A 193,402-nucleotide genomic window follows, 5' to 3' on the forward strand; every position below is an offset into this window, starting at 1 on the left:
ACCGTCGCCGCCCGCCCAACAACGACGATCCAGCAGCTGACCGCCTATCAGCAAGAGGACAAGGTCAGCGATCTCACCGCATTCGAGCTACACCCCTGCCGGATCGGCCGACAGGTCCAATGACGCCAAAGGTCAGATGGAGTCGTCGAGCCCTCGTCCAGTTGCAGTTTCAGTTGCATTCACCCGCGCTCAGCGGGGTCCGGAGGAGGACCCGCGAGGCGCTCCACCGCAGGTCGGGACGTAGCCGAACCCGCCCGGACGCCCGGACGAACAGTTGGAAAGCGGGTTGGGGGCAACCCCTCACGAGTTCGAATCTCGTATCCTCCGCAGGTCAGAGGGCCCGCACCGTTCAACGGTGCGGGCCCTCTGTATTCGTAGTCTCAACAGCGCATCCGCCGGCCCTGACCTACACCGGAACGAGGCGTACGCGGCCACCGCAGAGCCTGGTCATGTCGTCGACGTCCGAGGTGAGCATGACGACGGGGCGCTGCTGACGGAGCGCCATCCCGGCGACCGCAGCGTCAATCGCGTACTTGTGGCCGTGCAGCCCGGCACTGATCAGCAATGCCGAGGCCGCCTTGGCTTCCTCGTCGCCGATGTGGACGATGCGCAGCCCCGACATTACCCAGGCAAGACGCGCCCTGTCGGTGCGGCTGTGCGCGGCTTCGATGATCGTGAGCGCACTGATCACGACCTCCATGCCACGCTTCCGGGCCTCCGCGACCAGAGCGACGGCGGGCTCGTGGTCGTTGACCAGTTTCGAGAGGCCCTCGCAGTCCAGCACCAGCGTGCCCTCATGGGTCAGCTTGCGGCGGGCCATCCACCCTCCTCGACGAAGACCTCGTCGAAAATCTGCCGCGCACGCTCCTGCTCGGGCTCGGAGATTGGCCCATTTCGACGCTCATAGTCCGCCAGATACTCGTCCAGCATCTGTCCGCGCAACTCACGCTCCACGGCTCCGGTGATGAACGCCGAGAACTCACGCTTGCCCACGCGCCGCCGGATCGCCTCAGCCGTCCCCTCCGGGATCGACAGACTCACCCTCGTCGCCGGCCCTTCGCCGATGCTGTAGTGCGCCTCACTCATGGGCCAAGATTATCAAAGAAGTAGGAAGATCGCCCGGCTGAGCTGACCGGCGAGCTTCTGCTCGCTTGCGAAGCCCGTTCGTGCATGCCGTGCCTGTCGACTGCGCTCGCCAAGTGGGCCGAGCCAGCCAATGCACCGCCGAGGAGCCCCACCGAGGCGTCGTGCGGCTGGTGCCAGACCCAGGGGGACAGTGGTCGATCCCGCTCCGGGAGACGGAGCGCAGCGGCCGCGGCGCTGCCCGATCGACCGACGAGCAGACCATGCGCGCGGCAGGCGACGATCCGGCTGAACGCCTGCTGGCCGTCTTCGACAAGCTCGCCACCGTCATCACCCAGCCGACTTCCGGGGCTGCCGCTATCTCGCCGCCGACCTGGCCCTGACTGACCCCGATCATCCGGGACACGCCGTTACCCGCCGCTACCGCGAACGAGTGAGCCAACTCCTGGCCAGTGAACTGGTCCGGCTCGGCCATCCCCAACCGGCACATGCCGCCGACCAGCTCCTGCTGCTCATCGACGGAGTCATGGCGGCCGGAGCCACCCGTCCCAACACCAACCCGGCCGGATCCGCGCGGGAACTTGCCGAGCAGATCGTCGCGCAACACCGCAGCCAGGTCACCCCGGTGGGCCCGACCCAACTCAGCCCCTGACGACAGTCCCGTTACCGCCACTGCGAGTTCATGCAAGGTGGCGGGGCTGTCGGCCCAGCCGGGTTACCTGCACCGAAGTCACCTGAACAGGCCACGCCGCCCGGCGAAGGGAGTGGCGCAAGGCATGACGACGAGGGTTGCAGGTCGGGCTGCATTCACCCCCGTCCGCGGGGTCCATGAAGCACGAATCCAGTCAATAACCAGCAGGCCAGGACTCTGCAGGTCAGAGGGCCCGCACCACTTCGGTGGCGCGGGCCCTCTGCATTTCCGTCTCAGCTTTCGGCTCAGTCGGCGTTTCCGGCCCCTCCTCGACCCGGGTGCGGCGGGCTCCCGCCCGTCCTCTGCCGCGCCCCGAAGCGTCTCTCCGGCCTGCCTGGCCACGGACCTCAGCATCAGATCTGTGATCCGAAAGAAGGACCTGGCTGAGCGGGCAGGTGACCGGGGATGTCTGCCCCACGCTGTCGGCCGAGTTGCGAGACCGCCTCAGTCCCCGGAGCGCGGCGGCCACTCGTAAGGGGGCAGCCTGCGGTGCACGGGGCGTTCGTTCACCGTCTGCGATTCCTTGTACGAGGCATAGCGAATCCTTCCGAAGGAAACCTCTCCATCCCGGTGCACGTCCACCCCCTCGTTCGGGAAGGAGATCCATCCCGCTCCAGCCTGGGGCCCCGACACCCAGGGGGTGACCACGCTGCGAACGTTGGTCTCGCCGGCGACCACAGTGCCCCTCTTCTTCTCGGGGTCGGTGATCTTCACGCCCGTTTCGGTGAAGGCGATGCGGCTCTTCTTCCCGTCCGGCCCCTCTGCCCAGTGTGTGGTCACACCGTTCAGGTCGGCCCTGTCGGCCCAGACGGTCCCCCAGGCCCTTCCCTGGCCATGGAACACGTTCAGCCCGGACTGCGGGAACTCGATCCACCCGTCACTGTCACCCGGCCCCTGCACCCATGCGGTCTTCACACCGTTCACGTCAGCCCTGTCGGCCGAGACGGTCCCCCGGTCCTGCCTCCCCTCCCTGTGCACGTCAACTCCGGCTTGCGGGAAGTCGATCCATCCGTCGCTGGAGTTGCGGCCGTGCACTGACCCGGTGTTCACGCGGTCCACCTCGGCCGTGTCGGCCGAGAGGGTGCCCAACTGCGTCGAGCCGCCCCGATGGATCTCCACTCCTGATGACGGGAAGTCGATCCATCCGTCGCTGGAGTTGTTGCCGTGCACCGTCCTGGCGTTCACACGCTCCGCGTCGACCCTGTCGGCCAGGACGGCTCCCAGGGCGCCGGTTCCGTTGTGGATCTCCACCCCGGCCGCGGAGAAGGTGACACGGCTCCCGCTCGGCGCCTGCTCGACCCACGGGGATCGCGTCCCGCTGTCGAACTCGGGGACGAGGGCGTGGACCGTGGTGGTGAGGAAGTACCCCTGGTGCTGCTGCGCGGCGTTGGTCGTCCCGGCGATGAGGGTGTAGGTGGTGCCCCGCCTCGGTGCGGAGGGGGGTGACCAGGTGTAGGGCTGCTGGGTCACCTGCGGTCCCTGGGCCGCCGACTGGACGAGCACCTCGTTCCCCTGCGGATCACGGATCCAGTAGTCGAGGTTGTCCGGCCCCTCCCATGCCAGCACGACGTTCCCGCTCGCGTCCACGTCCACCAGGGAGTTCTTGTCCGGGCGGAAGTTGCGTGGGATCTTCGGAGCCTGCTTCACCAGCCCGAGAGTGGTGGTGAAGTTCGCCCGCCGAATGGGGAGGTTGCCGTCGCCGCCGCCGGAGCGCTCGTGGATCTTCAGGCGGACCAGCCCCGCCACGTCGGAGACCGGTATGTTCTCCAGTTTCAGGACCAGCGATTCCTCGTCGGGCAGGGTCAGCCTCCCCCCGGAGGGGTCATGCACCCGGAAACGGCCGAGCGTACTGTCCCATTCGAAGGTCGGCTCCGGCTCCCGGTTGACCGTGTAGTCCTTTTCGATGCTCGCGCTGATCGCGGTGGGGTTGTCCGTCAGGTCGTCGGGTCCGCCGCCGACCGGTATCTCCACATCGATGAAATCCCACCGCACCTCGGACTGGTGAGTGTTGGAGACGATCACGTACACCGTTCCCACGGACGGTGCCCCGGGCTGCGACGCCTGGAGCGAAGTCGGATCGGTGAGGATGGCGTAGTTCAGCAAGGACGGCACGGTCAGGACTCCCTACTTCGGCGCTTCACGCAATGCGGGCAGAAGACGCGCAGTTGAGGCTCGGTGCTGGCAGGTGCTGGGTCAGTGCGGTGGCAGCGGTTTCACTACGAACTCTTCAAGCGGCATCTCGGCCGGGCGTGTCATCTGCCAGGTCCGCGCTGCCACTTGGGGCAGCACCAACAGAATCGTCCCGGCGGGCGGTCAAGGAACCACGATTCTGCAGAACTGGCCCGAACAGAGCTCCCGGCGGCTGAAACCGAAGTCGGCCTGGAACTCCCGTGCGATCGCGCCGTTGTGCGCCCCTGTGGCAAGCCACCCTCACGAGTTCGAATCTCGTATCCTCCGCCAGCTGTACCGAAGGCCCCGGCCGCCCAGCGGTCGGGGCCTTCGTCGTTCGGTGAATGCAGCCGGGAACGGAACGGACAGCGGGCCCCCGAGTCCTGCAAGCCCGGAGGCGCGCGCGTCCGTGGGCTCAGCGGGCTCGCGGGGCGCGGTTGCCGTGGTCGGGTGCGAAGGCCGGTACCAGGGTCGGGTCGTTGAAGGCGGTGATCCGGGCGATGCGGTCTCCATGCAGGGTCAGGACCTGGATGCCGTAGGGCTCGTACCGGCCGGCGCCCGCGTGGTTGTGGACGACGAAGGCCGGCTGACCGTTGGCGCGGGTGGGTGTCATCCGCCACAGATCCACTCGCAGGACGCGGGCGGACAGGAAGCCGAGGACGGCCCGGCGGCCGGTGAACCAGGTCGGGGTCGGCGGCATCTCCAGCTCGACGTCGGCCCGCAGCAGATCGACCAGCGCAGCGGGGTCGGCGCGGGTGAAGGCGTCGACGTAGTCGTCGAGGAGGCGCCGCCGGATCGCCTCGTCGGGCTCGGCCAGGTCGTCCGCGACCGGTCCGGCGTCGGCCAGGCGGGCCCGGGCGCGGCGGAGCGCGCTGTCCACCGCCGCGGTGGTCGTGTCCAGCATCTCGGCGACCTCGGCTGTCCGGAACCCGAGCACGTCGCGCAGGGTCAGCACGGCGCGCTGGCGGGCCGACAGATACTGGAGTGCGGCGATGAAGGCGAGGCGCACGCCCGTCCGCGCAGCCACGACCGACGCCGGGTCGTCGGCGCCGAACCGGGAGTCCGGCGCCGGCTGGAGCCACGCCGTCGTCGGCTCGCGGGGAGCCACCGCGACCCGGTGGTCGTCCGAGGGCGCGCCCAGCCCCGACGGCAGTGGCCGTCGGGACCGCGTCTCCAGCGCCGTCAGGCAGGCCATGGTGGCGATCTTGTACAGCCATCGCCGTACCGAGGAGCGGCCCTCGAAGCCGTCGAACGCACGCCACGCCCGCAGGTAGGTTTCCTGGACCAGGTCCTCGGCGTCGTGGATCGAGCCGAGGATTCGGTAGCAGTGCGCGAGCAGTTCCGGCCGGAACGGCTCTGCCAGGGTGGTGAACTCGGCCTTCGACGGCATCGCGGCTCCTTCGGGGGGTGCGGCGGGTCAACTGGAGGCGGGTCGACTGTAGGCGGCGGTGGACACGGTGGTCGGGCGGTGGACTCAGCCGATCGGGTTCAGACCGGCGCCGCCGAGCCGGTACTCCGGGCCGCTGTCCGGGTTCCCGGCGAGTTCCACGACGGCCTTGCCGACCTGCTCCAGGGTGAGGATCGGCTGCCGTCCCTCAAGGAACGTCTCCCGATCGACACCCACCCGCGCGGCGTAGCCCGTGACCCCGACCTCGCCCACCCCGCCGACCGGGGTCATGTCCGGCAGCACCGTGACGAACCGGATTCCCAACCCGGCCCGCTCGGACTCCTCGGCACCGTACTGGCGCAGGTAGCGGACGGCGGCCTTGGCGCTGGCGTACCCGCCGCTGAGCGGGGAGCCGCCCAGAGCGGCCCCGCTGGACATCGACAGGACCAGGCTGCCCGGCGCCAGCGGCTCCCGCAGCGCCGCCCCGGTCCAGGTGAACACGTGCCGGGTGTCGGCCTCCCAGTTGCGGCTGAAGGTCTCCCAGGTCTGCTCCTGCACGGGCGCCATGTGCGGCGTGGCCCCGGCGTTGAGGACGAGCAGGCCCGGGCGGTGCGTGCGGAGCAGGTCCGCGGCGAGCGCTTCGTCGGTGGCGTCGGCGGCGACGGGCGTGAAGCCCTCGCCGAGTTCGTCGCGTACGGCGCGCAGCTCCTGCCCGTCGCGGGCGATACCGATGACGCGGGTTCCCCGGGCGACGAGCGCGGCGGCAATCGCGCGCCCGAAGCCACGGCTGGCACCGGTGACCACGGCGGTCTGAACGGGATCTGACATCGGAGACTCCACAGTGCTGGTCGGATTCGGTACCTATCCAGACCAGCGGCGGGCGGAAAAACCGTCGCCCTCCCGGAAGATTTTTTGGAGGATCACGGGCGGATCGTGCACCACGCGGATCAGGCCGCCGCGGCGTACCGGACCCCGCGCGGGGCGAGGGTGGATTCGCGGTCGGCGCACCAGACCCGGCGAGCCGTTTCGCCGCAGGTGAGGACCGTAGGTCCGTCCGCCTCAGTGGCCGCCGGCGAGCCGCCGGGCCAATACTCGGCCGCGCTCGGCCTGCACTGCTCCGGCCTTACCGGCCGCATAGCGCAGGAGGCCGAACGGCGCGTGCAGCCGCAGTCTGTCGACCACCAGGGAGCCGCCGTCGCCCCGGGCGGTGAGGGCGAACCGGTAGTCCATCCGCACACCACCAGGACTGACCACCTCGCCGCTGACCGTCGCCTCATCCGGCAGTCGGGCGTCCTCGGTGCACAGGCTGACCTGGATGACGTTGTCGTGCCGGACCAGCCCGAAGAACCGGAAGCGCTCGACGGCCACATAGTGCGTAACCCCGCCCTCGCACCGCACGTCCCGCACGTCCACGAGCAGTGGGGAGAGCCCGATGTAGTTCTCGGGATCCGCCAGATGGGCAAACACAGCGGCGGGCGTCGCCGCGATGTCGTAGCTGCGGCTCAGTTCGGTGCTGGGCACGTCCCACTCCCCTGTCCGGTCCGGGTCCGGCCGCCATCGTGGACCGGGAACGATCAGTGGATGATCGCACCGTCCCGCCGGCTCCGCCAGGCCATCGCCGCCGAGGTGGGCGGCTGGGACGCGGATGACTGGCGCGGAGAGTGCCTACTCGCCGGACGCAGAGCTGGGAGCCTGGTGGCTCTCCCACACGATCAGTGCGAGCAGGACCAGGGCTGCAGTCGTGAGTGCGGTGGCGCCGCTGCTCCAGAGCGCGGCTGGCGCGACGAGTGCGGTGGCAGCGAGCGCGGCCACGAGTCGGGCCAGGGGCCAGTCGCCCGCGAGCGTGCGGTGGAAGCAGGCGAGGCCGAGCAAGTAGAGGGAGATGCCGAGCGGCAGGAGCAAGCCGGGGAGATGGTGGGAGGGTTGGTGGAACTCGTCGATGGCCTTCTCCATCCCGACCGCCGCGACCGCGATGCCGAGGATGATCACGTAGTAGGCGTAGCCGAAGGAATAGACGGCAACGCGCGGTCGGCGATCGGCCGGGACCCGTTCCAGTCGTGCTTCGCTGTCGCGTTCCTCACGGCCGAAGTAGAGCCACCACATCTCGGCACTGAGCACCAGCGCCAGGAGCGCGCCCACGATGGAAGTGGTCACGTGGTTCTCTCGTGAGGTCGCGGCACCGACCTCGGTGATCGACTCGCCGAGCACGATGATCACTGCAAGTCCGTGACGCTCGACGAAGTGCCCGGCTCCGACCGCGAACTCGCCGGCTCCGGCGACCAGTGGCGTCAGCCCCTCCATCGCGGCGGCCAGCGCCCAGAGCCACAACCGCGTGTGCGGTGGCACGGCTCCCGCGGCCAGCACGACCAGGGCGCTGGCCAGGTTCAGCGGACCGATACGCATGATCCCGCGGTGCCCCGACGTGCCGAGGAAACCGAGGAGGTGGACCGTGACGACCAGGAGGTAGCTGGCACCGAAGATCAGCGCCCAGGGGCCGGGCCCGGTCGCCTTGGGGACGGCCATCGACATCAGGAAGAACCCCGCCGTGCCGGTCAGCAGGAGCAGACGGGGGCCGGTTTGGTCCAGGTCCAGGGCGTTGGTCAGCCAGGCGTAGCCGGAGTACATCCACCAGATGATCACGAGAAGCACGGCGACCCGCCCCAGGCTGAGCAGGGTGGGCGCGGTGGTCAGGATCGAGGCGACCTGGGTGATCGTGAAGACGAAGACCAGGTCGAAGAAGAGTTCCAGCGGCCGAACGGACTCCGCGGCACCTGGGACGGCTGTCTCGTCGGTCACGGTCGAGATTGTCCCAGCACCCTCCATACGTCGGTGCACCAACGCCCGGGATCGCGCCACGTGTCGGCACCGGCCCATCGAAGCTCCGCAGGGGTGCGATGGCGGGTTGCGCTGTTCACCCAGGGGCGGGCGTGTCCAGGTGCGGGCCTTTCCAGCGGCAGGATGTGCGCCGACGTGGGGCGCGGCGGGCGCGGCACCGCCGGAGCGGCCGCCGGCCGATGCCCCACCGCCCGCGAGATCGCCGCCACTTCCAGCAGCGCGCTGCCCAACTCGGCATCGCTCACCGACCCCGAGGTGTCGATCACGACGCAGACCCGGGGCGGCATACGGCGCAGGCTCGGCAACAGCACTCCGGGGACAGCGGCCGATCGGCGGGACGGACGCCGGTAGCTGTGGTCATCGCCCACTCCCGACGCACCGGCCGCGGAGCGAACCGCCGCCCCCAGCAACTGCCGCCAGGGTTGTGCTGGATGGAACGCCTCGTCCGCCCACCGGCGCCATCCCTCCGGAGCGTCGCCCGGCCGGGCCCTAAGCATTGCGATGAGGACCTGTCAGTCCCCCTGGACCGCCCATCCGCGAACACGGACGACTCCACCCCATCCCCGGCCAGCCGACTCCGTCATGCGATAACCCCCTTGCCCTGGTGTCGGTCCGATGACGTAACGTTCCACTCGATCATCGCGGCTGCGTCGGCTCGGGGGGCTTCCCCGCCCGCGACCGCGACGTGCTTCGGCACGGTTTTCTGGGGGTTCTTATGAAGCTTCGCACCACCATCGGCACCACGCTCGCCGCTGCGGCCAGCGTCCTCGCGCTCGGCGCCTCCCCGGCCCTTGCCGCCGCGCCGGCCGCGCACGCCGCCACTGCGGCTACCGCTCGCCCGGCCGCCACCGTCCACGTGTCGTTCGCCGGCGGGTACAAGACCGTCAACGGCGTCCGCTACTACCACTTCAAGCACTACGTCCCCGGTTCGAACACGACGGGCCAGCCCACCCTTGTCGGCTGGGTGTCCCCGAACAAGACCGGCGAGAACATCAAGACCTACTGGCAGGTCTGGTACCACGGCGCCTGGGTCAATGTCGGCCAGCCTGCCGTGGCAACCTTCAAGCTGCACCAGAACAGCACCTTCGACATCTTCTTCCACGGCCTGAAGGCGGGCTACACCGCCCGCGTCGGCATCGCCTACCAGGGTGACTCGAAGAACAGCGCCGCCAAGTTCACCTGGCAGTACTACCACGTCACCAAGTAGTCCCCGTCTGCCTGTGCTGCGCTGGACAGGCCCCGGCCCGTCCAGCGCAGCTCTGGACGCTCAGCTACGTCACCGCCAGCCTGCTCCAGAGCTCAGGGCCTCCTGCGGCGGCCTTCCTGACGGCCCGTTCGAGCTCCTGGTCGGGGCGGCCCCTGGGAGCATGCGCGGCAGACGGCGCCTGGTCGAACGCAGCACGCATGCGTGGTTGCGGCCCCTTTCAGTGCCGTCCGAACAGCAGCGATCAGCCCGCTCAGCCACAGGCCAGGACGCCACCGACCCCACCCCGCTCCATCGCCCGTCGGCACCGCGTCGCCACTCGGCGAGAAGGCCGTGCAGCCACGGGGCTTCGCCTGCTGTGGCCCCGGTCGGACATGGCCTTCAAGGGCGCGGCCCGTCCTCAGGCCGTCGCCCGGCCCTTTCACCTGCGGGTGCAGGCTCTCGTACTCCAGCTCCAGTGGCTCCATGCGGCCGAGCCCACCTTCGGGTGGGTGCGCGCTATTCAGGGACGGTGAGGACGACCTTGCCGGTGACGCGGCCGGTGTCGCCCAGTTCATGGCCCTTGGCTGCCTGGCTCAGGGGGAACGTCGCCTCGATGACGGCGCGTAGCTGTCCGGTGGTGACCAGTTCGGCGATGGCCAGCATGCCGGCCTGATCGGCCTCCACGAGCAGCGGGTGGAGGCCGACGCCGTGGGCGGCGGCCTGCTCGGTGAGCTCGACGGGCATCGAGCTGAGGGCGATGGTGACCAGCCGGCCGCCCGGCTTCAGGGCGGCGAGGGAGCGGATCGCCGTGTCGCCGCCGACGGCGTCGAGGACGACGTCGACCGGGGCGATCGCGGTGAAGTCCTCGCTGCGGTAGTCGATCAACTCGTCGGCGCCCAACTCGCGCAGCAGCGCGTGCTTCGGGGAGCTGGCGGTACCGATCACGTACGCGCCGAGCGTCTTGGCGATCTGCACGGCGAGGTGGCCGACGCCGCCCGCGGCCGCGTGGATCAGGACCCGCTGGCCGGGCTGGACGTCTGCCGCGTCGACCAGGGCCTGCCAGGCGGTCAGCGCGGCCAGCGGGATCGCGCCCGCCTGGACGTGGTCGACGGTCGACGGCTTGCGGACCAGTGCGCGGGCGGGGGCGACCACGTACTCGGCGAACGAGCCGACGCCGTGCGGGTAGGGCAGCATGCCGAACACCTCGTCGCCGACCTGGTGGATCGTCACGCCGAAGCCGACGGCCTCGACGACGCCGGAGACGTCCCAGCCGAGCACCAGGGGCAGGCGGCCGAGGAGGCCGGCGAACTGGCGGTGCTTCCAGTCGGTCGGGTTCATGCCCGCCGCGTGGACGCGCACCAGCACCTCGGAGGGGCCGGGCGCCGGGAGGTCGAGCTCGACCTCCGAGAGGACGTCGGTGCCGCCGTAGGTGTTCTGGGTGATTGCCTTCATCGTGGTCATGCGGAAAGGATGGCTCGACGCCGACCTGCGGGGATAGCGGCCCGAAGGTCATGATGTGCAATGATCGGGCCATGCGTGGTGCCGTGCATCGTGTCGTCGTCCTGGCCCTGGACGGGGTCATCCCCTTCGAGCTGAGCCTCGCCTCCAGGCTCTTCGGGGTGGCGACGGACCCCGACGGCCGACCGCTCTACGAGGTGGTCACCTGCTCGCCGGACGGGAAACCGGTCCGGACCGCCGCCGACTTCGCGATCACCGTCGAGCACGACAGCACCGTGCTGGCCGAGGCCGACACCGTGGTGATCCCCGCCTCCGAGGAGTTCGCCGAGATCGTCGACCGGGCCGCGCTGCCGCGCCGGGCGGCCGAGGCACTGGCCCTCATCCGGCCCGGGACCCGGATCGCGGGAATCTGCATCGCCACCTTCCTCCTCGCAGCCGCCGGGCTGCTCGACGGCCGGGCCGCCGCCACCCACTGGCACCACAGCGACCGCTTCCGGCGGCTGTTCCCAGAGGTCGAACTCGCCCCCGACGTCCTGTTCGTGGACTCCGGCCGAGTGCTCACCTCGGCCGGAGCGGCGGCCGGCATCGACCTGATCCTGCACCTGATCCGCTCCGACCACGGCAGCGTCGTCGCCAACCATGTCGCCCGCAGATGCGTCGTCCCCCCGCAGCGCGAGGGCGGGCAGGCCCAGTACGTCGAACGGCCGGTGCCGCACAGCTCGGACGCCGGGACGTCCCGGACCCGCGCCTGGGCACTCGACCGGCTCCACGAACCGCTCCAACTCGCCGACCTGGCCGACCACGCAGGTATGAGCCGGCGCACGTTCACCCGCCGCTTCCGGGCCGAGGTCGGGCTGAGCCCCGGGCAGTGGCTCACCCAACAGCGCGTCGACCTGGCCCGGCACCTGCTGGAGAGCAGCGACCTGCCCGTCAACCGAATCGCCGAACGGGTCGGCTTCGGCACCGGCGCCTCCCTGCGGCAGCACCTGAACACCACGATCGGCGTCTCGCCCGGCCTGTACCGACGTACGTTCCGGGGCTGAACTCCTGCCAGGACCCCTACGGCCACGGCCGGGCGAATACGGCCACGGCCGGTCGAACGGCTGGGAGGCATGTCGGGGGCAACCCTTCACATGTGGCGATCCCCGTTGGCGCCCACCCCAGGACACAGTCCGCCTAGGATCAGGGCCATGCCCTTGACCGTGAACGATGTGGACCGGTTCGAGGCCTTCAGGCCCCGCCTGGAGGCCATCGCCTACCGCCTCCTCGGCTCCGCGAGTGACGCCGAGGACGCCGTGCAGGAGGCGTTCCTGCGCTGGCAGTCCACCGACGTCGGGCGCGTCGAGGTCCCCGAGGCCTGGCTGACGAGGGTCCTCACCAACCTGTGCCTCAACCAGCTCAGTTCGGCCCGCGCGCGGCGCGAGACCTATGTGGGCCAGTGGCTCCCCGAGCCACTGCTCACCGGGGATCCGATGCTCGGCCCGGCCGACACCGCCGAGCAGCGCGAATCGGTCTCGTACGCGGTCCTTACGCTCATGGAGCGGCTCTCCCCCAACGAACGAGCGGTGTACGTGCTGCGGGAGGCCTTCGACTACCCGCACCGGGAGATCGCCGCGATCCTCGACATCACCGAGGCCGCCAGCCAGCAGATCTTCCACCGCGCCAAGAAGCACATCGCGGACGGCAGGACCCGCGCCGCGATCGACGAGGCCGCCGCCCGGCGGATCGTGGAGGAGTTCCTCATGGCCGCCACCAGCGGCCGGACCGAACCGCTCCTGCGGCTGCTCACCGAGGACGCCATCGCGATCGGCGACGGCGGCGGCAAGGTCCCCGCCCGTGCCAAGGCGTTCGAGGGCGCACTCGCCGTGGCGACGTTCATGCGGGGCCTGTTCAAGCCCAACAAGGCCAAGCGCGCCATCGTCGGCGGCTCTCCCGAGGTCTATGTCACGACCGCCAACGGCGGACCCGCCGTGGTGGTGGTCGTCGACGGCCGGGTCTTCGGCGTCATGTGCCTGGAGGTAACCGCCGGGGGCATCGCCGCGTTCCGTACCCAGGTCAACCCCGACAAGCTCGACCGCGCGACCGAGCTGTGGGCGGCCGTCAGCCATGGGGAACCCCTGCTCGTCGCCTTCTGACCCTGACGTGAGGTGGATCACAGAGCGCTCCTGTCAGGAAACAGCGGGCCGCCCGGTTCAAGAGGCGAACCCCGCGCGAGACAGGAGCAAAGCCATGGAGCACCGCATCATCGTCCTCGGAGCCGGATACACCGGAGCCGTCGCCGCCGGGAGACTCGCCCGGCGGCTGCGGCGCCAGGATGCCGCCATCACCCTCGTCAACGCCGAGCCCGACTTCGTCGAGCGCGTCCGGATGCACCAGCTCGCGGTCGGCCAGGACCTCAAGTCCCGTCCCTTCAGGGAGATGTTCGCGGCCACCGGCGTCGATCTGAGGCTCGCGAAGGTCACCGGCATCGACGTCGACCGCAGGACCGTCGCCGTCGTCGACGCGGACGGCACCGCGGAGCTGGAGTACGACACGCTCGTGTACGCCCTCGGCAGCGGCTGGAACAACCAGGGCGTGCCCGGCACCGCCGAGCACGCGCACGAGATCGCCGGCCGCCCCGGAGCGCTCCGGCTGCGCGAACGCCTGGCCCGCCTGGACGCTGGACAGCCCGTGCTCGTCGTCGGTGGCGGCCTCACCGGCCTTGAGGCCGCGACCGAGATCGCCGAGGCCCGCCCGGACCTCGGGGTCGCCCTCGCCGCCCGCGGCGGCCTCGGCGACTGGCTCTCACCCAGCGCCCGCCGGCACCTGCGGAAGGTCCTCGGCAAGCTCGATGTCACCGTGCACGAGCACGCCGCCGTCACCGGTGTTCAGGCCGACCACGTGGCCACCGCCGACGGCAGGACCATCCCGGCCGCGGTGACCGTGTGGACCACCGGCTTCGCGGTCCACTCGCTCACGAAGGACACCGCCCTGGAGATCACCGGCACGGGCCAGATCGTGGTCGACGGAACCATGCGCTCGGTATCGCACCCGGACGTGTACGCCGTCGGCGACGCGGCCATGGTGACCGGCCCCGGCGGCATGCCGCTGCGGATGTCGTGCGCCTCGGGCATCCCCACCGCGTGGCAGGCCGCCGACGCCATCGCGGCACGCCTGACCGGCGGGAAGATTCCGAACGTGCCGCTGCGCTACTTCAACCAGTGCATCTCGCTGGGACGCAAGGAAGGCCTGATCCAGTACGTCACCGCCGACGACCGCGCGGTCCGGGCGGCCCTGACCGGGCGGATCGCCGCCGTCTACAAGGAGCTGGTCTGCAAAGCCGCGGCCTGGGGCGTCGCCAACCCGATGCTCGGCATGCCGACCCGGCGCCGCCCCGTCGTACGGGAGCAGGACCGGCAGGGCTCGGCCGTCAAGGCGCCGGCCTGACTCGCCTCCCCTCGCATCCCTTGGACAGCGTGTTGGAGGCAACCCCGTGCTCGGCTCAGGCCAGAGCTGCGAGTCCCGTGATCACCACCGGCGATCCCACGGCCGCCCGGGCGGCCCGGGACCTGCGGAGATCCCGCGTCACACTGATCCGCTTCAGCCAGCGGTCTCTTCCGTCGTAGCGAGCCTGGAACGGGCGACGTCCGTGCACAGCACGGTAGTTGTCAACCATGAGGAGCTCACCGGGGGCGAGCGGGATCTCGCTGCGGTGGCGTTGCAGTTGCCCGGTGAGGGCGGCCAGGGCCGCGCGTGCCTCCTCGTCCTCGGGATCGGTCTCGATGAAGTACTCGTCGAAGACCAGGTAGGGCGCGGACGGGTCGCCGAACAGCACTCCGGTGCGCGGTGGCACAGGGGGGCGCTCGCCGCGCTCGGCGGCACGCCGCACGTGCTCCTCGTCCGGGGTCAGAACGTACCGTGGCTCGGCGAGTAACCGTCGTTGCTCACTGGTGAGTTCGACCCGGTCGACCGGTGCGTACGCCGTCGGAACCCGGTCGTCGTTGCGCAGGCAGAGCAGGCCCAGGTAGTCGCAGCGCAGGGGGGAGAACGCGTCCTCGTTGTGAAGATCAAGGATGCTGGCGCTGCTGCCGGCGCTCTTGTCCAACTCCTCCCCGCGCACGGGCAGGAGGTCCTGCACGAGCCTGCCGTCCTGCACAGTGCTCCACGAGAAGACGTCTCCCAGGACCGACGCCACCAGTACCAGGTAGAGCTCGTGGGCCAGCGTCCCGTCCTCCGCCCCGGGGCGCCTCCGCCAGTGGGTGGGCGTTCGCCCCAGGCCGGCGTCGTCCACCATCCAGCCGCTCAGCACGAAGCCGCCGGCGGGCTCCTCACGACGGAACGCGTCCAGGAAGCCGAGCAGTCGCTCCGGCAGCCGGCGGGCAGCAGCCGGGACGGCCTGGAACACCTCAGTGGTCTGTTCCGGGGCGAGGGAAGCGACCTCGCCGGCCAGACCGGTAACGGCGTCCCGAACCTGGCCCACCTCCTGCGGGGTGAGCGAGAAGCGCAACGGCCCCGGATCCCGCACCGGCGCAGCGGGTTCCACCTGGTCTGCCTGGTTGGGGATCACCGGAATCCTTTCTGGCGGCGGATGTTCCTGACCGTCCGGGTTCGGGCATTCATCAGCCGGTCAGGCACGAGTCGCCAGGTGATCACCGATGGCGACGGCGTCGATGCGAGTGCCCAGGAACGTTGCCAGCGCGTCGGCAGGCGTGCAGACAATCGGCTCACTGTCGTTGAACGACGTGTTGAGCACCATGGGAACCCCCGTCAGTTCGTCGAACGCGGAGATGAGCCGGTGGTAGCGAGGGTTGATCTCGGCGGAGACGGTCTGGACCCGCGAGGTGCCGTCCACGTGGACAACGGCTGGAATCCGGGATGCCATCGCGGGGAGCACCGGGCAGGTGAAAAGCATGAAATGGAAGCTCTCCGAGTCCCGTCCCAGGTCGAACCAGTCCCTCGCGCGCTCGGCCAGCACGCTCGGGGCGAAGGGCCGGAACGCCTCCCGGTGTTTGACCTTGTCGTTCAACATGTCCCGGATGCCGGGATCACGCGGATCAGCCAGCAGTGACCGGTTGCCCAACGCCCGGGGGCCGAGTTCCATCCGGCCCTGGAACCAGCCGACCACCTCGCCGCCGGCGATCCTCCTGGCCACCTCGCGGGCGATATCAGGGCTGCGGTGCGAGGTGACACCTGCCTGGGCGAAAGCCGCAAGAATCTGTTCGTCACTGTACTCCGGACCGGTGTATTCACAGGAAGTACTCGATGACTTGGGAAACGACCCACCAGACGCATGGAACGCCGCGAACGCCGCACCGATGGCTGTCCCGCCGTCATGAGGCGCGGAAGGTATGAACACCCGCGAGAACGGGCCCTCTTCCTTGAGTAACCAGTTGGTCGTGCAGTTCAACGCCACGCCGCCGGAAAAGCACAGCGTCTCCGCCGGGTGGAGTCGGTGCATCCGTTCAGCGAGCCCGAGAATCGTCCGGTTGTTCCAGCTCTGCAGTGCGGCGGCCACGTCGATATGACGCTGGTCGAGCGGTTCACCGGGCAGGCGACGCGGGCCGAAGTGCTGTTCGAGGGCTGCAAATCCCGGGAGCCGAAACTCGAAGGCGTCGGTGCGGATCTCCGGTTCGAGACCTTCGCCGACGATTTCAGCGAACGCGGAAGCATACGTGCGCGGGTCGCCGTAGGATGCGAGACCCATGACCTTCGAGGCGTCGTACGGACTGAAGCCGAGATATGCGCTGAGTTTCTCCCAGACGAAACCGATCGAGTGCGGGTAGCGCAGGTCTCCCAGGGGCTCGATCAGCGTCCCCTTCCCGGCGCCCAACAGCGCTGTTGCCGATTCCCCGATTCCGTCCACAACGAGAACGGCTGCCGCGTCGTCGCCGCAGGGGTAGTACGCGGAGGCGGCGTGGGCTACGTGGTGCGGAATCCAGCGAACCATCGCTGCGCAGTCGACTCCGAGCAGGCCGGAAATCCGCTCCGGTATGCGCGCCAGGCCTGTGCGGAACAGGGCCTCCCCCCGGGCACTGCCCCAGTCGCCGTCGACGCTGAGCGGGTCGACCTGAAACGTCTCATGGCGGAGTTGGGGGTCGAATGCCACCGCCACGAGGTCGATCTCCTCGGGCTCGATGCCCGCTTGCCGCAGGCAGAAGGCGATCGCGCGACTGGGCAGAGTGTCGGCGTTCGACACCAGAGCCGGCTTTCCGTGCTTGATGCGATTGAAACGTTCCTCCTCAGCGGCCGCGATCACATTCCCGTCCACGACAAGAGCGGCCGATGATTCGTGGAATACGCAGTTGATACCGAGGACGTTCACATGGCCCCCTCCACATTCGGCTCCCGTCCGGGCCGGACAGCTGGAGTCCGGCCCCGGTCAAGGAAGTCCCACAACGCGCGGAGGGCCATGATCCATGCGATATGACCCGCATGACAAGACGTTCGACACCGATTCGGCCGGCGGGTCGAGCCCGCTACCTGGTCACGGACACAAGCGGCTACACCTTGGGGTGGGGGTAGTGCGGGGACCGGCGCTGGAACGCCAGCACCGCCGGGTTCTGGATGGTGCCCTCGCGGATCTCGATGGCGCGACTGATGGTCTCGTCCGCGTCCCAACTGCGGGGACCGTCGAGAACCGTGCGCAGGTGCGGAATCAGCGCCTCACTGTTCTCCCAGGTGGCGGCGTTCCACAGGTAGGAGGGGCTGTGGTCCACGGCGTAGTAGTGCACATTGTCGCCGATGGTGAACATCGGCTCCGTGAAGGTGGTCGGCCGTGCCCAGCTGAACCCCATGCCCTCGTCGCAGGAGACGTCGACAACCAGGGTCCCCGGTGTCAGCCTGTCGAGGTCTTCGTCGATCAGGAACGTCAGCGGCGCCCCGGTGTCCTGCAGGACGCAGTTGACGATGACGTCGTGTTCGGACAGGAACTCCGCCAGTGGTACCCGGCCGTCCTCGGTGAGGGCGTGGCTGCGACGCGGGTCGGCGGTGTCGTCCGCCTCGTCGTGATCGAACTGCACGATGCGCGCGGAGTGGATCGGTGAGCTGACTGCGGTGACACCACGCGCGGTGAGCACGTCGACGTTGTGCACGCCGAGCGAGTTCAGTGCTGTCACGGCCCCGCGGGCCGTCGCGCCGAAGCCGATCACGACCGCGCTCAGCCGACGGCCGTAGTCGCCGGTCGAACCCCGCAACTGCAGGGCATGCAGCACTGAGCAGTACCCGGCCAGCTCGTTGTTCTTGTGGAAGACGTGCAGATTGAACGAACCGTCACTGGTCCAGTGGTTCATCGCCTCGAAGGCGATGACCGTCAGCCGACGGTCGATGGCCGTCTGCGTCACTTTCTCGTCCTGGACGCAGTGCGGCCAGCCCCACAGGACCTGCCCCTCACGCAGTTCGGCGACATCCTCCAGTACCGGCTTGGCCAGCAGGATGACATCACACTGCTCGATGAGCTCCGCCCGGGGGAGCAACCCTGCGACGAGGGGGGCCAGCTGATCGTCGGAGACCCCGAAGTGCTCGCCATAGCCCTGCTCAAGGTGGATGCGTCCACGGAGGTCGACATCGATCCGCTCGAAATGCGCGGGATGGATCGGCAGTCGGTGCTCGTTTTCCTTGCGTGACTGCGCCATGATTCCGAGATTGAGTTGGTGCAAAGTGCCCCTTTGATTACTTCCTGTGTAGCACGCCGCACCTAATCGCGGGCGCGGTCAGGGTGCGGACGCCAGGAGCCGGCGCACTGCCGTCGGCGTGTGGCCCAGGTACTGGCGCATGGTCCGGGTCAGATGAGCCTGGTCGGCGTAGCCGAGGTCGGCGGCGAGGGTGCCGAGGCTCCGTTCACCGGACTCCAGGCGGTCGAGGGCTGTGCCGATGCGGACGCGGTGGCGGTAGCGCGTCACCGATACGCCGAGTTCGCGCGGGAACGCCCGGCTCAGCCGGTAGGGCGAGACACCGAGCAAGCCGGCCAGGGAGAACAGCGTGTCCGAGGCGGGGTCTCCTTCCGCGATCGCCTGGCGGGCCGATGCCACGAGGTCCTGGTCGTGTCGGGCGCGTGCTCCGGCGATCGGGGTCGGTCCGGTGGTGATCCGGCCGATGGCCGTCGACAGGAGAGCCAGCAGTTCCTCGGAGAGCGCGAAGTCGACATCTCCCGACTCGGCGGCGGCGAGGAGGCGGCGGTGGGCCAGATCCAGGCGCGGGTCGACGTAGACCGTGTGCGCGGCCTGCCCCGCGGTGTCGCCGGCCAGAGAGCGCCACAGCTTCGGTGTCACGCTGATCGCCGTGCAGACGTCGCCGCCGGCGGGGTGGGCGAAGCACTCCTCCTCGCCCGGGGCGCCCACATAGGCCAGGGTCGCGTCAAGATCGGCGGGCACCCCGGAGGCCATTCTGCGGAACCGGCCCCGGCGCACCAGCACCACGCGGTAGTCGCTGCGGACTTCGGGTGCCGACCAGCGAGCGTGGTCGGAAGCGCAGTCCACCGAGCTGATACCGAAATCGGGACGTGTGGCGACAGAAGCAGCTGTGAGCACCTTTTGAACGCTACGCGGTGGGTCTGACAGCCGCGCAAGGATGTTCAAGACGGGGGCCTGCCGCCGGGAGCACGCTGGCCGGGTGCGAGGGGCCGTTCCCTTCGCACCTCGCCAGTACCGACGCTCAGGAGTCATCGGCATGCCCGTTCTCAAGCAGCTCAGCACCCTCGTCATCGACTGCGCCGATCCGGTCGCGCTCGCCGCGTTCTACCAGAAGGCCACCGGGTGGGAGATCACCCACAGCGACCAGGACTTCGCCTCGCTCGGCGACGGCACCCCGGTCCAGCTCGCCTTCGTCCGCGTCGAGGGCTACCAGGCGCCGGGCTGGCCCGGCGGCACCACGCACACGCACCTCGACTTCACCGTCACCGACCTGGACGGCGCGGCCGAGGAACTGCTCGGCATCGGGGCTTCCCGGCCCGAGTTCCAGCCGGGCGACGGTCAGTGGATCGTCCTCGCGGATCCCGAGGGCCACCCGTTCTGTCTCACCGCCGACACCACCGGCAACTGAGCACCCACAGAGAGCAGAGAGGAGACCGACCGTGTCATCCATCCACCGTGAAGTCCTGATCGACGAGTCCCCCGAAAACGTCTGGGCCGCCATCCGGGACTTCGGTGAGGTCCACAACCGCCTCGCGCCGGGCTTTGTCACCGATACCCATGTCGAGGGCGACGTCAGGATCGTGACCTTCGCGAGCGGGATCGTGGTGCACGAGCTGATCGTCGATGTCGACGACGAGTCCCGGCGCATCGCCTACGCGGTGGTCGGCGGCGCCCTGGAGCCCCGGCACCACCATGCGTCCATGCAGGTCCTCAACGACACCGAGGGGCGCAGCCGGTTCGTCTGGATCACCGACGTGGCTCCGGACGGTCTCGGGGAGCCCATCGCCGAGATGGTCGACCAGGGGATCCGCGTCATCAAGCGCACTCTGGACCGCGAAGCCGCACCGAACCGCTGAGCGACACGCGTCAGCGCCCGGACCCGAACACCCCGCCGTCCTGGACGAACAGCGGGGTGCGTGATCGCCGCGAGGTTCCGTGGGTGAGCCGGCTAGGGCCGGAACCGGCTCACCCGATGGGTTCCCGTCACCGCCATCACCAGGGAGTACACCGAGGTGGTCGCGGTGATGAAGAGGCGGTTGTTCTTCGGGCCGCCGAAGGCGAGGTTGGAGACCGGTTCGGGGACGAGAATCCGCCCGATCAGCGCGCCGTCGGGGTCGTAGCAGTGGACGCCGTCGTCGAGGGCCGCCGCCCACAGGCGGCCGCCGTCGTCGAAGCGGATGTTGTCGAAGCTGCTGACGGGCGCCTCCGCGAACACCTTTCCGTCCGAGAGGGTTCCGTCCTCGCGCACGTCGAAGACGCGGATGTGCCGGGCACGGCTGTCCGAGACGAACAGTTGCCGTTCGTCGAGCGAGAAGACGAGGCCGTTCGGACCGCTGAAACCGTCCGCGACGAGCCGCACCTCGCCGCTGTCCGGGTCGATGCGGTAGACGTTGCACGCGCCGATCTCGCTCTCGGCGCGGTGCCCCTCGTAGTCACTGCCGATGCCGAAGTCCGGGTCGGAGAACCAGACCGAGCCGTCGGAGCGCACCACCGCGTCGTTCGGGGAGTTGAGTCGCCTGCCCTGGTAGCGGTCGGCCAGAACCGTCACCGAGCCGTCGTGCTCGGTGCGGCTCACCCGGCGGTTGCCCTGCTCGCAACTGATGAGGCGGCCCTCACGGTCCAGGGTGTTGCCGTTGCTGTGTCCGGCAGGGGAACGGAAGACGCCGACCGCGCCGGTGGCCTCGTCCCAGCGCAGCATCCGGTCGTTGGGGATGTCGCTCCAGATCAGCTGACGCCACGCGGGCAGGTAGAGCGGGCCTTCCGCCCACCGGCAGTCCCCGTGCAGCTTCTCCAGCCTGAGGTCGCCGTTGGCGCACTTCCCGGTACGGAAGCGCTCGTCCAGAATCTCGTACAGGCCATAGGCGATCTCGCCAGACACAGTTCACATCCTAACGCTCACAACTGAATGTCATTCGGCTCAGCAGGAGTATGGCAGAAGACGGTATGGTTGCAACCATGGCATCGGAGAACCTGGACGAGATCGACCGCGCGCTGGTCGCGCAGCTGCAGAAGGACGCAGGGCAGGCTTACGCGACCCTGGGCAGGGCGGTCGGGCTCTCCGCGGGGGCGACCCACGAGCGGGTCCGCAAGCTGCGCGAGCGCGGCGTCGTCCGGCGCACGACCGTCGAGGTCGACCCGAAGGCGCTCGGGCTGGGCGTACTCGCCTTTGTGATGGTCGAGTCCTCGGCCTGGATGGGGGACGCGGCCGGGGCCTTCGCCGCCATCCCGGAGGTCGAGGAGGCCCACATCATCGCGGGCAGCGCCTCGGTCCTGCTGAAGGTGCGCACCACCGCCACCGAGCAACTGCAGGACGTGCTGCGGCGCCTGTACGCGATCGACGGAGTGAGCGGCACCCAGGCGACGGTCTCCCTGGAGACCTTCTTCGAGCGCCCGCCGTCGCCCCTGCTGTAGAGCACCAGGGTCCGCCGGATCGGGATCGCGGTGGCCCGGCGTGGTTCGCCGTTCGTATCAGAATTCCATGGGAATGCAAGGCCGGAAAATGTTCCGCACACGGGCCACACGGCCACCGGGCCGCATTTCCAGCACCAGAAGAATCTTTTCCCCCAGTTGCGCGAAGACATTGACACGGACTCACCCCGGGAGAATCCTCAACCCCAGGCGGGGGTGGCCTCATTGGCAATGCGTCCGACAGGGGGAGCATGAACATCTACGGTTGGGACACGGTCAGCGCACTCTCGGTGGAAACGGCGAACCGCGCGCTGGCGCAGAACTCGAACAAACTGATCTCGGATTTCAAGGTCAGCGGCGAAACACTGTCGACTCCCTATGATCTCCAGGGAGAATTCGGAACCTGGCGCATTGTTCCCGGCGGTTCCGGCAGCCTGCTGCGACTCGCCGTGCCGATCACCGCGGGCACCGTCCGCCCGGGCACCGGCGCCGGCGTCGACCTGGCCGGGTGCACCGCCCTGGTGGACGTCTCGCTGGAGCTGCTTCCCGCGCCGGACGGGCGCAGCCAGGACCTGGTGTTCGCCCTGCACCAGGCCGGACAGCTCGGCGAGCAGAGCCGCCCCGGCGTGATCACCCCGGTGCTGCTGCAGGCGCCCACCGCCACCTCCGCCGCGCTGGGCGCGATCGGTCAGGGCCTGGTGCTCAACGGGGTGGCCGAGTCACTCGCGGTGAACGCGCAGGCCGTCTCCTTCGTCTTCGCGTCGCTGAACCTGGTGGTGCCGGGAGCCGGCAGCTGGCTCGCCCCGGTCCACTCGGCGTTCGTGTACCAGGAGGTCGTCGGCGGGGGCGGGCACCTGGCCGTGCTCAGCACGACCACCGACCGCGACGCCACCGGGCTGCAGCACACCGTCGACCCGGAGCTGTTCGCCGGCGGCGGCGAGCTTGCCTTCGCGATGTCCGAGAACCTGTTCCTCACCGGCCTGGTCGCTCCCGGGCTTCCGCAGGTGTTCGGCGGCGGCGCCAACCCCGGCTGTTTCGGCTACGACCCGGCCCGGCACGCGATCACCGCCGCGCACAGCTTCGGGACGGCCTCCGTGAAGGAGGGCGCCATCTGGTACACCCCGCAGGTCACGTCCCTGAGCCTGGGCGTGGTCGGCGGCGCGCTGGCCCTGGCGGTGAGCGGGAACTGCGACCTCAAGGCCGGCATCTCGATGGACTGGTGGATCACCAGCCAGTACCCGATGCGGTACGACCCGGCCCGGCAGAGCATCACCTTCGGCGGCGACCAGAACTCGCGTTCCGGGCACACCGCGCACATCCCCTGGTGGTTCTGGGCCGGCGGGGCGCTGGTCGAGGCCATCACCCAGATCGTGGTCACGATGATCTCCGACAGTCTGGCCGGCGACCTCAGCGCACGCCTCGGCTCCACCGGCCTGGGCGCCATGGCCGCCACCTCCGTGCACTGGCAGGGCGTCCAGGCGTTCGACGCCGCCTCGGCCCGGCTGGACGGCGCCCTGATGGTCAACGGCAATCCGGCCTGACTCGGCGCCACATCCCGACCCCGCCCGCTTTCGCTGTCGCACCCCACGCAACCATGCCAAGGAGTGGAACTGATGGCCGTTCAGCACTACCTGCCGCAGATCGACGAGGACAAGGTCCTGCACATCGAGGTGGAGCCGCTCAAGGCCAGCGCCGAGCGGGTCAGCCCGGCGCACCAGCTGCTGCAGAGCGCAGCCCGGGTCGCCACCACCGCCGCCACCTCGGTGCCGTACAACACCAACGGATGGGACACCGTCTACGTCATCGCACTGCCGGACGTGAACAACGCGATCGCGGTCAAGAAGGCCTCCCCCACCAGCTGGTCAGCGAGCATCCCGGCCTCGCTGTTCAGCCCGGCGATCAGCGCCACCGGCACGTTCGCCACCTGGTCCCTGGCCACCGGCGGATCCGGGTCGATCGTGCGCATGCACATCCCCTTCACCGCCGCCATCACCGCCGGCACCACCCAGCTCCAGGTGAACGGCGGGATCGCCTACGTCGAGGTCAAGCTCGCCTACATCCCGCAGCCGCCCAGCGCCGGCACCACGCCGAACAACCTCAAGGTGCGCACCACCGGCGGGAGTCCGGACGACCCGGTGGTCACCGTCTCCTCGGTGACGTACACGCCGGGCCCGGTGGACCCGAGCCTGGTGAACGTCCTGGAGCAGTTGCTCGGGCAGTGGTTCAACGCCAACCTGCAGGAGTTCCAGCATGTGTTCGCCACCGTCAACCTGGGCGTGAACGAAGCCGCCGGGGCGTTCTCCTGGCTCAGCCCCACCGAGACCAACTACGCCTACATCGACAACGCGGACATCACCAAGGCCCTGCTCGGCGTGCTGAGCATGACCGACAGCCGGTCCGACGAGGGAGCGGTCCAGGAGATCGCGGCAGGGGCGATCCCGGCCGGAGCCAGGGCCAGCTTCAATATGTCGCTGGAACGCTTCATGACCAAGATGGTGCTCCCCAGCATCCCCGCGGAATTCCCGAAGGCGCCCACCGGGACATTCGTCCTGGGGAACAACGACACCCAGATCGCCGCGACGTCGAGCTTCGATCTGGACCCGGTGAATATCGCCGGGGTCAACTACACCCCGAACGTCACCTCGTACACGATGACGTTGACGGGATCCACCCTGGAAACGTATCTGTACGTACACACTCCGATCTCTCCGGGAATCGACTCCTACGCCGAGATCACGTACTACACCGGAATGCAGCTGGCCACCAAGGCGGACGGCACCCAGTCGCTGACCTGGGTCCAGCTGCAGAACCCGCTCGAACACACCTGGTACACCGTGGCGCCCTGGGTGCAGATCACCGAGGCGGTCGCGGACGTGGTGCTCGCCGTCATCGGCGCGGTGATCGGCGGGGTGGTCCCGGCCATCGAGCGCACGGTGTTCCGGGTGCTGATCGCGCTGCTGGTCGGCGGCGTCGTCTCGGCCGTGGCGGCGGTGCTCGAACAGGTCCCGCAGTGGATCGCCGGTTCGGTACCGGATGCGGTGCCCAACCTGAACGCCCTGGTCAGCGGTGCCACCGGGGCGATGAAGTGGAGCGACTCCACGAGCTTCACGCTCACCGAGGCCGTGCTCAACGGCGGCCTGCAGCTGGGAGGCAACCCGTTCGGCAGCTGAACCGGCAGCGCGGTCGACGGTTCGTCAGGCAGACGGCGCCGGGCGGCGCAGCAGCGGCACGCCGCCGTGAAACCGTACGGCGCCGGGCAGGTCGAACCGTCCCTGCCGGCTCGCCACGATGATCTGCTCGACCGCCAGCGAGGCCGTGGCCGTGCAGTAGCCCGCGCGTACGGCCACCAGCGTGGCCTCGCGCACCACGGCGACGATCCCGTCGAGTCCGGCAGCAGGGTCAGCATCGGCGCCTGCGAGGACGACGGCCCGGGTGTGCCCGTCCCCGTGGTCGTCGGCGAGGGAGTGGTCTGCGTCGGCGTGGGACCGGTCGGCGCCGGTGAGGGGGTCGTCACCGACGGCGCGAGGACTGCCAGAAGCGCGCACAGGCCGGCCGATATCGCCCGCACCGCCGACTCCGTCCTCCATGGCCCCGCTGCCCATTCTCACCACTGGGCCGCCCGCCTGCGGCGCTCTGTGTACGTTGAATAGTCCATCCGGGTCACGTTCTCCATGGCGTGCCGCGTCTGCTCCGCGATCTCCGGCCGATCTCGCTCCACCTGTCCCTGGAGCTGTTACCGGACGGAGTGCGGAGCGGACCGGCCGGGCGGATCATGGGGCGGAGCGCGGAACCCGGGCGGGTCGACCGATGAGTTCGCGGGGCGGCTGCCGTCTCCCCCGGTGACCCATGCGGTGCTGGAACCGGAGACAGGGGACGCGGCCGATGAGTGGACTGCGCGGCGTACTGGAGGACCACGTCCGCCCGGGATCGGCCCCGGGTGCGGTGGCCCTGGTGGGTCGGGGTGACCGGGTCGAGGTGGAGGCCGTCGGTTCGGTCGACGTCGACGGCACCGCGCCGATGGCCCGGGATTCGATCGTCCGCATCGCGTCGATCACCAAACCGCTCATCGCGGCGGCAACGATGATGCTGGTGCAGGACGGCAGCATCGGGTTGGACGCCCCGGTCCGGGAGTGGCTGCCGGAGCTGGCGTCGCCGTCCGTGCTGCGCAGCCCGGGCGGACCGGTCGACGACGTGGTGCCGCCCGACCGGCCGATCACGGTGGCCGATCTGCTCAGCTTCCGCGCCGGGTACGGGTTTCCCTCCGACTTCTCGCTGCCGGTGATCGGACTGCTCTTCAGCGAACTGCGCCAGGGTCCGCCCCAGCCTCAGGCCGTCGCGCCGCCGGACGCCTGGATGGCAACCCTGGCGCGCATTCCGCTGCTGGACCAGCCGGGGCGCAGCTGGCTCTACAACACCTGCTCGGACATCCTGGGCGTGCTGATCGCCAGGGCGTCCGGCAGCCCGCTGACCGAGTTCCTGGCCGAGCGGATGTTCGAGCCGCTCGGCATGGTGGACACCGGCTTCCACGTCCCGGCCGACAAACTGCACCGGTTCACCAGCTTCTACCGGACCGACCCCGAGGGCGGGCTTCAGCTGATCGACGCCCCCACCGGGGAGTGGAGCAGCCCGCCGCCCTTCCCGTCCGGCGCGGGTGGGCTGGTCTCCACCGTCGACGACTGGCTCGCCTTCGGCCGGATGCTGCTCGCCGAGGGCACCGCCCACGGCCGCGCCCTGCTGACCCCGGAGTCGGTCTGGCAGATGACCACCGACCACCTGACCCGGCACCAGCGCGAGGCCGGCACGCTGTTCCTGGAGGGCCAGGGCTGGGGCTACGGCGGATCGGTGGACGTCGCCGCCGTCGACCCCTGGAACGTGCCGGGGCGCTATGGCTGGATCGGCGGCACCGGCACGGCGGCGCACGTCACTCCGGCCACCGGCACGGTCACCATCTTGCTCAGCCAGCTGGAGACGTCCGGACCGACCCCGCCCGCACTGATGCGCGACTTCTGGCGGTACGCGTCCGGCCTGCCGACGGCCACGGAACAGCCTCGGCTCTAGGCGGACGCAGACGCGGACGCAGACGGCGACGGCGACGGCGACGCGGCGGAGCCCTGCGGCGCCGGCGGCCTCACGCTGCCGTCCGCCAGCAGCAGTGCGAAGACCAGCGCGAACAGACCACCGATGCCCACCAGCCCGGACCACCCGCCCTGCGCGATCCGCGCCGAGGCACAGGACTCGGCGTGCAGCGACGGACCCTGCCGCCACTCGGTGCCGAGCACGTCGAAGTCGGACGGCATCAGCACCGAGCCGCAGGAGTAGCTCTGCGGGGGATCGATGGACGAGGCCAGGCCGGGCGGCAGCGACGGCGACACCGGCAGGAAGAGCATCACGACCGCCGCGATCAGTGCCAGCAGGGTGACGGCGGCGCCGATCCGTACCTCGCTCGCCAGCTGCCCGACCGGATACCACCGCTCCCGCGACGCCTCCGCCGTCTCCGCCGCTTCCGGCTCCGAACCGGCCGCCTCCGGGCCGTCCGGGTCCGAACCGGCCGCCTCCGGGCCAGCCGGGTCCGGACCCGCGCCGTCGGCGCTCCCGGCAGCTTCCCCGTCAGTCCCCGTACCGCTGCTCATGCTGCTTCTCCCCCGTCGCCGGCCGCACTGGCTGCGCCACGATAGCGCCGGTACGGGACGCCCGGGCCCGGCCCCAGCTGTAGAGCGCCTCCAGCACCGGGGTCAGCGTCACGCCCTCCTCGGTCAGCCGGTACTCGACGGCGGGTGGGCTTCCGCCGTCCGAATGACGTGTGATCAGGCCACGTTCCTCCAGCCCGCGCAGCCGCTGAACCAGGACCTTCTCGCTGACGCCGGGCATCCTGCGGCGCAGTTCGCCGTACCGGAGGGCGCCCTCCTTGAGGTGGGACAGCACCACGGTGGCCCACTTGCCGCCGATCACCTCCAGCGTCAGCTCCACCGGGCAGGAGTAGAGCCGGCCGTCGTCGGGCCGGGGTGTCCGGTTCCGGGTGCTTACCATCAGGTCAGTCCTTGCCTGGGATCGACGGCTGCGATTGGGTCCTCGCATGATTGTCGAGTACATCCGCTACCGCATCGCCGAGCCGCAGCGCGCGGAGTTCGAAGCCGCGTACGGCCGGGCCGCCCTGTCGCTCGGAGCCGCCGAGCAGTGCGTCGACTACGAGTTGGCCCGCTGCACCGAGGACCCGGGCGCCTACGTCCTGCGCATCCGCTGGACCTCCGCCGAGGACCACCTCGGCGGCTTCCGCAAGGGCGAGCACTTCGCCGCCTTCTTCGCCGAGGTCAAGCCCTATGTGGAAGCCATCGAGGAGATGCGCCACTACGAGGTCACCCCGGTCGCGGGCCGCGGCGGGTCGACCCCCACCCTGTTCGAGTGGGCGGGCGGGACGGCGGCCTTCGAGCGGCTGTTCTCGCGCTTCTACGAGCGCGTCGACGAGGATCCGGTTCTGGCTCCGGTCTTCGCCGGCAAGGATCCGAACCACGCCGAGCATGTCGCGGCCTGGCTGGCCGAGGTGTTCGGCGGACCGGCCACGTACAGCACCGGGCACGGCGGGCACCGGCACATGGCCTCGCGCCACCTCGGCCGAGGGCTCACCGAGGAGCAGCGCCGCCGCTGGGTGACGCTGCTGTCGGACACCGCGGACGAGGTCGCCCTGCCGGACGACCCCGAGTTCCGCGCGGTGCTGGCCTACTACCTGGAGTGGGGAACGCGGATGGCGATGCTGTACTCCGGGCCGAACCCGCCGCCGCTCCCGGAGACGCCGATGCCCAGGTGGGACTGGGGAATCACCCCGCCCTACCGCGGCTGACCGCGCAGGCCGGCGTCGTCCCGGACTCGGGTGCCGCGCTCGGCGGCGATCCCGGCGATACCGGCCAACGCGTCCGCCGCGCCCAGCGGTTCGAGGCGGCGGCCGTCCCGCAGCCGCAGTGCGATCCGATCGGCGGCGGCCTCCGCCGCACCGATCACGCCCTGGTACGGGACGTGCCGGGCGGCCCGGATCCTGGCCCCGAGGGTGCCCTGTTCGGGACCGGCCAGCTCGGCCCATCACCGGGCGGTGTTTCGTCGATCCCCGCCGCCTCCAGGACCTCGGTCAGCAGCGCCACGGACTGCTCCCACAGGCCGACCGCCATCGCGCGTGGCAACGCCGGTCGCGCCATGCTGGGAAGAGGAAGCGGACGTCGACGCTGCTGGAAGGCCGAGCACCTGGATTCCCTGCTCCGATTCGGCGACGTGGCCGTTCGGGGGATGGGCCGGACAGCCGACTCGCGCTAGTGTCGCGTCTCAGGATCGGAACGATGGGGGGACGGCCGTCGATGGCACCGGACGAGGCGGTGGTCGGCTGTGCGGGAGTGTTGCTCGTCGCCACACGCGGCACCGCCGGTCCCGGTGAGGTACGGGTTTCGGTCAGGGGCGGGACGGAGACCTTTCTCGCCTGGTCCGGTGAACCCCTGCCGAGGGGGACTCAGGTGCTGGTGATCGAGTCCCGCGGCAACCGGCAGGTCGACGTCATCGAGTGGGCCGATCCTTTGGATGCGCTGGTCGGCAACGCCGACGACGCCAACTGAGGAGACAAAGAGATGTTCGGTTACCGGGTTCCCGCCCCTGACGAGGCGATGCTGATCTCCGGGGGCAAGCGCGGGCTGGGTGCCGCGCCGTTCCGGGTGGTGACCGGCCACGGGGCGTTCGTGCTCCCGGTCTTCCGCAAGACCCGCTTCCTGACCCTGGCGATGTGCGAGGCGGAGGTCGCCGAGACCTGCGTCACCAAGCAGGGCATCGCGCTGACGGTGCGTGCCGTGATCGCGTTCAAGGTCGGCAACGACACCGAGAGCATCGTCAACGCCGGGCAGCGCTTCCTGTCCGACCAGGACCAGATGTCGATCCTGACCGGGCGGATCTTCGCGGGCCACCTGCGGTCGATCATCGGCTCGATGACCGTCGAGGAGATCGTCACCGAGCGGCAGAAGCTGGCCACCGAGGTGCTGGAGACCTCCAAGACCGAGATGGGCACGATCGGCCTGACCGTCGACTCGCTGCAGATCCAGTCCATCGACGACGGTGAGACCGGCTACATCTCGGCGATGTCCGCGCCGCACACCGCCGCGATCCGCCGGCAGGCCCAGATCGCCCAGGCCCAGGCCACCCAGGCCTCGGTCGAGGCGGAGCAGGTGGCCGCGCGGAACCAGGCCGAGTACGCGCGGCAGACCGCGGTGGTCAAGGCGCAGTACTCCGCCGAGATCGACCGGGCCCAGGCCGAGGCGGCCCAGGCCGGCCCGCTGGCCCAGGCGCACGCGCAGCAGGAGGTGCTCGCCGCGCAGACCGAACTGGCCCAGCGGGCGGCGGAACTGCGGCAGCAGCAGCTGGTCGCCGAGATCGTGCGCCCGGCCGAGGCCGAGGCCGAGCGGATCCGGGTGCTGGCGCTGGCCGATGCCGAGCGGATGAAGATCCAGGCCGAGGCCGCCGCCTCGTTCGACCGGGTCGCGCTGGACCGGATGCTGATCGACCAGCTCCCGCTGATCGTCAAGGAGGCCGCGGGCGGCCTGGCCGGCGCCAACGTCAACGTCCTGAACGGCGCGGACGGCCTCGGGGAGATCGCGGCCGGGCTGGTCGGCCAGGGGCTGACCATCCTGGACTCGGTCCGCCAGAACCTGGGATCCCCGCAGACCCGTTCGGCCCCGCAGGACCGCCGCCCCGAGATCGGCCAGGTCGAGATCGAGTAGTCGATCACGCGGTCGATCGCGCAGTCGCCGGGACGTCCAGCCGATGAGGCGCTGGACGTCCCGGCGTCCACTCGCTGTTCGAATCGACACATACGTCACTCGAAACCTCATCCGCCTCACCCGTATGGGTGAAGCGGAGGCACAGTCCGGTGGCACACCCCGTTGTCATGCCCACATGCGCCGTTGTCCCCTCCCGGGCGGTCGGCTTTGATCGAGGACGGAGGATCGCCGCGATCGCCGCGCCCGCCGTCACCGGGAGGACTGCACGATGACCACCGAGGCACATCCCCAGCCCCAACTCAGCCTGAGCACCAACGCCGCACGCAATCTCGCCACCACCACCAAGACCGTGCCGCAGATGCAGGGGATCAGCTCCCGCTGGCTGCTGCGCAGGCTGCCCTGGGTGCAGGTCTCCGGTGGCACCTACCGCGTGAACCGCCGGCTCAGCTACGCGGTCGGACGGGGCCGGGTGAGTTTCGTGCAGACCGGGTCCGCCACCCGGGTGGTGCCGCCCAGCCTCACCGAACTCCCCGCGCTGCGCGGCTTCGCCGACCCGGGCCTGCTCACCGAACTGGCTTCCCGGTTCTCCCAGCGCGAGTTCGAGCCGGGCGAGTTGCTCGCCGAGGCCGGAGCGCCGGTGGACGAGGTGCTGCTGATCGCCCACGGCAAGGTGAACCGGGTCGGCACCGGCCCGTACGGGGACGCCACCGTGCTGGGCGTGCTCGCGGACGGTGACCACGACGGCGACACGGTACTGACCCAGCCGGACGCGACCTGGTCGGCCGGCCTGCGGAGCACCACCGCCGGCACGCTGCTCGCCCTGCCCCGGCGTGCGTTCCAGGAACTGACGGAGCGTTCGGCGGAGCTGCGCGCCCAACTGGCCGCCCACCTCGACACCGCCGCCGTCCCGGTGAACCGCAAGGGCGAGGCCGAGATCGACCTGGCCTCCGGCCACAGCGGCGAGCCGGAACTGCCCGGCACCTTCGTCGACTACGAACTCGCGCCGCGCGAGTACGAGTTGAGCGTCGCGCAGACCGTGCTCCGGGTGCACAGCCGGGTCGCCGACCTCTACAACGACCCGATGAACCAGCTGGAGGAGCAGCTCAAGCTGACCATCGAGGCGCTCCGCGAACGGCAGGAGTACGAGCTGGTCAACAACCCCGACTTCGGCCTGCTGCACAACGCCGACAACAGCCAGCGGATCAGCTCCTACTCCGGCCCGCCCACCCCGGACGACCTGGACGAGCTGCTGAGCATGCGACGCGGCACCCGACTGCTGCTGGCGCACCCCAAGGCCATCGCCGCCTTCGGCCGCGAGTGCAGCAAGCGCGGCATCTACCCGGACAGCGTGGAGATCAACGGCCATGCCCTGCCGGGCTGGCGCGGCGTCCCGATCTTCCCCTGCGGCAAGATCCCGATCGACGGCGGCCACAGCACCTCGATCCTGGCGATGCGCACCGGCGCGGACGAGCAGGGAGTGGTCGGCCTCTGGCAGACCGGGATCCCCGACGAGTACGAGCCCGGGCTCAACGTCCGGTTCATGGGCATCGACCCCAAGGCGGTGATGTCGTACCTGGTCAGCGCCTACTACTCGGCGGCTGTGCTGGTGCCGGACGCGCTGGGCGTGCTGGAGAACGTCGAGATCGCCCGCCCGGACGCGTAGTCACCCTCCTAGGAGCCCCGGTGTCCCTGCTGTCCCGCATATCCGCCCTGCTGGAAGCCGCCCTGCCCGACCCGGCGGTGCCCGCCGACACGGCAGCCACCGGCGCCGTGCCGACGGGCACGTCGCCCGTGGGCTCGGCGTCCGCCCGGCCGACAGGGCTCCGGCCCGGTACCGCGGCACCGCCCGCAGCCGCGGCGTCCGCACAGCCGACAGGATTCCGGCCCGCTATCGCGGCACCGGCCGCCGTCCTCGGCGGCCCCACCGGCCTGGGCACGGCGGGGCTGCGCATCCCGCCGCCCCCGGTCACGGCAGCGCACGTCACGGCAGCGCACGTCACGACGTCGCACGTCAGCACACCGCACGTCACGGCCTCCCGACCTGCCGGAGGCGTCCCCCCGCTGTACTGTCCCGAGCCGGTCCGTGACGATCCGGCCCTCGGCCGGATCGTCAACGAGCGGCTGGTCGCCTGGGCCGGCGAGGTGGGCATCTACCCGGGCCAGTTGGAACGGGTCCGCGCCGCCGACTTCGGCCGGCTGGTCATGCTGACCCATCCCGACTCCGACGACCCGGACCGGCTGCTGGCCGCCGCCAAATGCGCCCTGGCCGAATGGGCCACGGACGACCACTACTGCGACGACGCCTCCCTCGGCGCGACCCCGGAACTGCTCGGCGCACGCCTGGGCCTGGCCCTCTCCGTCGTCGAGGGCGCCCAACTCCCCTTCCGGTACGCGGCCGAGTGGGAGCGCGGGATGCGCGAGGACCCGGTCCTGGTCTCGCTTCGCTCCGCGTTCGAGCATCTCTCCCGGTACGCCCGGCCGGACCAGGTGGCCCGGCTGCGGCACGAGATCGCCGGTCTGTTCACCGCCTACAACCAGGAGGGTTCCTGGCGGGTCTCCGAGCGGAGCCCGGCGGTGTGGCAGTACCTGTCGCACCGCCAGATCAACAGCTTCCTGCCCTGCATCGCCATGGTCGACGTGGTCGGCGGCTACCGCCTGCCCGCCGCCGAGTACTCCGCGCCCCCGGTCCGGCGGGTGATCCGGCTGGCCTCGCTCGCCAGCACGCTGGTCAACGACCTCTACTCGATGGGCAAGGAGGACCAGGCCACCGGCGTGGACTTCAACCTGCCCGCCCTGATCGCCGCCGAGGAGCACTGCTCCCTCGCGGGCGCGGCCCGCCGCGCGGCCAGGATCCACGACGAGCTGGTGCACACCGTCGAAGCGGAGGCCGCGCTGCTCGGTCTCGGCGGATCGCCGGAGCTGAAACGTTACCTCTCCGCCGTCTGGGCCTGGCTCGGCGGCAACCACGAGTGGCATCGCGGCAGCAGGCGCTACAACCCCGGCTCCTGACCGTCCCGGACCACGCTCCGCTCGCCGGCGGTGATCCACCCCCGGCGACCCACCCCCGTCCCCACCCACCACGAGCCGGCGCCGCCCGGCAGCTTCCGCACGCCCACGCCCCCACCCTCGGAGGAGCACAGCCATGACCCAGGCCATCACCACCGCCCCCGTCCCATCGCCCACCGCGGCGGCTCCCACTGCGGCGGCCTCCACTTCGGGGGAGGTCCTGCGCACCGCCTACCAGCGGTCCGTCGCCGCGTGACCAACGAGACGACGATGTACGTCGACCTGTTCCAGCTCTACGCCGAGTTCGCGCGGCTGCTGTGCCCGGGTGGACGCTACGTCTGCATCACCGGCTGCTCCAACGACGTCACCGGGCTGCGGTCGAAGGCCGTCAGCCGGATCGACGAGCACTACACCTGCAACATCCACCCGCGCAGCGAGTACTTCCGCGCCATGGCGGCCAACGGCCTGGTCCCGATCGAGGTGCTGGACCTGACCCCGGCGACCATCCCCTACTGGGAGCTACGCACCCACGGCTCGGTGGCGACCGGAATCGAGGACCCCTTCCTCACCGCCTACAGGGAGGGCAGCTTCCACTACCTGATGATCGTCGCCGACCGGATCTGACCGCCGGCCGTTCAGGCCCTGTGCAGCACCATGATCGGCCCGTCCTGCCGTACCACCTGGAAGCCCTGCGCCCGCAGCTGCGCCAGGCAGGGAGGGATCGCGGCCGGGCCGATCGGGCACTGCGGGTTGACCGTGTTCGCGCAGACCGCGAGCGCGCACCCGGCGGGGGCCGGCGGCCGGCGCCGGTCCAGCACCGGGACGCACCGGCGCAGCAGCCGGACGACCCGTTGCGTCCCGCTTCCGCGACACACCCCTGCCGGCCAGGTCTAGACCAATAGCAGCTCTCGGGACTACCGTGGGCCTCTCGCCCCGCCGTACCACCGACCAGCCGGAGCCCCCGTGGAGTCGTCCGTCCTCGCCTTCGCCACCGACCTGCTCGACGAGGGCGCCGATCAGTTCTTCGGCAACCTCACGGACCGGGCCGGGGTCGGCGGCGTCACCCTGGCCTCCGTCTACCACGAGGCCCGCGACGTCTTCCCGCACAACCCGCACCGGGTGGTCCGCTACCTGGAGCCCGGCGCCGCCTACTTCCGCCCCGACCCGGCCCGTTGGGCCGGCCGTCGGCTGCGCCCCACCCCCTCCACCGCCCTGGGCGACCGCGACCCCTTCGCCGAGGCCGCCGCCGAGACCGTCAGGCGCGGGCTGGCCCTGCACGCCTGGACGGTCTTCCTGCACAACGACCGCCTCGGCTTCGAGCACCCGGACTGCGCCCCGGCCAACGCCTTCGGCGACCGTTCCCGCACCGAGCTCTGCCCGGCCGTTCCCGAGGTGCGCGAGTACGTCCTGGACCTGGTGGCCGAGCACGCCCACTACGGGGTCGCGTCCATCCACGCCGAATCCCTGCACTTCCACGGCCTGCGACACGGCTACCACCACGAGCGGTACTTCGAGCAGCTGGGGCCGGTCACCGAGGCGCTGCTGGGGCTGTGCTTCTGCGACCACTGCCGTGCCGCCGCCACCGTCCTCGGCGTCCCCGCCGACGAGGTCCGCGACGTGGCCCGGGCCGAGATCCGGCGCCGCCTGGGCTCCGAGCAGGCCGCCCTCGAGCCCGCCGCCCTGGACACCCTCGCCGGCGGCGCGCTCGCCGCCTACGTCGACGCCTCCGCCGCCACCGTCACCTCGCTCGCCGCCGAGGCCGCGGCGGTCGCCGACAGCCATGGCATCCGGCTGACCTTCATGGACATGGGCGGGCCCGGCAAGGGCTGGACGGCCGGCATCGACCTGCCGGCGCTCGGCAAGGCCGTCCCGCGGATCGAGACCCTCGGCTACGCCCCCACCCCGGAGCAGGTACGGGAGAAGGTCACCGCCTTCGCCCTGCACGGCGTGGACCCGGGCGCGCTCTCGGTGATCCTGCGCCCGATGTCCCAGGACTGCGACGGGCCCGAGAACCTGGCCGCCAAGCTCCGGGTGCTGGCCGGACTGGGTGTCCCGGAGGTCTCCTTCTACCACTACGGCCTGATGCGGCTGAGCTCGCTGGACCGCATCGGCACCGCGCTCGACGCCGTCCGACACTCTCCCGAGTGAGCGGAGGAAAGAAGCTTTCCCCTATTCACCTGACAAACCCCCAGGTGACAGCTGTGCGTCAGGTCACGGTCCGTCATCCTTGCTGCGTGGCACCCCCTTGGGCGGGTAGGCTTTCCGTGTGATCTTCAAGCGCATCGGCAACGGGCGGCCCTACCCGGATCACGGCCGGGTCAGTACCCGTCAGTGGGCGGACGTGGCCCCGCGTCCGGTACGCCTGGACCAGCTCGTCACCACCAAGGGCCAGCTCGACCTGGAAACCCTGCTGGCCGAGGACTCCACCTTCTACGGCGACCTCTTCGCGCATGTCGTGAAGTGGCAGGGGGACCTCTACCTGGAGGACGGTCTGCACCGGGCGGTCCGCGCGGCGCTGCAGCAACGTCAGGTGCTGCACGCACGTGTGCTGGAGATGGACTGATCGGGTAGCCCTGCACACTTTCGAGTGCCGTACTAGCCCAGATGATGATCCTTTAGTACGCAGACTTGGCTCCCCGGACTAGTCTGGCCACAGCAGCAATCGCTGCCGACCACCAGCACTGACAGCCCGGCGCACAAGGGGGCACCCGCGGTGAGCATGTTGACTCCCCCTGGCCTCAAGGGAAAGCAGTACCGGATCACCGGCACGGCCTATCCACGGCTGAGCCGACCCCATCGGCGACGCCGGCATGTCCTGCTGGCCCTGGTCGGCGTGCTGACCCTGGCCGTCCTCGGCTGGGGCACCGTGCAGCTGTTCGGGGTGTTCGGCCCCAAGAAGGCCGGCGCCACCGCGGGCTGCAAGCGCTCCGTCACCGCCAACGCGGGCGACGCCGCGCACCCGAGCGCGACTCCCTCGGCCGGCGCTTCGGCGGCCTCTGCGGCCACGTCGGCGCTGCCGGCGGCGGTGTCCGCCGGCGGCGTGCCCAAGCCCTCCGCGATCACGGTCAACGTCTACAACGCCACCAACCGCAGCGGGCTGGCCGGCCAGACCGCCGCCCTGCTGAAGCAGCGCGGGTTTCTGATCGGCAAGATCGGCAACGCCCCGGCAGCGCTGCAGAACAAGCTGGCCGCCTCGGCCCAGGTCACCGGCGGCAGCACCAGCGGCGCGCTGATGACCGTGCTCGGCTCCGAGGTCGCCGGCGCCAAGCCGGTCGTCGACGCGCGCAAGGACGCCTCGGTCGACCTGGTGCTCGGCAACGGCTTCACCGCGCTGTCCACCCCGGCCCAGGCCGCCCAGGCGCTGGCCCAGGCCACCACGCCCACTCCGGCGCCCAGCTCCGCGAACCACTGCTGACGCGCTGCTGACGCCCGGCGTCGTACCGGCCGTCAGCAGCGGGCCTCCGGGCGGTTGCCAGCCGCCCGGCCGTCAGTCGCCGGCGGTCCCGTACAGGCGGTCGCCGGCGTCGCCCAGGCCGGGCACGATGTAGCCCTGCTCGTTCAGGTGGTCGTCCACCGCCGCGGTGACGACCGTGACCGGCAGTCCGGCCAGTTCCTTCTCCAGCACCGCCACCCCTTCCGGGGCCGCCAGCAGGCAGATCGCGGTGACGTCGTCCGCGCCGCGCTCGATCAGCAGCCGGATCGCCGCCACCAGCGTGCCGCCGGTCGCCAGCATCGGGTCAAGGACGTAGACCTGACGGCCGGAGAGGTCGTCCGGCATCCGGGTCGCATAGGTGGACGCTTCGAGCGTCTGCTCGTTCCGCACCATGCCGAGGAAGCCCACCTCGGCGGTCGGCAGCAGCCGGGTCATCCCGTCCAGCATGCCCAGGCCGGCCCGGAGAATCGGCACCACCAGCGGGCGCGGGTAGCTGAGCCGCACCCCGTGGGTGACCGCGACCGGCGTGGTGATCTCCACGGTCTCGGTACGCACGTCCCGGGTCGCCTCGTAGGCGAGCAGGGTGACCAGCTCGTCCGCGAGCCGGCGGAAGGTCGGCGAGTCGGTGCGCTCGTCGCGCAGGGTGGAGAGCTTGTGCGCCACCAGGGGGTGGTCCAGGACATGAATCCGCATACCGTGACATTAACCGAGGCCGGATGGGTGCACGACATTCCGGGCCAGGTCGGGAGCTTTTTCGCTGGCAGGTCCATGGTCAAACAGTGTCGGCTCGTGTTGAGTGGGAAGGTGGACGATGGAAGTCCGCTCTCGATCGCCAGTCCGAACCCGAGGGGGAAGGCATGGATGACCAGCAGGACGACGCTGCCGAGGACCGCGTCGAGACCCCGGCCGAACGCCGCCGGCGCCGCGCCCAGTTCCTCCGCGAGCTGACCGAGGCGAGGGAACTGCGGGCCCGGGTGCAACCCCGCCGCGCCAAGGCCGAACGTATGCGCCAGGCCGTCCGAATGCGCACCTTCCGTATCTGATCCCGCTCTGCGCCGCCGTTTCGTCCGGTCCGGCGCCGTGGATCGCGACACGACCAGCGAAGACGCACTGCCGAACACTCCCCGCAGGGCGCCGCTTTCTGTCACGATGCCGATGGGGTGTTCGCACGGACCCCCGGACCTGGGGGCCCGCAGGGAGCCCGGTCCTGTAGCCAAGATCTGGGAGAGTCTCTGGTGGCGTACTTCGCTGCATTGCTCGCTCGCACCGAGGACGGGTGGGACGTGAGCGAGACCGAGCTTGACGACGTCGAAACCCTCGCCGACCTGGCTGACCGGGCGCGCGGGAAGGCGGAGGACGAGGAGACCGTGCTGGTCTTCATCGAGCAGGAGGACGCCTGGTTCGCGGTCGTCCGGGTCGACGGCGAGGAGGATCCGCGGATCTTCGTGTCGGACGCCGCGGCAGCCTCGCGCAGTGCCTACGGGGAGATCGTCCTCACCGACGAACTCCTCGGCCGGGGCGCCGACGACGACCTCGACCACCTGGTGGTCGAACTGGACGAATCCGTGGACGAGGCGGACGACGAGGACGACGAGGACGAGGCGGCGTCAGCCGACTCCGACGGCGTCCCGAACGGACCGCTGGGCGACGCCGGGCTGCTGATCGAGTTCGGCGTCGGCGCCAAGGAGCTGATGGACATGAGCGTCGAGGGGTCCGTCCCCGGTGACGCGCTCACCGAGATCGCCGACGCCCTGGGCTGCGGCGAGATCCTGGAGGCCGTCCGCTGAACGTGCCGCGCTGACGGCCGTCCCCGACCCCGAGGGCAGCTGTCAGCGCGGCACGCCCGCGGTATGCCCGACACTGGTCCCATGCCGTCCGCTCCCCGACCCGACCCCTTCCGCGACCCGTGGGTCCCCGCCATGCGGCTCGCCCTCGCCGAGGCCGAGCTCGCGCTCCCGAGCGGTGACGTCCCGGTCGGCGCGGTGATCCTCGACCCGCACGGCACCGTCATCGGCCGCGGCCACAACGAACGCGAGGCCGTCGGCGACCCGACCGCGCACGCCGAGGTCGTCGCCATCCGCGAGGCCGCCCGCGCCGTCGGCGAGTGGCGCCTCTCCGGCTGCACCCTGGTGGTGACCCTGGAGCCCTGCACCATGTGCGCGGGCGCGATCGTGCTGTCCCGCCTGGACCGCGTGGTCTACGGCGCGTTCGACGAGAAGGCCGGCGCCGCCGGCTCGCTCTGGGACGTGGTCCGCGACCGCCGGCTCAACCACCGCCCGCAGGTCGTCTCCGGCGTCCTCGCCCTCGACTGCGCCGTCGCCCTCACCGCCTTCTTCGACGGCCACCGCGTCCCGACCGGCGAAGAACCCCGCGTCCTCGCGCCAAAAGCCGTTTAGGAGCACTGCCCCGCGTCCGGTAGGCTGTCCCACGGTAGCGTGTCCGAGCGGCCAAAGGAGCACGCCTCGAAAGCGTGTGTGGGGGCAACTTCACCGTGGGTTCGAATCCCACCGCTACCGCTCCGAGCAGGACAGACGTGAGGCCCCGACCGGCGACGGTCGGGGCCTCACGCGTTCCAGTCTCATCTGCAGTCTCGATCGAGGCCCCGGAAAGGCCACACTCCGGCCGCAAATCTGCTGGTCAAGGGCAGTTCGGCGACCGCCTGGGGCGAGGAGCACACTCATGCGGCGTGTGTGACTACGCTGCCGTCGCTCCAGAGTCGACCCCAGCCAAGGCAACATCAGTCCTCCTTCCAGGTTCGGTACTTGCTTGTGACACCTCGTCCCCCGAGCAACTCAGCACGCCCTTCCTCGCGCAGCAGTTCCAAGGCGTACTGGGCCTGCCGCTCGCTCAGGCCGCACTTCACAGCGAGTTCGCCGAGCGTGGCCGGGCCACCCCGCGACAGCAGGTCAAGGATCTTCTCGGCGTTGCTGCGGCGGCTGGTGTACCGGCGCTTACCACCCTCCCCGGTCACCCGCCCAGGAGACCGCGTGGGCTCTGCCCGCCCGGTACCAGCGAGGCGGTAGACACGCCCTGCCCCGTCACCGGACGGCTCAGCCAGTCCTGCGGCAACGAGACCTGTCAGCGCCACGGTGGCAGTTCTGGAGTCCATCGGGTAAGCCGCACGCAGCGACTTGTTACTCCACACCGCCCCCCGACGCATGGCCACCAGCGCATGCCGCTGTACCTCGGAGAACCTGGCCGCTGATGCGACCTCCGCCAGCCAGGCGAGATCGTCCGGTGCCAGCAGTGCCTCGTTCGGCACCCGTACGGTGAACCGGATGCCCTGGTCATGGAAGCGCGGGGGTACCATGCCGGCATCGCGGAGGCTCCCGAGAATGGCAGGCACCCCGGAGGCCAAGGCTTCGACCACCCGCCGGTCACGCCCCGTGCGAACGTTCTGGCAGATCCGGGCCAGATAGCTGTTCCGGGTGGACGTCACGCCGACCGTTCCCAGGCTGCTCACGGTCAGCCCCCACAGCCCGCCCGGGTTGCTGATCAGCAGCTGATCGGCACCGAGCTTGAGTGTGATCGCCTGGGTGAGCGCATGCGGGCCAAGATCACGATGCACCAAGGCGTTCGAAAGCAGCTCCCGCACCGCCTCGGGCGGGTACTCGGGTTCGTCGTGGCCATGCCCGTCCGGGGTGAAACGGACCCTGGTCCGGGTGTTGCGCGCCACCCATAGCAGCGCTTCCTCCAGCATGAGCGGGATCGGTCCGTCGAAGCGCCGGGTGTCCCGGGCCCGGGTCCCGAGTGGATCTCCGACCTGGGGAGCCACACTCGCCTGGATAACCGCGTTAGGGACGAACTGCTGTGGATGGATGCCGAGGGCCAGTAGGCCAGCCAGGGTCGGGGACCGCTCAACCCCTGCGGTCACACCAGTCCTGAACAGGATGTCCGCATCGGTCAGGCGCACCAGGCTCGCCGAGGACTTCCGGCAGGAGTCCACGTAGGCGTCGACAAGATCGGGGTCCAAGTCGCCCTCGACGCTGGCTCCCGGCACCACCTCCTGGTCGAACCTCGGCGCGTCCCGATTTGCCAGGAATGCCTGCTCCTCGACCTGTGACAACTCGAAGTCACCGTCGCCGGCCCGCAGGTACGCCCGCCCCGTGGCGTTGACCCTGACCGGCTTGGCCGAACCGGGTGCCTCGTGGATCTCGGCCACCACCAGCGACACCCCCTCGAACCCGAGGGTCTCCGCCACGAACGTCACCGGAGGATCCATCGCTTGCCTGGCCAGGGAGGCAAGCGCAGCCTTGCACTGGGCCGCGTCATACACTCCTGTCGCCGAGAACCCCGCCTCCTCGTTCAAGCCAAAGATCAGCAGCCCTCCTCCCGGCGCGTTGGCGAACGCCGAGACGGTCTCCGCCACCGACTGCGGGAAGCCTCCAGCGGCCTGCTTGACTTCGACCTCCGCAAGATCACTCCCCTCGGCGCGCAGCACGTCAATGAGGTCCGGGAGCTGAGAGAGATCCATGGCAGAAATCTACAATCAAATCCCCAAACAAATCAACAATCTCACTTTGGCGATTTCCTGCGGCCTCTCCCAGCCTGATCCGCCTTCATCCATCTGCGAGCAGCGATAGTTGGCCCACGTCGTCCACAACTGGCGCCGCACTGCGGACGGGGTCGACCAAAATGAGCCCGGGGGATCGCGCACATGAGAGGGCGGTGCGCAACGGCCTCCGGCGCACAGGCCACCGTCGAACACCATCCACCCGGAACTCGCAGCACCAGAGGCTCATGTCAGTACCGACGGCTACGGTTGATTCCAGCTGGGTCAAAGAGGCGCTGGCTCAGCTGCACACCAGGGTGGCAACATCCTCGGCTGGATCGCTCCAGGCACATGTCGAAGGAGGAGAATGGACGAGTTCGAGCTGCGTCGGGTGGAGCAGGAGATCCGCGACATGCTGGCCGACACCGCGCTGGAGTGGGTACTCGACGAAGTCGACGCTGCCATCGCTGCGGGGGTGCCCGAGGAGAAGATCCTTCGGCGTCGCGCCAATCGAGGAAGTGACGACCGCCAGTCGGCAAGCCCGGCCGCAGAAGCCGCGCGGTACGAAACAGTGGAGCGCCGGATGCTGAGCCCAGAAGCATTCGAGGCTTCCCGCAAAGGCGGGACCCTGGTGATCGCCACGCGACCCATGGCCGACTCAGAGCGAGTGGAGCTCCTCCTTGATGCACTCCGACGCGTCATCGTCGAGTTGCCCGAGATCGAGCTGGAAACCCTGAAGACCCTGTATGCCGCCCCTGAGAGCGACGAGGGGACGCGCCACGAAGTTCACGACGTCGCCTTCGAGCCAGAGGAAAATGCCCGTCATCGACGGGAACGCTCAGCCGTTCTCGCCGACCGAATGCCTCGCGAGCAGCGCGAACGCATCAGTGCCCTCTTTGTCAACGCCGTGAGTGAGGTTCGCAGTTGAGCAGCATCGATCCGCTCATCGCTGAGATCAAGAACCTACTGACGGTTGGCACAGTCTCCTACAGCGGAGCCTCGGCAGCGTCGGATGTCTACGAGGGTTTCATCTTCTCCTTGATCGTCGCCACTGCCAGTAGGCATGGCGCCGCAGTCACCTACGAGGACGTCTACGGCGCGAAGGCCACCAATCTGGTGTTCCGTACAGGCCCTGGGCAGCTATACGGCACCAGTCAGCCCTTCACCCATGCTGTGATCGAATTCGCTGGGGCCCCGGCGCTGGAGGTCCACCTCGGCGTTTGTGTACAGGGGACGTCCGGCGTTCTGCACGAGTGCGATGTCCTTGTGCTGCCGGCCGAGGAAGCAGCGATCAGCCGGGCTCAGAAGATCGCCCCACGAGGCAGCAGGTGCACCCTGATCGTCGAGTGCAAGTACTACGTTTCCAGCATGCCCATCGGCTTGGCCCGCAACTTCGAGGGTCTGCGCGCTGACATTCGGACGCAGAACGAGCTCTTCGTCTCCAACACCGGCTCCCCCAGCATCGTGCGCTATCTCGATGCCAGACACCGTGAGTACGAGCGGGAGGTCGTCCCCCACTCGCCTCAGTCAGGCTATCTTCAGGGTGAGGTGCGGAAGGTATTCAAGAGTTACCTCAGCAAGCATGCCCCCTCAACGGTGATCTGAAGGACTCGCAAGCGACGAGGACTCGCCCGACGACCCTTCCTTCCGCGCGGACGCCCAGGAACGAATCAGGCAGGGCTCCTAGTCTCATCGGTAGTCTCATCCGCCGTGGTTCGCGCGGGTCCGCTCACAGTCTCGGCCCCGAGCTCACCCCTATCTGACCTGCGGTAATGAACCGGCGCGAACAGCTCTGGATCATGGTGAACTGCCCATAGAGCCCAGGTGCAGACCTCGAAAGCGTGTGTGGGGGCAACTTCACCGTGGGTTCGAATCCCACCGCTACCGCTCCGAGCAGGACAAACGTGAGGCCCCGCCAGTCAACTGGCGGGGCCTCACGCGTTCCGGTCTCATCCGTACTCTCGATCGAGCCCACGAGAAATCCACGCCCTGCCGTAAATCCGCTGGTCAAGGGCAACTCGGCGACCACTCCACCACCCCGGGCGTTGACGAACACGTCCTGGGACGGGCTCGCCGCTCTGCACGCGTCCCGGTGAGCCCGCAGACCCGGCCCGAGACACAGCCGGGGATCAGGACGGGCTGCACGCTGTCAGAACGGCACGGATCGGGCGGAGTCGGGCGGTTCGGACGGTCGCCTTCCGGTGGGGGGTCGGGGCGCGCGATGATGCGGGGTGCCGGCCGGCGCAGCAGCAGGGCACGGCGAGGGCTGAGCAGTTGGGCGTACCGGGAGGACGGGGAAGCAGATGGCGACAGTGCCGACGAATGCGCAGACCGGCACGGCGACGATCACGCCGGTGAACGTGTCCCTGTGGCTGGGGGCGGGCGGGCTCGCGATACTGCTGGTTTTCCTGACCGCCGTGCCGTGGGTGTCCGGCGTGCCCAGCCTGGGCGCGGTCGTCACTCCGCTGGTCACCGCGCTACTGGGCGCGGTGGTGAATCCTTCGGTGGGCTTCCCGCAGAAGGTCTGGACCGGGGTCGGCGTGGTGGCGCTGTTCGCGATGGCCTCGTCGGCACTCGCCCTGCTGGTCTTCCCCGGCCACGCCGCCGCCGTGCCGGCGCTCTCGGCGAGCGTCGCGGCCCTGGCCGGCCTGATGGTCGACACCCGATCGGTCACCCACGGACAGCCACCCGCCGACAGTCAGGCAACAGCAGCCAAGCACTGACGGGCGAGAACGGAGAGGGGCCCCTCCCCGGGCACTGACCACCACTACCCGGGGAGGGGCCCTCGCGACCGAGGAGGCCGATGAGGGGGAGCGGCTGTGGGGGGACAAGCCGCTCCCCCTGCGGAGCCCCACAACCGGCCAACCGCTTCGGGGTGAGGAAGCGGTGGCCGGTCCCACAGCGGGGGCTCCGGTCGTCGTACCGAGTGGTTCCTGCCAGTCCCGCTCGGTACGTCTTCTACTCTGCGGCACACCTGCGGCGACTGCATCCGGCATCCGGCCCCTCCTGCGGGGACCTTGGTCCCGGCGGATTCACGCACCGCTTAGGTGGGGACTGGTCGGACAGATGGCCGGGACGGGCTCTAAGCTTCGGCCAGAGGTGGTGGCACGGGAAAGTGCGCCAGGGAGGCGGGCGGGGTCATGGGGCAGGCAAGGAAGATCGCGATGTATCTGCTGATCATCTTTGTGCTGTATACGATCATCACGTCGCCGGTGCGCGCAGCCGACCTGGTGCAGGTCGGATTCACCGGCATCTCCAATGCGGCGAAGTCCGTGGGGACCTTCATGACCAGTCTGGTGAAGTAGCCTCGGGCGGCCGCACACCCTCCCGAGGAGCATCCGATGATCCGCCACCTGGTCCTGTTCAAGCTGAACGACGGCGTCACCAAGGACGACCCGCGTGTCGTCGCCGGCGCCGAGGCCTTCGACAAGCTCGGCAGCCTCATCCCCGAACTGCGCGAATGGCAGTGCGGCTGGAATGTGACCGACCGTGACATCGCCTACGACTACGCGATCAACAGCCTGGTCGACGACGCTGCGGCACTCCAGGCCTACCTGACCCACCCGGCGCACCAGGACGGGGTCTCCCAGTGGAAGACCTTCGCGACCTGGGTGATCGCCGACATCGAGGTCTGACGCAGGCTCTTCGGGGGTGAGTCCGCGCCGTGACAGGTCCGTACGGCGGCGCGGATTCACCCCCGCGTCAGCATGTCGTCAACACGCCTATATGTGGTGCTTGCCCGAATAGCATCCCTCTTGTGATGCTATGACCGGTTTGCCGGATGGCAGGCTGGGGCACGCGTTCCGCCTCTGGCTCTGCGGCTTGCGAGGGGTGGCGCGTCGTGCGGACACAGGGGAGCGCGAAGGACGAGGGCGACCTGCCCGCGCCCCCCGAGGCCGGGGAACCGGGCCTGGATGCGAGCCGGGTCGACATCCGTACGCTCACTCGCGTCCTCTTCGAACGCATGGCCGAGCTTGCCCCTGGCTCTCCCGAGCACGAGCGGGTCCGGGCCGCTCTGATCGAGGTCAACCTGCCGCTGGTGCGGTACGCCGCCGCGCGCTTCCGGGGCCGCAACGAGCCCATGGAGGACGTGGTCCAGGTCGGCACCATCGGCCTGATCAACGCCATCGACCGGTTCGACCCGAACCGGGGCGTGCAGTTCCCCACCTACGCCCTCCCCACCATCCTCGGCGAGATCAAGCGCTACTTCCGCGACAACGTCCGCACCATGCACGTCCCGCGTCGGCTGCAGGAGCTCTGGGTGCAGGTGAGCGGGGCCATGGAGGAGCTGACGGTCACCCACGGCCGGATGCCCAAGGTCCCCGAGATCGCCGCGAACCTCCGGATCCCTGAGGAGGACGTGCGGGCCTGCCTCGACGCCGGCCGGGCGTACAACGCCGCCTCGCTGGAGGCCACCCAGGAGCACGACGGCGGCCTCGCCCTGCTCGACCGGCTCGGCTACGAGGACTCCGCACTCACCCATGTGGAGCATCGCGACATGGTTCGTCATCTCCTCGTACAGCTGCCCGACCGTGAGCGGCAGATCGTCATGCTGCGCTTCTTCGGCAACCTGACGCAGTCCCAGATCAGTACCGAGCTGGGGATGTCGCAGATGCACGTATCCCGGCTGCTGGCACGGATCTTCGCACGTCTGCGCAGCAACAACGCCTGGGAGAACTAACCCCTGGCGCACCGTCAGCCCCACTGCGCAATCCAATGGTTACCTGCCCAAACCTCCCATTGCGTCACGTTACCGCCAGGTGACGTCTGGTCGTGTTGGGGTTTGCGGTGGGCGCTGTGCCGGTATCCCAGTGGAGGTACATCGAGTCGTCGCCAAGTCGACTCATCGGCAGCGGTGCAGTCCTGAGGGGGTAGCGTGTCCGTAGACGTAGAAGTGGGCAGCCCTGAGATTCACTCCGACGCGGCGGCCCTCCCGGCCCCTCGGGCGGCTGAACTGGTGCGGCCCGAACCCGACGCCGTCCTGCTCCCCCATCTCCAGCTCTCCCCGCTCACCGGGGATGCCGCAGACACCACAGATCTGTCGGACACCCCGCAGACTCCGGGTCCGGCGGAGACCGTGCCGGTCGAGCGGGACGGGCTCGACACCAGGACCCTCTCCCGCGCCCTCTTCCAGCGCTTCGCGACGCTGACCCCGGACTGCCGCGACTACGTCTACGTCCGGGACACCCTGATCGAGCTCAACCTGCCGCTGGTGCGCTACGCCGCCGCCCGCTTCCGAAGCCGCAACGAGCCGATGGAGGACATCATCCAGGTCGGCACGATCGGCCTGATCAAGGCGATCGACCGGTTCGACAGCGAGCGCGGAGTCGAGTTCCCGACCTTCGCGATGCCCACCATCATCGGCGAGATCAAGCGCTTCTTCCGCGACACCAGCTGGTCGGTCCGGGTTCCGCGCCGGCTGCAGGAACTGCGGCTGTCGCTCACCCGGGCCGGCGACGAGCTGGCCCAGAAGCTGGACCGCTCCCCCACCGTCGCGGAACTGGCCGTCTGCCTGGGCGTCAGCGAGGAGGACGTGGTCGAGGGCCTCGCCGTCGGCAACGCCTACACCGCCAGCTCGCTGGACACCGCCCCCACCGACGAGGACGGCGACGGCCCGCTCGCGGAGCGGCTCGGCTACGAGGACGCCGCGATGGAGGGCGTCGAGTACCGCGAGTCGCTCAAGCCGCTGCTGGCCCGGCTCCCGGCACGTGAGCGGCGGATCATCATGCTCCGCTTCTTCGGCAACATGACCCAGTCGCAGATCGGCGAGGAGATCGGCATCTCGCAGATGCACGTCTCCCGGCTGCTCACCCGCACCCTCGCCCAGTTGCGCGAAGGCCTGATCGCGGAGGGGTAGCGGCCCGGGCGGCGCCGCGGGGCGCCGCCCGGGCCCCGAGCCGGGCGGGATCCCGAGACGCCGACGCCCCAGGACACCGGCGGCTCAGAGCGCCGCCGACGCAGGGCACCAGCGGCTCAGGGCACCAGCAGGTTCGCCCGGAGTGCGGCGAGCGTGTCGGCGTCCAGGCCCAGGCCGTCGGCGAGGAATTCCTCGAAGCTCGGCCAGCCCTCGGCCACCGCGTCGAAGGCCGCGTCGAGGTAGCCCGACTCGGCGCGGATTATCGGCAGCATCAGCGACGGGTCCTGCATCACGCCCCGGGTGCCGAACGAGTCCAGCACGTGCTCGATCAGCGCCGCGGTGCGCTCGTTGGTGAGCAGGTAGTCCTCGTAGACGGTGGCCCGGTCCACCCCGAGCGCGGTGAGCACGATCGCGGCCGTCCAGCCGGTGCGGTCCTTGCCCGCCGTGCAGTGAAACAGCAGCGGCGTGCCGGCCGGATCGGCGAGCAGCCGCACGGTCTCCGCGAAGCGGCCCCGGATCACCTCGTCGGTGACGAACCAGCGGTACATCTCGGTCATGATCCGCACCCCGCCGCCGTCGCCCAGCAGGGCCTGCTGCGCCTCCGCGTCCTGGCTGGCGAGGACGTCGCGCAGGGCGACGTAGATGTCATGGTCCGGCGAGTACACCGGCAGGTGCACCAGACGGACCGGGCCCTCGGCGGCGGTCGCCGGGGCGTCGGTGAGCTCGACCCGGTCGCAGTCGGCGGCCGAGAGGCCGGGCAGCCGGTCGCTGCCGTTCTCCTCGACCTCGTTCAGCCCGCGCAGGTCGACGACCTGGCGGACCCCGAGTTCGACCAGGACGTCGAGGTCGGCATCGGTGAGGCGGTGCAGGGCGTCGCTGCGCAGCGCGACGCCGGCCCGCACGGTGCGGCCGTCGGCGGTGCGGTACCCACCGAGGTCGCGGGCGTTGACGGCGGCGCGGAGCCCGAGGCTTCGGGCGATGCCCTGGGGCTGGGTGGTCTGCTGCTTGGTCACGTCGGCTCTCCCTGCGCGGTGTCGCTCCGCGCGTGTGTTCGGGCGGTGCTCGGCCAGTCTAGGCAAGCGGGACGATGATGCCCTTCCCATCTGATGACCCATCAGTAAACTGGCTGGGTCTAGCGCGCTGGGGGTGGGTCATGGGGCCAGGCGGACTACGGGCGGCGAGGGGCACTGCGCTGGCGGTGCTGGTCGCCCTGGCTGCGGCCGCGTGTGGCGCGGCTCACAGCGGCGGCTATGTCGCCGTGGGTACCGGGACGGCGCCGAGCGCGGGGGGCACGGTGGTGCCGGGGCAGGTGGTCCTGGTGCCGCTGGACCCGACGACCACGCCGGGCGGCGCTGCGGCCGGGACCGCCGGCCCGTCGACCGCGGCGGCAGCCGCGGCGCACGGCGCGGGCGCCGCAGCGCCGGGCGTGGGCGGCTCACCGACCGCCCCAGGTACCGTCGGCGCAGCCACGGGCAGCACCGGCGGCACGACGGGCGTACCGGTCAGCGCGGGCGGCACCTCGTCCACAGGCGGCACCGCCGGCGGCGCGGGCACCGCCGGCAGCACCGGCTCGGGCGGCAGCACCGGCTCGGGCGGCAGCACCGGCGGTGGGAGCGGCACAAGCGGTACCTCAGGCACGGGCGGCACAGGCGCCTCTGGCACGGGCGGGAGCGGCTCCGGCGGCTCCTCGGGCTCCGGCGGGGCGTCCGGCATCGGCGGGGGGACGTCCGGCGGTGGTGGGGCGTCCGGTGGTGGGGCGTCCGGTGGTGGGGCGTCCGGCGGTGGTGGGGCGTCCGGCGGTGGTGGGGCGTCCGGCGGTGGTGGGGCGTCCGGCGGTGGGGCGTCCGGTGGTGGGGCGTCCGGCGGCGCCGGCACCGGCGGCCCTCCGGCGACCCCCGCCGCGCTCAGCGCCTCGGCTCCGAGCACCGCCGGTACCGCGCAGCGCTGGTGTCAGAACGTCACTCTCACGCTCACCAACAGTGGCGGCCAGGCCGCCACCTCGGGCACCGCCACCTTCGCCACCCATGTCATCGGCGCCCTCGGCGTCGACTGGTGGACCTACAGCACCTCGCAGCCGCTGCGCGCGCCGGTCCCGGGGCACTCCTCGGTCAGCGAGACCTGGACGGTCTGCCTGGACGACTGGCGCGTCCCCCTCGGCATGCACCTGGAGACCCGCGCCGCGACGGTCACCACCGGCTGAGACGCGCGCGCTGCCGACCGTGCACGGAAAGTGCACGGTCGGCAGCGCGCGCGTTCGGCGGAGCCAGGCGGCCCGGCCGGTACAGGCCCGGCCGGTGGAGGAGCAGCGGCGTCCTGCTACTTCACCGCGAGGTAGACCACCGCGGCGACGACCACGAGGGCGATGATCACGCCGATGGTGATCATGCCGGTGCGGCTGCCCTCGGAGACGGCGGTGGCGGGCTTGGGCTGGGGCTCGTCGACGAAGGCACGGAACATCTGGGTGCTCGCGGACGGGTCCTCGACGGGGGGGTTCTGGTAGTCGGCCATGGCAAGGGACTCTAGCCAATTCCGATGAACTGCGGTCACCCGGTGTGTCGCATTCCGGTATCAGGCACGGTGATTCGCCCCACCCGTCGCCCCCGGCCGTCACCACCCGTGACCGCTCACCAGCCGGGAGTGTGCGGCGTGTAGCCGGGGTGGAGACGCTGCATGTACGCGGTGTCGTCACGGTGCCGCTGCCCGCAGCCGAGGTAGAGCTCGTGCAGCCGGGCCAGCCCGTCCGGGTCGAGTTCCACACCCAGCCCCGGCCCGCGTGGAACCGGCACCGCGCCGTCGACGAAGCGCAGCGCGCCCGGCAGGACCACGTCCTCGTCCGGCCGCTTCCACGGCCAGTGCGTGTCGCAGGCGTAGCTGAGGTGCCGGGTCGCCGCGCCGAGCTGGACCATCGCGGCGAGGCTGATCCCGAGATGGCTGTTGGAGTGCATCGACAGCCCGACGTCGAAGCTCTCGCAGAGGGTCGACAGGTGCTGCGAGAGCCGCAGCCCGCCCCAGTAGTGGTGGTCCGACAGCAGTACCCCGACCGCCTGCTGCCGCAGTCCGGGCGCCAGGTGCTCGGGGGCGACCACGCACATGTTGGTGGCCAGCGGCATCGGCGCCTGCCGGGCCACCTCGGCCATGCCCTCGATGCCCGCAGTCGGGTCCTCCAGGTACTCCAGGACGCCGTCGAGCTCCGCGGCCACCTTCAACGCGGTGGGGACGGTCCAGGCGGCGTTCGGGTCCAGCCGCAGCGGCAGTTCGGGGAAGGCGGCACGCAGTGCCCGGATCGCCGCGATCTCCTCTTCGGGCGGGAACACCCCGCCCTTGAGCTTGACGGCCCCGAAGCCGTAGCGGTCGATCATGCGGGCGGCCTGGCGGACGATGGCGTCCGGGTCGAGCGCCTCGCCCCACTCGTCCGCCTCGGCGCCCGGATGCGCGGCCCACTTGTAGAACAGGTACGCCGAGAACGGCACGCTGTCCCGGACCGCGCCGCCGAGCAGGTCGGCCACCGGACGGCCGACGGCCTTGCCCTGGGCGTCCAGGCAGGCGACCTCGAAGGCGGAGAAGACCGACAGCACGGTCTTGGAGCTGGAGAAGCCGCCGGTCAGGCCGTGGGCGTCGGCGAAGGCACCGCCGCGCAGGGCGCGGGCCACCGCCTCCTGGATCAGCCCGAGGTGGAACACGTCAAGCCCGGTGACCGCTTCGGCGGCGGTCGCCAGCAGCGCCAGGAAGGCGTCGTCGCCGTAGGACTCGCCGAGGCCGACGATGCCGTCCTCGCAGTGCAGCTGGATGATGCTGCGCAGCGCGTAGGGCTCGTGCACGCCGACCGCGTTGAGCAGCGCCGGGTCGTGGAACGCGACCGGGGTGACCGTGATCTGACGGATCCTCATCGAGCGGCCCGCCCGGCGAGCACGGCGCGGCCCGCGGCGATGATCCGGGCGAGTTCCCGGACGTGCTCCTCGGTCGGCTCGACCAGCGGCGGGCGGACCGGGCCGACGGCGAGCCCTTCCAGCCGCGCCGCCGCCTTGACCAGCGACACGGCGTACCCGGGGACGGCGTCACGGAGTTCCGCCAGTGGCAGCAGGAACGCCGCCAGCAGCTGGTCCACCAGCGCGTCGTCACCCTCGTCGAGGGCTCGGGCGAAGGCGTGGGCGAGGTCGGGGGCGAAGGCGTGGACGGCGGAGGAGTAACTGCCGACGCCGATGGCCCGGTAGGCGCGGGCGGTGAGCTCGGCGGTGGGCAGGCCGTTGAGGAAGGCGAACCCGGCCGCGCGCGGATGCCCGCTGGTGCGGACCGTGGCCACGATGCGCTGCATCTGCTCGATGTCGCCCAGCCCGTCCTTGAGCCCGACGACCTGGGGCAGGTCCAGCAGGGCCAGCGCGGTCGCGGGGCTCAGCCGGGCGTTGGCGCGCTGGTAGACGATCACCGGCAGCGGGCTGTCCGCGACCACGTAGGCGATGTGCCGAAGGATCCCCTCCGGGGTGGAGCTGACCAGGTACGGGGGCAGCAGCAGCACGCCGTCGGCACCGCAGTCGACGGCGTCGGCCAGGCACTCGCGGGCAGCGGCCGGGCCACCGCCCACGCCCGCGAACACCGGGACCCGGCCGGCCACCGTCTTCACCGCGGCGGTCACGACCTCGCGGTACTCATCGCGGCCGAGAGCGCTGAACTCGCCGGTGCCGCAGGCGACGAAAACCGCACTGGTCCCCGCCGCGACCTGCTGTTCGACATGGGCGACGAGGACATCGGCGGCGACCGTGTCGTCCTCGGCGAAGGGGGTCAACGGGAAGGAGAGCGGCGGGGTGAGTACGGCGTGGAGGTCCATCGGATTCCTCGGCAATCCATCTGTTCACGGATGTGATCGAGGTTCATCATAATGAATCAACCGAGGGCGCGGGAAGCCCGGGCGGCGTGGCCTGCACCACCCGGGCTTGGGATTCCCCCGATCGGACCCGCCGGACCAGGTCAGATCGGCTCAGGTGTCAGATCGGGTCAGGTTCAGATCGGGTCAGGGCGCCGAGACGTGGCGGAGCTTGTCGGGGTTGCGGACCAGGCGGATGCCGACGATCGCGCTCTCGTCCAGTTCCACCACCACGACGTTGTCGGCGGCTCCGGCCGAGGTGAACAGCAGTCCCGGCTGGCCGTTCACGTCCACGTGGTGAACGGCCATGTCCGGCAGCGGAGTCGACAGCACGCCGAGGATCCAGCGGGCCGCCTTGTCCGCGCCGACGATCGGCCGCAGTGCCGCACGGACCTTGCCGCCGCCGTCCGACCACACGGTGACGTCCGGTGCGAGCATCTCCATCATCCGGTTCAGGTCGCCGCCGACGCAGGCGGCCAGGAACTCGTCGGTGACCTGGCGCCGTACCTCGGGCGCCGCCTCGTAGCGCGGGCGTCGCGCCTGGACCTGCTTCTTCGCGCGGCTGCCGACCTGACGGACCGACACCTCACTGCGGTCCACCATCCCGGCGATCTCGGCATAGGCGAAGCCGAAGACCTCCTTGAGGACGAACACCGCGCGCTCCAGCGGCGACAGCGACTCCAGCACGACCAGCATGGCCAGCGAGATCGCCTCCGCCTGCTCGACCGAACCGGTCACGTCCGGAGCGGTCACCAACGGCTCCGGCAGCCACGGCCCGACATACGCCTCGCGCTGCACCGAGGCCGACCTGAGCCGGTTGAGCGAGAGATTGGTGACCGTCCGGGCCAGATACGCGCGCGGGTCGACGATGTCGGCGCGGTCGTCCCTGCTCCAGGCGAGCCAGGCGTCCTGCACGATGTCCTCGGCGTCGGCGGCGCTGCCCAGCAGACGGTAGGCGATGCCGAAGAGGACCGAACGGTGCTGCTGGAACCGGGCCAGGGCGGTGTCGGAAGCGTCAGGACTCACGTCCGCCGATCGTAGTCCAGGCCCCCGGCGCCGTGACCAGCCGACCGGTGCAGCGGTTCAGCAGCGCCCAGAAGCTGATGCCGGTCGGCCTCGGTCAGTGGTCGGACGGCCACAGCAGCGACTACCAGCACCTGGAGGAGGTCCTCAGCCCGCTGGTGGACGCCGTCAACGCCCGGCTCATGGCCGGGTCGTGAGCGGCCTGGGGGCGGGGACCTCACAGCGGTCCTTGAAGCCCTGCCCCACCAGCCCGAAGGCGCTGTTCACCCGGGAGCGGAGGTTCTCCACCGCGATCATCGTGGTGAGTTCGACGAAGGCCGCCTCGCCGAGGTCCCCGATCAGGCACTCGGCCATCTCGTCGGTGACCGTCGGCACGGTCTCGGTCATGGCCTCGGCGTACTCCATCACCAGCCGTTCCAGGTCGGTGTAGACGCCCCGCGCGGTACGCCAGTTGGGGACGTTGCGCAGCTTCTCCGGGTCGATGCCGCGCTCGTGGCTCTCCCAGTAGCCGAAGTCCATGCACCAGGAGCAGCCGATCATGGCTGCCGAGGCCATCACGGCGAGGGCCTTCAGCCCCGGGTCGAGCTTGTTCCACTTGGCGAGCCGCAGCTCGAACCGGGTGGTGGCCATCAGCACCGCGCTGTTGTGCGCGTACGCCTTGCCCGGGTCGAGCACCGTGCCGTAGGTGCGCCTGGAGTACCACTCGCCGATGCGGTAGAGCACGGTCCTGGGCGGGGTGAGCGAGATGCGAGCCATGGCTGGTGCCTCCTCTGTGCGGGCCTTCACGATGCGGGCCGTCGCAAGAGGAGACAGAACAGCGCGCGCCGATGTGACATCCGACCCCGGGAACGCCGACGCCCCCGGGACCGGGAGGTCGCCGGGGGCGGCAGTGGTACAGCCGGGTGGGCAGCGCGCCCGGGCGCGGTCAGCCGAGCAGGGCCTCGATGACGCCGGTGTGGGCGTCGCGCAGCTCCGCCAGGGACAGCGTGAACTGGCCCTGGACCTCGATGGAGTCGCCGTCCACCACGCCGATGCGGGTGGCCGGGAGACCCCGGACGCCGCACATCTCGGTGAAGCGCAGCTCCTCGCTGCGCGGCACGGACACGATCGCGCGGCCGGCCGACTCGCTGAACAGGAACACGAACGGGTCCAGCCCGTCCGGCACGACAAGTCGTGCGCCCTGGCCACCGCGCAGGCAGCTCTCGGTCACGGCCTGGATCAGGCCGCCGTCGGAGAGGTCGTGCGCCGCGTCGATCATGCCGTCGCGGGAGCCGGAGATCAGGATCTCGGCGAGCAGCCGCTCCCGCTCCAGGTCCAGCTTCGGCGGCAGTCCGCCGAGGTGGTCGTGCGCGACCTGGGACCAGGCCGAGCCGCCCAGCTCGTCCGCCGTGTCGCCGAGGAGGTAGACCAGCTGGCCCTCCTCCGCGAACGCGATCGGCGTACGCCGGTTGACGTCGTCGATCACGCCGAGCACGGCGACCACCGGGGTCGGGTGGATCGCGACGTCGCCGGTCTGGTTGTAGAGCGAGACGTTGCCGCCGGTCACCGGGGTGCCCAGTATCAGGCAGGCGTCCGCGAGGCCACGGGTGGCCTCGGCGAACTGCCACATCACGTCCGGGTCCTCGGGAGAGCCGAAGTTGAGGCAGTCCGAGATCGCCAGCGGCTTGGCGCCGGTCGCGGCGACGTTCCGGTACGCCTCCGCCAGGGCCAGCTGCGCGCCGGCGTACGGGTCGAGCTTGGCGTAGCGGCCGTTGCCGTCGGTGGCGATGGCCACGCCGAGGTCGGTGTCCTCGTCGATGCGCACCATGCCGGAGTCCTCGGGCGTGGAGAGCACCGTGTTGCCGAGCACGTAGCGGTCGTACTGGCTGGTGATCCAGGACTTGTCGGCCTGGTTCGGCGAGCCGACCAGCTGCAGCACGGCGGCACGCAGCTCCTCGCCGCTCGCCGGGCGCTTCAGTCGCTCCGCCGTCGGCGCGTCGGCCTGCAGCGCGTCCTGCCAGGACGGGCGGGCGAAGGGCCGCTGGTAGGTCGGGCCGTCGTGGGCGACGCTGCGCGGCGGCACGTCCACGATCTGCTCGCCGTGCCAGAAGATCTCCAGCCGCTCGCCGTCGGTCACCTCACCGATCACGGTGGCGATGACGTCCCACTTCTCGCAGATCTCCAGGAAGCGGTCGACCTTGCCCGGCTCGACGATGGCACACATGCGCTCCTGCGACTCGCTCATGAGGATTTCCTCGGGCGAGAGGGTCGCGTCGCGCAGCGGGACGGTGTCCAGCTCGATGTGCATACCGCCGGAACCGGCCGAGGCCAGCTCGCTGGTGGCGCAGGAGAGACCGGCGCCGCCGAGGTCCTGGATGCCCAGGACCAGCTTCTCCTTGAAGATCTCCAGGGTGCACTCGATGAGCAGCTTCTCCTGGAACGGGTCGCCGACCTGGACGGCGGGCCGCTTGGCCGGGCCGCTGGCGTCGAAGGTCTCCGAGGCCAGCACGGAGACGCCGCCGATGCCGTCGCCCCCGGTGCGGGCACCGTAGAGGATGACCTTGTTCCCGGCTCCGGACGCCTGCGCGAGGTGGATGTCCTCGTGCTTCATCACGCCCACGCACAGCGCGTTGACCAGCGGGTTGCCCTGGTAGCAGGAGTCGAAGACGACCTCGCCGCCGATGTTGGGCAGGCCCAGGCAGTTGCCGTAGCCGCCGATGCCGGCCACGATCCCGGGCAGCACCCGGCGGGTGTCCGGGTGGTCCGGCGCGCCGAAGCGCAGCGGGTCCATCACCGCGACCGGGCGGGCGCCCATCGCCAGGATGTCGCGCACGATGCCGCCGATGCCGGTGGCCGCGCCCTGATAGGGCTCGATGTAGGACGGGTGGTTGTGCGACTCGATCTTGAAGGTGACCGCGTAGCCCTGGCCGACGTCGACCACACCCGCGTTCTCGCCGATCCCGACCAGCAGGGCATCGGTTTCGGGCTTCTTGTCACCGAACTGCTTGAGGTGCACCTTGCTCGACTTGTACGAGCAGTGCTCCGACCACATCACCGAGTACATGGCCAGCTCGGCCCCGGTGGGGCGGCGGCCCAGGATCTCGCGGATCCGGGCGTACTCGTCCGCCTTCAGGCCCAGTTCGACCCAGGGCTGCTCGGCGTCCGGGGTCCCGGTCGCGTGCTTGACAGTGTCGAGAGTCATCAGGCGTTCACCAGCTGCTTGAGGATCGAGGCGAAGAATCCGAGCCCCTCGGTGCCGGGCCCGGTCAGCGGCTCGACCGCGTGCTCGGGGTGCGGCATCAGGCCGACGACGTTCCCGGCGGCGTTGCTGATCCCGGCGATGTCGCGGTACGAGCCGTTCGGGTTGACGTCCAGGTAGCGGGCGACGACGCGGCCCTCCGCCTCCAGGGCGTCCAGGGTGTGCTCGTCGGCGACGAAGCGGCCCTCACCGTTCTTCAACGGAACGGTGATCTCCTGGCCCTGCTCGTAGGCGTTGGTCCAGGCGGTGCCGGCGTTCTCGATCCGCAGCTTCTGGTCGCGGCAGACGAAGTGCAGGCTGTCGTTGCGGGTCAGCGCGCCGGGCAGCAGGTGCGACTCGCAGAGCACCTGGAAGCCGTTGCAGATCCCGAGGACCGGCATCCCGCCCCTGGCCTGCTCGATGACGGTGTCCATCACCGGCGAGAAGCGGGAGATCGCTCCGCAGCGCAGGTAGTCGCCGTACGAGAATCCGCCCGGCAGCACCACCGCGTCGACCTGGTGCAGGTCCTTGTCGCGGTGCCACAGGGCGACCGGCTCGGCGCCGGCCAGGCGCACGGCCCGCTGCGCGTCGCGGTCGTCGAGCGAGCCGGGGAAGGTGACGACGCCGATGCGTACGCTCACGCTGCATCACCGGAGGACTGCGGCTCCTCCACCCTCACGGTGAAGTCCTCGATGACGGTGTTGGCAAGGAAGGTCTCAGCGGCTTCGCGGATCCGGGCGAGGGCGGCGTCGTCGACCGGCCCCTCCAGCTCCAACTCGAAGCGCTTGCCCTGGCGGACGTCCGCGATCCCGGCGAAGCCCAGACGCGGCAGCGCTCGCTGCACCGCCTGGCCCTGGGGGTCGAGGATCTCGGGCTTGAGCATGACGTCGACCACGACGCGTGCCACGGGTACTCCCGGTGATGTCTGGTGCGGGGAGTTCCCACCCTACCGGGGGAACGGGGGACTCCTGGATGGTCCTCCAGTGCGACGCGCGTAGATACGGCCCAACGTGCGGAGGTTCACACAAATGGCCATCAGCGGGCCGAAGGGATATCCACCCCTGCACCGGGGCAGAAATTGCCTCATTCGACCCATTCCGGCGTGCAATACCAGTCCCGGAGCCCCGCCGTCCACCGGTTTCGGTCCGGTATCGCAGAGGTCTCGAACCGACACGGAAAATCGATCCCAAAAACTTGCCTCTTCGATTTTTCGCCGTTGTGGAGGCAGAATGGCAGTCATCGGACGCAGTCTCCTGACCGCGCTCGACGCACAGCGGGGTCCACGACATCGTGGGCACCAAAAACCGTACCTCCGACCTGCGGGTTTTTGCTCCGGCCAGGCCAGCGGCAAAACCCGAGAGGATTGGCACCCATGGCTCAGCGCGTAGTGGTAACTCTCTCTGACGACATCGACGGCGGGACGGCGGAGGAAACCGTTCAGTTCGCCATTGACGGGAAGTCGTACGAGATCGACCTGTCTGCCCGAAACGCCGAAAAGCTGCGAGCCGCGCTGGCGCCGTATGTCGCGGCCGGCCGGAAGCAGGGGCGTGGCGGCAAGGCGCTGCGCCGCACCGAGGTCGCTCCGGACCCGGCGGCGGTCCGCGCCTGGGCGCAGTCGCGCGGCATCGACCTGCCGGCGCGCGGGCGGCTGCCGAAGCACGTCTACGAGAAGTTCGCCGAGGCGAGCTGAGCGGTGACGGGCCGGTCCGGGACGGGTGGACCCGACCTGGACCGGACCCGGGGCGGCCCCAGTTCGGATGGGGTGAAACGGACTTATACGACCTAAGTCTCAAACCGCCCATGCTCGTGGATCACCACCGGATCCATGGGCTACTGTTCTCTTCAGCGGAACACGCCGGAGACGGAAGCCGAAAGGCCAGGTCAACGGGGTGAGCTCGCAGGTGTAGCTCAGTAGTAGAGCGCTCCCCTTCCAGGGGAGAGGCGCAGTGTGCAATCCCTGTCACCTGCTCAACTCGACGCTCCAGCCGGGTGGCGCAAGCCGCCCCAAGGATCAGGTAGAGTAGTGCTCGCCGGAACGGACCGGAGGCCGAGAGGCCAAAGGAACACCACGGTGAACACCATGCGGACGTGGCTCAGTTGGTAGAGCATCACCTTGCCAAGGTGAGGGTCGCGGGTTCGAATCCCGTCGTCCGCTCCAGAAGTACCGAAGGGCGCACTCATCGAGTGCGCCCTTCGGCGTTGTCCGGCCCTGCCGTCCGGCCGCGTTGTCCGGCCCTGCCGGGCAGGCTGTGACGACACAGCCTGCCCCGGGACGGGATCAGCTCCAGGCCTGACCGGTGATGCGCTCGTAGGCCTCGACGTACTTGGCCCGGGTCGCCGCCAGCACCTGCTCGGTCAGCGGCGGCGGGGGCTCCTCGGAGGCGGGGTCCCAGCCGGACTCCGGGCTGCTCAGCCAGTTCCGGATGAACTGCTTGTCGAAGGAGCTCTGGGCCTGGCCGGGCTTCCACTCGTCGGCCGGCCAGAACCGCGAGGAGTCGGGGGTCAGCACCTCGTCGGCGATCACCAGCTGCGGATGCTCGCCCTCGCCGGCGGGGCCGGCCAGCCCGAACTCGAACTTGGTGTCGGCCAGGATGATCCCCCGCTCCCGGGCGATGTCCCGGGCCCGCCCGTACACCGCGAGCGTGGTCTGCCGCAGCTGGGCCGCGGTCTCCGCACCGACCCGGCGGGCGACCTCCTCGTAGGGGACGTTCTCGTCGTGCTCGCCGACCTCGGCCTTCAGGGCCGGGGTGAAGATCGGCGCGGGCAGCTCGGAGCCGTCGACCAGGCCTTCCGGCAGGGCGATCCCGCAGACGGTGCGGTGCTGCACGTACTCCTTGAGGCCGGAGCCGGTGAGGTAGCCGCGCGCCACGCACTCGACCGGCAGCATCTCCAGGGAGCGGCAGACCATCGTGCGCCCGGCCCAGTCCGCGGGCGCCCCCTCGGGGACGTCGGTGGAGATCACGTGGTTGGGCACCAGGTCGCTGAGGCGGTCGAACCACCACATCGACAGCTGGGTGAGGATGCGGCCCTTGTCGGGGATATCGCTGGGCAGCACCCAGTCGAAGGCAGAGGTCCGGTCGCTGGCGACCATCACCAGCTCGCCGGCGTCGTTGCGATAGAGGTCGCGAACCTTGCCGGTGTGCAGATGGATCAGACCGGGCACCTGCGCCGGCTCTGGCTTCTCGACGAATCCGCTCAAGGTGTGTCCCTCATGAGGTGTCCTGGGGTGGGGGTGGCCAGCCGAGTCTTTCACAGCGCCTGTTCAGTGGACCTTGCAGATACGGTCCAGCAGATTCGCGGTGGCGCGCTGGATCCGCTCGTCCGTGTGACCCGGCCGGTCCAATGCCGGGGACCAGGCGAAGGTGCCGCTGGCGAAGACGTACGCCCCGCCCGGCGCCCGGTACAGGGAGGTCTCCTGGTAACGCTGGGCGCCCCTCACGTCCCGGTACGGGGAGTGCGCGAGCAGGGTCCACTCGGTGTGCGCCGGCAGTGCCACGCGCGGGAAGTAGCGGTCCGACTCCCCCACCACCAGGCGGGGGACCTGGTCGCCGTCGTGCAGACCGGTGCCCTCCCAGAGCCAGTGCCGGGTGTTGCCGACCACCATCGGGAACGGTTCGGGGACCCGCCCCGCGTACTGAATGCACATCAGATGCTGTTCCGGGGCCCCGAGATCGCGCCAGAGCACGGAGGCCGGGGCACCACCCGAACCGCCCGGGGCGCCGTCGCCGGGACGCCGGCGCTTGCGGCAGGTCAGCAGCCGGTCCGGCTCACCGGTCACCCCCGGATCCAGCTCCACCTGCCAGTACATGGTGTTGGCGCTGAGGAAGACCAGCGAGGTGCCGCTGTCGCGGGCCTGCTCCACGGCCTGGCGCATCGGCGCCGACCAGTACTCGTCGTGGCCGGGGAACACCAGCCCCCGGTAGCGGGTCGGGTCGACCCGGCCCGCGTGCAGGTCGGTGGCGTTGGCGTAGGCGAGGTCGTAGCCGTAGCGCTCGGCCCAGCGGATGAAGTCGTAGGCGTGGCCGATGTGCAGCGGCAGGCCCGCGCCGGCGTAGGGCCGGTCGAAGGAGACCGTGGTCGCGGCCTCCTCCTCGCCCAGCAGCTCGCCCTTCTCGTTCCAGGCGTGGTAGAGGCTGGCTCCGGTACGGCCGTCCTCCGGGTAGAGGTTGTAGGCCTGCCAGGTGACGTCGGGAAGCAGCAGCAGCAGGTCGGCGGCCTTGTCCGCGCGGACGGTGAAGGGGATGTGGCTGCGGTGCCGGTTGTCCGCGGTGGTGAGCACCGCGACATAGGCGCCGGGACTCCAGTGCGCCGGGATCTGCAACCGCCAGGACAGCCACCAGTGGTGGCAGGAAACGGTGCGGCCGGCGACCAGCGGGGCCGGCTGGACCAGCCCGGAGACCCGGGGGCTCGCGGCGACATGCCACGCTCCGGCGCCGCCGTAGTGGCCGATCCGGTAGACGTCGACGGTGAACTCCTGCGGGGGGCTGACGCTGACCCGCAGGTCCAGCGCGCCGCCGAGGTCCACCGCCCCTGCGGCGAAGCCCTTGATCTGCCCGCCGACGTCGTCCGAGGTACGGGGCCGGCCGAGGGCGGGACGCTGGTCGTCGTCCAGCGGCTGGCGGGCGCGCGGGAGCCGGCCCTGCGCCTGACCGAGGTCGACGTACCAGGGCACCATCAGGCCGGTGTCGTCCAGGTACTGGTCGGCGCCGCGCAGCCAGGGCAGGGGGCCCTGGCCGAAGGGATCTGTCGCGCCGTGCGCGAGTGCCCCCGACTCCCAGCGGCGACTCTGCTCCCCGCTCACGCTCCCCTCCCTGACGTCGCTTCGGTGGTGCCGGCGCCGGCGGGTCCGGGTGTCCACCTGTGCCGACGGGCGTCGGCGGGTGTGCCGTGTGGTGCGGCGTGCTGTGCTGCCCAGTGCTGCCGTGCCGTGTGCTGCCTGCTGTGCCGGCTGGAGCTGCCGATGCCTCGGGTGACGGAGCGTCACCCGTGAGTCGTCGGCTGCGCACCGATGGTGACTGACCGTCACTGGCTGCGGTCGACTGCTCACCACGCGTGCCGTCATCGTACGTGCTGCCGACCGGAAGCGTCAGGGCAGGCGCACGGTCTTCTGCACCCTGACGCCGATCTCGTCAAGCCAGGCCCGCAGCGGGCCGTCGTCCCCGTGGTCGACGGCGAGGGCCACCGGAACGGCGAGGTCGCCCCTGCGGACGCCGTCGACCAGCAGCACCGGGCCGTCCAGCCAGTCCAGCCCGGGGCGGGCCGCACCGGCGTCGATCGCCGCACAGCACACCAGCGCGGCCAGGTGTTCGCCGAGCAGGTCGCGCCCGGTCCGGGGCGGCTGCAACTGCAGGGCGGGCTGCGGGAGTTCACCGAGCGAGGCACGGAGCCGCCGGGCCGTCAGCGCGGAGGCCAGCTCGTCCGCCGCACCGGGGCCACGACGCAACCGGTCGAGCAGCCGGGCGATGGCCCGGTCGCCGGGCACCCCGGAATCCGGCTCCGCCCCGGGGTGGGCGTAGGCGGGTGCGTAGCTGTCGGTACGGGCGTAGGTGTCGATGCGGGGGTCCGCTTCCGCACCGGAACCCGGGTCGAGCAGGGCGGTCAGGTCGGCCGCCTGCGAGCGCCAGATGCCCTCCACCACCGCCGTGGGGTAGTCGGCCCAGTCCACCGGGGACCAGGCCCGGTCGGCGGCGGGATCGCCGCCGCCGTGGAACAGACGGGCGGCCAGCAACGACACCGCCGCGTCCACGGTGCCGGGTTCCTCCAGCAGGTCGCAGGCGGGCCGCTCACCGAGACGGGTCTCGAAGGCGTCGGCGAGCCGGTCCCGGCGGGACAGCTCGGTCAGCGCGGAGACCACACCGGCGTCCAGCCGGGCGGGCCAGCGGCCTATCCGCCAGGCCGGCAGTGCGACCCGGCTGAGCAGCCGGTCCCAGCCCGCGTACGCCAGGCCGACCTGCTCCTGGGCGGCGATCCGCAGCCCGTAGTCGACCTGACGGGCCTGCTCGGAGGCCCAGCCGGCGACGGCACGCTCCATCTCGGCGGCGTGACCGCGGCAGCGGCGCAGCAGCACCGCGGCGATCCGGCCGAACAGCGCCAGACCGGGCCGCTGCCAGGCGGGGGCGCCGTGACGGTCGGCGGCGAGCCCCAGGGTAGCGTCCAGGCCCCGGACGTAGCGACGGGCGGCGGCGATGTCCGGATCGGCGGAGCAGGCCGTCCCGGCGACGACCGGGGCGAGCAGCGCGCGGAGTTCGGCCACCCGCATCCACCACAGGAACGGGGAACCCACCACCAGGGTCGGCGCGGGGACCGGGGCACGGTCCCGGCCCAGTGCGTCGGCCGGCTCGGTCTCCGCCCCGGCGCCGCCCGCGACCGCGGACTCGGCGCGGGCCGCTCCCCCTGCGCCCGGCGCCGCAGCGGCCCGGCGCGCGGTTCCGGCGGCGGAGCGGGCCGGGGGGTCCTCCAGCCAGCTGTCGCAGTCGGGGGTGAGCGCGATCCGGGCCGGCGCGGGCACGTCCATCCGCTCGGCGAGGTCGCGGACCATCCGGTACAGCTCCGGCGCCGCCGTCTCCTCGATCGGGACGGCGGGAGTCTGCGGCGGGGTGACCCGGGCCAGCACCAGCGCCAGCACCCCGGCGAGCAGCAGGACGAGCACGCCGACCGTGCCCACGGCCCAGCGGGCGACGTCCCAGCCGAGGGCGTCCGCGGCACCGGCGGCGCCCAGCCGGCCGGTGATGCCGCCCGCGATCAGCACGGCGGCGATCGCGGCCGGCAGCGTGGCCACGGCGGCCGCCCGGCCACGGGTACGCAGTACGGCCTGGGCACGGGCCCGTGCCGCTCGGTCTCCAGCCATCTTCGGTCCGGTCATGTTCGGTCACCCCCTGCCGCCGACTCGACGAAACCCGGTTCGCCTCTGTCTGAGAGGACGCTCGACCCGGGTGCGGTGTTCCTGGAACGGTCCGGAACCACTCGGATCAGTGATTCCCTCTGGACCGCAGCTTCCCCCCTCAGCGCATGCGGTACCTGCCGCGGCCGCCCGATGAGCGGCCGCCGCTCATGCGGTCCTGGGCACCATAAGGCCGTCGGCGGCCGAACGTCAGCCGGATGAGGTTCCCGTCACCCGGAAGGGTTGGATGGTTGGGGCGGATCGCCCCCGGGGCGGGTGAGGCGGAATCGCCCCGGCGGGTTGAGCCTCGCGGGTGGCGCCCGCCCGGGGTGGGGTCAGACGCCGGCGGCGAGGTCGCGCTCCGGCAGCCAGGTCGGACGCCGGGGTGGGGTCAGACGCCGGCGGCGATGTCGCTGCGGTGGTGCGAGCCGCGCAGCGCGATGTGCCCGGCGGCGGCGTAGGCACGGCTGCGGGCCTGCGCCACGTCCTTACCGGTGCCGGTCACCGAGAGGACCCGGCCGCCCGCGCTGAGCACGGTGCCGTCCTCGGCCAGCCGGGTGCCCGCGTGCAGCACGAAGGTGCTGCCGTCGGCGGCCTCGGCCTCGGCCAGGCCGGTGATCGGGTCGCCGCTGCGCGGTGACTCCGGGTAGCCCTCGGCCGCGATGACCACGGTCACCGCCGCGCCCTCGCTCCAGCGCAGGGCCGGGAAGTCCGCGAGCCTGCCGGTCGCGGCGGCGTGCAGCAGGCCGGTGAGCGGCGTCTTCAGCCGGGCCAGCACCACCTGGGTCTCCGGGTCGCCGAACCGTGCGTTGAACTCGATCACGCGCACCCCGCGCGTGGTCAGCGCCAGCCCCGCGTACAGCAGGCCGGAGAACGGCGTGCCACGGCGGCGCAGCTCGTCGACGGTGGGCTGCAGGACGGTCTCCATGACCTCGTCCACCAGCGCCGGGTCGGCCCAGGGCAGCGGGGAGTACGCGCCCATGCCACCGGTGTTGGGGCCCTCGTCGTTGTCGTAGGCGCGCTTGAAGTCCTGCGCGGGCTGCAGCGGGACCACGGTGGTGCCGTCGGTGACGGCGAACAGCGAGACCTCGGGGCCGTCCAGGAACTCCTCGATGACCACCCGGTCGCAGGCGGCGGCGTGGGCCAGCGCGGCCTTCAGGTCGGAGGTGACCACGACGCCCTTGCCGGCCGCGAGGCCGTCGTCCTTGACCACGTAGGGCGCGCCGAAGGCGTCCAGCGCCTCGGCCGCCTCGGCCGGGGTGGTGCAGAGGTAGGAGCGCGCCGTCGGCACGTTGGCGGCGGCCATGACGTCCTTGGCGAAGGCCTTGGAGCCCTCCAGCAGCGCGGCCTCGCCGCTCGGCCCGAAGACCGGGATGCCGCGCTCGCGGAGCGGGTCGGCCACCCCGGCGACCAGCGGGGCCTCGGGACCGATCACCACGAAGTCGGCCCCCAGCGCCACCGCCAGCTCGGTGACGGCCGCGCCGTCCAGCGGGTCGACCGGGTGGAGCCGGGCGACCTGGGCGATGCCGGCGTTGCCGGGCGCGCAGTGCAGGGCGGTGACATCGGGGTCGAGCGAGAGCGCGCGGCACAGGGCGTGTTCGCGGGCACCGCCGCCGATAACAAGGACGTTCACAGGGCTGAGCCTAGTGCCTGGGCGTGAGCGGCTGAGCTGCGGGCTCGCGCGGGTCAGGTACGCTCCCCCGAACCACCCACCCGTAAGGGTGAGCGTGCGGGCCACGGGTTCCGGTGCCCCGTCAGGGAGTTTGGGCACTCCCCGACGTCCGAATCCCAGCGGAACGGCCCCAAGGTCAGCCATTTGGCGGTAAGAAGTGGTGCGAAGTGGTGCGTGGAAGCCACCGGCACCCGGCCGGTGCGGACCGGGAAGGGCTGAGGGCGATGCGTTTGTCAGTGGCTCCTGGGACGATCGGGCCCGATGGGCCGAAGGACAGGGAGTTCCCACGGTGAGCCAGCCCGAGATGCAGCCCGAAGAGAGTTCCTGGGGAATGGACCCCGGGGCCGAGGAGCAGTCGACCGTGGCCGCGTCGGCCGCGCAGCCGGCCCAACCCGTCCGGCGCGGGGGTGATCTGAGCACGCGCCAGTTCCCGCTCGGCGACTGGGGCGAGCCCGCGGAGCGCCTGGAGGAGCTGTACCGCTGGTCCGAGGAGCGGGCGGTGGAGGCGATCGACTGGTACCAGCGCGACCGGCGCTGGAAGCGCCGTGGCGCGCGGGTGCTGCGCTACCTGGCGTCGCTGCTCGGCGTCGGCGGCGCGGTACTGCCACTGCTCGGCCTGACCGGGGTCTGGCATGCCGGCTCCGCGTGGGGTTATGTGCTGCTGCTGCTGGCCGGCTCCTGTCTGGGCGCGGACCGGGTCTTCGGGCTGACCAGCGGCTGGATGCGGGACGTCAGTACCGGTCAGGCGCTGCAGCGGCGGCTTGAGGCGTTCCAGTTCGACTGGGCCTCGGAGTGCGTGCGCGAGGTGCTCGGCCCGACCGAGGGGACCGCGAGCGAGGCCGCGGAGCGCTGCCTGGGCGTGCTGCGCCGGTTCTGCGAGGACGTGTCGGACATGGTCCGCACCGAGACCTCGGAGTGGATGCTGGAGTTCCGCGCCTCGATGACCCAGCTGCCCACCCAGGTGTCCGGCGTCTGGGGCGGGCGCAGCGAGGGTTCCGGGGCGCAGGTCAGGGTCCTGCCGCCGCTGGGGGGCGGCCGCCCCACCATGCCGCGGCAGCGCCCCCCGGAGTCCCCGCTCCGCTGAGTACCGGACCCGGCGGTGCGGGGTTGCGTCGCCGCCCGCACCGCCGGGGCCGGAGGGTGTCGGGCCCCGGGGGCCGGGACCTCGGGCCCCGGGGGGTCAGGCGAAGACGACCATGGAGCCCTGGCCCAGGGCGCGGACCGCGGCGGCGTGCAGGCCGGTCCAGGCGTGGCGCTCGCGGGCGAAGGGGCCGTTGTGGTCCGGCGGCGGGTGGGCCGGTCCCTCCAGCGTGGTGGGGGCGACCGGGCGGACCGGGATCGGCGGCAGCTGGTGGTCGATGCCGATCCACGGCGCCACCGCCTGCAGCTCGCGCAGCAGCCCGTGCAGCGACCCCAGCGGGCCGCCGGCCGCCAGCAGGGCGTCGTCCACGATGGGGTGCGCGAAGTCGATCGGGACGTACGCCCCGGCGTGGTCGAAGTGCCAGACCAGGTGCGACTGCTCGGCCGCGTCCTCGAACATCTCCAGCAGTTGCTCGTAGTCGCCGCCGAGCTCGTCCACCGGGGTCACGTCGAGCCCGGTGAGCTGGAGCAGGTAGGCGCGCCGCAGGAAGTGCAGCGACTCGTAGTCGAAGGCGGCGACGGGTTCGACGTCGCCGCTCAGGCCCGGCATGTACCGGAAGACCGGCACCTCCGGCAGGCCGTGGGCCTGGAGCGAGGTGTTGTACGTCTCAAGGTCCTCCGAGAAGGGGTTCTCGGGGCTGTGCACGAGTACGTCGACGAGCGGGACTAGCCAGATGTCACAGGCCACGGGCACTCCTGGATGCTGCTTCGGGATCGCTGCTTCTGCTGCTGGGAGCTCGCTGCACGATAACGCGCGCACCGGCTGTGGTCAGCAGGTTTCGCTCTGTTCACGCCGGACGGGGGCCTCACCCGGGACCGGGACCCCGCGCTGGACCGGGCCCGGCTCCCGCTCCGCGGGGCAGGCTTCCCGTTCCGCCGGGCCCGCTTCGCGCTGCACGGGCACCTGGGGCGGGTCGAGGCTGCCGAACAGGGTGCCGCTCGCGTCCTCGCCGCAGAGCCGGGCCATCTGCCGCAGCGACTCGCGGTTGTAGTCGAGGATCATGCCGTGCACGGCCCGCTGGTCCCGGTCGGCCATTCCCTGCACCAGCTCCAGGTGGCCGGACCAGCAGTACGCGGCGACGTCGGGGCGGCCGCGCAGATGCGGCGCCGCGAAGATCCAGTACTGCACCCGGAGCCAGTCCAGGTAGTCGGTGAGCTTGCGGTTGGCCACGAAGCCGGCCAGTTCACCCCAGAACCTGCGGTCGCAGCCCACCAGCACGTCCAGCTGGCCGGCGCGGGCCGCCCGTGCGGCGGCCTCGGCCCGGCGCCGCAGCGAGGGCAGCCGGTCCCAGTCGATCCGCTCCAGCCGTCCCTCCATGCTGCGGAACATGCTGTCGGCGACCATGGTGCGCGCCTCGACGATGTCCAGGAAGTCGGCCCAGGACAGCAGCGGGACGGTGAAGCCGCGGTTGTGCTCCATCCAGAGCAGGTCCTGCGCGGTGAGGTTGACCAGGGCCTCGCGGACCGGGGTCGCCGACACGCCGTAGAGCTCGGCGATCTCCTTGACCGTGAAGTGCGTCCCGGCCGGGAGCCGGCCGGCCATCATCTCGTCCCGGAGCGCGTGCGCGACCTGCTCGCGCAGGCTGCTGCGCTGGACCTTGAGGCGGAGCGGGCTCTGGGCGTCGGACGACACGGCGGGGCCCTCTCTCCTCGGGTGGGTGTAAACGGCGGGTGTGCGGTGCGGCCCCGACGACAACCCAAGGGTACGGCCCCGGATCCAGCTGGGATGGTGGATTTCCGGGGCCGCAGTGGTCTACACCACTCGAATGACGCCCGGTCAGCCGGTGTGCGCGTCCGCCAGGGTGAGCACCTCGTCGAGGATGGCCAGGCCCTCCTTGACCTCCGCCTCGCTGCTGTTGCACGGCGGCACCACGTGCAGCCGGTTCATGTTCACGAACGGCCACAGCCCGCGCTGCTTGCAGGCGGCGGCCAGCTCGGCCATCGGCGCGTTGGCCGCACCGGCCGCGTTGTACGGGGTGAGCGGCTCGCGGGTGGCCCGGTCCCGGACCAGTTCCAGCGCCCAGAACACGCCGAGGCCGCGGACCTCGCCGATGACCGGGTGGCGCTCGGCCAGCTCGCGCAGGCCGGGACCGATGACGTCCTCGCCGAGCCTCCTGGCGTTCTCGACGATGCCCTCCTCGGCCATGGCGTTGATCGTCGCCACGGCGGAGGCGCAGGCCAGCGGGTGTCCGGAGTAAGTCAGGCCGCCGGGGAAGGGGCGCTCGGCGAAGGTCTCGGCGATCTTCCCGCTGATGGCGACGCCGCCCAGCGGCACATAGCCGGAGTTCACGCCCTTGGCGAAGGTCAGCAGGTCGGGCACGGCACCCCAGTGGTCCGCGGCGAACCAGGCACCGGTGCGGCCGAACCCGGCCATGACCTCGTCCAGGATGAAGACGATGCCGTGACGGTCGCAGATCTCGCGGACCCCGGCCAGGTAGCCGGCCGGCGGGACCAGGATGCCGGCGGTGCCGACCACCGTCTCCAGGATGATCGCGGCCACGGTCTGCGGGCCCTCGAAGGCGATGGTCGCCTCCAGGTGCGCCAGCGCGCGCTCGCACTCCTGCGCCTCGTTCTCGGCGTGGAAGCTGGAGCGGTAGGCGTAGGGGCCCCAGAAGTGCACGATGCCGGACACGCCGGTCTCGTTGGCCCAGCGGCGCGGGTCGCCGGTCAGCGCGATCGCGTTGGCGGTGGCGCCGTGGTACGAGCGGTAGGTGGAGAGCACCTTCTGCCGGCCGGTGTGCAGCCGGGCCATCCGGATGGCGTTCTCGTTGGCCTCGGCGCCGCCGTTGGTGAAGAAGATCTTGTCCAGGTCACCAGGGGTGCGCTCGGCGATCAGCCGGGCCGCCTCGCTGCGGACGTCCACGGCGAAAGCCGGGGCGAAGGTGCAGAGCTTGGCGGCCTGCTCCTGGATCGCGGCGACGACCTTGGGGTGCTGGTGGCCGATGTTGGTGTTGACCAGCTGGGAGGAGAAGTCGAGGAAGCGGTTGCCCTCGTAGTCCCAGAAGTAGGAGCCCTCCGCGCCGGCGACGGCGAGGGGGTCGATCAGGGCCTGCGCGGACCACGAGTGGAAGACGTGGGCACGGTCGGCGGCCTTGACGGCCTGCCCCGCTGCGGAGTCGACAGAGATGCTCATGGCCGAAGCCTACGAAGCGGGGCAGGGGGACGTTAGCGACAGCCTGTCTATCGATGGCAGGAGAGGGCTACAGACTGTCGGACTGCGGTACCGCCGCCGGGGCCATGCTGTAGGTCAGGAAGACCGTCTTCACCGCATGCCGGTCGTAGACGCTCCGGGCGCGGTAGTTGTTCTCCGCGGTGGTCCAGCGGACCACCGCCCAGCCCTCCTCGGCGGCGATCCGGGCCAGCTCGGCCAGCAGCGCGTCGGCCGCGCCGCCGCCGCGCCGGGCCGGGTCGACGAAGAGGTCGTCCAGGTAGCCGCAGGTCCCGCGGAGCAGCGAGTCGAAGGCCCGGTAGTGCGCCAGCCCGACGGGGGTGCCGTCGGCGTCGCGGGCGACCAGGCAGTGCGCCGAACGCTCCGGGTCGTGGATCCAGGCCCAGGCCCGGTCGTAGTCGGCCTCGGAGAGGTCGACCTGGTAGAACGCCGCGTAGCCCTCGAACAGCTCGCGCCAGCGTGCGTGGTCCTCGATCCGGACCGGGGTGACGGTGAGGTCGGACATGGACTCAGCCCTTCGCGAGGAGTTCGGTGAGACGGGCGCCGAGACGGGCCCTGGCGGGCGGCCACTCGTCGGCCAGCAGGGAGAAGTAGGCGGTGTCGCGCCAGCTCCCGTCGGAACGCAGTCGCTCCCGGCGGTGGACGCCCTCGGGCTGGGCGCCGAGGCGGAGGATGGCGTTCTGCGAGCGCTGGTTGAAGATGTCGGTACGCCACTGCACCCGGCCCATGCCCAGGTCCTCGAAGGCGTGGGTGAGCAGCAGCAGCTTGGACTCAGTGTTCACCCCGGTACGCCAGTACGCCCGCCCGTACCAGGTCCAGCCGATCTCCAGGCGCTCGTCGCGGGTGTCGATCTCGTGGTAGGTGGTCCAGCCGACGGCCCTGCCGGTGCCCAGGTGGATCACCGCGAAGGCGATCTGGTGCGGAGCGCGCGCGAGCAGCCCGGCCGCGACGGCGCGCAGTTCCTCCTCGGTGCGCGGGGTCCCGACCGGCAGCCAGCGCCAGACCTCCTCGTCGTTGCCACCGGCGGCGAAGAGATCCGGGATGTGATCCAGCGTCAGCGGCTCCAGCCGGACCTGGCCGCCGGTGAGCGTGGTGGGTGCGGGTGTCTTCGCAGGCATCGGGCGACCTCTCAGCCTTCCGCGAGCCGGGCGCCGAGACGGGCCTTTGCCATCGGCCACTCATCCACCAGCAGGGAGAAGTAGACGCTGTTCCGCCAGCTGCCGTCGGGGCGCAGCCGGTGCCGCCGGAAGGTGCCCTCGGGCTGGGCGCCGAGGCGGGCGATGGCGTTCAGCGAGCGGGTGTTCATGTGGTCGGCCTTCCACTGGACCCGGCCCATGCCCAGGTCCTCGAAGGCGTGGGTGAGCAGCAGCAGCTTGGACTCGGTGTTCACCGCGGTGCGCCAGACCTCGCGGCCGTACCAGGTCCAGCCGATCTCCAGGCGCTCGTCGACGGCGTCGAAGTCGATGTAGCTGCTCCAGCCGACGGCCTTGCCGGTGTCGAGCCGGATCACGGCGAAGGGCAGGTACTGGGCGGTGTTCTCCAGCAGCGCCGCGGCGATGGCGCTCAGCTCGTCCTGGGTCCGCGGGGTCTCGGCGCCCATCCAGCGCCAGACCTCGTCGTCGTTGCCCCCGGCGGCGAAGAGATCCGGGATGTGGGCGAGGGTCAGCGGCTCCAGGCGGACGTGCCGGCCCTGGAGCACGGTGGGTGCGGGTGTCTTGGCAGGCATGATCAGACTGTAGGGAAATTTTGAACTAAGTGCAACGCATTTATGCACTAGTTCAATAATCGGCCAGCGGGAACGCAACGGCCCCCGTCGCTGTGCGCGACAGGGGCCGAAAGGCTGTGCGGGGACTACGACAGGAACGAGCGGATCTGGATCGTCTCGGTCCGGCCGGGGCCGACGCCGATGGCGGAGATCGGGGCGCCGGACATGTCCTCCAGCGCCTTCACGTAGGCCTGGGCGTTCTTGGGCAGGTCCTCGAAGGTCTGCGCCTTGGTGATGTCCTCGGACCAGCCGGGCAGGTTCTCGTAGATCGGCGTCGCGTGGTGGAAGTCGGTCTGCGAGTAGGGGAGCTCGTCCACCCGCTTGCCGTCGATCTCGTAGGCCACGCAGACCGGGATCTGCTCCCAGCCGGTGAGCACGTCCAGCTTGGTCAGGAAGAAGTCGGTCAGGCCGTTGACCCGGGTCGCGTAGCGGGCGATCGGGGCGTCGAACCAGCCGCAGCGGCGGTCGCGGCCGGTGGTGACCCCGCGCTCGCCGCCGATCCGGCGCAGCGCGTCGCCGTCGGCGTCCAGCAGCTCGGTCGGGAACGGGCCCGAACCGACGCGGGTGGTGTAGGCCTTGAGGATGCCGATGACCCGGTCGATCTTCGTCGGCCCGATCCCGGAGCCGGTGCAGGCGCCGCCGGCCGTCGGGTTGGACGAGGTGACGAAGGGATAGGTGCCGTGGTCGACGTCGAGCAGGGTGCCCTGACCGCCCTCCATCAGCACGACCTTGTCCTGCGCCAGCGCCTCGTTCAGCACCAGCACGGTGTCCGCGACGTACGGGCGCAGCTTCTCGGCGAAGCCCAGGTACTCCTCGACCACCAGCTCGGCGGGGACCGCGCGGCGGTTGTAGAGCTTGACCAGGATCTGGTTCTTGTCGTGCAGCGCGGCCTCGATCTTCTGCCGCAGGATGCTCTCGTCGAACAGGTCCTGGACCCGGATGCCGACCCGGTTGATCTTGTCGGCGTAGGACGGGCCGATGCCGCGCCCGGTGGTGCCGATCTTGCGCTTGCCGAGGAAGCGCTCGGAGACCTTGTCCAGGGTCCGGTGGTACGGGGTGATCAGGTGGGCGTTGCCGGACACCAGCAGCCGCGAGGTGTCGATGCCGCGCTCCTGCAGCCCGGTCAGCTCGGAGAACAGCACGGCCGGGTCGATGACCACGCCGTTGCCGATCACCGGCGTGCAGCTGGGACTGAGGATGCCGGAGGGGAGGAGATGAAGTGCGTACTTCTGATCGCCTACGACCACCGTGTGACCGGCGTTGTTGCCACCCTGGAAGCGGACCACGTAGTCGACCGAGCCACCGAGAAGGTCGGTGGCCTTCCCCTTGCCCTCGTCGCCCCACTGAGCGCCGACCAGCACGAGTGCGGGCACAGGCGTACACCCCTTTCGGGCGGGGCACAACAGACGGCGGGAAGGCCGCCGTTCTGGCCCCGGATAGACCAAGCCCCTGGCGCAACAGCGCAAGGGGCTCTTACACCGAGAGATTACCCGAGGAAGGACCGCGGTGTCGGCTGCACGTTCGGCGGGAGAGGCACTCCTGGTGGTGGTCTCCCCCGCTGCCCTGGCCCTGGACGGGGAGTCGGTGAGGGTCGCCAGGGACGTCCTCGGGGCGGCCTTCGACCTCAAGGCGGTGGTGCCGGGGGACCTCGCGGAGCTGCGGCGGGTGCTGTCACGAAGGGGACGAAAGCGACTTGTCGTGATCGGTGACGATCATGCACTGCACCATGTGGTGCAGGTGTTGCACCAGCAGTCGGAGCTGGCCTCCGTCGCGGTCGCGATCATCCCGGTCGGAAAGGGCCACAAAGTGGCCTTGGCCAGGACACTCGGCGCTGCGGAGCTGCCCGTGGACGCGGCCAGGGCAGTGGTCCACGGGGCCGAACGGAGCCTGGATCTGCTGGTCGACGAGAGCGGCGGAGTGGTCCTCGGCGGGCTGCAGATCCACGGCCGCGGGCTTCCGGCGGAATCGTCCACGCCGACCGCCGGAACGGAGGAACCGCAGGTCGGAACGGCCGCGCCGGCCGTCTCACCTGCTGGGACGGGCGGGCCGGAAGAGGATCGGGCGAACTCCGCAGTTCGTTCGCTCAGGGCGAACAGGGCTGCGCCCGGTCGGAGCACCGCGGCATCCGCCGCCCGCGACCACTCCTGGTGCACCCGGCTGCTCGGCGCGGCCCGCTCCACCCGCTCGGTCGTCGGCGCGCTGATGCCGGGCCCCCGCCCCGACCCGGGCCAGCCGCTCCGGGTCGAGGCCGACGGCAGGCTGCTCGCCGACGTGGACCACCCGGTGCGGCTGGTCTCGGCCTGGAACGCGTGCACCGGCACCGCGGCACTGGTGACCCTGCCCGACGACGGTCTGATGGACATCCTGGTCAGCGCCTCCGCGACGGACCGCGGAGCACTGCGGGTCCAGGCCCAGCGGATCACCGTCTCCACCGGCCCGGCGCACCGCTTCACCTACGAGGCCGACCACACCGTCAGCGCCCCGGTCCAGCAGCGCACCTGGACCGTCGAACCGGGCGCCTGGCGGCTCACCGTCCCCCCGGCGGCGTGAGGCCGGCCAGGGACGGACGGGGGTCGACGGGCCGGCCGCGGGGCCTTCGGCGGATGGCAGACTGCAGGGCATGAGCACTCACAAGAACCTGCTGGGCGGCCCCGAGCCGACCCTGCTGCCGGAGGACGAGCAGCCCTACCGCCTGCTCGCGGAGGAGTCCGCCTCGCCGGTCCAGGTGGCGGCGGACTACCCGACCTTCTCGCTCGCCTGGGCCATGCTCGCGGACGACGCCTACGACGCCGGGCACGTGGTCGAGTCCTACGCCTACGCCCGCACCGGGTACCACCGCGGCCTGGACGCGCTGCGCCGCAACGGCTGGAAGGGCCACGGGCCGGTTCCGTGGGAGCACCGCGCCAACCGCGGCTTCCTGCGCTGCCTGGCCGCGCTGGCCCGCGCGGCGGACGCGATCAAGGAGGACGAGGAGGCGGCCCGCTGCTGGGAGTTCCTCAAGGACAGCAGCCCCGAGGGGTACGCCGCGCTGAAGCAGTAGCACAACGGGGCACGGGGAACTGTGCGACCAGCCCTCTACGGAGGTGCCTGGTTGGTCGCGCAGTTCCTCGCGCCCCTGTGGCGGCTACTTGAGGCGGGTGCCGGCGGAGCGGAGGCTCTTGGTGGCCTCGACGACGCGCGCGGCCATGCTGGCCTCGGCCAGCTTGCCCCAGGTGCGGGGGTCGTAGGTGTTCTTCTTGCCGACCTCGCCGTCGACCTTCAGCACACCGTCGTAGTTGCGGAACATGTGGTCCGCGATCGGGCGGGTGAAGGCGTACTGGGTGTCGGTGTCGAGGTTCATCTTCACGACGCCGTTCTCCAGCGCGGTGGAGATCTCCTCGGCGCTGGAGCCCGAGCCGCCGTGGAAGACGAAGTCGAACGGGTCGGTCCTGCCGTACTGGGCGCCGATCGCGTCCTGCAGCTCGCGCAGCAGCTCCGGCTTGAGCACGACGTTGCCCGGCTTGTAGACGCCGTGGACGTTGCCGAAGGACGCGGCCAGCAGGTAGCGCCCCTTCTCGCCGAGGCCCAGCGCCTCGGCGGTGCGGACGACATCGTTGACGCTGGTGTAGAGGTTGTCGTTGATCTCGTGCGAGACGCCGTCCTCCTCACCACCGGTCGGGGTGATCTCGACCTCAAGGATGATCTTCGCGGCGGCGGCCTGGGCCAGCAGCTCCTGAGCGATGGTCAGGTTGTCGTGCAGGTTCTCCGCCGAGCCGTCCCACATGTGCGACTGGAACAGCGGGTTCTCGCCCCTGGCGACGCGCTCGGCGGAGATCGCCAGCAGCGGGCGGACGTAGCCGTCCAGCTTGTCCTTGGGGCAGTGGTCGGTGTGCAGCGCGACGGTGATGTCGTACTTGGCCGCCACGATGTGGGCGAACTCGGCCAGCGCGACCGCGCCGGTGACCATGTCCTTCTTGTGCTGGCCGCCGAGGAACTCCGCTCCACCGGTGGAGATCTGGATGATGCCGTCGCTCTCGGCCTCGGCGAAACCGCGCAGGGCGGCGTGCAGGGTCTGCGTCGAGGTCACATTGATGGCCGGGTAGGCGAACTTGCCTGCCTTGGCCCGGTCCAGCATCTCGCTGTAGACCTCGGGAGTTGCGATGGGCATACGGATCCGCTCCTGTCGGTGATGCGTCTACGGATACTGCGACCCCGACCAGGGTCGGCACGGCGTCATTGTCCCATCCTCGCGTCTCGGCTTCACCCCTGCGGGGGACAGTCAGGCGCTATGCCCACGAGGCATGACCAAAGCGACCAAAGGGGATCCATCAGCACGACCCGGGCACCCGGGCGGTCCGTGCCGGAGCGTCACAGTGCCCGGACAGGGGTGCACGTTAGTCTGCGCGGGTGACCACGACTCTCGCGTTGAACGTCTCGACCCTCCTCGACGCCAAGGCCCTGATCTCCCAGCTCGGAACGGTCGGTCTGCTCGCGATCATCTTCGCCGAGACCGGGCTGCTCATCGGCTTCTTCTTCCCCGGCGACTCGCTGCTGATCCTGGCCGGGGTCGCCGCGTCCAGTGCGGGTCTGAAGGTGCTCGGCACCCAGATGCCGATCGCGGTACTGATGCTCGGCGCACCCCTGTGCGCCGTCGCGGGCGCGCAACTGGGCCATCTGCTCGGCGCCAAGGGCGGCCGCAGGCTGTTCGACCGGCCGTCGTCACGGCTGCTGAAGCGCGAGCACGTGGAGAAGGCCGAGGAGTACTTCGTCAGGTTCGGCCCGGCCAAGGCCGTGGTGATGGCCCGGTTCATCCCGGTGGTGCGGACCTTCCTCAACCCGGTGGCCGGCGCGCTGGAGATGCCGGCCCGGACCTTCTTCCTGTGGAACGTGGTCGGCGGGGTCATCTGGACCGAGGCGATGCTGATGATTGGGTATCAGTTCGGCGCGTCGATGGCACCGGTGATCGACAAGTACCTGATCCCGGCGATGGCCCTGATCGTGCTGCTGTCGATCTCGCCGATCCTGCTGGAGCTGGCGCGCGGGCGCAAGAAGAAGGCGGCGGGCGGCGCGGCCGCCACGGCGGGAGCCGCGGTACCCGGGCAGCGGGACGAGGCGGCCGTCGGCGGCCGCCACCGCCGGCGCTGACCCCTCACGAGGACGGGTCGAACGCCACGGCGGCGGTGCGGCACGGGACCGGCGGGCGGCCGGAGGTGACTACAGGCCGAGGTCCGCGAGCTGGAAGGCGGCCAGGTAGGGCAGGCCCTGGGCCTCGATCGTGGGGGCCGCGCCGCGCTCGACGATGACCGCGACGGCGACGACCTCGCCACCGGCCTCGCGTACCGCCTCGACCGCCGTCATCGGCGAGCCGCCGGTGGTGGAGGTGTCCTCGACGACCAGCACCCGGCGTCCCTTCACCTCGGTGCCCTCGATCCGGCGCTGCATCCCGTGGGCCTTCTGCGCCTTGCGGACGACGAAGGCGTCCAGCCGCTGACCGCGCGCGGCGGCGGCATGCAGCATCGAGGTGGCGACCGGGTCGGCGCCCAGGGTGAGGCCGCCCACCGCGTCGAAGTCCAGGTCGGCGGTGAGGTCCAGCATCACCTGACCGACGAGCGGCGCGGCCTGCCCGTCCAGGGTGATCCGGCGGAGATCGATGTAGTAGTCGGACTCCAGTCCGGAGGAGAGGGTGACCTTGCCGTGGACCACGGCCTTGGTCGTGATCTGGTCGAGAAGCTCGTCGCGGTTGCTCATGAGGCCCCAGTTTAGAGCGCGCGGTGCCAGCTCCACTCCGTGCTGATCTCCAGCGGGTCGATCAGGGTGACCAGCCGGGGAGCGGTGTTGAGGCCGTTCGGCGGACCGGACTGCGGTTCGACGCAGATGGCGTCCGGCTGCTCGTCGAAGACCACCAGCCACTCGCAGTCCGAGGTGATCTCCAGGCGGAGCTCGTCCTCCCAGACCAGGGTGGCGGCGACGCCGTCCGGCAGTCCGAAGCAGTCGTCGCGGGGGCCCGGGAGGGGGTCGATGCGCCGGCCGGTGGGGAGGTGGTCGGAACCGCGCTCCTCCTGCCAGCCGGGGGCGAAGTCCAGCCGGGCCTCGGCCCCGTCGGTGCTGAGCCGCTTGCGGAACCACGGGTGCCAGCCGGCCTGGGCCGGGAAGGAGACGGCACCGGTCTCCACCGAGAGGGTGGTCCGCAGCGAGTCGGGAGTGAGCTCGAACAGCTGGGTGACCCGGCCCGCGTAGGGCCAGGGATCGGCCAGGTCGTAGAAGAACGCCGCACTGTTCCCGGTCACCGGGGCCGCCTGGGACCAGGCGGTGCGGACACCCGTGCCGTGGATCGCATGCGGCGGCATGTCGATCGGCAGGGTGTGGCTGGTCTGGGCGTTGTTCCAGCGCCCGTGCGCGACCCGTCCGGCCCACGGCACCATCGGGAACGAGCCGTACCCGAAGACACCCGCGTCCTTCGCCTGCGGGTCGTCCTGGGTCCGCAGCAGCTCGACGCCGCCGACGCGGAGACTGCCGAGCCGGCAGCCGTCCGCCGGGAGCACCGTCACCTCCACGTCGCCCGCGCTGAGCCGGATCGGGGAATCGGACGACGGGATGGAGCGGGACACGGTGCCTCCTGGCGCGGCGGTGCGGGTGTGCGTCGGTGTGGGACGGGCGTGGACAGGACGTGGCGGGTGCGTCGGACGCCGGGGCGGGTGCGTCGGACAGCGTGGACCGGCTGCGGCCGGCGGCGCCGACAGCGCTGCGGGCGCCGACGGTTGACGGCAGGTCAGGCGCGGCGGCGCAGCGCCCGGACCAGGATCACGGCTCCGCCGATGATCGCGACCCCGCCGCCGAGGACCCAGGGCACGCGGGTGCGGTCGCCCTCGGCGGACGGCGGTTCGCCCATCCGCCGCTCCGGCGAGGACCAGCGCGCCGCCGCCCGGGAGCGAGCGCTGCGCGGCGGCAGGGCCGGGCCGTAGCGGCCGCGCGGCGGGGCGTGGTCGACCTCCTCGGCGGAGCGGCCGACGATGCTGCGGCGGTTGCCGGGGGTGCCCGGCCACGACTCGTCGAGGGCGGCGGCGCCGTCGAAGACCGCGGCCCCGTCGAAGGCTCCGGCGGCTTCCTCGATCAGGAAGAGGTTGCGCTCGTCGAGGGCGTCCAGGTCGTCCAGGCCTTCGAGGCCCTCCAGGTCGCCCAGCTCGCCGAGGTCCACCGGGTCGGAGTCGTCGTCCGCGTCCGCGTCCGCGTCCGCGTCCGCCCCGGCCGGGCCCGGCTGGGCCTGCCGCTCGTCGACCGGTCCGTCCACCGGCTCCGCCGGGGCGGGTACCTCGCCGAACAGCTCCTCACCCACGACCTCGGCGAAGGAGTCCTCGGCGAAGGGCTCATCGGCGCGGGCCCGCTCGCCCGACGGCGCCCCGGCGCCGGCCGCATCGTCGCCGGCAGTCCCGTCGGCGGGGCCTCCGTGGCCGGGGGCCCCGGCGGCCGACGCCTCGTCAGCGAGGGTCGCGCAGAAACGGTCCAGCAGTCGCCTGGCCGCGACGGCCAGCGCCTCGGGGTCGAGCTCCTCCCACCGGCCCTTGCCGCTCAGCGCGCCGTGCACCCGAATCCGGCTGCCGTCGCCCTCCGGCAGGACGGTGACCCGCACCGTCCCGGTCAGCCCACCGGAGCCGACCACCTGTTCGGCCGCCACGGTGAAAGCCAGCGGCTCGCCGTCCCGCGGCCTCAGCTCGCCCCGGTAGGTGATGGAGGAGCCGCCGACCCGCAGTTTCAGCCGGCCCGCCAGCAGCCCGCCCGCCCGCGACCGGTCCGCCGGCGACCGGTCCGTCCCGTCCGGGGTGAACCCCGGCAGGCAGCGGGCCAGCAGCTCGGGGTCCCGCAGCACCTGGAGAACGGTGTGCGGCGGCAGCGGTACCAGAACGTCATGCTCCATGCTCTGGGAGCCTACAGACCAGGCGCGGCGGAGGGGATGCAGGTGGCCGGAGTTTCACCGGCGGGCATCGGCGCCGTGGTCCGGGCATCGGCGCCGTCGTCGCGTCCGGATGTCACTGTCACAGGGGGTGTCACCCCGGGGGTGACACGCGGGGGCATCACGACCGGGTGTCAGAGCCGTGGATGCAGCAGCGTGGACGGGATCTGGTCGCGGGCGGGGCGCCGGGCGTCGGCGAGTGCCGCGGCCAGGCGCAGTGCGGCGGCGTCCAGGCCGGCCGGGTCCGGGCCGGCCGCGCCGGAGGGGTCGGAGCTGCCGGAGCCCGAGGTGCTGGAGCTCGAAGTGCCGGGCCCCGAGGCGCCCGGTCCCGCGCCGTTCGGTCCTGCCTCACCGGCCCCGACCAGGCCGGTCCCGGCGGGGTCGGGGAGCCGCAGCTGCGGCTGCCGGACGGCGGCCAGGATGAAGCCCCAGTCGGTGGGCCCGCCGCAGGAGCGGTCGGCGGGGACCGAGTACTCGGCGGTGTGCAGGCCGGTGGCGTGCAGCGTGTCGTCCGCGTCCCAGAAGCCGTCGCCCGCGACCGATCCGGCGTGGACGACGAGCCGGCCGTCCGGGGCGAGCATCCGCCGGACCAGCCCGTAGAACTCCGTGGTGTAGAGCTTGCGGCTCTGGTCCAGCCCCGGTTCCGGCAGATCGGAGATGATCACGTCGTATGGCTGCTCCTGGCGGGGCGCGGTGCGCAGCCAGGTGAAGGCGTCGGCGGTGACGGTCCGCACCCGGGGGTCGTTCAGCGCGCCCTGGTTGAGCTGGGAGAGCTCCGGGTCGGTTCGTCCCAGCCACAGCACCTCGGGGTCGATCTCGACCACGGTGACCTGGGCGACCCCGGCGTAGCGCAGCGCCTCGTGCGCGGCCAGGCCGTCCCCGCCGCCGAGGACCAGCACCCGGGTCCGGGGCCCGGCGAGCGCGGGACGGACCAGGGCCGCGTGGTAACGGGCCTCGTCGCTCCCGCAGACGGCCAGCCGGCCGCCCAGGTAGAGCCGCAGCGAGGGAAAGGACGGAGCGGCACTCGGGACGGCGGCGCGCAGCGGATAGCCGTCGTCGGCGGTACGCGGCGGCGGCACCCGGTCCGACCCGTCACCGCCCGGTCCTGCCCCCGGCCCGGACCCCGGCCCCGTGTCCTGCCCCGCCCCCAGTTCGGCCCAGGACTGCGACTGCCCTCCGGTCCGCGCCTGCCCGGCCTGCGACGGCGACCCGTCGCCGCCCCCGTCCCCGCCCGTGCCACTGCCCCCGGACCCGTCACCGCCGGTGCCACCGGACGGCCCGGTGAGCACGATCTCCTGGTAGCGGCTCTGGCTGCTGAATCGGATCGGCGCGCCGTACAGCGCGTGCCGGGCGGCGCGTTCGAACGCGCCGGTGAGCGCGGCCGCCACGGCGAGCAGCACCAGCACCGTGCCGCACAGGCCCCACAGCAGCGACCGCACCCGGCGGCTCGGCTCGGAGGGGAAGAGCCAGAGCACCACCACCGCCCCGGCCACCGCGTTCACCCCGCCGGTGAGCAGCGCCCCGGTGGCCTGGCCCAGTATCGGCAGCAGCAGGAACGGGAAGGCCAGCCCACCGACCAGCGCGCCGATGTAGTCGGCGGCGAACAGGTCGGCGACGGCACGGCCCGCCTCCTGCCGGCGGATCCGCTGGATCAACGTCATCAGCAGCGGGATCTCGGCTCCGATCAGCGTGCCGATGACGAAGGCGACGACGACCAGCGCCACCTGGTAGTGGCCGATCCAGACGAAACAGCCGTAGAGCACCAGCACCGACAACCCGCCGACCAGCGCCAGCGCGCTCTCGACCAGGGCGAAGGAGGTGGCCGGCCGGCGGGTGAAGCGCTTCGCCAGCAGCGAGCCGACCCCCATCGCGAAGACCATGACGGACAGCACCACCGATGCCTGGGTGACCGAGTTGCCGAGCAGATAGCTGCCGAGGGCGACCAGTTCCAGCTCGTACACCAGCCCGCAGGCGGCGCAGATGAACGCCGCGAGCAGCACCAGCAGCCGTGCGGCACGGGTGCCGACGGCCGACAGCTGCGAGGATCCTGCGGAATGGTTGATCACGAACAAACGCTAGGCGACGTCAGGTCACCCCCACTTCCCCCCAACGAGTGATAGAGCCAGGTGTTGGATTGACGACTCGCTCAGTTGATCGATGCCGCTGCTGTGAACTCACCGCCGGAGACGGCCCGAGTTCGTCACGCATTGTGTTGTGCACAGATCAGTCTTGCGCTCTTAGCGAGGATCTCGTGCACACCAGTCGCCCCTCCTGCGGATAGGCGTGCCAGGTGCGCCAGAAGATGTCCCGCTCGTTCCCTCCGGCGAGCAATGCGGTGAACGCGTTCGGATCCCCCGGGAACACTCCGGCCAGGCCGTCCGGATGCTTCTCGACGAGTGCCAGCAACTCCTGTGCGCGTCCGGCGAAATTCTGCGCCGAGAGGGTTTCCACGCGTGCCGCGAATTCGTAGTCCCAGCCCTGCACCCGTTCCGCGACACGGGCCGGGAGCGGGGTTCGGCGCCCGGGCAGGCAGGCCACCGTCTCCGAGCAGTAGCCGGCCGCCGCGCCCAGGACGACCTGGTGCGACGCGCCCAGCAGCCGTAACTGCAGGTCCAGCCTGCCGATCTTCATGTCCAGTACGGCGAGCGCGGGCAGTTCCTGGCGACCCAGGCACCACGCCAGGTCACCGGCACGCGTGTCGGTGTAGGAGGTGTGGAGAGTGGTGAGCATTCTGGGCTCCGCGTACTCGGTCACTCGACGAGGGCGCCGGAGGATCCACCCGCCGAGCCCGACCGGGAACCTGGGCATGGTGGAACCTGGGCATAGCGGCCCTGGGCGATGGGACAATCGGGACTCAGGAAGCAGGGAAGCACGAATACTCCGTGTTCGTAGAGCATTTACCCAACTTCGGCGCCCTGCCATCATTCCGGGATGGATTGCTTCGCGTTCTGGTCGCGGACATGACCGACTCTGCGCGCTGACGTGGGAAAACCGTGGTGAACGTGGATATTCGGGAGCCGCCCGGACGGCCCCGGGAACCTTCCCACGGCGTGTCACATGCCCATGGCAGACACCCCGGTCATAAAAGGAGCCGATTCTTCACTCCATCGTGGGTCACCCGCACGGAGTCCCACCCCGTCAACCCTCCACCGCCGCTTGTGACCCCGTGGTGGCCAGCGGGATCGCCGGCCGGCTTCACCGGGCCCGGCCGACACTCCGGACCCGGCAGTCACGGGTGGCAACGGCGGGCGCTGCGAGGCGGGGACTACGAGCCGGCGGGACGGCGCCGGTCCGCCGGGCGAGTGAAGTATGACAACAAATCAGATGAAAGGTAGTCATATTCCCGAGTTGCCCGACTCCTCCTCCGCATGATGGGTCGACAGGCTGCACATCATCAAGGAGGACGCGCCATGGTCAGGGCAAGAGGAAGATACGGCCGATGGGTGGTGCCATGGATCGTATGCGCTGTCGGGCTCGGACTGACCGGAGCCGGTCCGGTCCCTGACACGTCCCCGAGCGCGGGCTCGTCCAGCGACGCGACCGCTGTCACCGCCCCCGCCGACACCACCCGGACGGCCAGCACCCCGGCCGCGGCCGCCCCCTCGGCCGACTCCCCGTCGGCAGGCGCCGGGAGCACCTCCGCCACCGCCGACACCTCGACCGCGCAGGCGCCGGCTGTTCAGGCACCGGCCGCGGACGTACCGGCCGCGCAGGCACCCGCCGTTCAGGCACCGGCCGCCCAGGCACCCGCCGCCCAGGCACCCGCCGCCACGCCGTCGGGCAGCACCGCGAGCACACCCTCGACGTCGTCGGCCGCCACGACGACCACGGCCCCGGCCGCGAAGCCCGCGACCGCCAAGCCGGGCACCGACGGGGTCACCCCCTGCCCCACCGGCTGCCAGATCCAGATCAGCAAGACCGCCGACCGCAGCTACTACCTGCCGGGCCAGACGGTGCACTACACCGTCACCGTCACCGACATCGGCACCGACCCGTGCCCGCCGGCCACGGTGACCGACGACATCAGCGGCGACCTGGCCGACTCGGTCTACAACCACGACGCGGCCACCGCCAGCGGCTCCACCAGCTACAACCAGCCGAAGCTGGTCTGGACCACCGGCACGCTCACCCCCGGGACGCCGGTCACGATGACCTACAGCGTCACCGCCGACTCGCCGGACAACGGCCCGATGCGCCTGATCGACGCCGTCACCGCGCCCAACAGCAACTGCCTGACCGGGACCGAGGAGGGCTGCCACGTCGAACTCGACTCGCCCAGCTGGGTGGTGACCAAGAGCGAGAACCGTGACGACGTCGAGCCGGGCAACCGGATCAACTACACCATCACGGCCCACAACACCGGCACGGTCGACTTCACCGGCGTCCGCCAAGCGGGCCTTGAGGACGACATGTCGCTGATCGTCAAGGACAGCGTCTACGACGCCGACGCCACCGCCTCCAGCGGCACGATCACCGTCAACAAGCCGTTCGTGCAGTGGCGCGGCGACCTGCCGGCCGGGGCCAGCGTCACCATCCACCTCTCCATCACTGCGGAGGCGCTGCCGCCGAACACCAGCGTGCTGGAGAACATCGTCCGGGCGCTCTACCCGCACCACGGCGGCACCGACCTGAGCAACCCGCTTCCGCCGCAGCGCACCGCACTCACCCGGTCGATGGGCCTGGAGCGGCCCATGGCCCAGCTGCTCGCGCGGACCTTCGCCGGGTCGGAGACCCGTTCGCTGCGCGGGGGTTCGACCAGCACCGTCCCGCTGATCGACGCCTGCACCGTCAACCCGGTCACCGACAGCTGCGACGTCACCGCCGACGAGCCGAAGCTGATCGTCAAGAAGTCGGCGGACCGCGGGCACGCGGTCCCCGGCGAGGTCATCACCTACCGGGTGTCGTTCGCCAACATCGGCGACAACGACTTCCCGGCCGGTGAACTCCCGGTCGTCACCGACGACCTGAGCAAGGTCCTGGACAAGGCGTCCTTCATCGCCGGATCACTGACCTCCACCGTTCCCAGCGCCTCCTTCGACCCCGCGCACCAGCAGATCGTCTGGAGCGGCCAGCTGCTCGCCGGCCAGCACGCGTACTTCCAGTACCAGGTGATGGTGCACAAGCCGTTCCACGGCGACGGCACGCTGGACAACCTGGTGATCGCGCCCAAGTCGAACTGCCAGGCCGGTTCCAAGGACGCCGCCTGCCGGGTCCACATCCCGGTGCTGCAGAGGTTCTTCCACCACCTGGGCCGCCTCGCCTCCACCGGAGCGGCGGTCACCCCGGCGGCCACCCTCGGCGGCGGACTGCTGCTCTCCGGCGCCGGTCTCGTCCTCTACCGCCGCCGCCTGCGTCGCAGTTGAGGCCGACGGGATGAGGATCAACCGCTGAACCAGTGAACGGCTGACCCGGCGCGGCCACCGCAGCACCCTGCGGTGGCCGCGCCCTCGCGTTCCCACCCGCCCCGGACAACACCCGCTCAACCGCCCAACCGCTGCAGACGCGCGGCGGCGTCCCGGAGCACTTCGTCCCTTTTGCAGAAGGTGAACCGGACTTGGCTGCGGCCGGCGTCGGGGTCGTCGTAGAAGACGGAGTTGGGGATGGCGACGACGCCGCAGCGTTCGGGCAGGGTGCGGCAGAAGGCGTAGGCGTCCTTCTCGCCGAAGGGGGTGATGTCGGTGGTGATGAAGTACGTGCCCTGCGGTTCGTAGACCTCGAAGCCGGCCGTGCGCAGTCCGGCGTCCAGCAGGTCGCGCTTGCGGAGCAGGTCGGCGCGGAAGCCGGCGTAGTACGAGTCCGGCAGCCGCAGCGCCTCGGCGACGGCGTACTGGAACGGACCCGCGCTGACGTAGGTCAGGTACTGCTTGGCGGTGCGGACGGCCGCGACGAGTTCAGGGGAGGCCGTCACCCAGCCGACCTTCCAGCCGGTGAAGGAGAACGTCTTGCCCGCCGAGGAGATGGCGACGGTGCGCTCGCGCATCCCGGGGAGGGCGGCGATCGGGTGATGGGCGCCCTCGAAGACCAGGTGCTCGTAGACCTCGTCCGTGACGACCAGCAGGTCGTGCTCGACGGCGAGTGCCGCGATCGCGTCCAGTTCCTCGGGGCCGAGCACCATCCCGGTCGGGTTGTGCGGGGAGTTCAGCAGCAGCAGCCGCGTTGCCGGGGTGACCAGGGCGCGCAGCTCGTCCAGGTCCGGGCGGAAGGACGGCGCGCGCAGCGTCAACGGCACCCGCTTCGCGCCCGCCATCGCGATGCAGGCCGCGTAGGAGTCGTAGAACGGCTCGAAGGCGATCACCTCGTCGCCCGGCTCCAGCAGAGCCAGCAGCGCGGCGGCGATGGCCTCGGTCGCACCGGCGGTGACCAGGACCTCGGTGTCGGGGTCGTACGCCAGGCCGTAGAACCGCTGCTGGTGCTCCGCGATCGCGGACCGCAGCTCCGGGATGCCCGGGCCCGGCGGGTACTGGTTGCCGCGCCCCTCGCGGATCGCCCGTACCGCTGCCTCGGCGATCTCGGCAGGGCCGTCGGTGTCCGGGAAGCCCTGGCCCAGGTTGATCGACCCGGTGGCCGTGGCCAGCGCGGACATCTCCGCGAAGATCGTCGTCCCCAGGCCCGCCAGCCGGCGGTTCAACAGCGGCCTCGCACCCATGCGGGACTCCTCGCAGATCGTCGTTGGGGCCATCCTCCGGGGCGAGGGCGAACCACGACAAGCCCGCCACCCCGGACCCGCGCCCGGTCGCGCCTCCGGGAACGCCGAAGGCCGGCGCGCACTGTCGCGTGCGCGCCGGCCTTCGTTCCGCGGGTTCCGCCTGTCACCGCCTCTGGGCGGTCAGTCCCGAGGCCGGTCCGGAGACCGATCCCGAGGCCGGTCCGGGGATCAGTCCTCGGACGGACCGTCCTGGTCCGCCTCGCCGCCTTCGACGTCCACGTCCTTGGCCAGGCCCATGCGCTCGGCCAGCCACTGGTCGAAGGTGACCGAGGCCTGGGTCCAGTTCGCCATCATGGCGACGAAGTAGTTGATGTTGACGCCCATGCCGACGATCATCTGCGACTCGCCGATGACCCGGACCACACCGTCGTCGTGGGTGTGCGAGTACACCTTCGGCCAGAGGGTCTCCCGGTTCCACTCGTCCAGGGCCTCGATCAGCTCGGCCTTCTTCTCGATCGGGTGGGCCCGGTCGTAGAAGGCGCGGACCGCGAAGAGCTCCTTCTGCTCACCGCGGAACATGTAGTACACGCGGAAGCCCTCCCAGGGGGCGAGCAGGTCGCCTTCCTCGTCCTGGGCGTGCTTGATCTCCATCTGGTCCAGGACCTGCTTGATCAGCTCCTGGTCGGGGATGATCACCGGCGGCGGCCCGACCTCGCCCGACGGCTGGGGCTGCTGCTGCGGCGCCCCGAAGGAGGGGATGGAGGACGGGTCGATGCTCATAACTGGCGGGGTTCCCTTCGAGTGGACGTACCACCCCCATCCTGCCTCATCCCCACCCCTCGGCGTAGCCCCGACCGCTCGCTCGAAGCCGTCCGGTCGGGGCCGTCGGCAGAGCCGTCCGGTCGGGGCCGTGGGTCGGGGCCGTGGGTCGGGGCCGTTCCGGTCCGGCCGGTCAGCCGGTCCGCTTCACCGTGTCGACGGCGGCCAACCGGACCGGGCGGACGATCAGCCGGTCGGCGTCGTCCTCGGCGTCGACCTCGACGGTGTCGCCGTCGCGGACCTCGCCGCCGAGGATCTCGCGGGCCAGCTGGTCACCGATCGCACTCTGCACCAGCCGCCGTAGCGGGCGGGCACCGTACGCCGGGTCGTAGCCGGTCAGCGCCAGCCAGTCGCGGGCCGCCGGGGTGACCTCCAGCGTGAGCCGGCGGTCGGCCAGCCGCCGCGCCAGCGAGGCGACCTGGAGGTCGACGATGCGGGCCAGCTCCTCCATGCCCAGCGGGTCGAACACCACGATGTCGTCGAGCCGGTTCAGGAACTCCGGCTTGAACGCGGTCCTGACCGTCTCCAGGACCCGGTCCTTCTTGGCGGAGTCGTTCAGCGTCGGGTCGACCAGCCACTGCGAGCCGAGGTTGGAGGTGAGGATCAGGATGGTGTTGCGGAAGTCCACCGTCCGGCCCTGGCCGTCCGTCAGCCGGCCGTCGTCCAGTACCTGCAGCAGGATGTCGAACACCTCGGGGTGGGCTTTCTCCACCTCGTCCAGCAGCACCACGCCGTACGGGCGACGCCGTACCGCTTCGGTGAGCTGGCCGCCCTCCTCGTAGCCGACGTAGCCGGGGGGCGCGCCGACCAGGCGGGCGACGCTGTGCTTCTCGCTGTACTCGCTCATGTCGATCCGGACCATGGCCCGCTCGTCGTCGAAGAGGAAGTCCGCGAGCGCCTTCGCCAGCTCGGTCTTGCCGACGCCGGTCGGCCCCAGGAACAGGAAGGAGCCGGTCGGACGGTCGGGGTCGGAGATGCCGGAGCGCGAGCGGCGCACCGCGTCGGAGACGGCCTGGACCGCGGTGGTCTGGCCGATCAGGCGGCGGCCCAGCTCCTCCTCCATCCGCAGCAGCTTCGCGGTCTCGCCCTCCAGCAGCCGGCCGGCCGGGATGCCGGTCCACGCGGCGACCACGTCGGCGACGTCGTCGGGACCCACCTCCTCCTTGACCATCGAGGCGGTGGTGGCCTCGGAGCGGGCCGCTTCCTGCGCCTGGGCCAGCTCCTGCTCGGCGGTCGGGATGTCCGCGTACATCAGCCGCGAGGCGGTGGTGAAGTCGCCGTCCCGCTGGGCCCGCTCGGCCTGGCCGCGCAGGTCGTCCAGCCGCCCCTTGAGCTCGCCGACCTTGTTCAGCGTGCTCTTCTCCTGCTGCCAGCGGGCGGTCAGCCCGGCCAGCTGCTCCTGGCGGTCGGCCAGGTCGCGGCGCAGCCGCTCCAGCCGCTCCACCGAGGCCGCGTCGGACTCCTTGGCCAGTGCCATCTCCTCCATCCGCAGCCGGTCGACCGAGCGCTGCAGCTCGTCGATCTCGACCGGGGAGGAGTCGATCTCCATCCGGAGCCGGGACGCGGCCTCGTCGACCAGGTCGATGGCCTTGTCCGGCAGGAACCGGGAGGTGATGTAGCGGTTGGACAGGGTCGCGGCGGCGACCAGGGCCGCGTCGGAGATCTGCACCTTGTGGTGCGCCTCGTAGCGGGACTTCAGCCCGCGCAGGATGGCGATGGAGTCCTCGACGGACGGCTCGCCGACCATGACCTGCTGGAACCGGCGTTCCAGCGCGGCGTCCTTCTCGATCCGCTCGCGGTACTCGTCCAGCGTGGTCGCGCCGACCATCCGCAGCTCACCGCGCGCCAGCATCGGCTTGAGCATGTTGCCGGCGTCCATCGCGGAGTCGCCGCCCGCACCAGCGCCGACGAGCGTGTGCAGCTCGTCGATGAAGGTGATGACCTCGCCCTCGCTCTGCTTGATGTCCGCGAGCACGGCCTTCAGCCGCTCCTCGAACTCGCCGCGGTACTTCGCCCCCGCGACCATCGCGCTCAGGTCCAGCGAGACCAGCCGCTTGCCGCGGAGCGACTCGGGGACGTCGCCGGCCACGATGCGCTGGGCCAGGCCCTCGACCACGGCGGTCTTGCCGACGCCGGGCTCGCCGATCAGCACCGGGTTGTTCTTGGTGCGCCGGGACAGCACCTGGACCACCCGGCGGATCTCCTGGTCCCGGCCGATGACCGGGTCCAGCTTGCCGTCCCGGGCGGCCTGGGTGAGGTCGGCGCCGTACTTCTCCAGCGCCTTGTAGGTCCCCTCCGGATCGGCGGAGGTGACCCGGGCGCTGCCCCTGACCTCCTTGAACGCGGCCAGCAGGGCCTTCGGGGTGGCCCCCTCGGCCTTCAGCGCGTCGGCGACCTGGCCGCCCTCCGCGGCCAAGCCGACCAGCAGGTGCTCGGTGGAGACGAACTGGTCGTCCAGTTCGGCGGCCCGGGCCGCCGCCTCGTTCAGGGTGCTCACCGTCTGCCGGGCCAGCTGTGGCCCGGAGACGGTCGAGCCCTGCGCCTGCGGCAGCGCGGACTGCATCCGCTGGACGGCGGCGCGCAGCCGGGACGGGTCCGCGCCGACGGCCTCCAGCAGCGGCCGGGCGATGCCCTCGGGCTGCTCCAGCAGCGCGAGCAGCACGTGCACCGGGGTGACATCGGGATTGCCCGCACCGGAAGCCTGCCGGATCGCAGCCGACAGGGCTTCCTGCGCCTTGGTGGTGAGCTTGCTCGCGTCCACGCTTCCATGACCTCCTGTGCTCAGCCGTCAGCAGTACCACTCTGCGAGATACAGCATGACATAAGTTGAGCCTATTCCACTCAAGTCAGCGAGAGTGGTTGTGGTCAGTGATGGTGCTCGTGCTCCAGCCGTTGCAGGTGGTCCACGCACACCGCGACGCACAGCAGCAGCGGCACGTCCTGGCCGTCCTTCACGTCGATGCCGTAGGTGTCCCGGAAGGTGAACCACTTCCTGCTCACCCGCGCCACCCGATGCCCGCCCTCGTCGATGTCGAACTCGTGGTCGAAGAAGTCGCCATGCACCTCCAGCTCGCGCCCGTCATGGAGCTGCGCCTCGTACTTGTCCCGGAACGGCGTGAACAGCTTCTTCTTCACCGTCGCCAGGGTCTCGCCGCCGCGCTCGATCTTCATCGCGTCACGGACGCTGACCAGCTTCTTCTTGATCACCGCGACCGTGTGGCCGTGCGGGTCCTTGAGCTCGAAGGTGTCCGAGATCCGCAGCACCTTCCCGTCCACCAGGTAGGCCTTCTCGCCGTGCTCCGTGGTGATCCAGTGGTCGTCGCCGATCGAGAACATCCGGTCCCGCATCAGGAACTTCATCGCGCTGCCGCCTCCATGGGTCGCCCTGTACCGACTCTGACGCCTTCCCGCTCCGCGGAGTTCCTACCTCCCCCACCCCCGGAACCACCCCCAGGGAGCGCGATGACACTTGCGCGGGCCCTCGACTGTTGTACGCGGTGCAGCTCCGCGGCCACAGCAACCGCCGAAGCGCCGCCAGGCGATGCTACCCATGCTCCCTACCACTGGTAGCACTCCCGGTAGTACCGCAGTATGCTTTCTGGTATGAAGATCAGCGTCAGCCTTCCCGAAGGTGATGTCGCCTTCCTCGACCGATACGTGGCCGAGACGCCCAGCGACTCGCGCTCCGCCGCGATCCACGCGGCCATCGAACTCCTCCGCGCCGCCCAGTTGGAGGACGACTACGCCGAGGCCTGGCAGGACTGGGAGCAGCACGAGGACGCGACGGCGTGGGACCGCGTGACGGGAGACGGCCTCTCCGATGCGACGCGGTGACATCTACCTGATCGACTTCGACCCGGTTCGCGGCAGCGAGGCGAACAAGGCACGGCCGGCCGTCATCGTCTCCAACGACTCCGCCAACCAGTCCGCCGCCAGGCTCGGCCGCGGCGTGCTGACGGTCGTACCGATCACCTCGAACACGGGCCGGGCCTTCCCCTTCCAGGTGCTGCTCGACGCCGCGTCCTGCGGTCTGGACCGCGACTCCAAGGCCCAGGCCGAACAGGTCCGCGCAGTGGCCGTCGAGCGCCTGCGGCACCGCATCGGAACCGTCCCCGCAGAGCAGCTCGCCCGCCTGGACGCCGCCCTGCGCCTGCACCTCGCCCTGTAGTGGAGGCGAGAGGCTCGCGTTCGACAACGTCGAGGGACTGGGACCACTGCTGCACCGAGGAGGGATAGCCTCGTCCAAGACGCGAGGAGTGACGCCATGAGTTGGCAAGGGCACGACGGGGCCGAGCTCATCCCCCGGCCGGAGAAGACTCCCGCCGCACTGAAGGCCGCGCTCTCCGTCGTCGCCGCCCACCACCTTCCCGCGATGTCGGCACAGTGCAAGGCCATGGCGGAACCCACGGCCGGCAGCATCGATCCCGTCCGGGCATTCGTCGCGCACTGGGCCGCCGTGGTCGAGATCGAGCGCTGCCCGGAGATTGCCAGGGCCTACCACCGGGCGAACTACCTCGCCAACCACAGCGAGACGATCGACGACTGCCGAGAGCAGGCCACCATCGTCGCCGAGCTCTACCGCTCTGCCTTCGCGGCGGTGAACGGATGAGCTGGAGCTGGGAGTACCTCCCCAGCGAGGAAAGGCTGAAGCAGCCAGGCTATTGATGTTCGATAGCCTCGAAAATATCGGAGTTGGTCTCCCGCTGCCAGGCTGGCTGGTCGACCCAATCGGCAACGTAACTCGGCTTCGGGTCCTCAAAATGCCTGTAGATCTGAGCAATCCAACACAGGGATACGAATCGCCCCTTCTGTTCGCGGCTCAGCTTGGCTGCACTGCCCGAGCTGGCGTTGAGGAACCCTCGAACCTGCTCATAGACAGTCGTCGCGGCCTCCTGCTCCCACACCGGCATCTCTTCCCACGGGGAGACGTACCCCGCCTTGGGTTCCCCGGGGAAGTGCTTCAGCACTCCAGCGATCCAAGCTTCCCGAAACACCTGTCCGCTCATATCAAGCTCCTCAGCTCGCGTTCAAGACGACGATCTCAGAGTCCAGTTCAGCGATTCGTGCGTCACTGACCACGGGGGGCCAACTCGGTTCGTAGCGACTGGAGTCTACGGGCGATGTACCCGACCCTGAACGCCTTGCGAGGTCTACAGCTTCGTGTGCGTGCACCAGCGGCTCTTCGATGTCCCCGCGCTTCGCCCCGACCCATACCCGGACCCAGCCCCAGGTGCCGCGCACGCCGCCGCGAAATCATGACCGGGAGCCTGGCGGCTTTTCTTCGTTGGCTTGGCGCGCGAATAATCGAGAATCACGGCTGACTGGCCATCACTCACCGCTCATCCTGGGCATGTCCCGTCCAATGAAAGGGGAGCGATCATGGCACGGCGTTTGAGGGTGCTCGGCAGCACGTCAGGGGTGGGCGACTGCCCGACGCTCTACGAAGACCTGGACACTGGGGAGGTGGTCGTACAGGGCGACGTAGTGACCGATCCCGACGACGTGTCGCAGCTCATGTATGTCAAGGAGGGGGAGGGCTTCGTGGTCGTCCCCCGCGCACTGCTGGTGAACTTCGCACCGAAGGAGGCGGAGGACTACGTGCCGGAGTTCGTCCCGCAGAAGAAGATCAGCGAATTCATCAACGACGGCTTCGAGCACACCGCTTGGCGTCTGGAGACCAGGACTGGCTATCTCTCCGACCAGGAGATGCCGTCCTACCAGGAGTTCCTACGGACCGGCGATACGGCGGGGGAGGTCGGCCACCCCTGGTTCGACAACGTCCGGCGCATGGTCGGCAACGGCAAGCAGTTCGAGCGGGTCCGGCTCGTGGACTCCCCGCCGACGATCGGTCAGCGGTATCTCTTGGCGTGCGCTCGGACCAACGTCGCGGCAGGTGAGGACATCCGATACCTGTGGCGTGCCGACGCTGAGCGATGCGGCGTGAACCTGTCGGACTTCTGGCTGTTCGACTCGCGGACTGTCGCGCGCTTCCACTTCGAGGGAGAGCGCACCATCGGCATGGAGCTGGTCACGGACCCTGCGGAGGTCCTGCGGGCCTGCCAGGTACGAGACGCCGCTTGGCATCACGCCACGCCGTACAGCGAGTTCAAGGCTCAGGTACCGTCCGCTGAGTGAGCACCGATTTCCAGCAAGCCCGACTATCCCTCGGCGTACGGCTTCGAGAGCTGCGCGTCGAGGGCGGGTTCACTGGCCGGCAACTCGCCGACCGGTTGGGCTGGACACAGTCCAAGGTCAGCAAGCTGGAAAACGGCAAGCAGACCCCGACCCTCACTGATCTCGCGGCATGGGCAGAGGGCACCGAGCGCCCCGAAGCGGCAGCGGAACTGACTGGCCGACTTCGAGGACTCGAAACGCAGTACCGATCGTGGCGTCGGCAACTCGCAGGTGGGTACCGCGCTGTCCAGGAAGCTCACTGGGTGCAGGGTCGGAAGACCCGGACGCGCAGGAGCTTCGATCCGGCGTTGATCCCTGGGCTTTTGCAGACGGCTGATTACGCCCGTAGCGTCCTGTCAAGGTACTCGGCGATCCACACCGCCCCGCATGACATTGAAGCGGCTGTGCAGGCGCGCATAGGCCGTCAGGACATCCTCAGCGACCAGACCCGGACCTTTCGCTTCCTCGTCTGGGAAGGCGCGCTGCTTGCTCGTCCGTGCTCCCCGACTGTCCTGTCGACACAGCTCGACCGTGTCGCCGCTCGACTCGGCGCGGGGCATGTGCGCGTCGGCATCGTTCCCTTCGAGGCGGACATGAACGTTCCTGCTGGCGTCGGTTTCTCCATCCACGATGACGAGCTGGTGATCACGGAGGCATGGCACGCCGAGATGTGGCTTGACGATCCGCAAGACGTGGCACTGCACGTCCGAGCATGGGAAGCGCTTGAACGCAACGCTGTGTACGGTCCCGACGCTCACCGGCTGATCCTCCGGGCAAAGCGTGCTTTGGGGCCGTGAGAATATCCACGAATCAAGCCACATCCGGATACCTCGCCTTGCCTACTGTGCTGTTCAAGGAATCCCAAGGCAGCGGGAGCGGCGTCATGACGACCGGTCAGCAGGACATCAAGAACGACCCGTACCGGCTCGCCATAGTCGCCGCCGAACGCCTACGGAACGCGCTCTCGGCGCACGGAATCACAGTCCCGTCACTGCGCGGCAGCCACCCCGTCATGACGACTCCCTTTGTGGAGCTGGGGGGCTGCTCCGATGGCGTGGCCGAAGCCCTCTCCGCCGTCCTTGAGAAGGTCGAGCCGGTATGACCGCCCCGGCACCCGCTTCCCGTTCCGGGGCGTGCAAGTACGACGATCACCCGGCACTGCACGCTGCCTGCTCCGGCGAATTCACGCACTACCCGGTGACGGCCAGCCCGGAGCAGCGGGCCTGCGCGTGTCTGTGCCACACGCCGGAAGGTGCAGCCATGCGACAGAACCAGCCGACGAGGACGGTGGCTCGCTGATGGGTACTACGACGACCATGCGGTTTCGGAACTATGAGATCAAGCCCGACCCGTCTGGGCTGCCGATGCTGGCTGCCATCTGCGTGTCCGGTGACGAGTCGGAGTGCGGAGCCGTGTCGGATGAACAGGTCGACTCGGAGAAGGTGGGGTGCTGGATCGCTCAGCACCTCCAGGACACTGGACACAACCGCTATCAGCGCCGATACGCCGACTACGTCACGGCTGAGCTGGGCGAATGGCTGTGATTCGGGAATAGGCGCACAGGCGCATACGGTTTGGTATCGGCATGGCTTCTCGTGCACGGGTGCGCGCCCCCGAACTTGTCGGCGCTGGTGGATGGATCAACACAGGTGGGAAGACCCTCACGCTTGCCGAGCTGCGGGGGAAGATCGTCGTTCTCGACTTCTGGACCTTCTGTTGTATCAACTGCCTGCATGTTCTGGACGAGTTGCGGGAGTTGGAGGAGAAGCACCGGGACACGCTGGTGATCGTCGGGGTGCACTCGCCCAAGTTCGTGCATGAGGCGGAGCACCAGGCCGTGGTGGACGCCGTCGCGCGGTACGACGTGCGGCATCCGGTGCTGGACGACCCGGAGCTGGCGACCTGGAAGCAGTACGCGGTGCGGGCCTGGCCGACGCTGGTGGTGATCGACCCCGAGGGGTATGTGGTCGCGCAGCACGCCGGCGAGGGCCATGCGCACGCCATCGCCGCGCTGGTCGACGAGCTGGAGGCGGAGCACGCCGCGAAGGGGGCGCTGCGGCGCGGGGACGGGCCATACGTGCCGCCGGTGGCGGAGCCCGGGGCGCTGCGGTTCCCCGGCAAGGCGCTGCGGCTGGCGGGCGGCGGCTACCTGGTCGCCGACTCCGGGCATCACTCGCTGGTCGAGCTGGCCGAGGACGGCGAGACCGTGCTGCGGCGGATCGGCAGCGGTGAGCGCGGGTTCCTCGACGGGACGGGCGAGCAGGCCCGGTTCAGCGAGCCGCAGGGCCTGGCGCTGCTCCCGGACGGGAGCGTGGTGGTGGCCGATACGGTCAACCACGCGCTGCGCCGCTACGACCCGGTGTCCGGCGAGGTCAGCACGCTGGCCGGGACCGGCCGGCAGTGGTGGCAGAACTCACCCGCCTCCGGGCCGGCCCGCGAGGTGGACCTGTCCTCGCCGTGGGACGTCGCCTGGTTCGACGGCGCGGTCTGGATCGCCATGGCCGGCACCCACCAGCTGTGGACCTACGACCCGCGGTCCGGGACGGTCGGCGTGGCCGCCGGCACGACGAACGAGGGCCTGGTCGACGGGCCCGCCGCCGAGGCCTGGTTCGCGCAGCCGTCCGGGCTGGCGGCGGGTGCGGACCGGCTCTGGATTGCCGACTCGGAGACCTCGGCGCTGCGCTGGGTCGAGGCCGGGACGCACGAGATCCGCACGGCCGTGGGAACCGGCCTGTTCGACTTCGGCCACCGCGACGGCGCCGCCGGGCAGGCGCTGCTGCAGCACCCGCTCGGGGTGACCGTACTTCCGGACGGGTCGGTCGCGGTCGCGGACACCTACAACCACGCGCTGCGCCGCTACGATCCTGCGTCCGGCCAGGTCAGCACGCTGGCCACGGACCTGCGCGAGCCCAGCGGCGCGGTCGTCGCCGACGGTGACATCGTCGTGGTCGAGTCGGCCCGGCACCGGCTCACCCGGCTGCGGCTGCCCGAGGAGGCGCTGAAGGTCGCCGCGACCGCGCACCGTACCCGGCGGCCACCGACCGAGGTGGCACCGGGCACGCTCCGGCTGGACGTGATCTTCACGCCGCCGGCCGGGCAGAAGCTGGACGGGACCTACGGGCCCGCGACCCGGCTGCTGGTCAGCTCCACCCCGCCGGAGCTGCTGCTGGCCGGGGCGGGTGCGGACACCGTCCTCGCCCGGGAGCTGCGGCTCAACCCGGAGCTGGCCGAGGGCGTGCTGCACGTCAGTGCGATGGCCGCCTCCTGCGACGACGATCCGGCGATCGAGTACCCGACCTGCCATGTGCACCAGCAGGACTGGGGGGTGCCGGTGCGGATCGTCGACGGGGCGGCCGACCGGCTGGTGCTGGTCCTGGCCGGGATGGACGACTGAGGGCCGGCCCCAACCAGCCCCCGGCCTGCCCTGGCCCCGGCCTGCCCTGGCCCCCCGGCCCGCACCGGCCCCGCACCGGCCCGAAGGGCGCGCGGCTCGGTCGAACGCGACGGAGCCCCGCGCCCCTCGGCCCTGGGACCGGGGACCGGGCTGAGGTCAGCTCTCCAGGAACGCGCTGAGCGCGGCGGCGAGGAGGTACGGGTCGTCGGCGCCGCAGAGCTCCCGGGACGAGTGCATGGACAACGCGGCGATGCCGCAGTCCACGGTGGCGATGCCGAGGCGGGCGGCGGTGATCGGGCCGATGGTGGTGCCGCACGGCATGGAGTTGTTGGAGACGAAGGTCTGCCACGGCACTCCGGCGCGCTCGCAGGCCGCGGTGAAGACGGCGCGGCCGACGCCGTTGGTGGCGTAGCGGTTGTTGACGTTGACCTTGAGGATCGGGCCAGCGTTGGGCACCGGGTGGTGGCCCGGCTCGTGCCGCTCGCTGTAGTTGGGGTGCACGGCGTGGCCCATGTCCGAGGACAGGCAGATGGTGCCGGCCAGCGCGCGGGCCCGGTCCTCCAGGGTGCCGCCCCGGGCGAAGACCGAGCGCTCCAGGACGGTGCCGAGCAGCGGTCCCTGGGCGCCGGTGTCGGACTCGCTGCCGTTCTCCTCGTGGTCGAAGGCGGCCAGCACCGGGATGTGCCGCAGCGCCTCGCCGGTGGTGGCGACGGCGGCCAGCGCGGCGGTGCCGGCGTGCACCGACAGCAGGTTGTCCAGCCGGGGGGCGGCCAGCAGCTCCCGGTCGCGGCCCAGGTAGGAGGGGCGCTGGACGTCGTGGACCATCAGGTCCCAGCCGGTCACCTGCGCGGGGTGCAGGTCGGCGGCCTCGGCGACGTAGGAGACCAGATCGCCCTCGGTGGGCCGGCCCAGGCCCCAGACCGGGGTGAGGTGCCGCTGCTTGTCGAGGACCATGCCGTCGTTGACGCCCCGGTCGAGGTGGATCGCCAGCTGCGGGATGCGCAGCAGCGGCTCGTCGAGGTGGACCAGCCGGGTCGAGCCGTCGCGCAGGGCGAGCCGCCCGGACAGTCCCAGGTCGCGGTCCAGCCAGGAGTTGAGCAGCGGGCCGCCGTAGATCTCCACCGCGACCTGCCGCCAGCCCTCGGCGCCGGTGTCCGGGATGGGCTTGACCCGCAGGTTCGGCGAGTCGGTGTGGGCGCCGACGATCCGGAACGGGGTCGCCGGGGTGGTCTCCTCCGGGACGTACCAGGCGATCAGGGCGCCGCCGCGGATGAGGTAGCGACCGCCGGTGGTGGCCTCCCAGGCCGCCGTCTCGTCCACCTGGCGGAAGCCTGCCTTCTCCAGCCGCTCGGCCGCACTGGCCACCGCGTGGAAGGGCGAGGGGCTTGCCTGCAGGAAGGTGATGAGATCGTCGGTGTGGCTGCGATCGAAGGCGATGCTGCCCGCGCCGGCTGCGCTGGTCAATGCGGCTCCAGGGGTGAGGGGGCCTGGGCGGTGACGGGTTGCGCACTACCGCCTCATGCGGTCCGAGCCTACGCCCGGGCGTGGCCGGGGGTGTCGCCTCGCAGTTTTGTGGATCAGTGCCCCGGCCTGCGCGGCGGCCGTGCACGGGCCGTGCGGGGACGAACAGGGGCGCGGGGGGGGGGGGGGGGGGCGCCCCCCCCCCCGGGGGGGGGCCCCCCCCCCGGCGGACCGACAGGGCCGGGGGCAGTGGGAGAGGCGGCGGGGTGTTTGTGTTCTACCGGCCGGCGGGGGGGGGGGGGGGGGGGGGGGGGGGGGGGGGGCCTTCGGGGGGGGGGGGGGGGGGGGGCCCCCCCCCCCGCGCCCCTGTGGCGCACCTCTCAGTGACGACAACTCTTGGTGACGGTGCCGATCAGCCGGATCAGAACGCGGCCTCGGGCAGGTCCATGATCGAGTTGTCGATGCCCTCGGCGATCAGCCGCTGCGCGTGGACGGCCGGCAGGACGGTGGCCGTGAAGAAGCGGGCCGCCGCCACCTTGCCCTGGTAGAACGCGGTGTCCTTCTCGGACGCGGCGCCCGCCGCCAGCTTGGCCTGGGCCACCGCGGCCTGGCGCAGCAGCAGCCAGCCGATGACCACGTCACCGGAGGCCATCAGCAGCCGGGTGGTGTTCTGGCCGACCTTGTACATGTTGCGGGTGTCCTGCTCGACCGAGGCGAGCTGGGCCAGCATCGCGCCGACGATGGCCTCCAGGTCGCCGGCCGCTGCGGCCAGGTGCTCGCGCTCGGCGGCCAGGTCGTCGCCGCCGAGGCCGGAGGCGATGGCCTTCTGGATCTGCTCGGAGAGCGCGGTCAGGGCCTGGCCCTGGTCCTTGACGATCTTCCGGAAGAAGAAGTCCTGGCCCTGGATCGCGGTGGTGCCCTCGTACAGGGTGTCGATCTTGGCGTCCCGGATGTACTGCTCGATCGGGTACTCCTGCAGGTAGCCGGAGCCGCCGAAGGTCTGCAGCGACTGGGCGAGCTGCTCGTAGGACTTCTCCGAGCCGTAGCCCTTCACGATCGGCAGCAGCAGGTCGTTCAGGCGCTCGGCTGCGTCGGCGGACTCGCCGCGCGCCTTGAGCAGCTGGATCTCGTCCTGGACCGACGCGGTGTACAGCACCAGGGCGCGCATGCCCTCGGCGTACGCCTTCTGCGTGAGCAGCGAGCGGCGCACGTCGGGGTGGTGGGTGATGGTGACGCGGGGGGCGGCCTTGTCGAGGAACTCGGCGAGGTCCGGGCCCTGCACGCGCTCCTTGGCGTACTCCAGGGCGTTCAGGTAGCCGGTGGAGAGGGTGGCGATGGCCTTGGTGCCGACCATCATCCGGGCGAACTCGATGATCCGGAACATCTGCCGGATGCCGTCGTGCTTCTCGCCCAGCAGCCAGCCCTTGGCGGGGTGGTTCGCGCCGAAGGTCATCTCGCAGGTGTTGGACGCCTTGAGGCCCATCTTGTGCTCGACGTTGGTGGCGTAGACGCCGTTGCGCTCGCCCAGCTCGCCGGTCTCCCGGTCGAACTCGTACTTCGGCACGATGAAGAGCGAGAGGCCCTTGGTGCCGGGGCCGTGGCCCTCGGGGCGGGCCAGCACCATGTGGATGATGTTCTCGGACATGTCGTGCTCGCCCGAGGTGATGAAGCGCTTGACGCCCTCGATGTGCCAGCTGCCGTCCTCCTGCTGGACGGCCTTGCTGCGGCCGGCGCCGACGTCCGAGCCCGCGTCGGGCTCGGTCAGCACCATGGTGGAGCCCCAGCCCTTCTCGGTCATCAGCTGGGCGATCTTGAGCTGCTCCTCGGTGCCCTCCTCGGCGATCACGCCGGCGAAGGCCGGGCCGGAGGAGTACATCCAGACGGCGGGGTTGGCGCCGAGCACCATCTCCGCGTAGGCCCAGATCAGGGTGCTGGGGGTGGGGGTGCCGCCGATGGACTCCGGGATCCCGAGCCGCCACCACTCGGCGTCCATGTACGCCTGGTAGCTCTTCTTGAAGGTGTCCGGGACCGGCGCCGTGTTGGTCTCGGGGTCGAACACCGGCGGGTTGCGGTCCGCGTCGGCGAAGGAATCGGCCAGCTCGTTCTCGGCCAGGCGGGATATCTCGGCGAGGATGCTCTTCGCCGTCTCCACGTCCATGTCGGTGAACGGCCCGCTGCCGTAGACCTCGTCACGGCCGAGAACCTCGAAGAGGTTGAACTCCAGGTCGCGGAGGTTGGACTTGTAGTGACCCATGGAACCTTCTCCGGTCATCGCGTCGGTAGGTGCCGGGTGTCGGTCGGCGGGCGGACAAGCCCCCTACCCAGCGGTAAGTCCTATGATGCTACCCACAGGTAACTTATTTCAACCCCGGCAGCCCAACCGGGTGGCCCCGGCAGTCGATAGCCTGGGGTCCGTGTACGGCTACGAGCAGACGACGACCGGTCCGGGCCCGGGCTACCAGGGCGGCCCCTACCAGCAGCAACAGCCGAATATGGGCATGGGCGACGCCATGGGCGGAACCCCCGGCATGGGCGCGCCCAACGGGATGAACGCCGGATACGGGCAGCCGCAGCAGCCGCTGTACCCGGAACCGACCCCGCCCTCACTGGCCGACGCCGTGCGCGCCTTCACCACCGGCGGGCTGCCGGTCGAGGACTTCCAGTCGATCTTCATCACCTCGAAGGTGTACTGCCCGCGCGGCGAGCGCCCGGGCTTCCTGGCCCTGCACAACACCCCGCAGCCGGTGATCCCGATGTTCAGCTCGCTGAAGGAGCTGCGGCGCTACGCGGGCAAGGAGTCCAAGTACTTCACCGTGACCGGCGCCGAGGTGCTGGACCTGCTCCCCACCGGCTACGGCTTCGCGATGGACATGGAGGGCGAGCACCGGATGGTGTTCGACGCCAAGGCCGTGGAGCAGATGGTCGACTTCACCATGCGCCGGATGTACGGCTGACCCGCCGCCCGGCAGCCGTGCGGCGGTAGCCGCCCCGAGCGGTCGCTCTCAGCAGTGGTCGCTCTCAGCAGTGGAGCGACGACGCTGAGCCATGGAGAAGTGGTTGAAATTTCAACTTGCTTTATGTTGATGCTTCAACTACTCTCGTGGTTGTCGGTCCCTCCACCCCCGCCGGGGCCGCAGCACAGACCGAGGAGGTCGCGATGCCCGCAGTGACAGTCGAGAACCCGCTGGTTCTGCCGCGGGTCGACACCCCCGACCCGACCACCGCCGTCCCGCGCCCGGTGCTCCAGGTCGCCACAGCGCCCGAGGGCTACGAGGGCGAGGGGTTTCCGGTCCGGCGCGCCTTCGCCCGGATCAACACCAAGTACCTCGACCCGTTCATCATGATGGACCAGATGGGCGAGGTGGAGTACGCGCCGGGCGAGCCCAAGGGCACCCCCTGGCACCCGCACCGCGGCTTCGAGACGGTGACCTACCTGATCGACGGCAAGTTCGTGCACCAGGACTCGACCGGCGGCGGCGGATTCCTCGGCGACGGCGACACCCAGTGGATGACGGCCGGCGCCGGCATCCTGCACATCGAGACCCCGCCGGAGGACCTGGTCGTCTCCGGCGGCCTGTTCCACGGACTGCAGCTGTGGGTGAACCTGCCCGCCGCGGACAAGATGATCACGCCCAAGTACCAGGACATCTCTGGACAGAACGTCAAACTGCTGACCACCCCGGACGGCGGCGCGATCCTGCGCCTGATCGCCGGCGAGATCGGCGGGGTCCAGGGACCCGGCGTGACGCACACCCCGATCACCATGATCCACGCGACGGTCAGCCCCGGTGCGCGGATCACGCTGCCCTGGCGCAGCGACTTCAACTCGCTGGTGTACGCGCTGAACGGGCGCGGTACCGTCGGCGAGGAGCGGCGGCCGTTCGGGATGGGTCAGTCGGTGCTGTTCGGGGACGGCGACAGCATCACCGTCCAGGCCGACGCCACCCAGGAGTCGCGCTCGCCCAACCTGGACCTGGTGATCCTGGGCGGTCAGCCGATCCGGGAGCCGGTCGCGCACTACGGGCCGTTCGTGATGAACAGTCACCGGGAACTGCAGCAGGCGGTCGAGGACTTCCAGGCCGGCCGCATGGGCACCATCCCGGCCGAGCACAACTGAGCGGCTCCGGGCTGAACGGATTGCAGACCGGGGGCCGGAACGCCATGGCGTTCCGGCCCCCGGTCTGTCACAGGATCGTCACAGGCATCCCCCGGCCCCCATGTGTCAGAACTGTGTCGTAATCTCAGTTCACTGATCGCGACTGCGAGGGCGCAGGGGTCCTTCCCTGCCCGCGTCGCGCAACGTGCTGATGCACGCTCAACAGGGGGCTCGTCAACAGTGAAGCTTCGTACCTCTTTCGGCACCGCGATAGCCACCGCCGCCACCGCCGGTGTGCTCGCCCTGTCCGCCGCCCCGGCCATGGCCGCCGCGCCCGTCTCCCACCAGACGCAGGCCGCCGCCACCCAGGCGAAGATCGCCACCCACCTCTCCGTCGCCGTCAGCGCGCACTGGGTCAACCCCGGCCAGGCGGTCACCATCACCGCGCACCTGGACCGGCACGGCAGCAACGGCACCGTGACCATCTGGGGCCAGGACTGGGCCGGCGGCGGCCGCTACGTCGTCGCGCGCGGCAACGTCGACCGCCACGGCAACCTCTCGGTGCGCTACACCAGCTACCAGAACCACACCTTCTGGGCCACCTTCGACGGCGGCAGCCGCTACGGCGCCTCGGTCGCCAAGGGTGCGGCCGTCCACGTCTCCACCCGGGTCAGCGCCTGGCTGTCGGGCTCCTACAAGACCGAGACCCTGCAGGGCCAGCGGGTCCAGGTGTTCCACAAGAACCAGAACATCTACATCGAGGGTTCCGTCAGCCCCAACAAGGGCCAGGCCTTCATCGACATCCAGGCCCTCTACAAGGGCCACTGGGTGGACAGCGGCAAGAAGCCGGTCGGCACCTACGCCAACGGCGCCCTGTACGTGAACACCGGCACCGACACGGCGGTCGGCTACGAGTTCCGCGTCCAGGTCTCGTCCCCGGCCGATGCCCGCAACGGCGGCGGCGCCAGCAACTGGATGTACCTGACCTCCACCAACTGAACCGAGGCCGACTGAGCCGAGGCCGACTGAGCCGAGGCCGACTGAGCCGAGGCCGACTGAACACCGCTCGATCCGAGGGGCCGTCGTGTGCGCACACGACGGCTCCTCGGCGCGTCCCGTCCCGGCGCGTGCGTCCTCACTGCGTGCGTCCTCACTGCATGCGGGCGAAGACGACGGTGGCGTCGTCCCTGGTCTTGCCGCGCGGCCAGCGGCTGCAGTCCAGGTCGGTGGCCTCGCTCTGGCGCACCCGGCGCAGCAGTTCGGCCGGTCCGCGATCGGCCAGCAGCGCCACCGCGTCCGGCCAGCTGCCCAGGTCGAAGCGTTCGACATAGCGTGAGGCGCCGTCGGTGAGCGCGGTCAGCGAGCGGAGGTCCGCGAGCGGCACGCTGCCGGTCTCCGCGTGCTCGGCGGCCTTCGGCAGTGCCGCCGCGATCCACGGACCGCGCCCGGTGTTGCGGGCGGCGCGGACCGCGAGGGCGTAGCGCATGTGCAGCGCCGCGCGCTCCGGCGTACCCGGGCGCATCGCGTGGACCTCCCGGCGCAGCGCCTCACCGGCCGGGAACGGCTGGTTGTCGCCGATCACCGCGATCGTGCCGAACCGGTCCAGCACCAGCAGCGAGTCGCCCAGCACCAGGTACTGCAGGGCCGCCCCGTGACGCCGGACCGCGACCACCATGGCGGCCGGGGTGTTGGGGTGCGCCAGGTCGCAGCGCGCCCCGTGCAGCGAGGCCGTCTCGGCGATCGAGTCGCTGAGGCACTGGGCCATGGTGCGGTCCGGCCGGTCCACCAGCCGGGCCAGCAGATGCACGCCGAGCCTGCGCGCGTACCAGGCCGTGCCGTGCTCGCAGCCTGACTCCATCGCCGCCGGCGAGCTCGAACCGTCCAGCAGCACCAGGGCCTCGGGCGTCGCCGCCGCGTAGTCCTCGCTCACCCGGTCCGGGCGCTGTGCCTCCCCCGCCATCTCCACCCGCATGGTCATCAGTGTGCGCGCGGCGGAGCGAACCTGACAGTACTTCAGCGGACTGTCCCCCTCACTGATGCACGGTGGTACGGCTGTACGCCTCGGGGGATCTCCTGGGCCGGACGACCCGCAGTGCCCCGCGCAGCCGTCCCAGCGCCGGACCGCTGGACCGGGCGACGGCGGCGAGGGCCGGCAGCGGATCGTCCAGCGCGGCCCAGGCCAGTTCGGCGGTGACCCGGTCGCCCCGGCCCGGCGGCGCGGCCGCACCCTCGGGCAGCTGCGCGGAGCGGTGCCCGCGCCGGGCGGCCACCCGGGCCGGGGCGTCCAGGATCTCGACGGTGAAACTGCGGCGGGCGGCCGACGACCCCTGGTCGACGCGGCGGCCGGTCAGGTCGAGGTGCAGGGCGCGGACCATGTCGATGCCCCGGTCGGTCTCGAAGAGGCGGAACTGCGCGCCCAGCCGCGGGTTGAAGTCCAGCAGCTTGTAGCGGCGGTCGCGGCGGTCGAAGCGCCAGTCCAGGTCGCAGATCCCGCGGAAGCCGAGGGCCCGGCAGAACCGGCGGCTCAGCTCCGCGAGTTCGGGATTGCCGGCGCTGTAGGCGTACGCGGTGACCCCGCCGCGCGGCGGCCAGGCACGGACCTTGACGCCGGTGCAGACCAGGTCGTCGACCGGGTCGTCGGCGCAGTAGAGGTGGCAGATCCAGTCCTCGGCGCGGTCCCCGGGCAGGTACTCCTGGAGCAGCAGGCTGGGCAGCGGGGCCCGCCGGTCCCAGTCCCGGGTCAGCGCGTCCAGCGCGGACCGGTCCGCTAGCAGGGTGGTGGAGCCGACGGCCGGGCGGCTGAGCCGGGTGTAGGCGTCGGCGTTCTTGGCCACCAGAGGGAACGTCAGCAGCTGCTCCACCGAGGCGAGTTCGTCGAAGTCGGCGGGCAGCAGCGAGCGCGGCGAGGGGACCCGGTGCTGCTCGCAGAGCCGGTGCAGCGACTGCTTGCCCGCGGTGGCGCGGGGCAGCCAGGACGGGACGGCGGGCATCAGCAGCAGCCCGGTGAACGCCTCGGCCTGCTCGGCCAGCAGCACGGCCGCCTCGTCGTCGGTGGGCAGCACCACAGCCGGGCGTCCCTCCCGGGCCAGCACCCGGCGGGCGATCCTGGCCAGGCCGTCCACCAGCGTGGCGGTGTCCTCGGCGCCGGTGGTCGGCCAGACGAAGCGGCCGCGCAGATGGCGGGAGAGCGCCGCCGGGGTGAACCGGTCCTCGGTGACCGCGTACACCGGGACGCCGAGGCGGCCCAGGCTGCGGATCGCCCCCACGCCGCCGTGGTGCAGCGGATAGTGCCCGATCTTCACCAGAAGCACGGGTGCGCCGATATCGAATCCCACGAATACCCCCCGGAAACATGCGTCCCCACCGCATCAGAAGCATCCGGGAATGTCGGACACTCCGCAATCATGGTGCCCTCGGGGCGTTGGCAGGGAAAGGGTTCGCGTAGCACCATGGAGCGACGGCTTTTCCGGGGGCGGAACCGTCGGAACGGCACAGAAGTGAATACACAGGGGGGAATCTGGCCATGGGCGGGAAATCGACTGTTGTGGTGATCGGGGCCGGACCGTACGGTCTGGCGACCGCCGCACATCTGTCCGAACGAGGGGTTCCGGTACGGGTGTTCGGCGGGGTGATGGACAGCTGGCGTTCTCGGATGCCGGTCGGCATGTACCTGAAGTCAACGCCCGATGCCTCGGACCTCAGCGCACCGGGGCCAGGCAGTTCGCTTGCGGACTTCTGCCGGATCGAGGGGGCCGACCCGGTGGACGACCTGCACCCGATCCCGGTCGACCTGTTCGTCCGGTACGGGCAGTGGTTCCAGCGACGGCTGCTGCCGGAGGTGGAGGACCGGACGGTGGTGCGGGTGGAGCCGCGGGCCGGTCGTTCCGGGGCGCAGCCGGGGGCACGGTCCGGGGCGGGGTTCCGGGTGACGCTGGCGGACGGCGCGGAGCTGGACGCCTCGGCCGTGGTCGTCGCGGCCGGGCTGGTCGCCGCCGCCCATGTGCCGCCGGAACTGCTTCGGCTGGCCGAGAAGGGGCCCGACCCCGACGGCCCGCTGTCGCACAGCTCGCAGCACGCCGACCTGTCCCGCTTCTCCGGACGACGGGTCGCGGTGGTCGGCGCCGGGCAGTCGGCGCTGGAGAGCGCCGCGCTGCTGGCCGAGGCCGGCGCCCGGGTGACCGTGGTCGCGCGCGGCCACCGGGTGCTCTGGGGCAGCCCCCCGCCGGCCTCCCGGCCGGGGGCGTCCCGCCTGGTCAAGCCCCGGTCGCCGCTGGGCGAGGGCTGGTCGCACGTGGCGGTCAGCCAGATGCCGGAGCAGGTACGGCGGCTGCCGGCACCGACCCGGCTGTGGCTGATGCGCACCGTGCTGGGCCCGTCCGGGGCCTGGTGGCTCAAGGACCGGGTGGACGGCCTGGTCCCGATCGCGACCGGGCGCACCGTCGGCGACGCCGCGCTGAGCGGCGCCGAGGTCGAGCTCACCCTGGACTCCCCGGTGGCGGCCGCGACCCGGTCGCCCGCGGCCGGGCCGCACCGGCGCAGCCTGGTGGTGGACCACGTCCTGGCGGCCACCGGCTACCGGGTGGACCTGGACCGGCTGGAGTGGCTGGCGGCCGATCTGCGGCACCGGGTGCGCCGGGTCCCCGGCACCGGCTCGCCGGCGCTGGACCCGTGGTTCCAGTCCAGCGTCCCGGGGCTGTACTTCACCGGTCTGTCCTCGGCACCGACCTTCGGACCGCTGATGCGGTTCGTCGCCGGGACCGGATTCGCCGCCCCCAGGCTCGCGGCGGGACTTTCCGCTATTCGCACATGAATTCCCACGGACTTGGGAAATCCGTTTGTGAAGACCGTCACAAGAGATCGTAATGATCTCGGGTAGGCGGAGATTTTCCGTGCGGTCGACCGATGAGAGCCGGAATTCCCGCGCCACGCCTTACCAGACGCACGGCCGGAAGGTACCGTTCCCTACGGGGGCGTCCGGAACGACCTCCGGCGGTGCGGGGAATCATCACCGATCCGTTCCGGACGCGACACAAGGGAATCAAACGCGAACGTCATGACCATCGAGTGCCGCGGCTGTTCGCCGTGGGGGGAGCCCGGGTGTGCTTGTGAACGTCTCCATGACCGATGCCGAACACACGGTCAGCCTGATCGTCCCGGCCCGTAACGAGGCCGCCAACATCAGCTGGGTGCTGCGCCATGTCCCGGACTGCGTCGACGAGGTGATCCTGGTGGACGGGGAGTCCACCGACGCCACGCTCGACCTGGCCCGGGCCAGCCTGCCCTCGCTGCGGGTGGTCCCGCAGCAGGGCCCCGGCAAGGGCAACGCCCTGCGGACCGGCTTCCTCGCCGCCAAGGGCGAGTACATCGTGATGATCGACGCGGACGGCTCGATGTCGCCCCGCGAGATCCCGCGCTACGTGCACTTCCTGGAGAACGGCTACGACTTCGTCAAGGGCTCGCGGTTCATGGGCGGCGGGGGGTCGCTGGACATCACCGCGCTGCGCAGGCTGGGCAACCGGGCGCTGCTGGCGCTGGTCAACGTGCTGTACCAGAGCACGTTGACCGACCTGTGCTACGGCTTCGTCGCCTTCAACCGCAGCGTCCTCGACCGGCTGGACCTGCGGTCCTCCGGCTTCGAGATCGAGACCGAGATGACGGTGCGGGCGCTGCTCACCGGTCTGCGGGTGGCCGAGGTGCCCACGCTCGAACTCCCGCGCCGGACCGGGCAGTCCAATCTGCGCACCTTCTACGACGGCCAGCGGGTGCTGCGGACGCTGCTGCGCGAGCACCGGGGGCGCGACGACGCCCACCCCGCGGCGGACGACCGGACCGCGCCCGTGGAGTCCGTCGAGCTGCCGGCAGTGGTGCCGACGGCGACATCGCCGTCGCCGTCGGGCGAATCGTCGCCGGAGGGGTCGGGCCACGGCGGGTCCGGCGCCGCGTCGCAGCGCGCGCAGCAGGTCAGCACGGACGCGGACGAGCCGGTCGGGGCACTGCGGTGAGCCCCGGACCGGCCGTGACCGGCTTGCTGCGACTGGATCCGGCGCAGGCGCCGATCGAGGTCGTGGACCTGGAGCTGGACGGCCCGGACGGACGGCCCGAACTGCGCGGCATCGGGGACACGAGCCCGCCGGACGGCCTGACCGGCGGCGGGGCCGTGCTCGCCCTGGTCCGCGTCAGCGGGCGACCGGTGGGCCTGCTGCAGACGGTTCTTGACGGTGCATCGGATCCGGTACTGGCTCTCGCCAAGGCGGCGGAGCCGGTGTGCGACCGCCATCGGGAACGGCGCGACGCACCCGAGGCGCTGTCCGCGCCGGACCCCGCGCCGCTGGTCAGCGTGGTGGTCGCGACCCGGGAGCGGCCGACCGCGCTGGCCCGCTGCCTGGACTCGCTGGCGCGGCTGCGCTACCCGCGCTTCGAGGTGGTCGTCATCGACAACGCGCCTGTCAGCGAGGCCACCTGGGAGCTGGTCCGGACGCGCTACGCCGATCAGGTCCGCTATCTGCGTGAACCACGGCGCGGCCTGGCCGCCGCGCACAACCGCGGCCTGGCCGAGAGCCTCGGCGAGATCGTCGCGTTCACCGACGACGACGTGCTGGTCGACCCCGACTGGCTGGACGCCCTGGTGCGGGGCTTCGCCGACCCGGGCGTCGGCTGCGTCACCGGGCTGATCCTGCCCGCCCGGCTGCGCACCCCCACCCAGATCCTGCTGGAGGCCCGCGGCGGCTTCGCCAAGGGCTTCGAGCAGCGCCGCTACCGGCTGGACCGGCCGCCCGCCGACCAGCCGCTGTTCCCGTTCACCGCGGGACGCCTGGGTTCCGGGGCCAACATGGCCTTCCGGACGGACGCGCTGCGGGCCGTCGGCGGGTTCGACCCGGCCACCGGGACCGGCACCCCGGCGAAGGGCGGCGACGACCTGCTGTCCTTCTTCCGGATCGTGGTGCACGGGCACGAGCTGGTGTACCAGCCGACCGCGCTGGTCTGGCACCACCACCGCGACCAGCCGCAGGACCTGGACGGGCAGGCCTTCGGCTACGGCGCCGGCCTCGGCGCGTACCTCACCGCCGCAGTCTGCGGCGAGCCGCGGATGCTGCCCGCGCTGCTGCGCCGGCTCCCGAGCGGGCTCCGGCACGCCCTCGCCAGCACCGCCCCACCGGACAGCGGCAGCGTCCGGAGGAGCGGCGCGCGGAGGAGCGGCGCCCCGCCGGACGACGGCGGCCGCACGGACGGCGACGACGGTGCCGCCTGGTCGGCCAGGCTGTCGTGGCGGCAGCGCCGCGGCATGCTCTACGGACCGCTCGGCTATCTGCGCGCCCGCCGCCTGCGCGCCGCCGAGGCGACCGGGGAGGTGGGCGCCGATGTCCGCTGACGGTCCCCTCTCTGCCGACGGTACGGCGGCACCTCGGGAGCAGCTCCACGTCGTCCTGCGGAGGCTGGTCGCGGCGGCGGACCAGGGCCGGGCGCTGCCGGCGTTCGTGCATGCCGCCGGGGCCTCGCAGATCGTCGCGGACCGGCTGCAGGGCTCGGTGCCCGGGCCTCGGTTGCTGGTCGGCCCGGCAGCCGCGGCGCGGGGGCGGCTCGGGCTGGCCGCCTGGCATGTGCTGCTGCGCGACCTGGCCGTGGTGCTGGCCGAGGCCGTGGTCAGCGACACCCCGGAAGAGGAGGCGATCACCCTGGTCAGCGTCCGCAGCGCGGTCGAGGGCCTGCGCGGGGGGCTACGCGGTCCGGCGGCGCTGCTGCACGCGTCCGCGCCACTGCGGCCGCCGACGGTGTTCGGCGCCTCGGGGCTGCGGCCGGAGGACTCGCTGGCGCTCGCGGAGCGGTTCGCCGCCGTACACCCGGACCGGGACCGGCCGCTGCTGGTGCTCGGACTGCGCACCGCCGGGGCCTACCTCGCGCCCTTGCTGTCCGCCGCGCTGGGACGGCTGGAGTACCGGCATCTGGTGACCAGGACCACCCGGCCGGGCGGTCCGCTGCTGCCCGAGGAGAGCCGGCTGCCGGAGGCCGTGCGGCGGGTCGGCGGGCTGGTGCTGCTGGTCGCCGAACCGCCCCGGAGCGGGGCGCGGCTGGCCCAGGTCGCCACCCGGCTCGCCGCGGTCGGCTTCGCGGCCGAGCGGATCGTCCCGGTCTACGCCGCGCTCGACGAGGCGGTCCGGCGACCGGTCCCGCTGCGCGGGTACGGGGTGGTGGCGCTGCCGGCGTCGCAGTGGGCGTTCCGGCAGGAGCCGCTGGCGGCTGGCGGGTGAGTGCGACCGTGGCCGTCCGCCGTTCGCCGCTGCTCCGGCTGGTGCCCGGGGACGCGCTGCTGCGCAACGGCGCGCTGCTGACGCTGGCCTCGGTGGCGACCTCGGTCCTGGGCGCCGGGTACTGGTCGCTGGCCGGGCTGCGCTACGACGTGGCCACGGTCGGCCGGAACTACTCGGCGATCTCGATGATGATGTTCCTGGCCGGGGTGTCCCAACTGAACCTGGCCGACGTGCTGGTGCGGTTCACCCCGTCGGCGGGGCGGAACACCAGGCGGCTGATCGGCCTGGCCTACCTGACCGGCATCGGGACCTCGCTGGTCACCTCCACCGCCTTCGTGCTGCTGGCCCCCTGGGTCTCGCCGGGGCTGTCCTTCCTGCACGCGCCGATGCTGGGCACCGTGTTCGTGGCCGCCACGGTCTCCTACGCGGTGTTCGTGCTGCAGGACGGGGCGCTGACCGGGCTGCGCAGGCCCGGCTGGGTGCTCGCGGAGAACGCGCTGTTCTCCGCGGCCAAGCTGGTCGCGGTGCTGCTGATCAGCCTGGCGCTGGTGCCCTTCGGCATCCTGATCTCCTGGGAGCTGGCGCTGGGGGTGTCGCTGGTCTTCACCAACAGCTACCTCTTCGGCGTCGCGGTACCGCGCCGGGAACGGGAACTGCGGCAGGCGGACCCCGGTGTCCCGGCCACCGCAGGCGTGGTCCGCTACACCGGGCTGACCTACGTCGGCGGGCTGTTCTGGCTCGCGGTGTCGACACTGCCGCAGGTGCTGATCCTGAACACGCTCGGGGCGCGGGACAGCGCCTACTTCTCCATCAGCTGGGTCATCGTCACCATGCTGTACGTGGTCAGCACCAACATGGGCTCCTCGCTGGTGGTGGAGTCGGCCGGGAACCCGGGCCGGCTCGGCCCCGCGGTGCGGACGGTGCTGCGCAGCACCGGGGCGCTGCTGCTCGCCGCCGTCCTCGCCCTGGAGTTGCTCGCACCGCTGGTACTGCGGTTGTTCGGCCCCGACTATCCCGCGCACGCCACCACCCTGCTGCGGCTGCTGGCGCTGTCCGCGCTGCCCAACCTGGTCACCGCGACCGCGCTGGCCTCGTTCCGGGTACGGCAGAGGCTGTGGCTCTTCGTGCTGGTCTACGGGGGGCTCTGCGGCGGGGTGTTCGGGACCTGCGCCCTGCTGGTGCCGCAGCTGGGGCTGGCCGGGATGGGGCTGGCCTGGCTGTGCAGCCAGGTCGCCGTCGCGGGCGCGCTGCTGATGTTCCGGTCCGCCTGGCTGCCGAAGGCGTCCGAACCGGAACCGGCCGACGGCGGGGAGCGCGAGCTGGCCACGACTGGGGAGGGGACGCAGCGGTGACCACGCCGGAGGCGATACCGGTACTGCTGTACCACGCCGTGACGGACGACCCGCCGGGGTGGATCGCCCCGTTCACGGTCCGGCCTCGGGAGTTCCTGGCGCAGCTGGACGCGATCGCGGCCAGTGGACGCACCGCGATCACCGCGACCCGGCTGCTGGACGGTCTGACCGGGCGTGAGCCGCTGCCGGAGCGTCCGATCGTGATCACCATCGACGACGGCTTCGCCGACCTCTCCCGCTTCACCGCTCCGGCGCTGGCCGCGCGGGGGCTGCCGGCCACGGCGTATCTGACCACCGGCGCGATCGGCGGCAGTGCGAGCGGTGGCAGTGCGAGCGGCGGCAGTGCGAGCGGCGGAGCTTCGGGCGGCGGCGCTCTCGACTCCCTGCTGCCGCCCGCTCCGATGATGACGTTTGATCAGGTGCCGGAACTGGTGCCGATGGGGATCGAGGTGGGCGCGCACACGGTCTCGCACCCGCAGCTGGACACCCTCCCCCGGCACCGCGTCCGACAGGAGCTGGCGAGGCCGAAGGCGCTGCTGGAGGACCTGCTGGGGCTACCGGTCCCGGCCTTCGCGTACCCGCACGGCTACAACAGCCCGGCGGTGCGCCGGCTGGTCAGGGAAGCCGGTTACTCCTCGGCCATGGCGGTGCGGAACGCGCTCAGCTCGACCCGGGACGAGCCGTACCGGATCGCCAGGATCATGCTGCGGGCCGGGGACACCACCGCGGACCTGTCCCGCTGGCTGGCCGGCACGGGGGCGTCCGTGGCCCCGTACCCGGACCGGCTGCGGACGGTGGGCTGGCGCTGGTACCGGCGCGGCCGCAGGCTGGTCCGCGGCGACACCTTCGCGGGATGACCGGAGCCGACACGCGGCGGCAACGCCCCGGGGCCCGGCCGGGACGACAGGGGTAACCCGGCGCGGGACCGCGGGGTCAGGGCAGCGGCTGGTGGAAGTACGGGTCCCGGCCCGCGGCCGCGTATCCGGCGGAGGCGGCCGGGGAGTCGACCGACAGGTCGCAGTCGGGGCCGGGCACCGAACTGTCCCACTGCACCACCGCGCGGACCCCCGGCAGCTGCTGCCGCACCACCTGCGGGACCTGTTCGTACCACTGCTGCTGCCGCTGCGGTTGGCTCGGGTCGGCGGCGGTGCCGTACTCCGCGATCAGCAGCGGTTTGGTCGCCGAGATGTGCTGCCGCAGCCAGATGTAGCTGGGCAGTTGGGTGTCGGCGAAGGACTGCCAGGTCGGCACGGACTTGCAGAGGTAGTAGTTGTACTGGTCGTAGCCGATCCAGTCGACGTAGGCGTCCCCCGGGTAGGAGGCCGCCATCTGCGCGGCGCGCGGCAGATAGCCGGTGACCGTCCAGACCCAGCGGACGTTGGTGACACCGAGCTGCTGGAACCGGTCGTGCAGGTGGCGGTAGGCGGCGACGTAGTCGGCGGGGCTGCCGTCGGCCGGGGTGCGGTCGTCCATCTCCTGGTCGAAGGCGAGCAGGACCGGCTTGCCGTAGGCCTTGATCCTGGCGGCCTGCGGGTCGATGACAGTGGCGTCGTAGGCACCGGAGGCGATCCGCTGCCAGCCCAGGGGCCGGTCGGCGGTCGAGCCGCCGGACCCGGAGCCGCCCCAGACCTCGGACTCCCAGGAGAGCATCAGCAGCCGGGTCCGGCCCAGTGACTGTTCGTCCGCGTCCATCAGCTGGCCGTCCGTGCCGGTGCCCATGTCGTGGTAGGTGTAGACGAGGTCGAGCCGTCGGCCGATGCGCTGCTCGAAGGCGGTGACCGAGGCCGCGAGCCCGTTCGGACCGGGCGGGACGTACGCGCCCCACCAGGCGCCGCAGGGCGGCGCCAGCGCGGCCGAGGCGGCGCAGCTGCCGCCGGACGGCGCGGACCCCGCGGTCGCCGACGAGCCGGACGGCGGGCCGCTGTCGTCCGACTGCCGGGCCACCAGCAGGGCCAGCGCCACCAGCAGGCCGACCAGCAGCAGCGCGGCACGCGGCAGCACCGAGCGTTCCGGCGGCCCCCCGCCGGAGCCGGACAGGGTCATCGCCGGACCGGGAGCAGCGCCGCGACGGTGGTGGTCACGGCGAGCACCGCCAGCGTCCGCAGTCCGGTGAACCATCCCGGCAGCATCAGCCCGGTCGCCGCGACGACCAGGAGGGACAGGCTCAGCAGCACCGTCAGCAGCAGCGTCTGCGCGGGCCCGGACCGGTCCCCGGTCGGCTCACGCGGCAGCAACGGACCGAGCAGGGCGTAGCCGGGGCAGAACGGGACGAAGGCCAGCACCACCGCGATCCGCAGCGGGGCGGCGTCCGCGAGGTAGCCGGCGCAGAGCACCGCGGCCCAGCCGGAGCCGGCCAGCGCCACCCGCACCGGAAGCGTCCGGGCGCTCACGGCAGGGCCGGGACGGTCGAGGGCGTGGTGGTGGGGGTCGGGACGTACTGGTACACGACACCGTCCTGGTTGCTGAGGATCAGTCGGAACGACGGGGAGCCGGCCACCGCGCGCTGGATCCGGTCCACCGTGCCGGGCGGCAGCAGGCCCTGCATCGAGATGTCGGAGCGCTGCCCCCGGGTGATGACCAGATAGGCGTGGGCGGGGTCGCGTACCCAGGCCATGTCGCGGGTCAGGTAGCCCAGCGGGTCCGCCATCAGCGACCGCAGCGCGGGGCCGGAGGCGTCGGTGAGCCATTCGTATGTGTACTGGTCGTAGTGCAGGTAGGCGTCGGGGTAGTTGCCGTCCGCGCCGACGATGAACGAGCCGGGCGGGGCGGTAGCGGCCAGCTGGTCGGCCAGCCGGATCTCCGCCCTGGGGAAGTAGTCCAGCCGGTCCTTGCCGGTGTAACTGGGGACGAACACCGCCGCCAGCACCAGCAGTACGCCGCCGGCCAGGGCGGCGGTGCGGACCTCCGCCCAGCGGGTCGGCGGGGTCCCGGCCGGACGCGGCCTGGGCAGCAGCGCGGCGGCGGCGAAGAACGACAGCCCGGGCAGCGCGAACATGAACACCCGGAAGACCATCTCGCCGCCGTAGTTGTTGGCGACCACCAGCGGCATCGGCACGACCGCCACCAGCAGCAGCGGCAGCCCGGACCGGCGCAGCGCCGGATGCCGCAGCGCCCCGGCCACGGCCGCGGCCGCCACCGCCGCCGACAGCCCCCGGTCCACCCAGGAGACGAAGACCGGACCGGCCCCGGTCGGCGTGGCCCCGCCGCCCGGCTGGGAGTTGGCCAGCAGGTTGCCGAAGCTCTGCGCCATGGCCGGGAGTTGCAGCCGGAAGAAGTCCAGCGCGGAGCCGGCGTCCCAGGCCGCGGGGATCAGCAGTCCCAGCACCGCGAGCCACGGGTTCCGGTAGCGGCGGGTGCAGCCCAGCACCAGCAGGCCGAGGCCGAGCACCACCGGGGTGAGCTGGTGCGAGGCCGCGTCCGCGGCGATCGGCAGGACCAGCAGCCAGAGCCACCTCCGCCGGTCCGCGCGCGGGAGTTCGGCGCGTCGCGCCGCCCCCAGCGGGTATCCGGCGTCCGCCTCGCCGTGCCGCCCCCAGGGCGCGTCACGGGCGAGGTTGCGGAACACCAGGGCCAGCACGCCCAGGTACAGGAAGAAGCCGAAGGCCTGCGGGGAGAGGTAGTCCTGGCCGACCCAGTTGCCCAGGAAGAAGATCCACACCGCCGTCCAGACCAGCCTCTGGTCCCGGCTGAAGACCTGGAAGATCAGCAGCAGTGGCAGCACCAGCAGCAGGCTGGACACCAGCGGGGCCCAGGCCGCGTAGTCGAGCGCGCCGTTCAGCCCGATCATGCGGATCACGGCGGTGTTCCCGGCGAAGAAACCGGCCCACTGGTCGTAGGGGGCCAGCGCCGCCAGCCGGTTGCTGCGGTCCAGGTGGCCGCCGTTGCCGAGCAGCCGGTCGATGATGTCGATGTGCTTCCAGGCCCAGGCGTACAGCGGCGAGTTGTAGACCAGGGCCTGGGTGGCCCGCTGCACCAGCAGCAGCGCGACGGTGTAGAGCGCGGGCCAGAGCGCCGAGCGCGGCCGCCCGGCGTACGGACGCAGGCCCGCGCCGGGGTTCCCGGGGCTGGAGCCGTCGGCGCCGGTTCGCTCGGGGCCGGTTCGCTCGGGGCCGGTCCTCTCCGGGCCGGAGCGTCCGGAGCGTCCGGGAGCGGAGTACAGGGTGTAGCCGAAACCCAGTACCAGGACGCCCAGGGCCGTCCAGTAGGACCACGGCACCGCCGCCGCCAGACCGACGCCGTTGAGGTCGTCGACCCGGGTACGCGGCAGCGACCAGGCCCAGAGCAGCAGCGCCGCGACCAGCGGCAGCCCGCCGGCCGCCGCAGCCCGCACCTGACGTAACGTCATCGACCGTACTCCGCCGTGCAGATAGCCCAGCATGGTGCAGAGCACGCCGAGCAGCACGGCGGTGGCGGTGGACAGCGGCGGCGACCCGCCGCCGGGGCGGGCGGCCCGGGCCAGTGCCTGCGGGACGGTCCGCAACAGGTAGGAGCGCTCGCTCGACAGTGCGCGCTGCCGTCCGGCCATCAGGGTGACGGCCGCCTTGGACTGTCCCTCGCGCCAGCAGCGGGACAGGAAGTAGCGCCAGGTGCCGCGCGCGGTGGGGACGTGGTGCCGGACCTGGGCGTCCGGCAGGTAGAGGAACACGCCGTCCCGGTAGTGGCGGCCGGCCCGGATGCAGAGTTCGGTCTCCTCGCAGCCGAGTGGCAGCGTGCCGGTGCGGCCCAGCTCGTTGCTGAAGCCGCCGACGGCGTCCAGGACGTCGTGGCGCAGCGACATGTTGGCGCCGATCATGTTGCGGATCGACGCGGGCTGCTCGGGCAGCCCCCGGTAGCTGCAGCCGACGACCCAGTCGAACTCGGCCGGGAACCAGCGCGGCCGGCCGGACTCCCAGCGCGGAGTGATCCCGCCGCCGACGCCCAGCACAGCGGGGTCGTCGTAGCCTTCGAGCAGCCGCACGGTCCAGTCGGGCTCCGCGGCCGCGTCGTCGTCGAGGAAGGCCACGACGGTGCCCTCGGCGGCCGCGATCCCGGTGTTGCGGGCCCCGGAGAGCCCGCGCCGCTCGGCGTTCGGGACCACCAGCACGTCCCGGAACGCCTCGCCGGCCCGGGCGTTGAGCTCGTCGTTGTGGTCGGTGACCAGGATGACCTGGTCGGGTGGACGGTCCTGGTCGCGCAGCGACTGGAGCGCGGCACTGGTGTCGTCCCAGCGGTCCAGGGTGTAGGCGCACACCACCACGGTCAGAGTCGGCGTCGCAGGGCCTCCGTTCGGCTGGCCCCCGGTGGACGGCGGGTCCTCACGAGCGGCGGCACCGGTGCTGAAGTTCTGCATTCTCGCGTCGTCCCCCCACAGGCCCGCGTGACTGCCCCCGGTTGTCCAGCATACGGAGGAGGCGCCCGGGAAACAGCCCGCTTGCACGGTCCGATCCCTTGTCAGCAGCTGTGGACGGTTTGTAACGTCGTTTCAGGACGCGTGCACTGATCGTTCGCACGCGCACTTCCGGGGGGAACGGAACCATGCGCAATACCGAGCATGTACACATTCAGTTATCCGTGGTCATCTGCGTCTACACCGAGGACCGTTGGGAGGCACTGCTGGCGGCGGTGGACTCCGCGGTCACCCAGGACCTTCCGCCACTGGACGTCCTGGTGATCGTCGACCACAATCCGGCCCTGCTGCGTCGGCTGCAGGACCGTTACGCCACAGACCCGTTGGTACGGGTGCTGGCCAACGCGGGACGGCGCGGACTGTCCGGGGGACGCAATACCGGGATCGCGGCGGCCCGGGGCGAGATCGTGGCCTTCCTGGACGACGACGCGGTCGCCGAACCCGACTGGCTGCGCTGGTTCGCGGACGGCTACCGGGACCCGGCGGTCCAGGGCGTCGGCGGGCTCACCCTGCCGGTCTGGGAGTCGGGGCGGCGGCCCCGGTGGTACCCGGAGGAGTTCGACTGGGTGCACGGCGCGACGTACCGGGGCATGCCGACCGGGCGGGCCCGGGTCCGCAACGTGCTCGGCGGCAACGCCTCGTTCCGCAGGACCGCCTTCGCCACCGTGGGCGGCTTCGACGCCGGGATCGGCCGGGGTGCCGGCGCGGACGCGTCCGACGGCGTCGGCATCGGACGGGCCGGACGCCAGCACGAACGGCGGGGCGACCGGCGGGGCGACCGGCGCGCGGGGAGGCTCCAGCCGCTGGGCGGCGAGGAGACCGAACTCTGCATCCGGATCCAGCAGGACGATCCGGGAGCGGTCTTCCTCTTCGACGACCGGTCGGTGATCCACCACCGGGTTCCGCACGAGCGCGAGCGGTTCGCCTACTTCCGCACCCGCTGCTGGGCCGAGGGCCTGTCCAAGGCGAAGGTCGCCGGGCGGGTCGGCGCGGGCGACGGCCTGTCCAGCGAGCGCCGCTACGTCACCCGGACGCTGCCGGCCGGGATCGCCCGGAGCCTCGGCGGCATCGCCAGGGGGGATCTGGCCGGCCTGGCCAGGGCCGGTGCGATCGCCGTCGGCGGGCTGATCACCGCCGTCGGCTTCCTGGTCGGCAGCCTGCGCCGGCGCTCCGGGCGGCGCCCGTGATCCCGGTGCTGATGTACCACTCGGTCACCGACCGGCCCACCGCCGGAACCCGGGCCCTGGCCGTGCGTCCGTCCGAACTGGCGATGCAGCTGGAGCTGCTGGCGGAGGCCGGGTTCAGCACCGTCACCATGGCGGAGCTGGTGGCCCACTGGCGGGGCCGGTCGGCCATCCCGTTCCCGGCCCGGCCGGTGGTGCTGACCTTCGACGACGGCTACGCGGACTTCCACAGCGAGGTGCTGCCCCTGCTGCGGGAGCACGTCGCGACGGCGACGCTGTACGTCACCACCGGCTGGCTCGCGGACGCCGGGGCGGAACGGGCCGGATGCCCGCTCGCCCCGACGCTCTCCTGGAGCCGACTGGCCGAGATCGCGGCGCAGGGGGTGGAGATCGGCGGCCACAGCCACAGTCACCCGCAGCTGGACCGGCTGGCCCCGGTGCGGCTGCGGGAGGAACTGCACCGGAACCGGGGGCTGCTGGAGCAGCGGCTGCAGCAGCCGCTGCGGACCTTCGGCTACCCGTACGGCTACTCCGACCGCCGGGTCCGGGCGGCCGTGCGCGAGGCCGGATACATCGGCGCCTGCGCCGTGGCCAACGCCCTGGCCGCGCCGGTCCGGCAGTCGCCGTACGCGCTGGCCCGGCTCACCGTCCACGGCGGCACCTCGGCGGCGGCGTTCCGCGCCCTGGTCGAAGGGCGCGGACTCGCCTGGCGTTACGCCAGGGACCGCGCCCTGACCAGGGGCTACGCCGTCGTCCGCCGCGCCACCGCGTTCGGCTGGGCGCGGAGCTGAGCTGAGCTGAGCGACCGCACCGGACCCGGCGCGCCCCGGGTCCGGTGCGGGCCGGCGTCCACGGCCCGCCTCTCCGGTCCCCGTCACCGGCCCGCGTCAGTGGCCGCCAGGGGTCGGCGGCGTGCTGGGGCTGGAGTTGGAGACGGGGGCCGAAGGCGGCAGCGGCACGGTGTTCAGTGAGATGTTGGAGTCGCCGGACAGCGCCCCGGTCATCGCGTCCTGCCAGATCGGACCGGCCAGCGTGCTGCCGAAAGCGGTGTCGACATACTGGCCGCCGATGGTCTGGCCGCTGAGCGACTGCAGCGGCGCCTTGGTCTCGCTGACCACCGTGGAGGCGGAGATCTGCTTGGTGAAGCCGGTGAACCAGACCTGCAGGTGCGAGTCGGTGGTACCGGTCTTACCGGCGTCGTCGTAACCGAGGCTGAGGTTGGTGGCGGTACCGCCCGGGTCCGAGACCACGCCCTTCAGCATGGTGGTGACCGAGTCGGCCGTGGTCTGCGACATCGCCTGGTTGCAGTTGGCCTGGGGCACCGGCAGGCTCTTGCTGCCGCTGGTGACCGAGGTGATCGCGGTCGGCGAGCAGTACACGCCCCGGGCCGCGAAGGTCGCGTAGACGTTGGCCATCTGCAGCGGGGTCAGGTTGTTGACGCCCAGGGTCAGCGACTGGACCTGCTTGAGCGGGACCAGCTTGCCGGTCTTGCCGTCCATCACCGCGGTGTTGGACAGACCCAGCTTCTGCGCCATCTTCACCACGTTGCACAGCCCGGTCTGGGCCTCCAGTGCGACGAAGTAGGTGTTCACCGACTTGGCCATGGCGTCCGGCATGGTGAACGGGCCGTGCAGCGAGGTGCTGTCGTTCCGGTCGTTGGGGGCCGGCAGCAGTCTGCCGCCGGTGCAGGTGGTCATCTCCGGGTAGTCGTCCTGGTACGGCGACGCGTACTGCTGGTCCATGCCGATGCCGTTCTCCAGCGCCGCTGCGGCGGTGACCGGCTTGAAGTTGGAGCCGGTCGGGAAGCCGTTGCCGCCGCCCATCGAGCGGTCCACGTTGTAGTTCAGCTCGGTCTGGTGGTCACCGGGGCCGTAGGGGCGGCTCTGGCCCATGGCCAGGATCTTGCCGGTGCCCGGCTGGACCATGGTCATCGCGGTCGCGGCCCTGTCGCTCGCATAGACGTGATTGGTGACCGACTTCTGCAGCGCGGCCTGGTCCTTCGGGTCGATCGTGGTGTGGATCTGCAGACCGCCCTGGTCCCAGAGCGCCTGCCGCGCCTGCGCGGTGGCCCCGAAGGCCGGGTCGTTGAGGACGATGTGCTGCACGTAGTCGCAGAAGAAGCCCTCGCCGTTCTTCGCCGTGATGCAGCCCTTCTGCGGGCGGTTCACCTTGAGGTTCAGCGGCGTCGCCTTCGCGGCGGCGGCCTGGGCGGCGGTGATGGTGCCGTACTTCGCCATGTCGTCGAGGACCTCGCCACGCCGCTGCAGCGCCAGGTCCGGGCGTACCAGCGGGTCGTAGCCGCTCGGCGACTGCACCATGCCGGCCAGCAGGGCCGCCTGCGGGATCGTCAACTGGCTGGCGTGGACGCTGAAGTACCGCTCCGAGGCGGCCTCGATGCCGTAGGCCTGCTCACCGAAGAACGTGATGTTCAGGTAGTCGGCGAGGATCTGGTCCTTGGTGAGCTTCTTCTCCAGCTCGATCGCGAAGCGCAGCTCCTGGATCTTGCGGGAGAAGGTCTGCCGCTGCGCCTCCTTGACCTTGACCGGGTCGTCGCCGGCCATCTCCACGAAGACGTTCTTGATGTACTGCTGGGTCAGCGTCGATCCGCCCTGGGCCACTCCGCCCGAGCCGGTGTTCTTGGTCAGGGCGCGCAGGGTGCCCTTCGGGTCGATCGCGCCGTGCTGGTAGAAGCGGTTGTCCTCGATGTCGACGAGCGCGCTGCGCATGACCGGCGCGATCTGGCTCAGCGGGACCACGGTGCGGTCCCGGGCGTAGACCTTGGCGATCACCCCGCCGTTGGCGTCGTAGATGGTCGAGGCCTGCGACAGCGGCGGTATGACGAAGGTGTCCGGGATGCTGTTGAAGTCGTTGCTGGCGGTCTTGGCGCCGATTCCGAGGCCGCCGACGGCGGGCAGCGCGAGCCCGGCGACGACGGCTCCGGCCAGCGCGCTCACCCCCAGCAGACGTGCGCCGAGGCCGACCTGGCGCAGCGGGGATCGAAAGCGGGAGGCGGTGAACTTCAGTGCCATGGGTGAGGGGAGGACGCGGCCTCCGCCCCCTTTCCGGTCGTCTCGACGGGTCGTTACAGGGAACTCGACACCCAAGAACCCCACCCGTTGTATTGACTCCCTCGAACCCCTCATCGGTTGCTGTCACCCGAGCAGGTAATTCGCACAGGATCAGCCTGCGGCCGCCAGGTGGTGGTGGGCCAGCGGCGCGTGCGGGTCGGCTCCGTCCGGCAGGGCGGGGTCGGCGTGCACCAGCACGGCGGTCAGCCGTGGGACGGCGTGCAGCAGGGCGTGCTCGGCCTCGACCGCGATGCCGTGCGCGGCCAGGACGTCCAAGCTGCCGTCCACGGTGATGGCGACCTCCGCCCGCAGGTGGTGGCCGATCCAGCGCATCCGCAGCGCACCCACCGCGCGCACCCCGTCCACCGCGAGTACGGCCTGCTCGGCGGAGTCGATCAGGGCCGGATCGACCGCGTCCATCAGCCGACGGAACACCTCGCGGACGGCGTCCCGCAGGACGACCAGGATGGCGACGGTGATCAGCAGGCCGACCAGCGGGTCGGCGAGCCGCCAGCCGAGGGCGGCGCCACCGGCCCCGAGCAGCACGGCCAGTGAGGTGAACCCGTCGGTACGGGCATGCAGACCGTCCGCGACCAGCGCGGCCGAGCCGATCCGGCGGCCGGTGCGGATCCGGTAGCGGGCGACCCACTCGTTGCCGACGAAGCCGATCAGCGCGGCGGCGGCGACGGCCGGCAGGTAGCCGATCTCGCGCGGGTTCAGCAGCCGGTCGACGGCCATGAAGGCGGCCAGCGCCGAGGAGGCGGCGATGGTCAGCACGATCACGATCCCGGCCAGGTCCTCGGCCCGGCCGTAGCCGTAGGTGAACCGACGGGTGGCCGCCCTGCGGGCGAGCAGGAACGCGACCCCGAGCGGCAGCGCGGTGAGCGCGTCGGCAGCGTTGTGAACGGAGTCCCCCAGCAGCGCCACCGAACCGGACAGCACCACGACCACCGCCTGCAGCGCGGCCGTGACCGCGAGCCCGCCCAGGGAGATCCACAGCGTCCGCATGCCCTCGGCGGAGGCCTCCAGCGCGGAGTCGACCTTGTCGGCGGCCTCATGGCTGTGCGGCCTGAACAGATGCGCCCAGCGCCGCCCCGGATGCGGGTGGCCATGGCCTGCGCCGTGGTCGAGGTCTTGGTCGTGGCCGTGGCCGTGGCCGTGGCCCGCGCCGTGGCCGTGGTCTGCGTCGTGAGCTTCGCCGTGGTCGTGGCCCGGCGCGTGGTCATGGTCGTGGCCGGGTTCGCCGGCATGCGGGTGGGCGTGGGTGGGGTCGCTCATGGCTGCTCGCACCTCTCGGCTCGGGGTCGCCCCTGCAGTGTGCCATCATGTGCGTATGGATGCACGCATGCACCTGTCACCTGCTTATGATGCGCAGGTGCGAGACGACAGCGAACGGTTGACGCTGGCCGCCGAGATCCTCGGCCTGCTGGCCGACCGCACCCGACTGGCCCTGCTGCAGCGCCTGGCCGAGGGCGAGGCGGACGTGACCACCCTCACCGAGGCCTGCGGCGTCGCCCGCCCCTCGGTCAGCCAGCATCTGGCCCGGCTCCGGCTGGCCGGACTGGTCAGCACCCGCAAGGAGGGCCGCCGGGTGGTGTACCAGTTGCGGCATGGCCATCTGCGCCGCCTGGTCGACGAGGCACTGAGCGTGGCCGAGCATCAACTCGACCACCTCCCGCCCCACGACTGACGCTCTCGCCCAGCATCTGTCCAATCATCAGAAACTACTCAGCGTAGGGATGGTGAGTTCCCGGCCCGGACGGGGCAGTATGGGAGTGCAGGTACGTGGCGACTCGACGCCGACCTGAAACCCGGGGGCGTCACACTTCGTAATCGCGTGGGGGTCGCCTGCCGTGCCTGCGGACAGGTCGGGACAGCGAGAGCAGTGGGCCAATCGCCATGGGCGCGGACGAGGTTGCATTCGGGGTGCGGTACCGGCTGGCGGGTGCCGCGATCGTGGTCGAGTTGCGCGGAGAACTGGACATCATGGCGCACCAGCGCCTGTCCCCCGGTCTGGACTGGACGCTGGACTGCCATGACGGCGACATCGTGGTGGACCTCCGCGCCGTGACCTTCCTGGACGCGAGCGGGATGAAGCTGCTGGTCCGGATCCACCAGGAGACGGTGCGGCGCGGACGGCGCCCCGCGCTGGTGCGCGGGAACGCGCAGGTGTCCAAGGTGATGCGGATCGTCCGGCTGGAGCAGGCCTTCGACCTCGTCGGGGATCTTTTCGTCGACCAGCCCTTCGCCGAGGACGGTGACCAGGACATTCACAGGGCCGGCTGATGGCGCCCCTACCCCTTTCGTCCGCACTATGGAGGGAAGGAGCTGAGGGACGCCGCACGCGCCCCCGGATCCGGGCAGGAGGGTGTCTCGGCCATGAGCGACATCCAGCAGCAGCCGCCGCAGCCGCCACAACAGCCGCCGCCGCCTCCGTACCAGCCGCGGCCGCGCCGTCGGCGCCGGCGCACCGCGGTCGGGCTCGCCCTGGCCGTGGCGGTGGCCGTCGCCGCCGGCATCGTCGTCGACCACGCCTTTCTGCACTCCGGTACGTCGAGCGGCCCGGTGGCGGTGCAGTCGAGCACCGGCACGGCGTCCCCCGAACGGGTCAACGCCGGACTGGTGGATATCGAGGTCGTCCTCGGCTACCGGGGGCTGCAGGCCGCCGGCACCGGAATCGTGCTGTCGCCGGACGGGGAGGTGCTCACCAACAACCACGTGATCACCGGCGCGACCCGGATCACTGCCACCGACGTGGGCAACGGCCGCAGCTACACCGCCACCGTCTCCGGCTACGACCGTTCGCACGACCTCGCGCTGCTGCGGCTCCGGGGCGCGTCCGGCCTGACCACCGAGCAGCTCGGGGACTCCGGGACGCTCGCCGTGGGCGACGCGGTGCGCGCGGTCGGCAACGCCGGCGGCACGGGAGGCACCCCGACCGTGGCGAACGGGTCGGTGATCGCCCTGGGGCAGTCGATCGTCGCCGGGGACAGCTCGTCCGGTGACTCGGAGCAGCTGAACGGTCTGATCGAGGTGAACGCCAACGTGCAGCCGGGCGACTCCGGCGGTCCGCTGGTGAACGCCTCCGGCGCCGTCGTCGGCATGGACACCGCCGCGGCGGTCGACTACCAGTCCCAGATCACCGGGGGCCAGGGCTACGCCATACCCATCGACCAGGCGGTCCTGGTGACCAGCCAGATCGAGGCCGGGAAGACCTCGGCCACGGTGCACCTGGGCAGCACCGCCTTCCTCGGCGTCGACGTCAGCCCGCCCGCCGCACCGGGGTTCGCCGGAGGCGCGGCGAACGGCGCCGAGGTGGTCGGGGTGGTCGCCGGATCCCCGGCCGCCCAGGCCGGACTGGCGGACGGCGACGTGATCACCGCCGTGGACACCCAGACCGTGACCACGGCCGACTCCCTGACCGGCCTGATCTCCGCGCACCACCCCGGCGACCGGGTCCAGCTGCACTGGACCGACACGGCCGGCCAGCAGCACACCGCCGCCGTCCCTCTGGCCAACGGCCCGGCGGCCTAGGCTCGATTCCCCTTCGAAATTGTGCGAACTTTCGTTCACGGATGATTGTTCGTGAACATTCATAGTCGGCTGGAACTCGTCGTTACACCTCCCGTCGCGGCCTCCTAGGTTGAGGGCGTTCGATCAGCTGTGCACAGTCGTGCACCACGGCTCTGGAGGTCCCATGCCGACCATTCCCGACGGCCAGTACCTGATCAAGAACCCCGACAGCGGCCAGTACATCGACCTGGCCGGGGGCAGCACGGACCCCAACACCCCTGTCATCGCGATGGAGCTCACCAAGAGCCCCAGCCAGCAGTGGCAGGTCACCACGCTCAACGGCGTCAACGAGTTCTTCCTGAAGAGCTCGGCCGGCGACGTCTTCGTCAACCTGAGCATGCTGCGGATCTACCCGCCCCGGATCGCAGTCCTGCCGAACCCGATCCCGTGGTCGATCGAACCGGTCGGTGACGGGATCTTCCGGATCCACTTCCCGTACCAGGACGGGGTGATCACGGTCCTCGACGGGGCGCCCGGCAGCCAGCTGCTCTCGCTGCCGTGGAGCGGCGAGCCCGGCCAGATCTGGACCTTCGAGGCCAGCTGACCGAAGGCCCGGCGGACGACGCCGGCGTTGTGCGGCCGAGCCGCACGGCGTCGGCGTCGTTCCCGTTCCCGGCCCCGAGCGCCCCCGCCATGGCGATGATCCGGAGCTCCGCGACACACCGGGGCGGTTCCGATCAACCTCCGAAACCTTGCGAAAACGATATAGACCCGTGCCTGTCCATGAACATGACTGTGCGTCAGACTCTGGGAGGCATTGGAAGCCACAACCACGACGTCGTGGGTCGACGAGGGGTACGGCATACCTGCGGCCACGCCCGGTACCCCCGGTCGGAGCCGCGACGATCACACGGCGCCACTTGTGCATCGAACATCCATCGGTCACAGGAGGTGCACCATGACACCCTCATCAAGACGGAGGGCACACCGCTCCACGTCTCGTACCACTCGGAAGCTCGGCGCCGTCGCGCTGCTGGCGACGGTCTCGCTCACCGCCGCCGCCTGCAGTTCGGGCGGGACGCCCGCCCCTGCGGGCAACGGCGGCAACCAGAACGCGGTCGGATCCCCGGTCCAGGGGGGCACGTTGAAGCTGCTCGGCAGCGGCGACGTGGACCACCTGGACACCGCCAGTGGCTACTACACGGCGACCTACACCCTGGAACGGGCCTACACCCGCCAGCTGTTCACCTACCCCACGTCCACCGACACCGCGACCCAGACCGAGATCGTCCCCGACCTGGCAAGCGAGCTGCCGACCACGGCCAACGGCGGCATCAGCGCCGACGGCCTGACCTACACCATCCACCTGCGCTCCGGAGTGATGTGGAACAGCTCGCCGGCCCGCGCCGTGACCGCGCAGGACATGGTGCTGGGACTGAAGCGGCTGTGCAACCCGACCAAGAACGCGGTCGGCGCGCCCGGCTACTACGAGGGCGTGATCGCCGGGTTCCAGCAGTACTGCGACGCCTTCGCCAAGGTCAACCCGACCATCCCGGCCATCCGGGCGTTCATCAACAGCAACGAGATCTCCGGCGTGAAGGCCGTGGACGCCTCGACCGTGCAGTTCACCCTGGTCAAGCCGGCCAGCGACTTCCTCAACATCCTGGCGCTGCCGTTCTCCTCGGCCACCCCGCAGGAGTACCTGAACTACCTGCCGGACGACGCCAACTTCCGCACCCACACCCTCTCCGACGGCCCGTACGCGATCACCGGGTACACCGCCGGCCAGACGATCACGATGGCCCGCAACACGGCCTGGCAGCAGTCCACCGACCCGGTCCGGCACCAGTACGTGGACAAGATCCAGGTGACCATGGGCCAGGACGAGGGCCCGGTGCAGGAGCAGATCCAGGCCGGCACCGCCGACCTGGAGTGGGACACCATCGTGCCGACGCCGAACATCCCGGCGCTGCAGGCCGCCAACGACGCGCGGCTGGGCATCTTCCCGGCCGGGGACAGCAACCCCTTCCTGGTGTTCAACACGCAGAGCCCCAGCAACAACGGTGCCCTGGGCAAGGTCGCGGTGCGCCAGGCGATGGAGTACGCGGTCGACAAGGTCGCCATCGGCAAGATCTACGGTGGGGCCGCCCTGAACACCCCGCTGGACCAGGCGATCCCGCCGGGCAGCGTCGGCTACCAGCCGATCGACCCGTACGCCACGCCGAACAGCTCCGGTGACCCGGCGAAGTGCAAGGCGATGCTGGCGGCGGCCGGCTACCCCAACGGCCTGGTGCTCAAGGACGTGGCCCGCAACGCCGGCAACCACCCGGCGGTGGCGCAGTCCATCCAGGCCGACTTCAAGGCCTGCGGCATCACCACGCAGATCCTGTCGGTGAGCCAGGGCGACTACTACGGCAAGTACCTGAACGACCCGGCCAGCGCCAAGGCCGGCGGCTGGGACATCAGCGAACCGGGCTGGGTCCCCGACTGGTACGGCAACAACGGCCGGGCCACCATCGAGGCCCTGTTCGACGGCCGTGGCTACGGTCCCGGCTCCACCGACTGGGGCGACTACAACAGCACCGCCACCAACGCCCTGATCGACCAGGCCCTCAGCGCGCCGACCGTGGCCGCGGCCGGGGCCCTGTGGCACCAGACGGACGTGCAGATCATGCAGGACGCGGCGTTCATCCCGTTCGAGACGCAGAAGACCGCGCTGTTCCGGTCGACTCGCGTCCACAACGCGATCTTCTTCCCGCTGTCGCAGGCGTACGACATCACCCAGGTCTGGCTCTCGCCGACCAGCTGACGCACCACCACCGTCCGCCGCGGGCCCGCACCGGCCCGCGGCGGTCCCATCCGACCCAGGAGGGTGCATGCGTCTGCTCTCGGTCCGCGACCTCACGGTCTCCTTCCGCAGCACCGACGGTCTGGTCCAGGCGGTCCGCGGCCTCTCCCTCGACGTCGACAGCGGCCGGACCCTCGGCATCGTCGGCGAGTCCGGTTCCGGCAAGAGCGTCGCCACGCTGACGCTGCTCGGGCTGACCCCCGGCGCACACGTCACCGGCAGCGCCACCTTCGAGGGCCGGGAACTGCTGGGCATGGAACGTGAGGAACTGCGCCGGCTCCGCGGCGACCGGATCGCCGCCGTGTTCCAGGACCCGCTGTCCAGCCTGCACCCGCACTACACGGTGGGCTGGCAGATCATCGAACTGATCCGCGCCCACCGCCCGGTGAGCGGCCGGGCCGCTCGCGGCCGGGCCGTCGAACTGCTCTCCCTGGTGGGCATCCCGCACGCCGAACGCCGGGTGGACGACTATCCGCACCAGTTCTCCGGCGGGATGCGGCAGCGCGCCCTGATCGCCATGGCACTGGCGCTCGACCCGGCCCTGGTGATCGCCGACGAGCCGACCACCGCCCTGGACGCCACCGTCCAGGCACAGATCCTGGACCTGCTGACCCGGCTGCAGCGGGAGATGGGCATGGCCCTGATCATGATCACGCACGATCTGGGGGTGATCGCCGGAATGGCCGACCAGGTGCTGGTGATGTACGCCGGACGGGCGGTCGAGGTCGCGGACCGGCGCACCGCCTACTACCAGCCCCACCACCCCTACACCAAGGGCCTGCTGGAGTCGATCCCGTCCTCCAGCGGGGCCCGGGGCCGGCTGCGGCCGATTCCCGGCCAGCCTCCCAGCCTGATCCGGCTGCCCGGTGGCTGCCCGTTCCACCCGCGCTGCACCTTCGCGATGGACCGCTGCCGCAGCGAGGAGCCGCCGCTGCTGCCGGTGGCCGGCGGCACCGGCCACCGGTCCGCCTGCTGGCTGCCACCGGACCTGATCGGGCTGAGCGACGCCACCGAGCAGGCCCGCCAGGACGCCGCGGCCAGGGGCCGCACCACCACCCCCGCTCCGGGCGGCGTCCGGAGCGGCGATACCAGCCCGGGCACCACCACCGGCGACGACCGGAAGGGGGCCGCATGACCACCGCGGACACCGCCGACCCGCTGCTGCAACTGCGGGACCTGGTCAAGTACTTCCCGATCCGTCGGGGCATCGTGGTGAAACGCGAGATCGGCCGGGTGCACGCCGTGGACGGGGTGAACCTGTCGGTGCGGCGCGGCGAGACCCTCGGCCTGGTCGGCGAGACCGGCTGCGGGAAGTCGACGCTGGCCCGGTGCGCGGACCGGCTCTACCCGGTCACCTCCGGCCAGGTGCTGTTCGACGGCGAGGACATCACCCGGCTCGACCGGCGCCGGCTGCGCCCGTACCGGCGGCAGATCCAGATGGTGTTCCAGGACCCCTACGGCGCGCTCAACCCGCGCCGCCGGGTGGGCTCGATCATCGGCGACCCGTTCGCGATCCACGGCACCGCCGACGGCGAGCAGCGCAAGCGGGAGGTGCAGCAGCTGATGGAGCTGGTCGGCCTCAACCCCGAGCACTACAACCGCTTCCCCGCGGAGTTCTCCGGCGGGCAGCGGCAGCGCATCGGGGTCGCCCGCGCGGTCGCGCTGCGGCCCCGGCTGATCATCGCGGACGAGCCGGTGTCGGCGCTGGACGTGTCGATCCAGGCGCAGATCATCAACCTGCTGGCCGACCTGCAGAGCGACTTCGGTCTCACCTACGTGTTCATCACCCACGACCTCTCCGTGGTACGGCATGTCAGCGACCGGATCGCGGTGATGTACCTCGGCCAGGTGGTGGAGCTGGCGCCGACTGAGGAACTGCACCGGCGGCCGCGCCACCCCTACACCAACGCCCTGCTGTCGGCGGCCTCGGTGGCCGACCCGGACGCCGCCGCCGCGCGTCAGCGGATCGTGCTCACCGGGGACGTGCCCTCGCCGGTGGCCCCGCCCCGGGGCTGCCGCTTCCATCCGCGCTGCCCCAAGGCCCGGCGGCGCTGCGTCGAGGAGGCCCCGGTGCCCCTGGCCCGTCCCGGCGACCCGGACAGTCACCTGACGGCCTGTCACTTCCCGGTGGAGCCGGGCGAGGACCTGACCGCGCTGACCCCCGACCTCACCGATGGAGGCGCCTCGTGACCGCGCTGTCCGGAGGGGCCGAACTGCCGCTCGCCGCCGCCGAGCAGGACCCGTCGGACCGGATCGAGGGACGCAGCCCCTGGCAGCTGGCCTGGATCAGGCTGCGTTCGGACCGGGTCGCGATCATCTCCGGGGTGTTCGTCGTGCTGCTGGTGGCGGTCGCGCTGGCCGCCCCGCTGCTGTCGCACCTGATCGGCTGGGGTCCGGCCGACCAGGACCGGGACCAGGGCCTGAGCGCGGCCGGACTGCCGATGGGCCCCAGCGCCCGGCATCTGCTCGGCACCGACAACCTGGGCCGGGACGTGCTGATCCGGGTCATCTACGGGACCCGGGTGTCGCTGCTGGTCGGGGTGGCCGCCACCGGCCTGTCCATCGTGATGGGTGTGGTGGTCGGCCTGGCCGCCGGATACTTCGGCGCCCTGGTGGACAGCCTGCTGTCGCGGTTCATGGACGTGGTGCTGTCGTTCCCGTTCCTGCTGTTCGCCATCGCCCTGGTCTCCATCTACGGCAGCAGCCTGACCCTGACGGTGTTCGTCATCGCGTTCTTCTCCTGGGCCGCGGTCGGCCGCATCGTGCGCGGCCAGACCCTGTCCATCCGGGAGAAGGAGTACGTCGAGGCGGCCCGGTCACTGGGGGCCGGCGACATGCGGATCATGTTCGTCGACGTGCTGCCGAACCTGCTGGCACCGGTCATCGTCTACGCGACCCTGCTGATCCCCATCGCCATCGTCTTCGAGGCGACCCTGTCCTTCCTCGGACTGGGCGTGGTGCCACCCACTCCCACCTGGGGAAACATGCTCAACGACGCACTGCCCTTCTACCAGGTCTCCTGGTGGTTCGCGCTGTTCCCCGGGCTGGCGCTGCTGCTGACCACGCTCGCCTTCAACCTGCTGGGGGACGGCGTGCGCGACGCGCTGGACCCGCGCACCGAACGCCTCTTCGCCGAGCAGGAATAGCCCCGGAATACGCAATGGAATAGGAGTTGCCGTGCTGCGCTTCCTGGTCCGCCGGGTCCTGTCCGGCGTGCTGGTCGTCTGGCTGATCAGCGTGTTCACCTTCGGCCTGTTCTTCGTCGCCCCGCAGAACGTGGCCCGGCTGCTCTGCGGGCGGCTCTGCTCGACCACCCAGCTGCAACTGATCACCAAGCAGCTCGGCCTGAACGACCCGGTCCTGGTGCAGTACTGGCACTTCCTGGACCGGCTGCTCCACGGTGACCTGGGCTACTCGTACTACAACTCCGAACCGGTCAGCTCGCTGGTCAACGCCGCGCTGCCGGTGACCGTGTCCCTGGCGGTCGGCGCCGGGGTGCTCTGGCTGGTCGGCGGGGTGGCCATCGGCGTGCTGTCGGCGATGCGGCCGCGTAGCGTGCTGGACCGCTCCGGGACGGTGTTCGCGCTGCTCGGGCTCTCCATGCCGTCGTTCCTGGTCGGACTGCTGCTGCTGTACTTCCTGTTCTTCCGGCTGCACCTGGCCGGGGTGGACTGGTTCCCACCGTCCGGGTACATCCCCTTCACGCAGAACCCGGCGCTGTGGGCGCAGCACCTGATCCTGCCCTGGCTGACCCTGGCCTTCGTCACCGCCGCCACCTACGTCCGGCTGACCCGCAGCCAGATGCTGGAGGTGCTCGGCGAGGACTTCATCCGCACCGCGCGCGCGAAGGGCGTGCGCGACCGACGGGTGACCTACCGGCACGCGCTGCGCGCCGCGCTCACCCCGGTGGTCACCCAGTTCGGCATCGACCTGGCCACGCTGCTCGGCGGCGCGATCGTCACCGAGCGGATCTTCGGACTGCCCGGCCTGGGCCAGCTCTCGGTGACCTCGATCGTCCGCGAGGACCAGCCGGTGGTGATCGCCCTGGTGCTGCTGGCCGCGGTGTTCATCGTGGCGGCGAACATCGTCGTCGACCTGCTCTACGCCGCGCTGGACCCCCGGGTCCGGCTGAGCTGACCGGCTGCCGGACCGTGCCCGCAGCGGGTCGCGCCCGCGGCGGGCACGGTCCGGCCGGCACGGTCCGGCGGCTACCGGCGGCTACTGGGTGAGCGCGGCCAGGTCGTCGGTGAGGTCGTCCAGGCCGAAGGAGCCCCGGGACAGTGCCCGCATGTGCCAGGTCTTCAGGTCGAACTTCGGCCCGGAGGCCCGGCGGGCCGCCTCGCGTCCCCGCAGCCAGGCGCGTTCGCCGAGCTTGTAGCCGATGGCCTGCCCCGGCATGCCGAGGTAGCGGAGGATCTCGCTGTCGCGGCGCGCCGCCGGGCTGCCGTGGTAGGTCGCCATGAACGCCGAGGCCAGCTCCGGGGTCCACCGCTCACCGGGGTGGAAACCCGAGTCCGCCGGGATGGCGAGCCGCAGGTGCATACCGATGTCGACGATGACCCGGATGATCCGCAGCATCTGCTTGTCCAGGTAGCCGAGCCGGCGGGCCGGGTCGGTGAGGTAGCCGAGGTCGTCCATCAGCCGTTCCGCGTACAGGGCCCAGCCCTCCACGTTGGCGCTGACCTTGCCGAGGGTGACCTGGTAGCGGCTGAGGCTGTCGGCCAGCGAGGTCCACCGCGCGATCTGCAGATGGTGTCCGGGGACGCCCTCGTGGTACCAGGTGCTGACGATCCGCCAGGTGGGGAAGTGCTCGCGGCCCTGGGTCGGCAGGAAGGTCCGGCCGGGACGGCTGAAGTCCAGGCTGGGGCCCATGTAGTAGGGCGCGCCCGCGCTGCCGACCGGCGCGATCATCGACTCGACCCGGCGCAGCGGACCGCTGATGTCGAAGTGGGTTCCGTCGAGGTCCTCGATCGCCTCGTCCATCACCTGCTGCAGCCAGGCGCGGATCTGCTCCACGCCGACCACCACGTGCCCGTGCTCGTTCAGGTGGTCCATGGCCTCCAGCACCCCGGCGCCGGGCAGGATCTGGCCGGCCGCCTCGCGCATCTCGGCGGCGGTGGTGTGGAACTCGGACCAGGCCCAGGCGTAGGCGTCGTCCAGGTCGATGTCGGCGCCGGTGTAGTAGCGCGCGGAACGGAGGTAGCGCTCCCGGCCGACCGCGTCCGGAGTGCCTTCCGTGGCGGGTGCGTAGCTGTCCCGCAGCCAGTCGCGGAACGCGGCCACCGCCGCCGTCGCCCGGAGCGCGGCCGCGTCGAGTCCGGGGCGGAGCTGCTCCGGGGCGGGCGCGACGAACTCCGCGAACCAGCCGGCGCCGCCGGTGTCCTCCCCGGTCCACGCGGTGAGCTGCTCGACCACCACCGCGGCCTGCCGGGGCGCGGACAGCAGGCCGCGGGCCATGCCCTCGGTCAGCGTGGCCCGGTAGCCGTCCACGGCCGCGGGCAGGTTCCGCAGCCGGCCGGCCACCCGGGACCAGTCCTCGTCGGTCGCGGTGGGCATCACCGTGAAGATCTGGCGCAGCTGGCCGTGCGACGAGCTGATGTTCCGCAGGCTGCGGTAGTGGTCCCCCTCGTCGTGCAGCCGCAGCTCGGCGGTGAGCCGTTCGCGCAGCAGCCGGGCGCAGGCCTGCTCGTCCGGGTCCGCGACGGCCTCGGCGGGGAGCGCGTCCAGCGCGGCGAGTGCGTCCCTGGCGAGCGCCGCCTCGGCGGCGAAGCCCTCCGGCGACAGGTCCGGCTGCCGGTCGTCGTCCGGGTTCAGACCCAGCCAGGCCCCGACGCCCGGATCCAGGGCGGCGACCCGCTCGACGTAGGCGTCCGCGAGACGGCGGGGAGTCATCGGTTCTGTCGGCATGCCGACATCCTGCTGCATGGACCGAAGCCTCCGCCATGCCCGGTGGCGACGCCCTTCCTGCACGGAGGCGCCGACACCGCCGACCACCGGCAAATCTGACGCACCGTCATTGACTTCTCACGATCCCGGCTGGATCCTCTCCCTCACCGCACCCGCCACCGGCGGCCGGTCGGCCTTCGGGACGTCCGCCGATCCCCCGCCCTCAGCGCTGCGACCCCCACCACACCGTCACTCCTCCGTGCGGCCGGCCGCACCAGCGAGGAACGCCCGCGCAGCCGCACCACTGCGCAGTATCCGTACGCCGCTCACGGTTCCGCACGCCGACTCACGGTTCCGCGCATCCCGCACCCGTCTGCCGACCCCGCTCGGGCTTGCCTCCGCACAGGCGCACAGGCGATCACCTCCGCATGCCTGCATCCCCACGCCCGGTACGGCTCTGTGGCAAACCCGTATGCCTGATTCCACCCGTCACGCATGCCCAAGCACCCCGCGGAGGGTACCCATGGCCTCATCCCAGCACCCCGACCTGCCCGTTTCGCCGCTCTCCCGGCGTGCGTTCCTGGGCGCCGCCGGAGCCACCGCCGCCGTCACCAGCCTGTCCTGGACGCCCGCCTTCAGGGTGTCCCCGGCCGAGGCGTCCACCCCCGCACCACCGAACTTCCCCAGCGGCATCAGCGTCTACCAGCAGGCCTGGACGAACTGGTCCGGCGAGATCGTGCTCAGCCCGCAGTGGACCTGCGCCCCCGCCTCGCCCGCCGACGTGGTCACCCTGGCCAACTGGGCCCACGGCCAGGGCTGGAGAATCCGCGCCCGGGGCATGGGCCACGGCTGGTCTCCGCTGCTGGAGCCGACCGGCGCCTCGGGCGACATCCTCATGGTCGACACCACCCAGCACCTCACCGCGGTCACCGTGAACAGCGGCAGCCCGGCGAGCGTCACCGCGCAGACCGGCGTCACCATGGTCACCCTGCTCACAGACCTGGAGAACGCGGGCTACGGCCTCACCAACACCCCGGCGCCCGGTGACCTCAGCCTGGGCGGGGTGCTCGCCATCGACGGTCACGGCACTTCCGTCCCCGCCTCCGGGGAGACCCGGCTCGCCGGACACACCTACGGCTCGGTCAGCAACCTGGTCACCTCGCTCACCGCCGTGGTCTGGGACTCCAGCCAGGGCGCCTACGTGCTGAAGACCTTCCAGCGCGGCGACCCCGACATCGGCGCCTTCCTGGTCCACCTCGGCCGCGCCTTCGTCACCGAGGCCACCCTGCGCGTCGGCGCCAACGTCCGGATGCGCTGCCAGAGCAGCTACACCACCAACGTCGGCACCCTGTTCGCGCCGCCCGCCTCGGCCGGCTCCAACTCCTTCGCCGCGCTGCTGAACCAGAGCGGGCGGGTGGAGACCATCTGGTTCCCGTTCACCACCGTCCCCTGGCTCAAGGTCTGGTCGGTCAGCCCCGGCAAGCCGTTCTTCTCCAAGGAGGTCGACAGCCCGTTCAACTACAGCTTCTCCGACTCGGTGAGCACCCAGGAGTCCCAGTACATCTCCGACATCGTCAGCGGCAACGTCTCGGTCACCCCGACGTTCGAGAACCTGGAGATGAGCATCGTCGGCTCCGGACTGATCGTCACCGGCACCTGGGACATCTGGGGCTGGGCCAAGAACACGCAACTCTACGTCCGGCCCACCACGCTCCAGGTCACCGCGAACGGCTACGCCATCCTCTGCGCCCGCTCCGATGTGCAACGGGTCGTCAGCGACTTCTACACCTACCTGAACAACGCGCTGAACAGCTACCAGGCCAGAGGCCAGTTCCCGATGAACGGACCCTGGGAGGTCCGCGCCACCGGACTGGACAACCCCGCCGACTGCGGGGTGCCCGGCGCGGTCCAGCCGCTGCTCAGCGCGGTCCGCCCGCGCCCGGACCAGCCCGCCTGGGACACCGCCGTGTGGATGGACGTGCTCACCATCCCGGGGACCCCGCAGTCCCAGCAGTTCTACCGGGAGACCGAGCAGTGGGTGCTCTCCACCTACACCGGCAGCTACGCGGCGGTGCGGCCCGAGTGGTCCAAGGGCTGGGGCTACTCCGGCACCGCGGGCTGGGCCGACCCCACCATCCTCGGCAGCACCATCCCGGCCGCGTACCGGGCCGGCCAGCCCTCCGGCGCCGACTGGGACGCGGCGCTGGCCATCCTCGACCGCTACGACCCCGCCCGCATCTACAGCAACACCTTCCTGGACGGCTTCCTGCCCTGACCTGCGGCGTCCGCCTGCGCGTCCGCGTCCGCTCACGCGTCGCCGGGCGCGCCGGTCGGCGGGCGCGCGGGTCAGCGGGCGCGCGGGTCGCTGAGCGCGCCGGTCGCTGGGCGTATGACCGGTGCGCGCGTTCCGGTGCGCGCCCGGCGCGCCCGCCGCGGCCGACCGGGCTGGCGGGCGCGCGGTTGCGGGTGTGGACTGGGTACCCGGCGGTGCTCACGGTTGCCTCCCGCACCGCCGTCGGTCCCGCACCACCGTCGGCGCCGTGCTGTCAGCGGCACCGCGCCGTCGACAGCGTCGCGCGCCGGCAGCACCCGCACCGCCAGGAGGTCCCCCTATGCAGCCGCCGTTCGGATTCCGCGTACGCCGCGTCTACGACCCGCCCGAGGAGGGTGACGGACCGCGCGTCCTGGTGGACCGGCTCTGGCCGCGCGGCCTGTCCAAGGAGCGGGCCGCCGTCGACCTCTGGCTCAAGGACGCCACCCCGTCCTCGGAACTGCGCTCCGGCTACCACCGCCACGAGCTGGACTACGACGCCTTCGCCGCCCAGTACCAGGCCGAACTCGACGAACCCGCCGCCGAAGCCGCCCTGCGGCAACTGCTGGACCTGGCCCGGGAGTCCACCGTGACGCTGGTGACCGCGGTGAAGGACCCGGAGCACAGCCACATCCCGGTGCTGCTGGAACGCCTGCACGGCTGACCCTCGGGGACTGGCAGCATTCACCGGACGACGGGACCCGGGATACTTGACGCGCGCCGCCCATCGCCGTCACGCGACAGACGCGGCGGACGGGCGACGTGAACCGGCGCGGTCCCTCAGCCGGGCGACCGATCGGCGGAGGCGAGCAGCACGGCCGCGACGGCGCGGGCGCGGGTGGCCGGTGCCGCCGAGCGCTCGCGGAGCGCGGTGACGATCGCGCCGTCCATGAGGAGTGTGAACTCGGCTGCCAGTGAAGCGGGTTCGGCCACGCCAGCAGTACTGAGCAGCGTCTCGACATACCCGGTCACCGCCGACTTGTGCTGCGCCGCGACCCGATGCGCGGGGCTGTCCGGGTCCGCGGCTTCGACCATGGTGTTGATGAAGGCGCAGCCCCGGAAGTCCTGGCGTACGAAGCGTTCGGCGAGCGCGTCGAACACTGCGAGCGGCCCTCCACCGTGCGCGGCGACGCGGTCGGCGAGCCAGGCCCGCCAGCGCTCGTCCCGCCCCCGCAGCACGGCCACCACCAGGTCGTCCTTCGCGGCGAAGTGGCGGTAGAACGAGGCCCGGCCGACCCCCGAGGCGGACAGGATCCGCTCGACGCCGACGGCCCTGACGCCCTCGGCGTAGAAGAGCTCCTCGGCGGTGGTCAGCAGGCGCTGCCTGGCGTTCACGGGCATACCGCGATGGTAACCGCCCTTGACCCAGAACGGTACCGATCGGTACCGTCTGGCCATCAACCCAGTCGGTACCGATCGGTACCGACCTGAGGACGGAGGCCCCGCATGCCCCGGCTCCCCCAGCTCACCGAGGATCCCGGCGGTCTTCTCGACCGCACCAGTGCCCAGCTCGGACGAGTACCCAATCTGTACGCCGCACTGGCCAACGGCCCGGCCGCACTGGCCGGCTACCTGGCCATGCAGGACGAACTGAGCCGCGGCACCCTAGGCCCACGACTGCGCGAGCAACTGGCTCTGCTGGTCGCCCAGGAGAACGGCTGCGACTACTGCGTCAGCGCACACACCCTGCGGGCCGGCCGCATGGGCCTCAGCGAGAAGGAACTGCTGCGCACCCGCGAGGGCGCCGACGACACCGACAGCCATGCCGACGCGGTCCTGTCACTGGCCCACGAGATCATGCACACCCGGGGCCGCGTCGACGACGACACGCTGGCCCGGGCCCGTGCGGCACAGGTCACCGACGCCGAGCTCGCGGAGATCGTCGCGCACATCGCCCTCAACACGCTGTCCAACTACTTCAACCACCTGGCCCGGCCAGAACTCGACTTCCCCGAGGTGAAGGCATGAAGGCACAGTGGCGCGAAGCGTCCGTCGAACTCGTCCCCGGCTACCAGGTGACCGGCCCGGACGGGCTCCCCACCAGCACCGTCGCCCACGCTCTGGTCACCTTCGAGGGCGGATTCGTGCACCTGGACATCCCCGGCACCGCCGCCATCCAGACCGTCTCCGCCCCTGCCGTCCGCCTGATCACCACGCCCCGTCCCACCCCGTCCCAGCCCTGAGTGCGGGCAACGGAGGAATTGGTCCACCCAACGGAGAACCCCCCAGGCCGGCGGCCTGGGGGGTTCTCCGTTGCGCGGTTGCCGAGCTTCGAACTCCCGCTCTGAGCTTGGAGGAAGGGGACGTCCTCGGGCTTCGCAAGCCCTTCGGACGATTACCGGCGGGCAGTCAGGTGGAGGTCGCCGTAGGAGATCGGGCCGCGGTTCGCGATCCCGGCGACGGCCTCGATCGTAACCTTGGTGCCGGCCTTGACGGCGCCGGTCTCGCGGACCCGCAGCCGGTAGTCGACGTGGGCGCCGTTGGCCAGCCCGTGGTTGAGGACGGCCAGCTCGCCACCGTCCCGGACGGCGACCCAGCGGCCGCCCTTCCAGACGTCCACAGCGGTGGCCGGGCCGCCGAAGGGGGCCTCGTCCAGCCAGAAGTCGACCGGGCCGTTCAGCGCGGCACCGGTGCGGTTGGTGACCGTCAGCGTCTCGTAGGCGGGGCGGCCCGGGGCGATGGTGGTGCCGCCGGTGAAGCGCTCGGTGACCGGACCGCCGGTACGGCGGTGCCCCACCGTGAAGGCGAGGGCCTTGACGGTCTGATAGCCGTTCGCACCCACAGTCAGGCGCAGCGCGTCGTCGTTGGCCGGCCAGTTCTTGGTGATCCCCAGGGTCAGCTTCCAGGTGTAGCTGGTGTGGGCCGGGATCGTGAAGGAGTTGCCGAAGTGGCCGCCCTTCGGATAGAAGGACCCCATCAGCTCGCCGTCCTGGGTGAACAGGACGCCGCTGGTGGCCGGGGCGTGCACCGGGGCGACCTTGAAGGTGTAGTCGCGCTCGGTCAGGCCGAGCGCACCGTCGGCCATCCCGTTCAGGTTCGCGGTGAAGCGCGCCGCCTTGCCCGAGGTGTTGCTCGCGGTCACCGTGATGGTCTTGGTCGCGCCACCGGGCATGAACGCCCCGGCCGGGCTGGCCGAGCCGACCTTCAGCGTGATCGGCGAGGCCGGCGCCGAGGACGCGGTGGCGGCCTGCGCCGCACCCGGCAGGAACGCGACCGCGCCGGTAACGGCTGCCACGACGGTCACAACGGCGGTACGGGCGAAGCGGGCGGCGCGTGCGGACATTGCTGGTCCCCCTGGACTGAATTCCCCTGGTGCGGCGCCTGCTTGCCCCGCTGAAGAGAACACTGTCAGCCCAAGATCCGCAATCTGTGCCCCCACCGTCACAGCGGAGCAACAAGCACATCATCCGACCGGAAAGCTGCGAACTACCGCCGCTGGCGTTCGGCGAGGAACGCGGCCATTGCCGCAACCAGCTCCGGCGCGGAAAACGCGCTCTCATGACCCCCCGGCACGCGTACGAACCGGCCGTCGCCGAGGAGTGCGGCCAACTCGTCGGCGTCGGAACGCTCATCCCGATCGCCGATCGCGACGAGCGTCGGGATGCCGATCTGACGCAGAGCGTCCTCGGGAGTCGGGAGGAGCGAGTCCAGCACGAGCAGCAGCGCCCTGGGGTCGGCGCCGAGCTTCGAGATCCATTGCGCAATGAGCTCATCACGCGAGCCGGGCTCGAACGCGACCCCGTCGACGAGTGCGGTGAGCACGCGGTAGCTCGCCTCGCCCTGGGGACCGGTCACCTTCGCCAGTCCCTGCCCGGCCACGATCGCGCGGCCCGGCCTGGCGCCCCGCACGAGCATGCGCAGCACGATCCGCGCTCCGAGCGAGTAGCCGCCGAGGTCGTACTCCCCGTCGCCGAGCCCGAGATGTTCGACGAGGGCGAGCCCGTCATAGGCCAGTACGTCCGGCGGATAGGCGGCCGGATCATGCGGCCTCGCGCTGTCCCCGTGACCACGGAAATCCGGGAGAACGACGCGGCGCCCCTGCTCGACGAACGTGCCGGCCCAGCCGTCGAGCATGTGCGAAGCCGCACCCATGAAGCCGTGCATCAGAATCAGCGGTCGCCCGGCCCCAGTCTCCTGGCACGCCAGCTCCACGCCGTCACGGCCGGCGAATCGATACCTCTCCATAGTGCGGTCGATCCTAGGCCATCCGCCCCCGGCAGACCCGGCCCCGCAGTACCGGGGACAGGTCAACACACCAGCCCCGACATCGCAGTTGACCATGCCTGTCTGGTGCATCCGGCACGGAACTTGCACGCGCATCGGCCCTACCACTGTCCACTCCGGAAGCCGAGTCGCCTTCGCTCACCCCGGCGTCCACCTCATGGCGGGGTGGACTGCTCCGTAGACTCAAGCTATGACCAATCCGGACTTCACCCACCTCCTTCGCATCGCCGAAGAGCTGAGGGAGAACCCCCCTCCGCTCATTGGCAAGATCGAGATCAGTCGCGGTGAGATCGTCATGATGATGTCGCCGTCCACCCGGCACGGGTTCAACGCCAACCGGGTGCAAGTCCAGCTCATCCATCAGATCCCGGACGAACTGATCGCCGCCGCTGAGCCCGACATCACAGATCCGGTCCACGGCATCAGGCGGACCCCGGACGTCGCCGTCGTCGACGCGGAGGCATTGAAGGCGGACGAGAAGGCGCTGTCTGCCCACGCTGTCCACGCTGTGTTCGAGATCGTGTCGCCCTCGAACCCCGAGAACGACCACAAGGACAAAGTGGTCGACTACGCGCAGATGCGGATCCCGATCTATGTGATCATCGATCCTCGCGACGGCACGGTCCTCGTCCACGACGGTCTGTCCGAGGCTGGCCATTACGACGGTCTGCAGTCACACCGTTTCGGCGATACCGTCCGCGTCGGCCCTTGGACGCTCCGCACTGACGGCCTGGAGCCTTACGGACCGACCGTTATGGCCGGCTACCCGAAGCCCTGATCAGCCGGGACGTTGGCGGTCAGCCCGTCTGCTCGCCGGATCAGCCAGAGTTCATTGTCGCGCACGACGATGCGCCTCCAGACGTGGCGCCCGTTCTCCGTGGACGCTTCCCCGGGCCATCAGTGCTGCCGGCACAGCGATACAGCCCCAGAATCCATGATCGTCACGAAGGCACGTAGGGGCGTGGCTTCCGATCCAGGATCGAACAACAAAGAGGCCCAGTCCGGGGATCATGTCCCTGGCCTGGGCCTTGGTTGCTGGAGCGGGTGATGAGAATCGAACTCGCGCTCTGAGCTTGGGAATCTTGGCGCCTTGACCCGTTCTGCTTCTCTGACCTGCTGCGATGCCCCCTGGCCACAGCGTCTACTGAGGGCCGACGGTCGTCAGGCGCCGGGTTCTCGGAGCCGTCCGGGCGCTAGTCTTGCGCTGACCTCAAGGATCGAGAACGCGAAGTGCGGAGGAACGTGGTCGGCACGCAGGTCAGCGGTGTTCCTGATCCCGGTAAGGCGGCGGATCTGGCCGAGTTCGTGCGAATGCTGGAGCAGCTGCGGTTGAGCATGGGCGCTCCGCCGCTGCGGGATCTCGCTCACCGGGTCGGGGTGTTGCTGCGGCCGCCGCGGCAGGTGTCGAAGTCGACACTTGCCGACATGTTCCAGCCTGGCCGGCGTCGCCTCAACCACGCCCTGGTAGCCGCAGTGGTGCGCGCTCTGTGTCCGGACGAGGACGTGGTCCGCCGGTGGAGTGCCGCGTGCGTGCGTGTGCATGCCGAGGCGAAGACCGGTGGCCCGGCTGGGGTCTTCAGTCAGCTCCCTGCGGATCTGGCGACCTTCACGGGTCGCCAGGAGGAGCTCGCGCGGCTGATCACGGCCGCGACCTCCCGGCGTGACGCCGACAGCACGAGTGCGAAGACGGTGGTGGTCTCCGCGATCGAGGGCATGGCCGGTGTCGGCAAGACCCAGCTCGCCGTCCACGCGGCGCACGAGCTCGTTCGCGGCGGGCACTTCGCCGAGGTGCAGCTGCACGTGAACTTGCGTGGCTTCGACCCGGACCCTTCCGCCCGCGGACCCGTCTGCCGTCCTGGAGGCGTTTCTGCGGCAGCTCGCCGTGCCCGCGCAGCAGATCCCCTCGGGCCTGGACGAGCGGGCGGTGATGTTCCGGAACCAGCTGCGGAACCGCCACGCTCTGGTTCTGCTGGACAACGCTGCTGACGAGATGCAGGTCCGTGATCTCATCCCCGCCAGCCCCACGTGCCTGGTCCTGATCACCAGCCGCCGCAGTCTCGCCGGCCTGGACGGTGTCACCCCTTATCTGCTCGACACCTTCACCGACACCGAGGCGTTCGACCTGCTCGCCCGGATCGTCGGACCCGACCGCGTCGCCGCCGAACCCGGGGCCGCCACTCGGATCATCGACTACTGCGACCGGCTCCCGCTCGCACTGTCCCTGACCGCGGCGCGACTGCGTTCTCGTCCGGCGTGGACCCTTGCACAGCTGGCTGACCGCATGGAGGCCGGTCGTCTTGACGCGCTCCGCGCCGGGGGACGCTCGATTCGCCCGGTGTTCGACCTGTCCTATCGAGAGCTCGCCGAGCCGATGCAGCGCGTCTTCCGGCTTCTCGGCCAGCATCCGGGACCTGATTTCACCGCGGCGATGGTGGCAGTGCTGGCGGACATCTCACCCTCGGCGGCCGAGGACTGTCTTGAGCAGCTCCTGGATGAGAACCTGGTCCGTCAGAGCACGCCGGGCCGTTATGAGTTCCACGACCTGCTGCGGGCGTATGCCGTCGAGGTGACGGCAGAGAGCGACGGCGGTGACGCTCCTGCTGCCCTGGAGCGTCTCGCCCGATGGTTCCTGCACTGCGCCTACCGTGCGGCGCAGGCCATGAAGGCCCCGGTCCTGCCCGAGCTCGGGGATGGAGGCGAGGCCGCATCCCTCAGCTTCGACTCCTACGCGGCGGCTTTGGCTTGGTGCGACGCGGAACACGCGAATCTGGAGGCCGTGCACCGTGCGGCGGTGGAGAAGGACATCTACGAGGTCATCTGGCAGCTTCCGGTGGTCCTCGCGCATTTCAGGAATATTCGGTTCCACCGGGTGAACAGCGTCGTAGCACACGGTGCCGCGGTCGAGGCCGCGCGGGCACGTGGGGACAAGACGGTGGTCGCATGGAATCTGCTCGGCGCCAGTACCGCGCTGGCGGATCTGTCCCGGCAGGGGGAACAGGAGGAAATGATCAGCGAGGCGCTCTCTCTGTATCGCGAGGTGCGGGACAGCCGGGGTGAGGGCTGGGCCCTGCTGGAGCTCGGGCGGCTCCACAACCTGCGAGGCCGCTCAGCTGAGGCGATTGAGGTTCTCGAACGCAGCATTGCCTGCAACGGCAGTGATCCAAGACACGTGATGATCTGTCACGTGAACCTCGGTGTCGCGTACTACGGACTCGGCGACGTGCAGTCGGCGTACCGCTACACCGAGCAGGCGCTGACTGCCGCTCGCGCGGTTGGCGAGCAGCGTGCGGAGTGCATTCTCCTGAGCAATCTCGGCGATCTGAACCTGGACCTGGGCCGGGCGGAAGGCGCGCACGACTTCTACACGGAGCAGCAGCTGGTCGCCGAGCAGATCGGTAATGAGGATCAGCAGGGGCGGGGCCTGATCGGCCTCGGCAAGGCCTTCGAGGCGATGGGACGGCCGGAGCAGGCCCAGGCGTCCTGGCGGGCGGCGTACGAGATGCTGCGTGGCATCGGGAGTGCGCGGGCTGACCAGGTCCGGGAGCTGCTGGAGAGGAGCGGGGCGGGTGCCTCCGTTCCGACAGCTGCCGCCGGCTGAGGCGCGTGATTGCCGGGTGCGTCAGCTCCGCGCTGAAGCGCCGCGCCGGTGACGGCCGAGGCCGGACCGTGCCTTGGGGTCGCGCTGTCGTGTCACCTCCTACTCGGAAACCGGCCCGTGGGGCCGCGCCGCCCGGTCGCTGGCAGGGCTGCGCGGCCCAGGGGACGGTGCGTCCCGTGCGGTGCGTGCGCCCGAAGGCGCGATGTCATCCCCCGTTCGAGCTCGGCTCGTCCCCCGTTCGAGCCGGGCTCGTGCTGATCACTGTGCCGGTGAGAGTCGGGCGGAGGCCAGTTTCCCGGCCAAGTCCGGACGCTGTGGCTGCTCTCCCCGCCCCAGCGCCTCGCGCGGGTGCGCCGTCGTCTCCGGGCGCGCGGCGAAGCCGGGTGCTTTGAACCGTAGAGAAGGTTGTTACTCAAGCTCGGTGCGCCGCTGGGCACCGGTGCAGAGCAGCTTGTAGCTGATGATCGGCGTGTGGGGTGGCGGGAGCAGGGGGAGGAACACGACTGGCCGTGCGGTCCACTCAACGCGGACATCGGCGTACTCGGCGCCGAGGTTGAAAGGCCGGCCGCTTACCAGGTCGGCGAGGGCCTTCTCGTGGTCGGCGTCGATCCAATGGGCAAGGCGCTCACGGGCGACGGAGTCGACGGCCAGGAGCAGGATCGTCAGGGAGCGGCGAACCCAACGAACGCCCTGGGCCGCACTGGTGGTGTCGAAGGTGTCGACCAACGCGGGTGCGCTGCCGGTGCTGGGGCTCTGCACCCTGCATTCGCAGCGGTAACCGTGGCGCACGAGGGGCGCGGTGGGAGTGGTCACGGGATGCCTTCCGAGGGTGTGGGAGCTGGGGGCGGTGGGCAGGCGTCGGCTCGCCGCGCACTCCTGATGGGGGATCAGCACGGCGGCTACCGTCCGGCCGTTGTGATTGCCACAGACCGCGACACCGTCGGCAAGCGCAGTGGCGATGGCGAGTCCACGACCGTGGATGCTGTCGGCCCCGGGGCGCTGAACCCGCAGGGCGCTCGGACCGCCTTTGTCGTCGGCGAGGGCAAGGCGACGTGGAAGGTTCCTGTCTGGTCGCCGCTGGCGGTGTGGCGGATGGCATTGGCGGCCAGTTCGCTGACGATCAGCTTGGCGTCGTCGGCGCACGGGTGCCCATCCAGAAGCCTGCGGAGCCAAGCACGGGCGGCGCCGAGTACCTCGGGGACTCCCCGGAAGGCGCGGCGGTGAGTGGTCATGGCGGTCCTCTACGGCGTTGACCTGCTCGTTTTCGTGTCTGCTGTGCGGTTCGGCCGACGCCGACCAGCACGAGCAGTACAATTAGTACTAGTACCGTACTCAATATGCGCGTACTTCAAGTGCGGGATCGCACTTTTCGTGCGGTTGAATGCCCGTGATGGCTGGCGGTGCCGATCACGATCACGACGGGGAGAGGAACTGGCATGTTCGGACTGGTGGTGCGGTTCACCTGCAAAGACGAGACGGCGGCAGCCGCGTTCGATGACCTGGTGGCGCGGACCGGGGAGCAGATCCGTGCGAACGAGCCGGGGACGGTGGTCTACGCGGTACACCGGGTTGACGGCCTCCCGCTTCAGCGGATCTTCTACGAGCTGTACCGGGACAAGGCGGCCTTCGACGAACACGAGTCCAACGACTACGTGCGGGCCTTCCTCGCCGAGCGCGACGACTACCTGTCCGCAACCGAGGTCGATTTCCTCGACTTGGTCTCCGCCAAGGGCGTCGACGGTGAGCACTGAGTACGAGAAGTCACTCGGCCGGAAGATCGCCTTCCATCGCAAGCGCCGTGGCCTGTCGCAAAAGGAGTTCGCCGGGCTGCTGAGCCGCTCCGAAGCGTGGGTGTCCCAGGTTGAGCGCGGAGTGCGCCGGGTCGACCGCATGACGGTGCTGGAGAAGGTCGCCGAAGTCCTGGAAGTGCCGGTTGGCGAATTGGCGGCCGATGCGCCCATCGTGGCCTCGGTGGCCGAGGGGGAGGTGCCCGGGGCGAGTCGCCTGCGGCTCGTGCTGAGCGCGGCGCACTCCCTCAAAGCGTTCCTGGGTCCACACGAAGTCCCGGATGTGCCCGCCTTGCGCGCCGAGGTCGAGCGGGCCTGGACCCTTACGCATGCCGGGGCCTACGCCGATCTCTCCGAACTCCTGGAGCAACTGGTTCCCGCCCTGGAGTCGGCGACGCGCGCGCCGACCAATGGCGAACGCGCTGAGTTGTTCCGACTGCTGGCCGCCATGTACCACGCGTGCAGCGCGTCGCTGTCCACCATGGGGGAACCAGAGGCGGCCTGGATCGCCATCGATCGCGCGGTGGTCGCCGCCGAACGCGCCAATGATCCGCTGCTGATGGCGGCCGGCGAGTTCCGGCTGTCCATCGTCTTCCTCGGTGCGCGGCACTTCGCGCAGGCCGAGCAAGCCTCCGGTAGCGCTGCCGACGCGCTGCGTCCACTGGCGGAATCGGGGCAGGTGGAGGCGGTGGCCATGCGCGGTGCGCTGACCCTTCAACGCGCTCTGGCCGCTGCGCGCTTGAACCACGCCGATGCCGCATACGCGTATCTGCGCGAAGCGCGCGCTATGGGCGAACAGGTCGGCGAGGGGCGCAACGACTACAACACCGAGTTTGGCCCGATCAACGTTGCGGTGCACGAAGTGGCGGTTGCCGTCGACCTGGGTGACGCCGGGGTTGCGCTGCGAGCGGCGATGTCCGTCGACCCCTCCGGGCTCTCGACCGAGCGTCAGACGCGCTACCACATCGACGTGGCGAAGGCCTACGCGCAGCGTCGGCAGGTGGATGCCGCCGTCACGTCGCTCATGAACGCGCGTCAGCTCTCCCCTGAGATGGTGCGGGCGATCCCGCGAGTAAGGCAGCTGGTTGCCGACCTGCTGACCATGAGCCAGCCGCCGTCCGATCAGCTCCGAGCCCTCGCGAACGAGTTGGGTGTACTGGAAGTACGGACTGGCACCTCGCCGGTAGGGGAGTGGTGACCACCCCGTCGGTGTTCCTTGCCGGAGGTGAAGCACCTCCTCGATACACACCTTCGCGGAAGCGCCCGGCCGGTTTGGTCTTCATCGGCCCCGAGGGCAGCGCGTTCCGCCGCTCGTCCTTCGGCCGGATCTGGCGCAGGGCCCACGACAGGGCGGGAATGCCGGGGTTCCGCTTCTACGATCTCCGGCACACCGGCAACACTCTGGCCGCAGCGACCGGGCCCGCCTCAAGGAGCTGATGGCTCGCATGGGGCAGTCCTCGGTCGGGGCCGCGATGATCTACCAGCACGCCAGGGCAGAGCGCGACCAGAAGATCGCGGCGGGCATCGACGACGCGGTGAAGAAGATCCGCCATCCGGCATCACCCGATCGGGCCGATTCGGCATCTGGTGCGCGACGCTTGAATTGGTCTGGACAACAAAGAACCCCCGGGCCTCTGGCCTGGGGGTTTCCGTGGAGCGGGTGACGAGAATCGAACTCGCGCTCTGAGCTTGGGAAGCTCATGTTCTACCATTAAACTACACCCGCGTGATCAGCCATCAGGTATGGCCGTCGGCGTTCACTCTACCCCATGGCCGGTGTCAGCTGCATCGACCCGCGCGAGGTGGTGGCCGTGGTGGGCGTGGGCGTACTGTGGCGGGCGGATTCCAGGGCTGGGATGGTCGGCGCGTCACTGGGTGCAATGTCCGGAACATCCCCTAATGTGACAACGCCGCGCTCCGTCGCGGACAGCCGATCACACGCCCGGATCCCAGTACAGCGAAGCGAGTTGGGGTAGGCGAGCCGCTGTCCGCACGGTCGAGGCACGGCGAGTCGTCCGATGGGGAAAGGAAGCAATGGAGCGCACTGTGGTCCGTTGTGCCGAGGGGCACCTGTTCAGCACCGCCACGTTCCCGATGCAGAATCTCGGGCCGAAGCGGCTCGGTCCCGGGCGGCTCATCCGCTGTCCCCTCTGCGCGCGGTTGCGCAGTTCCGTACCGGCCGATCTGGGCAGCCTCACCCGGGCGCAGATCCAGCTCGCGCTGAGGAGGGAAGCGGTCGAGTTCCTGGCCTGAACATCCCCTTCACCACGCGTGTCGGCAGCGTCGGCCCCCGTCATGATCCGAGCCGGATTGGGCGGGGGCCTGCTCATGCACGTAACCTCGTGGAGTGCTGCTCTCAGACAAGGACATCCGGGCCGAGATCGAATCCGGGCGCGTGGTCCTCGACCCGTACGACCCGCAGATGGTCCAGCCATCCAGTATCGACGTACGACTCGACCGGTTCTTCCGGGTGTTCGAGAACCACAAGTACCCCCATATCGACCCCTCCATGGAGCAGGCCGACCTGACCCGGCTGGTGGAGCCGGAGGGGGACGACGCCTTCATCCTGCACCCCGGTGAGTTCGTGCTGGCCTCCACCTACGAGGTCATCACGCTGCCGAACGACCTCGCCTCCCGTCTGGAGGGCAAGAGCTCGCTGGGGCGGCTGGGCCTGCTCACCCACTCGACGGCCGGCTTCATCGACCCCGGCTTCAGCGGCCACGTGACGCTGGAGCTGTCCAATGTCGCCACCCTGCCGATCAAGCTCTTCCCCGGCATGAAGATCGGGCAGCTCTGCCTGTTCCGGCTGACCTCCGCCGCCGAGCACCCCTACGGCTCGGCGAAGTACGGCTCGCGCTACCAGGGGCAGCGCGGGCCGACGCCGTCGCGTTCGTTCCAGAACTTCCACCGCTCGAAGATCTGAGCCCCGGCAGCGATCACCACCCGGCGGCCGCCGGGCCCGGCCGGAGCAGGCCGCCGAGCCTGGTCAGAGGCGCTTGGGCGAGGTGACGGCGGTCAGCTCGGTGCCGTCCTCGCTCAGCCGCAGTTCGGTCGTGAGCGCGGCGAGCTGACCCAGGTGGCTCAGGTGGGTGCCGCCGCAGAAGATCGACGCCGGGCCCTCCGGCAGGTCGCAGCTCCAGCGACGGCGAGCGGTGAGCTCGGGGCCGGGGGCCTCGACCCGGACCGCGGCGTCGGCCGCCACCCATGCGGCGAGCTGCTCGTTCACGGCCGTGGTCAGCGCCGGCAGGTCGGCCGCGAGGTCGTCCGCGGTGAAGCCCTTCTTCCGCAGCGACTTCCCGATCCGGTAGACGTCGGTGCTCGCCGCGGTGTCCATCCGCGAGGAGTCCATCGCCAGGCTGTCGAAGTCCGGGTGACCGAGGGCGTCGCTGCGGCCCGGGTCCTTGCGCCAGCGCGAGGCGAGCGCCGCGTTCAGGGCCAGCGCCAGCAGGTGGCAGCCGGTGTGGGAGGCGCAGAGCGCGGCGCGCCGGTCGGCGTCCACCCGCAGCTCCACGGTGGCGCCGACGGCCACCGGCTCCTCGGTCACATGGACCGCCAGCCAGGCCCAGTCCTCCTCCCCGCGCCGCACCGGGATCTCGGCGCCGAGGAAGAACTCGCCCTCCGGGCTGACCGCTCCGGTGACGCAGTCCAGCACCGGCCGGCCGTCCAGGGTGCCGGTGTCGGCGGGCTGGTCCGGCCAGGTGTGGTCGAGCGGGTGGAACGGGGTGGCCTCGGTGACCACGCCGTGCCGGCCGTCGGGCAGCGGCAGCACGGCCAGCACCGTGGAGCTGCCGTCGACCGCTCCGGCCGGGAAGGTCACGTGGGTGGACGTGGTGGGGAGGGTCATGGCTCTCGCTTACTCCTGATGGTGCGGACCGGTCTCCACCATCTTCGCCGATGCCGCGACGGGCCGTGGGACGGCCGCCTCAGCCCAGGATCGGCAGTTTGATCACGATGAGCAGCGCCAGCAGCTGGATCGCCGCTGCGGCGGCCGCCTTGCCCCAGGGCAGGTCGTGCAGTTGCCGGACCATCGCCGTCAGCAGCCAGGCGCAGAGCAGCCAGGTGCCCCAGCCGAGCAGTTGCACGAAGCCGTTGCCGCTCGGCAGGAAGAACGAGAACAGCAGCCGGGGGGCGTCCGTGGTCCAGGCGATGAGCATGGCGAAGCCGATGGTCGGCGCCCAGGCGCCGTCACCGCCGAGCTGACGGGCCAGCGCGTGGGTCACCGCGCCGAACATCAGCCCGGCGAGGATGATCCCGACCGCGCTGGAGACCAGGATGGTCAGCGCCAGCGAGAAGGTCGAGTGCACCACCTGATCGCGGCTGGTGCCGAAGCCGAAGACCACGAGCGCCCCGTACACGGCGGAGACGATCAGCGCGGGGGCCCACACCTGGTGCCCGCGCATCTGCGCGAAGGTGCGGGTGGGGTGGCGGAACATCCCGGCCAGCAGCGGACGCCAGGCCAGCCGGGAGCTCCCCACTCGGGGATGGGGCTGACCCGCGCGGTAGGTGGTGATCCGCTCCTCGCTCACGGCGACACCGGCGCCGCCGCCGGGCGGCACCTCGCCCGCCGGCATCTCGCCGAGCGTGAACGACCGTGTGTGTCCGGGCACATCGTCGTCGCCGGGCATCCTGCCCCGGCCCCCGGCCCCGCCCCCGTCGGACGCGCGGGGCGGCTGCGGCGCGTCCGCGCCCGGACCGCCCTGCCCCCTGCGCCTGAGACTGAATCCCTTGGTACCCACCATCAGAAGGTACCCGGAGCATGCCACCGGGCAAGCCCGTTCTCTTCCCCCGCTGGGACTGGACCTATGCTGAACCGCGTGGTGAAACTCTCCGGTATACGTCAGAGGCTGCTGATGGCCCTGGTGGCCTTCTCCGTGACCGCGTGCGCGACGGTCATCGCGGCATCCTCCTCGGCGACGCCGAAGCAGTCCGCGGTGGCTGACGCGCCCACAGCTGTCGCGCCCGCGACGGAACCCCGGCAGATGCGGATCGGCATCGCCTACGGCGACACCCTGGTGTGGATGTCGGACAAGGACCTGGCAGCGGGGCTGGACGACGCGGTGACCCTCGGGGCGCACTGGATCAGGGTCGATCTGTCCTGGGAGGACATCCAGCCGGACTCGGCCGACAGCTACCAGTGGCCGCGCTTCGACCGGATCGTCAACGCCGCCCGGGCCCGCGGCCTCGACGTCCTGCCGACCCTCGGGTACACGCCGGCCTGGGCCCGCAAGGCGGGTTGCGACAGCGCCGCGTGCGCCCCGGCGAACCCGGCCGCCTTCGCCGCGTTCGCCGCCACCGCCGCCAGGCGCTACGCCCCCCAGGGCGTGCACACCTGGGAGATCTGGAACGAGCCGAACATCACCCCGTTCTGGGCACCCAAGCCCGATCCCGCGGGGTACACGCAGCTGCTCCGGGAGACGGCCCAGGAACTGCGCAGCGTCGACCCGAGGGCCTACCTGCTGATGGGCGGGCTCGCCGCGGTCGGTTCCAACCCCACGACCGGCTGGATGTCGCAGACCGCGTTCCTGACCGCGGTGTCCAAGCTCGGCGCCAACCACCTGGTGGACGCCCTGAGCTACCACCCGTACACCTATCCGATTCTGCCCAGCGCGGTCACCCGGTTCGGCACCGCCTACGAGCGGATCAGCAGCTACAGCGACAACCTCGTCGCGGTCCTGGACAAGTACGGCACCCCCAACCTGCCGATCTGGATCACCGAGACGGGAGCAGGGACGAACGGTCCAGGGGTGGCCTCGGACGGGAAGACCATCCCGCCGAACACGACCCATGTGACCGAGGCGTTCCAGGCCCGGATCGCCACCGACACGGTGACCGCCACAGCCGCGAACTCGCATGTCACGGCCCTGTTCTGGTTCGCCGACCGGGACTCGGGAACACCCGCCCAGAAGGCCTCCCGGTCCCTGTTCTTCGGTCTGCGGCGCCTCGACGGCAGCCCGAAGCCGGCCTTCAACGCGCTGAGGGAAGCGATCGCCGCGTACGAGCGGGAGCACCACTGACGAGGGCGCGCTCGAAGACCTCGGCGGTCCGGTCGCACTGACGGTCCCAGGAGAGCTCCCGGGACACCAGCGCGCGGCCCGCCGCACCCAGCGCGCCGGCGAGGGCGTCGTCGTCCAGCACCGAGCACAGCGCCCCGGCCAGCGCGGGCCCGTCGCCCACCGGCACCAGCAGCCCGTTCACCCGGTCCGTGACCAGCGAGGGGATACCCCCGACCGGGGTCGTGACGACCGGTCGCCCGCAGGCCATCGCCTCCACCAGCACGCTGGGAAAGCTGTCGTAGGACGTGGGCAGCGCGAGGACCCTGGCCCGCCGGTAGGCCGCGGCCAGTTCCTCGCCCTCCAGCCGCCCGCTGAAGACCACCTGCCCGCCGATCCCCAGCTGACGGGCCAGCGCGCGGTACTCCTCGGCGGCCGAGCCGGACCCGACCACCTCCACCCTCAGGTCGGGACGGTCCGCGGCGAGGACGGCGGCGGTCCGCAGCAACTCGGCCAGCCCCTTGTAGGAGGTGGCCCGGTCGAGCGAGCCGACGAAGGCGATCCGCGGCTCGGCGGGAACCGGTCCGGACGTGAAGCGGTCCAGGTCGACCCCCGGGGAGACGGTCGTCGCCCGCCCCCCGAACAGGCGTGGCAGGTCGGCGGCGACATAGTCCGAGGAGCAGACGACCTCGCGTGCCCGCCGGGCCGTCCCGGCCAGCAGGGTCCGCTCGTACAGCGCGCACACCGCGTCAGGGAGCAGCTGCCCCTTGCGCATTCGGCCGGTGTGGTAGGTCAGCACGAACGGGACGGCCGGGCAGGCGCGTGCGGCGGCGTCGGCGAACAGCGGTACCGGAGCGTGTGCGTTGACCAGATCGACCTGCTCCGCTTCGACGATGGCGCGCAGGCTGCGGCGCCAGCCGGTTCCGAGCGGCGTGTTGGAGACCCTGGCCAGCGATCGCAGCCGGTGCACCGTGACGCCGTCGGGGCCCTGGCCCCGGCCCGGGGCCTCCCCCGGCCTCGCGGTGGTCGCGACCACCACCTGCCAGCCGTTCCTGGCCCGGAGCACCCTGGCCAGGTGCCAGACGTAGTTCTCCACCCCGCCGACGTCCGGCGGGAAGTAGGGAGCCGCCAGCAGTACCGTGCGTTCCGGGTCCGCCATCAGACCAGCACCCCGTCCCGCCCGGTGGCCGGACGGTCGCCGGCGCCGGTGGTCGCGGCCCGGAGCAGTTCCGGGAACCGCTCGGCCCGGGCGATGTAGCCGGGCAGTCGCTGGTGCATGGCCTCGCGGTACTGCTCCGGATCCGCGCGCAGCGCGGACACCAGCGCCCACAGCCGCGCGTGGGTCACCTCGGCGATCGGCAGGACCCACTCCCCGAGGCCGAGATCGGCCATGATCCCCCGGGTCTTGTGCTCGTACTCGATCGCGACGCAGGGGACCCCGCTGGTGAGCGAGAAGATCACCGAATGGAAGCGGGTGCCGATCAGCAGGGAGCACTCCCGGTACATGCCCTTGAGGTCGCGGTAGTCGACGCGGTCCTCGATCAGCAGCGGCTGCCGGGCGCAGTACCCGGCGATCCGGCGCTCGACGATGCGGTCGTCGTCGTCCAGGTAGTCGGTGCTCACCTGCGGGATCAGCACCACCCGGACGCCGTCGGCGTGCAGCGAGTCGACGGTCGCGGCGAGCGCCCGCTCGTAGCCCTCCTGGGCTGCCGGGGCGAGCCAGCGGCGAGCGGTGATCCCGACCAGCGGCTGCTCCGGGTCCACACCCATCCGCGCCCGCCAGTCGGTGGAGACCGGGGGGTCGAAGGCGAAGCCCGAGTCGACGGCGCGCCGCACCTGTGGCTCGGTGACCCCGCAGTCCGCCAGGATGCCGACGCTGACGTCCTCGCGGGCGAGCACCAGCACCGCGCGGCGCAGCACCCGGCCGACCAGCCAGCGCTGCGGCCGTGCCGGAAACGGCCCGAAGGACTGCGGCGCGAAGACGACCGGCACGCCCGCCTTCTGCGCGATCAGTGCCGGGAGCAGCACGAAGAAGACGTTCTGGTAGCCGTCGAGCCCGGGGCGTGCGTACAGGTAGCCGCCGCCCATGGACACCACCAGGTCGGCGCCGGCCACGGCGTCGGCCTCACGCCTCACCTCGGCCGGAAGCAGGGCCAGCAGCAGCCGGGCCACCGGCCGAGGCATGAGCAGAGCGAGGACCGCGAGGGAGCCGACGACCAGCCTGCGCAGGATCCGGCGTAGCTTCGGGACCCCGCCGTCGGCGACGTAGCGGCAGATCGAGCCGAGGTTCGGCACCCCCTCGAAGTCCGGGCGGACGGCGGCGTCCTCCATACCGGCGATCTGCACCCGGCCGTCCGGGAACGCCTCGCCGACCTGCCGCAGGCAGACGGCGAGGAGGGCGGCGTCCCCCGCGTTCTCCCGCACATAGGCGTTGATCACGACGATCTTCATCGGTAGTACCCATCGGCCGGGAGCATCTGCGGTTCCTGCAGGACAGGTTCCTGCAGGACGGGATCGTGCAGGACGGGATCGTGCAGGACGGGATCGTGCAGGACCAGGGCTGGCGGTGCGGCCGGCACGGCCACCCGGACCCGGCCGGCGAGGAGGGCGGCCGCGGCGTACACGCCGGAGGCGAGGTTGCCGGCGCCCCAGGCCCAGCCGATCCACACCAGACCGCGCGGGGCCCAGAGAACGGCCAGCCCGATGGTCACCGCGGCGTAGACCACGTTGCTGAGGATGAGGTGCTTCATCCTTCGGGCGATCTTGAGGGCGAAGCTGGCCCAGGTGTTGAGGCCCACGGCGACGGCTCCGACGGCCAGCACGGCCAGCAGCGACTGGGCCCGGGTCGCGTACGCGCCGCCGAACATCTGCAGCAGCAGTCCGCTGCCGACGGCCACGACGGCGGCGGCCGGGATCTGGACGCCGGCGATGATCCCGCCGGAGCGTCGCAGCAGCTCGGGGAAGCGCGACTCGTCGTACGAGGCCTCGGTGAACATCGCCTCTCCGACCGAGTAGGACAGCGCCGTGAGCATGCTGGAGATCTGGAAGGCCACATAGTAGTAGCCGGCGTCCTCGGCGCCGCGCACCTGCAGCACGATCAGCGGGACCACCATCAGCGGCGCCAGATTGAGCAGGCTGGAGGCGTAACTGGCGACGGAGAAGCCGAACTGCTCCATCAGCCGGGTGCCGCGGGTGCGGAAGTCGAAGCCGAAGCCCAGCCGACGCCGCATCAGGAAGAGCGAGGCGGCGACGGCCACCGCGTAGCCGCCGCCGGTGGCCCCGACGATGCCGGCCGCGCCGAAACCGACCAGGGCGAACGGCAGGGCCAGCTTGGTCAGCCCCTGGATGAAGCCGTCCACCAGGACGTTGTACTGCGGCATCCGCGCGCTGATGAAGACGGAGTCGGTCAGCTGGTTCAGCCCCGCGCACGCGCAGAACAGGACGAACGCGGCGGCCAGCACCAGGTGGTCCCTGACGAACATCAGCTTGTGGCCGTACCAGGGCAGTCCGAGCAGATAGACCGTTCCGGCCACGCAGGCGGTCACCGCCACGAGGGCCATGGACTGCGACACCTGCGAGTTGCGGGCGAAGTCCGGTGCCGGGAAACGGACCAGCGTGCTGTTCAGCCCGAACAGGCTGAGGTAGGCGATCAGCGAGGTCGCGGATATCAGCGAGGTCGACAGGCCCACCTGGCCGGGACTGTAGAAGCGCGCGACGACCACCCAGAACAGGAAGCCCAGGCCGGCCGTCGTCACCGTCGAGGCCATCATGAAGAACGAGCTGCGGTACACCTGGTCGGCGGGGCGGGCGTGCCTGGCGCTGCCCCGCCCGGCGGCACCGGAACCGGCACCGGCACCCGCCCGGCCGCCCGGTCCGCCGCTGTGCCTACCCATCGGTTCCCGCCGCGGCCCGGCGCGCACCGCGGCTGCGAAGCAGGTACAGCGCCACGGCGGAGGCGGCGAAACAGCCCACCGCGGCCGTGCCCTCGGTGGGCACGGTGGCGAAGTGGGTCAGCTGACGTGCGGTGGTCCCGGGGTGGGTGAGCGAGTTGACGCAGAGGTAGGCCCACACCAGCAGGGCGTATCCGACCACGGTGCGCAGCGCCGCGTCCACCGCGCCGCGACGCACGGGGCGGCGCCGGAACGCCTGCTCGCCGGCCTGCAGGGCGAAGGCCGCCAGTCCCGAGACCGCGAAGCAGCACGCGCCGAAGGTGTCCCGGCGCATCGGCAGCACCGAGGCGATGGGCACGGCCATCGCGTCCGGTCTCGTCGCCGCGACGGCGGCCACGTACAGCCAGCCGAGCAGACCGTGCAGCAGGGCGACTTCGAGCAGCGGACGGACCGACGGCCGACCGAGCGGACCGGGGAGCGTCCTCATGGCGCCCCCGTGGGCAGCGCGTCGCGATAGTGCTCGATCAGTGCTCCCACATGCTCCTCCCAGGCGAAGTCCGTCGTGGCGCAGCTACGAGAGTAACGGCCCATCCGTGCGCGCAGTGCCTCGTCCTCGGCCAGCGTCGTCAGCGTGCCGCGCAGCACGGCGGCGTCCCTGGGCACCAGCGTCACCCGGGAGCGGTCGAGCCGGTAGGGCGCGTACCCCGGGTCGTCGGTGGTCACCACCGGCAGTCCGGACGCCATGGCCTCCTGCACCGTCAGCGGGAAGCCCTCCGCGGTCGAGGGCAGCGCGAACACGTCGCAGGCCCGGTACGCGTCGGCGAGCACCTCGGGCCGGAGCGCGCCGAGGTGGTGCACCCCGGCGAGGCCGGCCAGCGCCGGCGCGTCCCCGTCGCCGGCGAACACCAGGTCGTAGTCGGCGGCCGGCCCGCGGGCGGCGAGCAGCAGGTCGTAGCCCTTCTTGGGCACCATCCTGCCCACGAACAGCACCAGCACGCGGTCCTGCGGCAGCCCGAAACGCCTCCTGGCGCCGCACCGCTCCAGCGCCGACGCGGCCGGGCGGAACAGCGCGGTGTCCACACCGTTGGGCAGGTGCCGGGCACGCTCCGGGCGGACGCCGTGCGAGCGGACGAAGTCCGCGACCGTGGCGTTCAGGGTGAACACCCGGCGGGCCCGCCGCAGCAGCCCACGTCCCGCCGTGCGGTACACCGCCCGCTGTACCCCGCGAACCAGGGCGGACGGATGCTGGACCAGCCCGACGTGCTGGGTCAGCACATAGGGGGTGCGGGTGAGCACCGCGCCGAGCCCCGCCGCCCACGAGGTCAGGTAGAAGCAGTCGTGCATATGCACCACGTCCGCCCAGCGCGCCCAGCGCCGGGCGGCCGTCAGCACCAGCGGTGACAGCAGCGGGAAGGGGACACCCGCACGGCGCTCGGCACCGTTCCAGGCGCCGACCCGGACCACCCGCACCCCCTCCTCGTCGCGCACCTCCCCGCGCTCCCCGCTGGTCAGCACCGTGACCTGGACGCCCCGGGCCGCCAGGCGGACCGCCTCCTGACGGACCACGTTCTCGATCCCGCCGACGTGCGGCGGGTAGTAGTGGCTGACGAGCAGCACCCGCAGCGGCTGCGGGCCGGACCCGGTCATCGGTAGATCGACGCTCCCTCGCTGCTGTAGATCTGGTCCTTCTGCAGGTCCAGCAGAGTCACCGGGTACTGGTACGTCACCAGGTCGCCGCGGTAGGAGATGGTCACCTGTCCGGTCTGTACCGTCGTCGTGCCGAGGAAGACATACGAGTACGAACTCAGCAGGGTGGGGTAGATGTCCTCCAGGTTCGGCTCGTCGATCATCGTCTGCAGCCGGTCGAAGGTGAACCGGTCGGTCTGGATCTCGGACTGACCGTTCGTGGCCGGGTCGGCCGCGGTGTGCGCCAGCAGCCAGGCCATCGCCGTGCGCTCCTCCGGATGGTCGTAGTAGATGTCGTAGTACTGGCCCGAGTTGCTCAGGTTGAGCTGGCCCGGGTAGCCGCCGAGCAGCTGCGGGACCACACCGGTGAGGTCCAGGAACATCGCCGCCATCGCGGCGCAGACCAGGTGCGTCGACCGGCGCCCGGCCCAGCGCAGGGCCCACAATGTGCCGGCCGCGATGAAGGGCGCGAAGAAGAACAGGCCCTGCTGGAAGGCGCGCAGCACCCCGTAGTCGACCGAGAGCTGGGGCAGCACCGTGAGGACCGCGATCAGGCCCACCGCGCCCACGGTCAGGGTGAGCTGGTCCCTGGTCGGCCGGAAGCCCTTGCGCCGCCACCTGACCGTCACCACCACTCCGGCCAGCAGCAGCACCTGCAGCAGCCGCGCCAGCGCCTGCCGCACGAACCCGTTCGCCGCGACCACGTCCAGACCGGTGGACTGCAGCACCTGCCCGGCCGCGGTGAGCGGCTGGTTCGGCTGCGGCACCGCGACGGTCTGATAGGTGTTCACCACCTTCAGCGGGATGCGCTCCCCGCGGGCGCGCTGGGCGGCCGTCAACTGCTCCGTCTCGGTCCGGTACTGGCTCAGCCGCTGGTCGGGGCTGACCGCGCCGCCGCCGAACAGGCTGTACGAGGTGTCGGAGGAGCCGCCCTGGCTGTGCCCGGGATGGAGGATGTCCTGCAGGGACTGGGTGAGCGTGCTCTGCAACTGCCCACTGGTGTGCGTGACCGGCCCCGCCCACACCAGCGCCAGCACGGCGGACGCCGCCACCATCCACCAGGTCACAAAGCCCTGCGCCTGCGCCCGGCCGGTACGGCGCCGTCCGCCGCTGCCGGCGCCGCGCCGCCCGGCCAGCCGCCACAGCAGGTCGGCGGCCAGACCGAGACCGAGGGTGGCCACCACCACGTAGGTGGTCGAGTAGTGCGAGAGCACGATCCCCGCGAGCAGCACGGTGACGATCAGCCGGCGCAGCCGCAGCGGACGGCCCGCGTCGGTCAGCACCACCATCGCGCAACCGAGCAGCAGGAAGGCGATCTCCTGGCGCCCCAGGAAGGTCATGTCCGTGAAGAAGGTCGGGAACGCCATGAAGTAGACGGCCGACAGCAGCGCCACGAACTGCGGCGCGACATTGCGCACCGACCGGTACACCAGCACCGGGGTCAGCGCGAACAGCAGCGGGAACAGGACCTTGAAGACATAGACGCCCGGGATCGCGGTGAGCCGGGCCACCTCCGCCGGCAGCAGGGTGATGCTGAGGCAGGCGTTGTAGGCGTCGGCCAGCGAGCCCACGTTCCAGCGGCTTGCCTGGTACGCCAGCTGGAAGACCTGGTACTCGCGCTGGATGTCGTGCCCGGTGATGAACCAGCCGCGCAGCGAGGTCAGCAGCAGCAGCGCCGCGGCCGCCAGGAACAGGCCGAACTCCAGTACCTCGGCGGGATAGCGCCGTCGCCGCACCATCAGCAGCACCAGCAGTGCGGCGACGGCCGTGAGTGCCACCGTGCTGACCGCACCGCTCAGACCGTTGTTGAGCCGGATCGCCCCGGCGACCGAGAGCACCAGCGTGACCGACCCGAGGGCGGCCACCGCGAACAGGCCCTGCGGCGCGCCCCGGCCGGACGCTCGCTGCTCCGGCTTCTCCCGTTCCTCCTCGGGCAGCAGCGCCCCGAGGGCGATCAGCGCCATCCCCGAGGCCCCGGCCAGCGGCACCCTGGTGAGCGGATGCACCATGCCGACCAGCGGCAGGACGGTGTTCAGCAGCAGCGCGACCAGCAGGTCGGTGATCACGGCCAGACCCAGCGCGAGCAGCAGGCTGCTGTCCCGGCGGGAGACGGCGCGGGAGGCGACACCACGCCACAGCAGGGTCGGGGCGCCGAACAGCAGCCACAGTCCGGCCATGGTGAACGGGACCGCGGGCACCCCCGGGGCCAGCTCCAGCAGGCTGGTCAGCGTGATGCCGCAGAGGAGCCCCGAGCGTCCCCGCGCCCAGAAGGGCAGGGTCATCCGACGACCTCTGCCGCCGCGGTCTCCGCTCCGAAGACCTCCGTGTACACGTCCTCCACCTGCCGGGCCACCGCGTCCCAGGAGTAGCCGCCCGCCGCTGCCGAACTGCGCCGCGCCAGCGCCAGCCGCAGCTCCGGGCCGGCGGCGACCGAGTCGATCGCGGCGGCCAGCGCCGCGGGCTCGGGTGCGGCCAGCAGTCCGACCCCGCCGAGCAGTTCGGCGTTGCCCGGGACGTCGGTCGCCACCACCGGCAGCGCCGCCGCCATGGCCTCCAGCGCCACCAGCGGCATTCCCTCCTTGTCCGAGGACATCACCAGCGCGTCGGCGTCCGCGTAGGCGCGGAGCAGGTCCGGACCGAGCAGACCGCCCTCGAAGGTCACCCCGGTCAGCCCCAGCCGCTTCGCCTGCGACTCCAGTTCCTCCCGCAGCTCACCGTCACCGACCACCCGCAGCTGGACCGGCTCCCGGAGCAGGCTCATCGCCTCCAGCAGGCGGCCGACGTTCTTCTGCGCGCTGAGCCGTCCGACGAAGAGCAGCCGCAGCGGGCGCCCAGCGGATTCCCGTACCGGCATGAAGTACTCGGCCCCGACTCCGTTGGGGACGACGAACACCCGCTCCGCGGGCACTCCGTAGGTGCTCCGGATGAACTCCGCCTGGGTCCCGGTCAGCACGACGACCGCCGCGGCCGCGCGCAGCACCCGTCCGAAGACCTGCTTCTTGTAGGCGGGCAGCAGCCAGCCGAGACGGCCCGAGGCGTCGACGTCGAGGTGGAAGTGCACGATGAACCGCTGCCGGCGCACCAGGGCGGTGAACGCGACCAGCTCGGGCAGCAGGGCGTGCGCGCTGTGCAGATGCAGCACGGCCGCTCGCGGGGCACGCAGCAGGGACAGCGGCAGCCCGGGGGCGAGGGCGGTGTGCGCGACCTCCACCGCCCGGTGGCGCCGGACGTCGACCGCGCCCTCCCGGGAACGGCGCGGGGCACCGTCCGCACCGAGCACCGTGGTGACCACCTGGACCCGGTGGCGCCGGGCCAGCTGCGCCGAGAGGTGCTCCACCACGCGCTCCAGCCCGCCCAGATGGGGCGGATAGTAGGGCGTGATCTGCAGGACGGTGCGCATCAGGAATCCAGCCCCGGTATATCCCGGTTGTCGGCATAGGTGACGTCCGGGCGGTCGGCGACATGGGCCAGCACCCGCTCCAGCCGGTGCCAGTCCCTGCGTGCGTCCACCTCCCAGCTGTGCCCCCACAGGTGGTACACCCCACCGCGCTCCAGACACAGGTCGAACCAGCGGATCGCCAGCTCGTCCCACTCCAGGTAGAGCTTGGCCGCGGTCCAGGGCTTCTTGCCGGCGAGCCGCAGGGCGAGCGGTCCGTCGACCCGGTGCGCGTAGGCGTTGATGGTCGTGGACAGCTCCATCGGCGCGCCGGGGTCGAGCGAGCTGCGCTCCACCGTCCGGGCCAGGCTGAAGCCGGCCTCCCCGGCCTGTCGGACATGCACGGGTGTGTACTCGCCGCGCGGGTAGCAGAAGCTGGTGACCGGAGCCCCGATGATCTCCTCCAGCTCCGCCTTGCCGTCCCGTATCTCCGCGGCGGCCTCCTGCTCGGAGATCAGCGGCAGGCGCTGGTGGGTGAGCGTGTGCCCACCGATCTCGAAGCGCTCGGACAGGTCACGGATACCCGCGGAGTCGAGACGGTCGGCCGGCTCGATCTCCAGGTTCCGCGGCGCGATGTAGAAGGTGCCGGGAATGCGGTACTTCTCCAGCAGCGCAGCCAGCCTGGGGTCGAGCCGGTGCCCGTCGTCCCAGCTCGTCGTGACGACGGCCTGGCTCCGTGTGCTGTTCATTCAGTGCCCTTGGGATGAGAGGGGTCGGCTAGTTGACGAGGCGGAAGTGCAGTGTCTGCGGATGGCCGGGAAGCTGGACCAGGATGACCGCGGTGCCGACCGGCGCCACGGTGCGCACCACCACCGGCACCGGGACCCCGGTCCGCGGGGTCACCCGCACCGTGGTGGTGGCCAGGAACTTCCCGGTGGCCGACTCCAGGTCGACCTGCACCCGGTAGGACTGGACACCGGTCCCGTGGTCGTCCAGAGCGACCGGGACCACCACGGTGGATCCGTCGAAACCGGGCGGACTGGTGAAGTACAGCTCGGCGTACGGGCTCGGCTCCTGGGTGAAGGACTGCAGCAGCACCGTGCGCGCGGCCGGAACCGACCACGCGGCCGCACCCAGGCCCACGGCGACCGCACAGGCCACCAGCGCCGTCACCACCCTGGCCCTGACGCTGGGCCCGCGGCGGCGTCGCCGCAGACGCCCCGCACCGGTGCGACGGGGAGGCGAGGGGAGCTCGGGCTCCTCCTCCCCCGCTTCGGGCTGCGCCGTCATACCGGCTCGAACTGATCGGTTCGCGGTCCCTTGGACTGCGTGGCCTGCGCCGGAATGCCGCCCGTGACGGCGGGCCGGACCGGCTCGCGAAAGCGGTGCTCGAACAGCTGGCGCAGATTGGCCATCCCGTCGGGAAGCGCGTTGAGCTTCACCTCGCCACCACGCACGCGGTACTCGATCGGCACCTCGAGAACGCGGTAGCCGGCCCGGGTGGCGGAGTTCTTTATCTCCTGCGAGAAGGCCATTCCGGTGGACCGGACGTCGAGGGCCTGCCAGATGTCCCGCCGGAACACCCACATTCCGGACTGCGAGTCACGCAGTCCGTTGCGGAACAGAGCCCGACTCAGCGCGCTGAGCGCGTGGTTGGCGACGGCGTGCGAGGTCTTCATCGCCGGGCGGTTCTCACGCCGCAGGCGGTCGGTGGTCATGAACTCGATGTCCTGGTCGACCAGGGTGCGGAGGAGTTCCGGCAGCGCGTCGAACGGATAGGTGCAGTCGGCGTCACCGGTGGCGATCACCTCACCGGTCGCCGCCTCGAACCCCGCGTGGTAGGCGTTCCCGTAGCCGCGCAGAGGCTGCTCCACCACCCGTGCCCCGAGGGCTCTGGCGACGTCGGCGGTGTCATCGGTCGAGGCGTTGTCCACCACGACCACCTCGGTGCTCCAGCCCGCGTCCCTGAGCCCGTCCACCGGAATTGACGCCATGACGGTCGGCAGGTTCGCCGCCTCGTTGAGCGCGGGTATGACGACCGAGAGCTTTTTCACGGATTCCCCCAGTGTGACCGCTACCGACGGGGCCGTGTTGCGGAGTTGGTAGCCCACAACGCCTCGGAACCGATGCGTAAGTGGCGGGCGAGCCTCCGCATGCTATCGAACCCTCGCGTGACAATAGTCGAACGCAGGTGCCTGCTGATGCCCTTGATGCCATGTTGTGATGATGCGGATCCTGGACGAGAGCCGCGTTCACCCGCCGGCCAGGGGGTGGCCACCCGTCGCGGCCACGCCCCCCGGATTCTCCGGTGTTCCGGCTAGTTGATCAGCCAGGAATCGACCGGGGGCGAACCCGCGCTCGCCGTCCCGTTCTTCATGCCGAGGGCGTCGGCGGGTGTCAGCGCCCGGTTCCAGATCTGGATGTCACCGACCACGCCGGCCCAGTTGTCGGTCCAGCTGCCCTGGTAGCGGACCCGGCCGGCTTCGAGCGGACCGGGCGCCGACCAGATGCCGGGCACCGCGGTGCTGGACGCGAGGACGCCGTTCACATAGAGCGCGATGGTGTGGCTGCCCGCGTCGTAGGTACCGGTGAGCAGTGTCCACGCACCCGCCGGCGCGGTCCCCTTGGCGAGCGCCCGGTAGATGGTGTTGTCCGCGTCCCCGGACGAGGTCTGCACCTTGAAGACCCAGGAGTTGTGCGTGGTCGAGTTCTCCCGGCCCAGGTCGAAGGAGTAGTAGGAGCCGTTGCCCTGGCTGATGGCCGACCGGGAGCCCGAGGCCACGTCGTTGAGGACCCAAGCGGAGACGCTGAAGCTCCTGGAGACGTCGACCACCGGCTTGGTCGTCTCACCGAAGGAGTTGACGCCGCCGTTGAGCTTGAGCACGTCGCCGCCGTTCACCCGGACCACCTTGGCGTCGGCCGCGGGATCGAGGGCGATCACGCCGGAGCGGTCGGTGATCGGCCCGCCGGAGGCCGTGGGGGCGGCGGTCGGCGAAGCGGAGGAGGAAGCCGACGCGCTGGGGGAACCCGAGGCGGCCTGCGGCTGGGGGCCGGGCTTCTTGCCGGTGTGGTTGATGATAAACACGCCGGCCCCGATGCCAAGCACGCAGGCCACTCCCACTATGCCGATCGCCCACCATCTGTTGCGGCGCCGGCTGCTGCTCTCGTTGCGCTCGGCGAGCGCCTGCCAGTCGGGACCCGACGGGCTGACCGGCTGCGGAGGCGCGGGCGGAGACGCGTAGTTCGGCACCGTCGGCTGCTGGTACGCGGGCTGCTGGGGCGACGGCTGCTGCTGGTAGGACGGCTGCTGAGGCTGCTGCTGCCAGTTCGGGGGCTGCTGGCCCGGCTGCTGCGGCCCGCCCTGCTGCGTCACGGTCGGGGGCTGCTGCGCCGGTTGCTGACCCGGCTGCTGGAAAGACCCGCCGCCGCCCTGCTGCGGCGGGTAGGGCTGCTGCTCGGGCTGCGGATACCCGTACCCGGACGGCGCGCCGGACGAGGCCGGCAGCACCCGGCCGATGATGACGGTGCTCTCGGTCTCGGGACGCGGCGACGAATCCTGGACGGGCACGCGCGGGTCGTGCGACAAAGGGGGAGCCGAACGCTCCTGGGGGGTGGCGCCCCCCTCCGGATTCTGCGAACCGTCAGTCATGATGCGGATTTTAGGACATCATCCCAGTCGAACCACAGGGTGTCCCCATTCCCACTTTCATGGGAAGGGAACACCCTGTCGATCGGGAGTGCGCGGTACTCAGGAGCCGGCCGGGGCGGGCTCCGGGGTCTCGGCAGGGGCCTGCGGGGTGGCCTTGACCGAGTCGAGCAGCAGCTGCGCCACGTCGACGACCCGCAGGTTCTCCTTGGCCGCGCCCTCGCTCTTCTTCCCGTTGGCACTGTCGGAGAGCATCACCAGGCAGAACGGGCAGGCGGTGGAGATGATGTCGGGGTTCAGCGACAGCGCCTCGTCCACCCGCTCGGTGTTGATCCGCTTGCCGATGCGCTCCTCCATCCACATGCGGGCGCCGCCGGCGCCGCAGCAGAAGCCGCGCTCCTTGTGACGGTGCATCTCCTCGTTGCGGAGACCGGGCACGGCCGCGATGATCTCGCGCGGCGGGGTGTAGACCTTGTTGTGCCGGCCCAGGTAGCAGGGGTCGTGATAGGTGATCAGACCCTCGACCGGGTTCACCGGGACCAGCTTGCCCTCGTCGATCAGGTGCTGCAGCAGCTGGGTGTGGTGGATGACCTCGAAGTGGCCGCCCAGCTGCGGGTACTCGTTGGCGATGGTGTTGAAGCAGTGCGGGCAGGTGGCCACGATCCGCTTGACGGGTGCGTCCTCGAGGACCGTGTTCAGGGTCTCCACGTTCTGCGCGCCGAGCATCTGGAACAGGAACTCGTTGCCCAGGCGGCGGGCGGAGTCACCGGTGCAGGACTCCTCCTTGCCGAGGATGGCGAACTTCACGCCCGCGGTGTGCAGCAGTTCGGCGAAGGCCTTGGTGGTCTTCTTGGCCCGGTCCTCCAGGGCGCCGGCGCAGCCGACCCAGTACAGGTACTCGACCTCGGCCGGGTCGATGTCGTCGCCGATGACGGGGACCTCGATGCCGGTCTCCTTCTTCAGCTCCTTCACCCAGTCCAGCCGGGCCTTGGTGGCCATGCCCCACGGGTTGCCCTTGTTCTCCAGGTTCTTGAGCATGGTCCCGGCCTCGGTCGGGAAGCTGCTCTCGATCATCACCTGGTAGCGGCGCATGTCGACGATGTGGTCGATGTGCTCGATGTCCACCGGGCACTGCTCCACGCAGGCGCCGCAGGTGGTGCAGGACCACAGCACGTCGGGGTCGATGACCCCGTTCTCCTCCGCGGTGCCGATCAGCGGGCGCTCGGCCTCGGCCAGCGCTGCCGCCGGGACGTCCGCCAGCTGCTCGGCCGTGGCCTTCTCGTTGCCCTCCGCGTCCTTGCCGCCGCCGGCCAGCAGGTAGGGCGCCTTGGCGTAGGCGTGCTCCCGCAGGTTCATGATCAGCAGCTTGGGCGACAGCGGCTTGCCGGTGTTCCAGGCCGGGCACTGCGACTGGCAGCGGCCGCACTCGGTGCAGGTGGAGAAGTCCAGCAGGCCCTTCCAGGAGAACTGCTCGACCTGGGAGACGCCGAAGACGGCGTCGTCGGCGGGGTCCTCGAAGTCGATCGGGACGCCGCCGGAGGTCATCGGGAGCAGCTCGCCGAGGGCGACGTCGCCGTCCTGCTCGCGCTTGAAGAAGATGTTGAAGAAGGCCAGGAAGCGGTGCCAGGCCACGCCCATCGAGGGGTTGAGGCCGATGGTGATCGCCCAGGTGAACGAGATCGTGATCTTCAGCGTCGCGAAGAGGTAGATCAGGTTCTGCAGGGTGCCGACCGAGAGCCCGGAGAAGGCCTTCACCAGCGGGTAGGTGATGAAGTAGCTGGCCTCGTAGTGGGTGACGCCCTCCAGCGCACCCTCGACGCCGCGCAGCACCAGGATGCAGATGCCGATGCCGAGGATCACGTACTCGACGAAGAAGGCCTGCCAGGCGATGGAGCCGGCGAAGCGGCTCTTGCGGCCGGCCCGGCCGGGCAGCGACAGCAGCCGGACCACGATGAGGGTGGCGATGCCCAGCGTGGTGAGGGTGCCGACCACCTCCTCGAAGACCAGGTACGGCGCCCAGTGGCCGATCAGCGGCAGCGCGAAGCCGGCGTCGAAGAGCTGCCCGAAGGCGGTCACCAGGGTCAGGATCAGCGTGAAGAAGCCGACCGCGACGAACCAGTGCGCGACGCCGACGACGCCCCAGGTGATCATCCGGGTGTGGCCGAGGAACTCCTTGGCCACCGTCCTGACGCGTTGCACGGGGTCGCCGGTACGGGACCCGGCCGGCACATCTGCGCCGAGCTTGACGAAGGTGTAGATGTAAAGGGCGGCGCGCGCGGCCAGCGCGGTACCGACCAGTGTCGTGACCAGTGAGATCACGATCGCGGCGAGCTGCATCGCTCCGTCTCCTAGGGGCTGGCGGCAGGTCGGGGTGGAGAGAGTCCCACCGATGATACCGGTCGGTAACTTATTCGGGGAGCACCGGGTCGGTCGGCCGGTCAGCCGGACCATACCCCGCCCGATACCGGTGCGCTCCTATGCCGCCGGTCACATCAGCCCCGCGGCGGCACTCCCGCACCGCCCGCTCCGGCCCCGCAGTATGCCTTCCAGATAAGGGCTGAATAAAGTTGAGCCCCACCCGCTCAGCTCTGTTGACGGAACGGAATCCATGAGGCACGATTGAGCCTGTTCAACTCAACTTCCCCCTCAGGAGGGTTCCACGATGGCTCGTGCGGTCGGAATCGACCTCGGTACGACGAACTCTGTCGTCAGCGTCCTCGAAGGCGGTGAGCCCACCGTCATCACCAACGCCGAGGGCGCCCGGACCACACCGTCCGTCGTCGCCTTCGCCAAGAACGGCGAGGTCCTCGTAGGCGAGGTGGCCAAGCGCCAGGCGGTGACCAACGTCGACCGGACCATTCGGTCCGTGAAGCGGCACATGGGCACCGACTGGAAGGTGAACATCGACGGCAAGGACTTCACGCCGCAGCAGATGTCCGCCTTCATCCTGCAGAAGCTCAAGCGTGACGCCGAGGCGTACCTGGGCGAGAAGGTCGCGGACGCGGTCATCACCGTCCCGGCGTACTTCAACGACTCGGAGCGCCAGGCGACCAAGGAGGCCGGTGAGATCGCGGGCCTCAACGTCCTGCGCATCGTCAACGAGCCGACCGCCGCCGCGCTGGCCTACGGCCTGGACAAGGACGACCAGACCATCCTGGTGTTCGACCTCGGCGGTGGCACCTTCGACGTGTCGCTGCTGGAGATCGGCGACGGCGTGGTCGAGGTCAAGGCCACCAACGGCGACAACCACCTCGGTGGCGACGACTGGGACCAGCGCGTCGTGGACCACCTGGTGAAGCAGTTCCAGAACGGCCACGGCGTCGACCTGTCCAAGGACAAGATGGCGCTGCAGCGTCTGCGCGAGGCGGCCGAGAAGGCGAAGATCGAGCTCTCGTCCTCGACCGAGACCACGATCAACCTGCCCTACATCACGGCCTCCGCCGAGGGCCCGCTGCACCTGGACGAGAAGCTCTCGCGCTCCCAGTTCCAGCAGCTGACCTCGGACCTGCTGGACCGTTGCAAGACCCCGTTCCACAACGTCATCAAGGACGCCGGCATCGCGCTGTCCGAGATCGACCACGTGGTCCTGGTCGGCGGTTCCACCCGGATGCCCGCCGTCGCCGAGCTCGTCCGCGAGCTGACCGGCGGCAAGGAGCCCAACAAGGGCGTCAACCCGGACGAGGTCGTCGCCATCGGCGCGACCCTCCAGGCCGGCGTGCTCAAGGGCGAGGTCAAGGACGTCCTGCTGCTCGACGTCACCCCGCTGTCCCTCGGTATCGAGACCAAGGGCGGCATCATGACCAAGCTGATCGAGCGCAACACCACGATCCCCACCAAGCGCTCCGAGATCTTCACCACGGCCGAGGACAACCAGCCGTCCGTGCAGATCCAGGTCTACCAGGGCGAGCGCGAGATCGCGGCGTACAACAAGAAGCTCGGCATGTTCGAGCTGACCGGCCTGCCGCCGGCCCCCCGTGGCCTGCCGCAGATCGAGGTCACCTTCGACATCGACGCCAACGGCATCATGCACGTCTCCGCCAAGGACCTCGGTACCGGCAAGGAGCAGCGCATGGCCGTCACCGGCGGCTCGGCCCTCCCCAAGGAGGACATCACGCGGATGATGCGCGAGGCCGAGGAGTTCGCCGAGGACGACCACAAGCGCCGCGAGGCCGCCGAGACCCGCAACACCGCCGAGCAGCTCGTCTACACGACCGAGAAGTTCGTCAAGGACAACGAGGACAAGGTCCCCGGCGAGGTCAAGGACGAGGTCGCCGCAGCGGTGGCCGACCTCAAGGAAGCCCTCAAGGGCGAGGACAGCGCCGCGATCCGCGAGGCCACCGAGAAGCTCTCGGCCACCTCGCAGAAGCTCGGCCAGGCCCTGTACGCGCAGGCCGGCGAGGGCGCGGCGGCAGCCGGCGGCCCGGCCGACGCCCCGCACGACGCGGCCGGCGCGGCTGAGGACGACGTCGTGGACGCCGAGATCGTCGACGACGAGAAGCGCGAGGGCGGTGCCAAGTGACGCAGGGGAAGACGCAGGGCGACGCGAAGAAGCCCGGCGCCGACTCTGCCGCCAAGGCCGAGGAGACGGGAGCCGCCGACGCGGCGGCCCCCGCCGCCGAGGCCGATGCGGCGACCGCCGCTGAGGATCTGGTCGAGGCCCGCAAGCAGCTCGCCGAGCGCACCGCGGACCTGCAGCGGCTCCAGGCCGAGTACCAGAACTACCGCAAGCGGGTCGAGCGGGACCGGGTGACGGTGCGTGAGATCGCCGTCGCCGCCCTGCTGGAGAACCTGCTGCCGGTTCTGGACGACATCGGCCGGGCGCGTGAGCACGAGGAGCTGACGGGCGGCTTCAAGTCCGTCGGCGAGTCGCTGGAGACCGTGGTCTCCAAGCTCGGGCTGCAGCAGTTCGGCAAGCAGGGCGAGCCCTTCGACCCGCAGCTGCACGAGGCGCTGATGCACAGCTACTCGGCCGACGTGGACGAGACCACCTGCGTGCAGATCCTGCAGCCCGGGTACAAGATCGGCGACCGGATCATCCGCCCGGCGCGGGTCGCCGTGGCGGAGCCGGAGCCGGGTGCGGCGTCGGACGCCGAGGCGGCCGAGGCCGCACCGGTGAAGGACGCGAAGGGCGCCAAGAGCTCGAAGGGCTCCGCGTCGGGAAAAGCCGCCGCCAAGGGCGACGGTGACAACGAGGACTGATCGGGTGGCGACTGTGGGACCGTATGCCGGGGCACGCTCCGGGGTACGGTCCCACGGCCCCATCACCCGGACGGACGTCAGCAGGGGAAGGAGGGAGTTCCGTTGAGCGGCAAGGACTACGTGGAGAAGGACTACTACAAGGTCCTCGGTGTGCCCAAGGACGCCTCCACGCCTGAGATCAAGAAGGCGTACCGCAAGCTGGCCCGCGAGTTCCACCCGGACGCCAACAAGGGCGACCGCACCGCCGAGGAGCGCTTCAAGGAGATCTCCGAGGCCAACGACGTGCTCTCGGACCCCAAGCGGCGCAAGGAGTACGACGAGGCGCGGGCGCTGTTCGCCAATGGCGGCTTCCGCACCGGCGGGGGCGGCACCGGCGGCTCGGGCTTCGACTTCGGCGACCTGTTCGGCGGCCAGTCCGGCACCTTCGGCGGCGGCGGTGGCGGCGGGATCGGCGACGTCTTCGGCGGCCTGTTCAACCGCGGCGCCGGGACCCGTACGGCGCAGCCGAGGCGTGGCGCCGACGTCGAGTCAGAGGTCACCCTGAGCTTCATCGAGGCCGTGGAGGGGACCACCGTCCCGCTCCGGATGACCAGTCAGGCCGCCTGCAAGACCTGCGCCGGCACCGGCGCCAAGGCCGGCACCACCCCGCGGGTCTGCCCGACCTGCGTCGGCACCGGCCACGTCCAACGCGGGCAGGGCAACTTCGCGCTGTCCGACCCGTGCCGCGACTGCAAGGGCCGCGGCCTGATCGTGGACGACCCCTGCGAGGTCTGCCACGGCAGCGGGCGGGCCACCTCGGCCCGCACCATGCAGGTGCGGATCCCGGCCGGCGTCGCCGACAACCAGCGGATCCGGCTCAAGGCCAAGGGCGCGCAGGGCGAGCGCGGCGGCCAGCCGGGCGACCTGTACGTCACCGTGCACGTCCAGGAGCACCCGGTGTTCGGCCGACGGGGCGACAACCTGACCGTCACCGTGCCGGTCACCTTCCCTGAAGCGGCTCTGGGCGGGACGATCAGGGTGCCCACCCTGGGCGGCCCCCCGGTCACCCTGAAGGTCCCGGCCGGGACGGCCAACGGCCGCACCATGCGGGCCCGCGGCAAGGGCGCGGTCCGCAAGGACGGCACCCGCGGCGACCTGCTGGTGACCGTGGAGGTCGCGGTCCCGCCGGAGACCGAGGGCGACGCGCTGACCGCTCTGGAGCAGTACCGCGACGCGACCGCCTCGGAGAACCCGAGGGCGGCGCTGTTCAAGGCCGCTGAGGAGGCATGAGGTGATGGACGGCAACAGGACGACCGGCCCGGCGGGCTCCGCTTCCGGGCCGATCGGCGTCGGTCTCGGCGGCGGGCTGCCCGGCGACGGGCGGCCGCGCGGCGGCTCCGCGCGGGGCGGCGCGGCCGCGTACCAGATGACGGAGTTCACCCCGGTGTACGTCATCTCGGTGGCGGCGCAGCTCAGCGGCCTGCACCCGCAGACCCTGCGGCAGTACGACCGGCTGGGCCTGGTGTCCCCGGACCGTACGGCAGGGCGTGGCCGGCGCTACTCCAGCCGTGACATCGAACAGCTGCGCGAGGTTCAGCGGCTCTCCCAGGAGGAGGGCATCAACCTGGCCGGCATCAAGCGGATCATCGAGCTGGAGAATCAGGTGGCCGCGCTGGCGGCGCGGGTCGCCGAGCTGCAGGGCGAGGTCGCCAGCGCCGGGGTCGCCGCCTCGCAGCGGGAGGCCGCGGTGCACGCCTCGTACCGGCGCGACCTGGTGCCGTACCAGCAGGTGCAGCAGAGCAGCGCGCTGGTGGTGTGGCGCCCCAGGCGCCGCGGCGAGTAGCCGGCGCGAGTGGCGCGGGCCGCAACGGACCTGAAGCCGCCCCTTGGCAGAGCCTGTTCGGCCCTGCCAAGGGGCGGCTTCGCGCTTCCCGCACCGGCCGGCTCAGAGGCGGCCGGCGGCGAGGCCGCGCACGGTGCGGGTGGTGGCGACCGACCAGGCGAGCAGCAGCACCAGGAAGAGCGTGCCGGACAGCAGGTCGAACACCGCCAGGCCGGTCATCCGGGCCAGCCCGGCCGCGCCGGTGACGCAGGTGCCGACCGGGAAGGTGAACGCCCACCAGGTCATCGCGAAGGGCATGCCGTCCCGCAGCCGGCGCACGGTCACCGCGGTGGCCAGGGCGAACCAGAGCAGCGCGAAGCCGATCACCGGGATCCCGTAGAGCAGCGCGGCGTGCTGCAGCGGGGTGGCCAGGGCCGGGGAGACCGTGGCGGCCTGTCCGGCGAACTGGCTCATCGCGGTCACCGACTGGCCGAGCGGGCCGAGGACCAGGAACAGCGTCGGCACCAGCACCGCCGGCAGCGGCTCCTCGTGCACCAGCCGGGCCCAGACGCCGGGCAGCAGCACCAGCACGCTCAGCAGGCTGGCCCCGAGCAGGGCCAGGCACAGGACCAGCATCGTGGCCCTGGGCTGTCCGGCGGGCAGGTGCGGGAGCAGGGCCGGGCCGAGCGCGGCCGAGACCATCGGCGCGACCACCGGCAGCAGCCAGGTCGGGGCGGAGCCCGCCCGGTCCACCCGGAACCGCGCCACCAGCAGGTACATCACCCAGGCCGCGACGACCAGCCCGTACCCGGTGCCCACGGTCCACAGCACGGCGTCCAGCCCGACCGCGAACCCTGCGGGGAGCAGCGGGGCCCCCGCGCCCAGCGCTCCGGCACCGACGGCCATCATCGCCATCGGCGGACAGCCGAAGAAGACGGCGGTGGACGGCTGCTCCATCGCCCGGAGCCGGTCCGGCAGCCGGCGCGCGTACAGCCGGGTCGCCACGAGCGTGGCCAGCATCAGCAGCGAGAGCAGCCAGACGCCGGCGGCGAGGTCGGACAGCACCGGGGTGCGGGCGACCAGGGGCAGGGCGTGCGCGCCGTTGGCGACGATGGCGGTGCCCATGACGGCGGCGTACCAGTTGGGACCGAACCGTCCGGCGGCGGCGAACGCGGCGGGCTGCCCGGCAGGCTGCCCGGTGTCCTGCCCGGCAGGCCGTGCGTCGGGCTGCGCGGTGGCGCGTGCGTCGGCGGGGTCGGCCACGGCGGGGTCGGCCACGGCGGTGGGAGCGTCGGCCGGGGTGGTGGCGGGGGCGTGTGGGGTGAGTGTGGTGGCCATGCCTCCACCCTCCTGCCGGGCCCGACGGGCCGGTAGCGGCGTCGGCCTTATGCGGTCATAAGCGGGATCTATGACCTGGCCCTAAGCTGAGCCTATGAGCACCGGCCCGCTGTCCCACCGGGTGCCCGACCTCGGCGCCCTGGAACTCCTGCTCGCGGTGACCCGGCTGGGCAGCCTCGGCCGGGCCGCCGCCGAGCTCGGCGTCAGCCAGCCGGCCGCGTCGGCGCGGATCGCGGGCATGGAGCGGCAGATCGGGGTGCCGCTGCTGGAGCGCTCCCCGCGCGGCTCGCGGCCCACCGAGGCCGGTGCGCTGGTCGCCGAATGGGCCGGGCAGGTGCTCTCCGCCGCGCGGGCACTGGACGCCGGGATCGCCGCGCTGCGGGAACGGCGGGACGCGCGGCTGCGGGTGTGCGCCAGCCTGACCGTCGCCGAGTACCTGATGCCGGGCTGGCTGGTGGCGCTGCGCGGCGTGCTCCCCGACACCGCGGTGACCCTGCGTGCCGCCAACTCCACCGACGTCGCGGAGGAGGTCCTCGCCGGGCGCGCGGACCTGGGTTTCGTCGAGGGCCTGAGCGTCCCGCCCGGCCTGGACGAGGTGACCGTCGCCGCCGACCGGCTGCGGGTGGTGGTCGGTCCCGGCCACCCCTGGGCCCGCCGCCGCGCGCCGGTGGGCGGCGCCGAGCTGGCCGCGACCCCGCTGATCCTGCGCGAGCACGGGTCCGGTACCCGCGAGGTGCTGGACCGGGCGCTGGCCCGCTACGGCGGCTCGGCCGCACCGCTGATGGTGCTGGCCTCCACCACGGCGATGAAGGCGGCGGCGGTGGGCGGGGCCGGGGCCGCGGTCCTCAGCGAGCTGGCCGTCGCGGACGAGCTGGCGCTGGGGCGGCTGCGTGCCGTACCGCTGGACGAGGCCGACCTCGACCTCGCCCGTCCGCTGCGCGCCGTCTGGCCGACCGGGACCCACCCGGCGGGACCGGCCCGCGACCTGCTCTCGCTGACCCGCCACCAGCGCCCGTCCGCCCCCCGAACCCCCCAGGCCCGGCCGCACCGGCCGACCTGAGCCGCCAGCCGGGCGGCCGGTTCTGCTCAGAACTTCGCGAAGCCCCGGGCCTCCCGGGCGGCCGTGGCGACCGCGGCCAGGTCAGCGCCGGTGGACGCCTGCACGGCCGCGGCCACCCCGCCCTCCACGAACGGCGCGTCGACCAGGCACAGGTCGGTCCGCTCCAGGTCGGCCAGGACCAGCCGGGCGGTCAGCACGGAGCTGCCCAGGTCCGGCAGCACCAGCACGCCGCCGCCCCGGTCCGCGTCCGCGATCGCCGCCGCGACCAGCGCGTAGCTGGTTCCCAGACCGCCGTCCTCGGTCCCGCCGGCCACCGCCACCGGCACCAGCCCCGCACTCAACTGCTCCAGCAACGTACGCAGCCCCGAAGCCAGTTCGGCGCTGTGCGAGACGAGTACGATGCCGACAGATCCACTGGAGTCACCCCTGTCGCTCATGCTCGCCGATGCTAGTGCCGCCCCGGCCACCCCGAGGAGCCGCCGCATGAAGAAGCTGATCAATTCCCCAGACGATGTCGTCGCCGACGCCCTGGCCGGGATCGCCGTCGCACACCCCTCCCTGGCCGTGGACGCCAAGAACCGGGTGATCACCCGGGCCGCGCAGACCCGGATCGGCAAGGTCGCCCTGGTCTCCGGCGGCGGCTCCGGCCACGAACCGCTGCACGGCGGCTTCGTGGGGCTGGGCATGCTGGACGCGGCCTGCCCCGGTGAGGTGTTCACCTCCCCCGTGCCCGGCCAGATGCTGGCCGCCGCGCAGTCCGTGGACGCGGGCGCGGGGGTGCTGTTCGTCGTCAAGAACTACACCGGCGACGTGCTGAACTTCCAGATGGCGGCGGAGCTCGCGGTGGACGAGGGCATCGCGGTGGAGACCGTCCTGGTGGACGACGACGTCGCGGTGCAGGACTCCACCTGGACCGCCGGACGGCGCGGCACCGGGGCGACCCTGTTCGTGGAGAAGATGGTCGGAGCCGCCGCCGAACGCGGCGCCAGCCTGGCCGAGGCGGCCGCGATCGGCCGGCGCGTCAACGCCGCGTCCCGTTCCTTCGCCGTCGCGCTGACCTCCTGCACCACCCCGGCCGCCGGCCGGCCCGGCTTCGAGCTGCCGGAGGACGAGATCGAAGTGGGCGTCGGCATCCACGGCGAGCCGGGCCGCAGCCGCGAGAAGATCCGTCCGGCCCGGGAGATCGTCGCGGACGCGATGGCGGCGATCCTCGACGATCTGCCACCGGCCCCCGGCGACGAGGTCGTCCTGCTGGTCAACGGGCTGGGCGCGACCCCGCTGCTGGAGCTGTACATCGTCGTCGGCGAGGTCGCCTCGGTGCTGGCGGCCCGGGACGTGCGCATCGCCCGCAGCCTGGTCGGCAACTACGTCACCAGCCTGGACATGGCCGGGGTGTCGATCACGCTGTGCCGGGCCGACCAGGAACTGCTGGACCTCTGGGACGCGCCGGTGGACACCCCCGCGCTGCGCTGGGGAGTGTGAGGAGCCTATGGCCGACCTCTTCGACGCAGGGCTCGCCCGCGCCTGGATGCTGCGGACCGCGGCGGCGGTCACCCGCGAACGCGACCGGCTGACCGAGCTGGACGCGGCCATCGGCGACGGCGACCACGGGGCCAACCTGCAGCGCGGCTTCACCGCCGTCGTCTCCGCGCTGGATTCCGCGGACGGGCCGTCAACTCCGGGGGCGGTGCTGGTCACGGCGGGAACGACGCTGATCTCCAGCGTCGGCGGTGCGTCAGGACCGCTCTACGGCAGCGCACTGCGCGCCCTGGGCAAGGCCCTGGCCACGCCGACGGCCGGCCCCGACGCCGACGCCGAGCGGATGCTCGCCGCCCTGGGCGCGGCACGGGACGCGCTGCAGCGGCTCGGCGGCGCGGTGGCGGGCGACAAGACCATGGTGGACGTCTGGATTCCCGCCGTGGCCGGCTTCGGCTTCGCCGTCGAGGGCGGCGCAACCCTGGCGGGCGCGGCGCAGTCCGCCGCGTCAGCGGCGGAGGCGGCCGCCAAGGACACCATCCCGCTGCAGGCCCACAAGGGCAGGGCCTCCTACCTGGGCTCCCGCAGCATCGGGCACCAGGACCCGGGCGCGACCTCCTCCGGCCTGCTCTTCCGGTCACTCGCCGAGGTGCTGACCGACTGACGGTCCGACTGACCGTGCGACCGACCGTGCGACCGACCGGCGCACGCCCGGGGCGCGCGGCACCCCGGGCGCCGCGACCCGCGGACCGCTCCGCTCCGCTCCGCTCGGGCGCGACTACGGTCGGTCGGTGCCCGGGGTGGGGGCCTGAATGCCCATCAGCCGGTCCCGCAGCACCGGGAACTCCCGGCGGGTCCTGGCCACCACTGCCGGGTCCAGCTCCACGGTGAGCACCTCCTCGCCCGGTCCGGCCTCGGCCAGCACCGCGCCCCAGGGGTCCACCACCAGGCTGTGCCCTGCCTGTTCGACCCCGCCGTGCGTGCCCGCCGTGTTGCAGGCCAGGACGAACGCCTGCTCCTCCACCGCGCGGGCGCGCGCCAGCAGGGTCCAGTGCTCGCGCCGGCGGGCCGGCCAGGCGGCCGGGATCACGAACAGCTCGGTGCCGGCGTCCAGCAGCGCCCGGAACAGCTCGGGGAAGCGCAGGTCGTAACAGGTCGCCAGGCCCAGCACGCCGACATCGGTGGAGGCGGTGACCAGCTCCGTGCCGGCGCCCATGGCGATCGCCTCGCCGCTGTCGAAGCCGAAGCGGTGGATCTTGCGGTAGGTGTGGGCGAGCTCGCCGGACGGCGAGAACAGCAGCGAGGTGTTGAACATCGGGCCGTCGGGGTCGCGTTCGACGATCGAGCCCGCGTGCAGCCAGCAGCCGGTGTCCCGGGCCGCCGCCGACATCGCCTCGGTGGTGGGGCCGTCCAGCGGCTCGGCCCCTGCCGACCAGGCGTCGTAGGAGAAACCGCCGAGCGCCCACAACTCCGGGAGTACCACCAGGTCCGCGCCGCGCTGCGCCCTGACCAGCGCGGCGGCGCGGGTCCGGCGGGCGTCGGGGGACTCCGAATCGTCGACATCGAGCTGGATCAGCGAAGCGCGCACGGTACCACCCTGCCTGGCCTGGGCCCTAGGATCGTTGCGATCAACACGTGAAAGCGCTGACCCGGTGACACCGGTGAGCGTAACGTGCCCATAGCGCATTCGTCGGCGGGAACGGACCACGGCGAGCGCGCACGGCGGGGCCCCGGACCATGGGGGGCCGGCTCCCGCACACCGCATCGCACACCGTCCGCCTGAATGGGCAGGATCTACTAGGGGTCGAGGAACGTGACCGACAAGCAGATGGTCCAGGCGTACGCCGACGCGTGGACCCAGTCCATCGAGGCCATATCCACGCTGCTGGCCCCCCTGACCGAGGGCGAGTGGAACCGGCCCACCGAATGCCCGGGGTGGTCGGTACGGGACGTCGTCTCGCATGTCATCGCCATGGAGCTGGAGCTCCTCGGCGATCCCCGGCCGATCCACACCCTGCCGCGCGATCTGCGGCATGTGGTGGACGAGTTCAAGCGCTACTGCGAGGTCCCGGTCGACAAGCGGCGCTGCCACACCGCGCCCGAGATGACCGCCGAGCTGGAGTACACCATCATCCGCCGCTCGCGCGCGCTGCGGGACTCCCGCTACGGACCCACCGACGACGTGCGCTGGCCGATGGGCCCCTACGCCCGCGAGGTGCCGTACCACCAGCTGCTGCGCACCCGGGTGTTCGACGTCTGGACCCACGAGCAGGACCTGCGCCGCGCGCTGCGCACCCCCGGCAACCTGGACACGCCTGCGGCCCTGATCACCCGCGACATCCTGGTCGAGATGCTGCCCAAGGCGGTGGCCAAGCTGGCCGGCGCCCCGGCCGGCTCCACCGTGGTCCTGGACGTGCACGGGCCGCTGGAGTTCATGCGGACGGTGCACGTGAACGAGGACGGCCGCGGCAGCGTGGACGAGCGGGTCCCGCTGGCACCGGCGGTGCAGCTGACCACCGACTGGGAGACCTACGCCCGACTCGCCTGCGGCCGCATCCCGGTGGCCGGCGCGGACATCAAGGTCGAGGGCGACGAGGCGCTGGCGCAGCGGATCCTGGACAACTTCGCGGTCACCCCCTGACGTCGGCGGCGACCGGCACGGCGGCCCGGCCCCCGAGCCGCCGTGCGGCGCCGTCCGTGCCGCCTCGTGCCGTGCTGCATCGTGCCGTGCTGCGCCGTCAGCGCGGCTACGGGCGCAGGTCCGCCTCGCGGCGGGCGGCCCGGCGGTGCAGCCGGAGGATCTGCGAGAGGCCGAGCGCCAGCGGCACGGCGAGCATGCAGAAGGCCAGCCGGAAGGCGTGGGTGGTGTAGGCACCACCGCCCGGCGTCAGCAGGTCCAGCACCAGACCGATGCCGAACAGGGCCAGCACCGACGCGATGAAGCCGCCCATGTTGACGATGCCGGAGGCGGTGCCGAGCCGCTCCGGCGGGTTCACCGGCCGGGCGTAGTCGAGGCCGACCAGCGAGGCCGGACCGTTGCTGCCCATCGCCACCATCAGCACCGCCAGCAGCCACATCGGCACCCGGGGGCCCGGCCAGGCCAGCACCACGCCCCACAGCGCGGCGGTGCCCAGCACCACGGTGAAGACCAGCGGGGTACGCACCCGGGGACGCCGCGAGACCAGGTTGCCGAACAGCAGCGCGAAGCCGATCCCGCTGACGATGACCAGGCTGAGCAGCGATCCGGCCACGCCCCGGGACAGCCCCTGGCCCGCCGTCAGGAACGGCATGCCCCAGAGCAGCAGGAACGCCGAGGCGGGAAAGGCCGTGGTGAAGTGCACCCACATGCCGAGGCGGGTGCCCGGCTCACGCCAGGCCGCGTGGATCTGCTGCCGCAGCCGTAGCCGGGCGGGCGCCGAGGAGCCGGTGGCGGAACCCGTGCCGGCGGGCCCGGTGGTGGCGGCGTTCCAGGCCAGCAGCGGGGCCCGCGGCGGGCTGTCCGGGGTGTCCCGCAGGAACAGCAGCACCAGGGCCAGCACCGCGATGCCGAGCAGTGCCGTGGTGGCGAAGGTCGGGGTCCAGCCCGCGCTGTGCAGCACCTGGGACAGCAGCAGGGTGCTGACCAGGTTGCCGAGGGTGCCGACCAGCCCGGTCAGCTGCGCGATGAACGGGTTGCGCCGGGCCGGGAACCACCGCGCGCCGATCCGCAGCACGCTGACGAAGGTCATCGCGTCGCCGCAGCCCAGCACCGCGCGGGAGACCAGCGCCGGGGTGAACGAGGTCGAGCAGGCGAAGCCGAGCTGGCCCGCCGTGAGCAGCACCAGGCCGACGCTGAGCACCCGGCGCGGTCCGAGCCGGTCGACGAGCAGGCCGACCGGGATCTGCATCGCGGCGTAGACCAGCACCTGCAGCACCGCGAACGTGGACAGCTGGGACGCGCCGATGCCGAAGCGGGTGGCGGCGGCCAGGCCGGCCACGCCGAGGCTGGTGCGGTGCACCACGGCCAGGACGTAGACGCTGACGCCGATGCCCCAGGCGAACCACGCGCCCCGGCCCCCGAGGCCCTCACCCGCGGCGCCGCCGGAGGCGACCGCAGGAGCGACGACGGCGGAGACGGCAGCGCCGTCCCGACCCTCGGCGGACCGCCGGGACTGGGACGGCAGAGCCGCGGACGGCAGCGCTGCGGAGGGCACGGACGTGCGGGCGGTCGCGGCGGGGTCGGCTGGCATGATGGCGCCCATCCTATTGGTGGGATGAATTCATCCCCCCTACGGATGCCCCGTGCGTTTCGTCACGCCGGTCCTGCCGACGCGGCGCCGCGCCCGCTCGGGCGCGGCCCCTCAGTGGTGGATCGCGTAGTTGTAGAGATAGAAGATCTTGTTGTCGAAGATCGGGCTGTAGCTGGTCCAGGAGTTCGGGCCGCCCGCGTCCAGGCCGCCGATCAGGCCGATGACCTGCCCGGTATTGGTGCGGTTGTCGAGGTGGATCAGGAACGGACTGCCCGAGGTGCCGCCGTAGTAGCCGGTGCAGAGGAAGGACATCTGCGAGTAGCCGGGCACCTTGGCGGTGTGGTTCCAGCAGGTGATCGCCCGGTCCGCCGGGAGGGCGCTGGCCTTGGGGTAGCCGGTGACGCCGGCCCAGTTGTAGTAGCTGGGGGTGCGGGTCAGGGTGTTGCCGCCGGTCACGTTCTCGATCTGGCGCCCCCAGCGGTCCTTGGAGACCTTGGCGAAGGCGTAGTCGTAGTCGGTGCCCGAGCCGGTACCGGAGAAGTGCGAGTCGGTGTAGACGCTCTGCACGCTCCACACGCCGTACGGCTGGGTCTTCGCGCCGGAGCGGTAGCCCGGGACGAAGGCCATCCAGCGGCCCGGGCGGCAGTGCGCGGCCAGCAGGATCATGTCGCGGCCGGGGCTGTGCACCACCGAGGCGGTGCAGTAGTGGTTCCTCATGTCCTGGCCGGCGTAGAAGATCACACCGATCGAGGGCCGACCGTTGGGGTAGGACTGCGCGATGGTGGTGTGCGGCGCGAGACCCCGGCCGGTGACCTTGGTGCTGGTGGGGTCCTCGGAGGTGGCCGAGGCCATCCGCTGCGGCGTCCAGTACTGGTCCACCGCGGCGCTGCTCAGACCCTGTGACAGGCCGGTGGTCACCTTCGGGGCCACCGCTCCGGGGGCGGTCGGCGCCGGGGCGGCCGCGGCCGTCTGCGACCCGACCGCGGTGCGCACCTCGGCGGAGGCCCCCGGGGCCAGCGCCGACACCGCGACCGCCACTGCCGTCCCTATACCGATCAGCGCCGAGCTGACCACAATCCGCTTCTTCCGCACGTCCCCGCCCCGCCGTGTCCGCGGACTGAACCAGCCAGCCAGCTCCCCCAATTGATCAGACGAACCTAGCAGTGGCCGAGCGCGCCCGGGTTCCCCGGGGCCGTTCTCACAGGGAACAGCGGTAACGATGCGGTCTCGGCGGCTCAGCCGTGCAGGGTCCACCTGACCGTCCCGGTCATGCGCCGGGCTCGGAACGCCTCGTCCCTGAGCCCGGGCGTGGTGTCGCTGACGGTGGCGCTGACCTCGGTCGACTCGTCCGGTCCCAGGGCCAGCCGGGAGGTGTCGAAGCCGTCCGGGCCGACCGCCCCGGCCGGTGGCGCGTGCCCGTCGACCTGCCAGGACACCACGAGCTGACGGGGCCCCACCAGCGGCACCGGGAACACCCTCAGGGTCGGCCGGCCGGCGACGGGGCCCGGTGCGGGCTCGGTCCGGTCGATCAGCCAGACCTGCCGGTAGAGCGACTCGATGATGGCCTCGCGGCAGGGCAGGTTGTAGCTGCCGCCGAGGGTCCGCATGATCGAGTCCCGGGTCGGCCGGAACAGCCCGTTGGCACTCCGGTACGCGCCCACCTGACCCCCCGTCGGGTCGTCCGCGCCCAGCCAGCGCCACCACTTCAGCTGCCGGGCGCGCAGGGTCGCCGCATCGTCGGCGGCGACGTTGGGGAAGCCCGGGTCGGCCGGGGCCGCGTCGTACTCGTCGCCGAGGCCGCCCACGGTGTGGCCCATCTCGTGCTGGACCAGTGGCCCCGCCGACGGGGAGTCCGCGGCGACGGTGGCCGTCCGGTCGCTGCCGCCCTCGCCGCCGTAGGAGGCCGAGTTGGCCAGGGCGATCACATAGCGCGGGCCGTCCGCCGGTCCGAGCTGCCCGACCAGCGCACCGGGGTCGGCGCAGAGCAGCCGGGTCACCCCCTCGCAGCCGAAGTGCATGCCCAGCGGCGACCCGGAGTGGAGCCCGGACCGCGGCGACACCAGGTCCACCCGGCGCACGTCGAAGAACCGCTGATAGGTGTGGAAGGGCTCGACCTCGGTCAGCGCCTTCCAGACGGCGTCCGCCTCGTTGCGGAAGCGGGGCAGTTCGGCGGCGGTGTAGCCGTCACCGACCAGGACCAGGGTGATCCGCCGCGCCGGGCTGCCGTTGCCGACCAGCAGCACACCCTCCGGGGCCGCGCCGCGGGCGGACCTGCCTCCGGCGCTGGCCGGCACCGGCCAGGCCGCGGCCAGTGCCGGAACCACCAGCAGTGCTGCCGCCAGCAGTGCTGCCACCGGCAGCGGCATCAGGATCCTGCGGCACGGCATGGGGTACTCCTCCGCGGTTCGGCAAGGCGATCCGCGGAGGAGTACCCGCGCCCCCGGCGGCCATCCGCCGGCTGACGAAGGGTCACCCGAAAGGGCGGGCCGCTAGGCCCAGCTGATCAGCCGCTTGGGCTGTTCCAGTACCGCGGCCGTGTCGGCGAGGACCTTGGAGCCCAGCTCGCCGTCGACGAAGCGGTGGTCGAAGGACAGCGCCAGGGTGGTCACCATCCGCGGCACGACCCGTCCCTTGTGCACCCAGGGCAGCTCCCTGACCTGGCCGAAGGCCAGGATGGCGGCCTCGCCCGGGTTCAGGATGGGGGTGCCCGAGTCGACGCCGAAGACGCCGACGTTGGTGATGGTGACGGTGCCGCCCTGCATGTCGGCCGGGGAGGTCTTGCCGTCCCTGGCCGTCTCGATCAGCGAGGTCAGCGACCCCGCCAGCTCGGCCAGCGACTGCGATCCGGCGTCCTTGATGTTCGGCACGATCAGCCCGCGCGGGGTGGCGGCGGCGATGCCCAGGTTGATCCGGCGCTTGACCACGATCTCCTGGTTCGCCTCGTCCCAGGCGGCGTTGACCTCCGGGTGGCGGCGGATCGCGACCAGCAGCGCCCTGGCCACCAGCAGCAGCGGGCTGACCCGCACCCCGGCGCCCAGTTCCCCGCTCTCCTTGAGCCGGCGCACCAGCTTCATGGTGCGGGTGACGTCGACCTGGACCCACTCGGTGACGTGCGGCGCGGTGAACGCCGAGGCCACCATGGCGGTGGCGATGGCCTTGCGCACGCCCTTGACCGGGACCCGCAGGTCCCCGTCGGTGCCGAGCTGCGCCGGCGCGGTGGCCGGCGGCTGCGGCACGGCCACCGTGACCGGCGCCGCCGCCGCGACGGCGAGGACCGGACCGGCCGCGTGCGCGTGCACGTCGTCGCGGGTGACCGTGCCGTGCGGGCCGCTGGGGGTGACCGCGCGCAGGTCGATGCCCAGGTCCTTGGCCAGCTTCCGCACCGGGGGCTTCGCCAGCGGGCGGAACCCCTCGGCGGCCGGAGCCGCCGCCGCGACCGGAGCGCTCACCGGGGCGGCTGCCACCGGGGCCGCGACCTGGACGGCCGGGGCCGGCGCGGACGCGACCTGGACGGCCTTGCGCGGACGGCGCCGGGCCGAGGCGGACCGGGGACCGTAGCCGACCAGCACCTCGCGCCGCTCGGGCTCGGGCTCGGAGTCCTCACCGGCGCCGTAGTAGGACGCCTGCGCGGAGACCGGCTCGGCGGCGGCGACCGGCTCCGCGACCGCGGACGATCCGGCGGCCTGCGGCTCGGCCTCGGCCGTGCCACCCGCCACCGCCACGCTGATGATCACCTGGCCGACGTCGACCGTGGTGCCCTCGGCGTAGAACAGCTCCCGGACCACCCCGTCGAACGGGATCGGCAGCTCGACCGCCGCCTTCGCGGTCTCCACCTCGCAGACGACCTGGCCGTCGCTGACGGTGTCGCCCGGCTTGACGTACCAGGTGAGGATCTCGGCCTCGGTCAGCCCCTCGCCCACGTCGGGCATCTTGAACTGGCGTACCGACTCAACTGCTGTAGTCATGACGTCTCCTCAACCCCTCAGAAGGCCATGGCGCGGTCGACTGCGTCGAGCACCCGGTCCAGGTCGGGCAGGAAGGTGTCCTCGACCCGCGACGGCGGGTACGGGGCGAAGTAGCCGCCGACGCGCAGCACCGGGGCCTCCAGCGAGTAGAAGCAGCGCTCGGTGATCCGGGCCGCCAGTTCGGCGCCCATGCCCAGGAAGACCGGGGCCTCGTGCACCACGACCGCACGGCCGGTGCGGCGGACCGACTCGGCCAGGCCGTCGAAGTCGACCGGGGAGAGCGAGCGCAGGTCCACGACCTCCAGGCTGACCCCGTCCTCGGCGGCCGCCGCGGCGGCCTCCAGACAGACCTTCACCATCGGCCCGTAGGCGATCAGGGTCAGGTCGCGGCCGGGGCGGGCGACCCGCATCTCGTGCAGCCCGGCCGGGGCGGAGCCGTTCGGGTCCAGCTCGGCCTTGTCCCAGTAGCGCCGCTTGGGCTCCAGGAAGATCACCGGGTCGTCCGAGGCGATGGCCTGGCGCAGCATCCAGTGCGCGTCCACCGGGTTGGACGGGGCGACCACCTTGAGCCCGGCGGTGTGCGCGAAGTACGCCTCGTGCGACTCGCTGTGGTGCTCGACCGCGCCGATGCCGCCGGCGAAGGGGATCCGGATGGTGACCGGCAGCTTGATGTGGCCCAGCGCGCGGGCGTGCATCTTGGCCAGCTGGGTGACGATCTGGTCGAACGCCGGGTAGACGAAGCCGTCGAACTGGATCTCCACGACCGGTCGGTAACCGCGCAGCGCGAGGCCGATCGCGGTGCCGACGATGCCGGACTCGGCCAGCGGGGTGTCGATCACCCGCTCGTCGCCGAAGTCCTTGTGCAGACCGTCGGTGACCCGGAAGACACCGCCGAGGCGGCCCACGTCCTCACCCATGATCAGGGTCTTCGGGTTCTCGTCCAGAGACCGGCGGAGCGCCTCGTTGAGCGCCTTCACCATGGTGAACTGCTTGGCTGCCATCAGTTCTGCTCCCCTGCCTCAGCTGCGAAGGAGTCCGCGTACGCGAGGTACCCGGCCCGCTCCTCGTCCACCAGGGCGTGTCCCTCGGCGTACACGTGCTCGAAGATCGACTCCGGCGCCGGGTCGGGCATGGTCCGCACGCCCTCGCGCACCCGGCGGGCCAGCTGCTCGCTCTCCGCCTCGATCGACTCCAGGAACTCGCTGTCCGCCCAGCCCTCGCGGACCAGGTAGGCCTTGAGCCGCTCGATCGGGTCCTTGAGCTTCCAGGACTCCAGCTCCTCCGCGATGCGGTAGCGGCTGGGGTCGTCGGAGGTGGTGTGGGCACCCATCCGGTAGGTGAACGCCTCGATCAGGGTGGGGCCCTCGCCGGCCCGGGCCCGGTCCAGGGCCGCACGGGTGACCGCCAGGCAAGCCAGCACGTCGTTGCCGTCCACCCGGACACCGGGGAAGCCGAAGCCGGAGGCGCGCCGGTACAGCGGCACCCGGGTCTGCTTCTCGGTCGGCTCGGAGATCGCCCACTGGTTGTTCTGGCAGAAGAACACCACCGGGGCGTTGTAGACCGAGGCGAAGGTGAAGGCCTCCGCCACGTCACCCTGGCTGGACGCGCCGTCGCCGAAGTAGGCGATCACGGCGTCGTCGCTGCCGTCTTTGGTGATGCCCATGGCGTAGCCGGTCGCGTGCAGCGTCTGCGAGCCGATCACGATGGTGTACAGGTGGAAGTTCTTCTCGTTCGGGTCCCATCCGCCGTGGTTCACCCCACGGAACATCCCGAGCAGGTTGAGCGGATCCACCCCCTTGCACCAGGCGACGCCGTGCTCGCGGTAGGTGGGGAAGGCGTAGTCGCCGGGGCGCATCGCGCGGCCCGAGCCGACCTGGGCCGCCTCCTGGCCCAGCAGCGAGGCCCACAGACCCAGCTCCCCTTGCCGCTGCAGCGAGGTCGCCTCGCCGTCGAAGCGACGGACCAGAACCAGGTCGCGGTAGATGGATCGCAGCTCTTCCGGAGTCGTCTCCAGCGAGTAGCCGGCGTGTTCGACCCGCTCGCCTTCCGGGGTCAGCAGCTGGACCAGGTCCGGCGGGCCCGCCTCCGCGGGGGTGCCGTGGGCGCCGGAGGCAGCGTTGACTGCCCCCGCCGTGCTGTCGACGGTCACGTTCACTCCTCGGTCTCTCCGGCCTCCGGGGTTGCCGGCAACCGGTCCGGTCGCCAGGTCCGTATCTGCTGCGCGGGGTGTGCGCGAGCTGCGGATCGGCGGTAGGTGTGCCCTGATCCTGCAGGAGAACGTTACCCAGCGGAAGGGCCTACCGCTCTTGTCCTAGGACGTCCATGTAGTTAATCCAGACAAAAATGGGTACATCGGACGGTTGATCGACGGTTGCCCGACCCCGTGTGCCAGTCTTGGGGCCATGACGGAGAACGGACATATCAGGGTATTCCTCCTTGATGATCATGAGGTGGTCCGGCGCGGAGTCCATGAGTTGCTCTCGCTGGAGGAGGACATCGAGGTCGTCGGCGAGGCCGGGACGGCGGCCGAGGCACTCGCCCGGATCCCGGCCACCCGTCCCGACGTGGCGGTCCTGGACGTCCGGCTGCCCGACGGCAGCGGCGTGGAGGTCTGCCGGGAGGTCCGCTCGCAGCAGCCCGACATCAAGTGCCTGATGCTCACCTCGTTCTCCGACGACGAGGCGCTCTTCGACGCGATCATGGCCGGGGCCTCCGGCTACGTGCTCAAGGCCATCCGGGGCACCGACCTGCTCTCCGCGGTGCGCGACGTCGCCGCCGGGAGGTCGCTGCTGGACCCGTCCGCGACCAGCCGGGTGCTGGCCCGGCTCCGCGACGGGGGCGGCGGCAAGGAGGACGAGCGGCTGGCCGGCCTGACCAAGCAGGAGCGCCGGATCCTCGACCACATCGGCGAGGGCATGACCAACCGGCAGATCGGCAACGAGCTGCACCTGGCCGAGAAGACCGTGAAGAACTACGTCTCCAGCCTGCTCGCCAAACTCGGCATGGAACGCCGCACCCAGGCCGCCGCGTACGTCGCCAAGCTGCACGCCGAAGAGCGCTGACCCATCGGCAGCCGGTCGCCGACCGCAGCTGCCACTCCCACAACAGCTGTACCATCAGCGCTGTGACGCAGGGTCAGCTGACGGTGCGCGAGGCGGCGCGGGGGCTGCCGGTGGCCGGGGTGCTGCGGCGCTACGACCTCCCCGGCGCGGACACGCTGCGGGCCGAGCCGGTGCGGCACGGACTGCTGAACCGGGGACTGCGGCTGACCGGCCCCGACCGCAGCTACTACCTCAAGCAGTACCTGGACGACGTCGGCCACGCCTCCGGCGCCGCGATCGCCGCCCAGCACCGCGCCATAGCCGCGCTGCACGCGCTGGGCCTGCCCACCGCTCCGCCGCTCACCGCCCGCGACGGGCGCAGCTTCGTCCTGCTGCGGGGACGGCGCTACGCGCTGTTCCCGTGGATCGCCGGGGAGCACCGCGACGGACGCGGGCTCGACCCGGCCGGCTGTGCGGCGCTGGGGATGCTGCTCGGCCGGCTGCACACCGCGCTGGACGCGGTCCTGCCCCCGGTCGTCCAGCCGCTCGCGGTCCCCAGCGCGGACCCGGCCGACACCGGGCGCACCATCGACGACCTGCTGGCCCGCATCGACCGGCGGGACCGGTACGAGCCGATCGACGAGCTCGCCGGACGCCGGCTGCGGGAACGCCGCGAGCTGCTGGCCGCCTACGGGCACCGGCGGCCGCGTCCCGGGGCGGCGCCGCCCACCGGCTGGGTGCACGGCGACTTCCACCCGCTGAACCTGCTCTACCGGGGCGCCGCACCGGTGGCCGTACTGGACTGGGACCGGCTGGGCGCCAAGCCCCGGGCCGAGGAGGTGGTCCGCGCGGCCACCCTGTTCTTCCACCACCCGGAGACCGGCGTCCTGGACCTGCCCCGGCTCCGCGGCTACGCCCGCGCCTACCGGGACAGCACCGGGACGGCGGCGGACCGGATCGCCGCCGGGGTGCACCGGGTCTGGTGGGAACGACTCAACGACTTCTGGATGCTGCGCTGGCGCTACCAGCGCCGCGACGAGCGGGCCGACCCGCTGTTCGCCGCGGCGGCGGCGCAGACCGTCTGGTGGTGCGAGGAGTACGAGCAGGTGCTCGACGCCTTCGTGAACTGACCGGCAGGTGGCCGGTCAGGCCCCCGTCTTGACGCTGGTCGGGCCGCCCGCAGTGGCGCTGTGCCCGGCGCTGGGCGTATCGCTGGCGCTGGCGCTGGCACTGGGCGTGCTGGACGGGGTGGTGGTCTGGCTCGGGGTGGACGAGGGGGTGGTCGACGGGGTCGGGCTGGTGCTGGTCGGCGGGGTGTACGGCGGGACGTAGGGCGCGGTCGTGCTCTGCGACGGCGTGGGTGTGGACGACGGGGTCTCACTGGGCGACGCGCTGTTCGACGCGGTCGCGCTCTCGGTGATGCTCGGCGTCACCGGCGGGGTCGACGGATTGCCGCCGTTCCCGCCGTTCATGGCCAGCGCCACGCCGATGGTGATCGCCGCGATCGCGACCAGCACCGCGATCACCGCGAAGACACCCTTGCGGCTCCGGTGCTCGCCGCCCTGCTCGTACGGGTCCTGGTAGGCCGGCGGCCGGGCGCTGCCGGGGTCCGTCGGGATCTGACCGGTGCCCGCGGGCGGGGTGACCGTCCGGCCCACCACAGTCGGCGCCATCGCGACGGCCGCGGCGGCAGCCCCGGGCAGCAGTTCGGTCGGGCCGGTGGCGGTGTGCATGGTGCGCAGGGCGTGCTGCAGATGGGCCCGGAACTCGTCCGCGCTCTGGAACCGGTCGTCCGGCTCCTTCGCCAGCGACCGCAGCACCAGCGCGTCCAGCGCGGCCGGGACCCGGGAGTTGGCCTGCGAGGGCGGCAGCGGCATGTCCTGGACGTGCTGGTAGACCACCGACAGGGGGGTGTCCCCGGTGAACGGCGGGCGCAGCGTCAGGAGTTCGTAGAGCATGCAGCCGGTGGCGTACAGGTCGGAGCGGTGGTCCACGGCCCGGCCGAGGGCCTGCTCCGGCGACAGGTACTGCGGGGTACCCATGACCATGCCGGTCTGGGTCATGGTGCTGCTCGCCCCGGTCAGCGCCCGGGCGATGCCGAAGTCCATCACCTTGACCGCGCCGGCGTTGGTGATGATGACGTTGGCGGGCTTGATGTCGCGGTGCACGATGCCGTGCCGGTGACTGTAGGCGAGCGCCTCCAGGATCCCGGCGGTGATGATCAGCGCCTGGTCGACCGGCGGCGGCTCCTCGCTCTGCAGCAGCTCGCGGACCGTGTGGCCCTCGACCAGCTCCATCACGATGTACGGCACGGTCTCCCCGCCGCGCGCCTCCTCGCCGGTGTCGTACACGGCGACGACGGCGTGGTGGTTCAGCGACGCGACCGAGTGCGCCTCACGGGTGAACCGGAGCCGCGCGGTGGTGTCCTCGGCCAGCTCGGGCCGCAGCACCTTGATCGCCACGGTACGGCCCAGGCGCACGTCCTGGGCCGCGAAGACCTCCGCCATGCCGCCGCGCCCGAGCCGGTGGGTGAGCCGGTACCGGCCCTCGCCGAAGACGCTGAGCCCGCTGGTGGAACTGACCGAGGGGCTGCCCTGCGTGGGGGTGGAGTCGTTCGGTCCCGGCTGCTCGTTGTCTGCCATTGCTCTCCGCCGTCGGTACTTCGCCTGTGCCCCGCGTATAAGCCCTGCTCGGGCCCGGGCGTCAACCAATGTGCGCCCCGATGATCACGCAGCGTCGCCGCCGCGCCGTCATCCCGTCCGGGCAGGCCCTTCCGGTGAACGCTACCGGTTTCCGGGCCGGACCGTGCCGGACGGCCGCATCGCCGGCCGTCCGAACCCCCTGCCGCCGACCGGCGCCGGCTCTCGCCGACGCGGTGCCGAAACGCTTCAGCCCAGCGGCGCCCGGGCCGGCTGGGCGCCCGGATCCAGCACCGAGACGGGTGCCGGCCGCCCGGAGCCGTTGTTGCTGGTGTTCGAGGAGTTGTTGTTGTTCTGAACGGCCAGCACCAGGATCAGCACCCCCAGGATCAGCACACCGACGATCACGCCGATCACCAGCGCCGCCGTCCCGCAGCCGCGTCCGGCCGAGGGCGCGGCCGCATTGGGGTTGACGTAGGGACGCGGCGGGACGGGTCCCGGCATCTGGTTCGGCCGCGGCATCGGCGTGGGCGGCGGCGTCGGCCGGTACGGCGGCGGCGTCTGCGGGCCCGGCCGCTGGTACGGCGGCGGCGTCCGGACGCCGGGCTGCGGGTACGGCGGCGGCGTCGGACCGGGCCGGTACCCGGGCGGCGGCGTGCCCACCGGACGCTGCGGCGGCATGCCCTGCTGCTGGTACGGCATGCCCTGCTGCGGCGGGTAGGGCGCCTGCGGCGGCATGGTGCCGAGCTGGCCCTGGGCGGCGGGGAAGACGGCGTTGGCGCCGGAGCCGCCGACGTTGCCGGCCCGGGGCCCCTCGCCGATGATCAGCGGGGTGTTGGCGTTGCCCGCGCCGACCAGGCGGCTGCACTCCTCGCGCATCGCGTCCGCGGTCTGGAAGCGGTGCGCCGGGTCCTTCCGCAGTGCCTGCGCGACCAGCGCGTCCACCTGCGGCGGCACCGCGGCGTTGAAGCGGGAGGGCGGCGGCGGCGTCTCCTGGACATGCGCGTAGGCCATGCCCAGCGCGGTGTCCGAGTCGAACGGCAGCCGGCCGGTGAGCAGTTCGAACAGCAGGCAGCCGACCGAGTAGAGGTCGGAGCGCGCGTCCACGGCCTTGCCCAGGGCCTGCTCGGGGGAGAGGTACTGCGGGGTGCCGACGACCATGCCGGTCTGGGTCATCGAGGTCACCCCCGACTGCATGGCCCGGGCGATGCCGAAGTCCATCACCTTGACCACGCCGCGCTTGGTCAGCATGACGTTGGCGGGCTTGATGTCGCGGTGCACCAGGCCCTGCTCGTGCGAGGCGCCGAGAGCGGCCAGCACATCGGAGGTGATCTTCAGTGCCTTGTCGGTGGGCATCGCGCCGTGCTGGGCGATGTCGTCACGCAGCACCGAGCTGAGCGACCCGCCCTCGACGTACTCCATGACGATGAAGGGGACCGGCACGCCGTCGGCGTTGGCGTCCTCACCGCTGTCGTAGACGGCGACGATGTTGGTGTGGTTGAGCCTGGCGACGGCCTGCGCCTCGCGGCGGAAGCGCTCCCGGAAGGAGTCCTCCCTGCTCATGTCGCCGAGCATGCTCTTCACCGCCACCGGGCGGTCCAGCACGGTGTCGTCGGCGAGGTGGACGGTCGCCATACCGCCCTGGCCGAGCAGGTCGCGCAGCAGATAGCGGCCGTGGCCGACCGTCCGCCCCGCGCCGCTGCCCTGCTCGGTCGTGCCGTGCTCGCTCATTCTTTCCTTCTCCCCGTCGGCCAGGGCCTAGGCTAGCGGGCCGCACGGACACGCCGGGCAGCGCCTCCGGACCGACGCCGGTCCGTAACCGCGGCAACGGAGTTGACTGTGCGTCTGTTCGACGGTGGTACGGCGGGGCCGGCGGCGGTGACTAGAGGTACGGCCCGGAGCGGACGTGGCCGTGGCCGTCGTCGGTGTCGTCGGGGCCGAAGCCGTGGGCGCCCGGCGGCAGCGCGCGTCGCATCGACTCCAACTGGGCCCTGGCCGCCATCTGCTGGGCGAACAGCGCGGTCTGGATGCCGTGGAACAGGCCCTCCAGCCAACCGACCAACTGGGCCTGGGCGATCCGCAGTTCGGCCTCGCTGGGGATGGCCTCCTCGGTGAACGGCAGCGAGAGCCGCTCCAGCTCCTCCACCAGCTCCGGCGCCAGACCCGCCTCCAACTCCTTGACGGAGCTGGCGTGGATCTCCTTCAGCCGGACCCGGCTGGCCTCGTCCAGCGGCGCCTGCCGGACCTCCTCCAGCAGCTGCTTGATCATGCTGCCGATGCGCATGACCTTCGCCGGCTGCTCGACCATCTCGGTGATGGGCAGCTCGCGGGGTTCCCCCTCACCCTCCCCGCCCTCGGCAGGACGCTGGGCGCCTCCCGGCAGCGCTCCGACCGGCATACCGTCGGGGCCGACGATCAGGACAGGATGGCCGTCTTCGGGCCGTGCGTTCGGGCTGTTCATGAACGTCATTCTCTCCCAAGGCAGGGTGACGCGGGCCGCAGACCGCAGAACAGATGCGCGAGCCCGGCCAACCTACATCCGGCGGAGCTTCCAGCCGAACAGCGCCACCCCCACGCCCATCAACGCCAGGCCGACGCCCAGCGGCAGCAGCCGGCCGCCGATCGTGCCGCGGGCGGCTCGCGCGGCGTCCGCCCGGCCGGCGTCGAGAGCGTCCCGCCCGGCGCCGGGCGGGACCAGCGCCTGCGGCCCCAGCGGCGGCGGGCCCTCGCCGACCGGCCTCCAGCCCCGCCGTACGGCGGGGGGCAGCGGGTCGGCCGGCCGGGGAGCGCGGGTGCGGCTGGGGCTCGGGGCCGGCGCCGCGGCACCCGCGGCGTCGGCCCCGGTGCCGGGCCCCGCCGGACGGGCAGACACCGTCTCGCCGGAGCCGGTCGGGGGGTGAGCGGCCGGACCGTTGCGGCCGACGGCACCGGAGGTGCCGCTGAACAGCGGGCCGAGCACCGGGATCGGGAAGGGCGGCAGCGGCACGGTCAGGTCCGCGCCGCCCGCCGGCGGCGCACCGGCGCCGGGCCCGGTGGTCGGTCTCGCACCGACCGGAGCGCCGCCGACCGGCGTCCCGGAGGTGGGGGTCGCGGCGGTCGGCGTCCCGGCGGGCCCGGGAGCGCCCGCGCCGGGGCGCGGGCCGCCGGGCGCGCTCCGGGCCGGCTTCCCCGGCCATACCAGGTGGACCTGCCCGCCACCGGGCAGCCGTACCGCCAGCCCCGGCCGGCTGTAGGGGTCGGCGGGCCGGGGACTGTGTCTGGCCGGCACGGCCCCGGCCGGGACGACGGCGAGGTCCAGCGCACCCGAAGCCAGGCAGAGCACCAGCGCAGGGGCTCCGGCCAGGCGCAGCAGCCGGCGGGGACGGGTCGCGTGCGGGATGGCTGTCACCGGGTCCGCCCTCCCTGCCGCCGCGTGGAGTTCCACTCCTTGACGCTCGCACAGAGGGATGAATCGGGCATGTCCAACTGCGCCGACCGGGCGGCACCGGCACGAATCAACGCCATGGACATGCCATCTGCAACTCAAACGCAAATCAGCAGAATTCACACGAACGGGTGAGTATCGCGAATGCTACGGCCACGAACCGTACTGTCGCGTCCATGCTGAGTGCGGCATCGAGTTTCCCTCCCGCACAACGGCGTGTGTCCGGGATCGGCCCGGCCGCCCCGTTGTGCACGCATCCTTGAGGAGTGGCATGACCGAGCAGCAGGACGCGCAGGCGGAACGGATCGACGGCAGGGGCATCGTCGCGGACCCGCTGAGCTCCGCGCCGGCGATCCCGGTCCCGGTGCACCAGCGGGACGACGAGTGGGAGGTGACCAACGGCTTCGCCTGGGTCTACTACGGGGTGGGCAGCACCGCCGTCGAGAAGCCGGTCATCATGGCGGACGGCTTCAACCTGGGCCGCAGCGACCTCCAGTGGCTCGCCCAGGGCCTGGACGGCGGGCCGTACAAGTTCCTCACCAAGCTGCGCGAGCAGGGCCGCACGGTCATCCTGCTCGGCTTCGACGAGCGCACCGCGAAGGTCCAGGAGAACGCCAGGGCCGCGATCGAGGTGATCCAGCGCACCATCGAGGAGCGGGTGGGGAACGACCGGCTGACCGTCGGCGGGTTCAGCATGGGCGGGCTGATCACCCGCTACGCGCTGGCCCGGCTGGAGACGATGAAGATGGACCACCAGACCGCGGTCTACTTCTCCTACGACACGCCGCACCGCGGCGCCGTCATCCCGATCGGCCTGCAGGCGTTCGCCCACTTCATCCCCACCGCGAACGACTTCGCCACGCAGATGAACAGCGACGCGGCGCGGCAGATGCTCTGGCGGCACTACAACAGCGACACCGAGGAGGTGGAGCAGGACCCGCTGCGCACCACGTTCCTGCAGGATCTGGCGCGGGTCGGCAGCTGGCCGCGGATCCCCCGCACCATCGCCGTCGCCAACGGCACCGGCGACGGCACCGGCCCGGACGTCCCGCCGGGCGACCTGGCGCTGAAGAGCACCGGGCTGATCGCCTTCCCGGGCACCACCTTCTGGACCCAGCGCACCGGCAACAACGTCAAGGTCGCCGAACTGAAGCGGCTGATCCCCTGGGCCCAGAAGACGGTGACCACCAGCGGACTGCCGGAACTGGACGGCGCCCCCGGCGGCACCCTCGACTCGTACAGGATCGTGGCGGACGAGCTGGTGGCCAAGGGCGGAAAGGTCGACCTGAAGCACGGCACGATCTGCTTCGTGCCCACGGTCAGCGCGGTCGCCATCCGCGACATCGACCGGCAGGACGACCTGTACGCGAAGGTCGACGCCCTCGACCCGACCGAAAGCGACGTCGACGACTTCTACTGCTCCCCCAGCACCACCGGGCACACCGAGATCACCCCCGAACTCTGCGACTGGATCATCGAGCAGCTCCCGTAACCCACACCGCACACCCCCGAACTCCCCCGCGGGCCCCGCCCCCCCCCCCCCCGCCCGGGGGGGGGGGGGGCCCCCGCCCCCCCCCCCCGGCCCGGGGGACGCCCCCGCACGCGCTCTGGGGGGGCCCCGGGACAACCGGGGGGCGGGGGT

At 71.2% G+C, this 193,402-nt stretch carries 181 protein-coding genes, 4 tRNA genes and 3 pseudogenes; 92 read left to right on the top strand and 96 right to left on the bottom strand.

From position 1 onward, the window contains the following. Positions 1-406: 406 nt before the first annotated feature. Positions 407-820, bottom strand: a complete 414-nt coding sequence (locus tag ABH925_RS18455) for a DNA-binding protein (protein ID WP_370149237.1) — start codon at positions 818-820, stop codon at positions 407-409. Next, a complete protein-coding gene (locus tag ABH925_RS18460; RefSeq protein ID WP_370149239.1) occupies positions 802-1,086 on the bottom strand; it encodes a hypothetical protein in 285 nt (94 codons plus the stop codon). Before ABH925_RS18460 ends, ABH925_RS18455 begins: the two co-directional genes overlap by 19 nt. 430 nt (positions 1,087-1,516) lie before the next feature. Here ABH925_RS18460 and ABH925_RS18465 point away from each other — a divergent pair, with 430 nt between their 5' ends. After that, entirely contained in the window at positions 1,517-1,735 is a 219-nt protein-coding gene (locus ABH925_RS18465) for a hypothetical protein (protein WP_370149242.1), read from the top strand. A gap of 483 nt (positions 1,736-2,218) precedes the next feature. Here the strand turns inward: ABH925_RS18465 and ABH925_RS18470 are convergent, their stop codons facing one another. From ABH925_RS18470 to ABH925_RS18495, 6 genes and pseudogenes are all read right to left on the bottom strand, one after another. Beyond that, positions 2,219-3,886 carry a hypothetical protein gene (locus tag ABH925_RS18470; RefSeq protein ID WP_370149244.1) on the bottom strand — a complete coding sequence of 556 codons (1,668 nt, stop codon included), beginning with the start codon at positions 3,884-3,886 and terminating at the stop codon, positions 2,219-2,221. A gap of 472 nt (positions 3,887-4,358) precedes the next feature. Continuing rightward, positions 4,359-5,333 carry an RNA polymerase subunit sigma-70 gene (locus ABH925_RS18475; RefSeq protein WP_370149246.1) on the bottom strand — a complete coding sequence of 325 codons (975 nt, stop codon included), beginning with the start codon at positions 5,331-5,333 and terminating at the stop codon, positions 4,359-4,361. An 84-nt stretch (positions 5,334-5,417) separates the two neighbouring features. After that, entirely contained in the window at positions 5,418-6,158 is a 741-nt protein-coding gene (locus ABH925_RS18480) for an SDR family oxidoreductase (RefSeq protein ID WP_370149247.1), read from the bottom strand. Between the two features lie 231 nt (positions 6,159-6,389). Further along, a complete protein-coding gene (locus tag ABH925_RS18485; RefSeq protein WP_370149248.1) occupies positions 6,390-6,851 on the bottom strand; it encodes an SRPBCC family protein in 462 nt (153 codons plus the stop codon). A gap of 144 nt (positions 6,852-6,995) precedes the next feature. Further along, positions 6,996-8,126 (bottom strand): low temperature requirement protein A, encoded by a 1,131-nt coding sequence (locus tag ABH925_RS18490; protein WP_370149249.1) that lies wholly within the window; start codon positions 8,124-8,126, stop codon positions 6,996-6,998. Positions 8,127-8,341: 215 nt separating this feature from the next. Beyond that, positions 8,342-8,659, bottom strand: a pseudogene (locus tag ABH925_RS18495) (hypothetical protein); the annotation flags it as partial. 221 nt (positions 8,660-8,880) lie between these two features. Between ABH925_RS18495 and ABH925_RS18500 the strand changes: the two are divergent. After that, on the top strand, positions 8,881-9,372 hold the full coding sequence (locus tag ABH925_RS18500) for a hypothetical protein (protein ID WP_370149250.1): 492 nt from the start codon (positions 8,881-8,883) through the stop codon (positions 9,370-9,372). 495 nt (positions 9,373-9,867) lie between these two features. Here the strand turns inward: ABH925_RS18500 and ABH925_RS18505 are convergent, their stop codons facing one another. Further along, positions 9,868-10,803, bottom strand: a complete 936-nt coding sequence (locus ABH925_RS18505; protein ID WP_370149522.1) for an NADP-dependent oxidoreductase — start codon at positions 10,801-10,803, stop codon at positions 9,868-9,870. Positions 10,804-10,883: 80 nt separating this feature from the next. Here ABH925_RS18505 and ABH925_RS18510 point away from each other — a divergent pair, with 80 nt between their 5' ends. The 3 genes from ABH925_RS18510 (at position 10,884) to ABH925_RS18520 (ending at position 14,235) form a co-directional block, all read left to right on the top strand. Further along, positions 10,884-11,852, top strand: coding sequence for a GlxA family transcriptional regulator (locus ABH925_RS18510; RefSeq protein ID WP_370149252.1), 969 nt, complete (start codon positions 10,884-10,886; stop codon positions 11,850-11,852). A gap of 147 nt (positions 11,853-11,999) precedes the next feature. Beyond that, the gene (locus ABH925_RS18515; RefSeq protein ID WP_370149254.1) at positions 12,000-12,944 is read left to right on the top strand and encodes an RNA polymerase sigma-70 factor; all 945 of its coding nucleotides are present in this window, start codon (positions 12,000-12,002) and stop codon (positions 12,942-12,944) included. 94 nt (positions 12,945-13,038) lie between these two features. Further along, complete coding sequence (locus tag ABH925_RS18520) at positions 13,039-14,235, top strand: NAD(P)/FAD-dependent oxidoreductase (RefSeq protein ID WP_370149256.1); 1,197 nt, start codon at positions 13,039-13,041, stop codon at positions 14,233-14,235. A 55-nt stretch (positions 14,236-14,290) separates the two neighbouring features. On the opposite strand, the gene gntD is transcribed toward ABH925_RS18520, so the two are convergent. The 4 genes from gntD to ABH925_RS18540 all read right to left on the bottom strand — a co-directional run bounded on the left by gntD (position 14,291) and on the right by ABH925_RS18540 (position 19,313). Next, positions 14,291-15,355 carry a guanitoxin biosynthesis L-enduracididine beta-hydroxylase GntD gene (gene gntD / locus ABH925_RS18525; protein WP_370149257.1) on the bottom strand — a complete coding sequence of 355 codons (1,065 nt, stop codon included), beginning with the start codon at positions 15,353-15,355 and terminating at the stop codon, positions 14,291-14,293. Between the two features lie 60 nt (positions 15,356-15,415). Further along, positions 15,416-17,110, bottom strand: a complete 1,695-nt coding sequence (locus ABH925_RS18530) for a carbamoyltransferase (protein WP_370149258.1) — start codon at positions 17,108-17,110, stop codon at positions 15,416-15,418. 178 nt (positions 17,111-17,288) lie between these two features. Continuing rightward, positions 17,289-18,443: a N(5)-(carboxyethyl)ornithine synthase gene (locus ABH925_RS18535; RefSeq protein ID WP_370149260.1), complete on the bottom strand. Its 1,155-nt coding sequence runs from the start codon at positions 18,441-18,443 to the stop codon at positions 17,289-17,291. Positions 18,444-18,497: 54 nt separating this feature from the next. Next, positions 18,498-19,313, bottom strand: a complete 816-nt coding sequence (locus ABH925_RS18540) for a helix-turn-helix domain-containing protein (RefSeq protein WP_370149261.1) — start codon at positions 19,311-19,313, stop codon at positions 18,498-18,500. Between the two features lie 139 nt (positions 19,314-19,452). On the opposite strand from ABH925_RS18540, the gene ABH925_RS18545 reads away from it, so the two are divergent. Both ABH925_RS18545 and ABH925_RS18550 read left to right on the top strand, forming a co-directional pair. Further along, a complete protein-coding gene (locus ABH925_RS18545; protein WP_370149262.1) occupies positions 19,453-19,824 on the top strand; it encodes a VOC family protein in 372 nt (123 codons plus the stop codon). Between the two features lie 31 nt (positions 19,825-19,855). Continuing rightward, complete coding sequence (locus tag ABH925_RS18550; protein ID WP_370149264.1) at positions 19,856-20,272, top strand: SRPBCC family protein; 417 nt, start codon at positions 19,856-19,858, stop codon at positions 20,270-20,272. 92 nt (positions 20,273-20,364) lie between these two features. On the opposite strand, the gene ABH925_RS18555 is transcribed toward ABH925_RS18550, so the two are convergent. Continuing rightward, a complete protein-coding gene (locus tag ABH925_RS18555; protein WP_370149265.1) occupies positions 20,365-21,294 on the bottom strand; it encodes an SMP-30/gluconolactonase/LRE family protein in 930 nt (309 codons plus the stop codon). 92 nt (positions 21,295-21,386) lie between these two features. On the opposite strand from ABH925_RS18555, the gene ABH925_RS18560 reads away from it, so the two are divergent. The 3 genes from ABH925_RS18560 to ABH925_RS18570 all read left to right on the top strand — a co-directional run bounded on the left by ABH925_RS18560 (position 21,387) and on the right by ABH925_RS18570 (position 24,994). Next, the gene (locus ABH925_RS18560) at positions 21,387-21,827 is read left to right on the top strand and encodes an Lrp/AsnC family transcriptional regulator (RefSeq protein WP_370149523.1); all 441 of its coding nucleotides are present in this window, start codon (positions 21,387-21,389) and stop codon (positions 21,825-21,827) included. Positions 21,828-22,075: 248 nt separating this feature from the next. Further along, on the top strand, positions 22,076-23,365 hold the full coding sequence (locus ABH925_RS18565; RefSeq protein ID WP_370149268.1) for a TULIP family P47-like protein: 1,290 nt from the start codon (positions 22,076-22,078) through the stop codon (positions 23,363-23,365). Positions 23,366-23,437: 72 nt separating this feature from the next. Further along, the gene (locus ABH925_RS18570) at positions 23,438-24,994 is read left to right on the top strand and encodes a TULIP family P47-like protein (RefSeq protein ID WP_370149270.1); all 1,557 of its coding nucleotides are present in this window, start codon (positions 23,438-23,440) and stop codon (positions 24,992-24,994) included. Between the two features lie 24 nt (positions 24,995-25,018). On the opposite strand, the gene ABH925_RS18575 is transcribed toward ABH925_RS18570, so the two are convergent. Next, entirely contained in the window at positions 25,019-25,411 is a 393-nt protein-coding gene (locus tag ABH925_RS18575; RefSeq protein WP_370149272.1) for a hypothetical protein, read from the bottom strand. Positions 25,412-25,706: 295 nt separating this feature from the next. Between ABH925_RS18575 and ABH925_RS18580 the strand changes: the two genes are divergently transcribed. After that, complete coding sequence (locus tag ABH925_RS18580) at positions 25,707-26,882, top strand: serine hydrolase domain-containing protein (protein ID WP_370149275.1); 1,176 nt, start codon at positions 25,707-25,709, stop codon at positions 26,880-26,882. Here ABH925_RS18580 and ABH925_RS18585 read toward each other — a convergent pair. After that, positions 26,879-27,454, bottom strand: coding sequence for a hypothetical protein (locus tag ABH925_RS18585; RefSeq protein WP_370149276.1), 576 nt, complete (start codon positions 27,452-27,454; stop codon positions 26,879-26,881). The genes ABH925_RS18580 and ABH925_RS18585 overlap by 4 nt on opposite strands. Continuing rightward, the gene (locus ABH925_RS18590; RefSeq protein WP_370149277.1) at positions 27,432-27,851 is read right to left on the bottom strand and encodes a winged helix-turn-helix transcriptional regulator; all 420 of its coding nucleotides are present in this window, start codon (positions 27,849-27,851) and stop codon (positions 27,432-27,434) included. Before ABH925_RS18590 ends, ABH925_RS18585 begins: the two co-directional genes overlap by 23 nt. 46 nt (positions 27,852-27,897) lie before the next feature. Here ABH925_RS18590 and ABH925_RS18595 point away from each other — a divergent pair, with 46 nt between their 5' ends. Continuing rightward, on the top strand, positions 27,898-28,659 hold the full coding sequence (locus ABH925_RS18595) for a group II truncated hemoglobin (protein WP_370149279.1): 762 nt from the start codon (positions 27,898-27,900) through the stop codon (positions 28,657-28,659). Here ABH925_RS18595 and ABH925_RS18600 read toward each other — a convergent pair. Then, positions 28,647-28,892, bottom strand: a pseudogene (locus tag ABH925_RS18600) (threonine--tRNA ligase); the annotation flags it as partial. The gene ABH925_RS18595 and the pseudogene ABH925_RS18600 sit on opposite strands and share 13 nt — an antisense overlap. Before the next feature lie 272 nt (positions 28,893-29,164). On the opposite strand from ABH925_RS18600, the gene ABH925_RS18605 reads away from it, so the two are divergent. The 5 genes and pseudogenes from ABH925_RS18605 to ABH925_RS18625 all read left to right on the top strand — a co-directional run. Further along, positions 29,165-29,416, top strand: coding sequence for a hypothetical protein (locus ABH925_RS18605; protein ID WP_370149282.1), 252 nt, complete (start codon positions 29,165-29,167; stop codon positions 29,414-29,416). 12 nt (positions 29,417-29,428) lie between these two features. Continuing rightward, on the top strand, positions 29,429-30,568 hold the full coding sequence (locus ABH925_RS18610; protein ID WP_370149283.1) for an SPFH domain-containing protein: 1,140 nt from the start codon (positions 29,429-29,431) through the stop codon (positions 30,566-30,568). Between the two features lie 268 nt (positions 30,569-30,836). Continuing rightward, complete coding sequence (locus tag ABH925_RS18615) at positions 30,837-32,231, top strand: family 2B encapsulin nanocompartment shell protein (protein WP_370149285.1); 1,395 nt, start codon at positions 30,837-30,839, stop codon at positions 32,229-32,231. A 20-nt stretch (positions 32,232-32,251) separates the two neighbouring features. Continuing rightward, positions 32,252-33,577 carry a family 2 encapsulin nanocompartment cargo protein terpene cyclase gene (locus tag ABH925_RS18620; RefSeq protein ID WP_370149288.1) on the top strand — a complete coding sequence of 442 codons (1,326 nt, stop codon included), beginning with the start codon at positions 32,252-32,254 and terminating at the stop codon, positions 33,575-33,577. Positions 33,578-33,832: 255 nt separating this feature from the next. Continuing rightward, positions 33,833-34,198: pseudogene (locus ABH925_RS18625) on the top strand (SAM-dependent methyltransferase); the annotation flags it as partial. 11 nt (positions 34,199-34,209) lie between these two features. Here ABH925_RS18625 and ABH925_RS18630 read toward each other — a convergent pair. After that, complete coding sequence (locus tag ABH925_RS18630; RefSeq protein WP_370149289.1) at positions 34,210-34,449, bottom strand: hypothetical protein; 240 nt, start codon at positions 34,447-34,449, stop codon at positions 34,210-34,212. 88 nt (positions 34,450-34,537) lie between these two features. Here ABH925_RS18630 and ABH925_RS18635 point away from each other — a divergent pair, with 88 nt between their 5' ends. From ABH925_RS18635 to ABH925_RS18645, 3 genes are all read left to right on the top strand, one after another. Then, positions 34,538-35,722, top strand: coding sequence for a hypothetical protein (locus ABH925_RS18635; protein WP_370149291.1), 1,185 nt, complete (start codon positions 34,538-34,540; stop codon positions 35,720-35,722). A gap of 118 nt (positions 35,723-35,840) precedes the next feature. Continuing rightward, a complete protein-coding gene (locus tag ABH925_RS18640) occupies positions 35,841-36,137 on the top strand; it encodes a type II toxin-antitoxin system VapB family antitoxin (protein ID WP_030253738.1) in 297 nt (98 codons plus the stop codon). A 156-nt stretch (positions 36,138-36,293) separates the two neighbouring features. Further along, positions 36,294-36,989 (top strand): LytR C-terminal domain-containing protein, encoded by a 696-nt coding sequence (locus tag ABH925_RS18645; RefSeq protein WP_370149525.1) that lies wholly within the window; start codon positions 36,294-36,296, stop codon positions 36,987-36,989. Positions 36,990-37,061: 72 nt separating this feature from the next. Here the strand turns inward: ABH925_RS18645 and upp are convergent, their stop codons facing one another. After that, positions 37,062-37,700, bottom strand: a complete 639-nt coding sequence (gene upp, locus ABH925_RS18650) for a uracil phosphoribosyltransferase (protein WP_370149292.1) — start codon at positions 37,698-37,700, stop codon at positions 37,062-37,064. A gap of 164 nt (positions 37,701-37,864) precedes the next feature. Here upp and ABH925_RS18655 point away from each other — a divergent pair, with 164 nt between their 5' ends. The 4 genes from ABH925_RS18655 (at position 37,865) to ABH925_RS18670 (ending at position 39,523) form a co-directional block, all read left to right on the top strand. Then, a complete protein-coding gene (locus ABH925_RS18655) occupies positions 37,865-38,050 on the top strand; it encodes a hypothetical protein (RefSeq protein WP_370149294.1) in 186 nt (61 codons plus the stop codon). A gap of 192 nt (positions 38,051-38,242) precedes the next feature. Next, complete coding sequence (locus ABH925_RS18660; RefSeq protein ID WP_370149295.1) at positions 38,243-38,794, top strand: hypothetical protein; 552 nt, start codon at positions 38,243-38,245, stop codon at positions 38,792-38,794. Positions 38,795-38,875: 81 nt separating this feature from the next. Continuing rightward, positions 38,876-39,403 (top strand): tRNA adenosine(34) deaminase TadA, encoded by a 528-nt coding sequence (gene tadA / locus ABH925_RS18665; protein WP_370149298.1) that lies wholly within the window; start codon positions 38,876-38,878, stop codon positions 39,401-39,403. Between the two features lie 33 nt (positions 39,404-39,436). After that, positions 39,437-39,523: transfer RNA gene (locus ABH925_RS18670), tRNA-Ser, on the top strand. Between the two features lie 221 nt (positions 39,524-39,744). Here the strand turns inward: ABH925_RS18670 and ABH925_RS18675 are convergent. Next, positions 39,745-41,481 carry an RNA-binding domain-containing protein gene (locus tag ABH925_RS18675; protein ID WP_370149300.1) on the bottom strand — a complete coding sequence of 579 codons (1,737 nt, stop codon included), beginning with the start codon at positions 41,479-41,481 and terminating at the stop codon, positions 39,745-39,747. Positions 41,482-41,866: 385 nt separating this feature from the next. Between ABH925_RS18675 and ABH925_RS18680 the strand changes: the two genes are divergently transcribed. The 7 genes from ABH925_RS18680 (at position 41,867) to ABH925_RS18710 (ending at position 47,356) form a co-directional block, all read left to right on the top strand. Further along, a complete protein-coding gene (locus ABH925_RS18680; RefSeq protein WP_370149302.1) occupies positions 41,867-42,427 on the top strand; it encodes a hypothetical protein in 561 nt (186 codons plus the stop codon). Continuing rightward, a complete protein-coding gene (locus tag ABH925_RS18685; RefSeq protein WP_370149305.1) occupies positions 42,424-43,104 on the top strand; it encodes a hypothetical protein in 681 nt (226 codons plus the stop codon). The genes ABH925_RS18680 and ABH925_RS18685 overlap by 4 nt, the downstream gene beginning before the upstream one ends. Before the next feature lie 698 nt (positions 43,105-43,802). Further along, positions 43,803-44,222 (top strand): hypothetical protein, encoded by a 420-nt coding sequence (locus tag ABH925_RS18690; protein ID WP_370149306.1) that lies wholly within the window; start codon positions 43,803-43,805, stop codon positions 44,220-44,222. 441 nt (positions 44,223-44,663) lie between these two features. Next, on the top strand, positions 44,664-44,804 hold the full coding sequence (locus tag ABH925_RS18695; protein WP_370149533.1) for a hypothetical protein: 141 nt from the start codon (positions 44,664-44,666) through the stop codon (positions 44,802-44,804). 36 nt (positions 44,805-44,840) lie between these two features. After that, a complete protein-coding gene (locus ABH925_RS18700) occupies positions 44,841-45,134 on the top strand; it encodes a Dabb family protein (RefSeq protein ID WP_370149308.1) in 294 nt (97 codons plus the stop codon). A 146-nt stretch (positions 45,135-45,280) separates the two neighbouring features. Continuing rightward, on the top strand, positions 45,281-46,180 hold the full coding sequence (locus ABH925_RS18705) for an RNA polymerase sigma factor SigF (RefSeq protein ID WP_370149309.1): 900 nt from the start codon (positions 45,281-45,283) through the stop codon (positions 46,178-46,180). Between the two features lie 357 nt (positions 46,181-46,537). Next, positions 46,538-47,356 carry an RNA polymerase sigma factor SigF gene (locus ABH925_RS18710; RefSeq protein ID WP_370149527.1) on the top strand — a complete coding sequence of 273 codons (819 nt, stop codon included), beginning with the start codon at positions 46,538-46,540 and terminating at the stop codon, positions 47,354-47,356. A gap of 116 nt (positions 47,357-47,472) precedes the next feature. Here ABH925_RS18710 and ABH925_RS18715 read toward each other — a convergent pair whose 3' ends face one another. After that, the gene (locus ABH925_RS18715) at positions 47,473-48,369 is read right to left on the bottom strand and encodes a tyrosine-protein phosphatase (RefSeq protein ID WP_370149311.1); all 897 of its coding nucleotides are present in this window, start codon (positions 48,367-48,369) and stop codon (positions 47,473-47,475) included. 140 nt (positions 48,370-48,509) lie between these two features. Here ABH925_RS18715 and ABH925_RS18720 point away from each other — a divergent pair, with 140 nt between their 5' ends. Continuing rightward, positions 48,510-49,556, top strand: coding sequence for a hypothetical protein (locus tag ABH925_RS18720; RefSeq protein WP_370149312.1), 1,047 nt, complete (start codon positions 48,510-48,512; stop codon positions 49,554-49,556). A 116-nt stretch (positions 49,557-49,672) separates the two neighbouring features. Here the strand turns inward: ABH925_RS18720 and ABH925_RS18725 are convergent, their stop codons facing one another. From ABH925_RS18725 to ABH925_RS18740, 4 genes are all read right to left on the bottom strand, one after another. Further along, entirely contained in the window at positions 49,673-49,864 is a 192-nt protein-coding gene (locus ABH925_RS18725; protein ID WP_370149314.1) for a hypothetical protein, read from the bottom strand. Positions 49,865-49,980: 116 nt separating this feature from the next. Then, positions 49,981-51,243, bottom strand: coding sequence for an enolase C-terminal domain-like protein (locus ABH925_RS18730; protein WP_370149315.1), 1,263 nt, complete (start codon positions 51,241-51,243; stop codon positions 49,981-49,983). Further along, positions 51,240-52,178, bottom strand: a complete 939-nt coding sequence (locus ABH925_RS18735) for a 5-dehydro-4-deoxyglucarate dehydratase (RefSeq protein ID WP_370149316.1) — start codon at positions 52,176-52,178, stop codon at positions 51,240-51,242. The genes ABH925_RS18730 and ABH925_RS18735 overlap by 4 nt, the downstream gene beginning before the upstream one ends. A gap of 183 nt (positions 52,179-52,361) precedes the next feature. After that, complete coding sequence (locus ABH925_RS18740; RefSeq protein WP_370149318.1) at positions 52,362-53,240, bottom strand: RNA polymerase sigma-70 factor; 879 nt, start codon at positions 53,238-53,240, stop codon at positions 52,362-52,364. Positions 53,241-53,272: 32 nt separating this feature from the next. Between ABH925_RS18740 and ABH925_RS18745 the strand changes: the two genes are divergently transcribed. Further along, the gene (locus ABH925_RS18745; protein ID WP_370149320.1) at positions 53,273-53,434 is read left to right on the top strand and encodes a hypothetical protein; all 162 of its coding nucleotides are present in this window, start codon (positions 53,273-53,275) and stop codon (positions 53,432-53,434) included. Here ABH925_RS18745 and ABH925_RS18750 read toward each other — a convergent pair. From ABH925_RS18750 to purS, 4 genes are all read right to left on the bottom strand, one after another. Then, positions 53,418-53,993, bottom strand: a complete 576-nt coding sequence (locus ABH925_RS18750) for a carboxymuconolactone decarboxylase family protein (RefSeq protein WP_370149321.1) — start codon at positions 53,991-53,993, stop codon at positions 53,418-53,420. The genes ABH925_RS18745 and ABH925_RS18750 overlap by 17 nt on opposite strands. A 169-nt stretch (positions 53,994-54,162) precedes the next feature. After that, complete coding sequence (gene purL, locus ABH925_RS18755; RefSeq protein WP_370149322.1) at positions 54,163-56,418, bottom strand: phosphoribosylformylglycinamidine synthase subunit PurL; 2,256 nt, start codon at positions 56,416-56,418, stop codon at positions 54,163-54,165. Beyond that, complete coding sequence (gene purQ, locus ABH925_RS18760; protein ID WP_370149324.1) at positions 56,418-57,095, bottom strand: phosphoribosylformylglycinamidine synthase subunit PurQ; 678 nt, start codon at positions 57,093-57,095, stop codon at positions 56,418-56,420. The genes purL and purQ overlap by 1 nt, the downstream gene beginning before the upstream one ends. Next, positions 57,092-57,361: a phosphoribosylformylglycinamidine synthase subunit PurS gene (gene purS / locus ABH925_RS18765; protein ID WP_370149325.1), complete on the bottom strand. Its 270-nt coding sequence runs from the start codon at positions 57,359-57,361 to the stop codon at positions 57,092-57,094. The genes purQ and purS overlap by 4 nt, the downstream gene beginning before the upstream one ends. Positions 57,362-57,826: 465 nt before the next feature. Between purS and ABH925_RS18770 the strand changes: the two genes are divergently transcribed. The 3 genes from ABH925_RS18770 to ABH925_RS18780 all read left to right on the top strand — a co-directional run bounded on the left by ABH925_RS18770 (position 57,827) and on the right by ABH925_RS18780 (position 58,612). After that, positions 57,827-58,144: an Lsr2 family protein gene (locus ABH925_RS18770; RefSeq protein WP_370149327.1), complete on the top strand. Its 318-nt coding sequence runs from the start codon at positions 57,827-57,829 to the stop codon at positions 58,142-58,144. Positions 58,145-58,351: 207 nt separating this feature from the next. Beyond that, positions 58,352-58,423 (top strand) — tRNA-Gly (locus ABH925_RS18775). 113 nt (positions 58,424-58,536) lie between these two features. Continuing rightward, a tRNA-Gly gene (locus tag ABH925_RS18780) sits at positions 58,537-58,612 on the top strand. A gap of 120 nt (positions 58,613-58,732) precedes the next feature. Here ABH925_RS18780 and ABH925_RS18785 read toward each other — a convergent pair. From ABH925_RS18785 to purD, 4 genes are all read right to left on the bottom strand, one after another. Then, complete coding sequence (locus tag ABH925_RS18785) at positions 58,733-59,653, bottom strand: phosphoribosylaminoimidazolesuccinocarboxamide synthase (RefSeq protein WP_370149328.1); 921 nt, start codon at positions 59,651-59,653, stop codon at positions 58,733-58,735. Positions 59,654-59,716: 63 nt separating this feature from the next. Continuing rightward, a complete protein-coding gene (locus ABH925_RS18790; protein WP_370149330.1) occupies positions 59,717-61,255 on the bottom strand; it encodes a N,N-dimethylformamidase beta subunit family domain-containing protein in 1,539 nt (512 codons plus the stop codon). Between the two features lie 285 nt (positions 61,256-61,540). Beyond that, a complete protein-coding gene (locus ABH925_RS18795; protein WP_370149332.1) occupies positions 61,541-63,316 on the bottom strand; it encodes a hypothetical protein in 1,776 nt (591 codons plus the stop codon). 409 nt (positions 63,317-63,725) lie between these two features. Further along, a complete protein-coding gene (gene purD / locus ABH925_RS18800; protein ID WP_370149334.1) occupies positions 63,726-64,967 on the bottom strand; it encodes a phosphoribosylamine--glycine ligase in 1,242 nt (413 codons plus the stop codon). A 328-nt stretch (positions 64,968-65,295) separates the two neighbouring features. Here purD and ABH925_RS18805 point away from each other — a divergent pair, with 328 nt between their 5' ends. Continuing rightward, positions 65,296-66,090, top strand: a complete 795-nt coding sequence (locus tag ABH925_RS18805) for an SLATT domain-containing protein (protein WP_370149336.1) — start codon at positions 65,296-65,298, stop codon at positions 66,088-66,090. Positions 66,091-66,186: 96 nt separating this feature from the next. On the opposite strand, the gene ABH925_RS18810 is transcribed toward ABH925_RS18805, so the two are convergent. From ABH925_RS18810 to ABH925_RS18840, 7 genes are all read right to left on the bottom strand, one after another. Then, the gene (locus ABH925_RS18810; RefSeq protein WP_370149339.1) at positions 66,187-66,834 is read right to left on the bottom strand and encodes a hypothetical protein; all 648 of its coding nucleotides are present in this window, start codon (positions 66,832-66,834) and stop codon (positions 66,187-66,189) included. A gap of 81 nt (positions 66,835-66,915) precedes the next feature. Then, positions 66,916-67,779 (bottom strand): GntR family transcriptional regulator, encoded by an 864-nt coding sequence (locus ABH925_RS18815; RefSeq protein ID WP_370149340.1) that lies wholly within the window; start codon positions 67,777-67,779, stop codon positions 66,916-66,918. Between the two features lie 144 nt (positions 67,780-67,923). Then, positions 67,924-69,279, bottom strand: coding sequence for an aspartate aminotransferase family protein (locus ABH925_RS18820; RefSeq protein WP_370149342.1), 1,356 nt, complete (start codon positions 69,277-69,279; stop codon positions 67,924-67,926). 67 nt (positions 69,280-69,346) lie between these two features. Beyond that, positions 69,347-69,820 (bottom strand): N-acetyltransferase family protein, encoded by a 474-nt coding sequence (locus tag ABH925_RS18825; RefSeq protein WP_370149343.1) that lies wholly within the window; start codon positions 69,818-69,820, stop codon positions 69,347-69,349. Positions 69,821-69,824: 4 nt separating this feature from the next. After that, positions 69,825-70,433: a GNAT family N-acetyltransferase gene (locus tag ABH925_RS18830; RefSeq protein WP_370149345.1), complete on the bottom strand. Its 609-nt coding sequence runs from the start codon at positions 70,431-70,433 to the stop codon at positions 69,825-69,827. A gap of 11 nt (positions 70,434-70,444) precedes the next feature. Further along, positions 70,445-71,041, bottom strand: a complete 597-nt coding sequence (locus ABH925_RS18835) for a GNAT family N-acetyltransferase (RefSeq protein WP_370149347.1) — start codon at positions 71,039-71,041, stop codon at positions 70,445-70,447. Between the two features lie 125 nt (positions 71,042-71,166). Beyond that, positions 71,167-72,453 carry an adenylosuccinate synthase gene (locus tag ABH925_RS18840; RefSeq protein ID WP_370149349.1) on the bottom strand — a complete coding sequence of 429 codons (1,287 nt, stop codon included), beginning with the start codon at positions 72,451-72,453 and terminating at the stop codon, positions 71,167-71,169. A 133-nt stretch (positions 72,454-72,586) separates the two neighbouring features. Here ABH925_RS18840 and ABH925_RS18845 point away from each other — a divergent pair, with 133 nt between their 5' ends. Both ABH925_RS18845 and ABH925_RS18850 read left to right on the top strand, forming a co-directional pair. Further along, the gene (locus ABH925_RS18845) at positions 72,587-73,630 is read left to right on the top strand and encodes a diacylglycerol kinase family protein (protein WP_370149351.1); all 1,044 of its coding nucleotides are present in this window, start codon (positions 72,587-72,589) and stop codon (positions 73,628-73,630) included. A gap of 70 nt (positions 73,631-73,700) precedes the next feature. Further along, a complete protein-coding gene (locus tag ABH925_RS18850) occupies positions 73,701-74,120 on the top strand; it encodes a DUF3151 domain-containing protein (RefSeq protein WP_370149352.1) in 420 nt (139 codons plus the stop codon). Between the two features lie 84 nt (positions 74,121-74,204). Here the strand turns inward: ABH925_RS18850 and fbaA are convergent, their stop codons facing one another. Beyond that, a complete protein-coding gene (fbaA, locus tag ABH925_RS18855) occupies positions 74,205-75,227 on the bottom strand; it encodes a class II fructose-bisphosphate aldolase (protein WP_370149354.1) in 1,023 nt (340 codons plus the stop codon). 239 nt (positions 75,228-75,466) lie between these two features. Between fbaA and ABH925_RS18860 the strand changes: the two genes are divergently transcribed. Then, positions 75,467-76,204, top strand: coding sequence for a DedA family protein (locus ABH925_RS18860; protein ID WP_370149356.1), 738 nt, complete (start codon positions 75,467-75,469; stop codon positions 76,202-76,204). A 69-nt stretch (positions 76,205-76,273) separates the two neighbouring features. Here the strand turns inward: ABH925_RS18860 and pyrE are convergent, their stop codons facing one another. The 5 genes from pyrE to ABH925_RS18885 form a co-directional block, all read right to left on the bottom strand. After that, on the bottom strand, positions 76,274-76,807 hold the full coding sequence (gene pyrE / locus ABH925_RS18865; RefSeq protein WP_370149358.1) for an orotate phosphoribosyltransferase: 534 nt from the start codon (positions 76,805-76,807) through the stop codon (positions 76,274-76,276). 11 nt (positions 76,808-76,818) lie between these two features. After that, positions 76,819-77,655, bottom strand: coding sequence for an aldose 1-epimerase (locus ABH925_RS18870; protein ID WP_370149529.1), 837 nt, complete (start codon positions 77,653-77,655; stop codon positions 76,819-76,821). A gap of 173 nt (positions 77,656-77,828) precedes the next feature. After that, positions 77,829-78,971, bottom strand: coding sequence for a CoxG family protein (locus ABH925_RS18875; RefSeq protein ID WP_370149360.1), 1,143 nt, complete (start codon positions 78,969-78,971; stop codon positions 77,829-77,831). Between the two features lie 170 nt (positions 78,972-79,141). Next, positions 79,142-81,073, bottom strand: coding sequence for a spermidine synthase (locus ABH925_RS18880; protein ID WP_370149362.1), 1,932 nt, complete (start codon positions 81,071-81,073; stop codon positions 79,142-79,144). A gap of 157 nt (positions 81,074-81,230) precedes the next feature. Continuing rightward, positions 81,231-81,737, bottom strand: coding sequence for a DUF2617 family protein (locus ABH925_RS18885; RefSeq protein ID WP_370149364.1), 507 nt, complete (start codon positions 81,735-81,737; stop codon positions 81,231-81,233). Positions 81,738-82,450: 713 nt separating this feature from the next. Here ABH925_RS18885 and ABH925_RS18890 point away from each other — a divergent pair. Beyond that, entirely contained in the window at positions 82,451-84,370 is a 1,920-nt protein-coding gene (locus ABH925_RS18890; protein WP_370149366.1) for an LPXTG cell wall anchor domain-containing protein, read from the top strand. Positions 84,371-84,486: 116 nt separating this feature from the next. Here the strand turns inward: ABH925_RS18890 and ABH925_RS18895 are convergent, their stop codons facing one another. From ABH925_RS18895 to ABH925_RS18910, 4 genes are all read right to left on the bottom strand, one after another. Further along, positions 84,487-85,653 carry a pyridoxal phosphate-dependent aminotransferase gene (locus tag ABH925_RS18895; RefSeq protein WP_370149367.1) on the bottom strand — a complete coding sequence of 389 codons (1,167 nt, stop codon included), beginning with the start codon at positions 85,651-85,653 and terminating at the stop codon, positions 84,487-84,489. Positions 85,654-85,881: 228 nt separating this feature from the next. Continuing rightward, positions 85,882-86,433 (bottom strand): YbjN domain-containing protein, encoded by a 552-nt coding sequence (locus ABH925_RS18900; RefSeq protein ID WP_370149369.1) that lies wholly within the window; start codon positions 86,431-86,433, stop codon positions 85,882-85,884. A 172-nt stretch (positions 86,434-86,605) separates the two neighbouring features. After that, positions 86,606-89,233, bottom strand: a complete 2,628-nt coding sequence (gene clpB, locus ABH925_RS18905; protein WP_370149371.1) for an ATP-dependent chaperone ClpB — start codon at positions 89,231-89,233, stop codon at positions 86,606-86,608. Between the two features lie 104 nt (positions 89,234-89,337). Next, positions 89,338-89,832, bottom strand: a complete 495-nt coding sequence (locus ABH925_RS18910) for an LURP-one-related/scramblase family protein (RefSeq protein WP_370149373.1) — start codon at positions 89,830-89,832, stop codon at positions 89,338-89,340. 243 nt (positions 89,833-90,075) lie between these two features. On the opposite strand from ABH925_RS18910, the gene ABH925_RS18915 reads away from it, so the two are divergent. The 3 genes from ABH925_RS18915 (at position 90,076) to ABH925_RS18925 (ending at position 91,081) form a co-directional block, all read left to right on the top strand. Further along, the gene (locus ABH925_RS18915) at positions 90,076-90,306 is read left to right on the top strand and encodes a ribbon-helix-helix domain-containing protein (RefSeq protein ID WP_370149375.1); all 231 of its coding nucleotides are present in this window, start codon (positions 90,076-90,078) and stop codon (positions 90,304-90,306) included. Further along, the gene (locus tag ABH925_RS18920) at positions 90,293-90,640 is read left to right on the top strand and encodes a type II toxin-antitoxin system PemK/MazF family toxin (RefSeq protein WP_370149376.1); all 348 of its coding nucleotides are present in this window, start codon (positions 90,293-90,295) and stop codon (positions 90,638-90,640) included. Before ABH925_RS18915 ends, ABH925_RS18920 begins: the two co-directional genes overlap by 14 nt. A 96-nt stretch (positions 90,641-90,736) precedes the next feature. After that, a complete protein-coding gene (locus ABH925_RS18925; protein WP_370149379.1) occupies positions 90,737-91,081 on the top strand; it encodes a hypothetical protein in 345 nt (114 codons plus the stop codon). Positions 91,082-91,130: 49 nt separating this feature from the next. On the opposite strand, the gene ABH925_RS18930 is transcribed toward ABH925_RS18925, so the two are convergent. Then, entirely contained in the window at positions 91,131-91,478 is a 348-nt protein-coding gene (locus ABH925_RS18930) for a hypothetical protein (protein WP_370149380.1), read from the bottom strand. Between the two features lie 373 nt (positions 91,479-91,851). On the opposite strand from ABH925_RS18930, the gene ABH925_RS18935 reads away from it, so the two are divergent. From ABH925_RS18935 to ABH925_RS18955, 5 genes are all read left to right on the top strand, one after another. Further along, positions 91,852-92,607 carry a DUF6879 family protein gene (locus tag ABH925_RS18935; RefSeq protein WP_370149382.1) on the top strand — a complete coding sequence of 252 codons (756 nt, stop codon included), beginning with the start codon at positions 91,852-91,854 and terminating at the stop codon, positions 92,605-92,607. Beyond that, positions 92,604-93,443, top strand: coding sequence for a helix-turn-helix domain-containing protein (locus tag ABH925_RS18940; RefSeq protein WP_370149383.1), 840 nt, complete (start codon positions 92,604-92,606; stop codon positions 93,441-93,443). The genes ABH925_RS18935 and ABH925_RS18940 overlap by 4 nt, the downstream gene beginning before the upstream one ends. An 86-nt stretch (positions 93,444-93,529) precedes the next feature. After that, positions 93,530-93,748 carry a hypothetical protein gene (locus ABH925_RS18945; protein WP_370149384.1) on the top strand — a complete coding sequence of 73 codons (219 nt, stop codon included), beginning with the start codon at positions 93,530-93,532 and terminating at the stop codon, positions 93,746-93,748. A 196-nt stretch (positions 93,749-93,944) separates the two neighbouring features. Next, positions 93,945-94,190, top strand: a complete 246-nt coding sequence (locus tag ABH925_RS18950; protein ID WP_370149385.1) for a hypothetical protein — start codon at positions 93,945-93,947, stop codon at positions 94,188-94,190. A gap of 41 nt (positions 94,191-94,231) precedes the next feature. After that, on the top strand, positions 94,232-96,040 hold the full coding sequence (locus ABH925_RS18955) for an NHL domain-containing thioredoxin family protein (RefSeq protein ID WP_370149387.1): 1,809 nt from the start codon (positions 94,232-94,234) through the stop codon (positions 96,038-96,040). A 156-nt stretch (positions 96,041-96,196) separates the two neighbouring features. Here the strand turns inward: ABH925_RS18955 and ABH925_RS18960 are convergent, their stop codons facing one another. Next, positions 96,197-97,504 (bottom strand): M18 family aminopeptidase, encoded by a 1,308-nt coding sequence (locus ABH925_RS18960; RefSeq protein WP_370149389.1) that lies wholly within the window; start codon positions 97,502-97,504, stop codon positions 96,197-96,199. A 418-nt stretch (positions 97,505-97,922) separates the two neighbouring features. Further along, entirely contained in the window at positions 97,923-99,755 is a 1,833-nt protein-coding gene (locus ABH925_RS18965; protein ID WP_370149390.1) for an acyl-CoA dehydrogenase, read from the bottom strand. A 160-nt stretch (positions 99,756-99,915) separates the two neighbouring features. Between ABH925_RS18965 and ABH925_RS18970 the strand changes: the two genes are divergently transcribed. The 3 genes from ABH925_RS18970 to ABH925_RS18980 all read left to right on the top strand — a co-directional run bounded on the left by ABH925_RS18970 (position 99,916) and on the right by ABH925_RS18980 (position 102,596). Continuing rightward, entirely contained in the window at positions 99,916-100,455 is a 540-nt protein-coding gene (locus ABH925_RS18970; RefSeq protein ID WP_370149393.1) for an SseB family protein, read from the top strand. Positions 100,456-100,658: 203 nt separating this feature from the next. Continuing rightward, positions 100,659-101,618, top strand: a complete 960-nt coding sequence (locus ABH925_RS18975) for a pirin family protein (RefSeq protein WP_370149394.1) — start codon at positions 100,659-100,661, stop codon at positions 101,616-101,618. Positions 101,619-101,837: 219 nt separating this feature from the next. Next, positions 101,838-102,596, top strand: coding sequence for a hypothetical protein (locus tag ABH925_RS18980; protein ID WP_370149396.1), 759 nt, complete (start codon positions 101,838-101,840; stop codon positions 102,594-102,596). A 151-nt stretch (positions 102,597-102,747) separates the two neighbouring features. On the opposite strand, the gene ABH925_RS18985 is transcribed toward ABH925_RS18980, so the two are convergent. Together ABH925_RS18985 and ABH925_RS18990 are read right to left on the bottom strand one after the other, a co-directional pair. Then, positions 102,748-103,569: an integrase gene (locus tag ABH925_RS18985; protein ID WP_370149398.1), complete on the bottom strand. Its 822-nt coding sequence runs from the start codon at positions 103,567-103,569 to the stop codon at positions 102,748-102,750. Positions 103,570-103,627: 58 nt separating this feature from the next. Further along, a complete protein-coding gene (locus ABH925_RS18990; protein ID WP_370149399.1) occupies positions 103,628-104,908 on the bottom strand; it encodes an ATP-grasp domain-containing protein in 1,281 nt (426 codons plus the stop codon). A 212-nt stretch (positions 104,909-105,120) separates the two neighbouring features. On the opposite strand from ABH925_RS18990, the gene ABH925_RS18995 reads away from it, so the two are divergent. From ABH925_RS18995 to ABH925_RS19020, 6 genes are all read left to right on the top strand, one after another. Next, the gene (locus ABH925_RS18995) at positions 105,121-106,407 is read left to right on the top strand and encodes an FAD-dependent oxidoreductase (protein ID WP_370149400.1); all 1,287 of its coding nucleotides are present in this window, start codon (positions 105,121-105,123) and stop codon (positions 106,405-106,407) included. 307 nt (positions 106,408-106,714) lie between these two features. Next, the gene (locus ABH925_RS19000) at positions 106,715-107,599 is read left to right on the top strand and encodes a glycosyltransferase family 2 protein (protein ID WP_370149402.1); all 885 of its coding nucleotides are present in this window, start codon (positions 106,715-106,717) and stop codon (positions 107,597-107,599) included. A gap of 14 nt (positions 107,600-107,613) precedes the next feature. Further along, positions 107,614-108,966 (top strand): glycosyltransferase family 2 protein, encoded by a 1,353-nt coding sequence (locus ABH925_RS19005; RefSeq protein ID WP_370149404.1) that lies wholly within the window; start codon positions 107,614-107,616, stop codon positions 108,964-108,966. After that, positions 108,956-109,843, top strand: coding sequence for a hypothetical protein (locus ABH925_RS19010; RefSeq protein WP_370149406.1), 888 nt, complete (start codon positions 108,956-108,958; stop codon positions 109,841-109,843). The genes ABH925_RS19005 and ABH925_RS19010 overlap by 11 nt, the downstream gene beginning before the upstream one ends. After that, positions 109,840-111,195 carry a lipopolysaccharide biosynthesis protein gene (locus ABH925_RS19015; RefSeq protein ID WP_370149407.1) on the top strand — a complete coding sequence of 452 codons (1,356 nt, stop codon included), beginning with the start codon at positions 109,840-109,842 and terminating at the stop codon, positions 111,193-111,195. The genes ABH925_RS19010 and ABH925_RS19015 overlap by 4 nt, the downstream gene beginning before the upstream one ends. Continuing rightward, positions 111,192-112,052 carry a polysaccharide deacetylase family protein gene (locus ABH925_RS19020; protein WP_370149409.1) on the top strand — a complete coding sequence of 287 codons (861 nt, stop codon included), beginning with the start codon at positions 111,192-111,194 and terminating at the stop codon, positions 112,050-112,052. Before ABH925_RS19015 ends, ABH925_RS19020 begins: the two co-directional genes overlap by 4 nt. A 76-nt stretch (positions 112,053-112,128) precedes the next feature. Here ABH925_RS19020 and ABH925_RS19025 read toward each other — a convergent pair whose 3' ends face one another. Genes ABH925_RS19025 through ABH925_RS19035 form a run of 3 tightly spaced genes read right to left on the bottom strand, consistent with a single transcriptional unit; the run spans position 112,129 to position 116,524 of the window. After that, positions 112,129-113,238, bottom strand: coding sequence for a glycoside hydrolase family 26 protein (locus tag ABH925_RS19025; RefSeq protein WP_370149411.1), 1,110 nt, complete (start codon positions 113,236-113,238; stop codon positions 112,129-112,131). Then, positions 113,235-113,585: a hypothetical protein gene (locus ABH925_RS19030; protein ID WP_370149412.1), complete on the bottom strand. Its 351-nt coding sequence runs from the start codon at positions 113,583-113,585 to the stop codon at positions 113,235-113,237. The genes ABH925_RS19025 and ABH925_RS19030 overlap by 4 nt, the downstream gene beginning before the upstream one ends. Next, on the bottom strand, positions 113,582-116,524 hold the full coding sequence (locus ABH925_RS19035; RefSeq protein ID WP_370149415.1) for a glycosyltransferase family 2 protein: 2,943 nt from the start codon (positions 116,522-116,524) through the stop codon (positions 113,582-113,584). The genes ABH925_RS19030 and ABH925_RS19035 overlap by 4 nt, the downstream gene beginning before the upstream one ends. Positions 116,525-116,709: 185 nt before the next feature. Between ABH925_RS19035 and ABH925_RS19040 the strand changes: the two genes are divergently transcribed. Next, positions 116,710-117,768, top strand: a complete 1,059-nt coding sequence (locus ABH925_RS19040; protein ID WP_370149417.1) for a glycosyltransferase family 2 protein — start codon at positions 116,710-116,712, stop codon at positions 117,766-117,768. Between the two features lie 11 nt (positions 117,769-117,779). Further along, positions 117,780-118,556: a polysaccharide deacetylase family protein gene (locus ABH925_RS19045; RefSeq protein WP_370149531.1), complete on the top strand. Its 777-nt coding sequence runs from the start codon at positions 117,780-117,782 to the stop codon at positions 118,554-118,556. Between the two features lie 96 nt (positions 118,557-118,652). On the opposite strand, the gene ABH925_RS19050 is transcribed toward ABH925_RS19045, so the two are convergent. Next, the gene (locus tag ABH925_RS19050; RefSeq protein WP_370149418.1) at positions 118,653-120,794 is read right to left on the bottom strand and encodes a transglycosylase domain-containing protein; all 2,142 of its coding nucleotides are present in this window, start codon (positions 120,792-120,794) and stop codon (positions 118,653-118,655) included. A 150-nt stretch (positions 120,795-120,944) separates the two neighbouring features. Beyond that, a complete protein-coding gene (locus tag ABH925_RS19055; RefSeq protein WP_370149419.1) occupies positions 120,945-122,111 on the bottom strand; it encodes a cation diffusion facilitator family transporter in 1,167 nt (388 codons plus the stop codon). A 55-nt stretch (positions 122,112-122,166) separates the two neighbouring features. Between ABH925_RS19055 and ABH925_RS19060 the strand changes: the two genes are divergently transcribed. From ABH925_RS19060 to ABH925_RS19100, 9 genes are all read left to right on the top strand, one after another. After that, a complete protein-coding gene (locus ABH925_RS19060) occupies positions 122,167-122,523 on the top strand; it encodes an ArsR/SmtB family transcription factor (RefSeq protein WP_370149421.1) in 357 nt (118 codons plus the stop codon). A gap of 236 nt (positions 122,524-122,759) precedes the next feature. Further along, positions 122,760-123,119: an STAS domain-containing protein gene (locus ABH925_RS19065; RefSeq protein WP_370149423.1), complete on the top strand. Its 360-nt coding sequence runs from the start codon at positions 122,760-122,762 to the stop codon at positions 123,117-123,119. A gap of 93 nt (positions 123,120-123,212) precedes the next feature. Beyond that, positions 123,213-124,367, top strand: a complete 1,155-nt coding sequence (locus ABH925_RS19070; protein WP_370149424.1) for a S1C family serine protease — start codon at positions 123,213-123,215, stop codon at positions 124,365-124,367. 163 nt (positions 124,368-124,530) lie between these two features. Then, on the top strand, positions 124,531-124,950 hold the full coding sequence (locus tag ABH925_RS19075) for an RICIN domain-containing protein (protein WP_370149426.1): 420 nt from the start codon (positions 124,531-124,533) through the stop codon (positions 124,948-124,950). Positions 124,951-125,304: 354 nt separating this feature from the next. Beyond that, entirely contained in the window at positions 125,305-127,155 is a 1,851-nt protein-coding gene (locus ABH925_RS19080) for an ABC transporter substrate-binding protein (RefSeq protein WP_370149427.1), read from the top strand. Positions 127,156-127,222: 67 nt separating this feature from the next. Next, on the top strand, positions 127,223-128,329 hold the full coding sequence (locus ABH925_RS19085) for an ABC transporter ATP-binding protein (RefSeq protein WP_370149430.1): 1,107 nt from the start codon (positions 127,223-127,225) through the stop codon (positions 128,327-128,329). After that, on the top strand, positions 128,326-129,384 hold the full coding sequence (locus ABH925_RS19090; RefSeq protein ID WP_370149432.1) for an ABC transporter ATP-binding protein: 1,059 nt from the start codon (positions 128,326-128,328) through the stop codon (positions 129,382-129,384). The genes ABH925_RS19085 and ABH925_RS19090 overlap by 4 nt, the downstream gene beginning before the upstream one ends. Then, the gene (locus ABH925_RS19095) at positions 129,381-130,340 is read left to right on the top strand and encodes an ABC transporter permease (RefSeq protein WP_370149434.1); all 960 of its coding nucleotides are present in this window, start codon (positions 129,381-129,383) and stop codon (positions 130,338-130,340) included. Before ABH925_RS19090 ends, ABH925_RS19095 begins: the two co-directional genes overlap by 4 nt. Before the next feature lie 31 nt (positions 130,341-130,371). Continuing rightward, a complete protein-coding gene (locus ABH925_RS19100; RefSeq protein ID WP_370149435.1) occupies positions 130,372-131,331 on the top strand; it encodes an ABC transporter permease in 960 nt (319 codons plus the stop codon). Positions 131,332-131,412: 81 nt separating this feature from the next. Here the strand turns inward: ABH925_RS19100 and ABH925_RS19105 are convergent, their stop codons facing one another. After that, positions 131,413-133,101 carry a DUF885 domain-containing protein gene (locus ABH925_RS19105; protein WP_370149436.1) on the bottom strand — a complete coding sequence of 563 codons (1,689 nt, stop codon included), beginning with the start codon at positions 133,099-133,101 and terminating at the stop codon, positions 131,413-131,415. 502 nt (positions 133,102-133,603) lie between these two features. Between ABH925_RS19105 and ABH925_RS19110 the strand changes: the two genes are divergently transcribed. Both ABH925_RS19110 and ABH925_RS19115 read left to right on the top strand, forming a co-directional pair. Beyond that, a complete protein-coding gene (locus tag ABH925_RS19110; protein ID WP_370149437.1) occupies positions 133,604-135,355 on the top strand; it encodes a cholesterol oxidase substrate-binding domain-containing protein in 1,752 nt (583 codons plus the stop codon). Between the two features lie 337 nt (positions 135,356-135,692). Further along, positions 135,693-136,055 (top strand): DUF488 domain-containing protein, encoded by a 363-nt coding sequence (locus ABH925_RS19115; RefSeq protein ID WP_370149438.1) that lies wholly within the window; start codon positions 135,693-135,695, stop codon positions 136,053-136,055. Between the two features lie 116 nt (positions 136,056-136,171). Here ABH925_RS19115 and ABH925_RS19120 read toward each other — a convergent pair whose 3' ends face one another. Further along, positions 136,172-136,732 carry a TetR/AcrR family transcriptional regulator gene (locus tag ABH925_RS19120; RefSeq protein ID WP_370149440.1) on the bottom strand — a complete coding sequence of 187 codons (561 nt, stop codon included), beginning with the start codon at positions 136,730-136,732 and terminating at the stop codon, positions 136,172-136,174. A gap of 105 nt (positions 136,733-136,837) precedes the next feature. Here ABH925_RS19120 and ABH925_RS19125 point away from each other — a divergent pair, with 105 nt between their 5' ends. Both ABH925_RS19125 and ABH925_RS19130 read left to right on the top strand, forming a co-directional pair. Continuing rightward, positions 136,838-137,359 carry a carboxymuconolactone decarboxylase family protein gene (locus ABH925_RS19125; protein WP_370149442.1) on the top strand — a complete coding sequence of 174 codons (522 nt, stop codon included), beginning with the start codon at positions 136,838-136,840 and terminating at the stop codon, positions 137,357-137,359. Continuing rightward, on the top strand, positions 137,356-137,574 hold the full coding sequence (locus ABH925_RS19130) for a hypothetical protein (RefSeq protein WP_370149444.1): 219 nt from the start codon (positions 137,356-137,358) through the stop codon (positions 137,572-137,574). Before ABH925_RS19125 ends, ABH925_RS19130 begins: the two co-directional genes overlap by 4 nt. Positions 137,575-137,726: 152 nt before the next feature. Here the strand turns inward: ABH925_RS19130 and ABH925_RS19135 are convergent, their stop codons facing one another. Continuing rightward, positions 137,727-138,674, bottom strand: a complete 948-nt coding sequence (locus ABH925_RS19135; RefSeq protein ID WP_370149445.1) for a hypothetical protein — start codon at positions 138,672-138,674, stop codon at positions 137,727-137,729. A gap of 143 nt (positions 138,675-138,817) precedes the next feature. Beyond that, the gene (locus tag ABH925_RS19140; RefSeq protein WP_370149447.1) at positions 138,818-139,576 is read right to left on the bottom strand and encodes an alpha/beta fold hydrolase; all 759 of its coding nucleotides are present in this window, start codon (positions 139,574-139,576) and stop codon (positions 138,818-138,820) included. Positions 139,577-139,805: 229 nt separating this feature from the next. Here ABH925_RS19140 and ABH925_RS19145 point away from each other — a divergent pair, with 229 nt between their 5' ends. Beyond that, a complete protein-coding gene (locus tag ABH925_RS19145) occupies positions 139,806-140,393 on the top strand; it encodes a Uma2 family endonuclease (RefSeq protein ID WP_370149449.1) in 588 nt (195 codons plus the stop codon). Between the two features lie 383 nt (positions 140,394-140,776). Here ABH925_RS19145 and ABH925_RS19150 read toward each other — a convergent pair whose 3' ends face one another. Beyond that, positions 140,777-141,415: a hypothetical protein gene (locus ABH925_RS19150; protein ID WP_370149451.1), complete on the bottom strand. Its 639-nt coding sequence runs from the start codon at positions 141,413-141,415 to the stop codon at positions 140,777-140,779. An 82-nt stretch (positions 141,416-141,497) separates the two neighbouring features. On the opposite strand from ABH925_RS19150, the gene ABH925_RS19155 reads away from it, so the two are divergent. Further along, positions 141,498-143,213, top strand: a complete 1,716-nt coding sequence (locus ABH925_RS19155) for an NB-ARC domain-containing protein (RefSeq protein WP_370149452.1) — start codon at positions 141,498-141,500, stop codon at positions 143,211-143,213. A gap of 408 nt (positions 143,214-143,621) precedes the next feature. On the opposite strand, the gene ABH925_RS19160 is transcribed toward ABH925_RS19155, so the two are convergent. Both ABH925_RS19160 and ABH925_RS19165 read right to left on the bottom strand, forming a co-directional pair. Then, entirely contained in the window at positions 143,622-144,026 is a 405-nt protein-coding gene (locus tag ABH925_RS19160; RefSeq protein ID WP_370149453.1) for a hypothetical protein, read from the bottom strand. Between the two features lie 86 nt (positions 144,027-144,112). Then, positions 144,113-144,445 (bottom strand): ATP-binding protein, encoded by a 333-nt coding sequence (locus ABH925_RS19165; RefSeq protein ID WP_370149454.1) that lies wholly within the window; start codon positions 144,443-144,445, stop codon positions 144,113-144,115. Positions 144,446-144,649: 204 nt separating this feature from the next. Here ABH925_RS19165 and ABH925_RS19170 point away from each other — a divergent pair, with 204 nt between their 5' ends. From ABH925_RS19170 to ABH925_RS19180, 3 genes are all read left to right on the top strand, one after another. Next, positions 144,650-144,964, top strand: coding sequence for a putative quinol monooxygenase (locus ABH925_RS19170; protein ID WP_370149455.1), 315 nt, complete (start codon positions 144,650-144,652; stop codon positions 144,962-144,964). Continuing rightward, entirely contained in the window at positions 144,954-146,198 is a 1,245-nt protein-coding gene (locus ABH925_RS19175; RefSeq protein ID WP_370149457.1) for a helix-turn-helix domain-containing protein, read from the top strand. The genes ABH925_RS19170 and ABH925_RS19175 overlap by 11 nt, the downstream gene beginning before the upstream one ends. A gap of 247 nt (positions 146,199-146,445) precedes the next feature. Next, positions 146,446-146,664: a hypothetical protein gene (locus ABH925_RS19180; protein ID WP_370149459.1), complete on the top strand. Its 219-nt coding sequence runs from the start codon at positions 146,446-146,448 to the stop codon at positions 146,662-146,664. On the opposite strand, the gene ABH925_RS19185 is transcribed toward ABH925_RS19180, so the two are convergent. Then, positions 146,653-146,726: transfer RNA gene (locus ABH925_RS19185), tRNA-Gly, on the bottom strand. The two genes, ABH925_RS19180 and ABH925_RS19185, sit on opposite strands and share 12 nt — an antisense overlap. A 308-nt stretch (positions 146,727-147,034) precedes the next feature. Between ABH925_RS19185 and ABH925_RS19190 the strand changes: the two genes are divergently transcribed. After that, on the top strand, positions 147,035-147,253 hold the full coding sequence (locus ABH925_RS19190; protein WP_370149460.1) for a hypothetical protein: 219 nt from the start codon (positions 147,035-147,037) through the stop codon (positions 147,251-147,253). Positions 147,254-147,347: 94 nt separating this feature from the next. Beyond that, complete coding sequence (dcd, locus tag ABH925_RS19195; RefSeq protein WP_370149461.1) at positions 147,348-147,923, top strand: dCTP deaminase; 576 nt, start codon at positions 147,348-147,350, stop codon at positions 147,921-147,923. A gap of 63 nt (positions 147,924-147,986) precedes the next feature. On the opposite strand, the gene ABH925_RS19200 is transcribed toward dcd, so the two are convergent. Both ABH925_RS19200 and ABH925_RS19205 read right to left on the bottom strand, forming a co-directional pair. After that, positions 147,987-148,844 (bottom strand): metal-dependent hydrolase, encoded by an 858-nt coding sequence (locus tag ABH925_RS19200; protein WP_370149463.1) that lies wholly within the window; start codon positions 148,842-148,844, stop codon positions 147,987-147,989. A gap of 79 nt (positions 148,845-148,923) precedes the next feature. Beyond that, complete coding sequence (locus ABH925_RS19205) at positions 148,924-149,571, bottom strand: Yip1 family protein (RefSeq protein ID WP_370149464.1); 648 nt, start codon at positions 149,569-149,571, stop codon at positions 148,924-148,926. A 243-nt stretch (positions 149,572-149,814) separates the two neighbouring features. Between ABH925_RS19205 and ABH925_RS19210 the strand changes: the two genes are divergently transcribed. Beyond that, entirely contained in the window at positions 149,815-151,014 is a 1,200-nt protein-coding gene (locus ABH925_RS19210; protein ID WP_370149465.1) for a cellulase family glycosylhydrolase, read from the top strand. On the opposite strand, the gene ABH925_RS19215 is transcribed toward ABH925_RS19210, so the two are convergent. From ABH925_RS19215 to ABH925_RS19270, 12 genes are all read right to left on the bottom strand, one after another. Beyond that, positions 150,965-152,149: a glycosyltransferase family 4 protein gene (locus tag ABH925_RS19215; RefSeq protein WP_370149467.1), complete on the bottom strand. Its 1,185-nt coding sequence runs from the start codon at positions 152,147-152,149 to the stop codon at positions 150,965-150,967. The genes ABH925_RS19210 and ABH925_RS19215 overlap by 50 nt on opposite strands. After that, positions 152,149-153,441, bottom strand: a complete 1,293-nt coding sequence (locus tag ABH925_RS19220; RefSeq protein ID WP_370149468.1) for a polysaccharide pyruvyl transferase family protein — start codon at positions 153,439-153,441, stop codon at positions 152,149-152,151. The genes ABH925_RS19215 and ABH925_RS19220 overlap by 1 nt, the downstream gene beginning before the upstream one ends. After that, positions 153,438-154,883: a lipopolysaccharide biosynthesis protein gene (locus tag ABH925_RS19225; protein ID WP_370149470.1), complete on the bottom strand. Its 1,446-nt coding sequence runs from the start codon at positions 154,881-154,883 to the stop codon at positions 153,438-153,440. Before ABH925_RS19225 ends, ABH925_RS19220 begins: the two co-directional genes overlap by 4 nt. Continuing rightward, positions 154,876-155,367 carry a hypothetical protein gene (locus ABH925_RS19230; protein WP_370149472.1) on the bottom strand — a complete coding sequence of 164 codons (492 nt, stop codon included), beginning with the start codon at positions 155,365-155,367 and terminating at the stop codon, positions 154,876-154,878. Before ABH925_RS19230 ends, ABH925_RS19225 begins: the two co-directional genes overlap by 8 nt. Continuing rightward, complete coding sequence (locus ABH925_RS19235) at positions 155,364-156,527, bottom strand: glycosyltransferase family 4 protein (protein ID WP_370149473.1); 1,164 nt, start codon at positions 156,525-156,527, stop codon at positions 155,364-155,366. Before ABH925_RS19235 ends, ABH925_RS19230 begins: the two co-directional genes overlap by 4 nt. Then, a complete protein-coding gene (locus tag ABH925_RS19240) occupies positions 156,524-158,848 on the bottom strand; it encodes a DUF2206 domain-containing protein (RefSeq protein WP_370149475.1) in 2,325 nt (774 codons plus the stop codon). The genes ABH925_RS19235 and ABH925_RS19240 overlap by 4 nt, the downstream gene beginning before the upstream one ends. Next, a complete protein-coding gene (locus tag ABH925_RS19245; protein ID WP_370149477.1) occupies positions 158,845-159,966 on the bottom strand; it encodes a glycosyltransferase family 4 protein in 1,122 nt (373 codons plus the stop codon). Before ABH925_RS19245 ends, ABH925_RS19240 begins: the two co-directional genes overlap by 4 nt. After that, the gene (locus tag ABH925_RS19250; protein ID WP_370149478.1) at positions 159,966-160,691 is read right to left on the bottom strand and encodes a polysaccharide deacetylase family protein; all 726 of its coding nucleotides are present in this window, start codon (positions 160,689-160,691) and stop codon (positions 159,966-159,968) included. The genes ABH925_RS19245 and ABH925_RS19250 overlap by 1 nt, the downstream gene beginning before the upstream one ends. 28 nt (positions 160,692-160,719) lie before the next feature. After that, positions 160,720-161,232, bottom strand: a complete 513-nt coding sequence (locus ABH925_RS19255) for a hypothetical protein (RefSeq protein ID WP_370149480.1) — start codon at positions 161,230-161,232, stop codon at positions 160,720-160,722. After that, positions 161,229-161,996 (bottom strand): glycosyltransferase family 2 protein, encoded by a 768-nt coding sequence (locus tag ABH925_RS19260; protein WP_370149482.1) that lies wholly within the window; start codon positions 161,994-161,996, stop codon positions 161,229-161,231. The genes ABH925_RS19255 and ABH925_RS19260 overlap by 4 nt, the downstream gene beginning before the upstream one ends. Positions 161,997-162,259: 263 nt before the next feature. Next, entirely contained in the window at positions 162,260-163,510 is a 1,251-nt protein-coding gene (locus tag ABH925_RS19265; RefSeq protein WP_370149484.1) for a LamG domain-containing protein, read from the bottom strand. A 180-nt stretch (positions 163,511-163,690) separates the two neighbouring features. Beyond that, positions 163,691-165,925, bottom strand: coding sequence for a heterodisulfide reductase-related iron-sulfur binding cluster (locus tag ABH925_RS19270; protein ID WP_370149485.1), 2,235 nt, complete (start codon positions 165,923-165,925; stop codon positions 163,691-163,693). A gap of 325 nt (positions 165,926-166,250) precedes the next feature. On the opposite strand from ABH925_RS19270, the gene dnaK reads away from it, so the two are divergent. From dnaK to ABH925_RS19290, 4 genes are all read left to right on the top strand, one after another. Next, positions 166,251-168,107 (top strand): molecular chaperone DnaK, encoded by a 1,857-nt coding sequence (gene dnaK / locus ABH925_RS19275; RefSeq protein ID WP_370149486.1) that lies wholly within the window; start codon positions 166,251-166,253, stop codon positions 168,105-168,107. Beyond that, a complete protein-coding gene (gene grpE, locus ABH925_RS19280) occupies positions 168,104-168,787 on the top strand; it encodes a nucleotide exchange factor GrpE (RefSeq protein WP_370149487.1) in 684 nt (227 codons plus the stop codon). Before dnaK ends, grpE begins: the two co-directional genes overlap by 4 nt. A 102-nt stretch (positions 168,788-168,889) precedes the next feature. After that, positions 168,890-170,056, top strand: a complete 1,167-nt coding sequence (gene dnaJ, locus ABH925_RS19285) for a molecular chaperone DnaJ (RefSeq protein WP_370149489.1) — start codon at positions 168,890-168,892, stop codon at positions 170,054-170,056. A 136-nt stretch (positions 170,057-170,192) separates the two neighbouring features. Beyond that, entirely contained in the window at positions 170,193-170,609 is a 417-nt protein-coding gene (locus ABH925_RS19290; protein ID WP_370149532.1) for a heat shock protein transcriptional repressor HspR, read from the top strand. A 102-nt stretch (positions 170,610-170,711) separates the two neighbouring features. On the opposite strand, the gene ABH925_RS19295 is transcribed toward ABH925_RS19290, so the two are convergent. Next, a complete protein-coding gene (locus tag ABH925_RS19295) occupies positions 170,712-171,926 on the bottom strand; it encodes a C4-dicarboxylate ABC transporter (protein WP_370149491.1) in 1,215 nt (404 codons plus the stop codon). Between the two features lie 94 nt (positions 171,927-172,020). Between ABH925_RS19295 and ABH925_RS19300 the strand changes: the two genes are divergently transcribed. Then, positions 172,021-172,986, top strand: a complete 966-nt coding sequence (locus tag ABH925_RS19300; protein WP_370149492.1) for a LysR family transcriptional regulator — start codon at positions 172,021-172,023, stop codon at positions 172,984-172,986. 26 nt (positions 172,987-173,012) lie between these two features. Here the strand turns inward: ABH925_RS19300 and dhaM are convergent, their stop codons facing one another. Then, positions 173,013-173,423 carry a dihydroxyacetone kinase phosphoryl donor subunit DhaM gene (dhaM, locus tag ABH925_RS19305; RefSeq protein ID WP_370149493.1) on the bottom strand — a complete coding sequence of 137 codons (411 nt, stop codon included), beginning with the start codon at positions 173,421-173,423 and terminating at the stop codon, positions 173,013-173,015. A gap of 46 nt (positions 173,424-173,469) precedes the next feature. Between dhaM and dhaK the strand changes: the two genes are divergently transcribed. Beyond that, positions 173,470-174,468, top strand: coding sequence for a dihydroxyacetone kinase subunit DhaK (dhaK, locus tag ABH925_RS19310; protein ID WP_370149495.1), 999 nt, complete (start codon positions 173,470-173,472; stop codon positions 174,466-174,468). Positions 174,469-174,475: 7 nt separating this feature from the next. Next, positions 174,476-175,126, top strand: coding sequence for a dihydroxyacetone kinase subunit DhaL (dhaL, locus tag ABH925_RS19315; RefSeq protein ID WP_370149497.1), 651 nt, complete (start codon positions 174,476-174,478; stop codon positions 175,124-175,126). Between the two features lie 114 nt (positions 175,127-175,240). Here the strand turns inward: dhaL and ABH925_RS19320 are convergent, their stop codons facing one another. Continuing rightward, positions 175,241-176,050: a carbon-nitrogen family hydrolase gene (locus ABH925_RS19320; RefSeq protein WP_370149499.1), complete on the bottom strand. Its 810-nt coding sequence runs from the start codon at positions 176,048-176,050 to the stop codon at positions 175,241-175,243. Between the two features lie 225 nt (positions 176,051-176,275). On the opposite strand from ABH925_RS19320, the gene ABH925_RS19325 reads away from it, so the two are divergent. After that, positions 176,276-177,103, top strand: coding sequence for a maleylpyruvate isomerase family mycothiol-dependent enzyme (locus tag ABH925_RS19325; protein ID WP_370149501.1), 828 nt, complete (start codon positions 176,276-176,278; stop codon positions 177,101-177,103). Between the two features lie 106 nt (positions 177,104-177,209). On the opposite strand, the gene ABH925_RS19330 is transcribed toward ABH925_RS19325, so the two are convergent. The 6 genes from ABH925_RS19330 to pdhA all read right to left on the bottom strand — a co-directional run bounded on the left by ABH925_RS19330 (position 177,210) and on the right by pdhA (position 184,805). Next, the gene (locus tag ABH925_RS19330; RefSeq protein ID WP_370149503.1) at positions 177,210-178,691 is read right to left on the bottom strand and encodes a nitrate/nitrite transporter; all 1,482 of its coding nucleotides are present in this window, start codon (positions 178,689-178,691) and stop codon (positions 177,210-177,212) included. 111 nt (positions 178,692-178,802) lie between these two features. Then, positions 178,803-179,765: a serine protease gene (locus ABH925_RS19335; RefSeq protein ID WP_370149504.1), complete on the bottom strand. Its 963-nt coding sequence runs from the start codon at positions 179,763-179,765 to the stop codon at positions 178,803-178,805. 161 nt (positions 179,766-179,926) lie between these two features. Then, positions 179,927-181,078: a M64 family metallopeptidase gene (locus tag ABH925_RS19340; RefSeq protein ID WP_370149506.1), complete on the bottom strand. Its 1,152-nt coding sequence runs from the start codon at positions 181,076-181,078 to the stop codon at positions 179,927-179,929. A 102-nt stretch (positions 181,079-181,180) separates the two neighbouring features. Beyond that, positions 181,181-182,656 (bottom strand): dihydrolipoamide acetyltransferase family protein, encoded by a 1,476-nt coding sequence (locus tag ABH925_RS19345; protein WP_370149508.1) that lies wholly within the window; start codon positions 182,654-182,656, stop codon positions 181,181-181,183. A gap of 17 nt (positions 182,657-182,673) precedes the next feature. Further along, positions 182,674-183,657, bottom strand: coding sequence for an alpha-ketoacid dehydrogenase subunit beta (locus ABH925_RS19350; protein ID WP_370149510.1), 984 nt, complete (start codon positions 183,655-183,657; stop codon positions 182,674-182,676). Next, positions 183,657-184,805 (bottom strand): pyruvate dehydrogenase (acetyl-transferring) E1 component subunit alpha, encoded by a 1,149-nt coding sequence (gene pdhA / locus ABH925_RS19355; RefSeq protein ID WP_370149511.1) that lies wholly within the window; start codon positions 184,803-184,805, stop codon positions 183,657-183,659. The genes ABH925_RS19350 and pdhA overlap by 1 nt, the downstream gene beginning before the upstream one ends. A 253-nt stretch (positions 184,806-185,058) precedes the next feature. Here pdhA and ABH925_RS19360 point away from each other — a divergent pair, with 253 nt between their 5' ends. Together ABH925_RS19360 and ABH925_RS19365 are read left to right on the top strand one after the other, a co-directional pair. After that, positions 185,059-185,718, top strand: coding sequence for a response regulator (locus tag ABH925_RS19360; RefSeq protein ID WP_370149513.1), 660 nt, complete (start codon positions 185,059-185,061; stop codon positions 185,716-185,718). Positions 185,719-185,780: 62 nt separating this feature from the next. After that, positions 185,781-186,827 carry a phosphotransferase enzyme family protein gene (locus ABH925_RS19365; protein ID WP_370149514.1) on the top strand — a complete coding sequence of 349 codons (1,047 nt, stop codon included), beginning with the start codon at positions 185,781-185,783 and terminating at the stop codon, positions 186,825-186,827. A 15-nt stretch (positions 186,828-186,842) separates the two neighbouring features. Here the strand turns inward: ABH925_RS19365 and ABH925_RS19370 are convergent, their stop codons facing one another. The 4 genes from ABH925_RS19370 to ABH925_RS19385 all read right to left on the bottom strand — a co-directional run bounded on the left by ABH925_RS19370 (position 186,843) and on the right by ABH925_RS19385 (position 191,724). Continuing rightward, the gene (locus ABH925_RS19370) at positions 186,843-188,339 is read right to left on the bottom strand and encodes a protein kinase (protein WP_370149515.1); all 1,497 of its coding nucleotides are present in this window, start codon (positions 188,337-188,339) and stop codon (positions 186,843-186,845) included. A gap of 246 nt (positions 188,340-188,585) precedes the next feature. Continuing rightward, positions 188,586-190,067, bottom strand: a complete 1,482-nt coding sequence (locus ABH925_RS19375) for a protein kinase (protein ID WP_370149517.1) — start codon at positions 190,065-190,067, stop codon at positions 188,586-188,588. A gap of 151 nt (positions 190,068-190,218) precedes the next feature. Then, the gene (locus ABH925_RS19380; protein ID WP_370149518.1) at positions 190,219-190,797 is read right to left on the bottom strand and encodes a bacterial proteasome activator family protein; all 579 of its coding nucleotides are present in this window, start codon (positions 190,795-190,797) and stop codon (positions 190,219-190,221) included. Between the two features lie 72 nt (positions 190,798-190,869). Then, positions 190,870-191,724, bottom strand: coding sequence for a hypothetical protein (locus tag ABH925_RS19385; protein ID WP_370149519.1), 855 nt, complete (start codon positions 191,722-191,724; stop codon positions 190,870-190,872). Positions 191,725-192,031: 307 nt separating this feature from the next. On the opposite strand from ABH925_RS19385, the gene ABH925_RS19390 reads away from it, so the two are divergent. Next, positions 192,032-193,252, top strand: coding sequence for an esterase/lipase family protein (locus ABH925_RS19390; protein ID WP_370149520.1), 1,221 nt, complete (start codon positions 192,032-192,034; stop codon positions 193,250-193,252). The last annotated feature ends 150 nt before the right edge of the window (positions 193,253-193,402 follow it).

This window comes from Streptacidiphilus sp. EB129 (assembly GCF_041262645.1).
Lineage (GTDB): Bacteria > Actinomycetota > Actinomycetes > Streptomycetales > Streptomycetaceae > Streptacidiphilus.

Excerpts from the sequence above, each read along its gene's own strand:
- ABH925_RS18735 (WP_370149316.1), bottom strand. The coding sequence starts at position 52,178 with ATGGACCTCCACGCCGTACTCACCCCGCCGCTCTCCTTCCCGTTGACC.
- ABH925_RS18695 (WP_370149533.1), top strand. The coding sequence starts at position 44,664 with ATGTATCTGCTGATCATCTTTGTGCTGTATACGATCATCACGTCGCCG.
- ABH925_RS19245 (WP_370149477.1), bottom strand. The coding sequence starts at position 159,966 with ATGCGCACCGTCCTGCAGATCACGCCCTACTATCCGCCCCATCTGGGC.
- ABH925_RS19250 (WP_370149478.1), bottom strand. The coding sequence starts at position 160,691 with ATGAACAGCACACGGAGCCAGGCCGTCGTCACGACGAGCTGGGACGAC.
- ABH925_RS19360 (WP_370149513.1), top strand. The coding sequence starts at position 185,059 with ATGACGGAGAACGGACATATCAGGGTATTCCTCCTTGATGATCATGAG.
- ABH925_RS18595 (WP_370149279.1), top strand. The coding sequence starts at position 27,898 with ATGATTGTCGAGTACATCCGCTACCGCATCGCCGAGCCGCAGCGCGCG.
- ABH925_RS19225 (WP_370149470.1), bottom strand. The coding sequence starts at position 154,883 with ATGGGTAGGCACAGCGGCGGACCGGGCGGCCGGGCGGGTGCCGGTGCC.
- ABH925_RS19025 (WP_370149411.1), bottom strand. The coding sequence starts at position 113,238 with ATGACCCTGTCCGGCTCCGGCGGGGGGCCGCCGGAACGCTCGGTGCTG.
- ABH925_RS18995 (WP_370149400.1), top strand. The coding sequence starts at position 105,121 with ATGGGCGGGAAATCGACTGTTGTGGTGATCGGGGCCGGACCGTACGGT.
- ABH925_RS18460 (WP_370149239.1), bottom strand. The coding sequence starts at position 1,086 with ATGAGTGAGGCGCACTACAGCATCGGCGAAGGGCCGGCGACGAGGGTG.
- ABH925_RS18585 (WP_370149276.1), bottom strand. The coding sequence starts at position 27,454 with ATGAGCAGCGGTACGGGGACTGACGGGGAAGCTGCCGGGAGCGCCGAC.
- ABH925_RS19165 (WP_370149454.1), bottom strand. The coding sequence starts at position 144,445 with ATGACCACTCACCGCCGCGCCTTCCGGGGAGTCCCCGAGGTACTCGGC.
- ABH925_RS19050 (WP_370149418.1), bottom strand. The coding sequence starts at position 120,794 with ATGGCACTGAAGTTCACCGCCTCCCGCTTTCGATCCCCGCTGCGCCAG.
- ABH925_RS18910 (WP_370149373.1), bottom strand. The coding sequence starts at position 89,832 with ATGAAGTTCCTGATGCGGGACCGGATGTTCTCGATCGGCGACGACCAC.
- ABH925_RS18925 (WP_370149379.1), top strand. The coding sequence starts at position 90,737 with ATGAGTTGGCAAGGGCACGACGGGGCCGAGCTCATCCCCCGGCCGGAG.
- ABH925_RS18700 (WP_370149308.1), top strand. The coding sequence starts at position 44,841 with ATGATCCGCCACCTGGTCCTGTTCAAGCTGAACGACGGCGTCACCAAG.
- ABH925_RS19215 (WP_370149467.1), bottom strand. The coding sequence starts at position 152,149 with ATGGCGGACCCGGAACGCACGGTACTGCTGGCGGCTCCCTACTTCCCG.
- ABH925_RS19130 (WP_370149444.1), top strand. The coding sequence starts at position 137,356 with ATGAAGGCACAGTGGCGCGAAGCGTCCGTCGAACTCGTCCCCGGCTAC.
- ABH925_RS19220 (WP_370149468.1), bottom strand. The coding sequence starts at position 153,441 with ATGAAGATCGTCGTGATCAACGCCTATGTGCGGGAGAACGCGGGGGAC.
- ABH925_RS18965 (WP_370149390.1), bottom strand. The coding sequence starts at position 99,755 with ATGGGTCACTACAAGTCCAACCTCCGCGACCTGGAGTTCAACCTCTTC.
- ABH925_RS18590 (WP_370149277.1), bottom strand. The coding sequence starts at position 27,851 with ATGGTAAGCACCCGGAACCGGACACCCCGGCCCGACGACGGCCGGCTC.
- dhaK (WP_370149495.1), top strand. The coding sequence starts at position 173,470 with ATGAAGAAGCTGATCAATTCCCCAGACGATGTCGTCGCCGACGCCCTG.
- ABH925_RS19115 (WP_370149438.1), top strand. The coding sequence starts at position 135,693 with ATGCAGCCGCCGTTCGGATTCCGCGTACGCCGCGTCTACGACCCGCCC.
- ABH925_RS18580 (WP_370149275.1), top strand. The coding sequence starts at position 25,707 with ATGAGTGGACTGCGCGGCGTACTGGAGGACCACGTCCGCCCGGGATCG.
- ABH925_RS19190 (WP_370149460.1), top strand. The coding sequence starts at position 147,035 with ATGGAGCGCACTGTGGTCCGTTGTGCCGAGGGGCACCTGTTCAGCACC.
- ABH925_RS19145 (WP_370149449.1), top strand. The coding sequence starts at position 139,806 with ATGACCAATCCGGACTTCACCCACCTCCTTCGCATCGCCGAAGAGCTG.
- ABH925_RS19135 (WP_370149445.1), bottom strand. The coding sequence starts at position 138,674 with ATGTCCGCACGCGCCGCCCGCTTCGCCCGTACCGCCGTTGTGACCGTC.
- ABH925_RS18850 (WP_370149352.1), top strand. The coding sequence starts at position 73,701 with ATGAGCACTCACAAGAACCTGCTGGGCGGCCCCGAGCCGACCCTGCTG.
- ABH925_RS19055 (WP_370149419.1), bottom strand. The coding sequence starts at position 122,111 with ATGAGCGACCCCACCCACGCCCACCCGCATGCCGGCGAACCCGGCCAC.
- ABH925_RS19375 (WP_370149517.1), bottom strand. The coding sequence starts at position 190,067 with ATGAGCGAGCACGGCACGACCGAGCAGGGCAGCGGCGCGGGGCGGACG.
- ABH925_RS19270 (WP_370149485.1), bottom strand. The coding sequence starts at position 165,925 with ATGCAGCTCGCCGCGATCGTGATCTCACTGGTCACGACACTGGTCGGT.
- ABH925_RS19010 (WP_370149406.1), top strand. The coding sequence starts at position 108,956 with ATGTCCGCTGACGGTCCCCTCTCTGCCGACGGTACGGCGGCACCTCGG.
- ABH925_RS19255 (WP_370149480.1), bottom strand. The coding sequence starts at position 161,232 with ATGACGGCGCAGCCCGAAGCGGGGGAGGAGGAGCCCGAGCTCCCCTCG.
- ABH925_RS19340 (WP_370149506.1), bottom strand. The coding sequence starts at position 181,078 with ATGCCGTGCCGCAGGATCCTGATGCCGCTGCCGGTGGCAGCACTGCTG.
- ABH925_RS18985 (WP_370149398.1), bottom strand. The coding sequence starts at position 103,569 with ATGCGGGTGGAGATGGCGGGGGAGGCACAGCGCCCGGACCGGGTGAGC.
- ABH925_RS19090 (WP_370149432.1), top strand. The coding sequence starts at position 128,326 with ATGACCACCGCGGACACCGCCGACCCGCTGCTGCAACTGCGGGACCTG.
- ABH925_RS18770 (WP_370149327.1), top strand. The coding sequence starts at position 57,827 with ATGGCTCAGCGCGTAGTGGTAACTCTCTCTGACGACATCGACGGCGGG.
- ABH925_RS18730 (WP_370149315.1), bottom strand. The coding sequence starts at position 51,243 with ATGAGGATCCGTCAGATCACGGTCACCCCGGTCGCGTTCCACGACCCG.
- ABH925_RS19300 (WP_370149492.1), top strand. The coding sequence starts at position 172,021 with ATGAGCACCGGCCCGCTGTCCCACCGGGTGCCCGACCTCGGCGCCCTG.
- ABH925_RS19060 (WP_370149421.1), top strand. The coding sequence starts at position 122,167 with ATGGATGCACGCATGCACCTGTCACCTGCTTATGATGCGCAGGTGCGA.
- ABH925_RS18900 (WP_370149369.1), bottom strand. The coding sequence starts at position 86,433 with ATGAGCATCGACCCGTCCTCCATCCCCTCCTTCGGGGCGCCGCAGCAG.
- ABH925_RS19240 (WP_370149475.1), bottom strand. The coding sequence starts at position 158,848 with ATGACCCTGCCCTTCTGGGCGCGGGGACGCTCGGGGCTCCTCTGCGGC.
- ABH925_RS18615 (WP_370149285.1), top strand. The coding sequence starts at position 30,837 with ATGACCACCGAGGCACATCCCCAGCCCCAACTCAGCCTGAGCACCAAC.
- ABH925_RS18795 (WP_370149332.1), bottom strand. The coding sequence starts at position 63,316 with ATGACCGGACCGAAGATGGCTGGAGACCGAGCGGCACGGGCCCGTGCC.
- ABH925_RS19290 (WP_370149532.1), top strand. The coding sequence starts at position 170,193 with ATGACGGAGTTCACCCCGGTGTACGTCATCTCGGTGGCGGCGCAGCTC.
- ABH925_RS19205 (WP_370149464.1), bottom strand. The coding sequence starts at position 149,571 with ATGCCGGCGGGCGAGGTGCCGCCCGGCGGCGGCGCCGGTGTCGCCGTG.
- ABH925_RS18500 (WP_370149250.1), top strand. The coding sequence starts at position 8,881 with ATGAAGCTTCGCACCACCATCGGCACCACGCTCGCCGCTGCGGCCAGC.
- dhaM (WP_370149493.1), bottom strand. The coding sequence starts at position 173,423 with ATGAGCGACAGGGGTGACTCCAGTGGATCTGTCGGCATCGTACTCGTC.
- ABH925_RS18750 (WP_370149321.1), bottom strand. The coding sequence starts at position 53,993 with ATGGCTCGCATCTCGCTCACCCCGCCCAGGACCGTGCTCTACCGCATC.
- ABH925_RS19140 (WP_370149447.1), bottom strand. The coding sequence starts at position 139,576 with ATGGAGAGGTATCGATTCGCCGGCCGTGACGGCGTGGAGCTGGCGTGC.
- ABH925_RS18950 (WP_370149385.1), top strand. The coding sequence starts at position 93,945 with ATGGGTACTACGACGACCATGCGGTTTCGGAACTATGAGATCAAGCCC.
- ABH925_RS18605 (WP_370149282.1), top strand. The coding sequence starts at position 29,165 with ATGGCACCGGACGAGGCGGTGGTCGGCTGTGCGGGAGTGTTGCTCGTC.
- ABH925_RS19080 (WP_370149427.1), top strand. The coding sequence starts at position 125,305 with ATGACACCCTCATCAAGACGGAGGGCACACCGCTCCACGTCTCGTACC.
- dhaL (WP_370149497.1), top strand. The coding sequence starts at position 174,476 with ATGGCCGACCTCTTCGACGCAGGGCTCGCCCGCGCCTGGATGCTGCGG.
- tadA (WP_370149298.1), top strand. The coding sequence starts at position 38,876 with ATGCCGTCCGCTCCCCGACCCGACCCCTTCCGCGACCCGTGGGTCCCC.
- ABH925_RS18835 (WP_370149347.1), bottom strand. The coding sequence starts at position 71,041 with ATGCCTGCCAAGACACCCGCACCCACCGTGCTCCAGGGCCGGCACGTC.
- ABH925_RS19380 (WP_370149518.1), bottom strand. The coding sequence starts at position 190,797 with ATGAACAGCCCGAACGCACGGCCCGAAGACGGCCATCCTGTCCTGATC.
- ABH925_RS19295 (WP_370149491.1), bottom strand. The coding sequence starts at position 171,926 with ATGGCCACCACACTCACCCCACACGCCCCCGCCACCACCCCGGCCGAC.
- ABH925_RS18680 (WP_370149302.1), top strand. The coding sequence starts at position 41,867 with ATGGACGAGTTCGAGCTGCGTCGGGTGGAGCAGGAGATCCGCGACATG.
- ABH925_RS18565 (WP_370149268.1), top strand. The coding sequence starts at position 22,076 with ATGAACATCTACGGTTGGGACACGGTCAGCGCACTCTCGGTGGAAACG.
- ABH925_RS19200 (WP_370149463.1), bottom strand. The coding sequence starts at position 148,844 with ATGACCCTCCCCACCACGTCCACCCACGTGACCTTCCCGGCCGGAGCG.
- ABH925_RS18830 (WP_370149345.1), bottom strand. The coding sequence starts at position 70,433 with ATGCCTGCGAAGACACCCGCACCCACCACGCTCACCGGCGGCCAGGTC.
- ABH925_RS19040 (WP_370149417.1), top strand. The coding sequence starts at position 116,710 with ATGCGCAATACCGAGCATGTACACATTCAGTTATCCGTGGTCATCTGC.
- ABH925_RS18930 (WP_370149380.1), bottom strand. The coding sequence starts at position 91,478 with ATGAGCGGACAGGTGTTTCGGGAAGCTTGGATCGCTGGAGTGCTGAAG.
- ABH925_RS19170 (WP_370149455.1), top strand. The coding sequence starts at position 144,650 with ATGTTCGGACTGGTGGTGCGGTTCACCTGCAAAGACGAGACGGCGGCA.
- ABH925_RS19000 (WP_370149402.1), top strand. The coding sequence starts at position 106,715 with ATGACCGATGCCGAACACACGGTCAGCCTGATCGTCCCGGCCCGTAAC.
- ABH925_RS18570 (WP_370149270.1), top strand. The coding sequence starts at position 23,438 with ATGGCCGTTCAGCACTACCTGCCGCAGATCGACGAGGACAAGGTCCTG.
- ABH925_RS19125 (WP_370149442.1), top strand. The coding sequence starts at position 136,838 with ATGCCCCGGCTCCCCCAGCTCACCGAGGATCCCGGCGGTCTTCTCGAC.
- ABH925_RS18655 (WP_370149294.1), top strand. The coding sequence starts at position 37,865 with ATGGATGACCAGCAGGACGACGCTGCCGAGGACCGCGTCGAGACCCCG.
- ABH925_RS18480 (WP_370149247.1), bottom strand. The coding sequence starts at position 6,158 with ATGTCAGATCCCGTTCAGACCGCCGTGGTCACCGGTGCCAGCCGTGGC.
- ABH925_RS18610 (WP_370149283.1), top strand. The coding sequence starts at position 29,429 with ATGTTCGGTTACCGGGTTCCCGCCCCTGACGAGGCGATGCTGATCTCC.
- ABH925_RS18505 (WP_370149522.1), bottom strand. The coding sequence starts at position 10,803 with ATGAAGGCAATCACCCAGAACACCTACGGCGGCACCGACGTCCTCTCG.
- ABH925_RS19230 (WP_370149472.1), bottom strand. The coding sequence starts at position 155,367 with ATGAGGACGCTCCCCGGTCCGCTCGGTCGGCCGTCGGTCCGTCCGCTG.
- ABH925_RS19350 (WP_370149510.1), bottom strand. The coding sequence starts at position 183,657 with ATGGCAGCCAAGCAGTTCACCATGGTGAAGGCGCTCAACGAGGCGCTC.
- ABH925_RS18895 (WP_370149367.1), bottom strand. The coding sequence starts at position 85,653 with ATGGGTGCGAGGCCGCTGTTGAACCGCCGGCTGGCGGGCCTGGGGACG.
- ABH925_RS18455 (WP_370149237.1), bottom strand. The coding sequence starts at position 820 with ATGGCCCGCCGCAAGCTGACCCATGAGGGCACGCTGGTGCTGGACTGC.
- ABH925_RS18645 (WP_370149525.1), top strand. The coding sequence starts at position 36,294 with ATGTTGACTCCCCCTGGCCTCAAGGGAAAGCAGTACCGGATCACCGGC.
- ABH925_RS18545 (WP_370149262.1), top strand. The coding sequence starts at position 19,453 with ATGCCCGTTCTCAAGCAGCTCAGCACCCTCGTCATCGACTGCGCCGAT.
- ABH925_RS18935 (WP_370149382.1), top strand. The coding sequence starts at position 91,852 with ATGGCACGGCGTTTGAGGGTGCTCGGCAGCACGTCAGGGGTGGGCGAC.
- ABH925_RS18875 (WP_370149360.1), bottom strand. The coding sequence starts at position 78,971 with ATGGAGCATGACGTTCTGGTACCGCTGCCGCCGCACACCGTTCTCCAG.
- ABH925_RS18820 (WP_370149342.1), bottom strand. The coding sequence starts at position 69,279 with ATGAGCATCTCTGTCGACTCCGCAGCGGGGCAGGCCGTCAAGGCCGCC.
- ABH925_RS19345 (WP_370149508.1), bottom strand. The coding sequence starts at position 182,656 with ATGACTACAGCAGTTGAGTCGGTACGCCAGTTCAAGATGCCCGACGTG.
- ABH925_RS19075 (WP_370149426.1), top strand. The coding sequence starts at position 124,531 with ATGCCGACCATTCCCGACGGCCAGTACCTGATCAAGAACCCCGACAGC.
- ABH925_RS18955 (WP_370149387.1), top strand. The coding sequence starts at position 94,232 with ATGGCTTCTCGTGCACGGGTGCGCGCCCCCGAACTTGTCGGCGCTGGT.
- ABH925_RS19120 (WP_370149440.1), bottom strand. The coding sequence starts at position 136,732 with ATGCCCGTGAACGCCAGGCAGCGCCTGCTGACCACCGCCGAGGAGCTC.
- ABH925_RS18475 (WP_370149246.1), bottom strand. The coding sequence starts at position 5,333 with ATGCCGTCGAAGGCCGAGTTCACCACCCTGGCAGAGCCGTTCCGGCCG.
- purL (WP_370149322.1), bottom strand. The coding sequence starts at position 56,418 with ATGACTCTCGACACTGTCAAGCACGCGACCGGGACCCCGGACGCCGAG.
- ABH925_RS19070 (WP_370149424.1), top strand. The coding sequence starts at position 123,213 with ATGAGCGACATCCAGCAGCAGCCGCCGCAGCCGCCACAACAGCCGCCG.
- ABH925_RS18515 (WP_370149254.1), top strand. The coding sequence starts at position 12,000 with ATGCCCTTGACCGTGAACGATGTGGACCGGTTCGAGGCCTTCAGGCCC.
- ABH925_RS18920 (WP_370149376.1), top strand. The coding sequence starts at position 90,293 with ATGCGACGCGGTGACATCTACCTGATCGACTTCGACCCGGTTCGCGGC.
- pyrE (WP_370149358.1), bottom strand. The coding sequence starts at position 76,807 with ATGAGCAACCGCGACGAGCTTCTCGACCAGATCACGACCAAGGCCGTG.
- ABH925_RS19180 (WP_370149459.1), top strand. The coding sequence starts at position 146,446 with ATGGGGCAGTCCTCGGTCGGGGCCGCGATGATCTACCAGCACGCCAGG.
- fbaA (WP_370149354.1), bottom strand. The coding sequence starts at position 75,227 with ATGCCCATCGCAACTCCCGAGGTCTACAGCGAGATGCTGGACCGGGCC.
- ABH925_RS18510 (WP_370149252.1), top strand. The coding sequence starts at position 10,884 with ATGCGTGGTGCCGTGCATCGTGTCGTCGTCCTGGCCCTGGACGGGGTC.
- ABH925_RS19045 (WP_370149531.1), top strand. The coding sequence starts at position 117,780 with ATGTACCACTCGGTCACCGACCGGCCCACCGCCGGAACCCGGGCCCTG.
- ABH925_RS18575 (WP_370149272.1), bottom strand. The coding sequence starts at position 25,411 with ATGGAGGACGGAGTCGGCGGTGCGGGCGATATCGGCCGGCCTGTGCGC.
- ABH925_RS19330 (WP_370149503.1), bottom strand. The coding sequence starts at position 178,691 with ATGCCAGCCGACCCCGCCGCGACCGCCCGCACGTCCGTGCCCTCCGCA.
- ABH925_RS18945 (WP_370149384.1), top strand. The coding sequence starts at position 93,530 with ATGACGACCGGTCAGCAGGACATCAAGAACGACCCGTACCGGCTCGCC.
- ABH925_RS18885 (WP_370149364.1), bottom strand. The coding sequence starts at position 81,737 with ATGCTCACCACTCTCCACACCTCCTACACCGACACGCGTGCCGGTGAC.
- ABH925_RS19085 (WP_370149430.1), top strand. The coding sequence starts at position 127,223 with ATGCGTCTGCTCTCGGTCCGCGACCTCACGGTCTCCTTCCGCAGCACC.
- ABH925_RS18675 (WP_370149300.1), bottom strand. The coding sequence starts at position 41,481 with ATGGATCTCTCTCAGCTCCCGGACCTCATTGACGTGCTGCGCGCCGAG.
- ABH925_RS19370 (WP_370149515.1), bottom strand. The coding sequence starts at position 188,339 with ATGGCAGACAACGAGCAGCCGGGACCGAACGACTCCACCCCCACGCAG.
- ABH925_RS19110 (WP_370149437.1), top strand. The coding sequence starts at position 133,604 with ATGGCCTCATCCCAGCACCCCGACCTGCCCGTTTCGCCGCTCTCCCGG.
- ABH925_RS18915 (WP_370149375.1), top strand. The coding sequence starts at position 90,076 with ATGAAGATCAGCGTCAGCCTTCCCGAAGGTGATGTCGCCTTCCTCGAC.
- ABH925_RS18825 (WP_370149343.1), bottom strand. The coding sequence starts at position 69,820 with ATGTCCGACCTCACCGTCACCCCGGTCCGGATCGAGGACCACGCACGC.
- ABH925_RS19105 (WP_370149436.1), bottom strand. The coding sequence starts at position 133,101 with ATGCCGACAGAACCGATGACTCCCCGCCGTCTCGCGGACGCCTACGTC.
- ABH925_RS18690 (WP_370149306.1), top strand. The coding sequence starts at position 43,803 with ATGGCGACAGTGCCGACGAATGCGCAGACCGGCACGGCGACGATCACG.
- ABH925_RS18975 (WP_370149394.1), top strand. The coding sequence starts at position 100,659 with ATGCCCGCAGTGACAGTCGAGAACCCGCTGGTTCTGCCGCGGGTCGAC.
- upp (WP_370149292.1), bottom strand. The coding sequence starts at position 37,700 with ATGCGGATTCATGTCCTGGACCACCCCCTGGTGGCGCACAAGCTCTCC.
- ABH925_RS18520 (WP_370149256.1), top strand. The coding sequence starts at position 13,039 with ATGGAGCACCGCATCATCGTCCTCGGAGCCGGATACACCGGAGCCGTC.
- ABH925_RS19035 (WP_370149415.1), bottom strand. The coding sequence starts at position 116,524 with ATGCAGAACTTCAGCACCGGTGCCGCCGCTCGTGAGGACCCGCCGTCC.
- ABH925_RS19390 (WP_370149520.1), top strand. The coding sequence starts at position 192,032 with ATGACCGAGCAGCAGGACGCGCAGGCGGAACGGATCGACGGCAGGGGC.
- ABH925_RS18720 (WP_370149312.1), top strand. The coding sequence starts at position 48,510 with ATGGGGCCAGGCGGACTACGGGCGGCGAGGGGCACTGCGCTGGCGGTG.
- ABH925_RS18705 (WP_370149309.1), top strand. The coding sequence starts at position 45,281 with ATGGCAGGCTGGGGCACGCGTTCCGCCTCTGGCTCTGCGGCTTGCGAG.
- ABH925_RS18725 (WP_370149314.1), bottom strand. The coding sequence starts at position 49,864 with ATGGCCGACTACCAGAACCCCCCCGTCGAGGACCCGTCCGCGAGCACC.
- ABH925_RS19235 (WP_370149473.1), bottom strand. The coding sequence starts at position 156,527 with ATGACCGGGTCCGGCCCGCAGCCGCTGCGGGTGCTGCTCGTCAGCCAC.
- dnaK (WP_370149486.1), top strand. The coding sequence starts at position 166,251 with ATGGCTCGTGCGGTCGGAATCGACCTCGGTACGACGAACTCTGTCGTC.